Here is a 225,790-nt window from a genome sequence, read left to right on the forward strand (position 1 = left end):
TCCTTCGCCGACGTGCTGATCGTCGATACCGCCGGCCGCCTCGCCATCGACGAAGCGATGATGGCCGAGATCAAGGTGCTGCACGGCGCGGTCAACCCGGCCGAGACCCTGTTCGTGGTCGACGCCATGACCGGCCAGGACGCGGCCAACACCGCCAAGGCCTTCGCCGAGGCGCTGCCGCTCACCGGCGTGGTGCTGACCAAGACCGACGGCGATGCCCGGGGCGGTGCCGCGCTGTCGGTGCGCTACATCACCGGCAAGCCGATCAAGTTCGTCGGCACCGGCGAGAAGACCGATGGCCTGGACGTGTTCCACCCCGATCGCGTCGCCGCGCGCATCCTCGACATGGGCGACGTGCTGTCGCTGGTCGAGCAGGTCGAACAGAGCGTCGACCAGGAGAAGGCGGCCAAGCTCGCCGCCAAGGTCGCCAAGGGCAAGAAGTTCGACCTCAACGACATGCGCGACCAGCTCGAGCAGATGCAGAACATGGGCGGCATTGCCGGCCTCATGGACAAGCTGCCGGGCCTGGGCCAGGTGCCCGAGCACCTCAAGGCGCAGGTCTCCCAGAGCCGCGAGGTGCCGCGGATGATGGCGATCATCGGCTCGATGACGCTGAAGGAACGCCGCAACCCGGACCTGCTCAACGGTTCGCGCCGCGCCCGCATCGCCCGCGGTTCGGGCACCACGCCGGCCGACGTCAACAAGCTGCTCAAGCAGTACCAGCAGATGGAAAAAATGATGGGCAAGCTGGGCCGCGGCGGCATGAAGGGCATGATGCGCGGCCTGCAGGGGATGATGGGTGGCGGCATGGGCGGGCGCGGCGGCCTGCCGTTCCGCTGAGCACGCCATGCGCGACGCTTCCAATCCTGGCGTCGCTGCGGTGAACGCGGGCGACGGCCCGATCGTGCTGCTCAACGGCGAAGATGCCGGCGCCGATGCGTTGCGCATGCTCGCCCTGGTCAACTACGGCCACTTCACCTCGTTGCAGGTGCGCGACGGCGCGGTGCAGGGCCTGGGCCTGCACCTGGATCGGCTGCGCCAGGGCAACGCCGAACTGTTCGATGCGGACTTCGATGCCGACGCGGTGCGCGGCTGGATGCGGCAGGCCGCGCAGGCCCGTGGCGGCGACTGCTCGATGCGGGTCACGCTGTTCTCGCGGCAGTTCGACCACCGCCACGCCCTGCGCCCGGTGGGCGTCGACGTGCTGGTGTCCGCCTCGGCGCCGCTGGCGCCGACGTCGCGCTCCCTGCGGCTGCAGACCCGCGTTTTCAGTCGCCCCGTGCCACAGCTCAAGCACGTGGGAACCTTCCCCCTGGTCCATCACCGCCGGCAGGCATTGAGGGCCGGTTACGACGACGCGCTGTTCGTCGACGGCGATGGCCCGCAGGCCCGGGTCTCGGAGGGGTCGTTCTGGAACGTCGGCTTCTGGGATGGCCGCCAGGTGGTCTGGCCCGATGCCCCGGCGCTGCGGGGTACCAGCGAGCGCCTGCTCCAGCAGGGGCTGGCGGCCGCCGGGGTGGGGCAGCAGGTCCGGCCCGTGGTGCTGGCCGACCTTGCCGGCTTCCAGGCGGCCTTCGCCGCCAACGCCAATGGCGTGCAGCCGGTCGCCTCGATCGACGGGGTCGTCTATCCGGAAGAGGGCTGGGAGCCGGTGCTGGCGCTGCTGGGAGCCGCCGCCCGTCCCGCCCCTGCGGAGCCGCTCTAGCCCCGGCTGCAGGCTGAACCCCGGTATCCGCCTCGCCCGGCAAGGTTGTTCGAGCCGGTTCAGTGACTTACAATTCGCGGCTTACCTCGCCACCCTGGCGACTGGGCAACACCGAGAAACCACCATGGTCAAGATCCGTCTCACCCGCGGCGGCGCCAAGAAGCGCCCGTTCTACCACATCATCGTCACCGACTCGCGTAGCGCCCGCGACGGCCGCAACATCGAGCGCGTCGGTTACTACAACCCGGTCGCTTCCGGCAACGATCAGCGCATCGTGCTGGACCTCGCCCGCGTCGACCATTGGGTCGGCCACGGTGCGCAGCTGACCGAGAAGGTCCGCAACCTGTACAAGGAAGCGACCAAGATCCAGGCGACCGCCGCCTGATCCGGCAGGCCGCCGAAACCGGCGGCCGCCTTGCCTGCAATAACGGCTCAATGAACGAAGACGCCGGGCGCCCGTCCCCACCACGCAAGCTGGTTCTGCTGGGTCGGGTGCTGGGCGCCTTCGGCGTGCGTGGCGATGTCCGGCTTGAGTCCTGGACCGAGCCGCGTGCGCAGATCTTCCGCTACCAGCCCTGGATCCTGCGCACGCCTTCCGGGGTAGAGCGGGAACTGGCCGGCGCGCGGGGTCGGGATACCGGCAAGCACGTCGTCGCCACGCTCCCGGGTTGCGACGACCGCGACGCCGCCGAAGCCATGCGCGGCACCGAGATCCTCGTTCCGCGCGAAACGCTGCCGCCGCCGGCGGCCGGCGAGTACTACTGGATCGACCTGGAAGGCATGCGCGTGGTTACCGTCGAAGGTGTGGTGCTGGGCGAGGTGGCGCACATGCTGTCCACCGGCGCCAACGATGTGATGGTGGTGCGTGGCGAGCGCGAACGCCTGTTGCCTTTCGTCCAGCCCGACTACGTGACCTCGGTGGATTTCGGGACCGGCACGATCACGGTCGACTGGGATCCCGAATTCTGAGGCGCTCCGGCCCCCGGGCCGGGCCCTGTACCGGATAGCCATGCCGGCCTGGCCGGCGGGAGTCGCGATGCGCATCGACATCGTCAGCCTGTTTCCCGAGTTCGTCGACCAGTGCGCCGGCTTCGGCGTGGTCGGGCGTGCGCGCGAGCGTGGCCTGGTGTCGCTGCAGGGCTGGAACCCGCGCGACTACGCCGAGGGCAACTACCGCAAGGTCGACGACCGCACCTTCGGGGGCGGACCGGGCATGGTCATGCTGGTCGAGCCGCTGCGTCGCTGCCTGGCCGCGATGCGCGAGGCCGACCCGGTGCGTCCGCATGTCGTCTATCTCACGCCCCAGGGGCGGCCGCTGGACCAGGCCAAGGTCCGCGAGCTGGCGGCGTTGCCCCGGCTGGCGCTGCTGTGCGGCCGCTACGAAGGGGTCGACGAGCGCCTCGTCCAGGCCGAAGTGGACGAGGAGGTCTCCATCGGCGACTACGTCCTGTCCGGCGGCGAGCTGGCCGCGGCGGTGGTCGTGGATGCGGTGGCGCGGCTGCAGGAGGGGGCGTTGAACGACGCCGATTCGGCCAGCCAGGACAGTTTCGAGGACGGCCTGCTGGATTGCCCGCACTACAGCCATCCGGTCGAGCACGCATACGGCACGGTCCCGGAGGTGCTGCGTTCGGGCAACCATGCCGCGATTGCCCGCTGGCGCCGGCAGCAGGCGCTGGGCCGGACCTGGCAACGACGCCCGGACCTGCTGGCGGGGCGGGCCCTGTCCAAGGCCGACCAGGCCCTGCTGGACGCCTGGCGCAGGGAGCAGGGCGGGGAAGGCCAGGACGGAACTCCGGGCCGGTAGCCCCGCGGCGCTCAAGCCGTTACAATGCCGGGTTCCTGCGGGCGGTTCCGCCCTGACTGGACCCCATAACAATTACGTGCGGCGCAGTCCTGCGACCGCATCGGCCCGAGTTGTCGTCCACGACACGCCCACCCGAACACATTGAGTCGGTCACCATGAGCAAGCTGAACAAGTCCATCGTCGCGGAATTCGAATCCGCCCAGATCACCCGCGAACTGCCGAAGTTCAGCCAGGGCGACACCGTCGTGGTGAACGTCAAGGTCAAGGAAGGCAACCGCGAGCGCGTGCAGGCCTATGAAGGCGTGGTCATCGGCATCAAGAACGCCGGGCTGAACTCCGCGTTCACCGTGCGCAAGATCTCGCACGGCTACGGCGTCGAGCGCGTCTTCCAGACCCACAGCGCCATCATCGACTCGGTCGACGTGAAGCGCCGCGGCAAGGTCCGCTCCGGCAAGCTGTATTACCTGCGCGGCCTGGAAGGCAAGGCTGCCCGCATCAAGGAAGACCTGGCCGCCGTGGCCAAGGCGAAGGCCGAGAAGGCCGCCGCCGGCGCCTGATCGCCGCTTCCCGATGCACCGCAACGGCCGCCGCGAGGCGGCCGTTTGCGTTTCCGCGTCCGGGCCGGGACGGTCACCGCACGCGGCGATGAGCACCGAGAGGCCGATGAAGAACGTCGCGCTGGTTCCCATCACCCGCCGCGCCTGCATCGTGTCGTGCGCACCGATCGCCTGCGCGATCAGGATGGTCGCGGCCATGCCGATGCCGAACACCGAGCCGATCAGGAAGAACATGATGTTGTTGGCGTTGGCCGCCGCGGTCAGCGCGTCCTCGCCGAGGAAGCGGCCGATCCACACCGCATTGACCGAACCGTTGAGCGACTGGGCGATGTTGCCGCCCAGGATGGGCAGCGCGAACAGCAGCAGGTTGCGGCCGATCGGGCCGGTGGTCAGGTCGCGGGAGCGCGGGCTCATGCTGGCGTCGTCCAGGTCCGGCGCGCACACTAGCACCGGGCCCGTTCAAGGAGTGCGGCCATGGCGTCGGGCCGGAAGGAAACCCGCGTGCGGTGGACGATCGTGGCGTCGCTGCTCGCGATGGCGGGATGCGCAGGCAGCGCGCACCATGCCGCGCTGGAGTCGACCGACTCGTGGTGTTCCGGCCAGTACCGCGCCCACGACGGCGTTGCGCCGGCACCGGCGAACCTGTCGGACAAGGAACGTGGACGCTACGACGACAGGACCCGGGACTACCATGTCTCGCAGCAATGCCAGCGCGAAGCGGAGCGCAGCGTGAGGCACCGGATTCCCGACGTGCCGCGCCCGCGCGTGCAGTGAGCGGAGTGCCAGGAAAGAGACATGCGCCGTACGAAAACGATGGTCACGCTGCTGGCCGCTGCGCTTGGCGGATGCGCGACGGGAGCGGGCGGCCTGGCGGATGTGTCGCCGCGCCCGGCCGAGCGACCCGAGTGCCAGGTGGCGCCGGCGAACCAGCCTGCGCCCGAAGCCCTGCTCGACAGCTCCGCCTACCAGCGTTGCCACCCGGGCGACCGCCTGGAGCGGTCGTCCGGCGGCAGCGCTCCCATCAGGCCCGGGTTCGGCGATCGGCACGATGAGTGACGCGGCACCGGTCATGCAGGTGCGCCTGGACGTGTGGCTGTGGGCGGCACGCTTCTTCAGGACGCGCAGCCTCGCCCGTCAGGCGGTCGACACCGGCAAGGTCGACGTGGCCGGGCAACGGCCCAAGGCTTCGCGCCTGCTGCGCATCGGCGAAGCGGTGCAGGTCACCCGCGGCGAAGAGACCTTCGACGTGGTGGTGCGTGGACTGAGCGATGCGCGGGGCCCGGCGCCGGTGGCGCAGGCCCTGTACGAGGAAACCGAAGCGTCACGGGCGCGCCGCGAGCAGCAGCGGCTGCAGCGTGCCGCGATGCGCGACGGCTACCGTCCACCGGAGCACAAGCCGGACAAGCGCGCGCGGCGCCTGATCCAGGCCCTCGGCGATATCGACGCCTCCTGAGCCGGTCGCGCGCTGTGTCAGCGCTGCCCGCCGAACAGCCCCATCCCGAGCTTGAGCAGGTCGCCTGCGTCCACGTCGCCGTCGCCATCCTGGTCGAGCAGCGCGTCCAGCGCGCCGCCGCCGGCCTGCTGGCGGACCTGGCTGCGCTCCTGCCCGAGCAACTGGCCCAGGCCGCCGGCATCCAGGCCCTGGCCCGTGCTGCGCTTGGCCAGGAACGACATCACGATCGGGGCGAGCACCGCCAGCAACTGCATCGCCTGGCCGCTGCCCAGGCCGGTGGCCTGGCCCAGGCCCTGCGCCGCCCGCGGCTGGCCGCCGCCGAGGATGTGGCCGAGGATCGCCGATCCGTCGGTCTGCCGGCTGCCGCCACCGCCCAGCACCGCGCCGAGCAGGCCGCCGAGGTCCGGGCCGCCGGCGTGGTCGCGCTGCAGCGCGCCGAACAGGGCCTCGGCGCCTTGCGGCTGCGCACTGTTGCGGCCGAGCGCGCCGAGCAGGAGCGGCAGCGCGGCGGCGACCGCATTGCCGGTCTGCGCCGGGTCGGTGCCGAGCTGGCGCGAGATCTGCTGGATCGGCGCGCCCTGCAACTGGGCGAACAGGTCCTGGGTGAGCAGGGGCTGCGGATTCATGGCGGTCTCCTTTCCCGGTGCGGGAGGTCACGATACGCCTCTCCGGGCACAGGGGCGCGCGGCTGGCCGTGACCGGGCGCCAACGGTGCGGACACCCGCGCGGCTGCGGCACCCGCTTCCCGGGCTCGCAATAGAAACGGCCCGGCAGGTGCCGGGCCGTGGGTCTTGCAGCGGGTGCGTCGTCTAGCGCAGGTCGAAGCGGTCCAGCTCCATCACCTTGTGCCAGGCGGCCACGAAGTCACGCACCAGCTTCGCCTTGCCGTCTTCGCTCGCGTACACCTCGGCGAGCGCGCGCAGCACCGCGTTGGACCCGAACACCAGGTCCACCCGGCTGGCGGTCCACCTGAGCTGTCCGTTGCCGCGGTCGCTGCCCTCGTAGGTGTCGCGTCCGGTGGCCTTCCACGTCGTGCCCATGTCCAGCAGGTTGCGGAAGAAGTCGTTGCTCAGCACGCCCGGCCGGTCGGTGAACACCCCCTGCTGGCTGCCGTCATGGTTGGCACCCAGCACGCGCAGGCCGCCGACCAGCGCGGTCATCTCCGGCGCGGTCAGGGTCAGCAGCTGGGCACGGTCGACCAGCAGGTGCTCGGCCGGCACCGCCGAACCGCCCTCGAGGTAGTTGCGGAACCCGTCGGCGAACGGTTCCAGCAGGTCGAAGGATTCGACGTCGGTCTGGTCCTGCCGCGCATCGGTGCGGCCCGGCGAGAACGGCACGCTGACGCTGCTGCCGGCGGCCTTCGCGGCCTGCTCCACGCCCACGCCGCCGGCCAGCACGACCAGGTCGGCCAGCGAGACCTTCTTGCCGCCACTGGCGTCGATGTTGAAGTCGGCCTGGATGCGCCGCAGCGCCTTGAGCACCTTCTCCAGCTGCGCCGGGTTGTTGACCGCCCAGTCCTTCTGCGGGGCAAGTGCGATGCGCGCGCCGTTGGCGCCGCCACGCTTGTCGCCGCCGCGGAAGGTCGACGCCGACGCCCACGCGGTGGACACCAGTTCGGCCACCGACAGGCCGGCATCGGCGATCTTCTTCTTGAGTGCATCGACGTCGGCCGCTTCGACCAGCGGATGGTCCACGGCCGGCACCGGGTCCTGCCAGATCAGCTCTTCCTTCGGCACTTCCGGGCCGAGGTAGCGCGCGCGCGGACCCATGTCGCGGTGGGTCAGCTTGAACCACGCGCGGGCGAAGGCATCGGCGAAGGCCTGCGGGTTTTCGAGGAAACGCCTGGAGATCGGCCCGTAGATGGGATCGAAGCGCAGCGACAGGTCGGTGGTGAGCATCTTCGGGCGGTGCTTCTTCGAGGGGTCGTGCGCATCGGGAATGATGTCGCCCGCGCCCTTGGCCACCCATTGCTGCGCGCCGGCCGGCGACTTCTCCAGCTCCCACTCGAAGCCGAACAGGTTCTCGAAGAAGTTGTTGCTCCACAGCGCCGGGGTCTTGGTCCAGGTGACTTCCAGGCCCGAGGTGATCGTGTCGCCGCCCTTGCCGCTGCCGTGGCGGTTGTGCCAGCCGAAACCCTGCTGCTCCAGTTCGGCCGCTTCGGGCTCGACGCCGACGTTCTCGGCACTGGCCGCGCCGTGGGTCTTGCCGAACGAGTGGCCGCCGGCGATCAGCGCCACGGTTTCCTCGTCGTCCATGGCCATGCGCGCGAAGGTGTCGCGGATGTCCTTGGCCGCCAGCAACGGATCGGGATTGCCGTCCGGGCCTTCCGGATTCACGTAGATCAGGCCCATCTGCACCGCCGCGAGCGGGTTCTCCAGGTCGCGGGTGTGCTTGACCATGCTGTCGTCGTCCTTGACCAACACGCCGTGCTTGTCGTCCACGCCGGGCGAGCCGCGCGAGTAGCGCTCGTCGCCGCCCAGCCACTTGGTCTCGCGGCCCCAGTACACGTCCAGGTCCGGCTCCCAGGTGTCCTCGCGGCCGGCGCCGAAGCCGAACGTGCGGAAGCCCATCGTCTCCAGCGCGACGTTGCCGGCCAGCTGCATCAGGTCCGCCCAGGAGATCTTCTGCCCGTACTTCTGCTTGACCGGCCACAGCAGGCGGCGCGCCTTGTCCAGGCTGACGTTGTCGGGCCAGCTGTTGAGCGGGGCGAAGCGCTGCTGGCCGCGACCGCCGCCGCCGCGGCCATCACCGATGCGGTAGGTACCGGCGCTGTGCCAGGCCATGCGGATCATCAGTCCGCCGTAGTGGCCGAAGTCGGCCGGCCACCAGTCCTGCGAATCGGTCATCAGCGCGCGCAGGTCCTTCTTCAGCTCGTGGTAGTCGAGCTTGCCGAATTCGGCCGCGTAATCGAAATCCTCGCCCAGCGGGTTGGAGCGCGAGGAGTGCTGGTTGAGCAGGTCCAGGCGCAGCTGGTTGGGCCACCAGTGGCGGTTGCTCGTGCCGCTGCCGGCGGCAGCGTGGTCGAACGGGCACTTCTTTTCGGTGGACATGGATTCAGCCTCGGGTCGAATGCGGCCGGCGCCTGCCAGTGCGGACGCGGCCAGCGGGATGGAGATCGGGTGGGGCGTGGATGAAGCGGGCGGAACGGTCAGCCCGGAGGCGGACCGCCGCATTCGGCGGCAGGGAGAGGCGTGCGGCGGATCGTGCGATCGGACGGCTTGCTCATGTGGGCTCCTCCTTCAGGCCGTGAACGCGTGTCGAGGGACAGCGTAGGCGGGGGCAGCGATCAATAGAAATTGTTTATTGCGCACGCTTTGATAGCGACAAGCTATGGCTGCTGCAAAGTCCGTGATAGTGCCGCGCCAGCCTACGCCGGTCCCCCGGGCGGGTCCAAGGTGTGGATGCCGACGGTCCCGAAACCGTAAAGGCATCGTGCCGGGGCAACGCGCGACCGGACCCTGCCGGCCGCGCGTGGGACGCACTGAGGGCCGCTGGCTCACTCCGGCCGCGGCGTGCTGGCGGTGCTTGCCGGCAGCACCGGGTTGGCGACCTGCGGCTGGCGTCCGCTGAGGGTGCCGAGGAAGCGGGTGATCGCCTCCACTTCGCTCGCGTCCAGTTCGTGGCCGAGCTGGCTGCTGCCCATGATCGCCACCGCCTGGCGCAGGTCCCAGACCTGGCCGCTGTGGAAGTAGGGCGCGGTGAGCGCGACGTTGCGCAGCGGCGCGGCGCGGAACACGTACTCGTCCGAGGCGGTCTGGGTCACCGCGAAGCGGCCCTTGTCGCCGGCCGGCAGCACCTGCGCGCCGGGCCGTTCGACCACGCCGAACGGGTAGTAGGCCTGGCCGCCGATGTTGGCGCCGGAGTGGCAGGCGCTGCAGCCCTTGTCGACGAACAGCGACAGGCCGCGCAACTCGGTCGCATCGAGGCTGTCGGCACCGGCGAGGAAGCGGTCGAAGCGCGAATCGGGCGTGACCAGCGTGGTCTCGAACGCTTCCAGCGCGCGGGCCATGTTCTCGAAGTTCACCGGCTCGCGTTCGCCGGGGAACGCCTTGCCGAATGCATCCACGTAGCCCGGGATGCTGCGCAGCGTTGCTTCCACCCGCTCGGGCGTGTTGTTCATCTCCACGCTGGCCTGCACCGGTCCCTTCGCCTGTTCCTTCAGGTCGGCGGCTCGCCCGTCCCAGAACTGGGCGATGTTGAGCACCGCGTTGAGCACCGTGGGCGAGTTGCGCGGACCCTTCTGCCAGCCATGGCCGATCGAGGTGGGGACGTTGTCGGCGCCGCCGGTGGCCACGTTGTGGCAGGTGTTGCAGCTGATCACGTGGCTGCGCGACAGGCGCGGCTCGAACCACAGCGACTTGCCCAGTTCCACCTGTGCGGCGGTGATCGCCTGTCCGCGCACGGTTTCGATTGTTGCCGGGACCGGCGCGAAAAGCGCGTTGGCCGTCTCGCGCAGCACCGTCGGATCCGCGGCGGGCGTGGCGGGGGTGGCGGCCTGCAGCGTGGCGCAGGAAAGGGCGAGGGCGGCGGCGAGGGCGTGGGAGCGATGGCGCATCGTGGGGGTCTCCGGTGGTTCGTCACGACCACTTATCGCCTGTGTCCCCGGTTGCCGCATTGACTGCGATCAACCTGCGCCCGCGGCTATGCTGGACGCCCGTCGTGCCAGGCCCGCCTTCCGGATGACCACCCGCGCCACGCGCCTGTTGCGCATGCTCGACGAACTGCGCCAGCGCCGCGGCCCGGTCCGCGGCGCGCAACTGGCCACGCGCCTGGGCGTGAGCCTGCGCACGGTCTATCGCGACATCGACGCGTTGCGCGCGCAGGGCGCGGTGATCGACGGCGATCCCGGCGTCGGCTACCGGCTGCGACCCGGCTTCGTGTTGCCGCCGATGATGTTCCAGGCCGAGGAGCTGGAGGCGCTGGTACTGGGGATGCGCTGGGTCGCCTCGCACGCGGACCCGGAGCTGGCCGCGTCGGCCGGCCGCGCGCTGGACCGGATCACCGGCGTGTTGCCGGAGCGGCTGCGCCTGCAGGTCGAGACCAGCGGCCTGTTCGCGCCGGACTGGAGCCCGGTACCACCGGAGCCGTGGCTGCCGGTGCTGCGCCGGGCGATCCGCGACGGCAACGCGGTGCGGATGCGCTACCGCGACAGCGAGGGACGCGACAGCGAGCGGGTGGTGTGGCCGTTCGCGATGGCCTTCCTCGCCGACATGCGCCTGCTCGCCGCCTGGTGCGAGTCGCGCGCCGACTTCCGCCATTTCCGCGCCGATCGGGTGCTGGCGCTGGAGGACACCGGCCGCCGCTATCCGGAACCGCGCCACCGGCTGATCCGGCGCTGGGAGGAGCAGCGGCTGCGCCGGCATCGCGGCTGACGCCGGCCGGGTGCGGACAGTCGCCGCCGTTCGCGGGGACCGGTGCGCCGGTATCCACTCGACCACCGGTTCGGCGGCGGGGCGTGCGCAGGTTCCACGCGCGCGTGCGTGGAACTGCCCGCGCCTGCGTGATTTCGATACGACCGCGCATGGAAAACAGGGAAGCGCCGGTATTTTCCATGCGGCTTTGCATGGAAATCAGTGACGCGCGAGTATTTTCCATGCGCACGCGCATCGAAATCAGTGGCGCGCCAGTATTTTCCATACGGCGATGCATGGAAAACACTCGTGCGCCAGTTCGAAACACTCGCGCGCCAGTTCCAGATACTCGTGCGCCAGTTCCAGACACTCACGCACCGGTTCCAGGCACTCGCGCGCCAGTTCGAAACACTGACGCGCCAGTTCCAGCCACCCGGGCTCCGGTTCCAGATACCCGCCCACCGCCCTCACCGGGATGCCCGAAGGCCCTCACGGACCTCCTCCAGTGCCGGCATGCCGCCCATCCGCTGCTGACATCCCCTGTCAGCAGGGACGGCGCACACTGCCGGCTCCTTCCAGTGACGGAGCCGCCATGAGCAAGACGCTGACGTTCTATACCCACCCCATGTCCCGCGCCCGCATCGCGCGCTGGATGCTGGAGGAGACCGGCCTGCCTTACGAGGAAGTCGTGCTCGACTTCGGCACCACGATGAAGTCGGCGGAGTACCTGGCGGTCAATCCAATGGGCAAGGTGCCGGCGCTGCGCCACGGCGACACCGTGGTCACCGAGAACGCGGCGGTGTGCGCCTACCTGGCCGAGCTGGTGCCGGAGAAGGGCCTGGCGCCGCCGGCCGGTTCGCCGGAGCGCGGCGATTACTACCGCTGGCTGTTCTTCCTGGCCGGCCCGGTCGAGGCGATGTTCACGGCCAAGCATGCCGGTGCGTTCGCCGCGCCGATGAACGCCGGCTACGGCAGCGAGGCCGACGTGCTGTGCGTGCTCGAGCAGGCCGTGGCCGGCCGCGAACACCTGGTCGGCAACCGCTTCACCACCGCCGACCTGTTCATGGCCGCGTTCCTCGGCTACTACATGATGATCGGGCTGCTGGAGAAGAAGCCGGCGTTCGTGGACTTCGCAAGCCGCCACGGGCAACGGCCGGCCGCGGTCGCCGCGAACGCGCGCGACGATGCGCTGGTGCCGGCGCATCCGCATCCGGCGATGGCCGGCGCCAACCCCGCCGAAATGGAGTGAGCGACATGGAAAAGACCTACCACGGCAGCTGCCACTGCGGCGCGGTCCGTTACCGGGCCACCCTCGACCTGGCCGCCGGCACCGGCAAGTGCAACTGCACCTACTGCAGCAAGCTCCGCAACTGGAGCGCCACGGCGAAGGACTTCGAGCTGCTGCAGGGCGAGGACGCGCTCGGCGATTACGGCAAGGACTGGGGCGAGGGCAACATCCACCACCGCTTCTGCAGCCGCTGCGGGATCAACCTGTACGGGCACGGCTTCATCGCCGAAGCCGGCGGCGCGTTCCTCTCTGTGCAGGTCAACACGCTGGACGATGCCAGCATCGACGAGCTGGTCTCCGGCCCGGTGCAGTACGCGGACGGCCGCAACGACAACTGGATGAATCCGCCGGCGGACGCGCGCGCGATGTGAGCGCTGGTCGGGCCATGGAGGGCCCGTCCGGATGGATTCCATGTCCGCTATCGACCCTTAGCAGGACATCCGTGGCGGCTCCCAAATAGATCAGTTGACCGGCGTAGCCTCGGGAAAAGCCGAGTGCCTTCGAGCATTCCAGTCTGAGGCCAGTACTGGTCTAACGGCCAGATTCGCGCCCGTATGCCGGTGAACTAGCGCGCACTCCTTCCGACAAACGGACGTCCGAGGCCGTGCGCATTACTCGTTGGTCCGTGCATCAGTCGCGCGCGTCGGAATGTCTCGGCACTTTCCGTACTCAGCCGCCCATTCTCTACAAATCGGTCGCATCGCAAACGGAGCGAGACCATGCCGCAGGTTGACTTCATTCAAGACGTCGATGGGTTTGCGTTCGCGAACAGGTGGACATTCGACGAGCGCGAGAAGAATGAGATCGCTAGTATCGTCAAGGACGCATTGCCGATCGCCGCCGCTGCGCTGACGCCCATCGTGATGGCGGCGTCGCCAATGATTGCGCCCGTCGCCGGGATCGCGCTCGGTCCGGTCATCCCGCTGATCGCGGCTGCAGGTCCGTTCCTGTTCCTGGCCGCGCCCAAGATCTCGGAGATGATCGTGGAAGCTGTGGTCGGTCAGATCGCAAAGGGCAGCGGCAAGGACAACCTCTGCGGAGGAATGACGGCTGCCGCCCTGGACTACCATCGCCTGGGCTGGTTGCCGCCGCGAGGCGAGGCCAACCCGGTGTATGACGCCAACGATCCGACGTCCGTGCAAAGTTGGCTGCGGCAGCGAATGTGGAATGGACAGTTGGAGAGTCACCTCGACAACACGCCGCGCGTCGTAATTTGGAAAGCCGTCGCGAGTGTCTTCGGTGACTGGGGACATGACTGGCTACGGGACAGAACCCGGGAGGAGCTTGCGAAGATATGGGCCGAGTTGTCGGCGGGCACTGCCGTTCCGATCGGACTGGTCTGGAACTACGGCGACGCCGTCGGGCATATCGTGGTGGGATATGCGCTTGAGCGCTACGGAGCAGATCAGTACGCGCTGACCGTCTACGACAACGAACATCCCGATGCGCCGCGGATCTTCGACATCGACCTTGCGCAAAGTCCGGCGATGATCATGGATCGCCAAGGTCGTGGATGCGATGGGGTCTTTCTCGCCCAGGTCAGGCCTAAGGTGCCGCCGCCTGCGATTGTGCTATCGCAATCGCTCGCGATCACGCCAGACGACTATCTGGTGGAGGGTGAATCGCTGCAGGCAGTGTTCGAGATGCGCAATTCTGGATTCGGACAAGCGCCGGATGTCGCTGGCGCCATCGCCTCGACGAGCGGACAGATCGTGGCGCCGCCGGCGGCCAGACAATTGCCGATGGTGTCGGATCCGGCGACGCCGCCCGGAACGCCGCCCGACGAAGTCGAGACGATCCCGCAGCTGTCGCCGCTTGCTGTCGACGACGAGTATGCGGTCAGCGTGCAGAGTACGACAGTGGCTGCTGGCGCTTACCAATTGGAACCGGTCGTGATGGCGGGTTCGGTGCTGCTCGGCAGGCGCGTCGTCCGTAAGCTGCCAAATCAGAATGGAGGTAATGCGGTGGCGGCTCCGCTGCGCGTCAACCCACGCTTGGGAATCAGGCCGCGTCGCGAGGCAACGGGATTCGGTTGCGCGAGGATGGTGATCGGAGGGGAATCGTTGACGCTCGATGTAGGCCTGATGTCAGTCTCCGGTCGCGGCGTGCACTTGATCGTCTGGTCGGTGACCGGGGCATTCTCGATGACTGCCTTGGGGCCAACGCTAGTAATCCCGGCATTGCCTATGTATCCCGCCAATTGCGACGTCATGGTGAAAGTAGAGCTGACGGACGGCACCGAGACCTACGGTACGACGAATGTATTTGGCGTTACGGCGGCCACGGCGGAGCGTGTCAAACGCATCTGTGAGTTGGCGCACGTTATCCAGCGCATTCCCTTGACCCGGATCCCTCTGGATCCATTGATAAACCCCGTGCGTTCGCGCGCCGTGGTATCGCACGGGAAGGGAATGCCGGAAGCAGGGCGCATTGCAGCCGAATTGCAGAAGGCGCTGGAGCCATTTGCTCGAATGCCGCCGCAACGGTAGTGGTACCCAGCGCCGTGACGCGTGGCAACGTCGGTACGTACGGGCCCGCGAAGTCCGGGGCCGACTATTTCTACGCCGCCGGCCTGGAGTACCGGGTGTGGCTGCATCCGGAGAAATGGGCCAAGCCCATGGTCGGGAGCAGGTATTACTTCGTAACCTTCGAACGTACGAGCCGGCGCTTTCGTTTTTCCGATCGACGTCCGGTGCTGAGTTGCTCCTGGCCCTGGTCCGCCAGCGCGAATCGATCAACGAGCCGAGCCCGGGCATGTTCGAGTGAGTGAAAGGGGGGCGGATCACAGAATGGCGGGTCGAGTGGCTTGCCAGCGGTCATCGCGAGCCGCACAGCATTCGACCTTCCTATCCGAGCGCGGCGCGCCAATGTCTGCTTCTGGCCGGGAGCGGAAGTTCCAGCTGAGCCAACCTTCAGGTCCACTTCCGGCCTGAAGTGGACATGCGCCTGCAGGGAGATCCGACGGTCTGGACCCATGCGTGTCGGAGCAGCTCCGTAGGCGCGATGGCGTGCGGTGTCCGCAGCGGCGCCTACAGCAGCGACTTCAGCCGGTACAGCGCTTCCAGCGCCTGCTTGGGCGTCAGTTCGTCCGGATCCAGCGCGGCGAGGGCTTCCTGCGCGGCGGAAGGCGCGGCCGCGAACAGGCCGAACTGCTGCGGCGCGTCCAACGCCTGCGGGGCCATTTCCGACGCATGCGATTCGCGGCCGCGCTGCTCGAGTTCGGCGAGGCGACGGCGCGCCTGCTGCAGCGTCGTCTTCGGCAGGCCGGCCAGTGCGGCCACCTGCAGGCCGAAGCTGCGGTCGGCCGCGCCGTCCTTGACCGCGTGCATGAACACCAGCGTCTCCTCGCCTTTCTTGTCGCGATGCTCGACCGCGTCCAGGTGCACGTTGGCGATACCGCTGTCGGGCGTGGCCAGCGCGGTCAGTTCGAAGTAGTGCGTGGCGAACAGCGTCCAGCAGCGGTTGACCGCCGCCAGGTGGCGGGCGACCGCGTCGGCCAGGGCCAGGCCGTCGTAGGTCGAGGTGCCGCGGCCGATCTCGTCCATCAGCACCAGCGAGTGCGCGGTGGCGTGGTGGAGGATGTAGCTGGTCTCGGCCATCTCGACCATGAAGGTCGACTGGCCGCGGGCGAGGTCGTCGCCCGCGCCGATGCGGGTGAGGATGCGGTCGATCGGGCCGATCTGCGCGCGCGAGGCCGGCACGAAGCTGCCGATGTGCGCCAGCAAAACGATCAGCGCGTTCTGGCGCATGTAGGTGCTCTTGCCGCCCATGTTCGGGCCGGTGATCACCAGCATGCGCCGCGGCGGCATGTCGGGATTGTCATCGGCCTCGGCGTGCAGGATCAGGTCGTTGGGTTCGAACGGTTCCTCGCGCACCGCCTCGACCACCGGATGGCGGCCGCGTTCGATGCGCAGGCAGGGTGCTTCGACCAGTTCCGGGCGCGCCCAGTCCAGCGCCTGCGCGCGTTCGGCGAAGCCGGCCAGCACGTCCAGTTCGCTGAGCGCGGCGGCGCAGCGCTTGAGCGGTTCGAGCACGCCGTTGAGCGAATCCAGCAGCGCTTCGTACAGGAACTTCTCGCGTGACAGCGAACGGTCGCGCGCCGACAGCACCTTGTCCTCGAACGCCTTCAGTTCCTCGGTGATGTAGCGCTCGGCGCCGGTCAGGGTCTGGCGGCGGGTGTAGTGCACCGGCGCCTTGTCGGCCTGGCCCTTGCTGATCTCGATGTAGTAGCCGTGCACGCGGTTGTAGCCGACCTTGAGGGTCGCAATCCCGCTGCTCTCGCGCTCGCGCGCTTCCAGGTCGACCAGGAACTGGTCGGCGTGGGTGGAAAGCCGGCGCAGCTCGTCGAGCTCGGCGTCGTGGCCCTCGGCGATCACCCCGCCGTCGGCCAGCTTGAGCGGCGGTTGCGGATTCACTGCGCCGGCGAGCAGCTGCGCGGTGGCGTCGTGCTGGCCCATCTCCGCGGCCAGGGCCTGCAGCCGCGGCGAATCCAGCGGCGCAAGCTGCGCGCGCAGTTCCGGCAGCATCGCCAGGCCGCCGCGCAGCGTGGACAGGTCGCGCGGCCGCGCCGAGCGCAGGGCCACGCGGGTGAGGATGCGTTCGAGGTCGCCCAGGCCGCGGAAGGCGTCGCGCAGTCCGCTGTCGCCACCGCTGCCGGCCAGGGTGGCCACCGCATGGTGGCGTCCGCCCAGCACGGCGCGATCGCGCAGCGGCCGGTGCAGCCAGCGCCGCAGCAGGCGCCCGCCCATCGGGGTGATGGTCGAGTCGAGCACGCCCAGCAGCGTGTGCCGGGTATCGCCATCCACGCGGGTGTCCAGTTCCAGGTGGCGACGCGTGGCCGCGTTCATCGCGATCGCATCGGCCGAAGTCTCCAGGGCGATGGCGGTCAGGTGCGGCAGTTGCTGCTTCTGGGTCTCCTCGACGTAGCCGAGCAGGGCGCCGGCGGCGGCCACCGCCAGCGGCTTGTCCTCGATGCCGAAGCCGGTGAGGTCGTGCAGGCCGAAGAAGCGCAGCAGCTGGCGGCGGCCGCTGTCCGGATCGAACAGCCACGGCGGGCGGCGACGCAGGGCGCCGGCGCTCATCGGCGGCAGGCCTTCCTCGTCGGGTACCAGCAGTTCGGCCGGTTCCAGCCGCGCCAGTTCGGCGAGCAGCTGGTCGTCGTTCTCGACCTGGTTGACCAGGAAACGGCCGCCGGCCAGGTCGGCCCAGGCCAGGCCATAGCCCGAGCGCCCGCGCGACACGGCCATCAGCAGGGTGTCGCGGCGCTCGTCCAGCAACGCCTCGTCGGTCACCGTGCCGGGAGTAACAATTCGCACCACCTTGCGCTCGACCAGGCCCTTGGCCAGCGCCGGGTCGCCGATCTGTTCGCAGATCGCCACCGATTCGCCCAGCGCGACCAGCCGCGCCAGGTAGCCCTCGTAGGCGTGCACCGGCACGCCGGCCATCGGGATCGGCGCGCCACCGGAACTGCCGCGCTGGGTCAGGGTGATGTCGAGCAGGCGCGCGGCCTTGCGCGCGTCGTCGTAGAACAGCTCGTAGAAGTCGCCCATGCGGAAGAACAGCAGCAGGTCCGGATAGTCGGACTTGGCCGCGAAGAACTGCTTCATCAGCGGCGTGTGTTCGGGGGCTGCTGCGGACGTGTCGACGGGCTTGGCCATTGCTGCGGCGGTGGGGCAGGGCCGCCGATTGTAATGGCCTGCGCGCGCCGGCGGCCTGGCGGCGGCGCGGTGGAGGTCGGTGGCAGTGGTGCGCGCAAGCCCCGATCCGTGGCGTCCGGCAGGGTCGTGCCGCCGCCGGTCGCGTTAGGATCGGGCTTTCCGATCCATGCAGGAGTCCACATGCCCATCCGCCGTTCCGCTTGCCTGCTGCTGCTCGCCGCCGGCCACGCCTTCGCTGCCGGCGCCGCCACCGACCCGCACCAGCTGGCCCGCGAGGCCGTCATCGTCGACACCCACATCGATGCGCCCGGCGAACTGATGGATGGCTGGAGGGACCTGGGCGAGCTCACGCCCGATCGCGAGTTCGACTACCCGCGCGCGCGCGAAGGCGGGCTGGACGTGGCCTTCATGTCGATCTACACCTCCCCCGGGGAGGACCGCGCAGGCACCGCGCGCGGCATCGCGCACAAGCAGATCGACGCGGTCGAGGCGATGGTCGGCCGGCACCCGGACCGTTTCGCCCTGCTGGACTCGCCCGGCGACGTCGACCGCCTGCGCGCCGACGGCCACGTGCTGCTGGCGCTGGGCATGGAGAACGGCGCGCCCCTGGGCGACGACCTGGCCGAGCTGGCCCGCTTCCATGCGCGCGGCGTGCGCTACATCACCCTGGCCCACAGCGAGAGCAACCGGATCAGCGATTCGTCCTACGGCCTCCAGCGCCAGTGGCAGGGACTGAGCCCGTTCGGCCGGAAGGTGGTCGCCGAGATGAACCGGCTCGGGATCATGGTCGACGTCTCGCACCTGTCCGACGACGCGGTGCGCCAGGCGGTCGAGCTGAGCACGGTGCCGGTGATCGCCAGCCATTCGGGCTTCCGCCACTTCACCCCGGGCTTCGAGCGCAACCTCAGCGACGAGCTGGCCAAGGCGATCGCGGCCCGCGGCGGCGTGGTCCAGGTCACCTTCGGCAGCGCCTTCGTCAATCCGCAGATGGCCGCCGATACCCAGGCCTATTTCCAGGCCGACGCCGAGCTGGAGAAGCGCAATGCCGCCGCGCGTGCCGCCGGCCGGCCGGAAGAAGACGAGGCCGCGTTCAACAAGGAGTGGAAGCGCACGCACCCGCCGCGTCCGACCGCGATCGAGGCGGTGGTCGACCACATCGACCACGGGGTCAAGCTGGTCGGCATCGACCACATCGGCCTGGGCTCGGACTTCGATGGCGTGTCGGGCAACCTGCCCGAGGGCCTGCGCACCGTCGCCGACTATCCCAACCTGATCGCCGCCCTGCAGGCGCGCGGCTATTCGGACGCGGACCTGAAGAAGATCCTGGGGGGCAACCTGCTGCGCGTGTGGTCGGCGGTCGAGGCAGGGAGCGCGCGGTCGAAGGATTGAGCGCGGGTCGCGGCGCGGGGATGTAATAGTTTCCAGGCAGGCCCGACCGGATAGTGCAAGGCATGGACCACGACCACGATCACGATCACCACGATGGTGCCGACCGCCATCCCGGCGACTCGCGCGAGCGCGCGCATGGACATGCGCACGGCCACGCCGGCCACCACCACGGGCCAGGCGGCCACACCCACGTGCCCTCGGAGATCCGCTTCGAACGGCCGTTGTGGTGGGCGCTCGGGCTTACCGCGACCGTGCTGGTGGCCGAGGTGGTCGGCGCCTGGCTGACCAACAGCCTGGCACTGCTCTCCGATGCCGCGCACATGGCCACCGATACCCTGGCCCTGGCGATCGCCCTGGTCGCGGTACGGCTGGCGCGCAGGCCGCCGGACGCGAAGCGGACCTACGGCTATGTCCGCTTCGAGGCGCTGGGCGCGCTGGCCAATGGTTCGATGCTGTTCGTGCTGGCCGGCTACATCCTGTGGGAAGCCTGGCACCGGTTCCGCGCCCCCATGCCGGTCGCGAGCGCGGGCATGCTGGTGGTGGCGTTGCTCGGCCTGGCCTGCAATCTCGTCTCGATGCGCCTGCTGCAGGCGGGCAGCGGGCAGAGCCTCAACGTCAAGGGCGCCTACCTGGAGGTCTGGAGCGACATGCTCGGCTCCCTGGCCGTGATCGTGGCGGCGCTGGTGATCCGCTTCACCGGCTGGCTGTGGGTCGACCCCTTGCTGGCGGTCATGATCGGCCTGTGGGTGCTGCCGCGGACCTGGGTGCTGGTGCGCGAGGCACTGAACGTGCTGATGGAAGGCGTACCCCCGGGAGTGGACCTCGCCGCCGTGCGCGCGGACCTGGAAGCGCATGCGCAGGTGACGGGCATGCACGACCTGCACGTGTGGGCGCTTGCATCGCGCACCCCGGCGATGACCGCGCACGTGGTCCTCGCCGAAGGCGCGGAAGGGGCTGCCGTCCGCCGCGAGCTGGAGCAGATGCTCGAGCAGCGCCACCGGATCGTGCACGTGACCCTGCAGATGGAAGCCGCGGGCGAGGATCACTGCGGCGGCACCAACTGTGACCGCAGTCACGCCTGAGTGAACTCGGCAATGCCGTGAGCCAAGGCCTCCATTCTTAATCGGCCTTCTGCGTATCGCCGCACCGCAAAATGCGCTATTTGTGAAGCGGGTTTAACGTCCGGGTGTGGATACCGGTCCGAATGGTCCGGTTCCGCCGCCTGACGAGCGCACCGGCGTTACCGCAGAAAGAGAACATCCGCCATCAAATTACCCTGGGGAGGGAACCATGGCCTGCGCAACCTTTAAGCACACTGGACTGGCGATCGCCGTGGTCGCCGCGTTGTCGGCCATTCCTGCCGCACGCGGCCAGTCGGCCGCCACGCCGGCGCCATCGGCCGAAGAGCCGGTGACGCTCTCGACCATGACCGTGACGGCGCAGAAGCGCGAACAGGCACTGCAGGAAGTGCCGATCACGGTGAACGTGCTCAGCGAACAGCTGCTGCAGGACACCGGCGTGCGCGACATCAAGGACATGCAGGTGCTGGTGCCGGGCCTGACCGTGACCAGCACGCAGAGCGCGGCGCAGACCGTGGCCCGCATCCGCGGCATCGGCACGGTGGGCGACAACGCCGGCCTGGAATCGTCGGTGGGCATCGTCGTCGACGGCGTCTACCGCGCGCGCAACAGCGTCGGCTTCACCGACCTGGGCGAGCTGGAGCGGATCGAAGTGCTGAAGGGCCCGCAGGGCACCGTCTTCGGCAAGAACACATCGGCGGGCGTGATCAACGTCATCACCCGCCGCCCGAGCTACACGCAGAGTGCCGAAGGCGAAGTGACCCTCGGCAACTACGGCGCGCTCGGCCTGGCCGGCGCGTACAACGATGCGCTCGGCGAGAAGACCGCGCTGCGCATCTACGCGGCCCAGCGCACGCGCGACGGCGTCGACGACGTGCGCATCGCCAACGGCCCGCGCAACCGGACCGACGACGGCGACCAGAACATGCACACCCTGCGCGGCCAGCTGCTGTGGGAGCCGTCGGACAATGTCGAGGTCGTGTTCGCCGCCGACTACACCAGCCGCGAGGAGAACTGCTGCGTCACCGTCACCACCGTGCGTGGTCCGACCGCGGCCATCCTCAATGCGCTCACCCCCGGTGGCGAGGCGGTGATCCCGGTCGCCGACCCGGACCGTCGCCTGGCCTACAGCAACCGCAGCACCGAGCAGGACATCAAGGACAAGGGCATCCAGGCCGAGGTGAACTGGACCACGCCGTGGGCCAATGAAGCGGTGCTGACCTCCATCACCGCCTCGCGCGAGTGGCAGGCGATCAACGGGCTCGACTTCGACTACAGCGCCGCCGACGTGCTGTACCGCGCGCCGGACGAGGACGAGTCGCTGACGAAGTTCAAGACCTTCAGCCAGGAATTCCGCCTGACCGGGTCCAGCGAAAGCATCGACTGGATGGTCGGCCTGTTCTATTCGAACGAGGACCTGGACCGCAACGAGACCTACCGTTACGGCCGCGCCTACGAGCCGTACCTGTCGACTGCGCTGATCGGCCAGATCAACCCGGCGCTGGCCTTGCGCCCGGATGCGCCGCTGTTCCTGTCGCAGGCCACCGGCCGTCCGTTCGGCACGCTGTTCCCGGGCCTGGCCACGCTCGACACCTACAAGCAGAACGCCGAAAGCACCGCGATCTTCACCAACAACACCTGGCACGCCACCGACGCGTTCGACGTCACCGTCGGCCTGCGCTACACCAACGAAAAGAAGACGCTGGAGTCCAACTACACCAACCCCAACGGCAGCCTGGCCTGCGCCTCGTACTTCCTGCCCAACGGCCAGGTCAACCCGGCGGCATTGCAGCGCATCGGCGCGGCGCTGGTCTCGCGCGGCGTGCCGGCCGCCGCGGTGCCGACCATCGCGCCGCAGGTGATCGGCTTCACCTGCCTGCCGTGGGCGAACGTGGCCCACAACGGCCGCGCCACCGACCAGGAGCGTTCGGAGAAGGAGTGGTCCGGCACCTTGAAGCTGGCCTACAGCTTCAGCGATGACGTGATGGCCTACGGTTCGTACGCGCGCGGCTACAAGGCGGGCGGCTTCAACCTCGACCGCGTGCAGTCCTCCAACGGCCTGTCCAGCGGCACCCAGGGCATCCTGCCGGTGGACGACACCTCGTTCCCGGGCGAGTTCGTCGACAGCTTCGAGCTGGGCACCAAGACCACCTGGGCCGGCGGCAACCTGCTGTTGAACGCGGCGTTGTTCTACCAGGAGTACACCGACTTCCAGCTCAACAGCTTCCTGGGCACCAGCTTCGTGGTCCGTTCGATCCCGAAGGTGACCTCGCAGGGCCTGGATGCGGAAATGCTCTGGAACACCGGCATCGACGGCCTGTCGATGCAGGCGGGCCTGGTCTATGCCGATACCCAGTACGGCGACGACGTGCTGCCCGACGCGGGCCTGGTGCTGCTGCCGGGCAGCCAGATGAGCTTCGCGCCGAAGTGGTCGGGCAATGCCAACGTCACCTACGAATGGGACATGGGCTCTCGCCTGGTCGGCCGCTTCAACATCGGCGCCAAGTACATGTCCGAGTACAACACCGGTTCGGACCTGGATCCGGAGAAGCTGCAGGACGCCTACACCCTGGTCAATGCGCGCATCGGCCTCGGCGATGTGAACCAGCGCTGGACGCTGGAGCTGTGGGGCCAGAACCTCACCGACGAGACCTACAAGCAGGTGGGCATCGACGCGCCGATCCAGACCGGTTCGTGGAACGCCTTCCTGGGTTCGCCGCGGCTGTACGGTGTGACCCTGCGCGTTCGCTACTGATCGCGCGGGCAGGGATGGACAGGGAGGGGTCGCCATGGCGGCCCCTCTTTTTTGTCCGGGGCGCCTTGGCGCTCCTTTATTTGCCCCGGCCGTCCTGGCGGCCCCTTTCTCTTGCCCGGGGCGCTTCGGCGCTCCGTGTTCTTTGCGGGTCAGCGAGCGCAGGGCCGGGCAGGTGGCTGGTGCACCGGTGCGAATGCCCCTGGAGGCGAATGTCCCCCGGCGACGGCCTGCGGCCATCGCCTCCTCCTTGATTTCGCCTCCAGGGGCATTCGCACCGGTGAGCGGAGGTGTGCGGCGGTTACAGGGCGAAAGCTGTCGTGGCTGGGGGCGTGCGCGGGTGGCACAGGGGCGGTTGCCAGCGGCCTGCGGGCAGACAGGGGGGAGCGTTTGGGCTAAAACGTCCGCATCCCCCCAAGCGCCTCCCCACATGCCGATTCCTTCCGATGCGCAGCTGCGCGAACAGGCCGATGCCCTCGGCAAGCGGTTGCGTGCCGTCCGCGAACACCTGGTCACGGCCGAAAGCTGCACCGGCGGCTGGATCGCCAAGAGCCTGACCGACATCGCCGGCTCCTCGGACTGGTTCGACTGCGGGATGGTGGTCTACAGCTACGAGGCCAAGCAGGGCCTGCTCGGCGTGCGTCCGCAGACGCTGGAGGAACACGGCGCGGTCAGCCGCGAGACGGCGATCGAGATGGTCTCCGGTGCGCTGGTCCATTCCGGCGCCAGCGTGGCCGTGGCGGTCACCGGCATCGCCGGTCCGGGCGGCGGCAGCGAGGACAAGCCGGTGGGCACGGTTTGGATCGCCTGGAAGCGACGCGGCGGTTATGCGCGCGCGCAGGTGTTCCATTTCGAGGGTGACCGCGAAGCGGTCCGGCGGCAGACGGTGGGCCAGGCGCTGGCCGGGATCGCGGAGCTGTTGCCGTGAGCCGCGCGGGCCGTCTCGCCCGGTCGCGGAGTACGCACTGATGTGGGAGACCCTCGGCACCGTCCGCGACCTGGGCAGGCTGCAGCAGATCGCATCGGTCCTGGTCGGTTACGGCTTCGGCGACATGGTCCGGCGCATCGGCCTGGCCGGCGCGCTGGAACGCGCCGGGCGCCTGCTGCACTGGCAGGATCCGCAGGCGATGGCGCACATGGCCCCACCCGAGCGCGTGCGCCGCGCGCTGGAGGACCTGGGCCCGACCTTCGTCAAGCTCGGCCAGGTGCTGGCCACGCGCGTGGACCTGTTCCCGCCGGAGTGGATCGGCGAACTGGGCAAGCTGCAGAACGCGGTGCCGCCGCTGCCGTTCGAGCGGGTGCGCGCGCAGCTGGTCGAAGACCTGGGGGCGGAACCGGAAGCGGTGTTCGCGCAGCTCGATGAAACGCCACTGGCCGCCGCCTCGCTCGCGCAGACCCATCGCGCCTGGCTGGTCGATGGCACCGCCGTCGTCCTGAAGATCCGGCGGCCCGGCATCCGCGACACCGTGGAAGCGGACCTGCGCCTGCTGGCGCGACTGGCCGAGATCGTCGAGGCGCAGGCGCCGGACCTGCAGCGCTACCGCCCGCGCGAAGTGGTGCAGCAGTTCGCGCAGTCGCTGCGCCGCGAGCTGGATTTCGCCGCCGAATGCCGCAACGCCGAGCGCATCGCGGCCAATTTCGCCGGCCATGAGGAGATCGTGGTGCCGCGCGTGCACTGGCAGTGGACCAGCGAGCGGCTCAACGTGCAGGACTTCGTCGCCGGCATTCCCGGCCCGGACCTGGCCGCGGTCGACGCATCGGGAATGGATCGTAAGCACCTGGCCCAGGTCGGCGCCGGCATCGTGCTGAAGATGGTGCTGGAGGACGGTTTCTTCCACGCCGACCCGCACCCGGGGAACATCTTCTACCTGTCCGGCGAACGCATCGGGGTGATCGACTTCGGCATGGTCGGGCGCGTGTCCGAGCAGCGCCGCTTCCAGATCGTGCAGCTGCTGCACGGCCTGGTCGAGCGCGAGGCGCAGGCGGTGACCGACGTGCTGCTGGAGTGGGGCGAGGGCGCGGGCGAGGCCGACGAGACGCGCCTGCAGGCCGACATCGGCGCCTTCGTCGACCAGTACCGCGGGGTGCCGCTGAAGGACCTGCGGATGGGCGCGATGCTGCTGGACGTGACCACGATCCTGCGCGACCACGGCCTGAGCCTGCCGCCGGACCTGGCGCTGATGATCAAGGCATTCCTGACCCTGGAGGGCTTCGGTCGCCAGCTGGACCCGGACTTCGACATGGCCGGCGCCGCGCGTCCGTACGTGGAGAAGGTGATGCTGGCGCGCTGGTCGCCGCGCGCGCTGCTGCGCCGCGGACGCCGTGGCGCGATCGACGCGCTGGAGCTGGCCGGCGACCTGCCGCGCGAACTGCGCCGGCTGCTGCGCGCCGCGCGACGCGGGCGCCTGAACATGCAGATCGAGGTGACCTCGCTGAAAGCCTTCGGCGAGCAGGTCGATCGCGCCGCCAACCGGCTGACGATGGGCGTGGTCACCGCCGCGCTGGTGATCGGCTCGTCGATCGTGATGAACAGCGCCGGCGGCGGCGTCCCCAGCCGCTGGCTGCTCGGGCTGGGCGTGGCCGGCTTCATCGGCGCCGCGCTGACCGGGTTGTGGATCCTGCTGTCGATCTGGCGCAGCGGGCGGCGCTGAGCTCAGTCGCCGTCCGGACGATATTCGAGCAGGTCGCCAGGCTGGCACTCAAGCGCCTTGCAGATCGCCTCCAGCGTGCCGAAGCGCACGCCCTTGACGTGCCCCTGCTTGAGCAGCGAGAGGTTGGTCTCGCTGATGCCGATCGCGTCGGCCAGGTCTTTCGACTTCATCTTGCGCCGCGCCAGCATCACGTCGAGGTTGACGATGATCGGCATCAGACGAAGCTCTCGCTTTCGGTCTTCAGGATCAACGCCTGTTGGATGATGCGTTGAAGCAGGGTGAGTCCGATCAGTCCGAGGATCCCGAAATACAGGGGGCCGGCGCTGAAATCGAGATCGACGAAGTTCCTGAACTCGAGGGTCGAGGTCTTTGAAAGCCAGCAGTCGGTCAGCACTTGTGCAGTGAACGACAGCGCGATCGACATCGCCAAGCATGGCCAGCGCAGGTTACCCAGGGAACGCGCGGTGCGGTCGCCAAGGGGTGAGGCGCTGGAAAGGTGGGTGCCCAGGCGGCGGACGAATTCCAAAGATGCCGCCGCGACGGCGGTCTTGATCATGCCGAGCAGGTTGAGCGATGCGAATTCGCCCCGTAGGTAGGCGTGCCGCATGAACTCCACGGGTTGCATGCCTGTTACCGGCTCCTGAATCCAATAGAGAACCCAGGGGACCCGCACCAGCGAGTAGACGAGCGCGATCTGGCCGAGGTGGCAAGGATCGAAACGATCCGTCCGCATTTGCGGATGTACTGCCCGTTGATGATGTAAGTCCTGGTGTCCATAGGCTCGCTGGTGATTGGAAAGGGTGCCCCGGTTCGTCAGGGGGCTGGCTTCATCCGGCGCAGATGCGTCGGTGCAAATCGAATTGCGCGCGCCGGGGCAGGCCGGCAGAGAGAGGCAGGTCTGGGTTGATGTCGATGGCGTCGGTCCGCGCCCTTGCCGTCGCCAGCTGCGGCCTCCAGCAGTGCATCGGGGTACACCAGGTTTGGCATCAGACGAAGGCCTCGTTCTCACAGGCAACCGCCACGGCGCGCGCGATCAACAGCGCGATGCACCAGGCCGTGACGATCGCCACGATGGTGGGCAGCAATCCGTTCGTGTTGATGTTCAGCGAGGTCTCGACTTCGTATCGATTCCAGGCAAGCAGGAGCAAAGCGGAGGCCGCGGCCTGGAACAGCGCCCAGGCAGCCAGGGCCCAAGTGAGATGGCGGAAGGCGGCGCCGGTCGCGGGAGAGATCACTGGGTGCGCGCACAGACGCCAGCCCAGTTCCGCAACTGCGAACCAGGGCAGAAGGCTTCCGAGCGTCCCCACCGCGAGCGCGGCGATTGCGATCGTGCGTGCGGCGGGGTGGCCGGCGAGCCCGACATAGTCGTTGGAGAGGAGGCCGACCTCGAGTACGGGGGGCTGGAGGTCCCCGGCTGCGATGAAAAAGATCGAAGAGGCCACATCGAACACGGAACCGAGCAGGCCAGCGAGTGCCAGGCACGTCAGGATGAGTCCGAAACCGAGGTGCGACGACCGAGTCATTCATTCATCTCGTTGAATAATTTATGTGAAACATAAATTACATCGAGTGATCATTTCAAGAGCTTGTGGGCTGTCTTCGTTAGTAGTATTACTACTAACCATGGACCTGACCGATACCCAGCAAGCCATCCTTGCCCTGATCGCCGAGCGGATCGAAGCGGAGGGCATGCCGCCTTCGCAGGCCGAAATCGCCCGCGCCTTCGGCTTCAAGGGCGTGCGCGCGGCGCAGTACCACCTGGAGGCGCTGGAAGCGGCGGGGGCGATCGAGCGTCTGCCCGGCCGCGCCCGCGGCATCCGGGTCAAGGTCGCACCGCTGCCGCCACAGGCCCGACTGGCGCTGCCGCCGGCCATGAACGACGACGCGCTGCGCCTGCCGGTGCTGGGCCGGGTCGCTGCCGGCACTCCGATCGGCGCCGATGTGCCGGCCGACATGGCCGAGAGCTTCCTGGTGCTGGACCGGGTGCTGTTCTCACCCTCGCCGGACTACCTGCTCAAGGTGCAGGGCGATTCGATGCGCGACGAGGGGATCTTCGACGGCGACCTGATCGGCGTGCACCGCACCCGCGACGCACGTTCGGGCCAGATCGTGGTGGCGCGGGTGGACGAGGAGATCACGGTCAAGCTGCTGAAGATCGGCAAGGACCGCATCCGCCTGCTGCCGCGCAACCCGGACTACGCCCCGATCGAGGTTCTGCCCGACCAGGACTTCGCCATCGAGGGGCTGTACTGCGGCCTGGTCCGGCCGAACCGCTGATGCCGGTTTTCTCTCACGGCGGGGCATTTTCCGACACCCGGCCGCGGCCTGCGGCGATGGTCCCGGACTGGCGGCAAGACTAATTTCGATCCCGTCGCCCGACGTCGCAGCCTGTGCGACCGGGCCACCCCAGACTTCGCAACACACCACTGACACCCGAGGACGACCCCGATGGACGAGAACAAGAAGCGCGCACTTGCAGCAGCCCTGAGCCAGATCGACAAGCAGTTCGGCAAGGGTTCGGTGATGCGCATGGGCGACAAGGTCATCGAACCGGTGGAAATCATCCCTACCGGCTCGCTGATGCTGGACATCGCCCTGGGCATCGGCGGCCTGCCGCGCGGGCGGGTGGTCGAGATCTACGGCCCGGAGTCGTCGGGCAAGACCACGCTGACCTTGCAGGCCATCGCCCAGTGCCAGAAGCGCGGCGGTACCGCGGCGTTCATCGATGCCGAGCACGCGCTGGACCCGATCTACGCTGCCAAGCTGGGCGTCCAGGTCGATGATCTGCTGCTGTCGCAGCCCGACACCGGCGAGCAGGCCCTGGAGATCGCCGACATGCTGGTGCGCTCGGGCTCGGTCGACATCGTCGTGGTCGACTCGGTCGCCGCGCTGACCCCGAAAGCCGAGATCGAAGGCGAGATGGGCGACCAGCTGCCGGGCCTGCAGGCCCGTCTGATGAGCCAGGCGCTGCGCAAGCTGACCGGCAACATCAAGCGCTCCAACACCACCGTGGTCTTCATCAACCAGCTGCGCATGAAGATCGGCGTGATGATGCCGGGCCAGAGCCCGGAAGTGACCACCGGCGGCAATGCGCTGAAGTTCTATGCCTCGGTGCGCCTGGATATCCGCCGCATCGGTGCGATCAAGAAGGGCGACGAGATCATCGGCAACCAGACCAAGATCAAGGTGGTCAAGAACAAGCTGGCGCCCCCGTTCAAGCAGGTGATCACCGAGATCCTGTACGGCGAGGGCATCAGCCGCGAGGGCGAGCTGATCGACATGGGTGTTGAGGCCAAGCTGGTCGAGAAGTCGGGCGCCTGGTACAGCTACGGCACCGAGCGCATCGGCCAGGGCAAGGACAACTCGCGCCAGTACCTGCGCGAGAACCCGCAGGTGGCTGCGAAGCTGGAATCCGAGCTGCGCGAAAAATTCCAGCCGGCCGAAGCGGTGCGCAGCGAAGAGGAAGGCGACGACGAGTAAGCCGGGCGACCGGCAACGGGTGTCCGTTCCCCGGCGGTGCGCTGTCAGTGGCGTGCCGGCGGGGAACGGTCCTTGAAAGCCAGGAGGGCAGGCGCCAGGGACGGCGCACATCTTCCAGCGGAACCATGACCCAGCATTCAAACGACGATTCGCCCCAGGACCACCGGCCGCAGGACGACGAGGGTCAGGTGGGAGCGGCCGAAGCCTCGGCGCCGGCCGGTTCCACGCGGCGCAGGAAGCGACCCGAGCCCACCCCGGTGCAGCGTGCGCTTGGCCTGCTGGTCAGGCGCGAGCATTCGCGCAAGGAGCTGACCCGCAAGCTGGCCGCGCGCGGGGTGGATGCCGGCGAAGCCGCTGCTGCGGTCGAACGCCTGGCCGGCGAGGGCTGGCAGGACGACCGTCGCTTCGCCGAATCGCTGGTCCGGGGCCGCGCGCTTGGCGGCTATGGGCCCTTCTACATACGCGCCGAGCTGGGCACGCATGGCCTGGGTGCCGAAGCCGTCGCCGCCGCATTGGACAGCTACGAAGGCGACTGGGCGGCCAACGCCCGCGACCTGGTCCGCCGCCGCTTCGGCCCCGCGGGCCCAGGCGATCTGCAGCAGCGGCGCAAGGCCGCCGACCTGTTGGCCCGGCGCGGTTTCGATGGCGACAGCATCCGCGCGGCCACGCGCTGGGACCCGGACGACTGAGTCGCGGGTATCCGGACCGGGCCTGCCCCGGACCGTGACTCCCGGCCTCTGCTACCCTTTAGTCCGTCGAAAATCCCGTCCCGCCGGGCCGCCTTGGCGTGTCCCCCGGCCCGGACCTGTCCGCCAGCGAAAGCCAGATGACCTCCACTCCGTACACCACCGCCCGCATCCGCAGCGATTTCCTCGAATTCTTCCAGGGCAAGGGCCACACCATCGTGCCCTCGGCCCCGCTGGTGCCGGGCAACGACCCGACCCTGCTGTTCACCAACTCGGGCATGGTCCAGTTCAAGGACGTGTTCCTCGGCGCGGAGAAGCGCAGCTACGTGCGCGCGGCCGACGTCCAGCGCTGCCTGCGCGCCGGCGGCAAGCACAACGACCTGGACTCGGTCGGTTACACCGCGCGCCACCACACCTTCTTCGAGATGCTGGGCAACTGGTCGTTCGGCGACTACTTCAAGAAGGACGCCATCGCCTGGGCCTGGGAGCTGCTGACCGGGGTGTGGAAGCTGCCGGCCGAGCGCCTTCTGGTCACCGTCTACCACAACGACGACGAGGCCTACGCGCTGTGGCGCGACATGGTCGGCGTGCCGGAAGAGCGCATCGTGCGCATCGGCGACAACAAGGGCGCGCCGTTCGCCTCGGACAACTTCTGGCAGATGGCCGACACCGGCCCCTGCGGTCCGTGCACCGAGATCTTCTTCGACCATGGCGCGCACATCGCCGGCGGCCCGCCCGGTTCGCCGGACGAGGATGGCGACCGCTACATCGAAATCTGGAACCTGGTGTTCATGCAGTTCGACCGCCAGCCCGACGGCACGCTGATCCCGCTGCCGGCGCCGTGCGTGGATACCGGCATGGGCCTGGAGCGCCTGGCCGCGATCCTGCAGCACGTGCATTCCAATTACGAGATCGACCTGTTCCAGGCGCTGATCCGCCAGGCCGCCGAGCTGACCGGTGCGGACCTGGAGAACAAGTCGCTGCGCGTGATCGCCGACCATATCCGCGCCAGCGCGTTCCTGATCGTCGACGGCGTGCTTCCCTCGAACGAAGGTCGCGGCTACGTGCTGCGCCGGATCATCCGCCGCGCGTTGCGCCATGGCTGGATGCTCGGCGTGCGCCAGCCGTTCTTCCACAAGCTGGTCGGCACCCTGTCGGCGCAGATGGGCGATGCATATCCGGAACTGCCGGCCGCGCGCGACCTGGTCGAACGCGCGCTCAAGGCCGAGGAAGAGCGCTTCGCCGAGACGCTCGACGCCGGCATGAAGATCTTCGAGGACGTGGCCGCTCGCGTGACTGACGGGGTGATCCCGGGCATCGATGCGTTCCGCCTGTACGACACCTACGGATTCCCGCTGGACCTGACCGCCGACATCGCGCGCGAGCGTGGGCTGGTGGTGGACAACGCGGGTTTCGACGTGGCGATGGAGCAGCAGCGCAAAACCGCGCGCGCGGCGGGCAAGTTCGGTGGTGGCGTGCAGCTGCCGGCCGACCTGGTGGCCACGCTGCAGCCGACCGCGTTCCTCGGTCACGACGAACTGCAGGCCGGCGACCTCAAGGTCGTCGCGTTGCTGCGCGACGGCCGGCCGGTGGAGTCCGTCGCCGCGGGCGACGAGGCCATCGTGTTGACCGACCGCACGCCGTTCTACGCCGAATCCGGCGGCCAAGTCGGCGATACCGGTGAATTGACCGGCGCCGGCGTGCGTTTCGATGTCGCCGACACGCAGAAATTCTCCGGCCAGTTCCACGGCCACGTCGGGCGCGTCGCGCAGGGCGCGCTGAAGGTCGGCGATGTGCTTTCGGGCGAAGTCGATGCCGGACGCCGTTCGACCATCGTGCTCAACCATTCGGCGACCCACCTGCTGCACGGCGCGCTGCGTGGCCTGCTGGGCACGCACGTGGCGCAGAAGGGTTCGCTGGTCGCGCCCGATCGCCTGCGCTTCGATTTCTCGCATTTCCAGCCGATCGCAAGCGGTGAGCTGGCACAGATCGAACGCCAGGTCAACGACGAGGTGCGCGCCAACCATGCGGTCGTGATCAAGCAGATGGACATCCAGTCCGCGCTCGACGCCGGCGCGATGGCGCTGTTCGGGGAGAAGTACGGCGAGCGCGTGCGCGTGGTGACGATGGGTGACTCGGTCGAGCTGTGCGGCGGCACGCATGTGGGCCGCACCGGCGACATCGGCCTGTTCAAGATCGTGTCCGAAGGCGGCGTCTCCGCCGGCGTGCGCCGGATCGAGGCGGTGACCGGGCAGGGCGCGCTGGACCACGTGGCCGCCGAAGGCCGCAGCCTGGACGAGGCCGCTTCGGTGCTTGGTGGCAGCCGCGGCGACGTGGTCGACAAGGCCCGCTCGCTGGCCGACCGCATCCGCAAGCTCGAGCGCGAGATCGAATCGTTCAAGGCCAAGGCTGCCAGCAGTGCGGCCGCCGACCTGGCCTCGGCCGCGGTGGATGTCGGCGGGATCAAGGTCCTGGCCGCGCGCCTGGAAGGCATCGACGCGAAGGGTCTGCGCGAAACCGTGGATCGGCTCAAGCAGCAGCTTGGCGATACCGTCGTCCTGCTAGCGGGTGCGCAGGACGGCAAGGCCGCCCTGGTCGCGGGGGTGAATGGCGCCGCAACGGGCCGGGTCAAGGCGGGCGAACTTCTGGCCCATGTCGCCGGTCGTATTGGTGGCAAGGGCGGCGGTCGCCCGGATCTCGCCCAGGGTGGTGGCGAGGACGGGCCCGCCCTTGCCCTCGCCCTTGAAGAAGTCGCGTCCTGGGTGGGCCAGCGCCTGCAGTGATGCCGGCGCACCCCCGCGATCCTGACACCGTTTTACCGGCCCTTGCCGGCCCGCTGGCGGGGGCAGTACGATCCGGGGCTGTTCAACCCTTCTGTACGCTGCTGTAGTGGACGCGCGAGGCCTCCCTCCGGAGGCCCTGCGGGCCGGCGAAGGCATGCCGGCGCCATGGAGATAGACAATGCTGATTCTGACCCGCCGCGTAGGCGAAACCCTGATGATCGGTGACTCGATCACCGTCACCGTACTCGGGGTAAAGGGCAACCAGGTGCGCATCGGCATTACCGCGCCCAAGGACGTGGCCGTGCACCGCGAGGAGATCTACCAGCGGATCCAGCGTGGCGAAGGCCCTGTAAACGCTGCTGACGAAGCCGATCCGGCGACCTGACCGGAAAACGTTTGCCGCGAAACGGCCCAGACGGTATCCTTTCGCGTCCCGCAAGCGCAGTGGCGCGATGCGGGCCCACGGAGTGATGCCCGAGAGGCCGAAGGGGCTCCCCTGCTAAGGGAGTATAGGGTCAAAAGCTCTATCGAGGGTTCGAATCCCTCTCACTCCGCCAGATGCGAAAAGACCCCCGGAAGGGGGTTTTTTTGTGGCCTGGAGAACGGCAGTCCCGGGAGAAAATCCCGGCGGATTCGCGACCCGTGCCCTCGCGATGCAGCGCCTGCCGGCAGGCCACCGCAGCTGCCGCGGCAACCCGTTCCATTCCGCCATCCGACGCTCTCCGGGCGCGCGCCGCACCTCAGCGCCAGGCGCCTCCGAACTGCACGATCATCGTCCGGTCCTCCGGTCCCCAAGCGTAGTCCGCACCCATGTACAGGCCCAGCTGTCGCGCCACCAGGTAGCGCACGCCCAGGCCCTTGCTGACGGCGGTGGTGGCTTCATCGAAGCCGGCACGCGCGCCCCAGGCACGGCCCGCGCCGAGGAAGCCGATGCCGGCCCAGCGCGGAGTCACGTTCCAGCGCAGCTCCGACTCCAGGACGCCGGTCGTGTCGTCCTGGTAGCGCGCCGAGGCGATGCCGCGCAGGTCGATGTAGGGCAGGCGGTAGAACGGAACGTCGCCATCGGCATGCCGGAAGTCGGCACGTCCGCCCAGCACCAGGTGCGCGCCGACCGGCCAGTAGCCATAGCCATGCGCCCGATAGGTCTGGAACGTGAGGTCGCTGCCGATCTCCGGCAGGTAGGCGTTGCCCTGGGCCATCAGCAGGTAGCCGCGCGAGGGGGTGAACGGGTTGTCGCGGCTGTCGTATTCCAGGGACAGGCCCAGGCCCGAATTGACCTGTTCGAAATCCACGTCGTCGAACAGCGGGCGTTGCCCCGGATCCTGCAGCCGCGGATCGAGGTCGGTATAGATCCACTGCGCGGAAAGGAACAGCTCGCGGTCGCCGATCCGCCGCGAGACCTGCTGCATCGAGCCCAGGCCGGTGAGGTTGACCGCCACCTGCGTCTCGGGCAGCAGGCGTCCGCTCGTATAGAAGTCGATGTTGAAGTCTGCGTCGGCCACGCCACCCTTGTAGCGCCAGGTGTCGTCGCGGAAGTGGAGCATGCCGCCACCGCCGTATGCCTTGCTGCCGTTTTCCGTCTTCATCACCAGCGCCCCGATGATGTTGGGCGCGATCATCTGGGTGCTGCCATCGGAGGCGGTACGCGTGGATGCGCTGCCCTTGGGGCGATGGAAGAAAGCGAACACCATCCCGCCGCCATAGCCGAGTGCGGGGTCGGTGATGATGATTGGCACGGGCAGGAAGCCATGGCGATCAAGCAGCCACTTCGACATGTCGAAGTGGCCATCATCCGGGTCGCGGAAAGTCGACGCTGCCACGGCAGGTTCCGCACCCGGTGCCTGCGTCGCTTCGGCCGGTACGCCTTCGCCGGCGCGCGCGGCTGCGTGCAGGTCCGCCGCCAGCGCACCGCTGGCCAGCGCGACCCATGGCATCAACCACCGCGCGGTCATGCCTGGGTCCTATCGCATCGGTCCAGGCCTGCTCATCGACGGCGTCCGCCGCCGCCCATGGGCCGCGAGAATCCGCCCGCGGGCCGCGAATAACCACCCGCCGGGCGCGAGTAGCCACCGGCGGGCCTCTGCACGCTGCCGCTGTTCGAGCGCTGGTAGCCACCCTCTCGCGCCGAGCGGTCGCGGGACAGGTCGTTGCGTGTCTGTCCGTCGAGGTTGCCTCGGTGCTGTTCGGGTCGACCCACTTCCTGCCATTCGCCGTCCTTGTAGTGGTAGACGTTGCCGTCCTTGCCGGCATAGACGTCGTCGTTGATCCTGGCCACGCCGCCGCGGTCGAACTCGCCGGTGTCGGTGTTGTAGCGGTAGCCGCCGGCGCCGCTGACGTCGACCCGCTGGCCGTCGCTGTTGATCGCGCCGCCGCCCGCCGCGCCCTCCGGGCCCGACACCTTGCCTCCAGCCATTTCGGTGGTGCGCCCGGTCCCGGTGTTGACCACCGTGCGCGTGCCGCCGGCGGCCGACTGGCCGGTATAGGGGTTGTAGGCCGCGCCGCCCGTGCCGCCGACCACGCGACCGGTCTCCGGGTTGTAGCGCACGCCCTGTGCACCGGCGCTGGTGGTGCCGGTATAGGCGTTGGTATTGACGTAGCCGCGGCCGACGCCACGTCCGCCGGTCCGTTCGTTGTAGTAGCCGCCGCGGTAGCCGCGCCCGACGTTCCCGGTGTACGGATTGGCCCAGGCCGCGCCGGTGCCGGCGACCACGGCATTGCCCCAGCGCCCGTAGAAATTCCAGGCGCCGGCACCGCCCCACCAGCCTCCGGGATAACCCCACCACGGCCCCCACCACGGGTACCAGGGGTAATAGCCCCAACCGAAGCCGAAGCTCCAGCCCGCATAGCTGCTCCAGCCGAAGTACACGCCCATGCCATAGGTGGCCGGGCAGCCGTACCAGTAGGTGTAGATCCACGGGTCGCAGTAGTAGCCGGTGCCGTAGACGACCACGCCACTGCTGGCCACGGTGCCGTAATAGCCGGGCGTGTAGCCGACGTAGACATCGTCGTCTTCGCCGCCGTAGATGCGCACGTAGGTCACGTAGTGCAGCGGCGAGCTGGTCGGGATGGAATAGATTTCCGAGGGCACGCTCTGCGCCACGCTCCACGGGCCGGTCGCGGTCGGGCCGGTGAACCAGACGCCCTTGTCGACCGCATAGAACGCTCCACCCGGCACCAGGATCACCGGCACCGGCGTGTTGGCTGCGTACTGCAGGCGGGTGCCGCCGATGGCTTCGAACTTCGGCTCGCCGTCGTACATCACCTCCAGCTTCGCCTTGCTGCGGTTGACCGTGGCCGTCTGCGGAATGCTGTTGGCGATCAGCGACTCGAACGCCTCGGGAGTTCCGGCGATCGAAGCCAGCACGCTGCCCTTCGGGCTGTCCGGCGGGATCTTTGCGAAATCCACCGGCAGCTTGTCGGGCGCGACGTGCTGCCAGGGGCCACGGCTGGATGCCGCGGTGAACCAGCGTCCGGACACCAGCACGTACCACGCGTTGTCCTTGGCGCCATTGATGATCACGTCGGCACGGCTGTTGGCGATGTAGCTCAGCGCGGTGCCCGGGATCGGCGCGAACTGCGGATCGCCGTCGACCACGATCAGCTCGGTCGGCCCGGTGCGGACGAGGATGTCGGGGAAGCCACCGGCGGCCAGCAGCTCCTGCATCGATTCCGGCGGATCGTCCAGCGTATCCACCAGCTGCGCGCCGACGGCCTGGTCGGCCGCGGCCTGCAGCGTCTTGTCGACCTTGTCGAGCCGGGTCCAGGGGCCTTCGAGTGCCGTGGCCGCGGCCCAGCGTCCGGCGAGGCGGGTGTAGTAGCGTCCATCCTTCTGCAGCAGCAGCGATCGGCTGTTGATGACCCGCTGCACGCCCTCCATCGAGGCCGGCCTGAGCGCGGGCTTGCCGTCGACGAAGATCAGCTGCGAGGGCTTGAAGGCGATCATGATCTCGGGCGGCACGTTCTTCACCGGCAGCGAGGCCGGTTTCTTCTCCGCCTGGCTCACGGCAAGCGCGGCCTCGAGCTGGTCCAGGTCGATGGTGAACGTGGCGCCGTCGCGGACCACGCTGCGCACCAGGCCCAGGTACTTGTCCTGGCTGGCGATCGCGGTCGGGAAGGTGGCGCGATCGAAGGTGGCCTTGCGCAGGGTGACCTCGCGGGCCTCCTTGTCGACCTCGGTGAGCGCGCTGAACCAGACCACGCCGTAGTCCAGGCTGTCGACCGTCTTGCCGTCGGCACCGGTCTCCACGCCGGTCTTCACCGATACGGCGAAGCGGCCCTTGAGCCGGTTGCCTTCCCAGCTTTCCATCTGCGGCTGGTAGACGGTGAAGGGCGTGCTGGATGCGCTGTACTGGCGCGGGAAGGGCCGCGCATCGATCGAGGTCGGTGCGGCACCCCAGGCGGGCAGGGAAATGACGGCCAGCAGGAAGCTGGCCACGAGGGTGGAGGTACGACCCATGCTTATCTCCCGCAGTACACGCAGCTGGTTGTGGTGGGACTCCGCAGGCAGGGCGGGTGCTCGGCTTGCGGCGCGAAGCACCGTTGCCCTGCGCGCCATCCCACGGATGGATGCATTCACGCATCATCTCCAGCTATACCGGGGGTCCGCATTGGGCCTTGGGCCTATATGTGAGGTAGTGGCGGCGAAATACGATCCAGATGGGCGGAGGCGGCGCCACTGCGCCCATTCCCGTAGATTCCATCCAGGGTGCTGCGCGGCGTGACGATGGCGTCGCGGCATCGTTCCGCGAGTAGACGATGATGCGAATCGACCGAGGGCTGCAGGTCATGGCTGCCTGAGGAGAAACGGACGAAACCGGCGCTCCTTTTCCGCAAGAACCTGATTACGACCAGAGGCGCGGCAGGCCGCCCGCGCTCCGCCGGATGCAAGGCCAGCAGCAGACCCAAAGGAGGAGTGACATGAAAGGTCTCTTAGTCATCGCAGCCATAATCCTGATGCTGGCCGGCTGCGCCAGCACCCCGACCGTGCATACCGACGCTGATCCGACCGCGAACTTCAGCGGGTACCGCACCTACACCTGGCTCAACAAGCCGGACCAGCAGGGCGTCCCGCCGCTGGCTTCGCAGCGGATCGTGGAATACGTCAACGCGCAGCTCGCCGCCAAGGGCTGGAAGGAATCGCCCAACGGCGACGTGGCCGTGGTGGCGCACGTGGCCACGCAGCAGCAGCAGAGCCTGGACACCATGTACTCCGGCCCGATGTACGGTGGCTGGGGCTGGGGCCCGGGCTGGTATGGCGGTGGCATGGGCATGAGCAGCGCCACCACGCGCGTGCGCACCTATACCGTAGGCACGCTGGTCGTGGACCTGTTCGACGTCAAGACCAAGCAGGCGATCTGGCGCGGCACGGCCAGCGATACGGTGCCCGATGATCCGGCCAAGGGCGACAAGCTGTTGCGCGCGGGCATCGCCGAGATGTTCTCGGCTTTCCCGCCGGGCAGCGTGCCGGCGAAGAAGTAACCGATACGTTCCCGGCCCGTGCCGCGAAAGCGGCCTGGTCGGGAATGCGGGACCCGGGCAGGAATCGCGGGCAAAAAAAAGGACCGGCGACAAGTCGCCGGTCCTCTGAAATGGTGCGCCCGGAGAGATTCGAACTCCCGACCGCCTGGTTCGTAGCCAGGTACTCTATCCAGCTGAGCTACGGGCGCATTTCAAGACGCGGAATTATGATGGCCCTTCGGGCGGCCGTCAATCATTTGTGTGATCGAAAGTTCGGGGCGCGATCACGCGGGTGATGGAGAGGCCAAGGCCGCAGCCACGGCGGCCGGCTGCTTCATCCAGCTGAAGTGATCGGCCGGGGCCTGCAGGGCGTGGCGATCCAGCTCCGCGACCGTGGCCGGGGCATGGCGCAACTTGGCCAGCAGGGCCTGAAGCGACGAGCGCGGCGCGAGCCAGTCGGCACGCAGGACGATGCCGCGCACCGGTCCGGTGAAGCGCGCCATGTCCGCTTCCAGGTCCGCACCCATGCCGGCTGCGGCATAGCGGTTGACCAGCCCGACCCGGGCCCAGTCCTTGATCAGGCCACGCGCCTCGGTACCACCGAAGCCGAGCCTGCGGCCGTGCAGTACGCCCTGTCGCTGCGCCAGCCAGGGCAGGAAGCGGTACACGAGCGGCAGCACCCAGCCGCGCGGCGCCGGGAAGCTGCGCCAGTAAGGAGTGCCGGAGGCGACCAGCCACAAGCCGGCGAAGGACTCCGGATGCTGGCCGGCCAGGCAGCAGGCCAGTTGTCCGCCGAGGCTGTGACCGCCCAGCAGCACCGGTACGTCACCGCGCAACGTGGCGAGGCTGGCGGGCAGGTCCAGCTCCAGCAGTTCGCGATAGCCCCAGTCCTGCGTGCGCGAAGGGCGCAGCGAACTGCTGCCGTTGCCCCGCCATTCGTGCAGGTGCACGGCGATGCCCCGCGTAGCCAGCGCCTCGGCGAAGGGCAGGTAGTGGCGGGCGGCCACGCCCAGCGCCGGCAGCCACAGCAACCGGGCCTTCGGTTGCGCGGGGAGCCGGGCCAGCAGCGTCCAGCGATGGCCGTCGTCTGCTGCGACCGATGTTTCCAGAGGGTCGATGCTCATCGGCCGGGCATCGCCGCGAAATGATCCAGCACCAGCACCTCGCCCAGGCCGGGGCGATACCCCGAGCGCAACGCGGCGTGCACGTAGTCCGCCGCGGCCGTGCAGGCATCGCGCAGGGACAGGCCGCGCGCGAGGTTCGCAGCGACGGCCGAGGCCAGCGTGCAGCCGGTTCCATGCGCATCGACCCGCAGGCGCGGGTGCGCGGTGCGCTGCTCGCCCTGTGCATCGGCCAGGATGTCGACCACTTCGCCCGGGCCGGCCAGGTGCCCACCCTTGAGGAGTACCGCCGGCGCGCCCAGGGCACGCAGCGCCGAGGCAGCCTGCGACATCGCGTCGAGGTCGTCGATGCGCCAGCCCAGCAGCAGTTCCGCTTCCGGCAGGTTCGGGGTGACCACGGTGGCCAGCGGCAGCAGGCGCTGGCGCAGCGCATCCAGTGCGTCGGCTTCCAGCAGGCGCGCGCCACTGGTGGCGACCATCACCGGGTCGACCACCACGTGCGCGGGGCGGTGCCGTTCGAGCGCGCGGGCGACGGTGTCGATGACCGTCGCGCTGGCGAGCATGCCGAGCTTGACCGCACCGATGCGGAAATCCTCGAAGCAGGCTTCGATCTGCGCGTCGAGGAACTCTGGCGGCGGCACGTGGACCGCGGTCACTCCGCGGGTGTGCTGCGCGGTCAGCGCCGCCAGCACCGAGAGTCCATGCACGCCATGCGCGGCGAAGGTCTTGAGGTCGGCCTGGATGCCGGCGCCGCCGCCGGAGTCGGAGCCTGCGATGGTCAGGACGGAGACGGGCCTGGCGTCGGATCGTGGATCGGTCATGCCGGTATTGTGCACCGGCCCTCCACCGGCGCGCCCGCTACCGGCGTCCGCTCAATCCGGTGAGGGCGGGGGGCGCGTCTCGTCAGGTCGGCGCTGCCGCATCAGTGTTACCTGCCGGTAGGCGACGTAGCCGATCCCGGTCAGTCCGGTGAGTGCGGAGGGGATCAGCAGCGCGTGGTACTGCAGGTGGCGGAACAGCCAGGCGCCAAGGATGCCGCCGCCCAGGAAGCCGCTGATGATCAGCCCGCTGAGCGTGAGCCGTCGCACCGGCAAAGGCAGGCCGCGGAGCAGATGGCCCAGGCCGATGCCCAGGTCGGTGAACATGCCGCTCAGGTGGGTGGTCCGCACCGCCGCACCGCTATAGGTGGTGACCATCGCGTTCTGCAGGCCGCAGGCCATCGCCGCCAGCCACGCGCCGAGCACCTGCTCGCGCACGAACAGCGGCACCGCTGCGGCCAGCAACAGCGATTCGAGGGCGAGGACGACGCCATAACGGCGACCCAGCCGCAGCGTGCCGTCCTGGATGACCAGTCCGCTCACCGTCGCCCCCAGGCAGAACGCGATCAGCACGCCCCACACGTGTCCGGCCGCACGCCAGTTGCCCTCGGCCAGCGCCGCGCCGAGCAGGCTGGTCGTGCCGGTGAGGTGGCTGACCGCCTGGTGCTCGAAGCCGAGGTAGCCGATCACGTTGACCATGCCGGCAATGCACGCCAGCGTGACCGCGCCGATCCAGACCCAGCGTGGCAGTTGCAGGCCCATGGTCGTGGCCGCGCCCGTCAGGAGACGGGCGCGTAGGACTCCAGGTAACCGCAGTCGGTGCGGCGCCAGGTGCGCGTCTCGTTCAACGTGCCCGACGGTTTCAGCCCGCTCCAGAATGATCGGCGCGGTTCGCCTTCAGGCCATGCGGCTACGAAGCGCCCGTGGGAGCCGCGATCCAGCAGGTAGCCGGCCTTCATCCGCGATTGGCATTTCGGGTATTCGCCGGGAACTGGAAAAGTCATTGTCGGCATGGAATCCGGAGCGGGGTTGCCGCGCCCCCGGGGGGCGCGGCGGGCGCGATCAAAGTACTTCCGAAGCGAAGTCGGCCAGGCGCGAACGCTCGCCGCGGCGCAGGGTGATGTGCGCGCTGTGCGGCCAGTTCTTGAAGCGATCCACCGCGTAGGTCAGGCCAGAGGTGGTCTCGGTCAGGTACGGGGTGTCGATCTGCTCCACGTTGCCCAGGCACACGATCTTGGTGCCGGGGCCGGCGCGCGTGATCAGGGTCTTCATCTGCTTGGGGGTGAGGTTCTGCGCCTCGTCCAGGATCAGGTAGCGGGAGAGGAAGGTGCGGCCGCGCATGAAGTTCATCGAGCGGATCTTGATCCGCGAGGCGAGCAGGTCGTTGGTCGCCGCCCGGCCCCAGGCACCGCCTTCCTGGTTGTGGGTGAGCACTTCCAGGTTGTCGGTCAGCGCGCCCATCCACGGGGTCATCTTTTCTTCCTCGGTGCCGGGCAGGAAGCCGATATCCTCGCCGACGCTCACCGTGGCGCGGGTCATGATGATCTCGCGGTAGCGCTGCTGGTCCATGGTCTGGGCCAGGCCGGCGGCGAGCGCCAGCAGGGTCTTGCCGGTGCCGGCGGTGCCGAGCAGGGTGACGAAGTCGATGTCCGGATCCATCAGCGCATTGAGCGCGAAGTTCTGCTCGCGGTTGCGCGCGGTGATGCCCCACACCGCGTGCTGGCCGCCGCGGAAGTCGTCGACCAGCGCCAGGGTGGCCTTGCCGCCATCGATCTTCGCCACGCGCAGTTCGACTTCGTCCTCGCCCGGCAGGTACAGGTACTGGTTCGGATGCCAGTCCTCGTCCTCGCGCGGTGCGACCTCGTAGCTGGTGCGGCCCTTGTCCGACCACGAGCGCAGGTCGTCGCGGTGGCGCTCCCAGAAATCCTCGGGCAGTTCGGTCGCGCCGGTGAACAGCAGGCTGAAATCGTCCAGCGCGCGGTCGTTCTCGTAATCCTCCGACACGATCCCGGCGATGGCCGCCTTGATCCGCAGGTTGATGTCCTTGGAGACGAACACCACCGGGATGTCGGCCGGGGTCTGCTCCTTGAGCGCCAGGATCGCGCCCAGGATCGCGTTGTCCGGGATCACCGCGCCGAAGCTCTTGCCGGCTTCGAAATGGCTGGTCTGGAAACGCAGCAGGCCGACGCTCTGCCGGCCGCGCAACTGCACGCCCTGCGGCTGCGCCAGCGGGATGCCGTCCTCGAGGTTGTCCAGGCCCGAGGCCTGCACGAGCTCGTTGAGGAAACGGCTGACCTGGCGCGCGTTGCGGCTGGCTTCGGACGTGCCCTTCTTGGCGTTGTCCAGCTCCTCGATGACCTGCATCGGCAGGTAGACGTCGTGCTCCTCGAACTTGAACAGCGCGGTCGGATCGTGCATCAGCACGTTGGTATCCAGCACGTAGATGCGCTTGCCTCGTGTCATCGTGGCTTCCTGGTGGGTGGGGCGTGGCGTCGAAGTGGATGACGGGGCGACGCATGCCGGACCTGCGCATGCGCCGGACAGGGGCGAGCCGTCGCGGCCTGCGGGGCAGGGCGACGGGGGAGGGTGGCGGCAATGGCGGTCACTGCGCGGTTTGGACCTTCAGTGCATCGAGCACGGCCTGCGCGTGGCCGGGGACTTTCACGCCACGCCATTCCTGGGCGATGCGGCCGTCGGGTGCGATCAGGAAGGTGCTGCGGACCACGCCCAGCACCTTGCGCCCGTACATGTTCTTTTCGTGGATGACGTCGAAGGCGCGGCAGAGCGCCTCGTCCCCGTCGCTGACCAGCGGGAAGGCGAACCCCTGCTTGCTGCAGAAATTGTCGTGCGACCTGACCGAGTCGCGGGACACGCCAAGCACGTCGGCGTCCAGTTCCGCGAACTGCGGCAACAGCGCGTTGAAGTCCAGGCCCTCGGTGGTGCAGCCGGGCGTGCTGTCCTTCGGATAGAAGTAGAGGACCAGCCAGCGGCCGGCGAAACCGGCGAGGGTGGCACTGCGGCCGCCGGACAGCGCCAGCGGCAGGTTGAGGGTCGCGCGATCGAGCTTGCCGTGTTTCATCGTGCCGACATCGTGCTCCTGCTCAGAACTTCATCGGGTCCATGATCGCATCGAGGTTCAGGTGGTCGCAGAACTCGAGGAAATCGTCGCGCAGCGCGGCGATGTGCATGTTCGCCGGCACGCCAATGGTCACCTGCGCCGAGAACATCTCCGCACCGGTCTGCATCGCCTTGTAGCGGGTGCTCTGCAGGTTCTCGATGGTGATGCCCTGCCGGTCGAAGAAATCAGCCAGCTGGAACAGGATGCCGGGTTTGTCGGCGGCCACCACTTCGACGATGTAGGGCAGCAGGTTGGACTGGCTCTGCTTGGCCGCGGTCCGGTACCAGTTGAGCTTGAAGCCGTCCTCGCGCTCGAGGCGGCCGAGCATGGCTTCGAGCTTGGCCACCGCGTCCCAGGAACCGGTCGCCAGCGCGGTCATCGACACGTCGCGGCCCACTGTCGCCAGGCGCGCGTCCACCAGGTTGCAACCGCTGTCGGCGATACGGCGCGTCACCGCGAGCAGCGGCGACTCCGGATGCGTCATATAGGCGTTGATCAGGAGGTGGTTTTCGTTCGGCGAAGGCCGGGGCGGGGTATCGGTCAAGGAGGCTTCCGGCATTGCGAGAGGCTGAATGGCGGACGGGGCTTGGCCCGCCGCCGAGAGCAGCATACTTGCCCGTGCTTTCGCGCCGCAAGTATGATCGGGCCTCCCCGAAAACCGGCCTGCGCGACACGCGTGCGCCGCGGAAACCACAGCGAAACCTGCTTTGCATCCCACCGGCCTGATCACCGCGCTGGCGACCCCGTTCGACGAGGGCGGCGCACTGGACCTCGACGCCTGGCGCCGGCTGCTGGAGTGGCAGTTGGTCGCCGGCGCCGAAGCCGTGGTGGTCGCCGGGTCCACCGGCGAAGCCTCGATGCTCGAGCAGGCCGAATACGACACCCTGTTGCGCGTCGCGGTGGAGACCGTGGCCGGGCGCGTGCCGGTGCTCGCCGGGACCGGCCTGTCCGGCACTGCGCAGACCGTCGCCCAGACCCGTCGTGCCGCTGCTGCCGGCGCCGACGTGGCGCTCGTGGTGACGCCGCCCTATGTGCGACCGACCCAGGACGGCCTGCTCGCGCACTACCTTGCCGTGGCCGAGGAGGGCGGGTTGCCGGTGGTGCTCTACAACGTGCCCGGGCGCACCAGCGGCGACCTGTTGCCCGCCACGGTGGCCGAACTGGCCTCGCACGAGCGCATCGTCGGGATCAAGGAAGCGGTCTCCGATCCGGTACGCGTGTCGGCGCTGGTCGCGCTGCGCGGTCCCGGTTTCCGCGTCCTGAGCGGCGACGACGGCAGCGCCTGCGAGGCGATGCTTGCCGGTGCCGACGGCCTGGTCTCGGTCGGATCGAACGTGGCTCCGGCGGCCTACCGGCGCCTGTGCGACCTGGCGCGCGGCGGCGACGCTGCGGCTGCCGGTGCATGGGACGGGCGGCTGGCCCCGCTCCACGAATTCTGCGGCGTCGAACCCAATCCGATCCCGGTCAAGGCCCTGCTGCGAAGGCTGGGCTACGGCCAGGGCCTGCGCCTGCCCCTGCTGCCGCTCTCTGCGCGCCACCAGGACGAGGCCGATCGCATCCTCGCGCTGCTGCACCAACTCCAATCACACCCTGGCAGCGAATCGCTCGCGGCCTGATCCAGACACTTCCGGAGAACATGATGTCCAATACTCACCGCGTCGCCCGCGCCACCACGGCCGTGCTCTCGGCTTTCACCGTGGTCGCTTTGCTGGGTGGCTGCTCGTGGTTCAGCAAGGGCCCCAAGGGCGACTACGCCGTTGCCGCCGAGCAGCGTCCGCTGGAAGTGCCGCCGGACCTGAACCTGCCGGACACGTCCGGAGCGATGGCGTTGCCGCCGGTCGGCGGTACGCCGCGTCCGCAGGCTGCCCCGGCGGCCGCCCCGGCCGCGTCGCCGAGCGGCTTCACTGTCGCGGGGAGCCGTGACCAGGTGTTCGCCCAGGTCGGTACTGCGCTCGAAGGCATCGAAGGCCTGACCATCGCCAGCCGGGCGGAACTGCTGGGCACCTACGACGTCGGCTACCAGGGCGTGGATTTCCTGGTCCGCGTTGTCGCGGTGGAAGGCGGCGCCTACGTGTCCGCGGTCGATCCGCGTGGCCTGCCGTCCACCAGTGAACAGCCGCTCAAGGTGATCGCGGCGTTGCAGGCCGAACTGGCCAAGCGCTGACCCCCCGCCGTTTTCGGCGGCGGCAAGACAAAGGCGCCCTCGGGCGCCTTTTGTTTTGTCCGGTCCCGTCGCCGGAGCAGCCGGAGCCTCGCGTTCCGTTGCCCGCCGGCCTAGCGCTCCAGGAAGGGCAGCTTGTCCGGCTTGCCGTCCCATTCCGCCGCATCGGCCATCGGCTCCTTGCGCACGGTGATCACCGGCCAGCCACGGGACAGCTCGGCGTTCAAGGCGACGAAGCCTTCCTGCCCTGCAGGCACGTCGTCTTCCGGATAGATCGCGTTGGCCGGGCACTCCGGCTCGCAAAGGGTGCAGTCGATGCACTCGTCCGGGTCGATCACCAGGAAGTTGGGACCTTCGTGGAAACAGTCGACCGGGCACACCTCCACGCAGTCGGTGTACTTGCACTTGATGCAGTTCTCGGTAACGACGAAGGGCATGGAGGCGGCCGTAGAACGGAAGAACAGGCGCGACATTCTAGTCCAGCGGCCGGCCCGCGTCGCCCCGCGTGCAGTGGTCAGGCCAGGCCTCGGGCCCTTGCCAGGCGGAACATCCCCGTCGCGGCGAGTTCTTCGGGGTGCCGATGGACGCCGACGCCGCGCTCCTGGAGCGCATGCGCGTAACGCTCGACCAGGGTTTCGCTGCCGACCAGGTGGACCGGCCCCGCGAAGCCGGCGAGTGCGGCCTGCAGTTCGTGCCCGACCAGCATTCCCGACAGGTAGGAGGCCAGTGCCTGCGGCTGGAAACGGCCGAACAGCAGCGCGGTGCGCACGCCGAACAGGTCATGGAGAAGGCCGCCGCCCGGATCGCGGCTGCAGGCCAGTCCGGCGTCGAACGCACCGGTGTCGAAGGCCGGCTCGCCCTCGGGCATGCCGCGCCCGAGGATGCTGTGCGAGCGCAGCAGCGCGTACAGCTCGCCGGTCATGGCGGTGGAAAGATGCGCGATCGCGCCGTCGCGCACCTGTACCCACTTGCTGTGGGTACCCGGCAGGCACAGCGTGTGCGCGCCTTTGCCCAGCAGGTCGACCAGGCCGGCGATCTGGGTCTCTTCGCCGCGCATGACGTCGCCGGCGGGCATGCTGCGGTCGGCCATGCCGGGCACGCACCACAGCGTGCGCTTGGCCAATGCAGGCGATTCGCGCGACGCGTCCAGCCGCAGCATGCCGGCGGCCAGCGCTCCAAGGTCGGCGGGGCATTGCACGTACGGCACTTCGATCCAGCCGCCGCGGGCGCCGACCATGCCGGCCATCACCACCAGTGGATCGTCCCAGTCGCCGATCAGCGCGCCCAGCACCCTGCCGAACCGGCCGTTGCAGGCGAGGGCACCTTCGTTGCCGCGGCGCCGCTCGCGCACGCCGCCCTCGCTGTCCAGGCGATAGGCGCGCAGGCTGCTGCCGCCCCAGTCGATCGCGATCATGGCAATGCCACGCGACTTTCGGGCAGGCCGCATGCGCGGCCGAGGGGTATCGCGTACAGGCTGCCGGACTCGGGGAAGGCCTCGCGTGCCGCGTCGTCCAGGCCCTGCGGCGAAGTGATCACGTACAGCGTGTCCAGGCCGGCTCCACCGATCGTGCAGCACGACGGCTGCGGCACCGGCACCGGAAAAACCCGGTCGATGTTCCCATCGGGTGCGTGGCGGACGACGCGGGCGCCTCCCCAGCGTGCGTTCCACAGCCCGCCCCCGGCATCCAGGGCCGAGCCGTCGGCGGCACCGCCCGCGGGATCGACCCGGGCGAACGGATGCGGCGTGCCGGTCCATGCGGCGTCCGGTTCGTAGTCGCAGCGCTGGATCACGTCCTGCATCGAGTCGCAGAAGTAGAGCGTGCGTCCGTCGGCGGAAAAGCAGATCGAATTGGGGATCGCCGCGCCGGGCAGCGGCAACCTGCGCAGTCCATGCGCGGCGGAGTACTGGTAGAAATTCCCGACAGGCGATTTTTCCGCCGATTCGTCCATGGTCCCGAACACGAAGTTGCCATGGCGGTCGGCGCGGCCGTCATTGCTGCGCGTGCGCGGCTCGTTCGGTTCGACGTCAGCCAGGTGCGACAGGGCGAGTGTCGTGGCTTCCGCGCCGAGCGCCGCATCCAGGTCGGCGCGGAACATCGCCTTGGCCAGGACCAGCAGCAGTTCGCCGGAGGTGGCCAGGGCGATGCAGCCTGGCCGGTCGGGTAGCGACCAGTTGCGGGTGGCTCCGTCGGCGGGCGAGTGCATCCACAGCCGGGCGCCGTCGATGTCCACCCAGAACAGCGCCTGGCGGCGCTCGCACCACAGCACGCCTTCGCCATGCGCGCAGCGCGAGGAGACGATCAGACGGGCGGCGACAGGACGGTCCATCGCTGACGTTCTACCACTCGGCGACGCTGCCGTCCGCATGGCGCCAGAGCGGATTGCGCCAGTCCGGTGGATTGGCGTGGGCGTGGCGCAGGCGTTCCTCGTCGATCTCCACGCCCAGGCCGGGCAGGGGCAGCGCGCGGATGTCGCCGTTGTCGCAGGCGAAGTCGTCCCGGTTGACCACGTAGTCGAGCAGGTCGGCGCCCTGGTTGTAGTGGATGCCGATGCTCTGTTCCTGCAGCACCGCGTTGTGCGCGACGAAGTCCACGTGCAGGCACGCGGCCAGCGCCACCGGTCCCAGCGGGCAATGGGGCGCCAGGGCGACGTCGTACGCCTCGGCCATCGCCGCGATCTTCAGGCATTCGGTGATGCCGCCGGCGTGCGACAGGTCCGGTTGCAGGATCGACACGCCGCCGGCCTCGAGCACGCGCTTGAACTCGAAGCGCGAATACATCCGCTCGCCGGCAGCCAGCGGGATCGCGCTGGCCGCGGCCAGGCGCGGGTAGTACTCGGCCTGCTCCGGGAGCACGGGTTCTTCGACGAACAGCGGCTTGTACGGTTCCAGTTCGCGCAGCAGCACGCGCGCCATCGGCGCTCCGACCCGGCCGTGGAAATCGATGCCGAAGTCGACCGAATCCCCGAAGGCGTCGCGCACCGCGGCGACCTTGGCCAGCGCCGCATCGATCGCGCGCGGGCTGTCGACCAGGCGCATTTCCTCGGTGCCGTTGAACTTGAAGGTGTCGAAGCCCTGCGCGCGATAGCCGCGGATCTGCTCGACCAGGTCGGCCGGGCGGTCGCCGCCGACCCAGCGATAGGTCTTCATGCGGTCGCGGACCAGGCCGCCGAGCAGCTGGTACACCGGCACGCCCAGCGCCTTGCCCTTGATGTCCCACAGCGCCTGGTCGATGCCGGCGATGGCGCTCATCAGCACCGGGCCGCCGCGATAGAAGCCGCCGCGGTACAGCACCTGCCAGAGATCATTGATCCGCGCCGGGTCGCGGCCAATCAGGTATTCGCCCAGCTCGTGCACCGCGGCCTCGACCGTGCGCGCCCGGCCTTCGACCACCGGCTCGCCCCAGCCGCTGATGCCTTCGTCGGTTTCGACCTTGACGAACAGCCAGCGTGGTGCGGCGTGGTAGGTGGTGAGTCCGCGGATTTTCATGGACAGGTCTTCATCGACGGTACCCGGTCTGGACCAGGCGGAATTCGCGGGCATTGGTGCGGGTGCGCTCGACCGGCTGGCCGGGGCGGTAGAGTTCGCCGCCGATGCCTGCGCCATTGCTGCCGGCCGCGAGGAAATCGGTCAGCGTGAGCGGAGTGACGCCTCCGACCACGAACAGGGGGATCGCCGGCAGTACCGCGCGAAGTGCGCGCACGTGGCCGGGGCCGTAGGTGGAGGCGGGAAAAAGCTTGAGCATCTGCGCTCCGGCATCGAGCGCGGCGAACGCTTCGCTGGCGGTGGCGAAACCCGCCACCACCTGCATGCCGGCTGCGACCGCATGCTTGATCAGCGCCGGATTGGTGTTGGGGGTCACCACGAATCGCGCGCCCAGGTGCTGCAGCGTATCCACCTCGGTGGGTCGCAACACGGTGCCGCCGCCGATCCAGGCACGGCCGCCGTACTCGCGCACGACCGCACCGATGCTCTGCGCCCAGTCCGGTGAGTTCAGCGGGATCTCGATCGCGTCGTAGCCTTCCTCGACCAGCGCGCCGACATGCGAGCCGGCTTCACCCGGGCCGATGCCGCGCAGGATGGCGATCAGCGGCAGTCGGAACGGAACGTGGGGCATGCGCCCCCCGGTGGCGGGGACCTCATTCATCGTGTGCCTCGTGATGGCGACGGCAGTGCGCGGCCACGACCGATGCTGGCCTGCGGCATGCGCAAGGGAGCGGGGGCGGTCCTGCCGCCCGCCAGGCGCGCGGCAATCCGCGCCGCCGGTGTAGTGGAACGTGCCATCGCCCTCCTCCCGGGCCGGTGGTCGCCCGGACCTGCAGGTGGGCCTGCTTGTCGCGGGTCAGTGGAGCGGCGTCAGCCTCGCCTGAGCAGTTATGTTGGGCAAATGAAATTTTCGCCGTAATCTATTCCGGGCCTGAATAGTTCTCTGGGAGGGGAAATGGGCAAGCCGACTGCGAACGCACACTGGTTCAACCCGTCGCGGCTGAAAACGCGGCATCTGCTGCTGTTGATGCACCTGGAGGAGCAGGGCTCGGTGCTGCGCGCCGCCGAGGCCGCGCGCATGACCCAGCCGGCGGCCTCCAAGCTGCTGGCCGAGATGGAAGGATTGCTCGGGGTGCCGCTGTTCGATCGCCACGCCCGCGGCGTGGAACCGACCTGGTACGGGCAGGTGCTGATCCGCCGCGCGCGCACCGCGCTGCTGGAGATCGGCCGCGCCCAGGAGGAGATCGCGGCGCTGCGCGACGGCCGCATGGGCCAGGCCTCGATCGGCACCGTGGTCAATCCGGGCACCAACCTGGTCCCGCAGGCGGTGGCCGCGGTCAAACGCGAGTACCCGGACATCCTGGTCCGGATCGAGATGGACTACAGCCGGCCGCTGGTCACCAAGCTGCTGGATGGCCAGCTCGACCTGGTGATCGGCCGGATCATGGACCCGGAGGGCGGGGCCGACCTGGTGTTCGAGTCCCTGTCCGACGAACCGCATTCGGCGGTGGTGCGTACCGGCCATCCGCTGGACGGCCGCGCCCAGGTCAGGCACGAGGAGCTGGCGCCTTACGGCTGGATCCTGCCGCCCCCCGACAGCGTGTTGCGGGCGCGGCTGGAAACCATGTTCCTCGAGCGCGGCCTGCTTGGCCCCCGCAACACGATCGAGACCTCCTCGCTGTCGGTGATGATCAACCTGCTGAGGGTCAGCGACCTGGTGACAGCGCTGCCGGTGGAGGCGGTCGCCCCGTACGTGCAGGCGCGCCAGCTTTCGGTCCTGCCGCTGGACCTGGGGGTGGGCATGGAGTCGTTCGGCATCATCCGCCGCCGGGGCCACCTGCTGTCGCCGGCGGCCGAACGGGTCCTGGAGGCGTTGCGGGCGACCGCGCAGCGGCTCTACGGCCTCAGCGAGGTATCTCCGGCCCCCCTTCCGGATATGTCGATTACCGGATAGGAGATCCTTCCCCTATCCGTTTTTTTCATTGGTGCCGCGTTGTCCACCGCACTAGCGTGAGGTCGGGGAGCGTGACCAGGGCGAGTACCGATTTTTTTTGATGTTCGCGTGGTAGCGCTACCACTGGCGACGAGGGGTCGCCGGTCCACTGACCAGCCGGTCTTCCGCAATTACCAGTCTCCTGGGGAGGGAACTGTCCATGACCCATCATCCGATCCGCGCCGTCCGGCGCGGCGCTGCTCCGCGTCTGACAAGCCGCATACACCATTCCGCTCTCGCGCTGGGCGTCGCCATGGCGCTGTCCGCCGGCGCGCTGCAAGCTCAGGAGACGGACCCGTCCTCCGGCGAGGCGGAGAAGCCGGAGGCCCGGGCCACCGAGCTCCAGACCGTGGAAGTGAAGGGCATCCGCGGCTCCGTGATGCGCGCCCAGGACATCAAGCGGGACGCCGCGCAGATCATCGACTCGGTCACCGCCGAGGACATCGGCGCGCTGCCGGACCGCTCGGTCACCGAGACCCTCAAGCGCGTCAGTGGCGTGACCGTTACCGGCTTCGCTGCACGTGACGATACCGACCACTTTTCCGCGGAAGGCAGCGGCGTGATGATCCGCGGCCTGACCTTCGTGCGTGGCGAACTGAACGGGCGCGACATCTTCAGCGCCGCCGGTGGCCGCGGCATCAGCTTCGAGGAAGTTTCGGCCGAACTGATGGCCGGCGTAGACGTCTACAAGAACCCGTCGGCCGAAATCATCGAAGGCGGCCTGGGCGGCACGGTCAACCTGCGCACGCGCAAGCCCTTCGACGAGCCGGGCCGCAAGATCGCCGGCAGCATCGATTACAACTACGGCGACAAGGCGAAGGATGCCAGGCCGTCGGCCTCGTTCCTCTTCAGCGACCGCTGGCAAACCGGCGTCGGCGAGGTCGGTGCACTGGCCAATGTTTTCTATTCCGAGCTGGCGACCCGTTCGGACGGCGTCCAGATCATGCCGTTCGACCGCCGCGGCCGTAAGCCGGCCGAGCAGACCGAAGGTTCGGACACCGACTGGGTCTACGACTGGGACCAGGGCTCGTGGCAGTCCTCCGAATCCCAGCGCGACGCATTGCTGGCTGGCACGGATCTGGACCAGGTGTTCGTGCCAGGTGGCGCGAACTGGCGGCGGACCGACTTCGAGCGTAAGCGCCAGGGCGGTGCGTTCGCCCTGCAGTGGAAGCCGAACGACAACACCGAGGTCTATACCCAGTTCATCACCTCGCAGTACGACATGAGCTGGCGCGAGCATTTCATGGAGTTCGGCGGTGCCTCGCAGAAGAACCAGCCCAACTGGAACGGCGATCCGGCCCACTTCAACCCGATCTACGCCGACGGCCTGGCCGACATGAGCAACAACCTGATCCCGGCAGTCGGCACCCAGTTCGTCTACGACAAGAACGGGCGCTTCGTCAGCGGCACCGTGCGCCAGGGCGGCTGGCTGGGCCAGCCCAGCGACCTGGACAACGGCAACCCCGGCGTCTACCAGGGCAACTCCGGCATCCAGTACATCAGCGGCAACCGCTTCAACGAGCAGACTTCGAAGACCACCGACTGGTCGACCGGCTTCCAGCACTTCATCACCGACAACCTGATCGTCCGCGGCGACTTCCAGTACGTGAAGGCCGAGAGCAGCAACGTCGATTTCTCGTTGCATGCCTCGACCCTGCTGCAGGACATGACCCTGGACCTGAGCGGCAAGTACCCGGAGATATCCGTCGGCAACCCGGCCACCGTCACCGACCAGAGCAACTACTTCTGGCGATCGGCCATGGACCACCTCGGCGAAAGCGAAGGCATCGAGCGCGCCGGCCGCGTCGACCTGGAATACACCTTCCAGGATAGCGACTGGCTGCAGTTCGTGCGCTTCGGTGCGCGCGTAGCCGACCGCGGCTACGACAACCAGTTCACCGGCTGGAACTGGGGCGTCATCAGCGACGACTGGAACAAGCTGACCGGAACGCCCGCCGATCCGACCCGTGCCAACGTGGCCTGGCTGGACCAGTTCTATTCCAGCGAGTCGACGCTGTACACGATGAATGACTTCTTCGGCGGCAAGGCCAAGGTACCGACCAGCTTCTGGTCGCCGAAGGACAGCATGGTCGATATCGCCACCGTCGCCGGAACCCTGGGCCAGCTGCCCGGCGCGAGGTGGACCCCGATCGGTTTCGGCCCGGAGAGCACCAACACGCAGGACGAGCGGACCCAGGCCGGCTACGGCGTGCTGTACTTCGGCAACGATGCGCTTTCGAATCCGCTGGACGGCAACATCGGCGTGCGCGTGGTCAAGACCAGCGTCAATACCGTCGGCGGCGGGCTGATGCCCGACATGTCGAGCTGGGCCGACGTGGTGACCCAGGAAGTGCTGGACAAGTACGCCGGCCAGTCATTCACCTCCGACACCAGCAGCTCGTACACCGACGTACTGCCGAGCCTGAACCTGCGCATGCGCTTCGACCATGGCCTGCAGTGGCGCTTCGCCGCGTCCAAGGCGGTCGCCCGGCCGGAGTTTCGCCTGATGCAGGCATGGCTGCCGTTGTCGGCCAGCGCCTCGGCGTGCCAGCAGGCCCTCGATGACGGCCTGCGTACCGATCTGTGCGGTCCGGCCGACCTGTCCTTCACCGGCAACGGCGGCAACCCGGAACTGAGGCCGATGCGGGCCACCCAGTTCGACACCGCGCTGGAATGGTACTTCGGCCCGGCCAACAGCCTGTACGCCACGTTTTTCTACAAGGATGTGAAGGACTACTTCGCCAACCAGGCGACCACCGAGGTCATCTTCGGCGACGAGTACCTGGTCACCCGTCCCCACAACCTGGACGAAGGCAAGATCCGCGGCTTCGAAGTGGGCTATTCGCAGTTCTTCAACTTCCTCCCGGGCATCGGCGTCCAGGCCAATTACACCTTCGTGGACAGCAGCGGCGGCACCAATGCCGCCGTCGGCGTGCCCAATGGAAGCGCCGCGCGCGCAGGTACGGTCGAGCTGCCGCTGGAAGGCCTGTCCGAGCACTCGTACAACCTCATCGGCATCTACGAGCAGGGCCGGGTATCGGCGCGACTGGCCTACAACTGGCGTTCGAAATACCTGTTGACCAGCAGCGATGCGATTACCTTCCTGCCGACCTGGAACGACGACTACGGGCAGCTGGACGGCTCGTTCTTCTACAACATCAACAAGAACTTCCAGGTCGGCCTGCAGGTGAACAACCTGACCAACAGCATCACCAAGCTGCTGATCGGGCCGCGCAAGTACCTGCGTGACGGTTACGTCGACGACACGCTTTACACACGCTCCTGGTTCGAGAACGATCGCCGCTACTCGGCGGTGCTGCGCGCAAGCTGGTAAGGCGCCAGCAGGTGCCGGACAGGGCCCGCGCCGGGAGGCGCGGGCCCTTCTTTTTTCCGCCGGTCGCATCCACCTGCGAGGTATGACCTCCTAGTCGAGGCTGGACATGTACCCCGGTTGACATATTCCTCCACGGTATAGATTGCCCCGAATTCTTCATTGGCAATCCGTGACGCGGCGCGCCTAAGGTGGCCGCCGGGGCACAAGCCCGCAGGCATTCCCGGTGCAATCCACGGAATGACAGCGCTGGTCGCCCTGGACTGCCGGCTCTGGCCGGTTCACAACTCGAAGATTCGAATCAGTGTCCTGGGAGGGAACAGTGATGCCGAAACATCCGCACCGCGGCGGCGCCGTGTCGCGCCTGCCTGTCCATCTGGTCCGTTCGGCCCTGGCCCTGGGCATCGCCCTGGCCCTGCCGGTCGGCGTGCTCCACGCCCAGGAACAGAGCGCGGCCGCCGCTACGGCGGCCGACAGCGCCGCCACCGAAACCGAAACGACCGAACTGGACGCCGTGCAGGTCCAGGGCATCCGCGCGAGCGTGATGCGCGCGCAGGACATCAAGCGCGATGCCGACACCTTCGTCGACTCGGTGACCTCGCAGGATATCGGCGCGCTGCCCGACCGCAGCGTCACCGAAACCCTGTCGCGCATCCCCGGCGTGACCATCGACCGCTTCCTGGCGGTGGGCGACCCGGAGCACTTCTCGGCCGAAGGCAACGGCGTGCAGGTCCGCGGCCTGACCCAGGTCCGTTCCGAGCTCAACGGCCGCGACAGCTTCTCCGCGTCGGGCGGCCGCGGCTTGAGCTTCCAGGACGTACCGTCGGAGCTGATGGCCGGCGTCGACGTGTACAAGAACCAGACCGCCGAGATGATCGAAGGTGGCCTGGGCGGCACCGTGAACCTGCGTACCCGCCTGCCGTTCGATTTCGAGGGCGAGAAGCTGGCGGCCAGCTTCAGCGTCAACAACGGCGACTTCGCCGACAAGACCAGCCCCTCGGCTTCGGTCCTGTACAGCAATCGCTGGAACACCGGTGCGGGCGACTTCGGCATCCTGGTCGACGTGGCCCGGTCGGACCTGGCGACCCGCACGGACGGCATGTTCGTGCGCCCGTTCTTCAACAACAGCAACGCCGACATCACCGGCGACGGCGTGAACGACGAAGCGTGGGTGCCGCGTGGCGCCGACTGGCGCACGCTGAACTACGACCGCAGGCGCTCGGGCGCGTACCTGGGCATGCAGTGGCGGCCCAACGACGACGTCGAGGTCGTCGCCACCGCGTTCCAGAGCACGTACAACGAACTCTGGAACGAAGACGCGATCTTCGTCGACAACGACCCGACCCAGGTCAGGATCGACACCACCCAGCCGTACGAGCTGGATGGCAACGTGTTCCGCTCCGGGCGCGTCATCCAGCCCGGTGGCGTGCCGATGGGCACGGACATCCGCGCGTCCAACCGCGACTCCAAGACCACCGACTTCTCGGCCGGCCTGAAGTGGACGGTCAACGACAAGGTGGAGCTCTCGACCGACCTCCAGTACATCAAGGCCGACACCAAGAGCCTGGACTCCACGGTGGCCCTGGGCCTGCTGATGCCGTACATCGACGTCGACCTGACGAACGGCTTGCCGTCCATCGGCGTGGACCAGCAATTCACGTCGAACCCCGACAACTACTACTGGGGGTTCACGATGGACCACCAGGACGACAACGAAGCCGAGCAGGTAGCCTGGCGCGCGGATATCAAGTACAGCTTCGACAGCGGCTTCTTCCGTGCGATCAGGGGCGGCGTGCGCACGACCCGGCGCGATGCGACCAGCATCGACACCGGCTACAACTGGGCGGCGGCGATCCAGCCCTGGATGCAGTGGTGGCAGTTGCCCGGTGGCGTGCCGCTGCCTGGTCTGGACCTGAACAGCCAGGTCAATTCCAGCCTGACCCACTTCAACGAGTTCAAGAACTTCTACCGCGGTGACGCCAACACGCCGGGCGGGTTCTACGCGCCGATCCTGGCCACCGCGCTCGGCTATCCGGGCAGCTACCAGGCCATCCACGAGGCCGCCGAGGAGTACTACATCAATCCCGGTGGGTTCACGCCGTACAGCCCGGCGCTTCCGGGGCCGCAGCACACCAACGTGCAGGAAGAGTCCACCAACAGCGCCTACCTGATGCTCAACTTCGGCCTGGACGACGCGGCGTTCGACGGCAACGTCGGCGTGCGCGTGGTGCGTACCGAGAACTCGGCCAAGGGCTACGTGGTCTTTCCGAACCAGGCTTACGCGCCGTTCCTGGGAAGTGGCGAGTCCGAGCCGGTCTCCGCCGAGAACTCCTACACCGACGTGCTGCCCAGCCTGAACATGCGCTGGGAAGCGATCGAGAACGTGATCTTCCGTTTCGCCGCGTCCAAGGCCATCGCGCGTCCGAACTTCAGCGACATGCAGGCTTACCAGATCCTCAATGTCAGCCGCCGCGACTTCGATGACGCGGGCAATGCCTGTCCGGACGTGCCAGTGGTCTCGGTCGAGTGCCTCGACCTGACCGGCAGCTCCTACGACAACCCGTACCTGGAGCCGATGAAGGCCAACCAGTTCGACCTGTCCGCGGAGTGGTACTTCGATCCTGACCACGGTGGCATGGCCTGGGTGAACCTGTTCTACAAGGACATCAAGGACTACTTCCGCCGCCAGACGCAGGAGGTTCCGTTCCCGGGTGCGGACGGCAACACGTACGACTACCTGATCAGCCGTCCGGTGAACGTGGGCACGGCGAGCATCCGCGGTGCGGAACTGGGGTGGAACCAGTTCTTCGACTTCCTGCCGGCCCCCTTCGACGGCTTCGGCATGTCGGCCAACTACACCTACATCGACAGCGCCACCGAGGTGCCGAACAACATCGACGTGCAGCCGGTCGATACCGACGGCTCCACCTTCGACGACCTGCCGGCCGATGGCCTGTCGAAGAACGCGTTCAACGTCGCCGCGTTCTACGAGAAGGGCCCGTGGCAGGTCCGGCTCGCCTACAACTGGCGCAGCAAGTACCTGCTGTCGGTCGGGCCGAACGGCTACAACGGCAACAACAACAACATCGTCTGGAAGCTGCCGGTGTACAGCGACGACTACGGCCAGCTCGACGGCTCGGTCTTCTACCGGGTCAGCGACAACGTGCAGATCGGCCTGGAGATGAACAACCTCAACAACGCCGAGCAGCGCACGATCATGGACCAGAACGATGCGGGCAGCCGCACCACCTCCTGGTACGTCAACGACCGCCGTTACGCGGCGACCATCCGCCTGACGTTCTGATCGCGGTGCGGGAAGGGGGAGGTCATGCCTCCTCTTTCCCGCCCACGCTGTTTCCCGCCTGACGGAGAACGGAAGGCGCGGGGCGAGCGACGCCCCGCATGCCTGGCTGCCGAGAGTGTGCTTCCCGCATGACGCATCGGCTCGCCCTCCCAACGAGAGGACCGATGCACAGACTTCGACAGGTTTTCGCTCGTTGCATGCTCCTGCTGGTGCTCGCGCCTGCCATCGCCGGGGCCGCGGAAGGAACGACGCCGTACCGCTGGCGCAATGTCGCCATCGGCGGCGGCGGCTTCGTCACCGGAATCGAATTCCATCCCACCGAGCGGGACCTTGCCTATGCGCGCACCGATGTCGGCGGCGCCTACCGCTGGGATGCCGCGGCGCGGCGGTGGATTCCGCTGACCGACTGGATCGGCCACGCCGACGCCAACCTCATGGGTATCGAGAGCATCGCGATCGACCCGTCCGATCCCGGGCGTGTGTATCTGGCCGCCGGCACCTACACCCACGAGCGTGCGGGCAATGGCGCGATCCTGCGCTCGCTTGACCGCGGCGCGACCTTCGAGCGCCGCGACCTGCCGTTCAAGCTCGGTGGAAACGAGCTGGGCCGCGGCAACGGCGAACGGCTGGCGGTGGATCCGAACGACGGGCGCGTGCTGTTCCTGGGTTCGCGTGCGCACGGGTTGTGGCACAGCGAAGACCATGGCGCGCGCTGGAAGCGCGTCGACGCGTTCCCGGCACTGGCCACCGCGGAGTCCGCCGGCGCCAGCAACTGGCGCAAGCAGTCGATCGGCATCGTCTTCGTCCAGTTCGATCCGGCCAGTGGCGCCGCGGGCGCGCCCACGCCGGTGATGTATGCCGCCGTTTCCAGCCGCGAGGGCGGACTGTTCCGTTCGCGCGACGCGGGCAGTACCTGGGAACCGGTCCCCGGCCAGCCCACCGGACTGCGCCCCAACCACATGGTCCGCGACGCGCGTGGCGACTTCCTGCTCAGCTACGGCGACGAGCCCGGTCCGGATCGCATGAACAACGGGGCCGTGTGGCGTTACTCGCCTGCCAGCGGTGCGTGGGCCGACATCACGCCCGCCGCGCAGTCGACCGACCTTGAGGGTGACGGTTTCGGTTGGGGCGCGGTGGCGGTGGATGCGCAGAACCCCGACGTGGTCGTGGCGACCACGTTCAACCGCTGGGCGCCGCGCGACGACATCTATCGCAGCACGGATGGGGGCAGGAGCTGGAGTCCGGTGTTCGAGCGCTCCGAGTTCGACCATTCCGCTTCGCCGTGGACGGCGCAGGCCAAGCCGCACTGGATGGCCGACATCGAGATCGATCCGCACGATCCGGACCGGGTGCTGTTCGTCACCGGTTACGGGCTGTGGGCTTCGCGCGACATGTCCGCGATGGACGGCGGTGGCACCGTGCACTGGATCTTCGACGATGCCGGCCTGGACGAGACCGTGCCGCTGGACCTGATCAGTCCGCCGGAAGGCGCGCCGCTGGTGAGCGGGTTGGGCGACATCGACGGATTCCGCCATGACGACCTGACGCGCACGACCACCCAGTTCGCCAGGCCGCCACGCTACAGCAACACCGAGAGCCTGGACTATGCCGGCCAGCAGCCTTCACTGCTGGTCCGCGCCGGCCACCTCCACCATCCGGATCCGGCGATCGTGCGCGCGGCGTACTCGCGCGACGGCGGCAGCACCTGGACCGCATTCACCCGCGAACCGCCGGCCAGCGAAGGCGAGGGCCGACTGGCCATCGCCGTGTCGGCCGATGGCGGGCGCGTGATCTGGCAGGCCCGCGGAGGGCCGCACTGGATCACCGACAACCACGGCGGTCGCTGGCAGAAGGTGCGGGGGCTGCCGACGAGCGCGGTATTCGCGGCCGACCGCTTCCAGCCGGCGTTGTGGTACGGCTTCGACCCGGTATCGGGAAAGCTGTTCGTCAGCGGCGATGGCGGGGTGGCCTTCGAGGAGGCGGATGGTGGCGTCGGTGCGGTTGGCGACTGGTTCCGTGGCGAGCTCCTGCCGTCGTCGGAGAACACCGGCGTGGTGTACTTCGCCGCTTCCTGGCGCGGGTTGATGCGCTGGGGGGGAGGGCAGCTCGAACGCTTGCCGGGCGTGGAGAACGCATTCGTTGCGGGCCTCGGTGCGCCGAAGCCAGGCAGCACCACGCCGGCTATCTTCGTGCACGGCCAAGTCGACGGTGCCGGTGGGCTATACCGTTCCGACGATGGCGGCCGCCACTGGCTGCGCATCGACGATGCGCAGCATCGCTTCGGAAAACCGCGCATGCTCACCGGCGACGCACGCGTGCACGGACGCGTCTACCTGGCCACCGGCGGCCGCGGCATCATCTACGGAGAACCGACCCCATGAAGTTCCGCGCCCTGCTGGCGACATTGGCACTGCTCGCGATCGCACCACTGGCTTCGGCGACCACTCCGTCGCTGGAACTCCCGCTGCTGTTCTCCGACGGCGCAGTGCTGCAGCGCGACCGCCCCCTGCCGGTCTGGGGACAGGCGCAGCCGGGCGAACGGGTGGAAGTGCAGTTCGACGGCCGCAAGGCACAGGCCACGGCCGGCGCCAACGGCCGCTGGAGTGTTCAGTTGCCTGCGCATGTCGCAGGAGGGCCGTATGAGCTGCTTGTGCGCGCGGGTGCGGAAGAGCGGCGCGTGCGCGACGTGCTGGTCGGCGAGGTCTGGCTGGCGTCCGGGCAGTCGAACATGGAGTGGCCGGTCGCGCAGACCCTGCATGCGCAGCAGGACGTGGCCGAAGCCGGTGATGCCTCGCTGCGCCATTTCAAGATTCCGAAGTCGTGGGCGGAGACGCCGCAGGCGCAACTGCAGGGTGGCGCGTGGCAGGCCGCTTCACCGGCGGCGGTGGGGCAATTCTCGGCCGTGGGCTACACCTTTGCGCGCGAACTGCGCCGGGTGCTGGGCGTGCCGGTCGGAATCATCGACAGCACCTGGGGTGGAAGTTCGATCGAGGCGTGGATGGATGCCTCGATGCTTGGCCTGGACGCCGCAGCGCTGGAGGCCAAGATGCGCGAGCGTCGGGCGGTCGATGCCCGGAGCGAAGCCGCTACGCGTGCACGGCTGGTCGGCTGGACGGCCACGGACCCGGCGTCGGAAGCCTTCGCCGCCGCGCAGCTCGACGACAGCGGCTGGAGTCCGATCCGCGTGCCGTCCGTCTGGGAGACCCAGGGTTTTGCCGGCATGGACGGGGTGGCGTGGTACCGCACGACATTCGAGCTGAGCGCACGCGAGGCCGCGTCCGGTGTCGTCCTTGGCCTGGGCCAGATCGACGATACCGACACGACCTGGGTCAACGGCCAGCGCGTGGGGGGTGTCAGCAACGGTTACAACGTGCCGCGCGAGTACCGCGTTCCTGCCGCGGCACTGCGCCCGGGCTTGAACATCATCGCCGTGCGCGTCCAGGACGATGGCGGTGGTGGCGGCATCGCCGGCAGCGCGAAGGAGATATGGGTGGAACCGGTCGGCGGCCAGCGCCGCAGCCTGGCCGGCGACTGGCTTTTCCGCACCGCCACGGTGACGGTGTCGACCTCCGGCGACAAGAACCAGGTCGATACGTTGCTCTATAACGCGATGATCCATCCGCTGCTGCCGTATCCACTGGCCGGCGTGATCTGGTACCAGGGCGAAACCAACGCCAGCGAAGAAGGCGCTTACCGCTATCGCGACCAGTTCAAGACCCTGATCGAGGGTTGGCGCGGTCACTGGCAGACGCCTGCGATGCCGTTCCTGTGGGCGCAGCTGGCCGCGTTCCATTCCGGGGACGACCGGCTCGATGCGCGCGGCGTCGTTATCGAAAGCCCGTGGGCAACCTTGCGCGAGTCGCAGTCGGCGGCTTTGGCGCTGCCGGCCACCGGGCAGGCGGTACTCATCGATGTAGGCGCGGCTGACGACATCCATCCGCGCGACAAGCGCACCGTCGGCCAGCGCCTCTCGCGTGCGGCGCGGCACGTGGCATACCGCGATGAGGCGGTTGTCCATCAAGGGCCGGCATTCCGCCAGGCCCGCGCCGGGGACGGCACGCTGGTTCTGGAATTCGACGCTGCCGGCGACATGCTCGCCGCGCGTGGCGGCGGCGCTGCGCTGCAGGGCTTCGAGGTGGCGGGTGCCGACGGCCGGTTCCATCCGGCCCAGGCCCGCATCGAGCGGCACACGGTAGTAGTACGCAGCGATGCCGTGCCGAAACCGCAAGTCGCACGCTACGCCTGGAGCGACAATCCGGCGCAGGCCGACCTGGTGGGGCGCGATGGACTCCCGGCGTCGCCATTCCGCACCCGCGAATGGTGAGGCACGCACATGCACATGAAGGGGACAGGCTGATGAGGAAACGGACGATGCGCGGCTGGCACCTGCTGGTGGCCGGAATGCTGGTATTGCTGGTGGCCTGTGGCCGTGGCCCGGCCAGTGGTGAAGTGGCCTCGACCGGAGAAGATGCCACCAGCGGGAAGGCAAAAGCCGCGGCGCCAGCACGCGATGGCGAGGCGCCGATCCCCGAAATCGTCACCCGCGACGGCCGCCATGCGCTTCTTGTCGACGGCGAGCCGTTCCTGATCCTGGGCGCGCAGGTCAACAATTCCAGCAACTGGCCCAAGGCGCTGGACAAGGTGTGGCCGGCGATCGAGGTGCTCAAGCCGAACACGGTGATGGTGCCGGTGGCGTGGGAGCAGATCGAAGCCGAGGAAGGTACGTTCGATTTCTCCTTCGTCGACGAGCTGCTCAAGCAGGCGCGCGAACATGACCAGCGCCTGATCCTGCTCTGGTTCGCCACCTGGAAGAACAACGGTCCCAACTACGCGCCCAAGTGGGTCAAGCTCGACAACGAGCGTTTCCCGCGCGTGATCACCGCCGATGGCCGCACGCTCAATTCGCTGTCGCCGCACGGACAAGCCACGCTTGACGCCGACCGCAAGGCGTTCGTCGAGCTGATGAAGCACCTCAAGGCAGTCGATCCGCAGCGCACCGTGATCATGGTCCAGCCGCAGAACGAGCCGGGGACCTATGGTGGCGTGCGCGACTTTTCGCCGCTGGCGCAGAGGGTATTCGAGGGCCCGGTGCCGGACGCCCTGCTGCAGAAGCTCGGCAAGTCGCCCGGGACCTGGAGTGAAGTGTTCGGGACCGATGCCGACGAGTTCTTCCACGCCTGGCATATCGCGCACTTCATCGACCAGGTCGCGGCCGCGGGCAAGGAAGCCTATCCGTTGCCGATGCTGGTCAATGCGGCATTGCGCGGGCCGTTCAATCCCGGCCAGCCGGGCCAGTACGCCAGCGGCGGTCCGACCGACAACGTGATCGACGTGTACAAGGCCGCCGCGCCGCACATCGACCTGCTGGCGCCGGACATCTACATGCCGGAATACCTGCTGTACACCACGGTGCTCGACCGCTACTCGCGGCCGGACAATCCGCTGTTCGTGGCCGAGACCGGCAACCGCGCCGAGTATCCGCGCTACCTGTTCTCGGCACTGGGCAAGCAGGCGATCGGCTGGTCGCCGTTCGGCATCGATTTCTCGCGCTACTCGAACTATCCGCTGGGCGCCCGGCATGTGGACGAGAAGGCGCTGGAGTCGTTCGCGCTGAACTACCAGATGCTCGGCCCGGCCGCGCGGGTGATCGCCCAGGCCAGCTTCGAGGGCAAGGTCCGTGGCACCGCCGAAGAGCCGGGCCAGGCGGTGCAGACGCTGAAGATCGACGATCGCTGGAACATGACCGTGACCTACGGGGTGCCGCAGTTCTGGTTCCAGGGCGAACCGCCCGGAAATCCGGAGCCGATCGGGCGCGCGCTGGTGGTGCAGCTGGGGCCGGACGAGTTCCTGGTCACCGGTGCGCATGCCAGGATCAACATCGACGCGGCCGACCCGGCGGTGGCTGCGCGCCAGATCTACGAGTACGTGGACGAGGGCACCTACGAGAACGGCGAGTGGGTGTTCCATCGCCGCTGGAACGGCGACCAGACCGACTACGGTCTCAATTTCTCCAGTGTTCCGCAGTTGCTGCGGGTGAAGCTGGCGACCTACTGATTTACCGATGAAGGCGTCCGCGGGCGCCGAGAGGAGGAGTGCGATGAGGGGACAGATGAAGCCGGTCCGGCTGGCGATGATCATGGTGGGGCTGCTGCCGCTTGCAGCGGTTGCGCAGACGGTCGAGCGTCAGGCTGATGGCGTGATCGTGCGCCTGGCCGATCCGAACGCCGCTGACGTGCGCGTGCAGCTGGTGAGCGACAGCATCGTGCGCGTCAGCGCCGACACCGACGGCGACTTCCAGCGTAGCCGCAGCCTGATGCGGGTGCCGGTCGAGGGCACGCCGAAATTCGAGGTCAGCCAGACTGCCGACGGGGTCCGCGTGACCGCGTCCGGCATCGCCGCCGAGGTGGCGCTGGCCGATGGCCGGGTCAGCTTCTTCGACGGCCAGGGCAAGCCTCTGGTGCAGGAAGTCGCAGGCGGGCGCAGCTTCACGCGGTTCGAGGTCGAGGGCCGCAAGCTCGAGAGCGTGCGCCAGCGCTTCGTGTCGCCCGACGACGAGTCCTTCTATGGCACCGGCCTGCACCAGCAGGGCTGGATGGACCTGAAGGGCCGCGACGTCGAACTGCTCCAGCACAACATCGACAACGCGATCCCGTTCGTCCAGTCCAGCCGCCATTACGGCATCCTCTGGGACAACAATTCGATCACCCGCTTCGGCGACCCACGCGGCCTGCGTCCGCTGGGCGAGACCCTGGTGCTGCGTGATGCCAAGGGCAAGCCCGGTGCGCTGACCGCGCGCTATTCCATCGACGGCAAGGAGAAGGTGTCCCGCCGCGAGAGCCAGATCAACTACCAGTACATCAAGGACCTCAAGGGCCTGCCGAAGGCCGGCTGGAATACCGCCCAGGGCGGACGCACGCAGGTGGTGTGGGAAGGCACGATCGAGGCGCAGACCGCCGGCCGCCACACCTTCTCGATGTACAACAGCGAGTACGCCAAGGTCTATGTCGACGGGAAACTCGTCATCGACCGCTGGCGGCAGAACTGGAATCCCTGGCACCACGAGTTCGCGCTGGACATGCAGCCCGGCGTCAAGCGCGACATCCGCGTGGAGTGGGACGCGATCGATCCCGCATACATCGCTCTGCTGCACCGCGACCCGCTGCCGGCGGCCGAGGCCAAGGACCTGTCGATCTGGTCCGAGGCCGGGCAGATGATCGACTACTACGTGGTCGCCGGCGACAACGGCGACGACCTGATCGCCGGCTACCGCCAGCTGACCGGCAAGGCGGTGATCCTGCCGAAGTGGTCGTACGGCTTCTGGCAGAGCCGCGAGCGCTACAAGACCCAGGCCGAGCTGACAGGCGCGCTGGACGAATACCGCCGCCGCAAGCTGCCGATCGACGCGATCGTGCTGGACTGGTCGTACTGGCCGCAGGATGCCTGGGGCTCGCACGATTTCGACAAGGACAACTTCCCCGATCCGGACGGCATGGTGAAGCACGTCCACGACCAGCACGCGCAGATCATGATCTCGGTGTGGCCCAAGTTCTATCCGACCACGGCCAACTACAAGGAACTCGACGCGGCCGGGCACATGTACCACCGCAACGTGGAAGTCGGCGAACTTGACTGGATCGGCAAGGGCTACCTCAATTCCTTCTACGACCCGTACTCGAAGGAGGCCCAGGACATCTTCTGGCGCCAGGTCAACGCCAAGCTCAACAGCCAGGGTTTCGATGCCTGGTGGCTGGATGCGTCCGAGCCGGACCTGCACAGCAACATCGACATCGGCGAGCGCAAGGCGCGGACTACGCCGACCGCGTTCGGTCCGTCGATCGAGTACTTCAATTCGTATCCGCTGGTGCATTCGGAAGGCGTGTACCGCGGTTCGCGCGAAGTCGAGCCGGACAAGCGCGTGTTCATCCTGTCGCGCGCGTTCTTCGCTGGCCAGCAGCGCGCCGCGTCCGCGTTCTGGAGCGGCGACATCGTGCCGCGCTGGGACGACATGCGCGAACAGATCTCCGGCCTGGTCAATGCTTCGATGGCCGGTGCGCCGAACGTGAGCTTCGACATCGGCGGCTTCTCGCCGGAGAAGCGCTACGAGACCCAGGATCCGGCGCACCTGGCCGAGTGGCGCGAGCTGAGCCTGCGCTGGTTCCAGTACGGCGCGTTCGTGCCGGTGTTCCGCCTGCACGGCCAGTTCCCGTATCGCGAGATCTGGGAGATCGCGCCGGAAGGCACGCCGCACTACGACAGCTTCGTCCACTACCTGAAGCTGCGCTATTCGATGCTGCCGTACATCTACACCCTGGCGGCCGACACCTGGCACAAGGACGGCACGATCCTGCGCACGATGTCGATGGATTTCCCGGATGACATGAAGGCCCGCGGCATCGCCGACCAGTACCTGTTCGGTCCGGCTTTCCTGGTCGCGCCGGTGGCGTCGTTCAAGTCCACCAGCCGCCCGGTGTACCTGCCGGCCGGCAGCAGCTGGATCGACTTCGAGACCGGCAAGCGCCACGAGGGCGGGCAGACCATCGAAGCCGCCGCGCCGCTGCAGCGCATGCCGCTGTTCGTGCGCGCCGGTTCGATCGTGCCGCGCACGGTGGTCCAGCAGTACGTCGACGAGCAGCCCTTGGCGCCGCTGACCATCGAGGTCTATACCGGTGCCGACGGCAGCTTCTCGCTGTACGAGGACGAAGGCCGCAACTACGGCTACGAGCGCGGCGAGTCCAGCCGCATCCCGCTCACCTGGAACGAGAAGGCCGGCGAGCTAGTGATCGGTGCGCGCCAGGGCACGTTCCCGGGCATGCAGCAGCAGCGCGAGATCCGGGTGCGCTGGGTCGATGGCCCGCGCGACGACGCCGGTGCGGTGGAGCCCAAGGCCGACCGCACGGTCCGCTACACGGGCAAGGCGGTGACGGTCCACCGTCCACGCGGGTGAGGTGCGGATGGACCTGACCCGGCGTGAACTGCTGAAGGCGACGGCGGCCGCGGCCGCCGTCGGAACCGGTGCGTTGGCGGGCGCGGGCTCTGCTGCCGCCATGGCCGCAGGCGCCCCCTGCGGCGCGCAGGCGAGCGCCGCGCAACAGCCCGCCTTCGTGGCGGGCAGCGCCGCCGAGCCGCTGCGGCTGTGGTACCGACGACCGGCCACGCAATGGGTCGAGGCGCTGCCCTTGGGCAACGGCCGCCTGGGCGCGATGGTCTGGGGCGGCGGCAAGTACGAGCGGCTGCAGCTCAACGAAGACACGCTGTACGCCGGTGGTCCCTACGACCCGACCCCATCGGACGCCCTGGCCGCGTTGCCGGAAGTGCGCCGGCTGCTGTTCGCCGGTCGCTATGCCGAGGCCGAGAAGCTGGCCAACGCGACGATGATGGGCCGGCCCAAGAAACAGATGCCGTACCAGCCGCTGGGCGACCTGCAGCTGGATTTCCTGGAAGTGTCCGACGTCAACGGCTACCGGCGCGAGCTGGACCTGGATCGCGCGCTGGCCACCAGCACGTTCGAGGCACGCGGGTTGCAGCACCTGCGTGAAGTGTTCGTCTCCCCGGTCGACCAGTGCGTGGCGGTCCGGCTGTCAGGCGACAAGAAGGGCCGGATCGGCCTGCGCATCGGCCTGGACTGCGACCACGTGGAATCGGAAGTGGTCGCCGATGGAGACGATGGCCTGCTGTTGCGCGGACGCAACGGCGATGCGTTCGGGATCGAGGGCCGGCTCCGCTTCGCCGCGAGGCTGCGCGTGTTGCCGTCCGGCGGGAAGATGCGCCGCCTGGGCGACCGGATCGAAGTTACGAGAGCCGACGAGGTTCTGCTGCTGCTGACTGGTGCCACCAGTTTCCGGCGCTTCGACGACATCGGTGGCGACCCCGAAGCGATCACGCGCACGCAGCTTGATGCGGCTGCCGGCAAGTCGTGGCAGCAACTGCTCGACGCGCACGTGGCCGAGCACCAGCGGCTGTTCCATCGCGTGGCGATCGATCTCGGTCGTGCATCCGAAGCGGTCGCGGAACTGCCCACCGACGAGCGTGTGGCGCGCTTCGCCGATGGCGGCGACCCGGCCTTGGCTGCGCTGTACCACCAGTTCGGGCGCTACCTGCTGGTCTGCTGTTCGCGGCCCGGCACGCAGCCGGCCAACCTGCAAGGCATCTGGAACGACCTGCTGTCCCCGCCGTGGGAGAGCAAGTACACGATCAACATCAATACCGAGATGAACTACTGGCCCAGCGAGGCCAACGCGCTGGGCGAATGCGTGGAGCCGCTGGAACGGATGGTGTTCGAGCTGGCCGATGCCGGCAGCGATACGGCACGGCGGATGTATGGCGCGCCGGGCTGGGTCGTGCACCACAACACCGACCTGTGGCGGCGGACCGCGCCGATCGACGGGGCCGAGTGGGGCCTGTGGCCGACCGGTGGGGCCTGGCTGCTGCAGCACCTTTGGGATCGCTGGGATTACGGTCGCGAGCCCGGCTACCTGGAAAAGGTCTGGCCGCTGTTCAAGGGCGCGGCCGAGTTCTTCGCCGCCACGCTGGTCGAGGATCCGGCCACCCGGGCGATGGTCACCGCCCCCTCGATCTCGCCGGAGAACGAGCATCCGTTCGGCGCCGCGCTGTGCGCCGGACCGTCGATGGATGCACAGCTGCTGCGTGACCTGTTCGGCCAGTGCATCGAGATCGCCGGCCTGCTGGGCGTGGACGCCGACCTGGCCGCCCGCCTGGCCGGCTTGCGCGAACGCCTGCCGCCGCATCGCATCGGTCGCGCCGGCCAGCTGCAGGAGTGGCAGCAGGACTGGGACATGGACGTGCCGGAGATCCACCACCGCCACGTCTCGCACCTGTACGCGCTGCACCCGTCCAGCCAGATCAATGTGCGCGATACCCCGGAACTGGCCGCCGCCGCGCGCCGCTCGCTGGAGATCCGCGGCGACGAGGCCACCGGCTGGGGCATCGGCTGGCGCCTGAACCTGTGGGCGCGGCTGGGCGATGGCGAACACGCGCACCAGGTGCTGGCGATGCTGCTCAGTCCCTCGCGCACCTATCCGAACCTGTTCGACGCCCACCCGCCGTTCCAGATCGACGGCAACTTCGGCGGCACCGCCGGGATCACCGAGATGCTGCTGCAGAGCTGGGGAGGAAGCGTGTTCCTGCTGCCCGCGCTGCCCAAGGCCTGGGCCGAAGGACGCGTCCGCGGCCTGCGCGTGCGGGGTGCGGCGAGCGTGGACCTGGCGTGGACGCAGGGTCAGCTTGGCCAGGCCCGCATCACCAGCGATCGCGGTGGCCGCTACCGCTTCGAACATCGCGGGCAGGCACTCGTACTGGAACTGGCGGTCGGCCAGTCGGCGATCCTCGAATGGCAGGCGGGCAGGCTGGTCCGTGCGTGATTCGCCGCGCGCGGGCAACCACACGGACGGGTATTGAATGATGCGCTGCGGCATGGCGGATGTGGCTGCAGAACACGTACGACAGCGCTGCCATTGAAGGTAAGCTGTGGCGCGCCGGTGATCGGTGCGGCATCGATGCAAAGGAGGGTCCGTGAGGGCGGACCCGTGTGCGTTGGCGACCCGCCCTGGCGGGTCGGCGGTTGAGCGGTCCGCGTGGCGGACCGTGGGGGAGGGCGTACCGGCCTGCCGGTGCGGAAGACCAATACGACGACAAGGGTTGAAATGAGCAGTCCATCCATCGCCGGCCAGACGGCCGCGCACAGCGGGGAAAACACCCGCTTCATCATCCTGATTGCCTGCGTGGCCACCATCGGCGGCTTCCTGTTCGGCTTCGACAGCGGCGTGATCAACGGTACCGTCGACGGCCTGCAGCAGGCCTTCGGCTCGAGCAAGGCGGCGCTCGGCTTCGAGGTTGCCTCGATGCTGCTGGGCTGCGCGATCGGTGCGTTCTTCGCCGGCCGCCTGGCCGACCGCTGGGGCCGGCGCAGCGTGCTGATCATCTCGGCGGTGCTGTTCCTGCTGTCGGCGATCGGCGCCGGCGCGGCGTCCAGCTCGCTGGTATTCATCGTCGCGCGCGTGCTCGGCGGTTTCGCCGTCGGCGCGGCCAGCGTGATGTCGCCGGCCTACATCGCCGAGGTGGCGCCGGCGCGCTACCGCGGCCGCCTGGCCACGGTGCAGCAGATCGCGATCATCTCCGGCCTGTTCGCCGCCTTCCTCAGCAACTACCTGCTGGCCAAGACCGCCGGCGCCTCCACCGAGGTGCTGTGGGGCGGGCATGCGGCGTGGCGCTGGATGTTCTGGATGATGGCGTTCCCGTCGGCGCTGTTCCTGGTGCTGCTGCTGGTGATCCCGGAGAGCCCGCGCTACCTGGTGGTCAAGCGGCGCAAGGACCAGGCGCTGGCCGTGCTGAGCAAGCTGTACGGCCCGGCCCAGGCCCAGACCACGCTGGCCGAGATCGACGCTTCGCTGTCGGCCGACCACCACCGTCCGCAGCTGTCGGACCTGATCAGCAAGGCCACCGGCAAGATCCGCCCGATCGTGTGGGTGGGCATTGGCCTGGCGACCTTCCAGCAGCTGGTCGGCATCAACGTGGTGTTCTACTACGGCGCGGTGCTGTGGCAGGCGGTGGGCTTCTCCGAAAACGACGCGCTGCTGATCAACGTGCTGTCCGGCGCGCTGAGCATCGGCGCGTGCCTGATCGCCCTGGTGCTGATCGACAAGGTCGGGCGCAAGCCGCTGCTGTGGGTCGGCTCGCTCGGCATGGCGATTTCGCTGGCGCTGGTGACCCTGGCATTCGCCAGCGGTTCGCTGGTCGACGGCCACCTGCAGCTGTCCGATGCGATGGGCATGCTGGCGCTGGTGGCGGCCAACATCTACGTGGTGTTCTTCAACATGTCCTGGGGCCCGGTCATGTGGGTGATGCTGGGCGAGATGTTCCCGAACCAGATCCGCGGCTCGGGCCTGGCGGTGGCCGGCGCGGCGCAGTGGACCTCGAACTTCGCCATCACCATGAGCTTCCCGATCCTGCTGGCCGGCATCGGCCTGGCGGCGACCTACAGCATCTACATGGTCGCGGCATTCCTGTCGGTGTTCTTCGTCCTGCGCTACGTGCACGAGACCAAGGGCAAGGAACTGGAACAGATGGAGGGCTGAGCCCCGACCCGGCCGGGCGGCGCCTGCCGCCCTGGCCGGACCAGGCAGCCGGGCGCCTTCACCGGCCCGGCCGCTGTCCCGGAAACGAAAAAGCCCCGCGATGCGGGGCTTTTTCATGTCCTTCGCCGGGCCGGATGGCGCTCCCTAGGGGACTCGAACCCCTGTTTTAGCCTTGAGAGGGCCACGTCCTAACCACTAGACGAAGGGAGCGTTGCGGGTGTCGCCGGCGAAGGCGCGCTAGTATATTCACGCGCCCGCCGGACGGCAATCCGGCCGGACCGATCCCGTTCACGGAAGCACGCCCATCAATCCGCATCTCCTCCCGCAGCCCGTCCTGCGCGCCATCCCGCGCGACCAGCACTCCATTTCCCGGCGGGACATCAGTCCCAACGCCCTTCGCGTGCTCTACCGGCTGCGCGAGGCCGGATTCGGCGCCTACCTGGTCGGCGGCGCCGTCCGCGACCTGCTGCTGGGCATGCATCCCAAGGATTTCGACGTGGCCACCGACGCCACGCCCGAGCAGGTCAAGGCGCTGTTCCGCAACTGCCGCCTGATCGGCCGCCGCTTCCGCCTGGCCCACGTGGTCTACGGCCGCGAGATCATCGAGGTCGCCACCTTCCGCGCCAACGTCGACGACGGCAGCGGCGACCGCGAGGTCGAGGACGGGCGCCTGGTCCGCGACAACGTGTACGGCACGATCGAGGACGACGCGGTCCGCCGCGACTTCACCTGCAATGCGCTGTACTACGCGATCGAGGACTTCTCGGTGCGCGATTACACCGGCGGCTTCGAGGACGTGCAGGCGAAGGTCATGCGCCTGATCGGCGACCCGGAAACCCGCTACCGCGAGGATCCGGTGCGCATGCTGCGCGCGGTCCGGCTCGCGGCCAAGCTCGACTTCGAGATCGAACCCGGCACCGCGGCGCCGATTCCCGTGCTCGCCCCGCTGCTCGGCGAGGCCGCGCCGGCCCGGCTGTTCGAGGAAATGCTGAAGATGTTCCTGTCCGGGCACGCGGTGGCCAGCTTCGAGCGGCTGGAAGCGCATGGCCTGCTTGGCGCCCTGCTGCCCGAAAGCGCCGCCGCACTGCGTTCGAACCGCACCGGCGCGCTGCGGCGCATGGTCCTGCAGGGGTTGGCCAATACCGACGCGCGCGTGGCCGCCGACGAGCCGGTCTCGCCGGCGTTCCTGTTCGCCCTGCTGCTGTGGCCGGCGTACTGCCGCGCGCTGGCCGGGTTGCAGGCGCAGGGCATGCACGCCGAGGAAGCGCAGCGTCGCGCCGCCGACCGGGTGACCCTGCACCAGGTGCAGACCATCGCGCTGCCCAAGCGCTTCTCGCTGCCGATGCAGGAGATCTGGCTGCTGCAGTCGCGTTTCGGCTCGCGCCAGCGCAAGCGGGTCTTCCGCCTGCTGGCGAACCCGCGCTTCCGCGCCGCGTACGACTTCCTGGTGTTGCGCCAGGCCGCTTCCGACTCGCACGCTGCCGACGTGGAATTCTGGACGCAGGCCCAGCTCAGCTCCGGCGACGAACTGTCGGCGAACCTCGAAGCGACGGGCGCAGCGGGCGAGGGCGATGACGCCCCCGCGCGCAAGCGCCGCCGTCGCCGTCGTCGCGGTCCGGCCCCCGCCGCGGGCGAATGAGCGCCCCGGTCCACGCCTGCATAGGCCTGGGCGCCAACCTCGGCCGGCCGGAGCTGACCCTGCGCAACGCCGCGGTCGCCCTGGGCGCGCTGCCGCAGAGCCGACTGGTGGCATTTTCGCGTCTGTACCGGACCCCGGCCTGGGGCCAGGTCGACCAGCCCGACTTCGTGAATGCCGCGGCGCTGGTCGAGACCGGCCTTACCCCCCTGGAGCTGCTGGACGCCCTGCTGGGGATCGAGCGAGAGGCCGGCCGCCAGCGCGATCCGGACGCGCGCTGGGGTCCGCGCGTGCTCGACCTGGACCTGCTGCTCTACGCCGGGCGGATGATCGACGAGCCGGGCCTGCGCGTGCCGCATCCGCACCTGCACGAGCGAGCCTTCGCCCTGGTGCCGCTGGCGGAGATCGCGCCGGCCGAGCCGTTCCCGGGGCACGGGACGGTCGGCGATGCCCTGCGCGGGGTCGATACCGCGGGCGTCGAGGCGATCGATGCTTCGGGAACGGACTGATCCGGCGATCGTTCCCGCCATGATCGCGTCCTCGCGCGGGCGGTGGGCGATAATGTCCCGCTTGGCGGACCGTACGCGCTCCGCGCGAATCCCCTGATGAGACCGCACCCGATGAGACTCGCCTGATGAGAGCCGCCCGATGAGCGTCCATGCCGAGCAGAAGCCCTGGACCGTGCCCGCGCTGGCCGAGGCCAAGCGCCAGGGCCGCCGCCTGGCCATGCTGACCGCCTACGACGCCGGTTTCGCCCGGGTCATGGACCGCGAAGGCATCGACCTGGTCCTGGTCGGCGATTCGCTGGGCATGGTGGTCCAGGGCCACGACTCGACCCTGCCGGTGACCGTGGCCGACATGGCCTACCACACCGCCGCGGTGGCGCGGGTGCTGAAGCAGGCCCTGCTGGTATCGGACCTGCCGTTCCAGTCCGACGCGACCCCCGAGCGCGCGCTCGACGCTTCGGTCGTGCTGCTCCAGGCCGGCGCGCAGATGGTCAAGCTGGAGGGTGCCGGGCACAAGCTCGACGTCGTCCGCTTCCTGGCCGCGCGCGATATTCCGGTCTGTTCCCACCTGGGACTGACCCCGCAGTCGGTGCTCAAGCTCGGCGGGTTCAGGGTCCAGGGCCGCGAAGCACAGGCGGCCGCGCAACTGCTGGCCGATGCGCAGGCTACCGTCGAGGCGGGTGCATCCCTGCTGGTGCTGGAATGCGTGCCGACGCCGCTGGCGCAGAAGATCACCGCCGCCGTTTCCGTGCCGACCATCGGCATCGGCGCAGGCCCGCACTGCGACGGCCAAGTACTGGTGATGCACGATTTCCTCGGCCTGGACAGCGGCCACCGCCGGCCGCGGTTCGTGAAGGATTTCCTCGCAGAGGGCGGTTCTGTGGCCGGCGCGGTGCGCGCCTATGCCGCAGCGGTCCGCGATGGCAGCTATCCCGACGCCGAACACGCCTACGCCTGATCGCGTCCTTCTTCGAGCACGAGCAATGATCGAAACCATCACCGAACTGGACGCCCTGCGCGAGCGCGTGCGCGGCTGGAAGCGCGAGGGCCTGCGCGTCGGCTTCGTGCCGACCATGGGCAACCTGCATGCCGGCCACTACTCGCTGGTGATGCTCGCGCGGCAGTACGCCGACCGCGTCGTGTCCAGCGTGTTCGTCAATCCGACCCAGTTCGGCCCCAACGAGGACTTCACCCGCTACCCGCGCACCCCCGACGCCGATACGGCTGGACTGGAAGGCGCCGGTTGCGACGTGCTGTGGCTGCCGACGGTCGAGTCGATGTATCCGTTCGGCGTGGAGCTGGCCTCGCGGGTCCGCGTGCCCGGGGTGAGTTCGGTGCTGGAAGGCGAATGCCGGCCGGGGCATTTCGATGGCGTTTGCACGGTGGTCAGCCGCCTGTTCAACCAGGTGCTTCCCGATGTCGCCGCCTTCGGCAAGAAGGACTACCAGCAGCTGGCCGTGATCCGGCAGCTGGTCGCCGACCTGCAGTTCCCGATCGGGATCCTCGGCGGCGGCATCGTCCGCGAGGCCGATGGCCTGGCGATGAGTTCGCGCAACCAGTACCTGGATGCCGACCAGCGTCCGCGCGCGGCGACGATCCATCGCGTGCTGCGCGACATGCGCGATGCGTGCCTGGCCGGTGCACCGCGTACGGTGGTTGAAGCGCAGGCCGGCGCGCAGTTGCGCGGCGCCGGCTTCGTGGTCGACTACGCCGCGTTGCGCCTGCCCGACCTGGGCGAACCGGTCGATGGCATGCACGGTCCGCGCGTGGCCCTGGTCGCCGCCCGGCTGGGCACGACGCGCCTGATCGACAACATCGAATTCTGATTCCGCATGGCAGGCGGCGGTGCGGCCCGTGCCGCCCGATGCGCGCCACCGTTTCGCGTGCAACGGCCAAGCGCCGCGCATGCGCCTCCGCACGGCGTTTCCGTCGCATCGACGGCGCCTGCATTGCTACCATCCACGACGAAGAGTTGAAGACCCGATGCACCTGACCCTGCTCAAAGCCAAGATCCACCGCGCCACCGTCACCCACTCGGAACTGAATTACGAGGGTTCCGTGGCGATCGACGGCCTGCTGCTCGACGCGACCGGCATCCGCGAATTCGAGCAGGTGCACGTGTGGGACGTCACCAACGGAAGCCGCTTCACCACCTACGCCATCCGTGCCGACGAAGGCAGCGGGATCATCTCGCTCAACGGCGGCGCCGCGCGCCACGTGCAGGTGGGCGACCTGGTGATCATCGCCGCGTTCGCGCAACTGGATGCGGATGAAGCGGCGACCTTCCAGCCGGACCTGGTCTACGTGGACGCCGGCAATCGCATCACCCACACCAACCATTCGATCCCCAAGCAGGCCGCCTGATGACCGTTTCCGCTCCTGGTTTCCAGCTTCTCCAGTCCCATGCCGCGCGCCTGTCCGGCGCCAGTATTCCCGGGCTGCTGGACAGCGAGCCGGAGCGGATCGGCACGCAGGCGCTGCAGGTCGGTCCGCTGTACGCGACCTTCGCCCGCCAGCGCTATGACGCGCAGGCCTGGGAAGCATTGCTGCAGCTGGGCCGCGAGCGCGACCTGGCCGGCGCATTCCGGCGCCTGTTCGACGGCGAGAAGATCAACGTCACCGAAGACCGCGCGGTCCTGCACACGGCGCTGCGCGGCGACGTGTCGACGGCGCCGGCCGCGCGGGAGGCCTTCCGCACCGCTGCCGAAGTGCGCCAGCGCATGCGTGGACTCATCGAGGCACTGGAGGCGACCGACGTCACCGACATCGTCAGCGTCGGCATCGGCGGTTCGGACCTGGGCCCTCGGCTGGTGGTCGATGCGCTGCGCGGCCCGTTGCCGGGCCGCTTCCGCGTGCACTTCATCTCCAATGTCGATGGCGCCGCCGCGCAGCGCGTGCTGGCGCCACTGGACCCCAGGCGCACCGCCGCGGTCTTCATCTCCAAGACGTTCGGTACGCAGGAAACGCTGCTCAATGGCGCGATCGTCCGCGACTGGCTCGGTGGCAGTGAACGCATCTACGCGGTGAGCGCCAATCCCGAACGCGCCGCGGTCGCGTTCGATATCGCCGCCGAACGCGTGCTGCCGATGTGGGACTGGGTGGGTGGGCGTTACTCGCTGTGGTCGGCGGTCGGTTTCCCGATCGCGTTGGCGATCGGCTTCAAGGGCTTCGAGCAGCTGCTGGAGGGCGCCGCGCAGTTCGACCGTCATGCGCTCGAAGCGCCGCTGGAGTCCAACCTGGCCGTGCGCCATGGCCTGGCCGCGGTCTGGAATCGCAACGCCCTGGGCTTGGCCTCGCAGGCGGTGATGACCTACGACCAGCGCCTGGCGCTGCTGCCGGCCTATCTGCAGCAGCTGGTGATGGAGTCGCTGGGCAAGCGCGTGCAGCTCGACGGCAGCCCGGTCGCCGCCGATACCGTGCCGGTGTGGTGGGGCGGGGCGGGCACCGACGTGCAGCACAGCTTCTTCCAGGCGCTGCACCAGGGCACCGGAATCGTGCCTGCCGATTTCATCGGCACGGTGCACAACGACGATCCCTATGCCGCCAACCACGAGGCGCTGCTGTCCAACCTGCTGGCGCAGACCGAAGCGCTAGCCAACGGCCAGGCCAGCGATGATCCGCATCGCGCCTATCCGGGCGGGCGGCCGAGTACCACGATCCTGCTCGATGCGCTGACCCCGCAGTCGCTGGGCGCGTTGCTGGCAATGTACGAGCACAGCGTTTACGTGCAGTCGGTGGTGTGGGGCATCAACGCGTTCGACCAGTTCGGCGTCGAACTGGGCAAGCAGGTCGCCAGTACGCTGCTGCCGGCGCTGCGTGGGGAATCAAAGGCCTCCGATCCGGTCACCGCGGAACTGATCCAGCGCCTGCGGGGTTGATCTGGCGCCATCGTCGCGGTTTCCCCGCGGCGATGGAGCAGGTCGTGCAGGCGTCACCGGCCAGGGCTCGCCGGGACGGGCGGCTCAGACATCCAGCCGCTGCGGATGGCTGTAGATGACCTGGCGTCCAGGGCGCACGAAGCCCGCAAGTGTCAGCCCGCAGGCGCGGGCCAGGTCCACGGCCAACGCGGTGGGTGCCGATACCGCCGCCAGTACGCCCACGCCCAGCCGCGCGGCCTTGGTGACCATTTCGTAACTGGCCCGGCTGCTGACCAGGACGAAGCCTGCGCGCAGGTCCACGCCTTCGCGCACCAGCGAGCCGAGCAGTTTGTCGAGCGCGTTGTGGCGACCCACGTCCTCGCGCACGCGCAGGATCCGTCCGTCGGTCGAGGCCCATGCCGCCGCGTGCATTGCGCCGGTGCTCGCGTTGAGCGGCTGGAAGTCTTCCAGCGCCATGCAGGCGCGCTGCAGCGCGTCGCTGTCGAGCAGGGGGCCGTCGGACACCCGGGCCGGGACCTGCAGCACTTCTTCGAGCCGGCGGCTTCCGCACAGTCCGCAGCCGCTGCGGCCGGGCAGCAGGCGTGCATCGCCCGGTTCCGGCGGCGAGGCCGACGGCGCGTCGATGTCGACGACGAAGCCCTCCAGCCGCGCCTGCACGTCAACGCCATCGATCCGATCGGCGCCGTCGACGCGGCCCTCGCTCAGCGAGAAGCCCCACGCGAAATCCTCGAGGTCGACCGGCGTGGCCATCATCACGGCGAACGGTTCGCCGTTGTAGCGCACTTCCACCGGAGCTTCCTCTGCGAGCCAGTCTTCTGCGCGCCCGTCCGTGGTGCGCCCGCCGTCGTCCCGGCCGTGGACGGTGACCGTGCGCCGCCCGCGGCCGGCTTGCGGGTCAGGCGGCATCGTCTTGCCTGTCCACGGATGCCGACAGGCGCACCGGCACCGACTTGTAGCCGGGCGTCCCGGAGCGCGGATCGTGGTCGTCCAGACCGATGAGCGTGTTGCCCTCGGGGTAGTACATCGCCACCGAGCCACGTGCGATGTCGAAAGCCACGGCCTTCAGGCGGCGGATGACGCGCCCGGTCGGCAGCCCGTCTTCGCGATGTGCTTCGACGTCGACATACGCATCGGCGGCCAGGCCCAGCACGGCAAGGTCGGCGGGGTTCACGAACAGCACGTCGCGCCCGCCCTTGATCCCGCGATAGCGGTCGTCGAGGCCGTAGATGGTGGTGTTGTACTGGTCGTGCGAGCGCACCGTGGCGAGGGTGAGCAGGTCGGGACCGCTCACGGGGTCCTCGTCCAGGCCCGGCGCGACCAGGAACCGCGCCTTGCCGTCGGGCGTGTTCCAGCGCCGCAGCGCCGCGGCGTTCTCCAGGTGGAAACCACCCGGCTCGCGGATCTTCGTGTTGTAGCCGGCGAAGATCGGAAACACCGACTCGATGCCGTCGCGGATCCGGTCGTAGTCGGCGACCATGCCCTCCCAGTCGACCTTCGACGCCGGCAGCGTGGCCCGCGCCAGCATGGCCACGATGGCCGGCTCCGAGCGCAACTGCGGCGAGGCCGGTTTGAGCCGGCCCTGCGAGGCATGCACCATCGACATCGAATCCTCCACCGTCACCGATTGCGGGCCCGAGGCCTGCACGTCCAGCTCGGTGCGGCCCAGGCAGGGCAGCAGGAACATCTGCCTGGCCGGGATCAGGTGCGAGCGATTGGTCTTGGTCGCGATGTGCACTGCAAGATCGAGCGTGCGCAGCGCGGCGAAGGTGGCCTGCGGATCGGGCATGGCGACGGCCAGGTTGCCGCCAAGGCTGAGCAGTGCCTTGGAGCGGCCTCCAGCGATCGCCTTGATTGCCGCGACCGCATCGTGGCCATGCGTGGCCGGCGGCTCGAAGCCATAGGTGCGGCGGATGCCATCCAGCAGCGCGGCATTGGGTTTCTCGGTAATGCCGACCGTGCGGTCGCCCTGCACGTTGGAATGGCCACGCAGCGGGCAGATGCCGGCGCCGCGTCGGCCGATATTGCCGCGCAACAGCAGCAAGTTCATCAGCTGCTGCACGTTCTGCGTGCCGTGGCGATGCTGGGTGATGCCCATCCCGTAACACAGGATCACGCGTTCGGCCTTGGCGTAAATCCCTGCGGCGGCGGCGATCTCTTCGCGGGTCAGTCCCGACTTGCGCTCGATGCTCGACCACGAGGTCGCAGACAGGTCGTCTGCAAGGGCCTGGAATCCGCGCGTGTGCTCTTCGATGAAGGCGCGGTCCAGCAGTCCTTCGCCGCCCGCCGCCAGGTCGTCCGCGTCGGCGTCCAGCAGCCACTTCATCATGCCCTTGAGCACGGCCACGTCGCCGCCAATGCGCGGCTTGAAATAGGTCGAGGCGATCCGCACCGAACGCCCGGTCAGCATCTCCGCGGGATCCTGCGGCGAGGTGAAGCGTTCCAGGCCGCGCTCGGGCATGGGGTTGAGGACCACGATCGGCGCGCCGCGCAGCGATACTTCGCGCAGCGTGGAGAGCATGCGCGGATGGTTGGTGCCCGGGTTGTGGCCGACGCAGAACACCGCGTCGGCGTGTTCGAAATCCTCCAGCTGCACGGTCCCCTTGCCGACGCCGATCGCTTCGGGCAAGCCCACGCTGCTGGCCTCGTGGCACATGTTCGAGCAGTCGGGGAAGTTGTTGCAGCCGTACTCGCGCACGAACAGCTGGTACAGGAAGGCAGCCTCGTTGGAGGCGCGGCCGGAGGTGTAGAACTCGGCCATCGCCGGGTCGGGCAGGGCGCGCAGCGCAGTACCAATGCGCGTGGCCGCCTCTTCCCAGGACACCGGCACGTACCGGTCCTGCATGGGGTCGTAGGCCATCGGGTGGGTGATGCGGCCGGCGTCTTCCAGCGCGTGGTCGTTCCACTCCCACATTTCGGCCAGGGTGTGCGCGGCGAAGAAGTCCGGCGTCGCGCGCTTGGAGGTCGCCTCCCACGAAACCGCCTTGGCGCCGTTCTCGCAGAACTCGAAGGAAGAGGTGTGGCGCGGATCGGGCCAGGCACAGCCGGGGCAATCGAACCCGGCCGGCTGGTTCACCCGCGGCAGCGCTTCGGCCGAGCGCGCCACCGCCATCTGCCCGCGGATCGCGCGGGCCACGGCGCGCAGCGAACCCCAGCCCCCGGCAGGCGTGTCGTCCGGTTCGAAGGATGCTTCGCCCGATGCACCGTGCCCGGATTCGTCGGAAGGCTTGCCCATGGCGCCGGCCTCGCGTTATCGAAGGTCAATCATAGGCGCGTCGCGCGATGGCGGGGGCGGGTTCCGCGCGCCGCAGCCTCCGGATCAGCGCTCGCGATCCGGACGGTCCAGGTAGGCCTGCAGCAAGGCCAGTTGCTCCTGCGCTTCGGCATGCCCGGCCGCGGCCGCGGCGCGGACCTGCACCAGGTCCGGATGGCGGACCACCAGCATGATGTCCTCGCAGCGCGGGCACAGGTACTCGCTGAAGTCCTCGTGCGGCTCCAGGGTCATGTCGCGGCTGTCGCCGCGCCATTCGCAGGCGGCGCACTCGACCGTACGCGTGCGCCAGCCGGGCTGGAAGTAGTCGTTGACCAGTTCGGACATCGTCGGATTCCTTCAGCGCAGGCGCTGGTCGAAAAGCCAGTCCCACATCGCGGGATCGGAGTAGGTCGCGTCCCAGGCGTTGTGGTTGCCCGCGGGGTACTCGGTGTAGCGGAAGTCGGCACCCACCGCGCGCGCGGCCTCGAACATGCGGCGGTCGTCGGTGGGTGGCACCAGGTCATCCAGCGCGCCATGGAAGATCCAGGCCGGCACCTGCTCCAGGCGCGTGGCCAGCGCGGTGTATGGATCGGCCTCGTTGGCCACGGCGGTCACGAACAGCGTCGGTCGCGCCTCGCGCGGGATCCGCACGCCTCCACAGACCGGCACCAGTGCGGCGAAGCGGTCCGGTGCCAGCAGGGCGACTTCCCAGACGCCGTAGCCGCCCATCGACATGCCCGTGGCGTAGGTGCGGCGCGGATCGCCGTTGAATTCGCTGCTGGCCGCGTCCAGCGTGGCCAGCGCCATGCGCGCGTTCGCGCCCATCCACTCTTCGTTCCCGGGCACCTGCGGGAATACCACCAGTGCGGGAAACGAACCGGCCTGGCCACGGATCCAGTTGCCCAGTCCGGCGGTGGTCTGGGCGTGGCCGTCGCGGCCGCGTTCGCCCGAACCATGCAGGAAAAGCACCACCGGCAGCGGCCGTGCTTCCGTGGCGGCGGGAACGAAGACGGCATAGCGGTAGCTGCGGCCGTCGTGGACGAGCTCGCGCTGCACGAAGTGCCCGCCCTCGGGCGGTGAACCCGGCCGCGGCTGGCAGGCCAGGGTCAGCATGGAGAGCAGCACGAGAGCCGCCAGGCGCAGGGCAGGGCATGGACGCATCGCATCGCCGGTTTCAGTGCAGGGGCGACAGCATAGTCGCCCATGGTTGCGGCCAGTCGAGTATCCAGGCCCAGGTGAGCATCAGGTTCAGCAACACCATCCACCAGAACGCGACGCGATAGGAATGCTTGCGCGTCTTGTGGCGCAGTGCGCGCTGGGCAAGCAGCGCGCCAGGCCAGCCGCCGGCCAGTTCCAGCAGGTGCAGGGTCGCTTCAGGCGTGCGTCGCCTTCCGCGCTGCGCGGCATGCTTGTCGAGCGCGTAGGCGATCCAGGTCACGCAGCACAGCCCGAACAGCAGCATCGCCGCCAGCGCTGGCAGGCGTTGCGCGTGGACGGCCCAGGCCAGGCCCGCCAGGTGTGCGGCCAGGAGCAGCCAGCCGGGCCATGCGCGCGCGGGAGATGGCGCACGTGCGGGAGGCGGGGACTTCGGCGCGACGGCCCGGCGCACGCTGCTTGCCCGCCAGCGTCCATCGGCCTGTCGTTGCGCAATGAATTTCACCAGTTCGCCGGTTTCGGGACGGCGCCCGTCCTGGCGGTAATCGCGCACGTGGAAGAAGGCGCGCGGCTGCCCGGCATCGAGCGGCTGGACGAAACCGTAGCCGCGCTCCTCGTTCCAGTCCACGACCTTGCCCAGGATCTCCATGGGGCTCAGTGCAGCAGGATCAGCGTGGCCAGGCCGAGGAAGCAGAAGAAGCCCATCACGTCGGTGACCGCGGTCACCACCACCGTACCGGCCACGGCCGGATCGATGTTCATCCGCTTGAGCAGCAGCGGCAGCAGCACGCCGGCGGTGGCGGCGGCGCAGAAATTCAGCACCAGCGCCATCGCGATCACCAGCGACAGCAGCGGGCTGCGGAACCAGAAGAAGGCGATCACGCCGACGATGCCGCCGATCAGCACGCCATTGATCAGCGCCACCCGGATCTCCTTCCACCACAGGATCCGGGCATTGCTGGCGCCGACCTGGCCCAGCGCCAGGCCACGCACCATCAGGGTCAGCACCTGCACCGCGGCATTGCCACCGATGCCGGCCACGATCGGCATCAGCACGGCCAGGGCGACGATCTTCTGCAGCGTCACCTCGTACTGGCCGATCACGCTGGCCGCCAGGAACGCGGTGAACAGGTTGATCCCCAGCCAGACCACGCGGCCGCGCACGGCGCGCTTCACCGGCGAGAACAGGTCTTCGTCCTCGTCCAGGCCGGCCGCGCCCATGGCCTGGTGCTCGGCCTGTTCACGGATGATGTCGACCACGTCATCGATGGTGATACGGCCGAGCAGGATGTTGTTGTCGTCCACCACCGGCGCGGAGACCCAGTCGTGGTCGGAGAACTGGCGCGCCACTTCCTGCGAGCTCTCGCCCACGTCGATGGCCGGCTGCTCGTCGTCGATCAGGCGGTTGATCGGGGTGGAATCTTCGTGCGTGACCAGCGACGCCAGCGAGACGCGGCCCAGGTACTGGTGGCGGCGGCTGACCACGTACAGGTGGTCGGTGTGGTCGGGCAGTTCGCCGCGCAGGCGCAGGTAGCGCAGGACCACGTCGACGTTGACGTCGGCGCGCACGGTGACCACGTCCGGGTTCATCAGTCGGCCGGCGCTGTCCTCCGGGTACGACAGCACCTGCTCGAGCCGCTCGCGGTTCTCGCGGTCCATCGACTTGAGGACTTCGTCGATGACCGTGTCCGGCAGGTCCTCGACCAGGTCGGCGAGGTCGTCGATGTCGAGGTCTTCGACCGCGGCGACCAGTTCGTCCGGGTCCATGTCCGCGATCAGGCTTTCGCGCACCTCGTCGCCGACGTGCAGCAGCACCTCGCCGTCGTCTTCGGCATCGACCAGGCCCCAGACGACCTCGCGCTTGCCCGGCGGCAGCGATTCGAGCAGGTTGCCGATCTCGGCCGGGGCCAGGGTGTTGACCAGCCGCCGCACCGGCCCCAGGCGGCCGCTGTCCAGCGCATCGGACAGCAGGCGCAGCTGGCGCGCGGTCTTGTCGTGGCGGACGGCTTCGGCCATGCGCAGCTCCGGTGGCGGGCGGGTGCCGCGGTGGAGGTGCGCGGCGGGTCAGGCGTTCATGCGGGCATTATCGCCCATGCCGTCGATGGGCGGCTACCGCGCCGCCCCGCGCCGCATCCGGTAGCGGGCCCAGCGCTGGCGCAACGCCCCGGCCACGCGATTCAACGCGGTGCTCTCCAGTTCCGCCTGCAAGCGCTCGATCTCCCGGTACAGCCGTCGGGTGTGGCCGTTCTGGCTGGTGACCAGCGCGTCGAGTTCGTCGCGGTCGGTGCGGGTGAGGGTATAGCCGGGGACGAAGCGGTCGGGCAGCGTGCGGTCGACGTAGACCGTCGAATGGGTCGGCCCGGTTTCCGCCGCTGGCCGCTCCTCGGTGTAGAAGTACAGCGCCACCGAGCGGCGGGTGGCGCCGGCGCGTTCCGGCGGCAGGGTGATGCGGCGGAAGCCGTGCCAGCTGCGCTCCGTGGTCTCGAAGATCACGCAGCGGTTGAACAGCGGCAGGACCTCGACCACTTCGTCCACCCCCGCGTCGTAGGGGTCGCGGTGCAGTTCCAGCGCTCCGCCCCATTCCGGCTGCCACCCCGGGTTGAGGTACACGATCAGGTTCAGGCGCCGGTGCCAGCGGGTCAGGGGGTGGTGGTTGAAATCGATGTGCACGTCCAACGCTTGGCCCTGGCGGTTCTCGTGAGTGCCGCCGCCGAAGTACATCGGGTCGTAGAGCAGATCCGGGATTCCGGTTATCCGGCCGACCATGGCGAGGAACTCCCGGGAGCGGACGAGTTCGTCCAGGATGGCGAACTCGCCGCCCTGGTCGCGCATCCGTTCGTGGGTGGACTTGCCGCCAGGGTGGCCGTCCTCGTTGAGGTGGTTGCCACGCTCGAAGTCCGGGAAGCGTTCGAGCAGGCGTTGGGCGAAGCCGTCGTCCAGGAAGCCATCGATCACGCAATGGCGGAACGGCTCCGCTTGGGCGAAGCCATCGCGGATCTCGTCGATCCGACCGGCTACCGCCGGATTGATCAGGTCTTGCATCGGTATCTGTTTCCTCGTTCTACGATTCGCCGGCGGTCAGGCGTTCGCCCCGGCCAGCCAGCGTTCGATCGCACCGCGGTCGCGCGCTTCGAGCAGCTTGCCTGCGCGCGCGCGCAGGTCGGCATGCCGGCAGTTGCGGATCGTGCGCCGCAGTTCCAGCAAGTTGGAGGGATGCAGGCTGAATTCCTTGAGCCCGAGCGCGAGCAGCAACGGCGCCAGTCGCGAATCGCCCGCCATCTCGCCGCAGACCGCCACCGGCGTCCCGGTCGCTTCGCCGGCGCCGATGACGTGGGCGAGCAGGCGGAGCACGCCGGGGTGCAGGGGCGAGTAGAGGTCGCCCAGGGCATCGTTGTTGCGGTCCACGGCCAACAGGTACTGCACCAGGTCATTGGTGCCGACCGACATGAAATCGACGACGTCGGCCAGGCCGTACACGCCGATCGCCGCGGCGGGCACTTCGATCATCGCGCCGAGGGGAGGCATCTCCACCGCCACGCCGCGCCGTTTCACCACGGCGACCGCGCGTCGCAGCCGGCGGCGGACCAGCAGCACTTCCTCGCGGCAGCTGACCATGGGCACGAGCACGCGGACCGGGCCATACGCGGCGGCGCGCACGATGGCGCGCAACTGGGTGTCGAACACGCGGTCGTAGAGCAAAGACAGGCGCACGCCGCGCACGCCCAGCGCGGGGTTGTCCTCGTTCTCCAGGGCCAGGCCGGTGCGGTCGGCCTTGTCGGCGCCCAGGTCCAGGGTCCGGAACGTGACCGGCCGGCCGCTCATGCCCAGCACCGCGTCGCGATAGACTTGGAACTGCTCGTCCTCGTCGGGCAACTCGGTGCGCTGCAGGAACAGGAACTCGGTGCGGAACAGGCCGACCCCGGCTGCACCCAGTGCGTGCGCGCGGGCGACGTCCTCGCGCGACTCGGCATTGGCGTGCAACGCGACGTCGACGCCGTCGATGGTCCGGGTCGGCTTGCGGCGCAGGCGTTCCAGGTCGCGCCGTTCGCGCGCGTCCTGCTGCTCGCGCTGGTGGTAGCGGCGCAGGTCGGCGGCGTCGGGGTCGATCACGACCTCGCCGGTCTCGCCATCCACCATCACCACTTCGCCATCGTTGACCCGCTGCAGGGTCTCGGCGGCGCCGACCACCAGCGGCAGGTGCAGGCTGCGCGCCAGGATCGCGCTGTGCGAGAGCGGGCTGCCGGCCGCGGAAACGATCGCGACCACGCCCTGGGCCTGCAGCTGGGCCAGCTCCGACGGGGCCACGTTGTCGCAGACCAGCACTTCGCCGGCGGTGCCGCGTGGCAACGGCTCGCGGCGGTGCAGGTGCGCGTTGATCCGGCCGATGATGTGGTCCAGGTCGTCGAGCCGGCTGCGCAGGTACGGATCGTCCATCCGCTCGAACACCGCGGCCAGGCGGTCGCGCTGGGCGCGCAGCGCGTAGCCGGCGGAATAGCGTTCCTGGCGGATCAGGCCCTCGAGTGCGTTGACCAGTTCAGGGTCGTCGAGCAGCAGTGCATGCAGGTCGATGAACTCGACCGCTTCCTTCGACAGGGCGCCCTGCAGTTTCTCGCGCAACGCGCGCATCTCCGTGCGCGCGGCTTCGATCGCCGCCTGCAGGCGCGCGACCTCGGCTTCGACCCCGGACGCGCGGACATGCTGCTCGCCGACCTCCAGCGCATGCGGCAGGCGGACGCGGGCGCGCCCCAGGGCGAGGCCCCGGGAAGCGCCGTGGCCGGCGAAGGCGTGCCTCACCGGTGGACCACCGGAAGCGCCGCGCATGCGCGCGTGGCGGCAGGACGCAGCCGAGCGTGACGGCCCGGCGAGCGCATGGTCACGCGTCCTCGTCGAAGCGTCGTTCGAACAGCGAGGCGATCGCGTCCATGGCGGCGGTTTCGTCCACGCCGTCGGTGCGCACGGTGATCGGGGTGCCCTGGCCGGCGGCCAGCAGCATCACGCCCATGATGCTCTTGGCGTTGACCTCGCGACCCTTCGCCTGCAGGGTCACGGCGCAGCGGAACGGCGCCAGTTCCTGCACCAGCTTGGCGGTGGCCCGGGCATGCAGGCCCAGGCGGTTAGAGACGGTGAGTTCACGTTCAAGCATCGTCGATGATCGCTCCATTGCGCGTGCCTGCCGCCGCGGTGGCAGGCAGGTGGTCCAGTCCCTGTTCCGGATAGTTCATGACCCGCAGCAGCATCGGCAGGCTCAGCGCCGCCACACGCCGTACCGGCGTGCCCAGCCTGGCCACTTTCGCGGCCAGGTTGCTCGGGCTGGCGCCGTACAGGTCGGTCAGCACCAGCACGCCATCCCCGTCGTCGACCCGGCGCAGCGCCGCCGAGGCGGCCGGGAGCAACTGCTCCAGGTCGGCATCGAACGGAACCTCGAAAGCCTCCGTCCGCAGCGGCAGGTTGCGCAGCAGGGTGGTCGCGACCGCCAGTACCGCGCTGCCGACGCCAGGGTGGGTGATCAGGAGAATGCCACAGGCCATGGCGGAAAGTTAACAGAGCGCTATGTCCGCCGTAAGCGGGGTCGGCCGGGTTTGAGCGTCCCGCCGAGGGGCGGTTGCGGAATGGCCGGGTTCCGGCGGGCCCGGGGCCGGGGTCAGTCCTGCTCGCGGTGGTAGGTCGCCACTTCTTCCCAGCCCTGGCCCCGGGCATGGGCGGCCAGGCGCTCTGCCAGGTAGACCGAGCGGTGCTTGCCGCCGGTGCAGCCGAAGGCGACCGTCACGTACGCGCGGGTTTCGTTGCGCAGGCGCGGCAGCCAGGTGTCCAGGAAGCCGGCGACCTGGGCGACGTAGGCGTCCACGTCCGGCTGGGCATCCAGGTAGTCCCGGACCCGGGGATCGCGACCGGTCAGTGGCCGCAGCTCCGGATCCCAGTGCGGATTGGGCAGGACCCTCGCGTCGAACACGAAGTCGGCTTCTTCGGGGACGCCATGCCGGTAGGCGAAGGATTCGAACAGCAGCGACAGGCCCGGAGTGTGTTCCAGGGCGAAACCGGTGATGACCTGGCGCCGCAGCTGGTGCACGTTGAGCTGGCTGGTGTCGATGACCGCATCGGCCTCCTCGCGCAGCGGCCGGGTCAGTTCGCGCTCGCGCGCAAGCGCCTCCGGCAGCGACAGGCCCAGGCGGGTGAGCGGATGCCGGCGGCGGGTGTCGGCGAAACGCCGGAGCAGGACCTCGTCGCTGGCCTCGAAGTAGACCAGGCGGGCACCCACGCCGAGGGCGTCGGCGGTCACCCGCCATTCGGCCAGCCGGCTCAGGTCGCTGTTGCGGCTGCGCACGTCGATGCCCACGGCCAGGCGCTGCGGCAACCCGGCGTCGTCGCGGACCATGCTGCGCACGAAGGCCGGCAGCAGTTCCACCGGCAGGTTGTCCACGCAGTAGTAGTCCAGGTCCTCGAAGGTCTTCAGCGCCACCGACTTGCCCGAGCCGGACAGGCCGCTGACGATGACCAGGCTCGGCGGCACGGCGCTCATGTTCCACGCCGCTCCAGCAGGTTGCTGTGCCGGGCGATGAACATCGCCGCCGGGTCGATGCCCTTGGTGCGCAGGATGTGCAGGCGCGTGGCCGCTTCGGTCAGCACGGCCAGGTTGCGGCCGGGCATCACCGGCAGGGTGATCAGCGGCACGTCCAGGTCCAGCACGTGGCGGGTGCCCGAATCGCCGGTCAGGCGCTCGTATCCATGGGGATTGGGCTCGGTCATCGGCCGGGTCAGGTGCACGATCAGGCGCAGATACTTGTTCTTCTTCACCGCGGTGTCGCCGAACATCTCGCGCACGTTGAGCACGCCCAGGCCGCGCACCTCCAGCAGGTCCTGCAGCAGTTCCGGGCAGGTGCCGTCGAGCACGTCGGGCGCGATCTGGGTGAACTCCGGCGCGTCGTCGGCGACCAGACGGTGGCCGCGGCTGAGCAGTTCCAGCGCCAGCTCGCTCTTGCCCGACCCCGCCTCGCCGGTGATCAGCACGCCGATCGAATAGATCTCCATGAACACCCCGTGCAGCGTCACCCGCGGCGCGAGCGTGCGGGCGAGGTGGTAGGAGAGGTGGTTGAGGAGTTCGTGGCCGCGCTTGGGCGAGATCCACAGGGGGGTGTCGCTTTCCTCCGCGGCGGTGCGCAGGTCTTCGGGGCACGACTGGTTCTTGCTGATAACCAGCGCCAGCGGGCGGAACTGGATGATCTTCTCGATCGTCTCCCAGCGCAGCCGCGCATCCAGCGAGTCGAGCCAGGCCAGTTCCTCGCTGCCCAGGATCTGGACCTTGTTCGGATAGACGGCATTGAGGTAGCCGGCCAGCGAGGGGCGGCGCGCGTTGGTGTCGCCCGATTCGATGCCGCGCTTCTCGCCCTTCTGCCCGGCCACCCAGCGCAGGACGAGTTTCTCCTGCTGCTGGTCGAACAGCTCGCGCGCGGTGATGCTCGCGTTCCTCATGCAGCCCGGCCTCTTCGATGGGGTCGCACGATTGTCGCCCAAAACGGGCGGCGCGTGCCGGCGGCGCGCGCGCCGCCGGCCGCCGAGGGCGTCAGAGCACGTCGGTGGTCACGCGCGTGGCATGGTGGTCGTGCTGCTTTTCCTTGTGCTTCAGGATCAGCCGGTCCAGCTTGTCGACCAGCACGTCGATGGCGGCGTACATGTTCTCGCCATCGGCCTCGGCATGGACGGTCTTGCCTGGCACGATCAGGTCGGCGGCGGCGTGGTGGGCCGGCTTGCGCAGTCCGAGCTGGACGCGGACCTCGATGGGCTGGTCGAAATGTCGGTCGAGGCGTTGCAGCTTGCTCTCGACATACTCGCGCAGGGCCGGGGTCACCTCGATCTGCTGGCCGTACGTTTCGATGCGCATCATGAACCTCCTTGGTCGTTGCCGCGTTGGCGGCTCCGCCCCAGGCGGGGAATTCCGTCGGTGTTCTGACTCAACCGATTCGGACCCGCTCGTGCGAAGCCGAAATGTTCATGGCCTCACGATACTTCGCCACGGTCCGTCGCGCCACCGGAATCCCCGACTGCTTGAGCAGGTCGGCCAGCTTGGCGTCAGACAGCGGCTTGCGTGGGTTCTCGTCGTCGATGAGACGACGGATCATGGACTGGATGGCGGTACTGGAAGCCTCGCCGCCGCCGTCGGTGTCGATGCCGGACGCGAAGAACGCCTTCAGCGGCAACGTTCCGCGCGGCGTGCGCACGTACTTGCGCGCGATCGCGCGCGATACGGTGGATTCGTGCAACCCGACTTCGCCGGCGATCTCGCGCAGGGTGAGGGGGCGCAGCGCCTGCTCGCCGAATTCGAGGAATCCGGACTGCGTGCGCAGCAGGCAGCGCATCACTTTCAGCAACGTTTCGCCGCGCGCTTCCAGGCTCTTGAGCAGCCAGCGCGCTTCCTGCAGGTGGGTCTTCAGGTAGCCGGCATCGTTCTCGCCGCAACGACGGATCATCTGTTCATAGCCGCGGTGGATGGATACGCGCGGCATCGCCTGCTGCGAGAGCGCGACTTTCCAGATCCCGCGCTGGCGCCAGACCACGCAGTCTGGAATGACGTAGCTGTCCGTGTTCACTTCGCCGACCTGCTTGCCCGGCCGCGGATCGAGCGAGCGCACCAGTTGCACGGCCTGCTCGACCTGGTCGGGTGGACTGCGCAGTTCCTGCGCGATGCCGGCGATTCCGCTGCGCGGCAGCCGTTCCAGCGGGCCGTCGACGATGCGCAGGGCCAGTTCGCGCCCGGGTGTGCATTCGGGCAGGACGTCCAGTTGCAGGTGCAGGCATTCGCCCAGGTTGCGCGCGCCGATCCCGACCGGGTCGAAACGCTGCAGCTGGTGCAGCACGGTGAGGATCTCGTCTTCGCCGGCAGTGACTTCCGGCAGCAGGGTCTCGGCGATGGACGACAGCGGTTCGCGCAGGTAGCCGTCCTCGTCGAGCGCGTCGATCAGCGCCGCGCCGATGCGCCGGTCGCGATCGGACAGTGGCGACAGATGCAGCTGCCAGAGCAGGTGGTCGGCCAGGTTCTCCGGTTCGGCCATGCGCTCGGCCGCGTCCTCGCGGTCTTCGTCGCTGCCCCCGCCGCCCCCGCCACCGCTCGACCCGTCCCAGGCGCTTTCTTCGGGGCTCCAGTCGCCGTCGTCGTGGCCGGCTTCCTCGCTGCGGCTGTCCGTCGCTTCGGCCGGGGCGTCATTCGACTTGCCGTCGGCGGCCGGCGGGGAATCGTAGGGCGCGTCCTCGGTCCACTCCAGCAACGGATTGGTCTCGATCGCTTCGGCTACTTCGGCCTGCAGTTCGAGCGTGGACATCTGCAACAGGCGGATGGCCTGACGCAGCTGCGGCGTCATGACCAGGTGTTGTCCGAGCGATGTCTGCAGCCTTGCCTTCATGTCCCTGCCAGGTATGGAGCAACAGGACTGCCGGCCGGGGCGGCTCCTTGCAGGAGCCTAGAGGCGGAAAGTGTCCCCGAGGTAGACCCGGCGCACGTCCGGATCCGCCAGCAGTGCGTCTGGTGCCCCCTGCGCCAGAACGCTTCCTTCAGCGAGGATATACGCACGGTCGCAGATTCCCAAGGTCTCGCGCACGTTGTGGTCGGTGATGAGCACGCCGATGCCGCGGTTCTTGAGGTGGGTGACGATCCGCTGGATCTCGCCGACCGAGATCGGGTCGACGCCGGCGAAGGGTTCGTCCAGCAGCATCAGCCTGGGCTTGGCGGCCAGCGCGCGGGCGATCTCGCACCGCCGGCGCTCGCCGCCGGAGAGGCTGGCGCCGAGCTGGTCGGCGACATGGCCGATCTGAAGTTCGTCCAGCAGAGAGGACAGCTCGCGCTCGATGCCGTCGCCGTCCAGGTCCTCGCGCAGCTCCAGCACCAGGCGCAGGTTGTCGGCCACGCTGAGCTTGCGGAACACCGACGCTTCCTGCGGCAGGTAACCCACGCCCAGGCGGGCGCGGGTGTACATCGGCTCGGCGGTGATGTCGCGGCCGTCCAGCACGATGCGTCCCGCATCGGCGGCGACCAGGCCCACGATCATGTAGAAGCAGGTGGTCTTGCCGGCACCGTTGGGGCCGAGCAGGCCGACCACTTCGCCGGCGTCCAGGCTCAGCCCGAACTCGCGCACCACTTCGCGCTGCTTGTATCGCTTGCGCAGGCCCTCGGCGACCAGCATCAGTTGCTCCCCTTGGCCGGGGTCTTGGGCTGGATCACCGTGCGCACGCGGGTGCCGTCGCCGCCGCTCTGCATCTGTCCGGTACCCATGTTGTAGACCATCTTCTGGCCGCTGTTGCTGCCGCGCGGCGACTCGATCTTGAAGTTGCCGGTCAGGGTCAGCAGGTCCCTGTTCGGCTCGAAGACGATGCGGTCGGCACGGGCGTTCATCATCGTGCCGTCGTCCATCTGCTGCTTCATCGTCGCCTGCTTGCCGGTCAGCACGACCTGGTCGATGTCGCTGTTACGGCGGACGATCTCCGCGCGATCCGCACGGATTTCAAGGGTGCCCTGGGTGATCACGACATTCCCGCTGAACACGCACTTGCTGTTGGCTTCGGCCTGGTTGCAGTCAGAGGCATCCGAATCCAACGTCATCGGCTGGTCGCGGTCGGATGTTTTCGCCAGCGCCAGCGACGGCAGCAGTGCGCCGGACAGGATGGCGAAGGCCAACAGGTTCCGCAGGTTAGCGGCGCGGAGAAGGTTCATAGCGGGTCTTGACCTGGGAAAGGAACTGGTACTGCCGGGTCTGCAGGTTGGCCTGGAAGCCCACGCCGGTCTGCATGATACCCGGCTGGGTCAGGGTGACGCGGTCGTCGGTGCGGGCCAGATGCTGGTCCGGCAGCAGTTCCAGGCGATCGGTGCGGAAGGTGGTCGGCGTCGGATTGCCCGGCGCGCTGTCGCCTTTCACGTTGCCATCAAGCTTGGCCACGCTGCCTTCGGCATCGACCCAGCCCCGGTCGGAGGCCAGCTGCCAGCCGCCATCCTCGCCCGGCATCAGGAACAGCGGCTGGACGATGGCCAGGCTCTCGTCCTCGCGGCTGCGCTGCAGTTCGGGCGCGCGCAGGCGCACGGATTCGACGCCGTCCTTGCCCAGCATCACCAGTTCGAAATCGCGCAGCACGTAGTCCGAGCGCTGCCCGGTGTCGGCCGCCGGCTCGCTGCGCTCGCGCATGTGCCAGGCCGACCAGCCGCTGACGATGGCGGCGACCAGCAGCACGACGCCCAGCCCGGTACGCCAGCTCATGCGTGGCGTCCGTCGCGCGAGCCGGGGGCCGCGCCGGCCAGGATCGCCGGGACATGGCCCTGCGCGGCCAGCAGCACGTCGCAGACTTCGCGGACCGCGCCCTCGCCGGCGCGCGCGCGGGTCTTCCAGTGCACGATTTCGGCGATCCACGGATGCGCGTTCGCTGGCGCCACCGACAGGCCCACCGTGCGCAGGCAGTCCAGGTCGGGCAGGTCGTCGCCGACGAAGGCGGTCCGTTCGCGGTCCAGGCCGTGCCGCGCGGCCAGCTCATCCATGCACGACAGCTTGTCCTTCACGCCGATGAAGGTCTCCAGGCCCAGGTCTTCGCCACGCTTCCTGGCCGAGAGGCTGTGGCGGGCGGTGATCAGCGCGACCTGGAAACCGAACCGGCGCAGCTGGGTCAGCCCCTGGCCGTCCAGTACGCTGTAGGACTTCATTTCGCGGCCTTCGCTGTCGAAGTAGAGCCGGCCATCGGTCAGCGTGCCGTCCACGTCCAGGCACAGCAGGCCGATGCGCGCGGCGCGTTCGCGGATGTCGGCATCGACGTGGGCGAGGGGATCGTAGGGCACGTATGAACCTTGGTGGGATGGGCCGTTAAACCACGCGCGCGCGCAACAGGTCATGAATATTGAGCGCACCGACCGCGCGGTCGTCGCCATCGACCACGATCAGGCCGTTGATCCGGTGCTGTTCCATCAGGTGCGCGGCCTCGCTGGCCATGCGACCGGCGCGGACCGTGCGCGGGTCGCGGGTCATCACCCCGGCGATCGGGGTCTGGCGCACGTCCATGCCCTGGTCGAGCGCGCGGCGCAGGTCGCCGTCGGTGAAGATCCCGAGCAGCTTGCCGTCGCCATCGACCACCGCGGTCATGCCCAGGCGCTTGCGGCTCATCTCCACCAGCGCCTCGGCCACGCTGGCGTCGGCACCGACGCGCGGCAAAGCCTCGCCGGTGTGCATGACGTCGTCGATGTGCAGCAGCAGGCGGCGACCCAGGCTGCCGGCCGGATGCGACCGGGCGAAATCGTCGGCGGTGAAGCCACGCGCTTCCAGCAGGGCCACGGCCAGGGCATCGCCGAGGGCGAGAGTGGCGGTGGTGCTGGAGGTCGGCGCCAGGTGCAGCGGGCAGGCTTCGGCCGGTACCGACACATCCAGGTGCACGTCGGCCTCGCGGGCCAGGCTCGACTGCGGGCGCCCGGTCATCGCGATCACGGTGTTGCCCTGCCGGCGCAGCGCCGGCAGCAGCATCAGGATCTCGTCGGATTCGCCGGAGTAGGAGATCGCCAGGACCACGTCGGCGTCGGTGATCATGCCCAGGTCGCCATGGCCGGCTTCGCCGGGATGGACGAAGAAGGCGGGCGTCCCGGTGGAGGCCAGGGTTGCGGCGATCTTGCGCGCGATGTGCCCGGACTTGCCCATCCCGGTGGCGACCACCCGCCCACGCCCCGCCATCACCAGCGCGCATGCGCGGGCGAAATCCTCGCCGATGCGGGCACCGACGGCGGCCAGTGCCTGGCCCTCGATCTCGAGCACGCGGCGGGCGCTGGCGATCAGGCCCGGGGACTGGGCCATCGGGGCGGAGGGCAGGGCGGAAAGCGGGGACTGGCTCATGCAGGCTCGGTCCGGGGCGTCCGGATTCGCTAGAATGCGGGGCTTCATTCTAGCCAAAGCGCTCCATGGACGCCGATACCATCCGCCGCATGATCGAGGACGGCCTGCCCGGCGCTCGCGCGCAGGTCCAGGGCGACGACGGCGTGCATTTCGAGGCCACGGTCGTTGCCGAGGCTTTCCGCGGCAAGCTGCCGCTGGCCCGCCACCGCATGGTCTACGCCACGCTGGGTGAGCTGATGGGCGGTGCTATCCACGCCCTGGCGCTGAAGACCGTCACTCCCGACGAGACGGCCTGAGCCGGCTCGCCGCCCCTTTCCAGATTCCCGCGCAAGAGTCCCCATGCAGAAGATCGTAGTCAGCGGCGGCGTGCCGCTTCGCGGCGAAGTCACCATTTCCGGCGCCAAGAACGCCGTGCTTCCCATCCTGTGCGCGACCCTGCTGGCCGACGCGCCGGTGGAGATCCTCAACGTCCCGCACCTGCACGACGTCGTCACCACGATCAAGCTGCTGAGCGAGCTCGGCGCCGGGGTCGAATTCGACCAGGGCACCCTGGCGCGCGGCAGCAGCCTCGTGGTGGACCCGCGCAGCGTCAACCAGCATGTGGCGCCGTATGAGCTGGTCAAGACCATGCGCGCCTCGATCCTGGTGCTCGGCCCTTTGCTGGCGCGCCACGGCGCCGCGGAGGTCTCGCTGCCGGGCGGTTGCGCGATCGGTTCGCGGCCTGTGGACCAGCACATCAAGGGCCTGCAGGCGCTGGGCGCCGAGATCACCGTCGAAAACGGCTTCATCAAGGCCCGCGCGGAGCGCCTGAAGGGCGCCCGCTTCGTGTTCGACATGGTGACCGTCACCGGCACCGAGAACGTGATGGCGGCCGCCACCCTGGCCGAAGGCACCACGGTGCTGGAAAACGCGGCGATGGAACCGGAGATCGTCGACCTCGCCGAGTGCCTCAACGCGCTGGGCGCGAAGATCGAGGGTGCCGGCACTTCGCGCATCACCATCCACGGGGTCGAGCGCCTGAGCGGCGGCCGGCATGCGGTGCTGCCGGACCGGATCGAGACCGGTACGTTCCTCGTCGCCGCGGCCATGACCGGCGGGCGGATCACCGCGCGCAACGCGCGCCCGGATACGCTGGACGCGGTGCTGCTCAAGCTGGTCGAAGCCGGGGCGGAGATCACCACCACCGAAGACAGCATCACCCTGGACATGCACGGCAAGCGACCGCAGGCGGTAGGCCTGACCACCGCGCCGTATCCGGCCTTCCCGACCGACATGCAGGCGCAGTTCATGGCGCTCAACTGCGTGGCCGAAGGCGTGGGCGTGATCAGCGAGACGATCTTCGAAAACCGCTTCATGCACGTCAACGAACTGCTGCGCCTCGGCGCGGACATCCAGGTCGACGGCCACACCGCGATCGTGCGCGGCACCGAGCGCCTCAGCGGCGCCCCGGTCATGGCGACCGACCTGCGCGCTTCGGCTTCGCTGATCCTGGCCGGGCTGGTGGCCGAGGGCGAGACCACCATCGACCGCATCTACCACCTGGACCGCGGCTACGAGAACATCGAAGAGAAGCTCGGTGCGCTCGGCGCGAAGATCCGCAGGATCCCCGGCTGATGCTGCTCAAGGGCAGGCTGACGCCGCGGCGCAAGCTGCTGCTGGGCATCCTCGCGGTGCTGCTGCTGGCGGTCGGCTGGGCCGGCTGGGCCGGCATGGCGGTGACCCGGGGCGTCGACACCACCGACATGGACTGGAACGAAGACGGCGAGGTCAGCCGTGGCGAGATCGCGCAGGCGTTCTATGCGGTCACTGCGTCGCGCGAACGAGAAGGCGTGCGCGAGTGCACGACGTTCCGCTGGTATCGCACGGGTGAGGCGATCCGGGTCGACTGCAAGACGGTATTCGAACCGGCGCAGTGACCCTGGTGCCGCCGCCCCGACGGGACGGCGGCGGGGCGTCTTCAGCGCACCGAGCGCACGGTCAGGTCGACGGTATCCATGCCGTTCTCGCGCTGGAGCACGCGCGCGGGGACCGGCATGCCCGGCACCAGCCACACGTACATCTCGCGCTTGTCGGTCCGGCGCACGACCTTGGTCGCTTCCTTGCTCGCGCCGCCGATGGTGACCGGTTCCTTGCCGATCACCTCCCACTGCATCTGCTTCACCCGGCCTTCGTCGACCATGCGGTAGCTGAGCGGCTTGCCGGCCGCCAGGTCGCGGGCGACGGCCAGGTTGATCAGCAGCGCGTCCATGTCGCCGGCCTGCAGCTTCACCGGGCCGCGGCGTTCGGGTTTGACGTCACCTGTCCAGGTCGCCTGGCCGCTCTTCCAGTCGTAGATGGCGTCGACGTTCTTCTTCTTCATCAGCGCCACGGCGCGGTCGCTGCTGCTGAGCGGACGCAGCTGGCCCTGGTGCTCCTCGAATACCGTGCTCTGGCTGAGGTCGCCGAGCTGGTTGCGGATGTTGAGGCTGTATTTCCAGCGATTGTTGCCTTCGGAAGCCAGGGTCATGCTGCCGGTGGCCTGCATGCCCAGGTACTTGGCCTGGTAGTCGGCGGTGAACGGTTCCAGCGCGGCGGCGTGCGCGGAAGTGCCGGCCAGTGCCAGCAGCAGGCCCAGGGCCGGGGCGAATCGGATACGTCCACTCGTCATTTCTAGACTCCTCGGTATTCGACCAGGCGCAGGTCGATTTCGTCTTCGCCGTCCTTGCGTTGCAGGATGCGGATCGGCGTGGGGACGCCGCCGGCGACCCACAGCACGGTCTGGTCGCCGTCGCTGGAAGTGCGGGCCACGCGCAATGCGTCGTAGCTCATGTCGCCGACAGCCATGATCTCGGGTTCGTTCGCCGCTTCGTACACGTATTCGCGCGCGCGCCCCAGGTCGACCATCCGGTATCGCAGGGTGGCGCCAGGCGCGGCGTCGCGCATGATCGCCAGGTTGATCAGCAGCGCGCTCATGTCGCCGGCCTGCAGCGGCAGCGGGCGGCGGCGCTCCTTCTTCAGGTCGCCCTCCCAGTGCGCCTGCATCGCCGACCAGTCGTAGATGCCGGTGACTTCCTTGCCGAAGAACATCGCCCTGCGTGCAGTGGCCTGGGTCAGCGGCCGATAATGGCCGTCATGCGTGTCGAACACCGTGCTCTGCTGCAGGTTGAGCCGGGCCAGGCCGGCGATGCCGCGCTCGCCATGGATGGTCAGGTCGATCCGCCAGCGGCTGTCGCCGTCGCGCACCAGTTGCATCGTCGCGCTACCCGCCGGCTTGCCCTGGTAGTGGGCCTCGTAGGTCGCGAGGAACGGCTCGAGCACTGATACCGGCTGCTCCGGCTCGACCGGCGTCACCGTCGCCGGAGGCAGTTCGGTTTGCGGCTGCGCGCACAGCGGCCCGGCCAGCACCAGGCAGGCGGCAAGCAGCGGGAGGCGCGAAAGCAACGGGCGTCGGGGCATGGGAAGAAGTGACTGGAGGTAAGACCCAGCATGCCCGGAAAACGGTGTCAGCTGCGTGATCCCGGGCGCAGGATTCCGGTGGAATCTAGATGCAGCGGACTAAACAGGGTCTGACCATCGAGCTGGACCTGACCGCCGTGTTCAGCCAGCCGACCGGCGGCCGCCAATGCCAGGGTCGCTGTCACGAGGCGATGTTCCTCGGGAAGCAGGCGCGCGGCGAGGCTTTCGGGGGTGTCGCCGGGCTGGATGGGGATGCGGGCCTGGGCGACCACCGCCCCGGCATCCAGCTCGGGCACCACGAAGTGGACGCTGGCGCCGTGTTCGGCATCGCCGGACCGGAGCGCGCGGGCATGGGTGCGCAGGCCCTTGTAACGGGGCAGCAGCGAGGGGTGCACGTTGAGCAACCGGCCGTCGAAGCGCCGCACGAACGCGTCGCCGAGGATGCGCATGTAGCCGGCGCAGAAGACCCAGTCCGGAGCGGTCGCTTCCACCGCCGTGGCGAGGATGGCATCGAAGGCGGCCCGGTCCGGGAACTGGCGTGCTTCCAAACTCCAGCGCAGTGCAGGCGCGACGCGATCGAGCGCGGCGGCGTCGGGCCGGTCGGAGAACACGCCCACGATCTCCGCGTCGAGTTCGCCGCGGGCGATCGCATGGAGGATGGCCTGCAGGTTGCTGCCGCGGCCGGACACCAGCACCGCCAGGCGCGGCTTGCGTCCGGTGGAGGGATTCATCGGGAACGGGTCAGCCGATGTGGACGCGTTCGCCGTCGCCGGCACCGCTCGACAGGCGTGAGACCTGGCCGATCGCGCGATGGGCCAGGCCTTGTGCATCCAGGCTGGCCGAAACGGCCGCCACCGCCGCCTGCGGCAGCACCAGCACGAAGCCGACGCCGCAGTTGAAGGTGCGCCACATCTCCACATCGGCCACCGCGCCTTCGCGCTGCAGCCAGTCGAACACCGGCGGCAGGACGATGGCGCTTGCCTCGATCTGCAGGCCCAGGCCCTCGGGGATGACGCGGATGATGTTCTCGGTGAGGCCGCCGCCGGTGATGTGGGCCATGGCGTGGATCGAGTCGCCTTGTTCGCGCAGCAGCGCCAGCACCGGCTTCACGTACAGCCGGGTCGGCGCCATCAGCGCGTCGGCCAGGGCCATGCCACCGACTTGCACGTCGGGACGACCGGCGCGGTCGTAGATGCGCCGGATCAGCGAATAGCCGTTGGAATGCGGTCCGGAGGAGGCGATGCCCAGCAGCACGTCGCCCTCGCGCACCTTCGCGCCGTCCAGCAGCTGCGACTTCTCCACCGCACCGACGGCGAAACCGGCCAGGTCGTACTCACCCGGCGGGTACATGTCCGGCATCTCGGCGGTCTCGCCGCCGATCAGGGCGCAACCGGACTCGGTGCAGCCGGCGGCAATGCCACCGACCACGGCCACGGTGGTGTCCACGTCCAGCTTGCCGGTCGCGAAATAGTCGAGGAAGAACAGCGGCTCGGCACCCTGGACCAGGATGTCGTTGACGCACATGCCGACCAGGTCGATGCCGATGGTGTCGTGGTGGCCCAGTTGCTGGGCCAGCTTGAGCTTGGTGCCGACGCCGTCGGTGCCGGAGACCAGCACCGGCTCGCGGTACTTGTTCGAGAGGTCGAACAGCGCGCCGAAGCCGCCCAGGCCACCCATCACTTCCGGACGGAAGCTGCGCTTGACCAGCGGCTTGATCCGTTCGACCACCTCGTTGCCGGCGTCGATGTCCACGCCTGCGTCACGATAGGTCAGGGGGACGGGCGTCGGGGTCTGGCTCACGTGCGGGGCCTGCGCGGTAGGGTCCGGGGGACGCGTATTCTAGCAGCCGGCCCGCGCGCGGCCCCGGGCGCGGCGCGGCCGAGGTGCATCGATTGGCGCACGGGCGCCATTCGGGCAACAATTCGCCGTGATCACCCCCAACGCCCGCCGAGGAATCTGCATGCGAGCCAGCCGCGCCGCCATGGGTCGCGCCTTCACCGGCCTGCTCCCGGTCTTCGGACTTCTCCTGGCCCTGGGCCTGGCTTCGCCCGCCGCGCATGCGCAGGAGGGCCTGCGCACCGAGGGCGACGTCGCCAGCGCGCAGGGACTGTATGCGGCCGAGGTTCCAGTCAACAGCCAGGCCGGCGATGCACGCGAGGCCGGTTTCACCCGCGCGCTGGCCCAGGTGCTCGAAAAGCTGTCCGGCGACGCCGGCGTGGTCAACCGGCCCGGGGTGGCGCAGGAGCTGCGCAACGCCAAGGCCTACGTCGACAGCTACGACTACCGCCAGGACCAGGGCGTATCCCCGGCCGGGGCGCCGACCTTCCGGACCATGCTGGTGGTGCGCTTCGTGCCCGAGGCGGTGGATTCGATCACCGCCTCGTTGGGCGTGCCGGTATGGCCGCAGCCGCGCCCCAAGCCGGTGCTCTGGCTGGCGATCGATGACGGCAGCGGTCCGCGCCTGCTGAGTGCCGGCCAGGTCAATGCCGCGCGCAGCGTGCTGGATCGCGCCCAGGACCGGGGCTACAAGCTCGGCCTGCCGGCCGGCGGCGCCGCCGAACAGGCTGCGGTCGGCGCGATCTGGCGCAACGATCCGGCGGCGGTGGCCCGCGCCTCGGCGCGCTACAGCCCGCCGATGCAGCTGATCGGCAAGCTCTACCGCAGCGGCAGTGGCTGGACCGCCGACTGGACCTTCGTCGATTCCGGGCGGGTACTGGCGACGCGTTCGGTCAGTGACAGCGATGCGCGCCGCGCCATGGCCAGCGGCGCCGACGTCGCCGCCGAGGCGCTGTTCCAGCGTTACGCCAAGGCGCTGCCGTCCGAACCGTCCGGAACCTACCGCGTGGCCTTCACCGGCCTGCGCAGTGCCGAAGACTACCTGCGGGTTTCGGCGATGCTGCAGAAGATGCCGGTGGTGCGCCGGATCGCCCCGGCCCGCGCCGATGGCGAGCGGGTCGAGTTCGACCTGGACCTGCTCACCGGCATGACCGGCTTCCAGCGCATGCTGGGCGCCGATGCGCCGGTCGTGGCCGTGGAAGGCGTGCAGGCGGAGTACCGCATCCGATGAGCGTCAATCGCGAAGAGACGCCGGGGCAGGAGATCGCCCTCTTCCTGCGCCAGCTCAAGTGGCTGGTGGTGGTCGCCGCATCGTTGTGGTTGATCGGGCTGCTGGGCCCGATCCTGACGCCGTTCGTGCTCGGCGCCCTGCTGGGCTGGCTGGGCGACCCGCTGGCCGACCGGCTGCAGAGACGCGGCCTCTCGCGCAACCTGGCGGTCGGACTGGTGTTCGGCGCCATGGTGCTGGTGGTGGTGCTCGCGCTGCTGATCCTGGTGCCGTTGCTGGAACGCCAGGTCGTGACACTGATCGAGTCGGCGCCCACGTACCGCGACTGGATCCTGCAGACCGCGCTGCCCTGGCTCGAACAGAAGACGGGACTTGACCTGGTCGGCTGGCTCGACACCGAACGGCTGACCGAATGGGTCAAGACGCACTGGACCCAGGCCGGCGGATTCGCGGCGACCGTGTTCGGCTACCTGTCGCGTTCGGGCGTGGCGATGCTGGCCTGGGTGGCCAACATCGTGCTGCTGCCGATCCTCACGTTCTACTTCCTGCGCGACTGGGACATGCTGGTCGACCGCGTAGCCGCGCTGGTCCCGCGCGACCACCTGGGCACGGTGACGCGCCTGGCGCGCGAGTCCAACGACGTGCTCGGTGCGTTCCTGCGCGGCCAGTTCGTGGTGATGATCGCGCTGGGGCTGATCTACGCGATCGGCCTGTCGCTGGTCGGGCTCAAGCTCGGCCTGCTGATCGGCGTGATCGCCGGGTTCATCAGCTTCATTCCCTACCTGGGCGCCACCACCGGCGTGGTCCTGGCGCTCGTCGCGGCGCTGGTCCAGTCGCAGGGCTTCGACCTGCAGCTGCTGGTGCTGGTGGGCGTGGTGTTCACCGTCGGCCAGATGCTGGAGAGCTACGTGCTGACCCCGCGCATCGTCGGCGACAAGATCGGCCTGCATCCGATGGCGGTGATCTTCGCGATCATGGCCGGCGGCCAGCTGTTCGGCTTCGTCGGCATGCTGCTGGCGTTGCCGGTGGCGGCGGTGGCCAACGTGCTGCTGCGCTTCGCCAAGGAGCGCTACCGGGAAAGCGACCTGTACACCGGCGAGCACGCGGTGATCGTGCTCGACTCCTATGTCGATCCGGGCACGGTGGAGCAGGTCGCCAGCCGGGAACCGGAGCAGTCGTGAGCGGTATCTCCGGGGCCACGCCCCAGCTGCCGTTGTCGCTGCGTTATCCGCCCGACCAGCGCCTTGAAGGTTTCGTCGGCGCCCCGGAGGGCGCGATCGCGCAGTTGCGCGCGCTGGCGCGCGAGCCTGGCGCGGACTGGTTGTACGTGGAGGGCGGCCCTGCCACGGGCAAGACCCACCTGGGCCTGGCCGTGTGCGCCGAGGCCGAGCAGGCCGGACGGCGCGCGGCCTACCTGCCGCTGCGCGCGGCGGCGGGGCGTCTCGGTGATGCGCTGGACGCACTCGACGCGGTCGATGTGGTCGCGCTCGATGGCCTGGACGCCATCGCCGGCGATCGCGGCGACGAGGTCGCGCTGTTCGATTTCCACAACCGCGCACGCGCCGCGGGACGGGGCGTGCTCTATCTCGCCGGTGCCGCCCCGGCCGCGTTGCCGCTGGTCCTGCCGGACCTGCGCTCGCGGCTGGGACAGTGCGCGCGCATTGCCTTGCATCCACTGGATGACGATGGCCGGCGCGAGGTGCTGCGCGACCGCGCGCGGCGTCGCGGACTGGTCCTGGAGGAGGCCGCGATCGAGTGGCTGCTGACCCGCACCGGCCGGGATATCGCCCAGCTGGCGGCGCTGCTGGAACGGATCGATCGCGAATCGCTGGCTGCCCAGCGGCGGGTCACCGTGCCGTTCCTGCGCGGACTGCTTCCCGCCGGCTGACCGCGCACGGTGCCTTACGGGCAGGCTTCCGGGCGCTGCTCCCAGACCACCGGTTCCCAGTAGGCGTTGTCGCGGATGCTCTGCGCATCGAGCCGGTCGCGCAGCAGCCGCGCGCCGATCGCATAGCTCACCCCCGGCTGCACCTCGACGGTGAACGGCTTGTAGGCGCGCTGCATTTCCAGGCGTTTCATCTTCGCGATCTGGGCGACCGCCGCACCGGGCAACCGGTGCGGATCGATGTGGTCGGTCACCGTGAGGACGCGCGCGCCCGGCTGGACGGCGTGCCGGTTGCGCGCATCGAGCGGCGTGCTCCTGTCGTCGATCCGGGTGATCTCGACCGGGAAGATGTCCTGGCTCTTCGGGATCGCGCCGCGCTGGTCGGTGACATGGCCGCAGGTGCTTCCCGGTACGCCGACGACCGGCGCGGCGGTTTCACCGCCGGCATGCGCGCCACCGGCCAGCAGCAGGGTGGACAGCAGGAGGGGGCGCAGCATGGTGGTCTCCGTCGGGTGGTCGCGGGCTACTTGCAGGGGGTCGGGCGCATGTCCCACACCACCGGTTCCCAGTAGGCGTTGTCGCGGATGCTGTCGACGTCCAGTTTGTCGCGCAGCAGCTTCGCGCCGATGGCGTAGGTGAGCCCGGGCTGGATGTCCAGTTCCACCTTCTTGTACGCGCGCTGCTGCTCGAGGCGCTTCATCTTCGAAATCTGGTTGTCCGCCGCGGCGGGCACGCGCTTGGGATCGATCCGGTCCGCGAGCGTCAGCACATGCGGTCCGGGCTCGACGCGATACCGGTTGGTCCGGCTGAGCGGGGTGCTCTTGCCATCGATCTGGGTGATCACCGCGTCGAAGATGTCGCGGCTCTCGGGAATCTCGCCCTGGTTGACCGTGAGGTAGGAACACGTGCTAGACGGATCGCCTGCCACGGCATCGGACGGGGGGGCAGGTGCAGCCGGTGCCGGAGGTGCCTGGGTCGGCCCGGCCTGCGGAGCCGCAATGGCGGCGGAAGCGAAAAGAACGGTCGACAGCAGGGTAATGCGCCACATGGTCGGATCCTCTCGGTTGGACAGCGGGTGCCTGGTCGCGGGGTGTGCTGCACGGATGATCTGGCGTCGTCACCTTAAAGGTACGTGAAAGACGCCTGCCCGCATGCGGGTCATCGACAGGCCTCGGGCAGGGTCTGCCAGACGAACGGTTCCCATGCACCGGTCGGGCTCCCCGCCAGCGGTCGTGCGCCGACGTAATAGGTGGTGTCGGGCTCGATGTCGAGCACGAAGGCCTTGGAGGCGTAGCTGGACAGGGCGCGTGCGGGCGGCTGGGGAACGTGCTCGCGCAGGATCACCACGCGCGTTCCGGCCGCGACCGGATGCCGCGGTGCCCCGGCGGCAAGCGCCCGCCGGCCCTCGATCTGGGTGATGTCCACCCTGCGCACGTTGCTGTTGGCTGGCAGGCCGTCCAGCTGGCTGGTGAGCTGGCCGCACCCGGCGCTGGTGCCGATGCCGGGCAGTGCCATCGAACCGGACAGCGTCACGGGCTTGCCGTCGCGACGGCCCTGGATGCGGAGCGCTCCCGCGCCGGCCTGCAGCGCCGCGGCCAGCGCGGTGGCGGGCCTGGTGTCGCCATCGAGCCGGTGGCCATTGACCGACTGGAGCATGTCGCCGGCACGCAGGCCGATGTGGTCCGCCGCACCGCCGGGCGTCACCGCCATGACCCGGAGGCCGAGCGGGCTGGCCCGGCGCACGTCCACCACCGCGCCGAGCTCGTAGGTGTGCGTTGCGGCCCTGCCGGCGATCGCCTCGTCGTTCTGGCCCGCCATGCTGGGGGGCGTGCCCAGCGCGGCCAACGCGGCGAAGACGATTCCCATCGCGCGCCGGAAGCCAACGCGCCGGCTGGCGGCGAAACCGCCGTGATGGACCGCGTGCCTCATTTGCAGGCCCTTGCGACTTCTTCCCAGACCACCGGCTCCCAGTACGCGTTCTCGCGGATGCTCCCGGTGTCGAGGTTGTCGCGGACCAGACGCACGCCGACGCGTTGCAGCGTGTCGGCCCTGACCTCGATCACCAGCGGCTTGAAGTAGCCGGTGAAATCCTTGCGCTGCTGCATCCTGAGGATCTGCTTCTGCTGGGCCGAACCCAGCCGGTACGGGGGAATGCCTTCGGCAAGTACCAGCACGTGCCTGCCGGGCTGCATGCGGTAGGCATCGCGCACCAGGCGTGGCCGTTCGCCGTTGATCTGCATGATCCGCGCAGGAAAGATGTCCATGCTTTCCGGCGTCGGCGCCGTCTGCGCGCCGACCAGTCCGCAGGTCCGCTCCGCACCCGGCGTATCCGGATCGGTCGACGGTGCCAGCGCCGGAACGATCGAAGCGTTGGCCTGGAAAGCGAGAAGCGCGCCCAGCACGAGCAGGATGCGCGGCGTCCGGCGGGGTTGTGGCATGGATCGCATGGCGGCTCCTGGTCAGATGTCGTTGAGGTCGCCGGCATGACTGCGCGAAGCCTGGCGTTGCGCGATCAGGGCATGGCGCGCCTCCCACATCGGCGCAAGCTCGAGGTCGCTGGCGCCGTTCTCGTAAGCCACCTGCAAGGCACGGTCGATCGCGTGCACCTGCGGATCCACGCCGTCGTCGATCGCCGGTCCGGTCGCCGCAAGTGGCGCGAACGCCGGGTGTTCCGGCGCCATGTCGGGCCTGGGCAGCACCATGAAGAGCGCCGCGACCAGTCCCGTGGAAGCGAGCGCAGCGGCCATGCGGCGGCGTCGCACCTGGCGGCGTCGCAGCGCCTTCAGCCGTGGCCAGAGCGATTCCGGCGCGGGCGGTTCGTGCAGTTGCAGCAGGGTATCGTGCAGGTCGTCAGGCGTGCTCATCGTCGTCTTCCGCAGGTTCCAGGTGCTCGCGCAATCGCGCCAGCGATCGCGACAGGATCGATTTCGACCAGCTCGGGCTGCGCGCGAAGCGGCGCGCGAGTTCCTCGTGCGACCAGCCTTCCATTTCGTGCAGCCATACGAGGGTACGGGCGAGGGGTGGCAGCCGTCGCAGCAGGCCGCTGGCTTCGGCCACGGTTGCGGGTGCCGCGTTGCCGTCGAGGGCCTGCAGCAGCGCGTCGTCGTCGGAGTAACGCCGCTCGCGACGCAACCGGTCGATGGCGAGGTTGGCGGCGACCCGTTTGAGCCACGGCCGCAACGGGGTGTCCTCGCGCAAGCCCGACAGGAACCCGAACATGCGCAGGAACGTGTCCTGGGTGATGTCCTCGGCCGCGGCCGGGCTGCCGGTCAATCGCAGCGCCAGCGCGTGGATGGCGCGGGCATGCTCCCGGTAGATCGACTCGAACGCGGCTTCGTCACCGCGGCGCGCGCGGCGCAGGCGATCGGCCCCGGAGTCGTCATCCCTGTCGTGTTCGTCCATCAGCAGGTACTACGCGCCAGGGGTCCGTTCCGTCGCGCTCAGGCGTTCGCGTCGCGCAGCTGCCGGTCCAGTGTCGCCAGTCGCCCGGGCGTGCCCACGTCCGTCCACGCCCCGGCATGGTGCTCGCCGGTCGCCGCCGAACGGGCCATCGCCCGGCGCAGCAAGGGGGCGAGCTTGAAGCGGGGCGGAGTTCCCGGCTCGCCGGTGACCGTTTCGCGCCAGCCGTCGAGCAACGCCGGGCGGTACACGCCGATGCCGGAGAAGGTCAGCTTCGTCGTGCCCTCGTCGGCGAGGCGGCCGTCGGCGCCCAGGCTGAAGTCGCCTTGCGGGTGGTGTTCGGGATTGTCGACCAGGACCAGGTGCGCATCGCCACGCGGCGTGGCGGGCAGGCGCGCGAAATCGAAGTCGGTCCAGATGTCGCCATTGACCGCGATGAAAGGTGCCTCGCCCAGCAGGGCCAGCGCATGCAGCATGCCGCCGCCGGTTTCCAGGGGCGTGGCGCCTTCATGGCTGTAGTGCAGCCGCAGGCCCCAGCGCGCGCCGTCGCCCAGCAGTTCGGGGAACCGTGGCGCCAGCCACGAGGTGTTGACCACGACCTCATCCACGCCTATCGCGGCGAGTTTCTCCAGGTGCCAGGCGATCAGCGGCTTGCCGCCCGCCTCGAGCAACGGCTTGGGCGTGTGGTCGGTGAGCGGACGCATGCGCTCGCCCAGGCCTGCAGCGAAAACCAGTGCGCGCATCTCAGTCCCCGCGCGGACGGGTGATGTCGGTGTCGCCGATGAATCGCTCCAGCAGCGCGACCATCGGCCGGATGTCTTCGTGGCGGTTGCCCACCTCGCGTACGTAGCGCCAGACCAGCGGCAGGTCGGCGAGGTAGCCCGGCTTGCCGTCGCGGTAGGCGAGGCGGCAGAAGATCCCCAGCACCTTGATGTGGCGCTGCAGGCCGGTCAGGTCGAACCAGCGCGCGAACAGCGCCTCGTCGGCGCTGGTCAGCCCCAGCTCCACCGCGCGCCGTCGATAGCCTTCGCGCCACGCGGCGACGCGTTCCTCCGGCCATGCGATGTAGCAGTCGCGCAACAGCGATGCCACGTCGTACGCCAGCGGGCCACGCATCGCACCCTGGAAGTCGATCACGCCCGGCATGTTGTCGGGCACCACCAGCAGGTTGCGCGAGTGGAAATCGCGGTGCATGAACCGTTGCGGCTGCGCATGGGCGGCGTTGAGGATGGCGCGGAACGCGAATTCGATCGGATCCCAGTCCTCGCATTCCAGCTGCGCACCCAGGTGACGGCGCAGGAACCACTCCGGCATCAGCTCCAGTTCCATCACCATCCACGGCTCGTCGAACGCCGGCAGGCCGTCGGTATCCACCTGCGCCTGCATCGTCAGGATCGCGTCGATCGCCGGCGCATACAGGGCATCGGCGCCGTCGGCGTCGAGCTCGGGCAGGTATAGCCGGTCGCCGAGGTCTTCCATCAGCACGAAGCCTGCCTCGGTGTCGGCGGCGCGCACGTCGGGCGTGTGCAGCCCGGCATCGGCGAGCAGCTTGCCGATGCGCAGCCACGGGGCGATGTCCTCCTGTCCCGGCGGCGCATCCATCACGATCCAGCTGCGTCCGCCACTGCGGGTGCGCCAGTAGCTGCGGAAGCTCGCGTCGGCCGAGGCCACCTGCAACGCCAGGCCAGGGTCTGACAGGGCCTGCCGGGTCCAGGCCAGGCGTTGTTCGATGCGTTCTGGGGCGGTCATGCAGGCGTCGGTCATGAGCAGGCCTACAGGGTAAACGCGTGGGCTGCGGCCGGCGAGTGTGCCGGGTGGCCGGTCCGGGATCGCCGTATCGGCGCGCTTGTGCGTATCCATGCCGGGAACGTGGAAGGACCCCGCATGCGGGGTCCTTCCGTAACGCGGAGCAGGCAGCAGTCCCGGCTCAGGCCCGCTTCTTCCTCGCGAACCCGTACAGCACCAGCAGGACGATCGCGCCCAGCACCGAGGCGATGAAGCCGGCCGGTTCACCTGGCCCGTACCAGCCCAGCGCGCCCCCGATGTACCACGCCAGCAGGGCACCGGCGATGCCCAGCACGATGGTCCAGAGCAGGCTGAGTTTGTCGTTGCCCGGCTTGAGCGCGCGGGCAAGCAGGCCCGCGATCAGGCCGATGAACACCGTCCACAGGATGCCGCCACCAAAGATCTGTTCCATCTGGATACTCCGGTCGGATTGGGTGGGGGTTCGCGCAGCGTAGCGCAGCCGGTGGTCGAGTGCCGTGGCGGGCCGCCAGGCACAAAAAAAAGCGCCGGGAGGTCCCGGCGCCCTGGATCAACGCGTGTCGTGGGGTCAGCAGCAGCCGTGGTCGCCGTGCACCTGGCCGCCGGCCACCGCACCCACCCCGGTGGTTTCGCCCCGCGTGCCGGCCAGGTAGTGCTCGGCGATCACGTGCGAGACGCACTGGGTGACCCGCTTGCCCATCGGGATATGCAGGAACTCGTTGGGGCCGTGCGCGTTGGAATGCGGGCCGAGCACGCCGGTGATCATGAACTGCGCGCCGGGGAACTTCTCGCCGAGCATGCCCATGAACGGGATCGTGCCGCCTTCGCCCATGTACATCGCCGGCTTGCCGAAGGCCGCCTGCGAAGCGGCCTCGATCGCCGCGGTCAGCCACGGCGACTGCGCAGGCGCGTTCCAGCCGGTGGAAGCCTTCTCCAGCTCCAGTTCGACCTTCGCGCCGTTCGGCGGATCGGCCAGCAGCACGTCCTTGAGCAGGTCGCCGGCACGCTTGCCGTCGAGCGTCGGCGGCAGCCGCAGCGACAGCTTCACCGAGGTGCACGGGCGCAACACGTTGCCCGCGGACGAGAGCGGCGGCATGCCGTCGACGCCGGTCACCGACAGCGCCGGGCGCCAGGTGCGGTTGAGCACCAGTTCGGTGAGGTCGTCCGTCATCGGACTCATGCCGTCCAGGAACGGGAACTTGCTGAAGACCTCGTCGCCCAGCACGCCGGCGACCTTGCCGGCCTGCTCCAGGCGCTCGGCCGGGACCTCGACGTAGAGGCCTTCGACCTTGATCTTGCCGGTGGCCTCGTCTTCCAGTCGCGACAGCAGCTGACGCAGCAGGCGGAAGCTGGAGGGCACGATGCCCGAGGCGTCGCCGGAATGGACGCCTTCGCTGAGCACCTTCACGGTCAGGTTGCCGCCGGCCAGGCCACGCAGCGAGGTGGTGCACCACAGCTGGTCGTAGTTGCCGCAGCCCGAATCCAGGCACACCACCAGCGAAGGCTTGCCGATGCGCGGTGCCAGGTGGTCGACATAGGCGGGCAGGTCGTAGCTGCCCGATTCCTCGCAGGCCTCGATCAGCAGCACGCAGCGCGCGTGCGGCACGCCCTGCAGCTGCAGCGTCTGGATCGCCGCCAGCGAACCGAAGATCGCGTAGCCATCATCCGCACCGCCGCGGCCATAGAGCTTGTCGCCCTTGAGCACCGGGATCCACGGGCCGAGATCGGCATCCCAGCCGGTCATCTCCGGCTGCTTGTCCAGATGCCCGTACAGCAGCACGGTGTCTTCGCCCGAATCCGGTCCGCTGGCCGGGATTTCCGCGTAGATCAGCGGCGTGCGGCCTTCCAGGCGCACCACTTCGACGTGCAGCCCGGGGATGGACTGGGCCTTCGCCCACGATTCCATCAGCTGGACCGCGGCCTCCATGTGGCCGTTGGCCTGCCAGTCCTTATCGAACATCGGCGACTTGTTGGGGATGCGGATGTATTCGACCAGCTGCGGGACGATATCGCCGTCCCACTTCTCATCGATGAATTTCTCGGCGGTGCGGGGGTCGAGCCGGGGAGCATCCATGTCGGGTCCAGGTGCAATGCGGAAAGCGTCCATTCTACGCCGCGGCCGCTGCCCGGAAATTTCCTACACGTGAACAGGTATCCGTCGGGTCGCGGAAGGGCGTTCGGGCGATGGGCGTGCGTCCCGTGTTGCAGGAGACTGGGGCTGTCGATGACGGGCAGGATCCCCGTCCCGGCGAACCCGGATCATCCAACAAGGAGAGTTGCCATGAAGCCTTTTCCACTCATGTTCAAGTCGCTGCTGCTGTCGCTCCTGCTGCTGGCCGGCAGCGCATTCGCCGCCGATCGCGTCGACATCAATGTCGCCAGCGCCGCCCAGCTGGAGAAATCGCTGGTCGGAATCGGCCCGTCCAAGGCCGAGGCGATCGTCGAGTACCGCAAGGCCAACGGCCCGTTCAAGAGCGCCGACGAGCTCGCCCTGGTAAAGGGCATCGGCCTGAAGACCGTGGAGCGCAACCGGGACCTGATCGCAGTGGGCGGCTCGCGTGCGGCGCCGGCCAAGGCCAAGCCAGCCGCGGCCGCCACCCCGTCCAAGCCCGTCGCACGTCGTTGAGCCTGTCCTCCCGGCGGTGCAGGTTGCGTAAGAACAACAGCGTCCGGCCGGCAGGGAAGCCGCACGGACCCGCACCCTCGCGTGCGTGACTTGGACGCTGAGGCATCGGCATGCGCAGGAGGCGCGGCTGCTGCCGGTGGGCAGGGACGCAAGAAGCAGGCAGGACGCCGACAGGGATGTGCCACGTCGCCCGGATCGCACAGGATGTGCAGCCGGGCGACGCCTTTCCGGGCCAGACACGGTGCGTGGGGCACAATGTCCGGATGAACGATCATGGCGTAGTGACGATTCCGGCCACCGAGTACCGGCGCAGCCGCTGGCGCAACGGACGGGGCTGGACACGGGAAATCCTCGTCCTGCCCGATCCGGACGCCTGGGACCTGCGGCTTTCAATCGCCGAAGTGGATGCGGCTGCCGATTTTTCGCCGTTCGACGGCGTGGAGCGTGAACAGGTCCTGCTCCACGGCAACGGCTTGCAGCTCCATTTCGACGATGGTGGGCGGGTGGACCTGCTGCCCCCGCACCAGCGAACCCGCTTTGCCGGCGATCGCCCGGTGACTGGCATCCCGGTGGACGGACCCGTACAGGTGTTCAACCTCATGTGGCGCCCGGAACGGATGAGTGCGGTGCTGTTCCATCGGCCGCTGGTCGGCGGCATGTGGTGCTTCGCGGACGAGCGCACGGCGTGGGCCGTGCACGTGCTGGCGGGTGCGGCGCGCATCGGCGCGGGTGGCCATGAGCAGGCGACGCTGGCACAGGGAGATAGCGCCTGGCTGGCCCCCGGGACGGGCAAGCAGCGCTATTCGATCGATGGCGGCGGCGAACTGCTGCTGGTCCGGGTGGCGGGCCCTGGCGATGCGGTCGCCGGGCTCGATGACGCGGAACCGGCATGACGCGTGCTCAGTAGACGTCGCGCCGGTAGCGCCCGGCGGCGCGCAGTGCATCGCGGGACTCCTCGCCCAGCACGTCGGCCAGCACGTCATCGACAGCCGGTGCCATGCCGGTGGCGTTGCCGCATACCAGGATCGATGCGCCCCGGTCCACCCACTCGCGCAAGGTGTCGGCCGCGGCCTGAAGGCGATGCTGCACGTAGGCGGGAGCATCCGGCGCGCGCGAGAACGCCAGGTCGATTCGGGCCAGCCAGCCGGCGGCCTGCCACTGGTGGATGTCGTCGCCGTAGAAGCGGTCATGGTCCGGGCTGCGTTCGCCGAACAGCAGCCAGTTGTCGCGTGCACCTGCGTGGATACGGGCCTGGATATGCGCACGCAGGCCGGCGATGCCAGTGCCGTTGCCGATCAGGACGAGTGGCAGGTCGGCAGGCGGCGGATGGAAGCCGGCATTGCGTCGAAGGCGCACGTCGATCGACTGCCCGGGCAGGACGGTGTCGCACAACCAGCCGCTGGCCATTCCCGCGCTGCCATCAGGGCGGGTCATCCGACGGACAAGCAGGCGGACTTCGCCCTCGGCGGGTACGGACGCGATCGAGTATTCGCGATGCGGCAGCGGATCGAGCGCATCGGCCAGCTGCTGCGCGGAGAGGCCTGCGACGGTTCCGGCGGGTGGCAACTGCATGCGGGTCAGCCGCTCCGCCAGTGGCTCCTTGCCGTCGCCGCCATCAATCATGGTGGCGTCTTCGAGGCCGAGCTCGTCCAGCAGGGCCCTAACGCGCGCCGGCGAATTCCGTGCACCCACTTCGGCGATGTCTCCGGCTTCCCAGTCCGGAAGCGGGCCGGCGGCAGGTACCAGCGCCAGGTCGAACACCGGAGCGCCGGGGCTGCCGTCGTTCACCTGTGCACGCGAAAGCAGGCGCCAGGGTTCGTACGCTGGCGGCGTCCAGTCGGGCAGGGCATCGAATCCACCGATCCGGCCGACCTCGTACTGCCAGTGCCGCAGCGTCGCCTGGTCGGCGTTGTCGACCTCGACGCGGTCGAACAGGGGGCGTGCATCGTGGCCCCGTAGCCATTCGTCCAGCTGCCGGCCGAAGGCGCAGAAATCGTGGTATTCGCGATCGCCCAGCGCAAGCAGCGCGTATTCGAGCCCGGGCAATGCAGGTGCCTGCGGCATGACCCGGCGCAGGAATCCGATCGCGTGATCGGGCGGGTCGCCTTCACCGGTGGTACTTGCGATGAACAGCGCCCGCCCGGTGCGGGCCAGCAATGCGGCATCCACCTCGTCGAGGGGCAGCGTCAGCACCGGCACGCCGCCCTCGCGCAGCATCGTGGCGCTGCGTTCGGCCAGCAGCTGGGCGAAGCCGGTCTGGCTGGCCCAGGCGACCAGCACCGGCGGACCGCCCTGCGATGCCGCCAGCGCCCGGCTGGCGGAGTGGCCGCCGGCGCGACGCAGGAAGGTAAGGCAGAGGCCGGCATAGGCGACCAGCGCAGCCAGCAGCAGCCACCACCGCAGCGGGCGCGGCGGGCTTTGCCACCAGGCTTCATCGTGCAGGGGGAGCAGCAGTGCGGCGGCAGCGACCAGGAGCACCAGCAGGGCCAAATTGCCCAGCAGCGACCAGGCCACGCCTTGCTCGCGTGCTTGGATCGGGTCTTTCATTGGGCCAGGTGGTTCTTGAAGGTGTCGGTCATCGTTTCACGCACCGCATCACCATCGCGGACCACGAAGCGAGCCGCCAGGCCGCGGGCACTGGCCAGCGCCCGCCCTGCGTCGGCTCCGAGCACGGTCAGCGCGGTGGCCCATGCATCGGCGTGCATCGCATCGGCCGCCACGACCGTGACCGACGCGGCGGCATCGACGACCGGACAGCCGGTGCGTGGATCGATCGTGTGCGCGTAACGCTGGCCTTCCTGCTCGAAGCGGTGCCAGCGATCGCCCGAGGTGGCGACGGCCGCGTCATCCAGCACCAGCACGCGCGGTGGCATTTCCTCCGTGCTGGCGTCTTCGTCGAGCGCGCACTCGACCAGGACCCGCCAAGCTTCGCCGTCGGGCTTGCGTCCATAGCCGCGTATCTCGCCCCCGACTTCGACCAGCGCGGCATCGATTCCGCGGGCACGCAGCCGTTCCGCGACCAGGTCGGCGCCGAAGCCCTTGGCGATCGCCGAAAGGTCCAGCTGCAACCCGCCGGGCTGCAGCAGTTCGCGGCCGTCGGCGCGCCGCTGGAGTCGCTGCCAGCCGCTGCGGGTGCGTTCGCGGTCGATATCTCCCGCTTCCGGTACGTGGCGCCCGTTGCCCGAGCTGCCGAAGCCCCAGAGGTCCACCAGCGGGCCGACTGTCGGATCGAACGCGCCGCCGCTGGCCGACGCCACTTCCAGCGCGCAGTCGAGCACACGCTGAAAGTGGGACGGCAGGGGCAGCCAAGTGCCGGCCGCCGCCGCGCAGTAGCGGCTGATGTCCGATCCGGGCAGCCAGGTACTCATCTGCGCCACCACCTGGTCCAGCGGCTGCTGGATGTGCGCGTGGAGCGCGTGCAGGTCGGTGCCTGCGCGCGCGGCCAGGCGCACGCTCCAGCGCGTGCCCATCGTCTCGCCGCCGAGGCTGGCAACGCTCCCGGTGGATGCCTGGTCCTTCATGCTTGCTGGCCGTTGCTTACTGCGGAAGAACTTCCAGCGTGGCCACGTAGCTCAGGCGACGCTTCCTGGCCTGCGGCAGGCTGGTCTTGTCGTCTTCCCGGGTCGCTTCCAGCCAGTACATGCCGGCAGTGGGCCAGGTGACGGCGAATTCGCCCTTGGCATCGCTCACCGCCTTGATCTCGTCCTGCGCATTGCGATAGCGCGTCTCGCCGCGGACGATCTCGAACTCCACGCCTTCGGCCGGCTGGCCGTCCACCAGCACGCGGAACTTCGTTGCTTCGCCTGCGAACAGGTCGTTGGGATGCGTCAGCGGCACCAGCTCGAGGCCTTCGCCGCTGGACTTGAGCGCGGTGTCGTTGGGTGACCCGTTGGTAACGAAGGTCTCCACGCGGCCAACGCTCTGCGAAACCTGCAGGTTCTTCGCATCCTTCGGCACTTCGGTGGCGAAGGTGGCCGGCGTGCCGCGCCAGCGCTTGGGCTTGCCGTTCTCTTCCCAGCTGCCGGACAGGCCGCTGTTGACCACGGCAAGTCGGTAGGTGCCCTGCTGGGCGAGCTGCAGGTCGAACACGCTGCGGTACTTGCCCGTGGCCGGGTTCTGCGGCTCGACCTTGCTGCCGTCGGGCGCGGTGATCGCCAGATTGTCCAGTCGCAGTGGCACGTGGTTGAAGTAGAAGAGGTCGTTGGAAACCGCTGCGTCCACGGTGATCCAGGGATCGGTGCCGGCCAGCACGGTCTGCGAGGGGCGCAGCCAGGCCTTGTGCGCGGTGGCGCTGAACGGGACGGCCAGCGAGGCAATGACGGCAGCGAGGATCAGGGAACGCTTCATCGGGATCTCCGTAGGTGTCGCAGTGAACGGGTGCGGGGCGTGATGGACGCGAGCTGTTTCAAGGCGTGACCGAAAGGGTCACGGCACCGAGTTCGGTGCTGCCTTGCGATTTGCCGGATTGCGGTGTCTTCGCCGGCCAGGCGAAAGGGATCTTCACCAGTTCGCGACCGCCGACTTCGCGCGCGGCTTCCACCACCAGGGTGTACTCGCCTGGTGCCAGGCCCTTGAGTTGTGGCTGACTGGCGGCGAAGGACACCTCGTGCTTGCCGACCGGACGGGTCGGGCCGGTCACGCCGTCCACCGGCACCTGCAGCGTGCGCCCGGACTTGCGCCACCACTGGCGCAGGTCCGGCAGCCACTTGGTGCCGTGGCCCTCGGCGGTGTCCTTCATCTGGTACCAGACCGCCAGGTTGGCGGCGACCTTCTGGTCGGCACCTTCGATCCAGATCGCCACGTAGGGGCGGTGGTACTCGGCCACGTTGAGCTTGGGGATTTCGACGTTGATCTCGAGCTCGGCCGCGTAGGCCGGCACGGTCAGCAGTCCGCTGATTGCAATGAACACCTTGGCGCGCATGGAACGGACCTCGTCAATGAGATGAAGGCTTCAGTGGATGAAGAGCAGAATGAGTACAAGCGGAACCAGCAGGCCCAGGCCGACCAGCGGCCAGGTCAGCCGACGCTGGCGCGCATGCAGGTGCAGCAGGAACAATCCGGTGATGCAGAACACCAGGCAGGCGATGGCGAACACATCGATGAACCAGCCCCAGGCCGGCCCGGCGTTGCGGCCCTTGTGCAGGTCGTTGAAGTAGGAAATCCAGCCGCGACCGGTGCGCTCGAACTCCACCGCACCGGTCTCCCGGTCGATGCTGAGCCAGGCATCCGCGCCGGGCGAGGGCATCGAGACGTAGGCTTCCTCCGGCGACCACTCCGCGGGGCGGCGGCCCAGTGGTATTTCCAGCGTGTCACCCAGCCAGCCGGCGACCTCGGTGGGCAGCGGCGCGTTGCCTTCCTCCGGCGACTCCATCAACTGCGCGAGCAATGGCGCAGGCAGTTCCGCGGTCCGGTTATCGACGCGGGGCTGGGCCTCGATCCTGGCGGCGTGGTTGAGCGTGATCCCGGTCGCGGTGAACAGCAGCATCCCGACCAGGCAGACCGCCGAGCTGATCCAGTGCCACTGGTGCAGCTGGCGCAGCCAGAAGCCACGGCGCTGCTGTGCGGACACGGGATCGGGGCGCGGGGAGCTTGCGGTCACGAGGTCATGCAAGGGGTTGGGTAGCCAAGTATAGGCGATCGATGAGAACGGTTCTCATTGGATGGCGCGGTGGGGATTAACGCGCAGGTACCCGGATGGTTGACGCATCCGGGCACCCCGTCGATCAGAACGCGACGTTGACGCTGAGCCAGAGATTGCGCGACTTGTCCTTGTTGTTGAAGTCGTCGTTGTACGTCGGCGTCCACGAACCGTCGGGATTGGCGGTGAACACGGTCTGGAAGCTGGTGAAATCCTCATCGAGCAGGTTGTTGATCCGCGCGAACAGCGACACCTTGTCGGTGACGCGGTACTGCGCGGCCAGGTGCAGGACTTCGTAGCCCTGGTAATACAGCGGCTCGCCATTCGCATCACGGCCGCGGTAGCGACGCGAACGAGCCTCGCCGATCAGTTGCGCGCTCACCTGCTCGGTGATCGACCAGTCCAGGGTCAGGTTGGCCATGTGCTTGACCGACTGGGTCAGCGGGAGGCCGGCATCCACGCCGCTCTGGCGCTCGCTGTCGGTATGGGTGTAGTTGGCCCGCAGCGACAGCGGCTCGACGATGCGGTAGCTGCCGGCGAGTTCGATGCCGCGGATGCGCGCCTTGTCGATGTTGACGTACTGCAGGACGTTGCCCACGCCCAGCACCGCCCAGTAGTCGCCGAGGTTCACGCAGGGGCGGACGCCGCCGGTCACCGTGCAGCTCTGGCTGGCCTCGACGCGCTCGATCTTGTCCTCGAAATCGTTCTGGAACACGGTGACGTTGAAATCGCTGCCGCCCTCGGCCGAACTCCAGTACAAGGCGATCTCGCTGTTGACGCTGGTTTCCGGCTCCAGGTCCGGATTGCCCGCCCATGGGCTGGTGCCCTGGGCGCCGAAGCCGGTGATGCCGTCGTACAGGTCGGTGGTCTTGGGCGTCTTGTAGCCCGTGCTGACCCCGCCCTTCAGCACCCACGATTCGGAAATGCTGTAGACGCCATACAGGCGCGGGCTGAAGTGGCCACCGAACAGGTTGTGGTCGTCGAAGCGCACGCCACCGGTGACGGTCAGTGCCTCGAACGGTGTCCAGTTGTCCTCGGCGAACAGGGACCACATGCGGTGCTCCTGCACGGTCCCGTTTCCGTAGCCCCCGCTCTCCATGCCGAACACGCCGTCCTCCAGTTCGCCATCGATGGCCTGGCCACCGACGACGAGATGGTGGCTGCCGACGCGGCTTTCCAGCGGAATATCGAGCTTCGCGTCGAGCGTGTACTGGCTGCTGTCCATGGTCCGCTTCGGTCGCGGCAGGAAGGTATCGACCATCAGCTGCTGGCGCTGCGCGCGGGTCATGCCGGCGTAGGCGCCGGTTGCGCAGGTGGCGGCGTTGTTGCAGTAGAGCGCCCGGTGCGCCACGCGCTCGTCCACGCTGAAGGGCAGGGTGCGGCCATGGTTGCCGGTGTCGATGTGCGACAAGGCGACGAGGCTGTTGCCGAAGTCCCACTGGCCCTGGTGGGTAAGTGCCCACTGGTCGCGGGTGAATTCCTGGTCGGACGCGTAGCCGACCTGCGGCGCCGCGCGCCACAGGCCCGCCAATCCATCCACCGTGCCCAGCGGGTACGTCTCGGTACCTAGGTTGTTGACGTACGGCGTGTTGTCGTAAACCTGCTCGGACGTGTCGTACTCCAGCTTCAGGCTCTGGTCGTCGGTCGGCGTCCAGCTCAAGGTGATGCCGGCGCTCTTGTTGGTGTTGTCCACGGTCTTGCCACCGCCACCGAAGCCCAGTGCGCGCTCGTGCGGATTGCCGGCCGGGTCGTAGATGACTTCGTATTCGGGAATCGATGCGTCGCGCTCGTACCAGGACCCGCGCAGGCCCAGTCCGAGGGTGTCGGCCACCAACGGTCCCATCAGCGCGAAATCGAACGTGCTCTCGGAGCCGAAGTCGCTGTTCTCCTGGAAGCTGTGGCCTGCCGAGGCCGAACCACGCCAGCGATTGGAAACCTTGCGCGTGATGATGTTGATCACGCCGCCCAGCGCGTCGGCGCCGTACAGGGTCGATGCCGGGCCCCGGATGACCTCGATCCGCTCGACCATGTCCAGCGGCGGAATGTGGTTGAACTGGTTGCCACCGAACGAGTTGGGATAGATGTCGCCATGGTTGTTCTGCCGGCGTCCATCGATCAGCAGCAGCGTGTACTCCGGGCCCATCCCGCGGATGCTGATCGTCTTCTGCCCGGTCTTGTCCGAGGTCTCGCCGACGTCCACGCCTTCGAGGTCGCGAACCGCGTCGATCAACGTGAGGTACGGGCGCTGCTGCAGCTGTTCGCGCGTGATCACGCTGATGCTGGCGGGCGCGTCGACGATCTTCTGTTCGAAGCCGGCGGCGGTGACGACGACGGTATCCAGCGTGGTCGGGTCGCCGGTGGTGGCCGGGTTGGCCGCTGCCGGCAGCGGAGAAGCGAGGATGGCTCCCAGAGTCAGGGCGAGGGCGGTGGGACGCAGGACAGGACGAAGGGACGGCATGGGGTTGGGCTCGTAGATTCGCAGTCGAAAGGCATCCGCGGCACACGACGACGGAGTCCGGGCAGGCCGGGAACATCGCGGGGCGGAAGAAAGTCGGGGTCGGCGCGTGCGCGCGAAGCGCACGGAGGGCGATCAAGCCGAGGGTGGTGCCTGGCTGGGATGCAGGCGCAGCCGGCCGGCATCTGCGGAAGCCGGCGGAAGCTGTTCGGTATCGGCGATGCAAACGGCCGACACGATGTCGGCCACCGGCGCGTCGGAGCCGGAGGTCCATGCGATACCGGCGGAGGAAGGCGGCGCAGAGAGGGTGGCATCCAGCTGCGATGCCACCGCCAGTTCGAACTGCCGCGGCTTCTTGCGTTCCGCCGGGTGGTGGAGGCTTTCCGGAGGTGCCCCATCTCCAGGTTGCACGCCGACCGCGATGAGGCCTGCCGCATTCCGGACGGCGATCCGGGCGTGCGCGCCGTCCTCGGCCGGGCCCAGAAGATTCCATGCCAGCAGCATCGCCATGAGCGCCATCACAACCAACGCGCGGCGCGGGCTGGTGCGTGTGGAGGCTGCGGGATACGGCAGGTCGGACAAGGGAGGCCCCGTGGAGTGCCACTGAAGGGCACCGTCAGGCCATTATTCTAATTGAGAATAATTATCGAATGCAAACAGGATTGGCTGACATCGGGTGTCTCCGCTTCGATGGATCCGACCCTCATGACACGTCAACCAGGTCGCGCAACCGATCATGCGGGCTTTCAGCCAAGGCCTTCCTCAGCCGGGCCACGAATGACGGCGTACCGGTGTCCAGGGCGCTCTGCAGCCATCGGGCAGCTTCTTCGAGCTGGCCCAGGTCGGCGAGCATCGAGGCGAGGTTGGCCTGGCCTCGGAAGTCGCCGGCTCGTGCGGCGCGCCGGTACCAGGCCATTGCCTGCGCCGGATCGCGCTGCACCTCCCAGCCGTTCTCGTGGAAGCGCCCGACGAAGTTCATCGCACGCGCATGTCCGAGCTCGGCGGCACGCAGGTACCAGCGATAGGCCGCGGCCCGGTCCTGGGCGATGCCATTGCCGGAGGCCAGCAGGTGGGCGAGGTTGTACATGCCCCAGTCCAGCCCGGCGTCGGCGGCCTTGCGGTACCACACCGCCGCAAGCGTCATGTCGATGCGTGTGCCTTGGCCCAGCTCGTGGCAGCGGCCGAGCATGTTCATCGCCATCGGCTCACCCAGGTTGGCGGCCACGCTGTACCAATGGAAAGCCTCGTCCGGGTCGGGCTGCATGCCGCGACCCTCCATCCATGCCTGCGCCAGCAGCAACTGCGCCTCGCGCTGCCCAGCCAGCGCCGCTTCGCGAAGCTGGCGAAGGTCGGCGGCCACCGCCTCAGACATCGGCCCAGCGCCGCAGCAGGTTGTGGTACACGCCGGTGAGCTGGACCAGCGAGGGATGCTCGGGCACCTCGCGGGTCAGGCGCCGGATCGACACGTCCAGTTCGAACATCAGCCGCCGCTGGCTGTCTTCGCGCAGCATGCTCTGGATCCAGAAGAACGAAGCCAGCCGCGCGCCGCGGGTGACCGGATTGACCCGATGCAGGCTGGTGCCCGGGTAGAGCACCAGGTGGCCGGCGGGAAGCTTGACCTGTTGCATGCCGTAGGTGTCTTCGATGACCAGTTCGCCGCCGTCGTAGTCCTGCGGATCGATCAGGAACAGGGTCGCCGACAGGTCGGTACGCACGGGCTGCGCTGCGCCATCGGCGCCGCGCTCATAGCGCACGGCGTTGTCGACGTGGAAGCCGAACGACTGGCCGTCGCGGTAGCAGTTGAACAGCGGCGGATAGATCCGCCGCGGCAATGCGGCCGAGAAGAACGTGGAGTTCGCCTGCACCGCTTCCTGCACCAGTGCGCCGAGCTCGCGAGCCACCTCGCTGTCCTCAGGCAACTGCAGGTTGTCCTTGGCCTTGGCCGACTGGTGGCCGGCAGTGATTCTGCCGTCGGCCCAGCCGGCGTGTTGCAGGCGCTGCCGGCAGTGGGCGACCTGTTCGGCGGTCAGGACATCGGGAATGGACAAGAGCATGGGAGTTCTCGCGGGAAGCCCCGTCCCGTGGGAACGGGACGGGGTCGTGTCGCCTCAGAAGCGGACGGTCGCAGTCAGCACCACCGAGCGCGCCGCGCCCGGCGTGGCCCAGCCGTTGTTGCGGATGCGAGTGAAGTACTGCTTGTCGAACAGGTTGTCGACGTTGAGCTGCAGGGCGAAGCCGTCGTTGAACTGGTAGCCGACCATGGCCCGGTGCATCGTGTAGCTCCTGGCCTGCGGCGCGTTGTCGGTGCTGGCCAGGTAGAAACTGCCCTGGTAGTTCACGCCGTAACCCACCGTCCAGTCGGCCAGTGCATAGGTGGTCCACACGCTGCCGGAGTGTTCCGGAACGTTGGCCAGCGGGTTGCCGGCCTGCGCATCGATGCCGGTGGACTCCTTTACGAAGTCCGAAACGCTCTGCAGCACTTCGCTGTCCAGGAACGCATAGTTGGCGAACACCGACCACGCACGGGTGATCCGGCCGGCCGCGCCGAGGATCACGCCATCCACGCGGGCCTGGCCATCCAGCTGCTGCATGCCGCTTGGATTGTCCGGATTGCCCGGGTCGGCGACCTTGTAGTTCTGTCGCTCGTTGCGGAACGCCGCGGCGGTCAGCGCGAGCTTCTCGCCCAGCACGTTCCACTTGGTGCCCAGTTCGATGTTCACCGCCCTTTCCGGATCCACGCCGCAGGTCTGCAACGTGCATGAGCCATTGACCGAGGCCTTGGACGGCGTCCTGGAGTCCGAATAGGACAGGTAGACGCTGCCGTTTTCCGCAGGCTTGTAGACCAGTCCGGCGCGGTAGGAGAACAGGTTTTCGGAATTGTCGAAGGTGGCATCGCTGGTGACGCTGCCGGCGGCATTGAACGCACGCACGCGCGAATCGCCTTCGTTGCGCTCGTAGCGCGCGCCCAGGCCCAGCTGCCACTGCGGGTTGAATTCCAGCGTGTCGAACAGGTACGCGGCCTGGTTGTCGAGCGTGCCGGAGGTGCGGCCGGCGCGGATGTAGTTGACTGGACCGGTATAGGTATTGTCCGGGTCGGCCAGGCTCATCAGCGCATACACCGGCGTGGTGCCGTTGGGGTAACGCTGGATGTTGCCGTTGTCCAGGTCGTAGGTTTCGTGCAGGAACGAAACGCCGGCGACCAGCGAGTGGCCGACGCTGCCGGTAGCGAAGCGCGAAGTCAGGTCGGTCTGGTTGTAGGCCAGTCCGTTGCGGGTATCGCGCGTGGTGCCGCGCGGACCGCTGGGCAGGAAGGTCCCCAGGCTGGCGCAGGCCGCACCAGTCGCCGGGTTGACGCCGCTCTCCAGGCACCAGGTGCCCTGGGTCGGGTTGACCACGGTGTACTGGTCCACGCGCTGCACGCGCGCCAGGTTGCGGATCGAGGTCGCGTCATTGAAGTCGTGTTCAAAGATGCCGGTCAGCACGTCGACCTCGACTTCCTGCGTGTCCATGTTGCGGTAACCGAAGTAGCTCTCGCGGCTCACGCCGGGCAACAGGCCGCCATACGCGGCGAAATACGGGATGCCGTACTCGGGGATGTTGTCGTCCTGCTGGTGCAGGTAGCTCACCGAGAGGCGGGTGTCGGTGCCAAGGCCGATCGCCAACGAGGGCGCGAAGCCCCAGCGCTTGTACTCCTCCACGTCCCGGTCGGGCACGTCGTTGCGGTGGGCCATCGCGTTCACGCGCAGGGCCTGGCCGTCGCCCAGGTCGAAGTTGCTGTCCACGGTGGCGCGACCGAAGCTGTCGGTGCCCGCGCCCAGGGTCACCGTGGTCTGGTCGCCCTGGCGCGCCACCTTGTTGACCAGGTTGATCGTGCCGCCCACCGAGCCGGCGCCGGAGTAGGCCGAGTTGGCGCCGTTGATCAACTCTATGGACTCGAGATTGAAGTTGTCGCTGCGCGTGTACTGTGCGCTGTCGCGCACCCCGTCGACGGTGATGTCGCTGCTGGCGCTGAAGCCGCGCAGGTTGACGCTGTCGCCGTAGCCGCCGCCGCCTTCGCCGGCGCCGAAGGTGATGCCCGGCAAAGTGCTGAGGATGTCGCGCAGGCCGATCAGGCCCTGCTGGTCCATCACCTCGCGGGTGACCACGGTGATCGTCTGTGGCGTGTCCAGCAGCGGCGCGGTGTACTTGGGCGAAGACGCCTTTTCGATGCGGTCGCCCTGGACTTCCAGGCTGTCCAGTTCGGTGACGCTCTTGTCGGTGGGGAGGGCGTCGCTCGCCTGCGCGATCGCAGGGGTGGCCAGGGCCAGGAGCACGGCGGAAGAGAGTGGCGAGAAGGAAGGAGTCATTGGGTGGTGGTCGCTAGGAGGGATGGGATCCGGCTGGCGATGGCTGCGGAGGTGGGAAAGGGCGTATGCCCGCGCCGGCCACGGCGTCGGTCTGGCCGTGGAGCGGGATCGTTCGCGATGGCTGGGCGGGTCTGCGGCGTGGCCGCGGCGATGCCTGGCTTGGATCAGCCGGTCGCGGGAGATGCGTGCGCGGGGGGCAGGCGGCCTTCGGCCGCAGTACTGCGGTCACGGGCGACGATGGCGGTAGGATCGACCCGGCTCAGGCCCGACAACGCTGGAAAGCCGGTTCCGTGCGCGCGACGGTACTTGTCGCCGGAGGGCTCTTTTTCAGCCGAGGGCTCGGATAGTGCCGGCAAGGCTTCGGGCTCACCTTCGTCGGTGGCCGGTGCCGCGGTCGCAGTGTCGCTGGTCGATGCAGTCGCCGGCGATGCGCGTTCGACGGCAGGTTCCTGCACGGAGGAATGGGAGGTGATGCCGCTGATCCGGCTGGGCTCGGCCTTGCCCGGGAGTGCGATTGCCAGGCAGGCCAGCGCGAGCAACAGCCAGCCGATCCCGAAAGATGCGGCGTGGCGTCCGCCGGCTCCACCCGAACGCATCCGGCGCCGGAGCGTCGGTGCGGGTGCGAAGGAGGTCGCAGTGGCGCGCATCGGGGATGGCGGTGGCCGGCGGGGCGGGTCGCCATCTTAAATGAGAATTATTCTCTTTGATAGCGGCCGTTGAAAACCCGGCCCCAGGGCCGGCGGCGGCCAATGGTTCGGGAGGGTGGCGCTGCCGGGATCGAAGCGGTCGGTCGAGTGGCCCCGGCACCTGGCTCACGGCGGCCCAGGCGTCGTATGCCAGCACCGGTTGCGCTGTCGCCTGTGCGGGAGCAGCGGATTCACTTGATGGTGTGCAGGGTAGGGCGCTCGGGATGCGATGGCCCTGCAATCGATTCTGGAATGCGGCGAGTGGAGTCCGGAGCTCGGCGCTCCGAGTTTAGGGCTCGGGTGATGGAGTCGGGAGCTCTGCGCTCCGAGTTCAAAGCTCGGGTGATAGAGTCCGGAGCTCGGCGCTCCGAGTTCGAAGCCCGGCGGTCGGAGCAGCAAACCCCCGCCAGGCAGTCCAGGATGTTGGGGCTCGGGCAGGAAGCCCGATCAATGGCTGGCGTGGGACGGCTACGCGGATTGGAGCCGTGGCCGGCGCCAGCTCAGCCGCGGTCGTCGCGAGTCCAGACGCCGCCGTGTTCGGTCTTCACCGGGAACTTGGGGACCGCCGAGTAGGCAGGTGCGCACAGGGCGCGGCCGTCGCGGATGTCGAAGCGCGCGCCGTGCAGCACGCACTCGACGCTGCCCTCGGCAGGGTCGATGGCGCCGGAGGACAGTTCGAAGTCCTCGTGGCTGCAGCGGTCTTCCAGCGCGTAGAGGTCGCCGTCGAGGTTGAATACGAGGATCGGCGTGCCGGTGACCTCGTCGAAGACCGGCTTCATCTCGCCGGGCAGCAGTTCGCCGGTGGCGCAGACGAAGGTCCAGGTGTCGCTCATGTGCCGTCTCCGCCGCCCAGGTCCTTGTGCAGCACCTCGAAGCGAAGGTCGTCGCGCAGCGGGATGCCGTAACGTTCGTCGCCGTAGGGGAAGGGCTTGTGGATGCCTGTGCGCACGTAACCGCGGCGCTGGTAGAAGGCGATCAGCTCATCGCGGATATCGATCACGGACATGCGCATGGCCGGCAGCTGCCAGTCTTCGCGGGCGATGCGCTCGGCCTCCGCCAGCACCGCCTTGCCGACCCCGCTCCCCTGCAGGTCGGGACGCACGGAGAACATGCCGAAGTAACCGGCGCCGTCCTCGTCGGCCACGTGCGCGCAGGCGAGCAGTTGCCCGGCACGTTCGGCGAGCAGGACCACGCTGCGCGGACGGACGATGTCGGCTGCGAGCACCACCGGGTCGATGCGCTGGCCGTCGAGCATGTCCGCCTCCGTGGTCCAGCCGCTGCGACTGCTGTCGCCGCGATAGGCGGAGGTGACCAGATCGACCAGGGCGGGTATGTCGGCCTGCGTGGCCGCGCGGAAATGAAGGGAGTCCATAACGCCATTGTAGAGCGGGGCAATGCCCGCGGCGCCCTGCCTTCGTCTCAGCGGGGCATACCCTCTACCCGGTGCTTGCCGGCCGATGCCGCAGGAGCTGCCAGGTGGCGGTGGGGCAAGCTCCGCTATACGCGAGGATCCGGAATGCGGGCAGGCACCGCTCTACGCGAGCGCTACGGCTGCCGTGCAGCGGTGGGGTATGGCCCCGCTTACGCGACCAGCAGCCGGCGGGTCTTTTCCAGCGCGGCGGCGAAGCGCTCGATCTCGTCGTGGGTGTTGTAGAACGCCAGCGAGGCGCGCAACGTCGCCGCCACGCCGAAGTACTGCAGCAGCGGGTGCGCGCAGTGCTGGCCCGAACGCACGGCGACGCCTTCCAGGTCGAGCAGGGTCGCCAGGTCGTGGGCGTGGGCGCCCTCGACCAGGAACGAGATCACCGCCGCCTTGCCCGGCGTAGTGCCGAAGATGCGCAGGCCCGGGATGGACTGCAGCGCCTCGGTGGCATGGGCGAGCAGTTCGGCCTCGCGCGCGGCGACCTGCGCCATACCGATCCCTTCGAGGTAATCCACGGCCGCGCCCAGGCCGATGAAACCGGCGATGTTCGGCGTGCCGGCCTCGAACCGGTGCGGCGGATCGTTGAACACGGTGCCGTGGAAGCTGACTTCCCGGATCATCTCGCCACCGCCCAGGAACGGCGGCATGGCCTGCAGCAGTTCGCGCCGCGCCCACAGCACCCCGGTTCCGGTCGGGCCGCACATCTTGTGGCCGGTGATGGCGTAGAAGTCGCAGCCGATCGAGGCCACGTCCAGCTTCAGGTGCGGCGCGGCCTGGGAGCCGTCCACCACCGTGATGATGCCGCGGCGGCGTGCCTCGCGACAGATTTCGCGCACCGGATTGACGGTTCCCAGCACGTTGGAGACGTGGGTGACGGCCAGCAACTTCACGTCCGGCGTCATCGCCTTGTACAGCGCGTCGAGGTCGAGGCTGCCATCGGGCAGGATCTCGGCGACCCGGATCGTCGCGCCAGTGCGCTGGGCGACCAGCTGCCAGGGCACGATGTTGGCGTGGTGCTCCATCCGCGAAACCAGGATCGTGTCGCCGGCCTTGAGCTGCGGCAGCGCCCAGGAATAGGCCACCAGGTTGATCGCGAACGTCGTGCCGCTGCACAGCACCAGTTCGTCGGCGCGCACGTTGAGGAAGCGGGCGAGTTTCCCGCGTGCGGCCTCGTAGGCTTCGGTCGCCTCGGTGCCCAGCGCGTGCACCGCACGGCTGACGTTGGCGTTCTGGCGGCGATAGAACTCGTCCTGCGAGGCGATCACCGGCAGCGGTTTCTGCCCGGTGTTGGCATTGTCGAGATAGACCAGCGGTCTGCCATGGACTTCGCGCATGAGCAACGGGAAATCGGCGCGCACCCGATCCCAGTCCACGATGCGTCCGTGGTTGGCCAGTGCGGCGTCGTGGACGGCGGCGGGCACGATGCTCATGCGGTGGTTTCCGCGGGTGCCGACGGGTCCAGGGACGCGGCCAGCGCCGCGTCCAGCCGTGCCAGCAGGAACTGGCGCAGGTCATCGCTGTCCAGGGCCAGCAGCGGTTCCCGGCAGAAGGCCACGGTCAGCAGGCGCTGCGCCTGGGCCTGCGACAGGCCGCGCGAGCGCAGGTAGAACAGGGCGTTCGCGTCGAGCTGGCCCACGGTGGCGCCGTGCGCCGCCTTGACCTCGTCGGCATCGATCACCAGCACCGGCTGGGTGTCGATCTCCGCGTCGGCCGACAGCAGCAGGTTCTTGTTGGACAGCGCCGCGTCGGAGCCATCGGCGCCGGCGTGGATGGCGATCCCGCCGTGGAAGACCACGCGGCTGCGGCCATCGGCGATGCCGCGCCAGAGCAGTTCGCACGCGGTGTCGCGGGCGATGTGTTCGATCCCCAGGCGGGTGTCGACATGGCGACGGCCGTCGCCGAGCAGAACCCCGTTGGCGACCAGCCGGGCGCCGTCGCCTTCCAGGCGCACGTTGAGTTCGTGGCGACTGAGTGCAGCGCCCAGTTCGAGGTCGACGCGCTGGTATCGCGCCTCGCGCGCGAGCACGGCGTCGGTGCGTGCGAAGCGCGTGGCGCGTGCCGCGTCGGACTGGATGCGCGCGTGCCGGACCTCGCTGCGCTGGCCCAGGTGCAGGTGCAACACGTCATTGGAAAGGTGCGCATGCTCGCCACTGGATAACTGGTGCTCGACCAGGTCCAGGGCGCCCTCGTTGCGCACGTCGATGAAGTGGCGCAGGTGCCAGGCGCGGTCGCCGTCCTGAGGCACGCCGATGAACACCAGGTGCACCGGTGTGCCGACCCGCACGCCCGCATCCACGCGCAGGACCACGCCCTCGTCGGCCAGCGCGGCATTGGCGCGGGCGAACACTTCGGCACGCTGGTCGTAGCGGCGCAGGATGAAATTGACGTCGCGCGGTTCGCCGCTGGCCATGACTTCCGAAAGCGGCTGCAGTGTCACGCCCGCAGGCAGGCCCGCCACGTCGCTGCTCACTGGATCATGGCGGCCATTGACGAACACCAGACGCGGCGCCGGAATGCCGGCCAGGAGCGCGGCGTCGAACCCGGGGGCAACGGCGTCGGCGGCGGCGAAGGTGCGTCGTTCGAGCGTACGCAGCGTCGTGTATTTCCAGGCTTCCTCGCGCGGGCCGGGCAGGCCGTCGGCGAGCAGGGCATCCAGCGCTTCGCGCCGGCCGGCGCCGAGCTGCTGCGCATCGACATCGCGCAGCACGCCGAATGCGTCGCGGAACGAGTCGAGCAGTGCGCCCATCAGGACACCTTCTCGGGCGGCACGCGGTCCTTGAGCCAGGCGTACCCGTGCTGTTCCAGCTCCAGTGCCAGTTCGGGTCCGCCGCTTTCCACGATGCGTCCGTCGGCCAGCACGTGGACCACGTCGGGCCGGATGTAGTCGAGCAGGCGCTGGTAGTGGGTGATGACCAGGAACGCGCGATCGGGCGAACGCAGGGCGTTGACGCCGTCGGCGACGTTCTTGAGCGCGTCGATGTCCAGGCCCGAATCGGTCTCGTCCAGGATCGCCAGCTTCGGTTCGAGCACGGCCAGCTGGAAGATCTCGTTGCGCTTCTTCTCGCCGCCGGAAAAACCCTCGTTGACGCCGCGGTGCAGCAGCTCGTCCTTCAGGTGCAGCACGGCCAGCTTCTCGCGGACCAGTTTGAGGAACTGCATCGAATCCAGCTCCGTCTCGCCGCGCGCCTTGCGCTGGGCGTTGAGCGCCGCGCGCAGGAAGTAGGTGTTGTTCACGCCCGGGATCTCGACCGGATACTGGAAGGCCAGGAACATACCTGCGGCGGCGCGCTCCTCCGGTTCCAGTTCCAGCAGGGGCCGGCCGTCGAACTCGATGGAACCGGCGGTGACTTCGTAACCGTCGCGGCCAGCCAGCACGTTGCCCAGCGTGGACTTGCCTGCGCCGTTGGGACCCATGAGGGCGTGTACCTGTCCCGCCTTCACTTCCAGCGAGAGGCCCTTGAGGATTTCCTTGCCGGCGACGCTGGCGTGGAGGTTTTCGATCTTCAGCATGGGGGATCCATTTCTGTTTGAGCTATTCCCCGCCGGGGCGGAGGGATTTCAATCGTCGCGGCTGTCCAGGAGGCGTACCCGGCCTGATCGCGTGGGGCGATCACGGGTGCGCGGGGCCGTGCCCCGCAAGCGGCGCCTGATCAGCCGACGCTGCCTTCCAGCGAGACTTCCAGCAGCTTCTTGGCCTCGACCGCGAACTCCATCGGCAGTTCACGGAAGACCTGCTTGCAGAAGCCGTCGACGATCAGCGAAACCGCGTCCTCCGGGCCGATGCCGCGCGCACGGCAGTAGAACAGCTGGTCGTCGCTGATCTTGGAGGTGGTGGCTTCGTGCTCGACCGTGGCACCGGGGTTCTTCACCTCGATGTAGGGGAACGTGTGCGCGCCGCAACGCTTGCCGATCAGCAGGCTGTCGCACTGGGTGTAGTTGCGCGCGCCATCCGCATTGCGGTCGACCTTGACCAGACCGCGGTAGGTGTTCTGGCCGCGTCCGGCGCTGATGCCCTTGGACACGATCTTGGACTTGGTGCGCTTGCCGATGTGGATCATCTTGGTGCCGGTATCGGCCTGCTGGCGATGGTGGGTCAGCGCCACCGAATGGAACTCGCCGGAAGAGTCGTCGCCCAGCAGCACGCAGCTCGGGTACTTCCAGGTGATCGCCGAGCCGGTCTCGACCTGGGTCCAGGTGACCTTGCTGCGCGCGCCACGGCATTCGGCGCGCTTGGTGACGAAGTTGTAGATGCCGCCGCGACCTTCCTCGTCGCCCGGGTACCAGTTCTGCACTGTGGAGTACTTGATCTCGCCGTCGTCGAGCACGACCAGCTCCACCACCGCCGCATGCAGCTGGTTCTCGTCGCGCATCGGCGCGGTGCAGCCTTCCAGGTAGGAGACGTAGCTGCCTTCCTCGGCGATGATCAAGGTGCGCTCGAACTGGCCGGTGTGGCCGGCGTTGATCCGGAAGTAGGTGCTCAGTTCCATCGGGCTGCGCACGCCCCTGGGGATGAACACGAAGCTGCCGTCGGAGAACACGGCCGAGTTGAGCGCGGCGAAGTAGTTGTCGCCATGGGGGACCACGCTGCCCAGGTATTGCTTGACCAGCTCGGGATGCTCGCGGATCGCCTCGGACATCGAACAGAAGATGATGCCCTTCTCGGCCAGCTCCTTCCGGAACGTCGTGCCGACGGAGACCGAGTCGAACACCGCGTCCACTGCCACGCCAGCCAGCTTGGCGCGCTCGTGCAGCGGTACGCCGAGCTTGTCGTAGGTGTCGAGCAGTTCCTGCGGCACTTCGTCCAGCGAGGCGTACTTCGGACCCTTGGGCGCGGAGTAGTAGCTGATGGCCTGGAAGTCGATCGGCGCGATCTTCAGCTTGGCCCAGTGCGGCACCGGCATCGTCAGCCAGCGGCGATAGGCGTCCAGGCGCCACTGGGTCATCCACTCCGGCTCTTCCTTCTTGGCCGACAGGGCGCGGATGGTGTCCTCATCCAGGCCCGGCGGCAGCGAATCGGATTCGATCTCGGTGACGAAGCCGGCATCGTAGCGACGGCCCAGCCGCTCGAGGATCTCGGCGTTCTGGGGTGGGGTTTCGACGGCGGTGTCGGAAATTTCGGTGGCCATGGGGCTGCCTACGGGTTCAGCTGGCGACACGCACGGCGATCTCGCGCCGTCGCGTCGTCTCGGGGGAGGGAGAGGGCGGGCGCAGCATCTGCGCGAGGGTCACCCCGCGCAGGGCGTCGGCGACCACGTCGTTGATCAGGCGCCAGTTGGCGCGCACGCCGCACTGGTGGGCGATGCCGCAGTGGCTCTCATGCTGACTGCACTCGGTCATCGCCAGCGGGCCTTCCATCGCCTCGACGATCTCGATCAGCGAGATCTGCGAGGCGTCGCGGCTCAGGCGGTAGCCGCCATGCACGCCGCGCTGGCTGGCGACCAGTCCGGCCTGGGCCAGCGGCTTCAGCAGCTTGCTGACGGTGGGCTGTTCCAGCCCCGAATGCTCGGCCAGTTCGGCCGCGCTCAGCACCTGTCCGGGCCGCGCGGCGAGCACGGTCAGGACGACGGTGGCGTAGTCGGTCAGTTTGGTGACACGGAGCATGGCGGGCGGGGCGTCGAAAGCGTACCGAAATTGTACGCTTTTGCCCCGGCCCGGCCAACCCGGCCGGAAGGCCCGGCCGGCGGAGCTTCAGGGGGCGTTGCCACCCGGTGCGGAGCCCTGGGGGGCGGGCGGGAGGATCAGGGCCAGCACCGGCGGAGGCGGCGTCTGTCCGGGCGGCAGCGCGTCAGGCGCGCGTTCGCCGGCAGGGCCCATGCCGCGGATGAAGCGGTACAGGGCACGGCGGTCCTCCTCGGTCATGTCACGCAGGGCGAAGTCCGGCATGATCGGCCGCGCGCGCAGGTGGGCGCTGTACTCCAGCCACTGTTCCTCGCTCAGTTCCTGCATGCGCAGGCGCAGGTTGGTCGCGTAGGTGGTGCCCCAGGGGCCGCTGTAGCCCAGCGGCGCCGAGCCGGTCAGCCACAGTTCCTTGGGTACCTGGCCCTGGTTTGCCGCATAGCCCGGCGTGTGGCAGTCGTTGCAGCCGGCGACGCGGACCAGATATTCGCCGCGGGCGACCAGGTCGACGGCAGCGCTGGCGGTGGCCGCGGCATCGGCATCGGCATCGGGCGGTGCGGTGGCGGTGACCGCGGGCTGGCAGGCGCCCAACAGGAACAGGGTCGGGAACAGGAAGGCGACGAAGGCCTGGCGAATGGAACTGGCTTGCATGGAAGGCTCGCATTGGGATGTGTGACTGGCTGGATAACGCCGGTCGCACGCCGGCGAGGCCAGCCGCCCGATGCTCCCCTACGACAGTCACGGTGACTTCGGGCACGGGCCCGTTTCCGCGTCACGGGTGAAAAACGACTTGGGCTGCACGCCGCCATCGGCGAGAATCGCCAGTCCCCACCTCCAACCGGAATGCCGCATGCCCCGCAAGATCGTCGCCAGGAAATCGCCCATCCACGGCAATGGCGTGTTCGCCGTGGCGCCACTTGCCAAGGGCGAGCGCGTCATCGAATACAAGGGGCAGCGGCGCAGCCACGACGACGTCGACAACGACAGCGGTGGCGACGTCGACAGCGGCCACACCTTCCTGTTCACCCTCAACGACGACTGGGTCATCGACGCCACCCGCAGCGGCAACGACGCGCGCTGGATCAACCACAGCTGCGATCCGAACTGCGAAGCGGTGATCGAGGAAGCGGACGGCGGCGACAACCGCAAGGACCGGGTGTTCATCGAGGCGATCCGCGACATCGCCCCGGGCGAGGAGCTGTCCTACAACTACGGCATCACCCTGGCCGAGCGGCATACGCCGCGGCTGAAGAAGATCTGGGCCTGCCTGTGCGGCTCGCCCAAGTGCACCGGGACAATGCTGCAGCCCAAGAGCTGAGTGCGCCGGTGCGCATCGTCATGGCTCGGAAGGCAGGGCGCCGGCCATGCCGCCGATGTCGCGGTTGAACGTGACCACCAGCCGGCCGTCCTGCACGCCGGCCGACTGCACCGCCAAGCCGCCCAGCAGCGCGGCCATCGTCGGATCGATCCGGTAGACCGGCTCCTTGCGCGCGTAGTCGGCCAGCCATGCATTGAGCAGCTCACGGCTGCCATCGTCCAGGCTGCCGCTGCCGCTCGGGGGATGGAACGCGTCGATCCGCGGCTGGTCGAGGAAGAAGGCCGCCTGCGCGGTGTCGTAGCGCAACGCGCTGGTCAACTCGAGCTGACCCATCGGTACGGGCGCGCCGCCGGCCGTGGCGAGCGCCAGGTCCATGCCCAGCTGCATCCGCGTGCCTGGCGGAAGCGCCAGCCGTGGCCGGCTGACGGTGACCTCGAACAGGCCGCCGAGCATGTCCTGGCTGTGCGGGAACTGCCCTTCAAGGAACTGCTGGGCATCGGCGGCGGCGATCGAGACCTGCCGACCCTGCACGCGCGGCGCTGCGTGCGCTGCGATTGCAACGACCAGGAGGACGAGGAACAGGACGATGGCTGGCAGGCCGGGGTGCGGACGCATGGGCGCAATCCTAGTGGAATGCCGCCATCTTCCCGGCCGCGGGTGAATTGCAGGTTAGCGATCAGTCCAGCGCAGGTTGCAGCGAGGCCGAGGTGATTTCCCAGCCCTGGCCTTCGATGCGCGTGCGCAGGCGATACCAGCCCTGCAGGCGTGCCTGGCCGGTGCCGGTCTCCAGGCGCAGGCGCACCGGGATCTCGAAGGCGCGCGGTGGCGATTGGCGATCGAGGGCCACGGGCGCATCGTTGAGGATGCGCATGCTGCGCAGGTCCGGAATGCCGCGCAGCAGCGCATCGCCTGCGGGCGTGCCGGGGTTGCCGCCGGTCCAGTAGGCATCGGCGCGGCTGCGGTCGGCGCCGGGCAATGCGCCCAGGTAGGCATGCAACGCCGATGCCGCCTGCTCGGCCGCGGTCGCCGTAGCGCGATCGGCTGCCGCAGCGCCCGGCGCACCTGCATCGGCCGGAGTCGCTGCGCCCGCATAGGAAGGGGCGGCATCGGGCGCGATCACCGCCGGCGTTTCGGCCGCGGGGTGCCTCTGGCAGGACCAGTAGGCCAGCGGCAGGACGAGTAGCGCGGGCAGCAGCAGGCGCAGGGATGACCGGTTGGGCATGGGGACGTGCCGGTGTGGGCTGGCGGCAGGATAGCGCGCGGCCGACGTCGTGCGCCGCCGCGCGACGTCGCGTGGGTCAGGCGGGAGGCACGCCCACCCGCTGCAGCAGCGCGCCCAGCGGCGCGCGAAGTTCGGCGAGCGGATCCTCGGACGTCCCTGGCGGGCGGCGGGCAAGCCCGTCCAGCAGGCGCAGTCCAACCACCAGGGCGGTGCGTTCGTCGCCGCTGAAGCCGGGCAGGCGCTGCGTGCCTTCGACCAGGCGCATCCAGTCATCGCCGCATGCCTGGTCGAATTCGATGCTGCAACGCCCGCGGCAGGGCAGGCCGTCACGTTCGACCGGAGTGACCGTGATCCGGTAGCGGTGCGGGGAGGGAGGCATGGCTTGAACCTTGTTCGTATGACATGGACAAGGTAGGCCCGGTGCCGCACCGGAACGAGGGGGATGGCCACGATGGACCGTTCCACCGGGGCCGGATGTGGTTCAGCGCGCGGCACGCATCCGCGGCAGCGGGTCGAGCGCACCCTCGTCGCCATAGATGCCGTAGTGCAGGTGCGGGGGCGTCGTCCGCGCATTGCCGGTGTTGCCCACCGTGCCGATCCGGGTGCCCGGCAGGATCACGTCGCCTTCGGCCAGCGCTGGAGACCAGTCGTCCAGGTGCGCGTAATAGTGCCGTTCGCCGGCCGGACCCAGCACCCAGACCTGGCGTCCGCCGAGTCCGCGCTCGCGGATCGACAGGACCACGCCGCGCGTGGTGCTGCTGACCGGGGTGCCGCGCGCGGCGAAGATGTCGATGCCGGCGTGCTCGCGGTCGGCTCCGCGCGGCGCACCGAAGGTGGCGGCGATCTGGCCGGGTGCGACACCCTGCACGGGGACCGGCAGCGACGACGGCGGCGGCATCCGCGACAGTTCCCACAGCGCGCGTGGACGTTCCAGGAACGGCTGTCGCCAGGCCCAGGCCGCAAGCGCGAACAGGATGCCGGCGAGGACCGCAGCCAGGAGCAGGCGCGCCAGCCGGGCGGCGATGGAGCGAGGGAGTGGTTTCGCAGGCGTGGCCACAGACCGAGTTTCGCGGTCACGCCGCGAGCATGGCGTGACCCGCAGCCCGGCTTGCACGCACGTCCTGCGCGACCCCGCAAAAAGAAAGGGCGGCATCGCTGCCGCCCCTTCTGGAAACCTTGGATCTCGCGCCAATCAGGCCGCGGCGTCCTTGAGCTTCTTCAGCGGACGCACCTTCACCTTGACCGAAGCCGGCTTGGCAGCGAACCACTGCTCTTCCTTGGTGAACGGGTTGATGCCCTTGCGCTTGGCCTTGGCCGGAACCTTGACCGAGGTGATCTTGAACAGGCCCGGCAGGGTGAAGCTGCCAACGCCCTTCTTGCTGATCGCGCCGGAGACGGCGTCTTCGACCGCAGACAGCACGGCCTTGACGTCCTTGGCGGCCACGCCGCTGGCCTCGGCCAGATGCTTGACCAGGGCGGACTTGCCCAGCACTTCCTTCAGCGGCTTGGCAGCAGCCGGAGCCGCCTTCTTCGGAGCGGCCTTCGCCGCTTTCGGCGCGGCCTTCTTGGCGGCCGGCTTCTTGGTGGTCTTCGCCATAACTTTCCTGTTCCGTTCGAATTGGGTGGATTTTTCGGGTACCGACTGCGTCGGCAAGGCGAATGTAGGCCATGCGCGGCTCGGCGCCAAGGGGAAATGCATGAAAAATCGCGGCAAACGCGATCCGGGGCGGCGCGCGGGCGGGCGCCGGGGGGCAGGTGGGCCTGCCTTCAGCGGCTGGCGGCGATGTCCTCGGCCCTGCGGATGCGCTTGCGCTCGGCCACCTTTTCGCCCGCTTCCCGCTCGCGTGCATCGCGCACCATCTCGGTCAACCAGCCCACCAGGACGTCGGTATAGGCCTTCTGTTGCGGCTTGCCGGAGAAGGCGTGGTCGGCATCGGCGATCCGCCGCCGGGTGAGCGATGCAGCCGTGGCCAGCGCGGCGGCGTAGTTCTCGATGACCGGGTGCGGCACGATTTCGTCGTGCTCGGCTTCCACCAGCAGGACGTCGCCGCCGAAGCCATGGCATGCGGCCAAGGCGCGGTTGTCCTGCCAGGGCAGCGGACGGCGGCGGAACGCATGCAGGTCCGGATCCTCGTGCAGCCTGCGCTTGGGCAGGTCCCAGCCCTCGTCCTTGTAGAGGGCGGGCGATCGCAGTGCCAGCCAGCGCACCGGCCTCAGCGCGGTCAGCAGGCTCGACAGGTAACCGCCATAGCTGATGCCGACCACCGCGATCGCGGCCGGGTCCACGTCGGGACGGGCGACGAACCAGTCGTAGGCGGCGAGCAGGTCGTCGAGGTTCTGCGGACGGCTCACCGTTTCCCATTGCGCCGCCGTGCGTTCGTGTCCGCGCAGGTCGAAGGTCAGGCAGACGCAGCCGATGCCCGCGGCCTGGCGTGCGCGACCCAGGTCATGTTCCTGGCTGCCGCCCCAGCCATGCACGAACAGCACGCCCGGCAGCAGCGGCGCGGGCGAGAGCAGGGTGCCGGACACCTGTTCCTGCCCGGTGCCTATCTCGACGGTATCAAGCCGGACTTCCATCGCCTCCTTCCACCCGTGCGTACTTGAGCGCCGGTCCGGATGCGGCCGCCGGATCGTGATAACTCACCTGGGCGTCCTGCGGAACGGGCTGGTCCGGATCGTGCGACTCGTGGCAGGAGACGTCCAGCACCGCAGGCGCCCCCGGTTGCAGGAAGGCGGCCAAGGCCAGGATCTCCGCCGGCGAGGCGCCGCCCATCCGCCACGACTGTTCGAGGACGCCGCAGCGCCAGCGGCCCTGCGCATCGTGCCCGGCCACCACGTCGTAGTTGCGGCGCGAGGCGAAGAAGCCCGGATACGCCGCCGACACCGCCGCGTCGTAGCGCATCGCCTGGCGCAACGCCGCGCGTTCGGCCGGGTCAGCGGCGATCGCTTCCAGCGCGTCGAGTCCACCCTGCAGCACCCGCAGGTGCGAGCCGCCATAGACTTCGTTGCCGTTCCCGTCATCGATCTGGCGTTGCGTGCCCAGGTAGGCCAGCCGCCGGCCAGCGACGCGGATCTCGCCGACGCTGCAGGTGGTGGCGTGCTCCAGGTTCTGCTCAAGCACGACACCGTGCCGTCGCACCGTGTCGCGGTCGAGCGTGGCGACGACGTCGCGCAACGCGGCGGCGTCGGTGAACAGATGCTGGCCGTTGCCGCCACGTGCCTGCGCCTCCTTGAGCCGGACCGTCCCGCCCGACGCAAGCAGGAGCTGTCCGGCGGCTTCGATCGCGTCCGCATCGAACACGCTGAAGCCGGAAAGCACGGCGCCGGCCAGGCCGGCCGAAAGGCGTGGCTGCCAGCCGGGCGGCGCCGGTGAAGTCGCGGTCGGCAAAGGGTGGGTGATGACCTTGCTGGCGACGAAGGCATGCGGCACCACGCCGCCGAACAGGTCGCCCTCACCGATGATTCCCAGCGCCGCGGCCTGTGCCGCATCGAGCGTCTCGTCGGGGACGAAGTACGGTCGGGCCGACACTGCTTGCCCGGACTCATACTCGCCACCGAACTCCCAGCCAAACAGCGTCGCCAGCCGCTGCGCCACCCACGCCTGGCTGGCGCGCTCGTGCGTGCAGCGTGGCTGGGCGTCGGCGCGCAGGGTGAACACGGTACGCGGCGCCGCGGCGGGAGATTTCGATGCCATGCGGACCTTCCTGGGAACCTGGCCCCACGCTGCCCGTTCATGGGTGAACCGTCCGCGAAGGCGGCAGTCGTCGCGTCGTCGCCCGCATGACATTCAGCGCATCGTCGCGCCGCGCACACGGAGTCGCGACGTTGCTGCGCCTAGATTGTGCGTATCCGTCGCAGCCATCGGAGGGACAGCATGCCCGGCAAGGCGAAAAAGCGGATCAATCCGCCGCAGAAGCAGGCACGCCAGCCTGGTGTGCAACGCGCCATGCGCCCGGCACCCGTGGTCGTGCGCGATGGCTACCGTGGCAGCGGGCGCCTGTCCGGAAAGGTCGCGCTGGTGACGGGTGGCGACAGCGGGATCGGCCAGGCCGTGGCGGTCCACTTCGCCCTGGAGGGCGCGAAGGTGGCGATTGCGTACCTGTCACCGCGCGAAGCCGACGATGCCGCCGAAACCATCCGGCGGGTGGAAGCCGCAGGCGGCGAGTGCCTGGCGGTGCGCGTGGACCTGCGCACGCCGGCCAAGTGCCGCCGGCTTGTCGAGCGCGTGGCAAGGCATTTCGGATCGCTCGACGTGCTGGTCAACAACCACGCCCAGCAGTACCCGGTTGAAGAGGCGGAGGACCTCACTCCGGCGCGGGTCCGGGCGACCTTCGAGAACAACCTGTTCTCGTTCTTCTGGCTGGTCGACGCGGCATTGCCGCACCTGCGCCGTGGCAGCTGCATCATCAACACCGGTTCGGTCACCGGCGCGCGTGGCCACGCCACCCTGCTGGACTACGCCTCGACCAAGGGCGGCATCCACGCGATGACCTTCTCGCTGGCCCAGTCGCTGGCCGATCGCGGGATCCGGGTCAACGCAGTGGCACCGGGTCCGATCTGGACCCCGCTGATCCCCGCTTCGTTCAAGCCCAGGCAGGTGGCCGAATTCGGCTCGGACACGCTGATGAAGCGGCCGGGACAGCCGGCCGAGGTCGCGCCCGCCTACGTCTACCTGGCCAGCGAGGACGCGAGCTTCGTCACCGGCCAGATCATCCACGTCAATGGCGGCAGCCATATCGCCGCCTGACGGATGCGACGGCGTGGCGGGTCACACCGTCTGCGCGAACAGGACCCCGAAGGCGGGCAGGCGCACGCGGCCGTCGACCACCGCGACGGCAGGCAGGCCGTGTCCGTGCACGGCCTGCCAGTCACCGGTCGGCAGCGCGAACTCGGCCGGGGCCGCGGACAGGTTGAAGGCGGCGAGCAGGGTCTGCCCCTCGCCGTCGCGGACGAAGGCCAGGACCGGCTCGGCGGTATCCAGGAAGGCGATGTCGCCGCGCACCAGCGCCGGCTGTTCTTTGCGCCACGCCATGAACGCGCGGAACGCATTGAGCACCGAGTCCGGGTCGGCATCCTGCGCGGCCACCGACAACGCGCGGTGTGCGTCGGACACCGGCAGCCAGGGCGTGCCACGGCTGAAGCCGGCATCGGCATCGCCGGTCCACGGCATCGGCGTGCGGCAGCCGTCGCGGCCCTTGAAGTTCGGCCAGAAGGTGATGCCATAGGGATCCTGCAGCGCCTCGAACGGCACGTCGGCTTCGGGCAGCCCCAGTTCCTCGCCCTGGTAGATGCAGACCGAGCCGCGCAGCGAGCAGACCAGCGCGACCAGCAGGCGCGCCAGTTGCGGGGACGGGTTGGCACCGCCCCAGCGGGTCACCGCGCGGCGCACGTCGTGGTTGGACACGGCCCAGCACGGCCAGCCCTCGGTCATCGCCGCTTCGAGGCGCGAGACCGTGTCGCGGATGTAGCCGGCGCTGAAATCGTCGACCAGCAGCTCGAAGCTGTAACCCATGTGCAGGCGGTTGCCGGAGGTGTATTCGGCGGTGGTGGCCAGCGAGTCCTCGGAGGAGATCTCGCCCAGGGTTACCGCGCCCGGATAGCGGTCGAGCAGGGCACGCACGCGTTCCAGGAACGGGATGTTCTCCGGCTGGGTGTTGTTGTGCCAGTGGTACTGGAAGGCGTACGGATTGTCGGCGCTGAAGCCGCGGCCCACCCGCATCTCCACCGGCTTGGCCGGGTTGTCGCGCAGCTGGGCGTCGTGGAAGCAGAAGTTAATCGAATCCAGGCGGAAGCCGTCCACGCCCCGGTCCAGCCAGAACTGCACGTAGTCCAGGGTGGCCTGCTGCACGTCGGGGTTGTGGAAGTTGAGGTCCGGCTGCGAGGACAGGAAGTTGTGCAGGTAGTACTGGCAGCGGCGCGGCTCCCAGCGCCATGCCACGCCGCCGAACAGCGACATCCAGTTGTTGGGCGGGGTGCCGTCTTCGCTTGCGTCGGCCCACACGTACCAGTCGGCCTTGGGATTTTCGCGGCTCTGCCGGCTCTCGCGGAACCATTCGTGCTGGTCGGAGGTGTGGCTGAACACCTGGTCGATCATCACTTTCAGGCCCAGCGCGTGCGCCTTGGCCAGCAGCCGGTCGAAGTCTTCCAGCGTGCCGAACAGCGGATCCACTGCGCGCTGGTCGGCGATGTCGTAGCCGAAGTCGGCCATCGGCGATTTGAAGAACGGCGAGATCCAGATCGCGTCCACGCCCAGCGAGGCCACGTAGTCGAGCCGCTCGACGATGCCGGGCAGGTCGCCCACGCCGTCGCCGTCGGTGTCCAGGAAGCTGCGCGGATAGATCTGGTAGATGACGGCGCCGCGCCACCAGGGGGAGTGACTCATAGGGGTTCCATTCCGGTCTGGCCAGCAGACCGCGCTCCGGGCGGCCCGACATGCGGAAAGTGCCGCCGCGCCACCCGCGGGTGGCGCGGCGGAAGCCCCGCCACGGGCGTGGCGGGGTGGGAGGTGACGTCAGAAGCGGTAGTTCACGCCGAAGGTGATGGTGCGGCCCCATTCGATGAACTCGAGGGGACGGTCCTTGCTGCCGGCGTAGGTCTGGTAGGCCTCGTTGGTCAGGTTGCTGCCCTGCAGGAGCAAGGTCATCCCGGCCAGGCTGCCGCTGTTGAAGCTGTAGCTGAGCTGGGCGTCGGTGATGTTCTCGCCGACCACGTAGCGCAGCGAACGGTTGCCGTTGAAGTTGCCGATCTCGCCGATGAAGTCCGAACGGCGGCGCTGGTTGACGCGGGCTTCGAAACCGTTGCGCTCGTAGTACAGCGTCCAGTTGTAGACCCGGTCCGACAGGCCCGGCAGGGCGATCGGATCGCTGCCCACGCTCGACGCGCTTTCCGGATCGAGGATCTCGATGTCGCTGTCGAAGAAGCTGGCGCTGGCGACCATGCCGAAGCCGGTCAGCGCATCGCTGAACAGTTCGAACGGGAGCGAGGCGGTCAGCTCCAGGCCCTGCAGCGCGCCGCCCTTGCCGTTGAACGGCGCGGTGAAGTTGCCCGTGTTCTGCACGACGGCGCCCGGCGGCAGCGTATTGGCGTTGGCCTCCATCCAGGCGGCGACCTGGTCGGTGAAGTCGTAGTCGTCGCGGGTCTGGGTGTAGATGTAGCTGCGCAGGTCCTTGTAGAAGTAGGCCGCGGCCACGTAGGCCTTGGTGCCGAAGTACTTCTCGTAGGAAATGTCGAACGCGTTGGCACGCCACGGATCCAGTTCCGGGTTGCCGCCGCTGGCACCCGGCCTGAGGTTGGCGACGTCCACGCCGAACTCCATCGACGAGCGCAACTGGTCGACGCGCGGGCGCGCCACCTGGCGGGCCAGGGCCACGCGCAGCATCTGCTCGTGCTCGAAGGAGAACGCCAGGTTCATGCTCGGCAGCACGTCGGTATAGGTCTTTCCCTTCTCGATCGGAATCACCTGGCTGCCGACCGGCTGCGAGCCGTCCCAGTAGTTGGACGAGGACGACTGGTCGACATGCTGGACCTGCACGCCGATGTTGCCGGTCACCGGCACGCCACCCCACTCGGTGTCGATGTCGGCGCGGGCGAAGCCGCTGGTGATTTCCTCGTTGACCGTCCATGCCTTGGGAATCAGGTAATTCAGGTCATCCACCGGCTGGAAGCTCATGTAGCGTTCGACCGCGGCCGGGACGTTCCAGGCGGGGATGTAGCCGATCCCGGCGAAGCCCAGGTTGACGGGGCTGTACTGCAGGTCGGCGCCGACCGGTACCGGGCCCTGGGCGCCGAGGTTGATGTTGCCCTCCGGCTGGGTCTTGTCCTTCTTGCGGTCGGCATAGTTCAGGCCGACGTCCACGCCGGAGAACCAGCCGCCGGCCGGGATGGTGCCGACCAGCCTGAAGGTCTTCAGCTCGTCCTCGACGCTGGGCACCTTGCCGTAGCCGGAACCGTAGATGGTGTTGTTGAGGTACAGCGCCGACGGATCGGAGTAATCCAGGCCCGGGGCGAGCTGCGAGAAGCCGGACTGGGAAACGACCAGGTCGACCGAGTCGAGCTGCGGCATTGGATAGAGCTGCAGGTTGTTCTCGAGGTTGAGCTCGTCGCGAGTGGCCTTGGAGTAGCCGACGTCGGCGACGATTTCGACCTGGCCGACGTTGAACTCGTTGAGCCAGCCGAAGGCGTTGATCTCATCCTCGCGCTTGTTGTACATGCCGCGCACCAGCGGATAGACGTTGTTCGCCGTGCCGCCGGTGAAGGTGCCGTTGCCGTTGGTGGTCACGTCCGTCAGCAACAGGCCGGGGTTGAAGCCGCCATTCCAGCCGCTGAGATTGACCTCGAACTGGTTGGCGGTGTCCTCCTGCTCGGCCTTGGTATAGAACAGGTCCAAGGTGCTGGTCCAGGCATTGGACGGGCGGAACTGCAGGGTGGCCATCAGGCCGTCGCGGTCGGCGTAGCCGGTGCGGCGCAGTGCCTTGACGCCGTCGGAGTAGTAGGTGCCGGCGTCCACGCCCGGACGCCAGCCGTCGCCCACCTGCTGCCAGGGCTCGTACCAGCCGACCTGGTTCTCCTGGATCGCCCCGTTGATGTGCGAGTAGCCGATGGCGATGCCGAAGGTGTCGTCGGCGAACTTGCCGATCCAGGTCGCATTGAGGCGCTGGCCGTCGGCGTCGGCGTTGGCTGCGCCGTCGAGCGAGTTGCGGCTGTAGCGTCCGCCGATCATGACCGCCGATCCGTCGTAGGCCAGCGGCCGGATGGTCTGCATGTCGATCGTGCCCGACAGGCCCTGGCCGACCAGGCTGGCGTCGGGCGTCTTGTAAACGGTGACGCCGTTGACCAGTTCGGACGGGTACTGGTCGAACTCGACGCTGCGGTTGTCGCCGGTGCTGACCATTTCGCGGCCGTTGAGCAGCGTGGTCGAGAAGTCCGGCGAGAGACCGCGGACGCTGATCACCTGCGCGCGGCCGGCGACGCGCTGCGCGGCCAGGCCGGGCAGGCGGGCGATGGATTCGGCGATGCTCACGTCGGGCAGCTTGCCGATGTCTTCGGCCGAGATCGCTTCGACGATGGAGCTGGAGTCGCGCTTCTTCGAGATCGCGCCCTCGATGCCGGCGCGGATGCCGGTGACCACGACCGTGTCGAGTTCGGTGGCCTCCGGCTGCGTGTTGGTTTCGTCGCCGGTGGCGGTCTGTGCGTGGACGCCGGTGGCGGCCAGCGTGATCGCCGACGCGAGCGCTACGCTCAGCAGGTTGCGCTGCAGGTTCAACATTTTCCCCTCCCAGGTAATGTCGGTACTTCTCGGGTTGTGGTGTGCGGCCGTGCCGTTGTTTGTTGTCGCTATGGCGCGCCGATGGCGGCGTTACGGTGCGTGGCTATGGTAGTGGCGCGCTGTTCGCCGGGAAGATGGCTGCATACGTATTCATTGCGCTTTCGCGCGTGCAGCGAAGCAATCGGACACGCACGGAAGCACGCCCCGCGTCCAGCGGGTGTGCATGTTGCTCTGCGGCATCGCGTGCCGGTGAGGGATGGATGCCCGCGTCGGACTCAGCGCGGGGATCGATCGAGTGGCACGAAGCGGATCGCCTGTCCGCCGCCGGCGGCCAGGTGCAGGGGCAGGGTGTCCTGGCTGCCGACTTCGCGGGTTTCGCGCACGAACTCGAACGGCGCGGTTCTCCAATGGGCGCGCTCGCCATCGCGGTAGATCTCCGCACGGTAGCGGCGGCCCGGGTCGAGGAACGACAGCTTGACCTGGAGGTCATGCGCCTCCTCGCCGCCCGTGCTGCCGAGGAACCATTCCTCGCCGCCGCGTGCCTTCCGCGCGAAGGTCACGTATTCGCCGACCTCGCCGTTCAGCACGCGGCTTTCCTCCCAGTCCACGGCTACGTCGCGGATGAACTGGAACGCGTCCGGATGCTCGGCATAGCGTTCGGGCAGGTCGGCGGCCATCTGGATCGGGCTGTAGAGCACGACATACAGCGCCAGCTGCTTGGCCAGCGTGCTCGGGATCTGCTGGCCGCCACGACCTTTCAGGCTGACGATGCCGGGCGTGTAGTCCATCGGTCCGGCCAGCATGCGGGTGAAGGCCAGCGTGGCTTCGTGCTCCGGCGGATTGGGTGGATTGCCCCAGGCGTTGAACTCCATGCCGCGCGCGCCCTCGCGCGATACCCAGTTCGGGTACGTGCGGCGCAGGCCGGTGTCCTTGATCGGTTCGTGCGCGTTGATCGCGATGTGGCGCTGCGCCGCCGCCTCGACCACGCGCAGGTGGTGGTTGCTCATCCATTGGCCTTCATGCCATTCGCGCAAGACCGGACCACCCTCGCGGTCCTGGCGCTGGATGTCGCCGGCGTCGCAGACATAGCCGGTCTTGACCACGTCGACGCCATTGCGTGCGTACAGCGCCAGTGCATCGGGCAGCTGTCGCTCGTAGTGGCTGACCGCGCAGGCGGTCTCGTGGTGGCCGATCAGGTGCACGCCCTTGCCGGCGGCGTACTTCGAAAGCCCTTCGAGGTCGAAGTCCGGGGTGGGGCGGGTGAAGTCGAAGCCCCAGCCGTTGGCGAACCAGTCGCCATCCCACCCCGGATTCCATCCTTCCACCAGTACCCCGCGGAAACCATTGGCGGCAGCGAAGTCGATATAGCGCCGGGTATTCGCCGTGGTCGCGCCGTGCTTCGGCCCGGTCGCCCAGGTTTCGGTTTCCAGGTGCAGCGACCACCACACCCCGACGTACTTGGCCGGGGTGAACCAGCTGACGTCGCCCAGGCGGTTGGGCTCGTTGAGGTTGAGGATGAGGCTGGATTCGGCCAGGTCGCCGGCGCGCGCGCCGATCTGGATCGTGCGCCAGGGCGTGGCGAACGGAGCGGTGCGTACCGCCGCCGTGCCGCGATCGCCGCCACCGGGCGTGAGCGCGGCGCGCAGCACGCCGCCATCGCCCTGGGCCAGGTTCATGCCGGCGTAATCGACCAGGGCCGCTTCATGGATCGACAGGTGCAGCCCATCGTCGGTGCGCAGGGTGAGTGGCGTCTGCGCGATGCCGACCTGCGACAGCGGCGTGCGCGAATACAGGTATTCCTCGCGGTTCCACTCGAAGGCCGGGATCCACCAGGCCGTTGCCGGCCGGGCGACGGCGAACTCGGTCAGTTCCTGGCGGATGCGGACCTCGCCGGTTGCGCCGGCCTGCTTGGGGAACTCGTAACGGAAGCCGATGCCGTCGTCGTAGACGCGGAACACGACGTCAAGGCGCCGGCCTTCCTTGCGCCCGCCGGACGCCTTCTCGGCGAAACCCGCGCGCAATTCGTTGTAATGGTTGCGGGTCAGGCGCCGCTCGCCCCAGGGCTGTTCCCAGGTCTCGTCGAAGCTGCGGCTGGACTGGCCGGTCAATAGCAGGTTGCGCTCCAGGCGTCCGTCGCCGAGCAGGAAGCCCAGCCGCGAAGGCGCGATCACCGCCGTGCCGTTGCGCTCGACGCGGTAGGCCAGGCGGTCCTCGTGCTGCGATTCCAGGATCACCACCAGCGCGCCGTCGGGCGACGCCACCCGGGCAAGGTCCTTGGCGGTGGCGTGGGCACAGACCAGCAGCGCGATAGCGGGCAGCAGCGTGCGCCAGCGACGGGGTGGGGCAGGGTGTTGGCGATTCATGGCGGTCCTCACTCCAGGACGTAGACGAGGGCGGTGCGCGGCGGCACGGTGAAGCGGCCACGTGCGGCATCGAAGCGGGACTGTTCGCGAGGGCGCGTGTCGGCCGCATCGGCGGACAGGTGCATCGGATGCAGCGTGTAGCGCTTGCCGCGTTCGGTGGGCAGGTCGAGCACCTGCGCCTGCGGCGAGACATTGAGCAGGTACAGGATCTCGTCGAATCCGCCGTCGGCCAGGCCTTGGCCATCCAGGTGCCCGGCGATCACCAGCGCGTTCTGCGCCGGGCCGGTGTTGGGAAAGCTCAGGCGGCTGGCAACATCGGCCGCCTCGTCGAGGCGGAACAGCGACGAGCTGGTGCGGATCTCCAGCAGGTCGCGCAGCGCGTCGCGGGCGAAAGCGATGTCCGCCGGCGCCGATCGGATCGATGCATCCGCCAGACGTGGCGCGATCCAGGGCCAGCTGGCTTCGTTGCCGCTGGCTGGCGGCAGGCCGGTGCCGAAGTGGTTGTCGCCGTATGTCCAGTCCAGCCGGTTGAACCAGTCGCCCGAGTCGAAGCTGTTGCGGTCCATGGACTTGGAGCGCAGCGTGTCGATGCCCGCATGGAAGTACGCCACGCCCTGGCTCAACGCGGTGAACGCCATGCCCAGCACCTGCACCCGCGCGCGGTCGTGGGCGGAGGTACCGCGCGGCAGGCGGAAGGCGTTGAGGTCGAACAGGGTCTCGTTGTCGTGGTTCTCGACGTAGTTGACGACTTCCCCCGGCGCGCTGGCATAGCCGGCCGGCTGGCCGTTGTAGTCGATGTCGCGCAGCGGGCGCGCACTGCCGTCGGCGGTGGTGAGCACGTAGTCGCGCAGCGTACCGGCCAGGCCGACGCGCACCAGGTCGGCGCTGCGCAGCAGGTCGGTGCGGCCCAGTGCCGGATCGGCCAGCTCGTTGGGCGCGTAGACCAGGCCGTTGAGATAGCCCTGGCGGGCGACCTTGTCGGCGCCGCTGTCGCCCGGACTGCCGCCACGCAGCGCGTCGCGGCCGCGATCGCTGAAGGTGCCGATGCCGCTGCCGCCCAGCGACAGCTGCGAGGCCTGGACGAAGCGTGCGCCGTCAGCGACCTCGCCGAAGTTCCAGCCCTCGCCGATCAGCTGCACGTGGCGCCCGGCGGCGGCATCCACGCGACGTTGCAGCGCTTCCATCGCCGCGCGCGGCTGGTGCCCCATCAGGTCGAAGCGGAACGAATCGATCCGGTACTGGCGCACCCACAGTTCGGCCGAGTCGATCATCAGCCGCGCCATCATCATGTGCTCGGTGGCGGTGTTCTCGCAGCAGGTGCTGCGTTCGATCCGGCCGGCTGCATCGAGGCGGTGGTAGTAGCCGGGCACGATCCGGTCCAGCACCGAGCGCTGGTCCTGTCCGGCGGCGAAGGTGTGGTTGTAGACCACGTCCATGCCCACCCGCAGGCCGAGCTGGTGCAGCGCCATCACCATCGCGCGGAATTCGCGCACGCGCGCGCCGCCGTCGGACGGATCGGTGGCGTAGCTGCCTTCGGGTGCGTTGAAATGGAACGGGTCGTAGCCCCAGTTGAAGCAGTCGGCGGCAGCGTGGGCCATCACCGCGGCCTGCTGGCGGGGACTGTCCGCGGCGGCGTCGGGGACCTTCGGAATGACGCAGCCGGTTTCGGGCACGCTGCCGAAGTCGTACACCGGCAGCAGGTGCAGGTCGGTCAGTCCAGCCTGCGCCAGTGCGCGCAGGTGGGCCATCCCGGCGCTGTCTCCGGTGAAGGCCAGATACTTGCCGCGGTGCGCGGGGGCGACCATCGTGTCGCCGATCGAGAAGTCGCGCACGTGCAATTCGTAGATCGACATTTCGGTCTGCGCGCGCAGCGGCGCCGGTCGCGGCGTTGCCTCCCATCCGGCGGGCTTGAGCGCCGGATCGTCCAGGTCGGCAATGAAGCTGCGCCGCGAATCGCTGCCCAGGCTGACCGAGTACGGGTCGGTGACGCGATTGCGCACCTGGCCGGTGCCACGCACCTGGACGTCGACCAGGTAGTCGTAATAGCGGCCACGCAGGTCGCTGGGCAGCGTCGCCGACCACAGGCCGGTGGCCGGATCCAGGCGCAGCTGCTCGCGCTTGTACGCGCGTTGCCTGTCGTCGGTGTACAGGCAGACCGAAACGGTGCGCGCCGTCGGCGCCCAGAGCCGGAACGCCGTTGCCGAAGGGGAGGGGTGCGCACCCAGGGCCGGTGCCTCGATCGCTGCCGCGTACAGGTCGTCGAGCGCACCGGGATGCTGCAATCCAGTGGCCTGCAGCACGCGTCCGGCGCGGTCCTCCTGCACCAGCACCAGCGCCTGGCGCAGCAGGCCGCGCAGGGCGTCGTCGTCCAGGTCCATGGTGAGTGTGATGCCTCGGCCAACGTGGGCGAAGCGCGGGAGGGCCGCCTCGGGCAGTGACGCGTCCGCATCCAGGATGCGGAGTGCTACCGCACCATCGGCGCCCTCGACCTTGCGACCTGCGGCAGCGCGGATGCCGCCACCGTCGGCGTGATACAGGACATATCGATGCGAGGAATCGACCGGGCGCCCGGCATCGGGCCAGCGCAAAGTGCGCCGGTCGAGCCAGATGCCACGCGCTTCGGCGGGTGCGCCGCTGTCGGTCGACAACACCGTCTCGTAGCCGGCATCGCAATCGCCCAGGGGCTGTGCGGCAATGGGGTTGGCGGCCACGGCAGCGGCCGGCAGCCAGAGGGCCACCAGCCAGCGTCGTGCGATATGCCCGACGCGATCTGGGACGCGGCGGCCTTCGCCGTCGCGTGTCCGATGTCGCATCCTGCCCTCCCAGGCATCCATGTGTCGTCCGCGGCCAGCACGGACCGCGCATCGCGCGGTCTTTCACTATTCACGCAGACCGTGCGCCACGGCCACCCTTCGAGGCATGAATACGTATGCACCAGCTGGGCGCCGTCGCTGCGGGGCCTCTACCATGGCTGCGGCGTCGCGCCATCCTGCGCGTGCCATCACATCGCATCCGTGATTCCCGGAGGGGGGAACCGCTTGATGGAAAGCAGACCGCGCCTGTCGTTCTGGCAGATCTGGAACATGTGTTTCGGCTTCTTGGGCATCCAGTTCGGATTCGCCCTGCAGAACGCCAATGTCAGCCGCATCTTCCAGACCCTGGGCGCGGACATGGACCAGGTGCCCGGCCTGTGGATCGCCGCACCGCTGACCGGCCTGCTGGTGCAGCCGGTGGTGGGCTACTTCTCCGACCGCACCTGGACGCGCCTGGGTCGCCGGCGCCCGTACTTCCTGGCCGGCGCGGTGCTGGCCACGCTGGCGCTGTTCGTCATGCCCAACTCGCCGACCCTGTGGATCGCGGCCGGCACGCTCTGGATCCTGGACGCATCGATCAACATTTCGATGGAACCGTTCCGCGCGTTCGTCGGCGACCAGCTGCCGCCGTCGCAGCGCGCCGGCGGCTATGCGATGCAGAGCTTCTTCATCGGCGTGGGCGCGATCGTCGCGAGCCTGCTGCCCTGGCTGCTGGCCAAGGCGGGCGTCGCCAACACCGCCGGAGCAGGGGAAGTGCCCGACACGGTGCGCTATGCCTTCTATTTCGGCGGCGTGGTGCTGTTCGCCGCGATCGCCTGGACCGTGCTGCGCACGCGCGAGTACCCGCCGGAAGTGCTGGCATCGTTCGAGGAGGCGCCATCGGCGCCGACGACCGCACCGCCGGCAGGCAAGGCCCCGGCCATCGCGGCACTGGCCTGGTCGCTGGCGGGCCTGGCCATGGCCGCGGTGATCGCAGTACAGGGCTGGGACCGGATGCTGTACGTGCTGGCCGGCATGCTGGTCGCCTACGGCGCGCTGTTGCTGCTGTCGCGCGTACTGCCGGCGGGCGGCATGCTGCCTACGATCGTGGCGGATGTGCGGGCGATGCCGCAGACCATGCGCCGGCTCGCGGTCGTGCAGTTCTTCTCCTGGTTCGCCCTGTTCGCGATGTGGATCTACACCACCGCCGCGGTGGCCGGCACGCACTTCGGCAGCAGCGATCCGACCTCGGCCGCCTACAACGAAGGCGCCAACTGGGTGGGCGTCCTGTTCGCCGCCTACAACGGGTTCGCCGCGCTGGCGGCCATCGCGATCCCGTGGATGGCGCGCGCGCTCGGCCTGCGCCTGACCCACCTGGTCAACCTGTGGCTGGGCGCGGCCGGCCTGCTCTCGTTCCTGCTGGTGCGCGACCCGCAGTGGCTGCTGCTGTCGATGGTCGGCGTGGGCTTCGCCTGGGCCTCGATCCTGTCGCTGCCCTACGCGATGCTGTCCGACAGCCTGCCGGCGACCAAGATGGGCGTGTACATGGGCATCTTCAATTTCTTCATCGTCATCCCGCAGCTGGTCGCGGCCAGCCTGCTCGGCTTCCTGCTGAAGTCGCTGTTCGGCGGGGAGCCGTTGTGGGCGCTGGTGCTGGGCGGAGCGAGCCTGCTGGTCGCCGGATTGAGCGTGCTGGCCGTGCCTAGCCTGGTCGCGCAGGAGGCCAGGGCATGATCCGTTCCCTCGCCCTCGCATCGGGCCTAGTGCTCGCCGGTTCGGCGATTGCATCTGACGAGTACTACGGCACGCTGGAGCCGTTCGCGCAGGAAGCGGTCTACTTCGTCATGACCGATCGCTTCGTCAACGGCGATCCGGCCAACGACCACCGCGACCAGGGCGGCGCCCGCTCCCATCCGGAGCTGCGGACTTTCGACATCCCGTTGTCGCCCTGCGACGGCCAGGTCGGAAACATCGGGTACCTCGGCGGCGACTTCCGCGGCCTGCTCGACAACGCCGCCTACATCCACGACCTGGGCTTCACCGCGGTCTGGCTCACGCCGATCGTCGACAACCCCGACGAGGCCTTCACGGGTGGCGACAAGGTGACCTGCGACGGCTTCCTCACCGATCGCGGCAAGACCGGCTTCCACGGCTACTGGGGCGTCAACTTCTACCGCCTGGACGAGCACCTGCCCAGCGAAGGCCTGGATTTCGGGGGGCTCACCGCGGGGCTGCGCGCACACGGGCTGAAGACGGTGCTCGACATCGTGGGCAACCACGGCTCGCCGGCCTGGACCATGCCGGTGGCGCAGCCGCAGTTCGGCCAGCTGTTCGATGGCAACGGCACGCTGGTCGCCGACCACCAGAACCTGCCGCCAGGCAAGCTGGACCCGGCGCGCAACCCGCTGCACGCGTTCTACAACACCCAGCCGGACCTGGCCCAGCTGTCCGATCTCGATGCCGACAACCCGGCGGTGATGGACTACCTGGTCGGCGCCTACCTGCAGTGGATCGGGCAGGGCGTGGACGCGCTGCGCATCGACACCATCCGCCACCAGCCGCTCTCGTTCTGGAAGGCGTTCTCCGATCGCATCCGTGCCGAGCATCCGGGCATGTACATGTTCGGCGAGGCCTTCGACTACGACGCGGCGAAGATCGCCCCGTTCACCCTGGCCGAGAACGGCGGCATCAGCGTGCTCGATTTCCCGATGAAGCAGGCGATGGACGAGGTGTTCGGCCGCAAGGGCGCCGGCTTCGAGCGCATGGCTCCGGCGCTGCAGCTGGAGCACGCGCCTTACGCCAATGTCTACGACCTGGCGACCTTCTACGACAACCACGACATGCGCCGCCTCGATGCCGACGATGCCGGCTTCATCGACGCGCACAACTGGCTGTTCACCGTGCGCGGCATCCCGGTCGTGTACTACGGTTCGGAAACCGGCTTCATGCGCGGCCAGGCCGAGCATGGTGGCAACCGCAGCTACTTCGGCCAGGCGCGGGTCGATGCCGCGCCCTCCAGCGACATCCATCGCAACCTGAAGCGCATCGCCAGCCTGCGGCGGGAGTCGCCGGCGTTGCAGCGTGGCCTGCAGCTCGACGTCGAGCTGTCGGGTGACGTGGCGGCGTTCTATCGGGTCTACCAGCGGGGCGGCGTCAACCAGACCGCCCTGGTGCTGCTGAACAAGGGTGACCGGCCGCAATCGATGGCAGTGTCCGACTACCTCCAGCCCGGTCGCTGGCGCGACGGTTTCAGCGGCGCGACGCAGGAAGTCCGCAGGCAGTTGCGCGCCGAGGTACCGGCGCATGGTGTACGCGTGTTCTTCTTCGACCAGCCGCTGACCCGGCCCGACCTGCGCGCGCGCCTGTCGGGTGTGATGGCGCATTGATTGGCTGCAGGCCGGGCAAGCCCGGCTCCATGTAGCGCGCTACCGCTTTGCAAAGCGGGGTTCGTGTTGTGCTTCCGCCTGTGCGGCCGATAACGGCCGGAGACCGACTCCGCGAACCGCCCGTCCACCGGGCCGGGTGCTCAGCCCGCGCTGGTGGAGCCGCGCAGGACCAGCTTCACCGGCAGGGTCCTGCTCTCCAGCGACTCGCCCTGGATCAGGCGGATCAGGCTGTCCACCAGCACTTCGCCGGCCTGCTTGGTGTCCTGCTGCACGGTTGACAGGCCCGGCTGCACGAAACTGGCCATGGCGATGTCGTCGAAGCCCGCGAGCGCCACGTCTTCCGGTACGCGCAGGCCGTGCTCGCGCAGGCCGTTCATCGCGCCCAGCGCGATCAGGTCGCTGGCCGCGAACAGGGCGTCGAACCGCGCGCCCGATCCCAGCAGCGTCCTCGCGGCCTCGTGGCCGGACTGCTCGGTGGTGATCGCGTCGACCTGCAGCAGCGCCTCGGGCTCCAGGCCGGCCTCGTCCAGCGCCGCCGCATATCCGCGATAGCGCTCGAAGAACTCCGGGTAGTGGTCGGAGGCATGGCCCAGGAACGCGATCCGCCGCCGCCCCTGCGCTAGCAGGTGGGACGTGATGTCGTACCCGCCCTGGAAGTTGTCGCAGCCGATCGACACCCCCGGTTCGCCGGGCAGCGCAGCGCCCCAGCGCACGAAATGAGTGCCCTGTTCGACCAGTCGCTGCAGCTTGGATTCCGCTTCTAGGTAATCGCCATAGCCGAGCAGGATCAGCCCGTCGGCCTTGTGGCTGTCCTCGAAGTCGGCATGCCAGTTCGTCGAGAGCTGCTGGAAGGACACCAGCAGGTCGAAGCCGCGCAGGGCGCAGGCGCGGGTGATCGAGCCCAGCATCGAGTGGAAGAACGGGTTGATCAGCGAATCGTCGGGGGTGGGGTCCTCGAAGAACAGCAGGGCCAGCGTGCCGGACTGCTGGCAGCGAAGGTTGGAGGCGTTCTTGTCGACCTTGTAATTGAGCTCGCGGGCGATGGCGAGGATCTTCTGCCGCGTCTCCGGGTTGACCGACGGGCTGCCGCGCAGCGCACGCGACACCGTGGGCTGGGAGACCCCGGCCAGGTGGGCGATGTCGAGCGAGGTCGCCTTGCCCTTGATGGTCATGCCGGGCCCCCTCCGGGCCGGTATGCGTGGTGCAGGTGCGCATGATGCCATGTGGCCGTGGCCCGGTTTGCGCCATCCCGGCGCGACTGGGCTAGAATTCCCACAAGCCGCCGGCATCGCGCCGGCGACCTGATCACAGGGTGGCTTGCGGCAACGCCGGCCGAGCGTGCGACATGAGCACTACCACCGCCCAACGCTGAAGGCCACCGGGGCACCGCGATCCGCAGGCGCCTTCGTGGCGCTTTTATTTTGCCTGCCCGAGGGCGAAGCGCCCGCACCCCGTGCGGACATCCAATGCAACAGCGCCGGCCCCGGCCGGCTGCGAAGAAGGCCAAACCGTTCCCCATGATCACGATCACGCTTCCCGACGGCAGCCGCCGCGAGTTCGATGCCCCCGTCTCCGTGCTCCAGGTCGCCCAGTCGATCGGCGCCGGGCTGGCCAAGGCCACCGTGGCCGGGCAGGTCGACGGCCGCCTGGTCGATGCCGGCGACGTCATCGAGCACGATGCGACGCTGCGCATCATCACCCCCAAGGACGAGGAGGGCGTGGAGATCATCCGCCACTCCTGCGCCCACCTGGTCGGCCACGCGGTCAAGCAGCTGTACCCGGACGCGAAGATGGTGATCGGCCCGGTGATCGCCGAGGGCTTCTACTACGACATCCACAGCGAGCGCCCGTTCACGCCGGACGACCTGGTCGCGATCGAGGCGCGCATGCGCGAGCTGATCGCCCAGGACTACGACGTCATCAAGAAGGTGACCCCGCGCGCGGAAGTGGTGGAGGTGTTCAGGGCCCGCGGCGAGGACTACAAGCTGCGCCTGATCGAGGACATGCCCGACGACGTCAAGGCGATGGGCCTGTACTACCACCAGGAATACGTGGACATGTGCCGCGGCCCGCACGTGCCCAATACGCGCTTCCTGAAGGCGTTCAAGCTGACCCGCACATCCGGCGCGTACTGGCGCGGCGACGCCAAGAACGAACAGCTGCAGCGCATCTACGGGACGGCCTGGGCCGATGAGAAGCAGCTCAAGGCCTACATCCAGCGGATCGAGGAGGCCGAGAAGCGCGACCATCGCCGCATCGGCAAGCAGCAGAACCTGTTCCACCTGCAGGAGGAAGCGCCGGGCCTGGTGTTCTGGCATCCCAAGGGCTGGTCGGTGTGGCAGGTGGTGGAGCAGTACATGCGCCGCGTCTACCGCCAGACAGGCTATGGCGAGGTGCGCTGCCCGCAGATCCTGGACGTGTCGCTGTGGCAGAAGTCCGGCCACTGGGACAACTACAAGGACAACATGTTCTTCACCGAGTCGGAGAAGCGCACGTACGCGGTCAAGCCGATGAACTGCCCGGGCCATGTCCAGGTGTTCAACCAGGGCCTGCACAGCTATCGCGACCTGCCGATCCGCTACGGCGAGTTCGGCGCCTGCCACCGCAACGAGCCTTCCGGCGCGCTGCACGGCATCCTTCGCGTGCGTGGCTTCACCCAGGACGACGGCCACATTTTCTGCACCGAGAACCAGGTCGAGTCCGAAGTCCGCGCGTTCCACGAGCAGGCGCTGAAGGTCTACGCGGATTTCGGTTTCCAGGACATCCAGATCAAGATCGCCCTGCGCCCGGATTCGCGCCTGGGCGACGACGCCACGTGGGACAAGGCCGAAGACGCGTTGCGTTCCGCGTTGCGCGCCTCGGGCGTGGAATGGCAGGAGTTGCCGGGCGAGGGTGCCTTCTACGGCCCCAAGATCGAATACCACCTCAAGGACGCCATCGGCCGGACCTGGCAGCTGGGCACCATGCAGGTGGACTTCATGATGCCCGCCCGCCTGGGCGCCGAGTACGTGGACGAGAACAGCCAGCGCCGCCACCCGGTCATGCTGCACCGCGCGATCGTGGGATCCATGGAGCGGTTCCTGGGCATCCTGATCGAGCACCACGCCGGTTCCTTCCCGGCGTGGCTGGCCCCGGTCCAGGCCGTGGTCATGAACATCACCGACGCCCAGGCTGAATACGTGGCTGAAGTCCAGAAAACCCTTTCGAATCAAGGGTTCAGGGTCGAAGCCGATTTGCGCAACGAGAAGATCGGCTTTAAGATCCGCGAGCACACGCTGCAGCGGGTGCCGTACCTGCTGGTGGTCGGTGACCGCGAGAAGGAGAACGGCGCCGTGGCATTGCGCACGCGTTCCGGGGAAGATTTGGGCACAATGTCGGTGTCCGCGTTCGCCGAAATGCTGCGTTCGCAGGAATTGGCTTAACCGAAAAAGGTGTGGCCGGCCCCCCGCCGGCCCTCCGCCCAGTCCACCCCTGGAGACCGAAACATCAGTACCCCAGATAAACAAAACCGGAAGAACGGCGAGATCCGCGTCCCGCGCGTGCGCGTGATCGGGTCCGACGGCGAGATGATCGGCGTGCTGTCGCGCGATGAAGCGCTGCGCATGGCCGAAGAGGAAGCACTCGACCTCGTCGAGATCCAGCCCAACGCCGATCCGCCGGTCTGCAAGATCATGGACTTCGGCAAGTTCAAGTTCGAGCTGCAGAAGAAGGCCAACGAGGCCAAAAAGAAGACCAAGCAGGTCGAGATCAAGGAGCTCAAGTTCCGTCCGGTCACGGACGAGGGCGACTACCAGATCAAGCTGCGCAACATGCGCCGTTTCCTGGAAGAGGGCGACAAGGTCAAGGTCAACATCCGCTTCCGTGGCCGCGAGATGAGCCACCAGGAACTGGGCCGGCAGATGGCCGCGCGGATCGAGGCCGACCTGGGCGAAGACATTGTCATCGAGTCGCGCCCGCGCCTGGAAGGCCGGCAGATGGTGATGATGATCGCGCCGAAGAAGAGGTGACCGGGGCGGCGCTTGCGCCGCTGACCGGATCCCGAAGGGGCGCCCATGGCGCCCCTTCGCTTTTGGCTCGCGGCCGACAGGTGCCTGGCTGATTGCGTGGATGCGTGCCTGACCCTTTGCTGGAACGGGCGCCTGGCCCTTCTGGCCCGGTCCGCGACAGGAAGGGTCGCCTCGCGGGCCATCGGAACCCCCTGAATTGCAAAGGAAACCTGCGCCGGGCATAATGCGCGGCTCCGGTTCGCCGGAGAGGGCTGGAAACAGCTTCAGGACCCGTCGGGTTTCCGTAAGGAATCAACGACTTACCGACCGGTGTGGGCATGGATGGAAAGCGTGGCCAAGGCCACCGCCCGCGCCAGTGAGAGATCTGAAAAGGACATAGCAATGCCCAAGATCAAGACCAACCGGGCGGCGGCCAAGCGATTCCGCAAGACCGCCTCCGGCAAGTACAAGGCCGGCCACGCCAACCGTAGCCACATCCTCACCAAGAAAGCGACCAAGCGGAAGCGCAACCTGCGGCAGACGAACCACGTCCGCGCCGAGGATGCAGGCCGTCTGGACCGCATGCTTCCGTATCTCTGAGGAGGACTGACAAATGGCACGAGTTAAGCGTGGCGTCCAGGCGCGCCGCCGTCACAAGAAGGTCCTCAACCTCGCCAAGGGCTATTACAACGCCCGTCGCAAGGTTTTCCGCGTCGCCAAGCAGGCGGTCATCAAGGCGCAGCAGTACGCCTACATCGGCCGCAAGCAGAAGAAGCGCAATTTCCGCTCGCTGTGGATCACCCGCATCAACGCGGCTGCTCGCAGCAACGGCATGAGCTACAGCCGTTTCATGAACGGCCTGCTCAAGTCCGGGATCACCCTGGATCGCAAGGTGCTGGCGGATATCGCCGTGCACGACGCGGCCGGGTTTACGGCGCTGGCCGAGAAGGCCAAGAGCGCCCTGGCGGCCTGAGCCGCCTCTCCACCGTAATTGCTGCATACGGGCGGTTCACCGCCCGACACGTGGGGAAGGGCGCAAGTCCTTCCCCATTTGTTTTTCCAGAGACCGGAAATCCATGAGCGAAATCGAATCCCTGTCCGCGCGCGCACTGGCCGACATCGCCGCGGCGCGCGACCCCGACGCACTCGAGGGGCTGCGGGTCGGCCTGCTGGGCAAGCAGGGCAGCATCACCACGCAGCTCAAACAGCTCGGTGCCCTGCCGGCCGAGGAGCGCAAGGCGGCAGGCGAGGCGATCAACCGCGTGCGCGATGCCGTGGGCCAGGCGCTGGCCGGGCGCAAGGCGGTGCTGGAGGACGCGGCGCTCGATGCGCGACTGGCCGGCGAATCGGTGGACGTGACCCTGCCCGGCCGCGATGCCGGACGCGGTGGCATCCATCCGGTCTCGCGCACGCTCGAGCGGATCGCGGAAATCTTCGGTCGGCTGGGCTACGAACTGGCCGACGGTCCGGAAATCGAGGACGACTGGCACAACTTCGAGGCGCTGAATTTCCCGCCGCACCATCCGGCGCGGGCCATGCACGACACGTTCTACTTCCCGCCCGACGCGAGCGGGGTGGCGCGCCTGCTGCGCACCCATACCTCGGGCGTGCAGGTCCGTTACATGGACCAGGCCGTCGCCGACGGCAGCGGCCCGCCCTTGCGGATGATCGCCGCGGGCAAGGTCTACCGCAGCGACAGCGACCAGACCCACTCGCCGATGTTCCACCAAGTGGAGGGCCTGCTGATCGACGAGCACGCGACCTTCGCCGACCTCAAGGGGACGCTGGCCGAGTTCGTGCGCGCGTTCTTCGAGCGCGACTTCCAGATGCGGTTCCGCCCCAGCTATTTCCCGTTCGTCGAGCCGGGCGCCGAGGTCGACATCGCCTGGCAGCAGCCCGACGGCAGCGTGCGCTGGCTGGAGGTGCTCGGATGCGGCATGGTCCACCCGAACGTGCTGCGCAACTGCGGCATCGACCCGGAGCGCTACACCGGCTTCGCTTTCGGCCTGGGCGTGGAGCGGTTCGCCATGCTGCGCTACGGGGTGAACGACCTGCGCGCGTTCTTCGAGAACGACGTGCGCTTCCTGCGCCAGTTCGCCTAGGGCGACTACGCCGGACCGTCGCAACCCAACGACTTCAACGGCGGGCCAGGCCCGCACCATGGACCACGATCAACGATGAAATTCTCCGAAAACTGGCTGCGCAGCCATGTGCCGACCTCGGCCAACCGCGACGGGCTGGCCGCGACCCTGACCGCGATCGGCCTGGAGGTCGAAGAGGTCACCGCGCTCGGTGACGGCCTGGCCGGCGTGGTGGTCGCGCGGATCGTCGCGGCGGAGAAGCACCCGGAGGCCGATCGCCTGCAGGTCTGCCAGGTCGATATCGGAGATGGACAGCCGCTGCAGATTGTCTGCGGCGCCCCCAATGCGCGCGCCGGGCTGGTCGCGCCGCTGGCCATGGTCGGCTCCAGCGTGGGCGGCATCGCGATCAAGGCGGCGAAACTGCGCGGCGTCGAATCAAACGGAATGCTCTGCTCGGCGAAGGAGCTGGGCCTGGATGCCGATGCGTCCGGCCTGCTCGAGTTGCCGGCTGACGCACCGGCCGGTGCGTCGCTGGCGGACTACCTCGGCCTGCCCGACGCCAGTATCGAGATCAAGCTGACCCCCAATCGCGCGGACTGCTTCAGCATCCGCGGCATCGCCTATGACGTCGCCGCCGCGCTGGCCAGCGAAGTGGTGCCGCTGGACATCGCGCCGGTCCCCGCGCAGGACGCCTCGGCGATGGAAGTACTGCTGGAAGCGGGCGAGCGCGTGCCGCGCTTCGCGGGTCGGGTGGTCCGGGAAGTGGACGCCACCGTGCCCACGCCGGCGTGGATGGCCGAGCGGCTGCGTCGCTCCGGCGTGCGCCCGATCAGCTTCCTGGTCGACGTCACCCAGTACGTGATGCTGGAGCTCGGGCAGCCGATGCACGCCTTCGACCGCGACTCGCTCGAAGGTCCGGTCGTCGTGCGCCCGGCGCGCGCGGGCGAGCGGGTGAAGCTGCTCGACGGTCGCGAGGCCGAGCTGGACGCGGAGTTCCTGGTCGTCGCCGACAGCCGCGGCGGCCATGCGGAGCGCGCGGTCGCGCTGGGCGGGATCATGGGCGGGGAGGACACCAAGGTCACCGATGCCACCCGCAACGTATTCCTGGAGGCGGCGCACTGGATCCCTTCGGCGATCATCGGTCGCAGCCGCCGGCTCGGCCTGCACACCGACGCCGGCCACCGCTTCGAACGCGGCGTGGATCCGGAGCTGCCACGCGTGGCGGTCGAGTACGCCACGCGCCTGATCCTGGACATCGCCGGGGGCACGCCCGGGCCGCTGACCGAGGCCACCTTGGCGGACCACCTGCCGCGGACGGGCACCATCGGCCTGCGCCGCGCACGCGTGGCCCGTGTCCTCGGCATCGGTATCGCCGACGCCGAGATCGAACGCATCCTGCGCGCGCTGGGCATGCAGGTCGCTACGGCCGGGGACGGCTGGCAGGTCACGCCGCCGAGCCGGCGCTTCGACATCGCCATCGAGGAAGACCTGATCGAGGAACTGGCCCGCATCCACGGCTACGACCGGATCCCGACCACCGTGCCGGGCGGGCCGGCGCGCATCGCCGCACCGAGCGAGACGCGACTGGCGGAAACCGACATCCGTCGCCAGCTGGTCGCGCGCGATTACCTGGAAGCGGTGAGCTTCGCTTTCGTCGAAGCTGATCTGCTGGAGGCGTGGCACAGCGCCGCGGCCACCGTGCCGCTGGCCAACCCGCTGAGCGCCGAACTGGCGGTGATGCGGCCGCGGTTGCTGCCTGGGCTGGTCGATGCGTTGGCGCGCAATGTTTCGCGACAGGCCGGTCGCGTGCGCCTGTTCGAGCTGGGGCGAACCTTCGCGGAAGCCGATCCGGCGCTGCGTGTTCCGGGCGTCCCGGCAGCGGCGCCGGTGGAGACCCGGCGGATCGCCGCCGTGGCCTGTGGCGACGCCGGTGCCGAGCAATGGGGGCACGCGGCGCGCCCGGTCGACTTCCATGACATGAAGGGCGACCTGGAATCGCTGGCCGCCGCGTCCGGGGCGACCCTGCAGTTCCGCCCTTCTTCGGAGGCCTTCGGCCACCCTGGACGCAGTGCGGACGTATACCGCACCGACGGCGACGCCAGCGAGGTCCGGCTGGGCTGGATCGGCCAGCTTCATCCGCGCCTGCAGAAGGCGCTCGACCTAGGCGTGGACGTGGTCGCCTTCGAACTGGACCTGGCGCCCCTCGAGCGGCGTGCCCTGCCGCGTGCCGAGGCGTTGTCGCGCTTCCCGCCCGTGCGTCGCGACCTGGCCTTTGTGGTCGGCGTCGACGTGCCCTGGGCGGCCTTGGCCGCCAGCGCCCGCGAGGCCGCCGGGCCGGTCCTGCGCGACCTGGTGCTGTTCGATCGATACCAGGGGGCAGGCGTGGAATCCGGTTGCAAGAGTCTGGCTATGGGCTTGATTTTGCAGGACAACGCGCGCACTCTGACCGACCAGGACGCGGATGCGCTGGTGGAGCGGGTGGTGGCCCGGCTGGGCCGCGACCACGCTGCCAGGATCCGCGGCTGAAACAGGGGATGTATCCAGGATGGCATTGACCAAGGCGGAGATGGCCGAGCGTCTGTTCGACGAAGTCGGCCTGAACAAGCGCGAGGCGAAGGAATTCGTCGACGCGTTCTTCGAGGTGTTGCGCGAGGCGCTGCAGGGCGGACGGCAGGTGAAATTGTCGGGCTTCGGCAACTTCGACCTGCGCCGCAAGAACCAGCGGCCCGGGCGCAACCCGAAGACCGGCGAGGAGATCCCGATCTCCGCGCGCACCGTGGTCACCTTCCGCCCCGGCCAGAAGCTGAAGGAGCGCGTGGAGGCTTACGCCGGAGCCGCGCCGCATGCTTGATCCCGGCAGCAACCGCGAGCTTCCGCCGATCCCGGCCAAGCGCTACTTCACCATTGGCGAGGTCAGCGAGCTGTGCGACGTGAAGCCGCACGTGCTGCGTTACTGGGAAACCGAGTTTCCGAGCCTGAGTCCGGTCAAGCGCCGCGGCAACCGCCGCTACTACCAGCGCCACGACGTGCTCATGGTGCGCCAGATCCGCGGCCTGCTTTACGAACAGGGCTATACGATCGGCGGCGCGCGCCTGCGCCTGGAAGGCGAGGGGGCAAAGCAGGAGTCCGCGCTGAGCAGCCAGATCGTGCGCCAGGTGCGCATGGAGCTGGAAGAAGTACTGCAGCTGCTCAGGCGCTGAGAATTCGTGGTTTCGCCATTGCGGCCTCGCCGCGGGCGGCGCCGAACCGGTATAATCGCCGGCCCGTCTAGGCGGGAAAGCTGCTTCGGGGTATAGCGCAGCCTGGTAGCGCACCAGTCTGGGGGACTGGTGGTCGTCGGTTCGAATCCGGCTACCCCGACCAATTCGTGTTGCGAAGGAGCCCGCCCAGTGCGGGCTTTTTCTTGCGCGTGCACCGGACTGGCGAACCGGGCCTGAACAGGCGCAGCGCAGCAGCCACGCTGGTGCTTCGCGACCTGTCGCCGCTGCGTATGCTCGGCCGGTCGTTCAACTACACGGATGCGGGCATGGCGGCACGGATGATGGCGCTGGCGTTGTCCCTCCCGCTAGCGATCGCGACGCCGGTGGCGGCGCAGGAGTCCGCCGCCGGGGAGACGCCGGTCGTGGACATGGATGCGGTCGTGGTCACCGGTGCGCAGCCGGGGCCTGGTATGTGGCGGGCCACGCGCAACGGGCACACCCTGTACATCCTCGGGACCCAGTCGCCCCTGCCGCGGGGCATGACCTGGCAAGCCAGCGAGACACGCGAAGTGCTCGCGCAGGCCGGTGCCGTGCTCGGGCCGCCGGGGGTGACGATCAACGCCGACATCGGCTTCTTCCGTGGCCTCACCCTGGCGCCGTCGGCCTTCAAGGCGATGAAGAATCCGGACGGGGAAACCCTCGACGAGGTGCTGCCTCCCGAGATCTACGCACGCTGGAGCGTGCTCAAGCAGCGCTATCTCGGCCGCGATCGCGGCGTGGAAAAGAAGCGCCCGCTGATCGCCGTCTACGAGCTGTACAAGGCGGCGCTCGAGGACAACGGCCTGCGCGAAGGCGGGGTGGTCGGGCCGGTCATCGACAAGGCGTTGAAGGAGCGCGGACTGGAACGCACGCCTGCCGTGCTCAAGCTGAAGATCGACGACCCGCGCGAAGCGATCGCTGACTTCCGCAAGGAAGGACTCAAGCCCGAAGACCTGGCCTGCTTCAGCGGAACCCTGGACATCATCGAACGCGACCTGCCGCAGATCGTGGCGCGCGCCAATGCGTGGGCGGTGGGCGACCTGGATGCGCTGCGGACCATGCCCAGCGGTCGCAACCAGGTGCTGGCCTGCCTGTCGGCCTGGACCCGCACCGAGACCGCGCGCAAGCGCGGGCTGGTCGATATCGATGCACGCATCCGCGACAGCTGGCTGGCGACGATGGACGCGACGGTGGCCGCGCATCCGGTGACCTTCGCCACGATGTCGATCGACGAGCTGCTGCGCGACGGGGGTTACCTCGCGGAACTGCAACGTCGCGGCTACCGCGTCGAGGCGCCGGACGAGTACGAAGACGACGAGCCAGCGGACGCGCCGCCGGCCGATGCGATTGCGCCAACGCCCCTGTAGAGCGTGCACCATTGCCCCCTTTGCGGAGCGGGGCTTGCCGCACAGCTCTCTTGCTGGAATCCAGGCGCTTGGTGGTTTGATGGCGAAGCAGCCGGGCAAGCCCGGCTCCACAAGGCGTGGTTGCTCAGCCGCCGGCGGCGCGCGGCAGGCCGCTTTCCGTTTCCGCCAGCTGCGGCCAGCGCTTGAGCACGGCGGCTCGGATGCCGGCCGCGTCGATGCCGGCTTCGCCCAGCAGGTCCTCGCGGCTGGCATGGTGCTGGAACGCGTCTGGCAGGCCCAGGTGCAGCAGCGGCAGCAACACCGCTTCGGCGTTGAGCAGTTCGGACACCGCTGAACCGGCACCGCCGGCAACCACGTTGTCCTCGATGGTGACGAAGCCTTCGTGGCTCTTCGCCAGTTCCAGGACCAGCGCGCGATCCAGCGGTTTGACGAAGCGCATGTTGACCACGGTCAGGCCGAGCTCGGCGCCGACCTGTTCGGCGGCCGGCACGGTCGCGCCGAAGGCGAGCAGGGCGATGCGGCTACCGTTGCGGCGCAGCTGCGCCTTGCCGATCGGCAGCGTCTCCAGGCTGTCGTCGATGGCCGCGCCGGGGCCTGTGCCGCGCGGATAGCGCACCGCGGCCGGGCCTTCATGGCGGAGGCCGGTGCTCAGCATCTGCCGGCACTCGTTCTCGTCGGCCGGGGTCATGAGCACCATGTGCGGCACGCAGCGCAGGAAGCTCAGGTCCAGGTTGCCCGCATGGGTGGCGCCATCGGGACCGACCACGCCACCGCGATCGACCGCGAACAGGACGTCGAGTTTCTGCGTGGCCACGTCGTGCACCAGCTGGTCGTAGCCGCGCTGCAGGAAGGTCGAATAGATCGCGACCACCGGCTTGGCGCCCTGGGTGGCCATGCCGGCTGCCAGGGTCACCGCATGCTGTTCGGCGATCGCCACGTCGAAGTAGCGCTGCGGATATTCCTTGCTGAAGCGCACCAGCCCCGAGCCCTCGCGCATGGCCGGAGTGATCGCAAGCAGGCGTGGCTCGGCGGCGGCCATGTCGCACAGCCAGTCGCCGAACACATCGGTATAGGTGGGCTTCTTGGCCCCGGCCTTGGCGACCAGGCCCTTGGCCGGATCGAACGGACCGACGGCGTGGTATCCGATCTGGTCGCCTTCGGCCAGCTCGTAGCCCTTGCCCTTGGTGGTGATCACGTGCAGCAGCTGCGGGCCCTTGAGGGTCTTGAGCGTCTTCAGTGCGTTGACCAGGGCGGGCAGGTCGTGGCCGTCGATCGGACCGGTGTAGTGGAAGCCCATTTCCTCGAACAGGGTGGACGGTACGAACATGCCCTTCCAGTGTTCTTCCCACCGGCGCACGAAGCGCGCCGGCGGCTTCTTCTTGTCGCCCAGCAGCTTCTTGCCGCCTTCGCGCAGCTTGTTCAGCGTGGCGCTGCCGGTCAGCCGGCCGAGCATCTTGGTCACCCCTCCGACCGCTTCGGAAATCGACATCCGGTTGTCGTTGAGGATGACCAGCAGGTTCGGCTCGTCGTCCATGCCGCCGGCGTGGTTCAGCGCCTCGTACGCCATGCCGGCGGTCATCGCGCCATCGCCGATCACCGCCACGACCTTGGGCACGTCCGTCTTGGCGTCGTCGCCGGTCTGCCGTTGCAGGGCGATGGCCATGCCCAGCGCCGCGGAGATCGAGGTCGAGGAATGGCCGACGCCGAAGGTGTCGTACTCGCTTTCCTCGCGCTTGGGGAACGGCGCTACGCCGTCCTTCTGCTTGACCGTGTGGATGCGGTCGCGGCGGCCGGTGAGGATCTTGTGGGGATAGGTCTGGTGGCCCACGTCCCAGACCAGCTGGTCGACGGGGGTCTCGTAGAGCCAGTGCAGGGCCACGGTCAGCTCGACCACGCCCAGGCCAGCGCCGAAGTGCCCGCCGCTGCGACCCACCGACTCGATCAGGTAGGCGCGCAGTTCCTCGGCGATGGCCGGCAGTTCGGCCTCGTCGAACCGGCGCAGGTCGGCTGGCGAATCGATGCGAGACAGGCGCGGATAACGGACGGGGTCGATGCTCATCGGGACTGGCGCGATACGGGTCGCCATTTTCCTCCCCGGGGGCGTGACGGAGCAAGCAAGGTCGTTCAGGCGCGCGCCAGAGCGTTCCCGGCAAGGACGCGTTGCCCGCCGGAATCGGCGGCTGCGGCCAGCGTCCTCCGTCCGCGGTATCCGCGGGACCGGTCTGTGGGTTGCGGAATCAGGCGGACAGCTTGGAGCGCTTGGGCAGCTGCGACCGCAGGAACGCCATCTGGTCGGCCAGGATGTTGCGGTTGGACAGGATCAGGTGCTCGATCCAGCTGGGCCGGTAAGGCACGGCCAGCAGCGGCATGTGCGCCTGCTGGGGGGTGCGGTTGCCCTTGCGTGAGTTGCAGTGGAAGCAGGCGCTGACCACGTTTTCCCAGGCATCACGGCCGCCCTTGGAGAGCGGCATGACGTGGTCGCGGGTCAGGTGTGGCCGGGCGAACTGTTCGCCGCAGTACAGGCACAGGTGGGCGTCGCGGGCGAACAACGCGGTGTTGGACAGGCTGGGGGTGGGGTCCAGGGCGCGTGCATGGGCATGCCCGCGGGTGGCGACGATCGGATGCAGTTCGATCAGGCTGCGCGCGCCGGTCATCCGGCAAATGCCGCCGCGCACGCGCAGGCAGGGGTCGCCGAGGGTCCAGGCGATGGCATCGCGTGCGTAGAGGCAGGTTGCGTCCTGCCAGCCGATCCAGTCCATCGCGCGACCGTGCGCGTCCAACGACAGGACCCTTACCGCAGGTGCATGCTCCCGCGGGGGTGGGGCGGCGACCGGGGCGTTCGCTCCGGCGCAGACCAGACCTAGCGTTGCTGTGTCCGTCTCCATCGGGATAACAGCTTATACCCGAATGTTGACGAGATGTGTATGTCGTGCTGCATCAGCGCAGCACGCCTTCCAGCCCGGGCGCCGGATTGAGCGAGCTGCGGTCATCGACCTGGAACTCGCGCGGCTTGCTGGCCTCTTCAGGGGTGGCGTTGACCGTGCCTTCGAGGCGGTAGGCGATCGACCTGCGGCTGGCCAGCGCATCGGCCACCGCGATGCGGGCCATGCCATCGGGCTTCATCGAGACCCTGACCACGTCGGCCGACGTGGGCCCGATCGAAATGGCCGGCGAGGCCTGGAGGACGCCGGCGCCATGTTCGTCCACGCTGACCTGAAGGCGCACCGCATCGAACCGCATCGAGACGCTGCTGAAGTTGTGCAGGCGCAGGTCCACCGCCCAGTCGCCGTTGGCCTGCACGGTCAACTGCTGGATTGCAGCCGACGGCGGCGACACGCGGCGCGTGTTGCCACTGCACGACACCAGCACGAACAGCGCGAACGTGGCCATCGACAGCTTCAGGATGGACTTCATGCGGACTCCGGATATGCGACTGGGCAGGATAGTACGCTGCGACACACGGTCAACGCAGTGGCGCAGCCACTACCAGCGGTGCCAGGTCGTAGCCCATCGTCTCGGCCTTGGTCTTCAGGCGGGAGAACAGTTCGGCGTCCATCGAAGGTTCGCGCGAGAGGATCCACAGGTATTCGCGATCCGGATCGCCGACCACCGCCCACTGGTAGTCGGGGTCCAGCGCGATCACCCAGTAGTCGGCCCATACCAGCGGCAGCCAGGACAGCCAGCCCGGGACAAAGCGCACCTGAAGCCGGCCCGGGTGGCCTTCCACGGTGCGGGCGACGCCTTCCGCGATCGCCTGGTCGCCATCGCGCGTGCGGCAGGTGTTGCGGACATTGATCGTGCCGTCGGCGCGAAGCGCATAGGCGGCGGTGATGTCGCCGGCGCATCGACGCTGGAACGACACCGGGAGGTGCGCGATCTCATACCAGTGGCCGGCGTAGCGCGTCAGTTCCAGCTCGGGTACCGAAGCCACAGGCGATGCGGCCGAGGCCGGCAGGATCGAGGATGACAGGGCGATGCAGGTCAGGAGCAGCGTCGGAAGGGCGCGCATGGTGCCTCCATGGGACGGCGCGCCGATCCTAGCATCGGGCCTGTTAGGGCAAGCGTCGCGGCCGTGGGGCCAGGCAGGCGGGAAGCGCTAGCGGAACGCGCCGGGTGCCCGAGGTGGCGGGCCCGGGCGACAGACTTCCACGCGTCCCGGCAAACCGTCGCGCAGTGCGCTGGCATCGGCCAAGGTCTGGGCCAGTTCGAGTGCCGCCGCGATCGAGTGGTACCAGGCCAAGGGCCGCCCGCCATCGAGCAGGGTGCAGCCACGGGGGTCCTTGCGGACGACGAGCAGGCGTTGCTCCATGGCAGGATCCCCGTTGGCTCCGGCGCGCGATCGGCCGGAAAGGGCTGCAGTCTGCGACGGGTCGCGGCCCGTGGAAATCGGGCCACACCCCCGCTCGGTGTAGGAAATCTCCGAACCGGGGGCAGGGATCGGGCCGATCCCACGGGCAAAACAAAAGGGCCTTGCGGCCCTTCGTGTGTACTCGCCGGAACATGGTGGCCGGGGAGGGAATCGAACCCCCGACACGGGGATTTTCAATCCCCTGCTCTACCAACTGAGCTACCCGGCCATGCGCGACTAGTGTCGCGGCGAGGGGCCGAATCATACCGGGGCCCTCGCGATCCGACAAGCCGCACATGTGCCATGTGGCCGGTTGAGGTTGCCGTGGGAATGGGCGCATGATCGGCCGGAGTCCACCCGAAGAAGGAAGAAGCCATGAAGAAGCTGCTTTCAGTAGTGGTATTGGCGATAGGGATGACCGTTGGCCTGGGTGGATGCAGCAGTACCCCCAGGGCCACCCCCGCCGAGCGGCTGGCGTTCTACGAGGCCCATGCCGGCGATCCGGTCCGCAGCTTCCGCATGTTCGGCCGGCTCAATGGCTGGACGCCACTGGGTAACAGCGCGATGGTCGTTTGGACGAGGCCCAACGAGGCGTGGCTGCTGAACTTCAGCGGTCCGTGCCAGGACCTGCAGTTCGCCACCTCGATCACGATCTCGCACTTCTCCAACACGGTCACCGCGCGGTTCGACACGGTGACGCCGATCGGCCCCGGCATCAGCACCGTCGGACGCATCCCCTGCCGCATCGATACGATCCGGCCGATCGACACCCAGGCGCTCAACCAGAGCAGGGAAGAGATCCGCCAGGCTGAGAGCGCGGCACGCCAGGACGCTCCGCCTGCCGAGCCACCGTCGAACTGACGGGCGGGCAGACACTGCCGGCATGGCCTCAAGCGCCGTGCCGACAGTCTCGTTCCCGATGGGATGCCGTCAGGATTCCGGCGGCACGTAGCCGGCAGGTTTCTGCGCGTCGCCACCGAACAGGAATTTTTCCAGCTCTTCCTGCAGGAAGGCGCGGTGCTTGGGATCGCGCGGTGACAGGCGGTTCTCGTTGATCAGCATGGTCTGGTGCGCCAGCCAGGACGCCCAGGCCGGCTTGCCGACATGGGCAAGGATGCGCTGGCCGAGTTCGCCCGGCCAGGGCGCGAAATCCAGCCCTTCGGCGTCGCGTTGTTCGTACTGGCAGAAGACGGTACGGGACATGTTCCGTGGATCCTGGATGGGGTAGGTCAGGGCGCGTCGAGCAGCCGGCGGATGGGCGCTGGCAGGCCGAGCGCGCCCAGGTCGGCGCGCGCCACCCAGCGCTGCGCCTCATTGTCGCCGACCCGGGGCCGCGGGGCGACCCGGCGCAGGCGGCGCGGCTGCAAGTGCAAGCGGTAGTGGCTGAAGGTGTGGACGATCACAGGCAGCTCTTCGGCCGCGTCGTAATCGCCGTCCACTTCTCCTTCGAACCATTCGCGCAGTTGGGCTTCGGTATCGGCCTGGGGCAGCGTCCACAACGAGGCCCAGATGCCGGTCGGCGGGCGTCGCTGCAGGAGCAGTTCGCCGTGTTCGTTCTCCAGGACCAGCGCCACCGCCTCGCGCTCGGGCAGGACCTTGCCGGGACGCGGCGTAGGCAGCGCCTGGACCAGCCCTTCGCGCAGCGCGACGCAGGTGCTTTCCAGTGGACAGGCGGCGCAGGTGGGCCTGGCGCGCGAGCACAGGGTGGCCCCGAAATCCATCTGGGACTGGGTGTAGTCGGCCATGCGTCCGCTTGGCACTGCGGCCAGGTGTGCTTCGGCCAGCGCCCATAGCTGCTTTTCGACCGCTGGCGTGCCCGGCCAGCCGGCCACGCCATGCCAGCGCGCGAGTACGCGCTTCACGTTGCCGTCGAGGATCGCGAAACGATCGCCCCAGGCCTGGGCGAGGATCGCGCCGGCGGTGCTGCGGCCGATGCCAGGCAGCGCATGCAACGCGTCGAAATCGCGAGGCAGTCCGCCGCCGTGGTGCTCCATGCATTGTTTCGCGGCAGCGTGCAGGTTCCTGGCGCGGGCGTAGTAGCCCAGTCCCGCCCAGTGCGCCATCACCTCGTCGGTGGATGCGGCGGCCAGGTCGGGCAGGATCGGGAAGCGGTCGACGAAGCGCAGGAAGTACGGAATGACCGTCGCGACCTGGGTCTGCTGCAGCATGATTTCCGACAGCCATACGCGGTACGGCGTGCGCGGTCGTTGCCAGGGCAAGTCGTGGCGTCCATGGCGTTCGAACCACGCCAGCAGCGGCGCCGCGAATCCGCCAGTCGTCTTCCGGGCAGCCACGGTCGTGGCGGTCAGGCGCCCAGCGCCTCGGGCAGCAGCGCGTCGACGAAGGCCTCCGGGTCGAACACGCGCAGGTCCTCGGGGCGTTCGCCGATGCCGGCGAAGCGGATCGGAATGCCGAACTCGCGGGCCAGGGCGAACACGACGCCGCCCTTGGCGGTGCCATCGAGCTTGGTCACCACCAGGCCGGTCACGCCGACGGCTGCATGGAACTGGCGAAGCTGGCTCAACGCGTTCTGGCCGGTGGTCCCGTCGATCACCATCAGGACTTCGTGCGGCGCTGCGGCGTCGAGCTTCTGCAGCACGCGCTTGATCTTGCCCAGCTCGTTCATCAGTCCGGTCTGCGTGTGCAGGCGGCCGGCGGTGTCGGCGATCAGGACCTCGGTGCCGCGCGCCTTCGCCGCCTGCAGGGCGTCGAAGGTGACCGAGGCGGCGTCCGCATTCTGGCCCTGTGCGATCACGGTCACGCCATTGCGCTCGCCCCAGACCTGCAACTGGGCCACGGCGGCGGCGCGGAAGGTATCGCCGGCGGCAAGGACCAGGCTGCGCCCCTCGTCCTTGAAACGCCGGGCGAGCTTGCCGATGGTGGTGGTCTTGCCGACGCCGTTGACGCCCACGGTCAGCAGTACAAAAGGCCTGGCGTCGCGGTCGATCTGCAGCGGTTTCGCCACCGGCTGCAGCAGTGCGACCAGCTCGGCGCGCAATGCGGCCAGCAGGCCGCGGGCGTCGGCGAACTCGCGCGCCTTCATCCGCTTGCGCAGGCCTTCCACCAGTGCAGTGGTGGCGGCGACGCCGACATCGGCGGTGAGCAGGGCGGTCTCGATCTCGTCGAGAAGGTCGTCGTCCAGCTGTGGATTGCGCGAGAACAGGCCGCCCAGGCTGCGGGCGAAACCGCTGCTGCGCAGGCGTTCGCGCCAGCCCGGCTTGCCGGGGGCTGCGGCCGGCTGGACCAGGGTTTCCGCGTCGGCCACGGTGCCCGTGTCGGGGCCGACTACGATCGCGATTTCCCCGTCTGCCGGCGATTGCCCGACGACCGCCGGATCGACCACAACCGGTCCGACCACAACGGGCTCGACTGCGGCCAGTTCGACCAGCGTTGCGCCGGCTGCGGCATCGACGCCGTCCGCGGGTGCCGTGCCGGGTGCCTGCGGGAACGCGGCGGCCAGCTCTTCGGCGCTGTAGCGGCTGGCGGGGGCAGGGGCGTCCTGCGGCTTCTTGCGACGGAAGAAACTGACCATTGACTGCGAATGTCGGAGAATGCGCGCCATGCTAGCACCGCGCCCCACTGCCACCCGATGAACAGGCCGCCGCGTCCGCGCTCCGCCACGACCGCGCGCATAGCCGGCAACGTGCGCATCGTCGGCGGCCGCTGGCGGGGGACCCGCCTGCCGGTGCCGGACATCGAGGGGCTGAGGCCAACCTCCGACCGGGTCCGCGAGACGCTGTTCAACTGGCTGCAGCCGGTGCTGGCCGGAAGCCGCGTCCTCGACCTGTTCGCAGGCAGCGGCGCGCTCGGCCTGGAGGCGGTGTCGCGCGGCGCAGCCAGCGCGGTGCTGGTTGAGCGGGATCCGGCACAGGTGGCGGGGTTGCGGGCCGCGGTCGACCGGCTGCAGGCGGGTGCGCAGGTACAGGTGGTGCAGGACGATGCATTGCGCTGGCTGGCCGGACAGGAGCCGGCGGACGTGTTCGACCTCGCCTTCATCGACCCGCCGTTCGCCGCCGGGCTCTGGCACGGCGCGCTGCAGGCATCGGTGGCGCGCCTTGCGCCGGATGGATGGTTGTATCTGGAGTCGCCCTCCGACCAGGTTCCCGAGATCCCGGCGGGCTGGACGCTGCATCGCGAGCTGCGCACCGCACAGGCGCGCGCGGCGCTCTATCGTGGCCCCGGACAAGGACGCGCTGATACACTCCCTGCCGCCGATCCGGCGCCCTGAACGACACCGTCCCGTGGTCCAACGCCGTACTGCCGTCTATCCCGGCACCTTCGACCCGATCACCAACGGCCATATCGACCTGGTCGCGCGGGCCGCGCCGTTGTTCGAGAAGGTGATCGTAGGCGTGGCCACCAGCCAGGCGAAGGGCCCGACCCTGTCGCTGGAGCTGCGCGTCCGCCTGGCCCGTGAAGCCCTGGCCGGGCACGCCAACGTCGAGGTCATGGGCTTCGATTCGCTGCTGGCACATTTCGTCCGCGACGTCGGCGCCGGCGTCCTGCTGCGCGGCCTGCGCGCGGTGTCGGACTTCGAATACGAATTCCAGATGGCGAGCATGAACCGCCACCTGATCCCGGAGGTCGAAACCCTGTTCCTGACCCCGGCCGAACAGTACAGCTTCATTTCCTCTTCGCTGGTGCGCGAGATCGCCCGCCTGGGAGGCGACGTCTCGGGCTTCGTGACACCGGCGGTGGCCGCTGCGTTGCAGGAAGCCAGGCTCAATGGTGCGGTTTCCGAGTGATGCTCAATTTCCAGAACGAAGGGAGGTTCCTGATGAACAAGACGACGCGCGCGCTCCTGCTCGCCTGCATGCTGGTTTCGCCGCTGCTGCTGACGGCCTGCAAGAAGGAGGCGGCGGTGGGCAACGAGGCTGCCGCGGCCAAGGTCCTGACCGCGCCGGCCAAGGATGACGATGCGGGCTGGAAGGCGTACCTGCCGGCGGTGGTCCAGGAAAACATGGGCACCATCACCAACAATCCGTTCCTGTACTACCTGCCGCCGGAGTCCGATCCGGAGTTCGCGGCCAAGTACGAGCGGCAGGTGGAGTCGGCCAAGACCGCGATGGCCCGCGGCGTCCAGAAGGGCAACCTGCTGGCCTTCGGTTCGCCGGCTTCGGCCAAGATGGCCGACCTGATGCAGGTCGCCTTCGCCGACGTCCCGGCCGACACGCTGAAGGGCGTGCGCATCCTGTTCATCGGCGAGGCCGTCGACAACGAGCGCGTGCAGGCGGCGCTGGCGCCGACCGGCGCCGAATACGTCTTCGTCGAAGCCAAGTAAGAGGATCGTGGCGGCGGGCATCGCCTGACGATGCCCGCCGTCGCAAACCACCGTGTCGCTCCGGATCAACGAACTCTGCGTCAATTGCGACGTCTGCGAGCCGGCCTGTCCCAACCAGGCCATCTCGATGGGCGAGACCATCTACGTGATCGACCCGGCCCGCTGCACCGAATGCGTCGGCCACTTCGACGAACCGCAATGCGTGGTCGTCTGCCCGGTCGAATGCATCGACCCCGATCCCGCGTACCCCGAGAGCCAGGAAGCGCTGCTGGCCAAGCTGCGCCGGCTTGAGCGCGAAAATCCCGAGATCTACCTGCCGGAGGCCCGATGACCCGTGCACTGCCGCGCCTGATGCTGGCGCTGTTCCTGTTTGTGCCGTCCGTGCTGCCGGCCGTTGCGCGCGCGGATGGGCGCACCGTCGCCGACGCACCTGCCGAAGTCGCGCAGCGTCCCGGCCAGGCGGCGATCGCCAGTGCGCACAAGCTGGCCACCGACGCCGGTTTCGAGGTGCTGGACAAGGGCGGCAACGCGTTCGACGCGGCGGTTGCCGTGTCGGCGGCGCTGTCGGTGGTCGAACCGATCAGTTCGGGCCTGGGCGGCGGCGGTTTCTTCCTCCTGCACCAGGCACAGGGCGCGGGCAAGGACGTCTTCATCGATGCGCGCGAGGCCGCACCGGCCGCCGCGACCATGGACCAGTACCGCACCGCCGACGGCAAACTGGACTCGGACCGTGCCGAGAACGGTCCCTGGGCCGCGGCCATCCCGGGCCTGCCGGCGGCACTGGTGCACGTTGCCGGCAAGTACGGCCGCCTGCCGCTGGCCGAGAGCCTGGCCCCGGCGATCCGCCTGGCCCGCGACGGTTTTCCGGTTTACGCCAAGCTTGAGCGCGGCTATGCCGCGCGCCGTGAGGTGATGGAGCGTTACCCCGGCACGCGCGCGGTATTCCTTGCCGGCGGGCAGCCGCCGCGGCAGGGCCAGCTGCTCAAGCAGCCCGACCTGGCACGGACGCTCGAACGGCTCGCCAGCCATGGCTTCGACGGCTTCTACCGCGGCCCGGTGGCGAAGAAGCTGGTCGCCGGCGTGCGCGCCGAAGGCGGGCGCTGGACTGCCGACGAGCTGGCCGCCTATCGCGTGCACGAACGCGAGCCGCTGCGCTTCGGCTATCGCGGCTGGGAGGTGGTTACCGCGCCGCCGCCCTCTTCCGGGGGGGTGGCGCTGGCGCAGATGATGCAGATCCTCGTTGGCTGGGACCTGGCCCGACTTGATCCGGCGCTGCGCACCCACCTGACCATCGAGTCGATGCGTCGCGCCTTTCGCGACCGCACCTTCTACCTGGGCGACCCGGACTTCGTGCACGTGCCGGTCGACGTGCTGACCAGTCCGTACTACGCGGCCGGCCTGCGGGCCACGATCAACCCCGAGAAGGCGACTCCGAGCGACAGTTTCTCGGGCCGGCCGACGCCGCTGGAGGACGACGAGACCACCCATTTCTCGATCGTCGACGCCGACGGCAACCGCGCAGCGGTCACCCAGACGGTGAACCTGCTGTTCGGCTCGGGCCTAGTGCCGCCGGGCACGGGCGTGCTGCTCAACAACGAAATGGATGACTTCGCCTTGCAGCCGGGCCAGCCCAATGCCTTCGGCGTGATGGGCTTCGAGGCGAATGCGCCGGCGCCGGGCAAGCGCCCGCTCAGCTCGATGACGCCGACCTTCATGGTCTCGCCCGACCACGTCGCCGTGCTGGGTACGCCGGGTGGCAGCCGCATCATCACCATGGTGCTGCTGGGCGCGCTGGGTTTCGCCGACGGCCTCGGCGCGCAGGAGGTCGCCGCCTTGCCGCGCTACCACCACCAGTGGATGCCCGACGTGGTCCAGGCCGAGAGCGGCGCCTTGAATCCCGATGTCGCGGCGAAACTGCGCGCGATGGGCCACGTGCTGAAACTGCCCGAGGACACCGTCAGCGGGCGTGCTTCCAGCCACACCTGGGGCAACATGCAGACGGTGTTCTGGGATCGCCGTGGCAACGTGTTGAGCGGGGGTAGCGATCCGCGCAATGACGTGGGCAGCGCGCAGGTGCGGGCGACGGCCCCGGTCGCGCCCTGAGCGCCGCGATTGGAGTAGAGGCCCGCGTTGCGGATTCTTAACCGGGCCGCCGCTAGCATTCGCGCATGAAACTCTGGTCCATCCGCGGCAATTCGCAGAAGCTCGACGGCGGTTCGATGTTCGGCAATGCGCCGAAGGCCATGTGGGAAAAGTGGTCGCCGCCCGACGAGCACAACCGCATCGACCTGGCCTGCCGCGCGCTGCTGGCCAGTCCGCTCAATGGCCGCACGGTGCTGTTCGAGACCGGCATCGGCGCGTTCTTCGAGCCGAAACTGCGCGAACGCTACGGCGTGCAGGAGGACCGCCACGTGCTGGTGGATTCGCTGCGCGCGGCCGGATTCGAGCACGAGGACATCGACGTGGTGGTGCTCAGCCACCTGCATTTCGACCACGCCGGCGGACTGCTCGCACCGTGGGCCGAAGGGCGTGCGCCGGAACTGCTGTTCCCGAACGCGACCTACCTGGTCGGTGCCGCGCACTGGGAGCGTGCCAGGCACCCGCATCCGCGCGACCGCGCCAGCTTCATCCCGGAACTTCCGGGCCTGCTGGAATCCAGCGGCCGGCTCGAAATCGTCGATGGCGCGCATTCGCGCGCGCTGGGCGAGTCGGTGCGTTTCAGCTTCAGCGACGGGCATACGCCCGGACTGATGCTGGCGGAGATCGCCGGGCCGGAAACAGTGGACGGCCAGCCACATGGCGGCGTCGTGTTCTGCGCCGACCTGATCCCCGGGCGCTCCTGGGTGCACCTGCCGATCACCATGGGCTACGACCGCAACGCCGAGCTGCTGATCGACGAAAAGCGCGCCTTCCTGGAAGACAAGCTCGCGCGCAACGTGCACCTGTTCTTCACCCACGACCCCGGCTGTGCGCTGGCCCAGGTGGTGCGCGACGCGAAGGGGCGGTTCGGCACCGCCCACGAAGTCGCCGAATTGCAGGCCCGGCCGCTGGCAGCCTGAGGCTGGCACAATCGCCGGGTCTTCCGACCTGGACCTTGCGCATGGCCCCGACGCCCCGCATCACCCTGCTGGTCGCTTCGCTGCACGTCCTGTTCTACCTGTTCCTGTCGATGCGAGTGATCCTGCACCGCAAGGCGCACCGGATCGGCGTGGGTACCGGCGGCAACGAGGCGATGACGCGCAGGGTGCGGGTCCATGCCAATTTCGCCGAGTACGTGCCGCTGGCCCTGCTGATGCTGGCCCTGCTCGAACTGTCCGGTACCGCCGCAGGCGTGTTGTGGGCCTGCGGTCTGGTGCTGCTGCTGGCGCGCGTGGCGCATGCGATCGGACTGGGTGGATCGGCCGGCTACTCCGCCGGTCGCTTCGGCGGCACGATCCTCACGTTCGCCGTGCTGCTGGCGATGGCGCTGCTCGGCGTATGGCGCTTTCTCGCGCAGGCCATGCTGTGAGCGCCGGGCTCGCGGCGCGGCTGCTCCTGCTGCTCGGTGGCATCGGGGCGTGCGTGGCGTGCCAGACGCAGGATCCATTCGCCGGAACGACGGCTCACGTCGGCCAGGTGCGGATGAACCAGCTCGGCTTCCTGCCAGGCGCGCAGAAGCTGGCGGTCGTGGAAGGCGACCGCGCGCTTGCGTTCGTGGTGGAGCGCGAGGAGGGTGGCGGCGTGGTGCTCAGCGGGACGACCACGGCGCCCGCCGCGTGGAAGCCGGCACGGCGCGAGGCGGCCATCGCCGACCTCGGCGCGCTGACCGCGCCCGGGCGCTACCGGGTCCGGGTGGAAGGGCTGCCGCCTTCCGATCCGTTTCCGGTGGACGCGCAGGCCTATTCTGCATTGGCCGACGCATCGCTGAAGTCGTTCTACCTGATCCGTTCGGGCACGCCGGTCGAGGCCGCGCATGCGGGCCGGTTCGCGCGCGCGGCCGGCCATCCGGATGAAACCGTCGAGATCCACGCCTCCGCAGCGTCGCCGGGGCGCCCGGCCGGAACCGTGGTGTCCGCGCCCGGCGGCTGGTACGACGCCGGCGACTACAACAAGTACGTGGTCAATTCCGGCATCACCACCTGGACGTTGCTGGCGGCCTACGAACATTTCCCGGAATTCTTCCGCGGCCGCGAACTGGGCATCCCGGAAAGCGGCGACGGCGTGCCGGACATCCTCGACGAGGCCTGGTGGAACCTGCGCTGGATGCTGGCGATGCAGGATCCCGGCGACGGCGGCGTGTACCACAAGCTCACCAACCTGCGCTTCGACGGCATGGTGATGCCCGACCAGGCCGTCAAGCGTCGTTACATGGTCGGCCGTTCCACCGCGGCGGCGCTGGATTTCGCCGCAGTGATGGCCACTGCCAGCCGCGTCTATGCCAGCTACGAGGCGCAGTTTCCCGGCGAGCCGGCGCGGATGCGTGCGGCAGCCGAAGCCGCGTGGCGCTGGGCGCAGGCCCATCCCGATTCGTTCTACCGGCAGCCGCAGGACGTGCGCACGGGCGCCTACGGCGACGAGAAGCTGGACGACGAGTTCGCCTGGGCCGCGGCGGAGCTGTACCTGCTCACCGGCGATGCGCACTACCTCGAGGCGTTCGCCAGGCACGCACGCGATGCGGACGTGCCGAACTGGGCCGATGTCGGCGCGCTGGGTTGGATCTCCCTGGCCGCGCACCGCCAGCGGTTGCCCGCGGCGTCGCGGGATGCGGCGGAACGGCAGGTCGGCCAGCTCGCCGCGCGCCTGGCCGCGCAGTCGCGGGAGTCGCCATGGCGGGTGGCGATGCAGCCGCGCGACTTCGTCTGGGGCAGTAATGCCGTAGCGCTGAACCAGGCCATGGTGCTGCTGCAGGCCTACCGGCTGGAGCGGGAACGTACGTACCTGGACGCGGCGCAGTCGCAGCTGGACTACGTGCTCGGCCGCAATCCGCTGGGCGTGTCCTTCGTCACCGGCCACGGACTGCGCACGCCGATGCACATCCACCACCGGCCGTCGCAGGCCGACGGCATCGCATCGCCGGTGCCGGGCCTGCTTTCCGGTGGACCCAATCCGAGCCAGCAGGATCGGGCCGACTGCAAGGGCGTGGCGCACTACAGGAGCGCGGTACCCGCGCTGTCGTGGATCGACCACGACTGCAGCTACGCCAGCAACGAGACCGCGATCAACTGGAACGCGCCCCTGGTCTACGTCAGTTCCGCGATCCAGTACCTGGCGCCCTTGTAGGCGCCGCCTGAAGTGGGCTCCTGCAGGAGAAAATCTGTTGGACGTGGACGCAGCGTCGCCCGACGCGGCTACAGGCGCGTGCCGAAGATGCGGTCGCCCGCATCGCCCAGGCCGGGCAGGATGTAGCCCTTCTCGTTGAGGCGCCGGTCGATCGCGGCCGTATAGACCTCCACGTCCGGATGCGCCGCTTCCAGGTTGGCCAGGCCTTCCGGTGCGACGACCAGGAACACGCCCTTGATCCGGCGCGCACCGGCGCGCTTGAGCATGTCGATCGTGGCGATCAGGGTGCCGCCGGTCGCCAGCATCGGATCCAGGATCAGCGCATCGCGCTCGTCGAGGCGGCCGGTCAGGCGCTCGAAGTACGGCACCGGTTGCAGCGTTTCCTCGTCGCGCGCTAGGCCCACCACGCTGACCTTGGCTGCGGGAATCAACGCCAGCACGCCCGGCAGCATGCCCAGTCCGGCGCGCAGGATCGGCACCACGGTGATCTTGGCTCCGGCAATGCGCCGCACCTGCACCTCGCCAGCCCAGCCGGGCATGGTCGCCGCCTCGGTTTCCAGGTCGGCGGTGGCCTCGTAGGCAAGCAGGGTGCCCAGCTCGGTGACCAGCTCGCGGAAGCCCTTGGTGCTGAGCGCGGCATCGCGCAGCAGGCCGATCTTGTGCTGGACCAGCGGATGGCGGACTTCGACGGTTTTCATGGCAGCGGCTCCGAATGACACCGGCCAGTCTGCCCCAAGGCGCGCGCCCGTTGGAAGGTGCGGAACAGGAGGAACCGGCACCTCCTGTGCGCGCCGGCCCTTGCGCGGGCCGACGCGTTCGCCGCGTTCGCGTCAGGCCGCCGAGGCCTGCTCCCGTTGCGGGCCCTCGCGCAGGGCGCGGCCGACCAGCGACACCAGCAGGTCGAGCTCTTCCTCGTCCATGCCGAAGTGCGGGGTGAAGCGCAGCGAGTTCTCGCCGCCGTGGATCACGTTGACGCCCTGCTGGCGCAACCATTCCTCGGTGGAGCCGGCGCCGTAGCACTTGAACTGGGGGGCCAGTTCGCACGAGAACAGCAGGCCGGTGCCCTGGACCTTGGTGATCAGGCCACCGAGTTCGGCCCTGAGGCGTTCGAGTTTCTGCACGGCCTGTGCGCCGCGCACGCGGATGTTCTCGCGCACCTGCGGGGTCAGCAGGGCCAGCGTCGCGCAGGCCACGTCCAGCGCGCGCGGATTGGTGGTCATGGTGTTGCCGTACACGCCCTTGCGGTACAGCGAGGCGGCGTGCGCGGTCACCGCCAGCACCGACAGCGGGAACTGGGCGGCGTTGAGCGCCTTGGAGTAGGTCTCCATGTCCGGCGGTTCGACGCCCTCGAAGCCGGGGTAGTCGACCAGCGAGAGCACACCATGCGCGCGCAGGCCGGCCTGGATCGAATCGATCAGCAACAGGCTGCCGTGGTCGCGGGTCAGTTCGCGCGCGGCGGCGTAGAACTCCACCGGCACGGCGCGGCCCGGGTCGCCTTCGCCCATGACCGGCTCCAGGAATACCGCTTCGATGAACCAGCCTTTCGTCGCCGCGTCGGCGAAGGCCTGGCGCAGTGCGGCCACGTCGTAGGGCGGGATCACGATCACCGAGTCCTCGCCGCGGTAGCTGGCCAGGTGCTGCACGTAGGCACGGCGGCTGGAATCGGAATACAGGCCCGGGCGGTCGGTCCGGCCATGGAAGCTGCCCTTGACCACGACGCGCTTGATCGTCGCGCCGGCGTGGCGCGCGCCCGGGTCGGTCTGCAGCTTGGCGTTGATGTCGACGATGCGGGTGGCCAGGCCCACGGCTTCGGAGCCGGAGTTGAGGCACATGAAGCGCTCGTAGGGGCAGCCGCCGCGGGACTGCCCGATTTCCCGGCGCAGCGCACCGATGAAACGGTGCTGGGCCAGGTTGGGGGTCATCACGTTGGCCATCACCTGCGGCCGTGCCATCGCCTCGAGCACCGCGGCCGGGGCGTGGCCGAAGCCGAGCATTCCGTAGCCGCCGGCGTCGTACAGCACGGCGCCCTTGAGGGTCACCACCCAGGGGCCACGCGCGGCGAGGGCGACATAGGGGGTGATGCAGTCGTCGGCATAGAAGTTGACGAAGCCGGCCTGCAGCGCCTCGATCTGCGCGCTTTCGTCCAGGTCGAGCAGCCCGGTGATGTCATTGCGCAGGCGGGCGTACTCCGCAGCGGCAGCCTCGATGGCAGCGGACAGGTCCGGATGCGAGCCCGCCAGGCGGGTGACGCTGGCGTCGTCCAGGCCGGCGGTCAGGCGTTGGCCTGCGTGCGAGCGCAGAGGGGCGAGGGGGGCAAGGACGGACATGCGGATCTCCCGGACAAAGGGCCCTGACAATGGGCTATCAGCCTATTATCTGGATGGGATCGTCGATTGGCAGCTATGATCCGCGCAGGAATCCATTGAATTTCGTCGAATCGACGAAACCGGACGGGCGAATTGAAGATCACCGATGCCGACGAACAGCTCCTGTCCCTGCTCAGGGAGGACGCGCGCGCCTCGACCGCGCAGATCGCGCGCCGTCTCGACCTGTCGCGGACCACGGTGCAGAGCCGGATCGACCGGCTCGAGCGCGCCGGCGTGATCCGCGGCTACACCGTGCGCGTGGACGAAGGCGTGGAGCAGGCGCGGATCCGGGCGCACATCATGATCACCGTGTTTCCCAAGAAGATGGCTGTGGTGGTCAAGGAACTGCACGCGATCCCGGAAGTGCGCACGCTGCAGTCCGTCAGCGGCACTTACGACCTGGTCGCGCTGGGCGTGGTGGCCGACGTGCACCAGATGGACCTGCTGACCGACCGGATCGGCGCGATCGACGGGGTCGAGCGCACCTCCTCGGCCATCGTGCTGTCGACCAAGTTCGAGCGCTGAGGCTTCGCGGGCCAACCGGGGCGGGCCGCTACAATGGGCGGCTTCCACCCGTGCCCGGGCGCCCGCCGAACCGCTGCCTTGAAGAAGTCCGATTTCAACTACGCGCTGCCTGAGGAACTGGTCGCCCAGGCCCCGCTGGCGGAGCGATCCGCCAGCCGGTTGCTGCTCGTGCCGCCGGTCACGGGTGCGTTCTCCGACCTGCAGGTGCGCGACCTGCCCGGGTTGCTGCAGCCGGGCGACCTGCTCGTGTTCAACGACACCCGGGTGATCCCGGCGCGCCTGTTCGGACAGAAGGACAGCGGCGGCCGGGTCGAGATCCTGATCGAACGGCTGCTGCCCGGCGAGCAGGCGCGTGCCCAGGTACGCGCAAGCAAGTCGCCCAAGCCGGGCAGCAAGATCGCGCTGGACGGCGGCGGCCGGGCCGAGGTGCTGGGTCGCGATGGCGAGTTCTACGACCTGCGCTTCGAGGTCAAGGGCGGACTGGAGGCGTGGCTGCTGAAGGTCGGCCGCCTGCCATTGCCGCCCTACATCCGCCGCGAGCCGGGCCAGGACGATGCCGAGCGCTACCAGACCGTGTTCGCCAGGCAGGTGGGCGCCGTGGCCGCGCCCACCGCCGGCCTGCACTTCGACGAGCCGCTGCTGGCCACGCTGCGCGAGCGCGGAGTGCAGTTCGGACACGTGACCCTGCACGTGGGCGCGGGCACCTTCCAGCCGGTGCGGGTGGACGACGTGCGCCAGCACACCATGCACAGCGAATGGCTCAACGTCGGCGCCGAGCTCGTCGCGCAGGTGAGGCGCACGCGCGAAGCCGGGGGCAGGGTGGTGGCGGTGGGTACGACGGTGGTGCGCGCGCTCGAGAGCGCGATGCGCGACGGCGAGCTCGCGCCTTTTGCCGGCGAAACCCGTATTTTCATCTTCCCCGGCTACCGGATCCGCAGCGTCGACGCGTTGCTGACCAACTTCCACCTGCCCGAAAGCACCTTGCTGATGCTGGTGTCGGCCTTCGCCGGCAAAGAGCGGGTGTTCGATGCCTACCGCCACGCGGTGGAGCAGCGTTACCGCTTCTTCTCCTACGGCGACGCGATGCTGCTGTGGGGGCAGGATTCCCAGGCGCGAAGACGCGCCGCAGCCACTGCCTGGGCCTAGCCCGAGCCGCGCCGGCCCCGGGGACTTGCGTCGCCAGCCGCCACGCATCCGGTGCGGAAGCCGATCGGCGACAATACGTCCCCCAACGTCCCCAGCAGTTCAATGTCCCGATTGCAGTTCCAGCTCAAGACCACCGATGGCGCGGCGCGCCGCGGCCGCCTGGCTTTCCCGCGCGGCACGGTGGAGACGCCGGCGTTCATGCCGGTCGGCACCTATGGCTCGGTCAAGGGCGTGCTGCCGGACCAGGTCCGCGCGCTGGGCGCCGAGATCATCCTCGGCAACACCTTCCACCTGTACCTGCGTCCGGGCCTCGAGGTGATCGGCGCGCATGGCGGCCTGCACGGCTTCACCCGCTGGAACGGGCCGATCCTCACCGATTCGGGTGGTTTCCAGGTGTTCTCGCTGGCGCACCGGCGCAAGATCACCGAGCAGGGCGTGACCTTCGCTTCGCCGACGGATGGCGCCAAGGTGTTCCTGGGCCCGGAGGAGAGCATGCGCATCCAGCAGGTGCTCGACTCGGACGTGGTGATGATCTTCGACGAGTGCACGCCGTACCCGGCCACCGCGGACGTCGCCCGGCGTTCGATGGAGCTGAGCCTGCGCTGGGCGCAGCGTTCGCGCAACGCGCACGACGAACTGGGCAACGACGCCGCACTGTTCGGCATCGTCCAGGGCAGCGTCTATCCGGACCTGCGCAGCCGTTCGCTGGATGGCCTGCATGCGATCGGCTTCGACGGCTATGCGATCGGTGGCCTGGCGGTGGGCGAGCCCGAGCACGAGCGCAACGCCATGCTCGAACACCTGCATCCACGCCTGCCGGCCGACCGGCCACGCTACCTGATGGGCGTGGGCCGTCCCGAGGACCTGGTCGAAGGCGTGGCTCGCGGCGTGGACATGTTCGATTGCGTGATGCCGACCCGCAACGCCCGCAACGGGCACTTCTTCACTTCCTTCGGCACGGTCCGGATCCGCAACGCGAAGTACGAGCGCGACATGGACCCGATCGAGCCGGGCTGCGGCTGCGTGGCTTGCGCCGGTGGCTACACCCGCAGCTACCTGCGCCACCTGGACCGCTGCAACGAGATGCTGGCGCCGATGCTCGGCACCCTGCACAACCTCTGGTACTACCAGAAGCTGATGGCCGACATGCGCGCGGCGATCGAGGCAGGCCGGTTCCAGGCCTTCCGGACGGGGTTCTACGCGGCCCGCGGCGCTGCCGTGCCCGCCGATCCGGCCTGACCGGTAGCCCCCATGGGGAACCCCGGGCCGTAAAACCGGTCACAGGCAGGCCTTGCAACCGGCCCGGGTCGCCCCTATGGCATACTCCGCGGCTATTTTCCGCAAAACTGGACGATCCCGATGAGCTTCCTCGACCTCCTGATCCCGGCCGCCCATGCCCAGGCCGCCGGTGGCCAACCGCAGGGCGGCGGCTTCGGCATGCTGCTGTTCCCGATCATCCTGATCGCGATCATGTACTTCCTGATGATCCGCCCGCAGATGAAGCGGCAGAAGGAACACAAGGGCATGCTCGACAAACTGTCGCGCGGCGACGAGGTCATCACCTCGGGCGGCGTGGCCGGCACGGTCACCGACATCGGCGACAACTTCGTCACCGTCGAGATCGCCGACAACGTGCGCGTCCGCGTGCAGAAGGCGGCCATCGGCAACGTGCTGCCCAAGGGCACCCTGAAGTCCGCCTGATCCTCCCGTCCCACCGATGAGCGTGGTCCCGCGGGGCGGGACCGCGCGGGGTCCCGCAATGCTCGAATTTCCCCGCTGGAAGTACTTCGTCATCCTGCTGGTGCTGGCGCTCAGCGTGGTCTACGCGCTGCCCAACATCTACCAGAGTGACTACGCCGTACAGATCACCGGCAACCGTGGCGCGGCGCTGGATGATGCGCTGAAGACCCGGGTCGGTGGCTACCTCGAGGCCGCCGCCGTGCAGCCCAAGTCGGTGGCGGTGGAAGGCGACAGCCTGATGGTCCGCCTGGCCGACGCCAACGCGCAGACCCTGGCCGCGGACGCGTTGCGCAGCAACCTGGGCGAGAACTACACCGTCGCCCTGAACCTGGCCTCCAATGTGCCGCCGTGGCTGGACCGGATCGGCGCCGCTCCGATGGTGCTGGGCCTGGACCTTCAGGGCGGCGTGCACTTCGTGCTGCAGGTCGACCAGAAGGCCGCGCTGGAGAAGCGCGTCGATGCCTACGTGGAAGACGTGCGCGTGACCCTGCGCGACAACCGCATCCGCTACACCGCGGTCGACCGTCGCGCCGACCACAGCATCGCCATCACCCTGGCCTCCGACGCCGACCCGGCCAAGGCCCGCGAGCAGCTGGCCAAGGTGATGCCGACCCTGGCCGTGGAAGGCGCGGGCAGCCGTATGGTCGTGAGGATTCCGGAAGCCGAACTGGGTGCCATTTCCGAAGGTGCGCTGAAACAGAATATCGACACCCTGCGCAATCGCGTCAACGAGCTGGGCGTGGCCGAGCCGATCATCCAGCGCCAGGGCAACGACCGTATCGTCGTGCAGCTGCCCGGCGTGCAGGACACCGCGGCGGCCAAGCGCATGATCGGTGCTACCGCGACGCTCGAATGGCGTGCGGTGATCGACGGCAATGCCGCCGATGCTGTCGCCAGCGGTCGCGTGCCACCGGAAGCCAAGGTTTTCTACCGCCGCACCGGTGAGCCAGTTCTGCTGAGCAAGCGCGTGATCGTCACCGGCGACCAGATGCAGACCGCCTCGGCCATGGTTGACCAGAATGGCCAGCCGGGGGTCAGCGTGACCCTGAGCAACGTGGGCGGCGACCGCATGTTCGACTTCACCAGCGCCAACGTCGGCAAGCCGATGGCGGTGGTGTTCACCGAGCGCGTCCCGCAGGTGACCATGGTCAATGGTGAGGAGGTGCGCAGCTTCCGGGTCAGGGAAGAGGTGATCAACACCGCCACCATCCAAGGCGTATTCGGCAAGAATTTCCAGACCACCGGTCTTGAGAAGGCCGAGGCCGAGGACCTGGCCAAGCTGCTGCGCGCCGGCTCGCTGGCCGCGCCGATGGACTTCGTCGAAGAGCGCATCGTCGGTCCGAGCCTGGGCGCGGAGAACGTGGAGCGCGGCGTGACCGCGGTGCTGTACGCGTTCCTGTTCACCCTGGTGTTCTTCGGCGTGTACTACCGCATGTTCGGCCTGATCACCGGCGTGGCGCTGATGTTCAACCTGCTGATCGTGGTCGCGGTCATGTCGCTGTTCGGCGCAACCATGACCTTGCCGGGCTTCGCCGGCCTGGCCCTGTCGATCGGCCTGTCGGTGGACGCCAACGTGCTGATCAACGAGCGCATCCGCGAGGAACTGCGTGCCGGCGTGCCGCCGAAGACCTCGATCGTCACCGGTTACGACAAGGCCAGCGGCACCATCCTCGACGCCAACCTGACCGCGATCATCGCCGGCATCGCCCTGTACGCCTTCGGCACGGGCCCGCTGAAGGGCTTCGCCGTGACCCTGATGATCGGCATCCTGGCGTCGATGTTCACCGCCATCACCGTCTCGCGCGCGATCGTCACGCTGGTCTATGCCCGCCGCAAGAAGCTCAAGTCCCTGGCCATCTGACGGGAAGCAAACACACACATGAATATCTTCCCGCTGACCCTGATCCCGAACGACACCCGCATCGACTTCATGCGGATGCGCTGGGTGTCACTGACCATCGCGGCGCTGCTGTTCGTCGCCTCGATCGGCACCGTCGTCGTCAATGGCTTCAACTACGCCCTGGACTTCACCGGTGGCACCGTGGTCGAGGTGCGGTTCGACCATGCGGTCGACATCGATGGCGTGCGCGAACGCCTGGCTTCGGCCGGTTACGAGGGCGCGCAGGTGCAGAGTTTCGGCAGCGGCAACGACCTGCTGGTCCGCCTGCAGCCGCGCGATGGCCAGACCACCACCGATGCCAATAACCGCACGGCGCAGGAGGTGCTTGCCGCCGCGTCCCTGCCCGACAACGCCGCGAACCTGCAGCGCACGGAGTTCGTTGGCCCGCAGGTGGGTGACGAGCTGGCCCGCAACGGCCTGTACGCGGCGCTGTTCGTGGTGGTGGGCTTCCTGATCTACATCGGCGCCCGCTTCGAGTGGAAGTTCGCGGTCGTGGCCACCGCGACCACGTTGTTCGACGTGCTGGTGACGGCGGCGTTCTTCTCCTGGACCGGCCGCGATTTCGACCTGACCGTGCTCGCCGGCCTGCTGGCGGTGATGGGCTTCTCGATCAACGACACCATCGTGGTGTTCGACCGCGTCCGCGAGAATTTCCGCAGCCTGCGCGTCGAGCCGCTGGAAGTGATGAACCGCTCGATCAACCAGACCCTGTCGCGCACGATCATCACCTCGGTGGTGTTCTTCCTGTCGGTGCTGGCGCTGTACCTGTACGGCGGCGGCTCGCTGGAAGGCTTGGCCATGAGCCAGATGATCGGCGCGGTGATCGGCACGCTGTCCTCGATCTTCATCGCCTGTCCGCTGCTGACGGTAGGCTTCCTCAAGGTCACCAAGCAGGACCTGCTGCCCAAGGCCAAGGACGAAGAGGCGCTGGCGCGGCGCCCGTAACAGGGCCGCGGCAACGCCACAGAAAAGCCGCCCCTCGGGGCGGCTTTTTCTTTGACCGTGCCACAGGTGCGGCAGGGATGCGAGGCCTGGATGCGGGCCGCGGGGGCGCCGCGCCTTGCTCAGTTGAACGCTGCGGCGTACCCGGTGTTCACCACCAGCTTCTGCAGTTCGCCGGCGACCTTCACGTTGCCGGCGATGATCTGCCGGGCTTCCGGGCCTCGCTCGTCCATGCGCGCGGTACCGGCGCCGCGGAAATCGCAGATGCGGCCACCGGCCTCGCGCACCAGCAGCACGCCGGCGGCGATGTCCCAGGCCTTCACCCCGGCCTCGAAGTAGGCGTCCATGCGGCCGCAGGCCACGTAGGCCAGGTCCAGCGCGGCCGAGCCGGTGCGGCGCACGTCCTCGGCATGGACCAGCAGCGAATCCACGCACTTGAGCTGGGCGCTGGCGCGCGGGCGTTCGCGCGGCGGAAAGCCGGTGCCGACCACGGCGCCGGCCAGGTCCTTGCGGTCGGCCACGCGGATCTTCTTGTCGTTGAGCACCGCGCCGGCGCCACGGCTGGCGGTGAACAGCTCGTTGCGCAGCGGGTCGAAGATCACTGCGTCGATCGGCTCGCCGTTGTCGACCAGGGCGATCGAGACGCAGTAGTGGGGGAAGCCACGCAGGTAGTTGCTGGTGCCGTCGAGCGGGTCGATCACCCACTGGAAGCGGCCCTGCCGGCCCGGCTGGTGGCCGCCTTCCTCGCCGAGCACGCCATAGTCCGGGTAGGCCCGGCGCAGTTCCTTGACGATCACCTTCTCGGCGTCGGCATCGACCTCGCTCGCGTAGTCCATGCGCTGCTTTTCGACCACGTTCAGCGCATCGAGGCGGTTGATGTGGCGGAGCAGGACGTTTCCGCCGAGGCGGGCGGCCTTGACCATGACGTTGACGGCGGGGGATTGCATGGCGAAAGCTCCCGGGAGGGCAGGGACGGAACGGGCGAAGGTAAAGAGCGGTCCGGCCCGCATGGCCGGTCGGGCAGTTTACCATCTGCACCATGTCTGCTCCTGTACCCCAATCGACTGCCGCCCCCGACCTCGCCGGGAACATCCGCATCGTGCTGGTCGGCACCCAGCACCCCGGCAACATCGGCGCGGCCGCACGCGCGATGAAGACCATGGGCCTGTCCCGGCTGGTCCTGGTCGCCCCCGAGAAGCCGCTCGACGACGACGCCCAGAGGCGTTCGGCCGGCGCCGAGGACCTGCTCCAGTCCGCACCGGTCCACGCGACCCTGGCCGAGGCCGTCGCCGATTGCCGGCTCGTGCTGGGCTGCACCGCGCGCAGCCGGCGGGTGCAGCTCGAGCAGCTGGAGCCCGATGCGGCCGCCGGTCGCCTGCTCCAGTTCGCCGCTGCCGATACGGTGGCGCTGGTGTTCGGGCGCGAGCGCACCGGGCTGACGAACGAGGAACTGCAGCTGTGCCACGCCTCGGTCCACATCCCTTCGGACCCGGCGTTCAGCTCGCTCAACCTGGCCGCGGCCGTGCAGGTGCTGGCCTACGAGCTGCGCCTGGCGCTGCTGGCGGCCGCTCCCGCGGACGCCGCCATCCCCCGGTCCGACGACCTGGGGGCCACGCATGAACAGGTCGAGGGCTTTTTCTCGCAGCTGGCCGAGACGCTGGACGCGATCGATTTCCACAAGGGCCGGAGCCCGGATTCGGCGATGCGCAAGCTGCGCCGCCTGTTCCTGCGCACCGACCTGACCGTGAACGAGGTCCGCCTGTTGCGCGGGGTCCTGGCCGATGCGCAGCGGATGGCACGGCTGGCCGGCGAGGGCGAGGCCGGACGTCTGTCGCCCTGAGCAGGTTTTCGCTAGGCTTTGGCATCGGAATCAGGGGGCGTGCGTTGTCCAGAGCTCGGAAGTGGATCCAGGCGGCATGCTGTGCTGCCGTCGTGGCCATGGGCTTTCCGGCCCACGCTTCCGAGGACGCCCATGTCCTGGTGCTCGGCCGCATCAGCGACGACCCCAATGCCCACTACGCCCAGCTCAAGCCGCTGCTGGACTATGTCGTGCCGCGGATGCGCGACGTGGGCATCACCGAAGGGCGCGTGCTGATGGCGCGCGACGCCCAGCAGATGGCCAGCTACCTGCGCCGCAACCGGGTCGACTGGGTCACCGAAACGGCCAGTACCGCCGTGCAGTTGCAGCAGCGCGTGGCGGCGCGGCCGCTGCTGCTGACCGAGCGCAACGGCGTCAGCAGCTACCGCACGGTGTTCTTCGTGCGGAAGGACCGCCCGATCAGCAGCCTGCGCGACCTGCGCGGCCATACCCTGGCCTTGCAGAGCACCGCCTCGACCAGCGCCTACATGGTGCCGATGACCGAACTGCTGGACGCGCATCTCTCGCCGGAAATCCTGCTGGCGCCTTCGGACGTGCCATCGGAGGACCGGGTCGGGTATGTCTTTGCGCGATCGGAACTCAATATCGCCTCCTGGGTGCACAAGGGCATGGTCGACGCCGGTGCGCTGAGCAGCGTGGACTGGGACGATCCCCAGCGCGTGCCGGACGCATTCCGCTCCGATTTCCGCGTCATCCACCAGAGCCATTCCTATCCGCGCGCGCTGGAGCTGGTGCGCGCGGGCATGGAGCCGCGGGTCGAGGCGAGGCTGCGCGAGGTTCTGTTGCAGGCCGCGGACGACCCGGCCGCACGCGATGCACTCAAGCTGTTCTTCAACACCTCGCGCTTCCTGGCCCTGGACCGGGACTCGGAGCGGGCGCTGGAAGTGCTGAAGAAGGGCGTGCAGCGCGTACGCGCGGAGGTCGAATGAAGCCCAGGTTCGGCCTGCAGGCGCGTTTCCTGGTGGCGATCACGCTCATGCTGGGTGTGGTGGTGCTGGTATTGGTGCTGCTGATGCAGCGCCAGCAGCAGATGCGCCAGGAGACCGAATCGATCAGTCGCGAAGCGGTCCACCGGCTGGTCGACACCTACCTGCGCGACCATGCCGCGTCGCTGGCACGCCGGGTCGCCGAGCGTCTCGCCAACCCCATGTACTACCGCGACCTGGATGCCATCGGCACCGTGGTGCGCGACAACTCGCGCGACAGCCTCGTCGACTACATCCGCGTGTACGACCTTGAGGGCCGGCTGGTGCACGACGGCTCGGTGGAGATCGCCGATTTCGGCAAACGGATGGACGATCCGCTCGCCGCCCAGGCCATCGCCGCCGACGGCCTGCACGTGCAGGTCTCGCCGACGGTGGTGGACGCGTCGACGCCCGTCATGGTCGGCAGCGAGCGCGTGGGCGGTGTCCGCGTGGGCCTGGACCTGCAGGTGGCCGGACGCTACGAGCAGAAGAACCTGTCCGAGCTGGGCGCGCTGATGGACGACCTCGCCAAGCGCCACCTGGGCTGGCTTGCGTTGCCGCTCGGCCTGCTGGCGCTGGTTTCGATCCTCGCCGCCTGGTACGTGCAGCGCACCCTGGTCAAGCCGATCCGCTGGCTGGCGGCGTCCGCGCGTCGGATCGAATCGGGCGATTACACGGTCGAGCGCCTGCACAGCGCACGCACCGATGAGATGGGCGACCTGGTCCGCACCTTCGGCCGGATGAGCGAGGCCGTAGCCCGGCATGACCGCGAAGTGCGGCGCATGGCCTACACCGACGCGCTGACCGGCCTGACCAACCGCCTGGCCTTCCGCGAGAGCCTGGACCACCGTTTGATGCTGCTGCGCGGCGCCGGCCGCCAGCTGGCCCTGCTGTTCGCCGACATCGACGACTTCAAGCGGGTCAACGACACCCTGGGCCATGAAGCCGGCGACGAGGCGCTGCTGCAGTTCGCCAACCGCATCCGCGAAGCCGTGGACAAGTACGGCGGAGACGACGCGCTGCTGGCGCGCTTCGGCGGCGACGAGTTCGTGATCCTGATCCAGGAAGGCGACGTGCGCGCCGCCGCCACGCGCCTGGCCGAAGTGCTGGTGGCCGAATTGCGCCGGCCGCTGGACATCCAGGACCGGCAGGTGTTCCTCGGCACGTCGATCGGCATCACCCTGTTCCCCGAGGACGCCTCCAGCGCCAGCGCGCTGATGAAGAACGGCGACATCGCCATGTACCAGGCCAAGGTCGCGGGCAAGAACGGCCATCGTTTCTACAGCCGTGCCATGGACCACGCGGTCGAACGCCGCGTGCACATGGAGCAGGAACTGCGCGGTGCGTGGGAGCGCGGCGAGCTGAGCGTGGTCTACCAGCCGGTCTGCCGGACCAGCGACGGCCGCGTGGTCGGCGCCGAGGCCTTGCTGCGCTGGCAGCACCCGATGCTGGGCATGATCGCGCCGTCGGTGTTCATCGATGTCGCCGAGCAGAGCGGCCTGATCGAGGGCATCGGTCCGCGCGTGCTGCGCACCGCGTGCACCGAGGCGATGCGCTGGGCCGGCATGGGCGACGGCAACGACCGCCTGTTCGTGTCGGTGAACGTGTCGCCACGGCAGTTGCGCAAGGGCGACCTGCCGGACATCGTCGCCGAGTGCCTGCGCGAGACCGGGTTGCCGGCGTCCTCGCTGCACCTCGAGCTGACCGAGACCGCGGTGATCAGCGACGAGCTGCAGGCCGCGGCGATGCTCGCGCGCCTGCACAGCACAGGGGTCAAGGTCTGGCTGGACGACTTCGGTACCGGCTTCTCGGGGCTGAGCCACCTGCGCCGCGTGCCGGTGGACGGGGTCAAGATCGACCGCAGTTTCGTGGCCGACCTGCAGCGCGACCCGGACGACCTCGCCCTGACCACGGCGATCATCGCCATGGCCCATTCGCTCGGGATCACGGTCGTGGCCGAGGGCGTGGAGAAGGAAGCGCAGTACAACCTGCTGTGCGAACGCGGCTGCGACCTGGTCCAGGGGTACTGGCTGAGCCATCCGATCAGCGCGACCGAATTCGCCCACCTGCTGGCGCGCCGCGGCCGCTGAGCGGGCGCTAGAACAGCTGTTCCAGCCAGCGGCCGAGTACGACGACCAGCCGTTCCGACAACAGGCCCATCGACAGCAGCGAGGCGGTGGACACCAGCCACAGCGCGAGCAACAGCGCGCCGTCGCGTTCCATCAACGCCAGTGCGAACAACAGCAGCGTGCCGGCGAACAGGTAGTTGGTCATCGGCACCGGCAGCGCCAGCAGCAGGCCCAGCGCCACCAGCAACAGGCCGGTGAAGGCGTTCGCCGCGCGGTTGCCGGTGAGTACCTGCAGGCGCGGCCGGACCAGATGTTCGAGCCGGGCCATCCAGGGCGTGATCCGGTTGCAGAATCGCGCCATCGTGCGGCGTCGCGGGCCGCGACGGCCGATGAAGCCGGGGACCCACGGCCGGCGCAGGCCGACCAGCAACTGCAGGCCGATCAGCATCACCAGCGGGCCGCTGACCACGCCGCCCGCGCCGGGAATCGGGATGAATCCCGGCAGGATCGACACGAACAGGAACATGCCGAAGGCGGTGCGGCCCAGTCCCTGCAGCAGCCCGTCGAGGGTCAGGACCTGGTCGGGGTCGCCATGGGTGAACGATTGCAGCAGCCGGGCGATGCCATTGCCCGATGGCCCGGACGGCGTCGAGCCGGAGGGTGGCCCTCCCGCCGGGTCAGTCGGCGAGTTCATCGCCGTGGTGTTGCGGCAGGCGGCGCAGCAGCAGCTTGTCCACGCGCGCGCCGTCCAGGTCGACCACCTCGATCCGCCAGCCGGCCCAGTCGAAGTGCTCGCCGACATGCGGAATCCGGCCGAAGTGCGCGATGCACATGCCTGCCAGGGTGTGGTAGTCGCCTTCTTCGGCGTCCGGCAGCGCCGCGCCGTCCATCAGTTCACGCAGGTCCTCGGTCGGCAGGGTGCCGCCGACCAGCAGCGAGCCGTCGTCGCGCGTCACCACCAGCGCGTCCTCGTCGGTGTTCTCGGTGGCCTGCAGCCGGCCGACGATCGCGCCCATCAGGTCGCTGATCGTGACCAGGCCCTGGATCTCGCCGTACTCGTCCACCACCAGCGCCACCGACTGCTGTTCCTCGCGGAAGATCTCCAGCAGCTTCATCGCATGGGTGGATTCGGAGACGAACAACGGTGCGCGCAGGTTGCGGAACAGGCCGTCGTCCGGCAGCGCGCCCGGCGCGTGGAGGAGCAGCGACTTGACCTCGAGGATGCCGGCCACGTCCTGGTCGTTGTCGCGATAGACCGGATAGCGCGAGAACTGGTGCTCGCGCATGGTTTCCAGGTTCTCCTCCGCCGGGACCCGGGTATCGAGCCAGGCGATGCGGTTCCGCGGCGTCATCAGGCTGGCGGCGGTGCGGTCGCCCAGGCGGATGACCCGGTTGACCATGTCGCGTTCGTGCGCGTCGATCACCCCCTGCTCGTGGCTCTCGGCCACCAGCATGCGGATCTCCTCTTCGCTGATCGTGCTGGCCTGGTCCTTGCCCAGGCCGATCAGGCGCAGGACCAGTCGCGTGGTGTGCGAAAGCAGCCACACGAACGGGAATGCGATCCTCGCCAGCCATCCCATGGGCATGGCGACGAAGCTGGCGATCTGCTCGGGCGCGGTGATCGCCACGCGCTTGGGCACCAGCTCGCCGAAGATGAGGGTGAGGAAGGTGATCAGGCCGACCGCGATGAACTTGCCGATGGTCTCGGCATACGGGTCCAGAGCCGGAAGGACGCGCTCGATCCAGCCGGCGATGGCCAGGCCGATGGCCTCGCCGCCGAACAGGCCGGTAAGCACGCCGATCAGGGTGATCCCGATCTGTACCGTGGACAGGAAGCTCTCGGGTTTCTCGGACAGCGCCAGCGCCTTGGCGGCGCGCTTGCTGGACTGGGCCAGCTGCTTGAGCCGGCTCTTGCGCGAGGTCATCACCGACATCTCCGACATCGCGAAGAAGCCGTTGAGCAGGACCAGGGCAAGCACGACCAGGAGTTCAGCCATGGGGCGGCACCCCGCGGCATGGCGATGGAAACAGGAGGCCGGTGGGCGCGGGGCGCAAGCGGCTGCGGAGCGGGGAGGGAGGGTCGTCGTCCATAGGATGTGCCGTAGGCACGGGCGCATCTTAGCAGAGCCTCCCCGTGCAGGCCGCGTCATGGCCGCAAGAGCCGGGTTCCCGGCCGGCTGTGCAGGCTGTCATAATTCCGCGGCATTTGGCCGCCCCTCCCGAGGCGGCGGACCTCCAATCATGTTCTCCCTGCAGACGATCTTCGGCTCCGGCAAGCAATTCTTCCTGCTCCTGGACGAAGCGGCCGAGGCTGCGCACGACAGCACCAAGGCCCTCTACCAGATGATGAAGGCCGCCGACCGGCAGCCGGCGCTGGATGCGTTCAAGCTGGCCCGCCAGCGCGAACGCACCGCATCGGAGAAGATCGGCAAGGCGCTGGTGGACAGTTTCATCACCCCGCTGGAGCGCGAGGACATCGAGGCGCTGGGTTCGGCGCTGTACAAGATCCCCAAGCAGGTCGAGAAGTTCGCCGACCGCTACTCGCTGGCGACCCAGCACCTGGCGCATATCGACTTCGCCCCGCGCGCCGCCATGCTCGAACAGGCCGCCGGCGTAGTCGTGGACATGGTCCGCGAGCTGCGCCACATGAACCTGGACCGGATGACCGCGCTCAACGAGAAGCTGCGCGCGATCGAGAACGAAGCGGACCGCCTGATGCTCGAGCTGTACCGCGACATCTATTCCGGCCGCCTGGACCACCTGCAGATGTTCCTGCTCAAGGAGTTCTTCGAGATCCTGGAGAAGGCGATCGACCGGTGCCGCGAGGCCGGGGTGGTCGCCTACCAGATCGTGCTCAAGAACAGCTGACGGACCGCCACGATGCTGACCCTCGTGCTGGTGGTGATCTTTGCCGCGCTCGTCTTCGAGTTCATCAACGGTTTCCACGACACCGCCAATTCCATCGCCACCGTGGTGGCGACCAAGGTGCTTTCCCCGGGCGCGGCGGTGTCGCTTGCGGCGGTGATGAACCTGGTCGGCGCGCTGACGGGGACCGCGGTGGCGGCGACCATCGCCACCGGCATCATCAACACCGAAGTCGTCGAAGCCTCCTCGCAGGTGATCCTGTGCGCGCTGCTGGGCGGCATCACCTGGAACCTGATCACCTGGTGGTTCGGCCTGCCGTCCTCCTCGTCGCACGCTTTGATCGGCGGCTTGTGCGGCGCCGCGCTGGCGGCCGCGCACAACGACTGGAGCGCGTTGATCTGGTCCGAGCCGGTCGGCAACTGGGCCAAGAACAAAGGCCTGCTGTGGAAGGTGTTCCTGCCGATGATCACCTCGCCGGTGGCCGGCTTCCTCCTCGGCGTGACGATGATGGTGCTGCTGTGGGCGATCATCGCCGGCATGGCCCGCGCCGGCGGCGTGCTGGGGCGGCTGGCCCGGCCGCGCTGGGTCAATGCGTTCTTCGGCAAGGCGCAGATCCTGTCGGCCGGCTACATGGGCTTCGCCCACGGCCACAACGATGCGCAGAAGACCATGGGCATCATCGCCCTGACGTTGATGGGCGCAGAGGCGGCCGGCACCCTCGACAACCTGCCGGGGTGGCTCGCGTTCCTGCATCCAAGTGCCGGCGGCGACAAGGAAATCGCGCTGTGGATCGTGATCACCTGCGCCATCGTCATGGCGCTGGGCACAGCGTCCGGCGGCTGGCGGATCATCAAGACGCTCGGCCACAAGATGGTCAAGCTGCATCCGATCCATGGCTTCGCCGCCGAGACCAGCTCGGCCACGGTGCTGACCGTGGCCGCGCACTTCGGTATGCCGGTGTCGACCACGCACAGCATCTCCACCGCGATCATGGGCGTGGGCTTCGCCAAGAATCCGCGCGCGCTCAAGCTGGGCGTCGTCGAGCGGATCATCTGGGCCTGGATCCTGACCATCCCGGCCGCGGCCGGCATGGCCTACCTGATCTTCAGGGCCATCGAAGCGGCCGGCTTGACCTGATGGCCGCGGCGTAGAGCGGGCGAGGCCCGCTCTACGCTGAGTTCGCGTTACCCGTGGGAGCAGCGGGGCGGGGCCCGCTCCACAGGGCCATCGCTTGCGGGCCGGCTAGAGCAGGTCGCCTTCGGCCGACAGTGCGCGTTCCATGCGGTCGCCAAGGCCACCGATCTCGAAGACCAGGCGCTCGACCTCCGCCGGGGTGAGGCCGTCGTACGGGCGGTTCTCGCACAGCTGCAGGTAGGGCACGCCATCGAGTTCGCCGATGGCCAAGTAGCCGACGCTGCTCTGCCAGTTGAATACCAGCGCGCGCCGGGCATCGATCCCGGTGGTCGGCGCGATCACCGTGCTGACCCTCAGCAGGGGGCGCTGCTCGTCGTCCCCGTCCAGTTCGGACAGGAAGATCGACTGGTGCCGGCTGCCACCCTCCAGCGAGAGCTCGACGCAGGCGACGTATGGATCCTGCATGGTCAGCCGGAAGCCGGCGGTCAGCAGGTGGCTGCGGATCTGTTCGAAATTGCGCATGTCCGTCCTTGTGATCCCCCACGGGTATGCTAGCGGCTGATGGCTGCCGCGTCTTCCAGCGAGGAATCCACACGTCGCATCCTCGCGGCGGTGCGTGCGATTCCTGCAGGAAGCGTCGCCGGTTACGGCGAGGTGGCGCGGCGTGCCGGCCTGCCGGGACGCGCCCGGCTGGCTGCGCGGGTGCTGGCCGGCAACGAGGATCCCGCGCTGCCCTGGCACCGCGTGCTGCGCGCGGACGGGCGCATCGCGTTCCCCGAGGGCTCCAGCGGCTACCGCGAGCAGTGCCGGCGGCTGCGCGCCGAGGGCGTGCGCGTGGAGGCTGGCCGGGTACAACGGGCGAAAGGCCCGCGCGACCTGGACGAGGCGGTCTGGGGTCCGGAGCAATAGACCTGGTGCGGGCCGCGGAATGGATCGATCGATTTCCGCGTCGCGCTGCAGGGCTCCCTGCGGCTGCAGGATGAGCGGGGGCGGCTATGATGGCCGGCCACTCCCATCGAGCCGCGACGCATGCTCTCGCGACTGCCTCCCGTCACCCAGGCCCTGCTGATCGCCAATGGCGCGCTGTTCCTGCTGCAGCAGGTGCTGGGCGACAGCACCTTCGCCGCCTTCATGCTCTGGCCACCGAGCGAAATGGGCTTCGATCCGTTCTCGCCGGGCCAGAATTTCCAGCCCTGGCAGCTGCTGACCTACGGGTTCCTGCACGGCGGTTTCGGCCACCTGCTGTTCAACATGCTCGCGCTGTACATGTTCGGCGCGCCGCTGGAGGCGACCTGGGGGCCGCGTCGCTTCCTTGCCTACTACCTGATCTGCGTGGCCGGCGCCGGCCTGTGCCAGCTGGCGGTGGGCTGGTGGTCGGTCAGCCAGGGCGGTGGTGCGTATCCGACGCTGGGCGCGTCCGGTGGCGTGTTCGGCCTGCTGCTGGCCTACGGCATGCTGTTCCCCAACCAGCAGGTGATGCTGCTGTTCCCGCCGATCCCGATGAAGGCGCGCACCTTCGTGGTCGTGTTCGGCGCGCTTTCGCTGGTACTGGGCTTCACCGGCTGGCAGCCGGGAGTGGCCCATTTCGCCCACCTGGGCGGCATGCTGTTCGGCTGGCTGGTGATCCGCTACTGGCGTGGCCAGCCGCCGTTCCGCCGGCGGCGCCCGCCGGGAGGGCCGTCGCATCTGCGCCGGGTGAAGTAGGGCGGCATCCTCGGCGGGTGCAGCTGCGCGCCGCGTCGCGCCCTTGCTTCGCCGAGCGGTGCAATCGGGCCGGACCGGCTGCCGCGAAGCGGTCGGGCAAAGAAAAAGGCGCGGGAATCCGCGCCTTTTTCCGTTCCGTTGCCGGAAGCCTGCGTTGACTCAGCGCCAGATCCGGACCTGTTCGGCCTCGGTGCGCTGCATCGGCTGGCCGGCCTTGCAGCTATAGGCGGCGCCGAACGCCGGCAGGTTGGACAGCGGTACGTTGCTGCGCAGCTCGCCCGGCGCGTGGATCTCCGCCGCAAGGCGTTCGGCGGCGACGTTCTCCGAAACCTGCTGGCCCCACAGCCTGGACCAGGCGCCGAAAAAGGCCTGCTGGTCGGCGGGCTTGGCGCCGGGCTGGGCCTTGGCGTAGGCATCCCCGGCCAGCTCCAGGCCGGCCTGGTCGGACAGGGCCACGTCGCGCACCAGCGCACCGTTGACCTTGCCGCCCTTCACCCCGGGATAGGCGTGCGCCGAATACTGCGCGGCGACGCGGTCCCCCAGCGTGGTCCACGCGTTGGTATCGGCCGGCGTCCACCAGTTGCCGAGCTCGCCCTTGGCATTGACCTGCGCGCCCTTGGCATCGATCGCGCGGCTGAGCTGCGTGCCGACCAGCGCACCGTAGCCGCCGTAGGCCACGGCGGTGTTGTCGACGTCGAACACCGGCGGCTGCAGCACCGCGGCGGTGACGATCAGGCGGTTCTGGGCGATGTCGTAGACCAGCGCCGGCTGCTGCGGCAGCACGTCCCAGCGGCGGTCGGCGTTGCCCTTGCCGATCCGCTTCATCTCCTCGCGGTGGCGCCAGGTCGAGGCGATCAGCATGTTGCCGCCGAAGCTGCCGCGGCCCATCGGCTGCACCGTGTAGTCCAGGTTGCGACGCGGCGTGCCGACCTCGAGCGTGATCGCCTTGACCTTGTCGCGCGCCTCGGCCTTGGCCGCTTCACTGAGCCAGGTGTTGCGCTCGACGGCGGCCAGCAGGGCTTCGCGCACCTCGTCGGCGATCACCGCCGCGCGGCGGCGCTCTTCGGAGGTGAGGTAGCGGTTGGCGTACTCATGACCGACCATCGGGCCGGCGGCGGTGTTGATCGCGTCCAGCACCTGCTGCCAGCGCGGTGCCGGCGCGGCGTGGCCGGCCAGCACCTGGCCGCGGAAGCCGAAGCTGGCATCGCGGAAGCTCCTGGACAGGTACGGCGCCATTGCGTCGCCCACGCGCCAGCGCAGGTAGGCCTTCCACTGCTCCGGCTTGACCCGGCCGACCATCGCGTCGAGCTCGGCGAACAGCTGCGGGTTGGCCAGCGAGACCAGGTCGTCCTTCACGCCCTGCGCTTCCAGGAACTGGCCCAGCTGCAGGTTGCGGTAGCGCTTGGTCGCTTCGGCGACGGATACCGGCGCGTAGTTGCCGAAGGGGTTGCTGAGGTCGGCCAACGACTTGGACTTGCGCGCGATCGCGGTCTCGATGTCGATCACCGCCTTGGCGTCGGCGTCCAGGCGCTCCTTCGACGTGCCGGTCAGGGCCAGGATCTGCTTGACGTAGTCCCGGTAGCGGCCGAGCACGGCCTGGGTGTCGGCGTCATTGCGGGTGTAGAAGGCCGGGTCCGGCAGGCCCATGCCGCCCTGCATGAAGTAGCCGATGTGGCGGTCAAGCGCCTTGAGGTCCACGTCCGGGGCGAAGTTGAAGACCACCGGGATGCCGACCTGGTGCAGGGCGGCGATCGATGCCGGTACGTCCTTGGCCTTCTTGATCGCGTCGATGCGCGACAGCAGCGGAGCGATCGGGCGCGAGCCATCGGCCTCGACCGCGGCTTCGTCCAGGCCGCTGGCCCAGAAATCGCCGAGGCGGCTCTGCACTTCGCCCTGCGGCGATTTCATCGCCGCGTCGAGCAGCTGGCGCTGCTGCTGCAGGGCCAGGTCGGAGAGCTGGCCCAGTGCGCTGACGGCGCCGGCATCGGCGGGCAACGGGTTGGCCTTGAGCCAGCCGGCGTTGGCCTGGGAATAGAAGTCGGTGCACTGCTGGCTGACCGCGGGGGCCTTGGACTTCTTGCGCTGGGCGTCGGCATCGGCGGTGGAAACCAAGGCGACCAGACCGAGGCCAAGGGCGAGGACGAGCGGACGGGGCGTGGGCATCATCGGGACGGCGGCCTCGGGGGATTGGGTAGGCCGGAGTGTAGCAAGGCGGCCGGCGGCTCCCTCCACGGCGAACGGGACGACATGCGCGAAACGTGACTGGCCAAGCGGTTCTCCGCTGGCGGGCATCCCGCCGGGGCACGAGCCTCCGGGCCGGAAAGAACGAGGCCCGGACATGCCGGGCCTCGAGGGTGTTGCATCGCGTCGGGACGCTTACCAGATGACGACCTTGGCGTCGCCTTCGCGGACCATCGGCTTGCCCGGCTCGCACTTGAACGCGGCAGCGAAGGCCGGCAGGTTCGAGGGCGCGCCGACCGCGCGGAACTGCGCCAGGGCGTGCTCGTCGGTGGCGATGCGGGTCTTCAGCTCTTCCGGGGTGAAGTTGCGGCGCCACACCGTAGCCCAGTTCAGGAAGAAGCGCTGGTCGCGGGTCAGGCCGTCGGTCATCGGGTCCGGCTGGCCGTCGGTGGCCTTCTTCATCGCGTCGTAGGCCGTGGCCAGCCCGCCCAGGTCGGCGATGTTCTCGCCCAGGGTGTGGCGGCCGTTGAGCTTCTGGCCGTCGGCGGTGGTGTAGCCGTCGAACTGGGCGATCAGCTTGTCGGTGCGGCCGGAGAAGCCCTTGGCGTCGGCATCGGTCCACCAGTTCTCGAACTTGCCGGTCGGCCCGAAGCGGCTGCCCTGGTCGTCGTAGCCGTGGGTCATCTCATGGCCGATCACCGCGCCGATGCCGCCGTAATTGACCTCGTCGGATGCGGCCGGATCGAAGAACGGCGGCTGCAGGATCGCGGCCGGGAACACGATCTCGTTCTGCAGCGGGTTGTAGTACGCGTTGACCTGCTGCGGCGGCATGCCCCATTCGGTCTTGTCCACCGGCTGGCCGATCTTGGACAGGTTCCAGCGGTAGTTGAATTCCTGCGCCGCCAGCACGTTGCCGATGTAGCTGTCGCGGGCGGTGTCCAGGCCGCTCCATTCGCGCCACTTGTCCGGGTAGCCGATCTTGGTGGTGAACGCGGCCTGCTTGGTCAGCGCCTTGGCCTTGGTATCGGCGCTCATCCACTCCAGGTTCTCGATGCGCGACTTCAGCGCGGTGCCCAGGTTGGCCACCAGCGCTTCCATCTTCGCCTTCGAGTCGGCCGGGAACGCGACCTGCACGTACATCTGGCCCAGCGCTTCGCCGGCCTGCTGGTTGATCGCACCCAGCACGCGCTTCCAGCGCGGCTTCATTTCCTTCTGGCCGCGCAGGGTCTTGGAATAGAAGTTGAAGCTTTCCTGGGCGAAGGCGTCGCTCAGGTAGGGCGCGGCGCCGTCGACGGTGTGGAAGCGCAGGTAGGAGCGCCACACCGATGCATCGGTGTCGCCCAGGGCCTTGCTCACTTCCTGGTGGAACGCCGGGATGGCCAGCGAGAACTTCTCCGGTGCCGCCACGCCCTGCGATTCGAAGAACCTGGTCCACGGGAAGTTCGGCGCCAGCGCGTCGGCGTCGGCCAGGGTGACCGGGTTGTAGTACAGCGAAACGTCGCGCGACATCTCTTCGTTGGACTTGGAGACCTTGGCCAGGCGCGTCTCGAACGCCATCACGTCGGCCGCCTGCTTCTGCGCGTCCGCCGTGGCGACGCCGGACAGTTCGAGCACCTTGGCGATGTGGGCGACGTAGGCGTCGCGGATGTCCTTCTTGTCGGCGTCGAAGTAGTACTTGCTGTCGGGCAGGCCCAGGCCGCCCTGCATCGCGTAGGCGATGTTGAGGTCGGGGTTGTTGAAGTCCGCTTCGGCGCCGAAGCCGAACAGGAAGTTCTCGCCCTTGGCCGCGCTGGCGCGCAGGTACTCGGCCACGGCAGCGCCGTCGGCCAGCGCGTCGATGGCGGCCAGGTGGCCGGCCAGCGGCTCGATGCCCTGGGCGTTGATCTTGGCTTCGTCCATGCCGGTGGCCCACAGGTCGCCGACGATCTTCTTCACGCCGGTGGCGCCGGCATCGGCGGCGGCCTGTTCGACCAGCTGGTGCTGCACCGCGTTGGAGCGCTCGTCGAGCATCTCGAACGCGCCCCAGCTGGTGCGGTCGCTGGGGATCGGATTGGCGGCCAGCCACTTGTCGTTGGCGAAGCCGGCCAGGTCGACGCAGGCGTCCTTGGTCGTATCCAGGTCGGCCAGGGCGAAGCGGTTGACCGCCGGCAGGTTGCTTTCGTCCAGCTTGAATTCCGGGGCGGCCGGAGCCTGGACGGTCGCGGCGTCTTCCTTCTTGGAGCAGGCAGCCAGCGCCACGGCAATGGCCAGCGGCAGCAGCAGGGTCTGTGACTTGCGGGTATTCACGTTGCGCGTTCTCCGACCCGGTGACGGGCGTGGTGGATGGCCCCGGACGGGGCAGTGGGCCGACTCTACGCCTGCGCCCTGAATGGGAGGACTGCCGGAGGTCATGCCGGGCACAATGGAACCGGAACTTTCCGGGAGGCGGGCCATGCAGGTCGAATTCCACGGCGCGGCCGGCGAGGTGACCGGCTCGATGCACCTGGTCCTCGCGGCCGGTCGCAGGGTGCTGCTGGATTGCGGGATGCTGCAGGGAAGACGCGAGCTGGAGGCGCAGAACGCCGCGCCATTCCCGTTCGAGCCGGCTTCGCTGGACGCCCTGGTCCTGAGCCACGCCCATATCGACCACATCGGCCGGGTGCCGTTGCTGGTGGCGCGGGGCTTCCGGGGGCCTATCTGGCTGCAGCAGGCCACCGCCGAGCTGTTGCCGGTGATGCTCGAGGACGCCGCCTCGCTGGCCGAATCCGACGCCGCGCGCGCCAACCGCCACCTCGACCCCGGGCAGCCGCCGCAACAACCGCTGTTCACCCGCCAGGACGTCGCCTCCGTGCTGCCGTTGCTGCGGCCCCTGGACTACGACGCCCGCGCGACGATCCTGCCCGGCATCGAGCTGACCCTGCGCGACGCCGGGCATATCCTCGGTTCGAGCATCGTCGAGCTGTGGGCCACCGAGGAGGGCGCGAGCCGCAAGCTGGTGTTCTCGGGTGACCTGGGGCCGCGGGGCACGCCGATCCTGCGCGACCCCGCGGTGATCGAGGAGGCCGCCCTGGTGGTGATGGAATCCACCTATGGCGACCGCAACCATCGCGATCGCCAGGCCACCGTCGACGAACTGGGCGAGGTGTTCGAACACGCCTGGCGCGAGCGTGGCAACGTGCTGATCCCGGCCTTCGCGGTCGGCCGCAGCCAGGAACTGCTGTACTGGTTCGCGCGCCACTGGGACGCGTGGAACCTGGCGCGCTGGCGGATCTTCCTGGACAGCCCGATGGCCGGACGGGTGGTGCAGGTCTACGACCACCACCACGCGCTGTTCGACGAACAGGCACAGGCGGTGTGGCGGCAGCGTCCTTCGCCGTTCCGCCTGCCGAACCTGCACATCACCGCCAGCACCGAGGAATCGATGGCGATCAATTCGATCCGCAGCGGCGCGATCGTGATCGCCGGGTCAGGCATGGCCAACGGCGGACGCATCCTGCATCACCTGCGGCACCGGCTGGGCCGGCGCGAGACCCATGTCGTGTTCGTCGGCTACCAGGCCGAGGGCACGCTGGGCCGGCGCCTGGTCGAACGCGCGCCGTGGGTGCGCATCCACGGCCAGGACCATCGGGTCAACGCGCAGATCCATACCGTCGGTGGCCTGTCGGCGCATGCCGACCAGCAGGGCCTGATCGAGTGGTACGGGCATTTCCGTGGCGCGCCGCCGCTGGTGCTGGTCCATGGCGAGGACCGTGCGCGCGAGGCGCTGGCCGGCGAAATCGGCGCGCGCCTTGGCGCGCAGGTGTCACTGGCGCGGCCCGGAATGCGTCGCACCGTGTGAGGGTGCGCCTGGCGCCGCTTGCTGGGCGGCGCTCCAGGACGCCGGTTGCGCGACCGTGGCGCCGGGATCGATCCATCCGGGGCAGTCGCAGGCGCTGGCGTCGCAGGCGTGCACGCGCCCCTGGATCGACAGGGGGGGCTGCCGGCTGGCGGCCTGCTGGCGCAGGTCTTCCAGGATGCTTTCTGCCGCGGTCGCCGGTGTTCCGGGCAGCAGCAGGGCGAAGCGGCCCTCCCCCAGGTAGGCGGCGACGTCGCCGGGCCGGCGAGCACGCGCGCCGAGCAACTGGGCGAACCGGCAGGCATCGGCTTCGCCGGCGTCGCGAGCGGGAGTCGTGCCGGCTTCCACCAGCAGCAGTGCGTGCGGCCTGGCGGCGTTGCGCGCGGCCTGCAGCGCCGCGTCCAGTTGCCGGCGCTTGGCCAGTCCCGGTATCGGCTGGCGCTCCCGCGCCCGCTGGCGGAGCACGGTCGTGGTCCATGCCAGGAGTGCGAAGGTGAACACGGCGAGCGTCCCGCCCGGTGCGAACCACCATTGGCGAGTCAGCAGCCAGCCGCACAGCGCGACGGTCGCGGCCACGCCGCCCAGCAGGGCGATCGGCATCCGCCAGTCGCGCCCACCGCCGGCCATGCCGACCAGCACGGTCCCTCCGGCGAGCAGCAGCGACAGCAGCGCCTGCGCGATCCAGGGCAGGGGACGCGGCGTCTCGCCTTGCAGCAGCGCGGCGAGGGCTTGGGCTTGGTACTCGATCGGATACAGCGATGGGCTTCCGTACGGTCCCGGCACGGGCGACTGCAGCGCTGGATCCACCAGCCCGACCAGTACCCAGCGTCCCTGCAGGCGCTTCGCGTCGATCTGTCCCGCCAGGGCGTCGGCCGCGCGCAGCGTCGTGGGGGGCGCGTCGACCGGGCCGATGCGCCAGCGCTCCGGTGGCTTCCGGCCGCCGCGACCGTCCAGGCTTCCCGCCTGCACCAGCGCCAGGGGCAGCGATGTCCAGCGGATTCCATCGGTAGCCAGCACCTGGGACGGGTGCTGGCGGAGCCTGCCGTCGCGGTCAGGCTGCAGCAGCACGTGACCCAGGCGGGCCGCGTCGGCGAACTCGACCGGCGGCAGCAGCGCCCGCGGTGGCCCGTCCGCCTGTGGCACCAGGGCAACGCCGAGGACGACGCGGTGGTCGAACAGCGTCCGCGCCAGGCGCGCATCCCCCTCGGAACCGCTGGAATCGCCGGCCTGGATCGGCAGGTCCAGGGCGACGCCGCGCACACCGTTCCCGTGCAGCCGATCGAGCAGGTCCGCCAGCCGACCGTTCGGCCAGGGCCACGGGTCGGCTCGGTCGATGCCCAGGACGACGGTCGACGTTGCGGGCAGTGGCGGGTGCAGCGAGGCCAGGCCGCGATGCACCACATCGTCCAGCGCCGCGGTCAGGCCGGTGGCGCCGAGCACTGCCGCCAGCACGCCGGCACCCAGTGCGCCGACCCCTGCCACGCGTGCGCCGCTGCGCCTTCCCGTTTCGCCCGCAAGGGTGCCGGTGGCGTTCATCGCGCGGTGCATCCCGGGGATGCCGCTTGCACGCGCAAGCCATCCGCCGCTGGATCGGATGCCTGGAGTTCTCGCGTTTCGGCCATGCCCATCCCCGGTCACCGGCCCCCTGCGCGGGCAGTATAGGCGCAGTGGTATACCTGTGCAGATGAAAAACCCCACGAAAATCCGTGACGTACTGCTCGTCGGCGGCGGCCACAACGGCCTGGTCTGCGCCACCTACCTGGCCCGTGCAGGGCTGGATGTCACCGTGCTCGAACGCCGCGGCGTGGTCGGTGGCGCGGCGGTCACCGAGGAATTCCACCCCGGCTTCCGCAACTCGGTGGCGTCGTACACCGTTTCGTTGCTGCAGCCGAAAGTGATCGCCGACCTGGACCTGCATGGCCATGGCCTGCGCATCGTCCAGCGCAGGTGCAACAACTTCCTCCCGTTGCCGGAGGGCGGGTACCTGCTCACCGGCGCCGGCCGGACCGCAGCGGAAGTGGCGAAGTTCTCGCGCCGCGATGCCGAGGCGCTGCCGGCGTACGAAGCGCGACTGGACGCCATCGCCGACGTGCTGCGCGCGCTGGCACTGCAGCCGCCGCCGAACGTGACCGATGGCGGCTGGTGGAAGGCGCTGCCGGAGCTGCTGCGCGGCGCGCGCCTGGGCCGGCGCCTGCATGCACTCGACGAGACCCTGCGCCAGGAACTGCTGGACCTGTTCTCGATCTCGGCGGCCGAGTACCTGGATCGCTGGTTCGAGAGCGCGCCGATCAAGGCGCTGTTCGGCTTCGACGGCGTGGTCGGCAACTACGCAAGCCCGTACGCACCGGGTTCGGCCTACGTTCTGTTGCACCACGTGTTCGGCGAGGTGAACGGGACCAAGGGCGCCTGGGGTCACGCGATCGGCGGCATGGGCGCGATCACCCAGGCGATGGCGCGCGCCGCAACGGCCGCGGGCGTGCAGATCCGTACCGGTGCCGCGGTGAGCGAGGTCGTCGTCGAGGGCGGGCGTGCCGTCGGCGTGGTGACCGATGCAGGCGAGACGCTGCGCGCGCGCGCAGTGGTGGCCAACGTCAATCCGAAGCTGCTCTACCAGCGCCTGCTGAAGGCCGATGTGGTGCCGGCCGCCACCGCAGAGCGCATGCGCAACTGGCGCTGCGGCTCGGGCACGTTCCGGATGAACGTGGCGCTGTCGCGGCTCCCGGACTTCAGCGCATTGCCGGGCGAGGGCGATCACCTCACCGCCGGGATCATCATGGCACCGTCGCTGGATTACATGGACCGCGCCTGGCGCGACGCGCACGATCATGGCTGGTCGCGCGAGCCGATCGTGGAAATGCTGATTCCCTCGACGCTGGACGATTCACTGGCACCTCCGGGAATGCACGTGGCCAGCCTGTTCTGCCAGCACGTGGCGCCGGAGCTCTCCGGTGGGCGCAGCTGGGACGACCACCGCGAGGAAGTGGCCGACCTGATGATCGCGACGGTCGATCGCTATGCGCCGGGCTTCGCGGCCTCGGTGCTGGGAAGGCAGGCGCTCAGTCCTCTGGATCTGGAGCGCGTGTTCGGCCTGGTCGGCGGCGACATCTTCCATGGTGCGCTGAGCCTCAACCAGCTGTTTTCGGCGCGGCCGATGCTGGGTCAGGCGGGATATCGCGGGGCGATCCCGGGGCTTTACCTGTGCGGCTCGGGAACGCATCCCGGCGGGGGTGTCACAGGTGCGCCGGGGCACAACGCGGCGCAGGTGGTGATCGGGGATCTGCGCTGAGGTTTCGCGTTGTTCGAGGGTGTCGGATCGTTTGAGCGGAGTGCGGTGAGGTGGCTGGGCGGGTGCAACGCGATGCCCCCTGCCGCTCATGTCCCCCGGAACCGGCCGCAGGCCGGTTCCTCCTCCTTTACTTCCCGTCAGGGGGCATCACGCCACACCCTCCGATCGCGGCAGCGCTTCCTTTGAGAGAGGGGGGCTACTGCTTTGTGGCGGGTCCGGAGTAGGTTGCGCGGAGGGGTGCGGAACATCATCGGCAAGCCTCGCATTGTCAGGCAGGTCGAGCCCCTGGGTGGGTGGCTCCGGGCCCCATTCACCGAAAGACGGCCAGCCGCCTCCTGGCACTCCGGTGCGAACCCTGCCGACGGGAAGTAAAGGAGGAGGAACCGGCGCAGCCGGTTCCGGGGGGACATGAGCGGCGGCAGGGTTCGCACCGGAGTGCTCCAGCCACCCATGACATCGAGCGCCCGAAGTCCGCGCCTCCCCTGAACGAGGGGAGGCGCGCGGCGCATCACTGCAGCAGCGTCGTCTTCTTGCGGTTGTCGCCGGAGTTGCGGTCGATCAGCTTGTTGTAGGGGTCGATGCCGGCCTCGTAGGGCAGCTCGTCCACCACCAGCTCCAAGGTGGTCTCCGCGGCGGTGACGTGGTGCTTGCGCAGGTACAGCACCTTCTCGTCGGACTCCTTGCCGCCTTCGGGACGGGCGAATACGCCGATGTCCACCATCACGTCGACCGGCTCCTGGGTCTCCTTGCCCTTGCCGTCGGTGGACAGCTTCTCGGCGTGGAGCTTCAGCGTCACCACGTACTTGCCATCCTCGCGCTTTCGGACTTCGCTGCTGGTGACGCGGTGGTCCCAGAACACGATCCGCTCGAACAGGTCGCGGATGAACGCATGGTCCTTCGCGTCGGTGCGCGCGTAGAGCAGGTCGAGGAAGTCGCGGGTAGTGGGGTAGGGCGGACCCTTGAATCCCCATTGCTGGACGAACTCGGCGAGCACCGCGTTGAGTTTCTCTTCGCCGATCGCATCGCGCAGCGCGTAGAAGACCACCGAGCCCTTGTTGTAGTGGATGTACTGCTGGTTCTCGTTGAGCGCCAGCGGCTGCTCCTCGACCCGCTCGGTGGCGCGGCTCATCAGGTAGCGATCCAGTTCGTACTTCAGGAACCGGCGCATCTGCCGCGGACCGTACTCCTTCTCCATCACCATCAGCGCCGAGTACTGGGCCAGCGATTCGGACAGCATCGTCGCGCCCTGCACGTTGGCGCCGATGATCTGGTGCGCCCACCACTGGTGCGCGGCCTCGTGGGCGGTGACGTAGAAGACGTAGTCGATGTCCTCCTTGTCGCGCAGGTCGGCGATGAAGCCGATGGACTCCGAGTACGGGATGGTGCCGGCGAAGGCCTGGGCGAACGACTGGTAGCCGGGGAACTCCAGGATCCGGAACTGGCGGAACTGGTAGGGCGAGAAGTGGCGGGTGTAGTAGTCCAGCGATTTCTTGGTCGAGTCGATCATCCGCGGTACGTTCCAGGCGTGCGTGGGATGGTGGTAGACCTCGATCGCGACGTCGTTCCAGCGGTCGCGTGCCACCTGCCAGTCGGCCGACAGCCAAGAGAAGAACGGCAGCAGCTGCGCCTCGGACTTGTAGTGGTAGTAGCGGCGGCCGTCCTGCTCCCATTCGCGCTGCAGGTAGCCCGGTGCCAGTGCGATCTGGCCACTGCTGGTCGAGACCGTGGTCTCGAAGTCGACCCAGTCGCCGGTGGTGGTCAGGTAGTTCGATCCCCGCGCGGCGACATCGTCGATCGGATTCATCCGCGGCAGCACCGGCAGGTCGTGCTTGCGCCGGTCGTTGCGGTCCTGCAACTGGGCGCGTTCGTTGTAGCCGAACTGGGGCAGGGCGGCGTAGTTGTTGAAGAACGTGCCGTTGTAGACCACCGATGTGCCTCCACCATTCATCGGGAAGCCGTGCGGGACGCTGGACAGCTCGAACTCGAAGTCCAGCGAGGCGCCCGGTGCCAGCGGCGTGGCGAGCCGGTAGATCGCGTAGCCGTTGACGTCGTCCTTCTTGACCACCGTGTGCGGCCCGAACTCGAGCTTGCGCATCTCCACGTCGGTGTTGGTGGCTACGTGCAGCTCGGCGATCGGCTTGTCGGTACGGTTCTCGAGCCGGTAGGCGCCACGGATCTCGACGCGGCGCTCTTCCGGGAAGATGTCCACGTCGGCACGGATCGCGGCGATGCGCGGCCGCGGCAGGTCCTTGTACTGGCGGTAGGCTTTTTCGTAGTCGGCCGCACGCTGCTCGGCCACGTCGCCGGGCACGTAGTCGTTGAGGACGTTGGTGTTGTAGAAGATCCAGCCGCCCAGCCCGGCGAACAGCAGCAGGGACGCCGCCAGCGTCGCCAGCGCCGGTCCGCGCAGCCTCGCTCTTGCCTGGCGCAGGCGGTCGCGCAGGCCCAGCGAGGTTCCGCGTGGCCAGAACAGCAGCGCCACCACCAGCAGCGCGACCGCGAACGCCGCCCAGTAGCCGCGCAGCAGCAGGTGCGGGCCGATGAAATGGCCGTAGCCGTTCATGTCCGAATACGGATCGGGCGTGGCCGCGTTGTAGCGGTACAGCAGGTGGTCCAGGTCGAGCATGCCCATCGCCGCGCGTGCGACCAGGTACACGATCATCAGCAGGTAGCCGATGAACTTGTTGCCGCTCACCGCCTGCAGGAACACCGCCAGCGCCGCCATCAGCGCGAACGGGATCACCGCCAGCGCCAGGCCCTTGAGATACAGCAGCGGCTCGAGCGCGGTGTAGCCGTGCCCCACCTGCCAGCCGGCGGTGAACAGCATGCCGGCGAACAGGAACGCGGCGACCAGGCCGGTCAGCGCGGTCATCTTCGAGGCCAGCGGGATCCAGTCGGGCAGGGCGTAGGCATCGGTCGCCTCGGCCACGCGCAGGCTGCGCTCGCGCCAGACCAGTTCGCCGGCATAGAACGTGACGATGATGACCAGGAACAGGCCCATGCCGCCGTCGATCGCCGACAGCATCCGGCGGGTGACCGGGTACAGCTCGGTGCCGTACATGCTGGCGCCGAACTTGAGCACCGAGAAGATCATCAGCAGGCCCAGCACCAGCATCACCAGGAACGGTGCGCCGGTCAGCGCGCCACGCAGGTCGAAAGCGGCCAGCTGGCGGTACTGGGTCCAGCGCGCCGCCGCGCCCTGGCGCAGCGTCACCACCGGAAGCGACAGCGGCGCACCGGCCGCCGCCACGCCCGGCGGCGTGGTTGCAGCCTCGGTCGGAGCCGCCTTGCGCCGGCGGCGGATGACGATGCCCTCGCGGTCGGCACGGAACAGGCCGAAGGTGGTCCACAGCAGCAGCACGGTCACGCCCAGCCACAGTGCCCGGTTGCCCAGCAGAAGCCCTGTCAGGGCAGGCAGCTGCTGGTTGTACTGGGCGCTGGACCAGTAGCGGATGTGTTCGCCGACCGCGGTGGTGCCGGATGGGTCCAGCAGCGCGCCGATCCAGCGCGAATCCAGGTCCTGGGTGAGGAAGCCGGCCACCGTCCACAGCACGAAGAACGCGATCACGCCGATGTAGGTGTAGAGCATCGAGCGGGTCAGGGTGGCCAGCAGGAACAGCAGCGCCGACAGGAACAGCAGGTTCGGCAGCACCAGCACGCCGAACGCCCAGGCATAGGCGCCCCACGGCGTCGGTCCGAGCCGCGCCTGGTCCAGCCACGGCATCAGGCTGCCCACCCACAGGCCCAGTGCCGCCGCCAGCAGGATCGCCAGGCTGGCCATGAAGCCGCCGCCGAAGCGGCCGAGCAGGTAATCGCGCTTGCGCATCGGCGTGGCGAAGAACAGTTCTGCGGTGCGCTGCTCGAAGTCGCGCAAGGCAATGCCGGCGACGAAGATCGTGGTCAGCAGTACCGACAGCACGCTGAAGCTGCCGAGCAGTGAAATCACCACCGCCGGGGCGTTGCGCATGATGTTGCCCACGCCGCCGCCGAAGCTGACGTTGTCCGAAGCCATGCTGCCGAAGGCCAGCAGGCCGAACACGAGCATGACGATCCAGAACACGCCGTTGCGCAGCAGCAGGCGGCGCTCGAAGGAGAGGAGATGGCGCAGCATGGGTCAGGCCACCTGCGCGGAGGCGGAGGCCAGCGCGACCTTGCGCAGTTCGCCGAAGTACACGTCCTCCAGGTTGGCCGCGACCGCGGCGAAGCCGTCGCCCGGCTCGCCATCGGCCAGCACGTGCACGACCGGCTGTCCGCCGACCAGGCGGGAGGACAGCACCGCGTGCTGCTGGATCACCTCGGCAAGCTCGGCCTTGTCCACGCGCTTGCGCCAGATCCGGCCTTCCAGCGAGCGGATCGCCTCGCGCGGCTCGCCGGCCAGGCGCACCTGGCCGGACGCGATGATCGCCATGCGCGGGCACAGGTCGGTCACGTCCTCGACGATGTGGGTGGACAGGATCACCACCGTGTTCTCGCCGATCTCGGCCAGCAGGTTGAGGAAGCGGTTGCGTTCCTCAGGGTCCAGGCCGGCGGTGGGCTCGTCGACGATGATCAGCGACGGCTGGCCGATCAGCGCCTGGGCGATCCCGAAGCGCTGGCGCATGCCGCCGGAGAAGGTGCCCAGCTTGCGCTTGCGCACGTTCCACAGGTTGACCTGGCGCAGCAGGGCTTCGACCAGCGCCTTGCGCTCGCCGCGCGCGGTCACGCCCTTGAGCACGGCGAAGTGGTCGAGCATGGCCTCGGCCGAAACCTTGGGATACACGCCGAATTCCTGCGGCAGGTAGCCGAGCCGGCGCCGCGCCTCGGTCTTGTCCTTCAGCACGTCCAGGCCGTCGAGGGACACGCTGCCGCTGTCTGCATCCTGCAGCGTGGCGATGGTCCGCATCAGGGTCGACTTGCCGGCGCCGTTGGGCCCGAGCAGGCCGAACATGCCGCGCGGGATGTCCAGGGTGACGTCCTTGAGGGCCTGCACGCCGTTGGCGTAGGTCTTGGACAGCGAGCGGATCTCGAGCATGCGGTACATCCTCCGATGATGAAGGCCCGATCCTGAGGGTCCGGGCGGCGGGGCGCTATCGGCTGCAAGTCATGGTCCGCCGCTTCCCCGGCGCGCCATGACGGTATCGGTTCAACGCGATCAGGGTGCCGGCGCGCGGAACATCTTTGAAATCGCCAGGGCCAGCGGGTAGGGCTCCGGCTCGTTGCGGTTGCTCAGCACGATGACGGTCAGCCGCTGCGCGGGCCAGCGCACGATGACGTTGCGGAAGCCGATGCTCTCCCCGCTGTGCCACGCGCTGTCGCCATTGAGGCGCCATCCGAACCCGTAGTGCGGCACGTCCGGCTCACCGGTCGGGGTGGCCGGGGAGAACATCAGTGCGCGCGACTGCAGCTGCAGCAGGCGGTCGTCGTACAGCGCCGCGTCCCAGCGGGCGAGGTCGTCGATCGAGGAATAGATCCCGCCATCGCCGAGTACCGCGCTGGTCTGGCTCTGGTCGGTGCGGGTCCAGTCGCCGGACGCGGGCCCATCGGCCCGGCTGTAGCCGTAGGCGCGGTCGCTGACCGTGTCGATGCCGTCCTGGTGGGCGACGGTGTGGTCCATGCCCAGCGGCTGGAAGATGCGTTCGTGCAGGAAGCGGGCGAAGTCGCGGCCCGAGGCCTTGCCGACCACCAGCGCCAGCAGCGCATAGCCGCTGTTGCTGTAGCGGTACTCGCTGCCCGGCGCGAAATAGGTGCGGTCCTGGCCTTCGAGGATCCGCAGCACGTCGGCGTCGCGTAGCTGGCCCTGGAACCCGGCCGGGACATGGTCTTCGTAATCGACCAGGCCGGAGGTATGGCTGAGCAACTGGCGCAGGGTGACCGCATCGGCGGCCGGTGGCAGCGACGGCAGCCAGCGCCCGACCGGATCGTCCAGCGAGAGCGCGCCATCCTCGGCCAGCAGCAGGATCGATGCGGCGGTGAACTGCTTGGTCACCGAGGCGAGCCGGTAGTTGGTCGCGGGCGTGGCCGCGATGCCCGCCTCCAGGTCGGCCATGCCGTATCCGCGTCGAAGCAGCGGTTCGCCATCGCGCAGCACCAGCACCGAGGCGCCGGGCACGTGGCCGGCGTAGTCTTGCATCAGCGCGTCGACGGCGCTTGCAGGATCGTTCAAGGGTGCGGTGGCGCCGGACAGCACGGCCATGGCCAGCAGCGGAAGCAGCGAAGGCATCGGATCGGTTTCCCCGGAGAACGCGCGCGATGCCGGCAGGTTAACCCGGCGTGGCCTGGGGCGCAGCGCCCTGCTGGGTCGTTATCCATGCATCGACCTTGGCCTCGAGCACGTCCAGCGGAACCGAGCCGTCCTTGAGCACTTCGGCGTGGAACTGGCGCACGTCGAAACGCGGGCCCAGTGCCGCCTGCGCCTTGCGGCGCAGCTCCATGATCTTCAGTTCGCCGATCTTGTAGGCCAGCGCCTGGCCGGGAATGGCCATGTAACGCTCGGTCTCCGCCACCGCCTCGACCTGGCTGGTGGCCGAGTTCTCCAGCATGTAGGCGATCACCTGTTCGCGGGTCCAGCCCTTGCTGTGCAGGCCGGTGTCCACCACCAGCCGGATCGCTCGCCACAGTTCGTTCTGCAGGTAGCCGAAGTACGAATAGGGATCCTCGTACAGGCCCAGGTCGCGGCCCAGCGATTCGGCATACAGGCCCCAGCCCTCGGTGAACGCGGTCTCGCCGCCGAAGCGGCGGAATGCGGGCAGGCCGGTCAGTTCCTGCTGCAGGGCCAGCTGGAAGTGGTGGCCGGGAATGGCTTCATGCAGGAACAGGTCCTCCGCGTCCCAGGTCTTGCGCGTCGGCAGGTCGTAGGTATTGACGTAGAACACGCCCGGGCGACTTCCGTCCTCGCTGGGGCGCATGTAGGAACCACCGGCGGCGGATTGCGCGCGGTACGCCTCGACCGGGCGGATCTCGAAGCCGGCCTTGGGCAGCAGCGAGAACTGGCCCGGAACTTTCGCCATCACCTTCGATTCCAGCCCCCGGTAATAGGCCAGCAGCGCATCTTCGTCGGCGAACTGGAAGCGCTTGTCCTGCTGCATGAAGCGGAAGAACTTCTGCATGTTGCCGCGGAACTTCACCTGCTTCATCACCTTGCGGATCTCGTCGTGGATCCGCGCCACCTCGTCCAGGCCGATCTGGTGGATCTGCTCCGGCGGCAGGTCGGTGGTGGTGCTCTGCCGGGCGTTGTGCGCGTACCACGCCGCGCCGTCCGGCAGCGCGCCCATGCCCGCCGTGGCCCGCGTGGCGGGCAGGTAGCGCGTGGCGACGAATCCACGCAGGCGCCGGTACGACGGCATCAGCTTGTACTCGATCAGCTGCTTGTAGTCGGCGCTCAGCCGCGCCCGGTCCGCCTCGGAAAAGTCGGCCGGCATGTTCCGGATCGGATTCCAGAACAGGGTCTCCTCGGCGGTCGGCTTGATCAGCGCGTCCAGCTGCGGCAGCACCTTCTCCATCAGCGGTCGCGGCTGGACCACGCCGCGGGCCATGCCTTCCTCCATGTTGGCGATGGCCTGCTCGAACAGGACCGGCACCTGCGCGCCGCGCTTGAGCCAGTTGTCGTAGTCCTTGACCGTCTTGAACGGCTGCGCGCTGCTGCCCGAGCCGAGCATGGCCACCAGCGTGGCCGGATTGTTGAACTGGCTGACCGGCAGCATCCAGCCGGGGTAGCGTTCACCGTCCAGCGCATCGCGCGCATTACGCACGAAGATCCGGTAGCTGAGCAGATCCTGGCCTTCCAGCCCGTCCTCGCCGACGGCCTCGACCTTGGCCAGCCAGTCGGCGGCGAAGTCATGGCTGCGCTTGCGGAAATCGGCGGACAGGTAGTTCGGCAGCTGGTCGTTCCAGCGCGGATCGCCCTGGAAGGTGGCCTGCAATGGATTGAGCTTGAGCGAGGCGTCCCAGTATCCGGCGTAGAGCCGCTGCAGCTGCTCGGCCTTGGTCTCGACTTTTTTGGCCGGCTTGGCCTTGGCTTTCGCCGGGCTTGTCGCGGCGGGGCGCTGCGTCTTCTTCTTCGCGGCGTCCGCATTCGGCGGCAGGACGAGGGCGAGGGCGACGGGCAGGGCCAGCCAGCGGAAGCGGGCGAGGGACATGGGCGACTCCGGCGAACGTGAGCACCGGAGAGTGCCCGATCCGGCCGATATCGGCCAGCCCGCGTCGCTGCGCCATTCACGCGCGCGACGCATGCAACGACGGCGGCTTCAGGTTCCCGGTGGCGACTTCATCGCGCGAAGGAAACGACGGATAGCTTCGGGCGGACAATGTGCTGCTGCGCACATTTGCCGACGTTTCCATGAGCTGCGATGTGGCTTCGCGGCCTGGCCGGCCGTTGGATCACGGGGCGGCGGCGTGCTCGCGCAGCTGTCGCGCCCGGTCCGCGCCGAGATAGCCGGTGATGATGCGCCGCATCATGTAAAGCAGCGGGATCAAGGCGATCGCCGCGAGCATCTTCCATGTGTAGTTGAGCGTGCTCACCGCCAGGAACAGCGAGGTCGGCCACTTCTGCGGGCCGAGCACGAACGCGATCCAGATCACCACGAAGCTGTCCACCAGCTGCGAGACGGCGGTCGATCCGGTCGCCCTCAGCCAGACATGCCGTTCGCCGGTGGCGCGGCGGATGCGGTGGAACACGGCCACGTCGATCATCTGCCCCAACAGGAACGCGACCAGCGAACCGGCGATCGTCCACAGGCCCTGGCCGAACACCGCGGCGAAGGCGAGCTGGTAGTCCGCCACGCCCTGCGCCTGCGCCGCGCCGCGCCACCAGGGCGCCGGCGCCAGTTCGATCGCGGCGAAGGCGAACACGAAGCCGTACAGGATCAGCCCCACCGCCAGCCATGAGATGAACCTGACCCCGCGACGGCCGAAGAACTCGTTGATGGTGTCGGTCATGATGAACACCACCGGCCACAACAGCGTGCCTGCGGTGAAGTTCAGCGACCCGGCTTGGCCGAACAGGTTCCACTCGAACGGCGCGACGCCGAGGGTGTCCTCGAGCGCGAAGATCTTGACCCCGATGAATTCGGCCAGGGCGGCGTTGACGCAGAAGAACGCGGCCAGGGCGATGTAGAGGCGGACCGCGCGGTCGTCAAGCAGGCGCGCGGCCGGCGAACTCACTTGCGCTCGCCCGCCCGGGTGAACGGCATCGTGTCCGGAGCCACCGCGCCGCCGGAGATGATGAAACCCATCGCCTGGTCCACGGTCCAGTCGGTCGGGGTCAACAGTTCGACCGGGACCACTTCGAGGTAGCCCGAGGTCGGGTTGGGCGTGGTCGGCACGTAGACCGCCGCCAGTTCACGGCCGGTGCCCTCTTCCTTCAGCACGCGGGTGACCAGGCCTATGGCCTTCATTTCGCGATGCGGGAAGTCGATCAGGACCACGCGCTGGGTGCTGCCCGGCTTGGTCTGCAGGATGTCCAGCAGCTTGCGCACGCTGGTGTAGACCATGTTGGCCAGCGGCACCTTGGCCATGAACGCTTCGAACCAGCCAAGCAGGCGCTGGCCGATCACCCGCCGCGCCAGCACGCCCACGCCCAGGATCACCAGCAGCGTGGCGACCATGGCGATGGTGTTCTGCACCCACAGCGCCTTGCCCCAGCCCATGTAGTTGGGAAAGGAGTCGGCGATGTTCTCCGAGAGCGGCACCACCCACGGCGCGCTGATGCTCGACAGCAGCACGAACACGAACTTGATGACGACCCAGGTCAGCCAGATCGGCAGCAGGGTCAGCAGACCGGTCACGAACAGTCGTTGCAGCGAGGCGCGCTGCGGCGCATGGAGGTCGGGGGACATGGGCCGAATTGTACCGCCCGCGACGGTTATGCTGGCGGCCGGCACGGGGGCGTGCCCTGGGGGGAAGATGGTCCGTCTGTTCAAGGGGCTGCTGCTGGCGGCCGCGGCGCTGGTGCTGTTCGTGGCCGCGGTCTGGCTGGTTTCGCGGGCGATGGGGCCTTCGAAGGCCGAACGCGAGGCGCTGGCACTGGTCGACGCGCCACCCCCGGCGGGTGGGAAAGACGGATTCGCCGCGCTGTGGGCGCTCGGCTACGACATACCGGCTTCCGAGCAGGGGCGCGTGCTTGCCGACGATATCCGCAGCCTGGCGGCGCTGCCGCCGCTGGACCTGTCCGCCGGCGGTGGAGCCAGCGCGTGGCGCAGCGCGCGCGAGGCGTGGCCGCGGCTGGGCCAGGCCCGCGACGCCGATCCGGCCTGGTGCGGCCTGCGCGAGGCCGGGTGCCTGGAGCGCGTGCGTGCCGCGCCCGACGATTACGAGCGCCTGCTCGGGCATCACGCGCGCCTGCTCGAGCAGGTCGGGGTGCTGTCGGCCTACGACCGTTTCAGCAGCCCGCTGCCCGCGCGGATGGACGCGCCGTTCCCGGAGTTCCAGTGGCTGACCCGCACGCTCACGCGCGACGCCTCGCAGTTCGTCCAGGGGGAGACCGCCGTGGGGCTGGCGGGAGCCTGTGCGGGTGTATCGCAGGGGCGCACGTTGATTGCCGCCGGCGACAGCCTGATCGGCAGCATGATCGGTGCGGCCCTGGTCCAGGGCAACGCGACTTTGCTGGCGGAAATGCTCGCGGAATTGCCGCGTGACCACGCGCTGCCGGCAACGTGCGATGCGGCGTTCGCATTGCCGCTCGGAGTGGAAGAGGCGGCCTGCAGGGCCCTGCTGGCGGAAGGTCGGTTCGCCACCGCCGGCTTGCGTAGCCAGATCACGCCGGCCATCGCGGCCGACGTCGCCGACAGGGACCTGCCTACGTGGGGCGCCCGGCTCCTTTTCGACCCCGAGCGCACCGCTGCGCGCAGTGCGCCGAAATTCGCGTGGTACTGCAGCGCGCAGGCCCGCGAGTTGATTGCGCAGGACCGCCCGTTACGCGACCCCGCACCGCCGCCCTCGCGCTGGTCGCTGGCGTGCGCCTCCAACCCGATCGGCTGCATCCTCGCCGACATTGCCGCGCCGGCCTACGTCGACTACGGCTTGCGCCTGCAGGATGCCGACGCCCGCCTGCGTACCACGGCCGCGCTGTTGTGGCTGCGCGGACGCGAGGGCGCTATCGACCAGGAGGCGCTGGCGCAGGTGCCGGCGCCGATGCGCAGCCCGGCACGCCCGCTGCAACTCGACCTGGAGGCCGGCACGCTCGGGACCGCGCTGCATGCGAAGCCGCGAACGGAGGAGGGTGGCCTCGATGGCGCCTGGTCGGTGCCGCTGCCCGCCAGCCGGCTTCAGTCCGCCGTCACGTCGCCCTGATCGGGGCGGCGGTCCGGCTTGCGCCGCACGTAGACCTGCTTGCGGACCCGCGCCACCACCTCGCCGTCGGCGTCGACGACCTCGTTCTCGAACCAGCGCAGGTACTTGGCGCCATCGGCGGTGGCCTGGCGGATCTCCTCCAGCACCGCGTCGTCGATGTCGAAACGGGTCGAGACCGTGCCACGGCCAGGCTTCAGGAAGTCGATCGCCCCGGACTGGTCCCACACGTAGTAGTCGCGGCCCAGCAGCGGCATCAGCAGCAGCATCCAGAACGGGTCGGTCATCGCGAACAGGCTGCCGCCGAAATGGGTGCGCACGTAGTTGCGGTTCCAGGGCCGCATCCGCAGCTCGACCCGGGCGTGCCGCCAGTCCGGCAAGATCGCGGCCACGTGGATTCCGGTGAACAGGAAGGGCGGCCACAGGTTCATGCCGTGGCGCAGGGTGGAGGCTTTCATTCGCACGCGGGGAGGATGTCGCGGGGGGAGGTGGGCGAGCCTACCATACGAGCTGGTACGGACCAGGGGTGGCCAGGCACCACCGTGGGGCACGTGAGCTAGACTGTCGCCCTTTTCCGGCCGGCGACGGCCCCAGAACGGAACCGACCCTTTCGAATGAGCTGGCTCAGCAAACTGATGCCCTCCGGCATCCGCACCGACAATGCTGCCAACCGCAAGCGCAGCGTCCCCGAGGGCCTGTGGGAGAAGTGCGACCGCTGCGGCGCGGTGCTCTACCGGCCCGAGCTCGAGGAGAACCTGGAGGTCTGCCCCAAGTGCGACTTCCACATGGCGATCCGGGCCCGCGCCCGGCTGGCCTCGCTGTTCGACCCGGGCAGCACGTCCGAGATCGCCGCCACCCTGGCACCCATCGACGTGCTCAAGTTCAAGGACCAGAAGCGCTACGCCGAGCGGATCAAGGCCACCCAGAAGTCGACCGGCGAGTACGACGCGCTGGTAGCGATGCAGGGCCTGATCAAGGGTCGTCCGCTGGTGGCCAGCTCGTTCGATTTCGCCTACATGGGCGGCTCGATGGGTTCGGTGGTGGGCGAGAAGTTCACCCTGGCCGCCGAGAAGGCGCTGGAGATCGGCTCGCCCTTCGTCAATTTCTCCGCCAGCGGCGGCGCGCGCATGCAGGAGAGCCTGTTCTCGCTGATGCAGATGGCCAAGACCTCCGCGGCGCTGGGCCGGCTGCGCGCGGCGGGGCTGCCCTACATCTCGGTACTGACCCATCCGACCACCGGCGGCGTGTCGGCTTCGTTCGCGATGCTGGGCGACATCAACATCGCCGAGCCGGAGGCCCTGATCGGCTTCGCCGGACCGCGCGTGATCGAGCAGACCGTGCGCGAGAAGCTGCCCGAAGGCTTCCAGCGTTCCGAATTCCTGCTCGAACACGGTGCCATCGACCAGATCTGCGACCGGCGCGAGCTGCGCGATCGCCTGGCCGACCTGCTGGCGATGATGATGCGCCAGCCGCATCCGGTGGACAGCGACACCCTGGACGCGGCATGAGCACGGCCCGCCGTTATTTCGGCACCGACGGCATCCGCGGCCGGGTCGGCGAGGGCGCGATCTCGGCCGATTTCGTGCTGCGCCTGGGCAATGCCCTGGGCCGCGTACTGGCCGCCTCGCGGCCGGGCCGGCGCACGGTGGTGATCGGCAAGGACACGCGCATTTCCGGCTACATGTTCGAGGCCGCGCTGGAGGCCGGACTGGTCGCCGCCGGCGTCGACGTGCAGCTGCTGGGCCCGATGCCCACGCCCGCGGTCGCGTTCCTGACCCGCACCCTGGGCGCCGACGGCGGCATCGTCATCAGCGCCTCGCATAATCCGCACTACGACAATGGCATCAAGTTCTTCTCGGCCGAGGGCGAGAAGCTCGACGATGCCACCGAACTGGCGATCGAGGCCGCGCTGGACGGCGATTTCGTCACGGTCGACTCGGAGAAGCTGGGCAAGGCGGTGCGCGCGCGCGACGCGGTCGGCCGCTACATCGAGTTCTGCAAGGCTTCGGTGCCACGCGGCTTCGATCTGCGCGGGCTGAAGGTCGTGCTCGACTGCGCCCACGGCGCCACGTACCACATCGCTCCGTTGCTGTTCCGCGAGCTGGGTGCGGACGTCGTGGCCATCGGTGCTGCGCCGGACGGCCTGAACATCAATGCCGGCGTCGGTTCGATGCATATCGACAACCTCGCCGCCAAGGTGCGCGAGACCGGCTCGGACCTCGGCATCGCCTTCGACGGCGACGGTGACCGCGTGCTGATGGCCGACGACCAGGGCAACCCGGTCGATGGCGATGGCCTGCTGTACGTACTGGCCAAGGCCTGGCAGGCCAGCGGGCGCCTGCGCGGGACGGTGGTCGGCACCCTGATGACCAATTACGGGCTGGAGAAAGCGCTGGCCGAGGCCGGGATCCCGTTCCAGCGGGTCAAGGTCGGCGACCGCTATGTGCACCAGGCGCTGGTCGAGGGTGGCGGCACGCTCGGCGGCGAAGCTTCGGGTCACCTGCTATGCCTGGACCGCGCGACCACGGGCGATGCGATCGTCAGCGCGCTGCAGGTGCTGGACGTGCTCAAGCGCGACGGGCAGGGCCTGCGCCAGGCGCTGGAAGGCCTGTCGATGCTGCCGCAGAAGACGATCAACGTGCGCCTGGACGGGGCCTCGGCCAAGGCGCTGGTCGACGCCGACGGCGTACGCCGTGCACTGCAGGACGTGCAGGCTGCGGTACAGGGCAGGGGCAGGGCGTTCCTGCGTCCGTCCGGCACCGAGCCGGTGGTGCGGGTCACGGTCGAGGCCGATGACGCCGGACTGATGCAGGACAACCTGGACCGCCTGGCTGCGGCGGTCCGCGCCGCCGCCGCGGCCTGACACCAGCGAGAACGCGTGCGCGACCGCGCACGCGACCGAAGAACCAACAGGGCGCGGCGTGGTCGAATCGCTGGCGCCCAGATTCCGGAGTACCCAGATGGCTGCACGCATCCCCACCCTCGACATCACCCGGTTCACCGCGCCTTCCAGCGAAGCCGATCGCGAAGCGTTCATCGCCGAGCTCGGCGCCGCCTATCGCGAGTGGGGCTTCGCGGGGATCCGCAACCACGGCATCGCGCAGGCGCGGATCGACGCGGCCTACGACGACTTCAAGCACTTCTTCGCCCTGCCCGAGGAGGTCAAGAAGCAGTACCACGTGCCCGGCGGTGGCGGTGCGCGCGGCTATACCCCGTTCGGGGTGGAGACGGCCAAGGGCGCCAAGCACTTCGACCTGAAGGAGTTCTGGCACATAGGCCGCGAGATCCCGGACGACTCCAGGTACCGCGCGGTGATGCAGCCGAACCTGTGGCCCGAAGAGGTGCCCGGCTTCCGCGAGCATGGTTACGGGTTGTACGAAGACCTCGATCGCCTGGGTTCGCGCGTGCTGTCGGCGCTGGCCCTGCACATCGGGCTGGCCGAAGACTGGTTCGCCGACAAGACCGACTTCGGCAACTCGATCCTGCGGCCGATCCATTACCCGCCGATCACGGCCGACGACGTCCCCAACGTGCGCGCCGGCGCGCACGAGGACATCAACCTGATCACCCTGCTGGTCGGGGCCAGTGCCTCGGGCCTGGAAGTGCTGTCGCGCAAGGGCGAGTGGGTGCCGTTCACCGCCGATGCCGACACCATCGTGGTCAACATAGGCGACATGCTGCAGCGCCTGACCAACCACGTGTACCCGTCCACGACGCATCGCGTGGTCAATCCGCCGGCCGAGCAGGCGCGCAAGCCACGCTACTCGGTGCCGTTCTTCCTGCACCCCAACCCCGATTTCCTGATCGACGTGCTGCCGTCCACGGTCAGCGCCGACAACCCGAGCCGCTATCCCGAGCCGATCACCGCGCAGGGCTACCTCGAGGAGCGGCTGCGCGAGATCAAGCTCAAGTAACTGGTCGCGACGGACCGCTCCATCCCGTCGCGGATGGGCGGCCCATCGTGCCGTACGCGGTATCCTGTCGCGAAATACCGGCTATCAGGGGTGGGGAATGCGTCGCAGGATCGTGGCAGGCAACTGGAAACTGCATGGAACGCGCGCCTTCGCCACCGCGCTGGTCGGGCAGATCGCCGCCGAGGCGCCCGTTCCGGGCGTGGAGCTGGTGGTGCTGCCGCCGCTGCCGTACCTGGGCGACATGATCGAGGATTTCGAGGGCACGCCGCTGGCCTTCGGTGCCCAGGACGTCAGCAGCAACGAGCAGGGCGCCTACACCGGGGAGGTCTCGGCCTCCATGCTGGTCGACGTGGGCGCCCGCTATGGCCTGTGCGGACATTCCGAGCGGCGCCAGTACCACCAGGAGAGCAGCGAGCTGGTCGCGCGCAAGGTCCGGGCCGCGCTCAACGCCGGCCTGCGCCCGATCCTGTGCGTGGGCGAGCGGCTGGAGGAGCGCGACGCCGGACAGGCCGAGGCGGTGATCGCCAGCCAGCTGCAGCCGGTCCTGGACCTGGTCGGGGTGGAAGGTTTCGCCGGCGCGGTGGTGGCCTACGAGCCGGTCTGGGCCATCGGCACCGGCCGGACGGCCAGTCCCGACCAGGCGCAGGCCATGCACGCCTTCATCCGTCGCCAGATCGCCGGGCACGATGCTAGAATTGCCGATTCCCTGCCAATCCTCTACGGCGGCAGCGTGAAGCCCGACAACGCCGGCGCGCTGTTTTCCCAGCCGGACGTGGATGGCGGGCTGATCGGTGGCGCCTCGCTGGTGGCCGCGGACTTCCTGGCGATTGCCCGGGCGGCCGCGACGGCCTCCTGAGCGAATAGAGCAAGATTCGAGACGAAACCAAGATGCTGATGCTGATCCTCAACGTGGTGTACGTGCTGGTGGCGATCGCGATGATCGCGCTGATCCTGCTCCAGCGCGGCGCCGGTGCGGCCGCCGGTTCGGGCTTCGGCGCGGGGGCCTCGGGCACCGTGTTCGGCGCCCGTGGCGCGTCCAACTTCCTTTCCAAGAGCACCAAGTGGCTGGCGATCGTGTTCTTCGGTATCAGCCTGTTCATGGCCTGGTACGCCAGCCACAGCGCCCGCCCGGTCGCGCAGCAGAGCCTGGGCCTGATGGCCGAGCCCGCGGCGCCGGCGCAGGGTGCGCTGGCGCCAGGTGAGATGCCGGTGCCGCCGCCTGCTCCGGCGACCGAAGTGCCTTCCGCTGCTCCGGCCGCTCCGGCGCCCGCCCCGGCCGACACCGGTACCGTGCCGGCGCCCCAGGTCGAGCCGACGGAGACTGCGCCACCCGCGCAGTAAGGCGTACAATGCGCCGCGCTTTGCAGTCGGCGCGCAAGTTTTAGCCCAGGTGGCGGAATTGGTAGACGCACTACCTTGAGGTGGTAGCGACTTAGGTCGTAGGGGTTCGAGTCCCCTCTTGGGCACCACATGAAATGACCGGGGCGCGACGCGTGCCGGGAGTCGGCAAGGCCAAGGCCCGCGTGAAGCGGGCTTTTTTCTTGGTTTTGCGGCGCTGCGGCACGGGCGTAAGCGTTTACTACACAGCCGGCCAACGGCTACAATTCCGCTGCTGTGCACAATCGCAACGGACGGCGCGGAAAGCGACGTCTAACGCATCGCAGGGACGCTTGTACGGACCTGCGACAGGAAGCAGCAGGTGCTCCGCGGCCTTCGCGGAAACAGACCCAAGCCCGGTGCGCCGGGCAGAGGCAAGAGAGAACCGCACGTGCTGGCCCAATACCTGCCGACCCTGTTGTTCCTGATCGTCGCCACCGGCATCGGCGTGGCGCTGATAATCGTCGGCCACGTACTCGGGCCGCGTCGCCCGGACCCCAGGAAGCTGTCGCCCTACGAGTGCGGCTTCGAGGCGTTCGAAGACGCGCGCATGAAGTTCGACGTGCGCTACTACCTCATCGCGATCCAGTTCATCGTCTTCGACCTGGAAATCATCTTCATCGTGCCGTGGACCCTCGTGTTCCAGGAACTGGGGCCGCGTGCGCTGGTCACCATGGGCCTGTTCGTCGGGATGCTGTTCCTCGGTTTCGTCTACGTCTGGAAGAAGGGAGCTCTCGAATGGGAGTGATCCAAACCATCGATCGCCTGATGACCAACCCGATCCCGGAAGGGCGGGTCGACGACATCCTGCGGCCCGAGGGCGACAACCCGCTGCTCGAGAAGGGCTACATGACCACCAGCGTCGACGCGCTGGTGAACTGGGCGCGCACCGGCTCGATGTGGCCGATGACCTTTGGCCTGGCCTGCTGTGCGGTCGAGATGATGCACGCCGGCGCCGCGCGCCTGGACCTGGACCGCTATGGCGTGGTGTTCCGCCCGTCGCCGCGCCAGTCCGACGTGATGATCGTGGCCGGCACCCTGGTCAACAAGATGGCCCCGGCGTTGCGCAAGGTCTACGACCAGATGCCCGACCCGAAGTGGGTGATCTCGATGGGCAGCTGCGCCAATGGCGGCGGCTACTACCACTATTCGTACTCGGTGGTTCGCGGCTGCGACCGCGTGGTGCCGGTGGACATCTACGTGCCGGGTTGCCCGCCGACCGCCGAAGCGCTGGTCTACGGCATCCTGCAGCTGCAGAAGAAGATCTGGCGCACGCAGACCGTCGCCAAGAAAACCAACACGATCGACCGCTGAACCCACGCCCTTTCCGGAATACGCCAAGCCCCATGGCCGAGCCAGCAGCCTCCTTCGCCCAACGACTGCGCGACCGTTTTTCGGCCGCTGTGGTGACCGTGGCCGAACCCCGTGGCGAGATCACCCTCGAGGCCGCCGGCCCGGACTGGCTGACGACCTGCCAGGCGTTGCGTGACGAGTTCGGCTTCGAGCAGCTGGTCGCGGTCAGCGGCATCGATTACCTCTCCTACGGCAGCGACGAGTGGGACACCGACGGGGTCTCCAACGCCGGTTTCAGCCGCGGCGTGGAAGGCAAGGGCACCGGCCGCTTTGGTTGGGGCGAGCAGCCCAGCCAAGAGCAGGACGGACGGATCACGCCCATCGCCCCGGTCGCGCAGCGCCGTTTCGCCGCGGTCGTGCACCTGATTTCCTACGCGAACAACCTGCGCGTGCGCCTGCGTTGCTTCGCCGCCGACGATGCGTTGCCGGTGGTGCCGTCGGTCACCGGCATCTGGCCGGGCGCCAACTGGTTCGAGCGCGAGGCGTTCGACCTGTACGGCATCGTCTTCGAGGGCCACCCGGACCTGCGCAGGATCCTGACCGACTACGGTTTCGTCGGCCATCCGTTCCGCAAGGACTTCCCGCTGATCGGCAACGTCGAAGTGCGTTACGACGAGGAGCGCAAGCGCGTGGTGTACGAGCCGGTCACCTCGGTCGAACCGCGCGTGGGCGTACCGCGGGTGATCCGCGACGACGCGCGTTACCAGACCGCAGCCGGCGAAGCCGCGCAACGGGAGGCCGCCAAGTGAGCGCCCAGATGACCCCGGATACCACGATCCACCAGGCGGGCGGCACCTTCGCCAGCAATCCCGCCGAGGCCCGGCAGGAGATCCGCAACTACACCATGAACTTCGGCCCGCAGCATCCGGCCGCGCATGGCGTGCTGCGCCTGATCCTGGAGATGGACGGCGAGACCATCGTTCGCGCCGACCCGCACGTGGGCCTGCTGCACCGGGGTACCGAGAAGCTGGCCGAGTCCAAGCCGTTCAACCAGTCGATCGGTTACATGGATCGCCTGGATTACTGCTCGATGATGTGCAACGAGCACGCGTACGTGCGTGCCATCGAAACCCTGCTGGGGATCGAGGCGCCGGAGCGCGCGCAGTACATCCGGACCATGTTCGACGAGGTCACCCGGATCCTGAACCACCTGATGTGGCTCGGTTCCAACGCCCTGGACCTGGGCGCGATGGCGGTGTTCCTGTATGCGTTCCGCGAGCGCGAAGAGCTGATGGACGTCTACGAGGCGGTCAGTGGCGCGCGCATGCACGCGACCTATTACCGTCCGGGCGGCGTCTACCGCGACCTGCCGGACCACATGCCCAAGTACAAGGAATCCCCCTGGCACAAGGGCGCCAAGCTCAAGCGCTTCAACGAGGCCCGCGAGGGCTCGGTGCTCGATTACCTCGAGCACTTCACCCGCGAGTTCCCCAAGCGCGTCGACGAGTACGAGACGTTGCTGACCGACAACCGCATCTGGAAGCAGCGGACCGTCGGCATCGGCGTGATCTCGCCGGAGCAGGCCAAGGCCTGGTCGATGACCGGCGTCATGCTGCGCGGCTCGGGCATCGCCTGGGACCTGCGCAAGAAGCAGCCGTACGCGAAATACGATGCGGTCGACTTCGACATCCCGCTGGGCACCCACGGCGACTGCTACGACCGCTACCTGGTCCGCGTGGCCGAAATGCGCCAGTCCAACCTGATCGTCGCCCAGTGCGTGAAGTGGCTCAAGGCCAACCCCGGCCCGGTCATGGTCCAGAACTTCAAGGTCGCCCCTCCCAAGCGGGAGGAGATGAAGGACGACATGGAAGCGCTGATCCACCACTTCAAGCTGTTCTCCGAGGGCTACTGCGTGCCGGCCGGCGAGACCTACGCCGCGGTCGAGGCGCCCAAGGGCGAGTTCGGCTGCTACCTGGTTTCCGACGGCGCCAACAAGCCGTTCCGCGTGCACCTGCGCGCCCCGGGCTTCGCGCACCTGTCCTCGATGGACGAGATCGTGCGCGGCCACATGCTGGCCGACGTCGTGGCCATGATCGGTACTTATGACCTTGTGTTTGGTGAGGTGGATCGATGAAGGCCACCGGTAACTTCGAGAACGCGCGCCACGTCGACCCGATGGTCGTCCTCAGCGACGAGACCCGCGCGCACATCGACCACTGGCTGACCAAGTTCCCGCCGGACCGCAAGCGTTCGGCAGTGCTGCAGGGGCTGCACGCCGCGCAGGAGCAGAACGGCGGCTGGCTGACCGACGAGCTGATCGCCGGCGTGGCCAAGTACCTGGACCTGCCGCCGGTGTGGGCCTACGAAGTCGCGACCTTCTATTCGATGTTCGAGACCGAGAAGGTCGGCCGCAACAACGTGGCTTTCTGCACCAACATCAGCTGCTGGCTCAACGGCGCCGAACAGCTCGTCGCGCATGCCGAGAAGAAGCTCGGCTGCAAGCTGGGCGAGTCGACCGCCGACGGCCGCGTCTTCCTCAAGCGCGAGGAAGAATGCGTGGCCGCGTGCTGCGGCGCCCCGGTGGTCGTGATCAACGGCCATTACCACGAGAAGCTCACCGCCGAGAAGGTGGATGAGCTGATCGACGGACTGAAGTGAGGCCACGGAAGATGGCGCACCACACCAAGATTTCAGAGGGCTACGGCCCGGTCGGCCCGGCCCCGAAGGAGCACCAGGCGGTCTACACGACGCTGCACTTCGACAAGCCGTGGTCGTACGAGAACTACCTCAAGACCGGTGGCTACCAGGCGCTGCGGAAGATCATCTCCGAGAAGATCCCGCCGGCCGACGTGGTCGAGATGGTCAAGCAGTCCGGCCTGCGCGGCCGCGGCGGCGCGGGCTTCCCGACCGGCCTGAAGTGGAGCTTCATGCCCAAGGGCGACATGCAGAAGTACATCCTCTGCAACTCGGACGAATCCGAGCCGGGCACCGCCAAGGACCGCGACATCCTGCGCTACAACCCGCACGCGGTGATCGAGGGCATGGCGATCGCCTGCTACGCCACCGGTTCGACCGTGGGCTACAACTACCTGCGCGGCGAGTTCCACCACGAGCCGTTCGAGCATCTCGAGGAAGCCACTGCCGAGGCTTACGCCAATGGCTGGCTGGGCAAGAACATCCTCGGCTCCGGCGTGGACATCGACCTGTACAACGCGCTCGGCGCGGGCGCCTACATCTGCGGCGAAGAGACCGCGCTGATGGAGTCGCTGGAAGGCAAGAAGGGGCAGCCGCGCTTCAAGCCGCCGTTCCCGGCCAATTTCGGCCTGTACGGCAAGCCGACCACGATCAACAACACCGAGACCTACGCCTCGGTGCCGGCGATCATCCGCAACGGCGCCGAGTGG

Annotated in this window: 207 protein-coding genes, 6 tRNA genes and 2 pseudogenes (2 of these 215 cut by a window edge); 101 read left to right on the forward strand and 114 right to left on the reverse strand. The window is 68.7% G+C overall.

The features are described 5' to 3' along the window. The 6 genes from ffh to rplS form a co-directional block, all read left to right on the forward strand. Positions 1-840, forward strand: the 3' portion of a protein-coding gene (gene ffh, locus MNQ95_RS11665) for a signal recognition particle protein (protein ID WP_162410711.1). 543 nt of this gene lie to the left of the window's left edge; only the last 840 of its 1,383 coding nucleotides appear in the window; its start codon lies off the left edge, out of view; it ends in the stop codon at positions 838-840. 7 nt (positions 841-847) lie between these two features. Then, positions 848-1,705: an aminotransferase class IV gene (locus MNQ95_RS11670; protein WP_241952970.1), complete on the forward strand. Its 858-nt coding sequence runs from the start codon at positions 848-850 to the stop codon at positions 1,703-1,705. A 124-nt stretch (positions 1,706-1,829) separates the two neighbouring features. Beyond that, entirely contained in the window at positions 1,830-2,090 is a 261-nt protein-coding gene (rpsP, locus tag MNQ95_RS11675) for a 30S ribosomal protein S16 (protein ID WP_162410709.1), read from the forward strand. A gap of 50 nt (positions 2,091-2,140) precedes the next feature. Next, on the forward strand, positions 2,141-2,674 hold the full coding sequence (rimM, locus tag MNQ95_RS11680; protein ID WP_241952971.1) for a ribosome maturation factor RimM: 534 nt from the start codon (positions 2,141-2,143) through the stop codon (positions 2,672-2,674). A gap of 67 nt (positions 2,675-2,741) precedes the next feature. Continuing rightward, on the forward strand, positions 2,742-3,509 hold the full coding sequence (gene trmD / locus MNQ95_RS11685) for a tRNA (guanosine(37)-N1)-methyltransferase TrmD (RefSeq protein WP_241952972.1): 768 nt from the start codon (positions 2,742-2,744) through the stop codon (positions 3,507-3,509). Between the two features lie 155 nt (positions 3,510-3,664). Beyond that, entirely contained in the window at positions 3,665-4,066 is a 402-nt protein-coding gene (gene rplS / locus MNQ95_RS11690) for a 50S ribosomal protein L19 (protein ID WP_162410706.1), read from the forward strand. A 75-nt stretch (positions 4,067-4,141) separates the two neighbouring features. Here the strand turns inward: rplS and MNQ95_RS11695 are convergent. Further along, a pseudogene (locus MNQ95_RS11695) lies at positions 4,142-4,480 on the reverse strand (MATE family efflux transporter); the annotation flags it as partial. Positions 4,481-4,567: 87 nt separating this feature from the next. On the opposite strand from MNQ95_RS11695, the gene MNQ95_RS11700 reads away from it, so the two are divergent. Genes MNQ95_RS11700 through MNQ95_RS11710 form a run of 3 tightly spaced genes read left to right on the forward strand, consistent with a single transcriptional unit; the run spans position 4,568 to position 5,519 of the window. After that, positions 4,568-4,840, forward strand: coding sequence for a hypothetical protein (locus MNQ95_RS11700; protein WP_241952973.1), 273 nt, complete (start codon positions 4,568-4,570; stop codon positions 4,838-4,840). Between the two features lie 21 nt (positions 4,841-4,861). Then, entirely contained in the window at positions 4,862-5,122 is a 261-nt protein-coding gene (locus MNQ95_RS11705) for a hypothetical protein (protein WP_241952974.1), read from the forward strand. Further along, entirely contained in the window at positions 5,115-5,519 is a 405-nt protein-coding gene (locus MNQ95_RS11710; RefSeq protein ID WP_241952975.1) for an RNA-binding S4 domain-containing protein, read from the forward strand. Before MNQ95_RS11705 ends, MNQ95_RS11710 begins: the two co-directional genes overlap by 8 nt. Positions 5,520-5,536: 17 nt before the next feature. Here the strand turns inward: MNQ95_RS11710 and MNQ95_RS11715 are convergent, their stop codons facing one another. The 3 genes from MNQ95_RS11715 to MNQ95_RS11725 all read right to left on the reverse strand — a co-directional run bounded on the left by MNQ95_RS11715 (position 5,537) and on the right by MNQ95_RS11725 (position 10,074). Next, positions 5,537-6,145: a DUF937 domain-containing protein gene (locus tag MNQ95_RS11715; RefSeq protein ID WP_162410703.1), complete on the reverse strand. Its 609-nt coding sequence runs from the start codon at positions 6,143-6,145 to the stop codon at positions 5,537-5,539. A 183-nt stretch (positions 6,146-6,328) separates the two neighbouring features. Continuing rightward, a complete protein-coding gene (katG, locus tag MNQ95_RS11720; RefSeq protein WP_241952976.1) occupies positions 6,329-8,569 on the reverse strand; it encodes a catalase/peroxidase HPI in 2,241 nt (746 codons plus the stop codon). Positions 8,570-9,015: 446 nt separating this feature from the next. Further along, positions 9,016-10,074: a cytochrome-c peroxidase gene (locus MNQ95_RS11725; protein ID WP_241952977.1), complete on the reverse strand. Its 1,059-nt coding sequence runs from the start codon at positions 10,072-10,074 to the stop codon at positions 9,016-9,018. Positions 10,075-10,198: 124 nt separating this feature from the next. On the opposite strand from MNQ95_RS11725, the gene MNQ95_RS11730 reads away from it, so the two are divergent. Further along, positions 10,199-10,891 carry a helix-turn-helix transcriptional regulator gene (locus tag MNQ95_RS11730; RefSeq protein WP_162410700.1) on the forward strand — a complete coding sequence of 231 codons (693 nt, stop codon included), beginning with the start codon at positions 10,199-10,201 and terminating at the stop codon, positions 10,889-10,891. Between the two features lie 240 nt (positions 10,892-11,131). Here the strand turns inward: MNQ95_RS11730 and MNQ95_RS11735 are convergent, their stop codons facing one another. Next, on the reverse strand, positions 11,132-11,332 hold the full coding sequence (locus tag MNQ95_RS11735) for a hypothetical protein (RefSeq protein ID WP_241952978.1): 201 nt from the start codon (positions 11,330-11,332) through the stop codon (positions 11,132-11,134). Between the two features lie 130 nt (positions 11,333-11,462). On the opposite strand from MNQ95_RS11735, the gene MNQ95_RS11740 reads away from it, so the two are divergent. The 3 genes from MNQ95_RS11740 (at position 11,463) to MNQ95_RS11750 (ending at position 14,647) form a co-directional block, all read left to right on the forward strand. Next, positions 11,463-12,119, forward strand: coding sequence for a glutathione S-transferase family protein (locus MNQ95_RS11740; RefSeq protein ID WP_241952979.1), 657 nt, complete (start codon positions 11,463-11,465; stop codon positions 12,117-12,119). 5 nt (positions 12,120-12,124) lie between these two features. Continuing rightward, positions 12,125-12,529 carry a GFA family protein gene (locus tag MNQ95_RS11745; protein ID WP_241952980.1) on the forward strand — a complete coding sequence of 135 codons (405 nt, stop codon included), beginning with the start codon at positions 12,125-12,127 and terminating at the stop codon, positions 12,527-12,529. Between the two features lie 348 nt (positions 12,530-12,877). After that, positions 12,878-14,647 (forward strand): hypothetical protein, encoded by a 1,770-nt coding sequence (locus MNQ95_RS11750; protein WP_241952981.1) that lies wholly within the window; start codon positions 12,878-12,880, stop codon positions 14,645-14,647. Between the two features lie 540 nt (positions 14,648-15,187). Here MNQ95_RS11750 and mutS read toward each other — a convergent pair. Beyond that, positions 15,188-17,815, reverse strand: a complete 2,628-nt coding sequence (mutS, locus tag MNQ95_RS11755) for a DNA mismatch repair protein MutS (protein WP_241952982.1) — start codon at positions 17,813-17,815, stop codon at positions 15,188-15,190. A gap of 180 nt (positions 17,816-17,995) precedes the next feature. Here mutS and MNQ95_RS11760 point away from each other — a divergent pair, with 180 nt between their 5' ends. From MNQ95_RS11760 to ubiB, 5 genes are all read left to right on the forward strand, one after another. Continuing rightward, positions 17,996-19,204 carry a dipeptidase gene (locus MNQ95_RS11760; protein ID WP_241952983.1) on the forward strand — a complete coding sequence of 403 codons (1,209 nt, stop codon included), beginning with the start codon at positions 17,996-17,998 and terminating at the stop codon, positions 19,202-19,204. A gap of 62 nt (positions 19,205-19,266) precedes the next feature. Continuing rightward, on the forward strand, positions 19,267-20,286 hold the full coding sequence (locus tag MNQ95_RS11765) for a cation diffusion facilitator family transporter (RefSeq protein WP_162410690.1): 1,020 nt from the start codon (positions 19,267-19,269) through the stop codon (positions 20,284-20,286). A 208-nt stretch (positions 20,287-20,494) separates the two neighbouring features. After that, entirely contained in the window at positions 20,495-23,038 is a 2,544-nt protein-coding gene (locus tag MNQ95_RS11770) for a TonB-dependent receptor (protein WP_241952984.1), read from the forward strand. Between the two features lie 427 nt (positions 23,039-23,465). After that, positions 23,466-23,963 carry a CinA family protein gene (locus tag MNQ95_RS11775; protein ID WP_162410688.1) on the forward strand — a complete coding sequence of 166 codons (498 nt, stop codon included), beginning with the start codon at positions 23,466-23,468 and terminating at the stop codon, positions 23,961-23,963. A 40-nt stretch (positions 23,964-24,003) separates the two neighbouring features. Then, complete coding sequence (gene ubiB, locus MNQ95_RS11780; RefSeq protein ID WP_162410687.1) at positions 24,004-25,686, forward strand: 2-polyprenylphenol 6-hydroxylase; 1,683 nt, start codon at positions 24,004-24,006, stop codon at positions 25,684-25,686. A gap of 2 nt (positions 25,687-25,688) precedes the next feature. Here the strand turns inward: ubiB and MNQ95_RS11785 are convergent, their stop codons facing one another. The 3 genes from MNQ95_RS11785 to MNQ95_RS11795 all read right to left on the reverse strand — a co-directional run bounded on the left by MNQ95_RS11785 (position 25,689) and on the right by MNQ95_RS11795 (position 27,209). After that, the gene (locus MNQ95_RS11785) at positions 25,689-25,901 is read right to left on the reverse strand and encodes a helix-turn-helix domain-containing protein (RefSeq protein WP_162410686.1); all 213 of its coding nucleotides are present in this window, start codon (positions 25,899-25,901) and stop codon (positions 25,689-25,691) included. Beyond that, on the reverse strand, positions 25,901-26,419 hold the full coding sequence (locus MNQ95_RS11790) for a hypothetical protein (RefSeq protein ID WP_241952985.1): 519 nt from the start codon (positions 26,417-26,419) through the stop codon (positions 25,901-25,903). Before MNQ95_RS11790 ends, MNQ95_RS11785 begins: the two co-directional genes overlap by 1 nt. A gap of 253 nt (positions 26,420-26,672) precedes the next feature. Continuing rightward, positions 26,673-27,209, reverse strand: coding sequence for a hypothetical protein (locus MNQ95_RS11795; protein ID WP_241952986.1), 537 nt, complete (start codon positions 27,207-27,209; stop codon positions 26,673-26,675). Between the two features lie 100 nt (positions 27,210-27,309). Between MNQ95_RS11795 and lexA the strand changes: the two genes are divergently transcribed. The 6 genes from lexA (at position 27,310) to MNQ95_RS11825 (ending at position 33,192) form a co-directional block, all read left to right on the forward strand. Next, positions 27,310-27,963, forward strand: coding sequence for a transcriptional repressor LexA (gene lexA, locus MNQ95_RS11800; protein WP_162410683.1), 654 nt, complete (start codon positions 27,310-27,312; stop codon positions 27,961-27,963). Positions 27,964-28,134: 171 nt separating this feature from the next. Next, positions 28,135-29,166: a recombinase RecA gene (recA, locus tag MNQ95_RS11805; RefSeq protein ID WP_162410682.1), complete on the forward strand. Its 1,032-nt coding sequence runs from the start codon at positions 28,135-28,137 to the stop codon at positions 29,164-29,166. A 125-nt stretch (positions 29,167-29,291) separates the two neighbouring features. After that, entirely contained in the window at positions 29,292-29,855 is a 564-nt protein-coding gene (gene recX / locus MNQ95_RS11810; protein WP_162410681.1) for a recombination regulator RecX, read from the forward strand. Between the two features lie 137 nt (positions 29,856-29,992). Continuing rightward, a complete protein-coding gene (gene alaS / locus MNQ95_RS11815; protein ID WP_241952987.1) occupies positions 29,993-32,635 on the forward strand; it encodes an alanine--tRNA ligase in 2,643 nt (880 codons plus the stop codon). Positions 32,636-32,813: 178 nt separating this feature from the next. Then, positions 32,814-33,020, forward strand: a complete 207-nt coding sequence (gene csrA, locus MNQ95_RS11820; protein WP_241952988.1) for a carbon storage regulator CsrA — start codon at positions 32,814-32,816, stop codon at positions 33,018-33,020. Between the two features lie 79 nt (positions 33,021-33,099). Beyond that, a tRNA-Ser gene (locus MNQ95_RS11825) sits at positions 33,100-33,192 on the forward strand. Between the two features lie 183 nt (positions 33,193-33,375). Here MNQ95_RS11825 and MNQ95_RS11830 read toward each other — a convergent pair. Beyond that, positions 33,376-34,587 carry a BamA/TamA family outer membrane protein gene (locus MNQ95_RS11830; RefSeq protein WP_241952989.1) on the reverse strand — a complete coding sequence of 404 codons (1,212 nt, stop codon included), beginning with the start codon at positions 34,585-34,587 and terminating at the stop codon, positions 33,376-33,378. A 32-nt stretch (positions 34,588-34,619) separates the two neighbouring features. After that, positions 34,620-37,091 carry a hypothetical protein gene (locus MNQ95_RS11835; RefSeq protein ID WP_241952990.1) on the reverse strand — a complete coding sequence of 824 codons (2,472 nt, stop codon included), beginning with the start codon at positions 37,089-37,091 and terminating at the stop codon, positions 34,620-34,622. A 461-nt stretch (positions 37,092-37,552) separates the two neighbouring features. Between MNQ95_RS11835 and MNQ95_RS11840 the strand changes: the two genes are divergently transcribed. Further along, entirely contained in the window at positions 37,553-38,113 is a 561-nt protein-coding gene (locus MNQ95_RS11840) for a DUF4136 domain-containing protein (protein ID WP_162410676.1), read from the forward strand. A 111-nt stretch (positions 38,114-38,224) separates the two neighbouring features. On the opposite strand, the gene MNQ95_RS11845 is transcribed toward MNQ95_RS11840, so the two are convergent. The 8 genes from MNQ95_RS11845 to MNQ95_RS11880 all read right to left on the reverse strand — a co-directional run bounded on the left by MNQ95_RS11845 (position 38,225) and on the right by MNQ95_RS11880 (position 43,708). After that, positions 38,225-38,301, reverse strand: a tRNA-Arg gene (locus MNQ95_RS11845). A gap of 75 nt (positions 38,302-38,376) precedes the next feature. Next, positions 38,377-39,216, reverse strand: a complete 840-nt coding sequence (locus tag MNQ95_RS11850) for an alpha/beta hydrolase family protein (protein WP_241952991.1) — start codon at positions 39,214-39,216, stop codon at positions 38,377-38,379. Beyond that, positions 39,213-40,034, reverse strand: coding sequence for a bifunctional hydroxymethylpyrimidine kinase/phosphomethylpyrimidine kinase (thiD, locus tag MNQ95_RS11855; protein WP_241952992.1), 822 nt, complete (start codon positions 40,032-40,034; stop codon positions 39,213-39,215). The genes MNQ95_RS11850 and thiD overlap by 4 nt, the downstream gene beginning before the upstream one ends. Positions 40,035-40,085: 51 nt before the next feature. Further along, positions 40,086-40,793, reverse strand: a complete 708-nt coding sequence (locus MNQ95_RS11860; protein ID WP_162410673.1) for a YoaK family protein — start codon at positions 40,791-40,793, stop codon at positions 40,086-40,088. Between the two features lie 17 nt (positions 40,794-40,810). Continuing rightward, the gene (locus MNQ95_RS11865; RefSeq protein ID WP_241952993.1) at positions 40,811-40,990 is read right to left on the reverse strand and encodes a hypothetical protein; all 180 of its coding nucleotides are present in this window, start codon (positions 40,988-40,990) and stop codon (positions 40,811-40,813) included. 103 nt (positions 40,991-41,093) lie between these two features. Continuing rightward, the gene (locus MNQ95_RS11870) at positions 41,094-42,494 is read right to left on the reverse strand and encodes a PhoH family protein (protein ID WP_162410672.1); all 1,401 of its coding nucleotides are present in this window, start codon (positions 42,492-42,494) and stop codon (positions 41,094-41,096) included. A 139-nt stretch (positions 42,495-42,633) separates the two neighbouring features. Then, a complete protein-coding gene (locus MNQ95_RS11875) occupies positions 42,634-43,110 on the reverse strand; it encodes a peroxiredoxin (RefSeq protein ID WP_241952994.1) in 477 nt (158 codons plus the stop codon). 22 nt (positions 43,111-43,132) lie between these two features. Then, positions 43,133-43,708 carry a glycine cleavage system transcriptional repressor gene (locus tag MNQ95_RS11880; protein ID WP_425605666.1) on the reverse strand — a complete coding sequence of 192 codons (576 nt, stop codon included), beginning with the start codon at positions 43,706-43,708 and terminating at the stop codon, positions 43,133-43,135. Positions 43,709-43,856: 148 nt separating this feature from the next. Here MNQ95_RS11880 and dapA point away from each other — a divergent pair, with 148 nt between their 5' ends. Together dapA and MNQ95_RS11890 are read left to right on the forward strand one after the other, a co-directional pair. Further along, positions 43,857-44,765 carry a 4-hydroxy-tetrahydrodipicolinate synthase gene (gene dapA / locus MNQ95_RS11885; protein ID WP_241952996.1) on the forward strand — a complete coding sequence of 303 codons (909 nt, stop codon included), beginning with the start codon at positions 43,857-43,859 and terminating at the stop codon, positions 44,763-44,765. Positions 44,766-44,788: 23 nt separating this feature from the next. Next, positions 44,789-45,313 carry a hypothetical protein gene (locus MNQ95_RS11890; RefSeq protein ID WP_162410668.1) on the forward strand — a complete coding sequence of 175 codons (525 nt, stop codon included), beginning with the start codon at positions 44,789-44,791 and terminating at the stop codon, positions 45,311-45,313. A gap of 110 nt (positions 45,314-45,423) precedes the next feature. On the opposite strand, the gene fdxA is transcribed toward MNQ95_RS11890, so the two are convergent. From fdxA to MNQ95_RS11915, 5 genes are all read right to left on the reverse strand, one after another. After that, on the reverse strand, positions 45,424-45,747 hold the full coding sequence (gene fdxA, locus MNQ95_RS11895) for a ferredoxin FdxA (protein ID WP_241952997.1): 324 nt from the start codon (positions 45,745-45,747) through the stop codon (positions 45,424-45,426). Between the two features lie 77 nt (positions 45,748-45,824). Next, positions 45,825-46,724, reverse strand: coding sequence for a 2-dehydro-3-deoxygalactonokinase (locus MNQ95_RS11900; RefSeq protein ID WP_241952998.1), 900 nt, complete (start codon positions 46,722-46,724; stop codon positions 45,825-45,827). Next, positions 46,721-47,638: an SMP-30/gluconolactonase/LRE family protein gene (locus MNQ95_RS11905; protein WP_241952999.1), complete on the reverse strand. Its 918-nt coding sequence runs from the start codon at positions 47,636-47,638 to the stop codon at positions 46,721-46,723. Before MNQ95_RS11905 ends, MNQ95_RS11900 begins: the two co-directional genes overlap by 4 nt. A gap of 10 nt (positions 47,639-47,648) precedes the next feature. Continuing rightward, positions 47,649-48,797 (reverse strand): galactonate dehydratase, encoded by a 1,149-nt coding sequence (gene dgoD, locus MNQ95_RS11910; protein ID WP_241953000.1) that lies wholly within the window; start codon positions 48,795-48,797, stop codon positions 47,649-47,651. Positions 48,798-48,807: 10 nt separating this feature from the next. Next, positions 48,808-49,425, reverse strand: coding sequence for a 2-dehydro-3-deoxy-6-phosphogalactonate aldolase (locus tag MNQ95_RS11915; RefSeq protein ID WP_241954419.1), 618 nt, complete (start codon positions 49,423-49,425; stop codon positions 48,808-48,810). Positions 49,426-49,749: 324 nt separating this feature from the next. Here MNQ95_RS11915 and MNQ95_RS11920 point away from each other — a divergent pair, with 324 nt between their 5' ends. From MNQ95_RS11920 to MNQ95_RS11960, 9 genes are all read left to right on the forward strand, one after another. Next, a complete protein-coding gene (locus MNQ95_RS11920) occupies positions 49,750-50,748 on the forward strand; it encodes a LysR substrate-binding domain-containing protein (RefSeq protein WP_162410663.1) in 999 nt (332 codons plus the stop codon). A 292-nt stretch (positions 50,749-51,040) separates the two neighbouring features. Then, entirely contained in the window at positions 51,041-54,121 is a 3,081-nt protein-coding gene (locus MNQ95_RS11925; protein WP_241953001.1) for a TonB-dependent receptor, read from the forward strand. A 322-nt stretch (positions 54,122-54,443) separates the two neighbouring features. Further along, positions 54,444-57,422: a TonB-dependent receptor gene (locus MNQ95_RS11930; RefSeq protein WP_241953002.1), complete on the forward strand. Its 2,979-nt coding sequence runs from the start codon at positions 54,444-54,446 to the stop codon at positions 57,420-57,422. 197 nt (positions 57,423-57,619) lie between these two features. Beyond that, on the forward strand, positions 57,620-59,803 hold the full coding sequence (locus MNQ95_RS11935) for a cellulase (RefSeq protein ID WP_241953003.1): 2,184 nt from the start codon (positions 57,620-57,622) through the stop codon (positions 59,801-59,803). Continuing rightward, the gene (locus MNQ95_RS11940) at positions 59,800-61,746 is read left to right on the forward strand and encodes a sialate O-acetylesterase (protein ID WP_241953004.1); all 1,947 of its coding nucleotides are present in this window, start codon (positions 59,800-59,802) and stop codon (positions 61,744-61,746) included. The genes MNQ95_RS11935 and MNQ95_RS11940 overlap by 4 nt, the downstream gene beginning before the upstream one ends. Positions 61,747-61,778: 32 nt before the next feature. Then, the gene (locus MNQ95_RS11945; RefSeq protein WP_425605667.1) at positions 61,779-63,476 is read left to right on the forward strand and encodes a GH35 family beta-galactosidase; all 1,698 of its coding nucleotides are present in this window, start codon (positions 61,779-61,781) and stop codon (positions 63,474-63,476) included. A gap of 43 nt (positions 63,477-63,519) precedes the next feature. Then, on the forward strand, positions 63,520-66,366 hold the full coding sequence (locus MNQ95_RS11950) for a TIM-barrel domain-containing protein (RefSeq protein WP_241953006.1): 2,847 nt from the start codon (positions 63,520-63,522) through the stop codon (positions 66,364-66,366). Between the two features lie 7 nt (positions 66,367-66,373). Next, positions 66,374-68,800: a glycoside hydrolase family 95 protein gene (locus MNQ95_RS11955; protein WP_241953007.1), complete on the forward strand. Its 2,427-nt coding sequence runs from the start codon at positions 66,374-66,376 to the stop codon at positions 68,798-68,800. A 282-nt stretch (positions 68,801-69,082) separates the two neighbouring features. After that, entirely contained in the window at positions 69,083-70,513 is a 1,431-nt protein-coding gene (locus MNQ95_RS11960; protein WP_162410655.1) for a sugar porter family MFS transporter, read from the forward strand. A gap of 135 nt (positions 70,514-70,648) precedes the next feature. Here the strand turns inward: MNQ95_RS11960 and MNQ95_RS11965 are convergent. Next, positions 70,649-70,723: transfer RNA gene (locus MNQ95_RS11965), tRNA-Glu, on the reverse strand. Between the two features lie 124 nt (positions 70,724-70,847). Here MNQ95_RS11965 and pcnB point away from each other — a divergent pair. The 6 genes and pseudogenes from pcnB to pgi form a co-directional block, all read left to right on the forward strand. Next, positions 70,848-72,152, forward strand: a pseudogene (pcnB, locus tag MNQ95_RS11970) (polynucleotide adenylyltransferase PcnB); the annotation flags it as partial. Further along, complete coding sequence (gene folK, locus MNQ95_RS11975) at positions 72,149-72,658, forward strand: 2-amino-4-hydroxy-6-hydroxymethyldihydropteridine diphosphokinase (protein WP_241953008.1); 510 nt, start codon at positions 72,149-72,151, stop codon at positions 72,656-72,658. The pseudogene pcnB and the gene folK, both read left to right, overlap by 4 nt. A 139-nt stretch (positions 72,659-72,797) precedes the next feature. Beyond that, complete coding sequence (gene panB / locus MNQ95_RS11980) at positions 72,798-73,613, forward strand: 3-methyl-2-oxobutanoate hydroxymethyltransferase (protein WP_241953009.1); 816 nt, start codon at positions 72,798-72,800, stop codon at positions 73,611-73,613. A 25-nt stretch (positions 73,614-73,638) separates the two neighbouring features. Beyond that, positions 73,639-74,481, forward strand: a complete 843-nt coding sequence (gene panC / locus MNQ95_RS11985) for a pantoate--beta-alanine ligase (protein ID WP_241953010.1) — start codon at positions 73,639-73,641, stop codon at positions 74,479-74,481. A gap of 157 nt (positions 74,482-74,638) precedes the next feature. Beyond that, complete coding sequence (panD, locus tag MNQ95_RS11990; RefSeq protein WP_241953011.1) at positions 74,639-75,019, forward strand: aspartate 1-decarboxylase; 381 nt, start codon at positions 74,639-74,641, stop codon at positions 75,017-75,019. Continuing rightward, on the forward strand, positions 75,019-76,533 hold the full coding sequence (gene pgi / locus MNQ95_RS11995; RefSeq protein ID WP_241953012.1) for a glucose-6-phosphate isomerase: 1,515 nt from the start codon (positions 75,019-75,021) through the stop codon (positions 76,531-76,533). The genes panD and pgi overlap by 1 nt, the downstream gene beginning before the upstream one ends. An 84-nt stretch (positions 76,534-76,617) precedes the next feature. On the opposite strand, the gene fdhD is transcribed toward pgi, so the two are convergent. From fdhD to MNQ95_RS12090, 19 genes are all read right to left on the reverse strand, one after another. Beyond that, positions 76,618-77,439 (reverse strand): formate dehydrogenase accessory sulfurtransferase FdhD, encoded by an 822-nt coding sequence (gene fdhD, locus MNQ95_RS12000; RefSeq protein ID WP_241953013.1) that lies wholly within the window; start codon positions 77,437-77,439, stop codon positions 76,618-76,620. Beyond that, positions 77,429-79,765 (reverse strand): FdhF/YdeP family oxidoreductase, encoded by a 2,337-nt coding sequence (locus MNQ95_RS12005; protein ID WP_241953014.1) that lies wholly within the window; start codon positions 79,763-79,765, stop codon positions 77,429-77,431. The genes fdhD and MNQ95_RS12005 overlap by 11 nt, the downstream gene beginning before the upstream one ends. An 84-nt stretch (positions 79,766-79,849) precedes the next feature. After that, on the reverse strand, positions 79,850-80,128 hold the full coding sequence (locus MNQ95_RS12010; protein WP_241953015.1) for a hypothetical protein: 279 nt from the start codon (positions 80,126-80,128) through the stop codon (positions 79,850-79,852). A gap of 12 nt (positions 80,129-80,140) precedes the next feature. Then, complete coding sequence (locus MNQ95_RS12015; RefSeq protein ID WP_241954420.1) at positions 80,141-80,896, reverse strand: carboxylesterase family protein; 756 nt, start codon at positions 80,894-80,896, stop codon at positions 80,141-80,143. Between the two features lie 61 nt (positions 80,897-80,957). Continuing rightward, on the reverse strand, positions 80,958-81,587 hold the full coding sequence (locus MNQ95_RS12020; RefSeq protein ID WP_162410645.1) for a DUF1294 domain-containing protein: 630 nt from the start codon (positions 81,585-81,587) through the stop codon (positions 80,958-80,960). Positions 81,588-81,592: 5 nt separating this feature from the next. After that, on the reverse strand, positions 81,593-82,954 hold the full coding sequence (gene mgtE / locus MNQ95_RS12025; RefSeq protein ID WP_162410644.1) for a magnesium transporter: 1,362 nt from the start codon (positions 82,952-82,954) through the stop codon (positions 81,593-81,595). A 93-nt stretch (positions 82,955-83,047) separates the two neighbouring features. After that, entirely contained in the window at positions 83,048-83,980 is a 933-nt protein-coding gene (locus MNQ95_RS12030) for a 2OG-Fe(II) oxygenase (protein ID WP_241953016.1), read from the reverse strand. Positions 83,981-84,016: 36 nt separating this feature from the next. Continuing rightward, positions 84,017-85,759, reverse strand: coding sequence for a phosphoenolpyruvate--protein phosphotransferase (gene ptsP, locus MNQ95_RS12035; protein WP_241953017.1), 1,743 nt, complete (start codon positions 85,757-85,759; stop codon positions 84,017-84,019). A 52-nt stretch (positions 85,760-85,811) separates the two neighbouring features. Beyond that, a complete protein-coding gene (locus MNQ95_RS12040) occupies positions 85,812-86,081 on the reverse strand; it encodes an HPr family phosphocarrier protein (protein ID WP_162410642.1) in 270 nt (89 codons plus the stop codon). Further along, positions 86,074-86,466 carry a PTS sugar transporter subunit IIA gene (locus MNQ95_RS12045; protein ID WP_162377569.1) on the reverse strand — a complete coding sequence of 131 codons (393 nt, stop codon included), beginning with the start codon at positions 86,464-86,466 and terminating at the stop codon, positions 86,074-86,076. Before MNQ95_RS12045 ends, MNQ95_RS12040 begins: the two co-directional genes overlap by 8 nt. 113 nt (positions 86,467-86,579) lie before the next feature. After that, complete coding sequence (gene rapZ, locus MNQ95_RS12050) at positions 86,580-87,455, reverse strand: RNase adapter RapZ (RefSeq protein WP_162410641.1); 876 nt, start codon at positions 87,453-87,455, stop codon at positions 86,580-86,582. Beyond that, positions 87,452-88,405 (reverse strand): HPr(Ser) kinase/phosphatase, encoded by a 954-nt coding sequence (gene hprK / locus MNQ95_RS12055; protein ID WP_162410640.1) that lies wholly within the window; start codon positions 88,403-88,405, stop codon positions 87,452-87,454. Before hprK ends, rapZ begins: the two co-directional genes overlap by 4 nt. A gap of 91 nt (positions 88,406-88,496) precedes the next feature. Further along, entirely contained in the window at positions 88,497-88,814 is a 318-nt protein-coding gene (hpf, locus tag MNQ95_RS12060; RefSeq protein ID WP_162410639.1) for a ribosome hibernation-promoting factor, HPF/YfiA family, read from the reverse strand. A gap of 70 nt (positions 88,815-88,884) precedes the next feature. Next, positions 88,885-90,330 carry an RNA polymerase factor sigma-54 gene (locus MNQ95_RS12065; RefSeq protein ID WP_241953018.1) on the reverse strand — a complete coding sequence of 482 codons (1,446 nt, stop codon included), beginning with the start codon at positions 90,328-90,330 and terminating at the stop codon, positions 88,885-88,887. 57 nt (positions 90,331-90,387) lie between these two features. Continuing rightward, positions 90,388-91,107, reverse strand: a complete 720-nt coding sequence (gene lptB, locus MNQ95_RS12070; RefSeq protein WP_241953019.1) for an LPS export ABC transporter ATP-binding protein — start codon at positions 91,105-91,107, stop codon at positions 90,388-90,390. Then, entirely contained in the window at positions 91,107-91,634 is a 528-nt protein-coding gene (gene lptA / locus MNQ95_RS12075; protein WP_425605668.1) for a lipopolysaccharide transport periplasmic protein LptA, read from the reverse strand. The genes lptB and lptA overlap by 1 nt, the downstream gene beginning before the upstream one ends. Then, entirely contained in the window at positions 91,612-92,172 is a 561-nt protein-coding gene (gene lptC, locus MNQ95_RS12080) for an LPS export ABC transporter periplasmic protein LptC (protein WP_162410635.1), read from the reverse strand. Before lptC ends, lptA begins: the two co-directional genes overlap by 23 nt. Further along, positions 92,169-92,741, reverse strand: a complete 573-nt coding sequence (locus MNQ95_RS12085; RefSeq protein ID WP_241953021.1) for a KdsC family phosphatase — start codon at positions 92,739-92,741, stop codon at positions 92,169-92,171. Before MNQ95_RS12085 ends, lptC begins: the two co-directional genes overlap by 4 nt. A gap of 25 nt (positions 92,742-92,766) precedes the next feature. Continuing rightward, positions 92,767-93,780 carry a KpsF/GutQ family sugar-phosphate isomerase gene (locus MNQ95_RS12090; RefSeq protein ID WP_162410633.1) on the reverse strand — a complete coding sequence of 338 codons (1,014 nt, stop codon included), beginning with the start codon at positions 93,778-93,780 and terminating at the stop codon, positions 92,767-92,769. Between the two features lie 65 nt (positions 93,781-93,845). On the opposite strand from MNQ95_RS12090, the gene MNQ95_RS12095 reads away from it, so the two are divergent. The 3 genes from MNQ95_RS12095 to MNQ95_RS12105 are packed head-to-tail and all read left to right on the forward strand — an operon-like array spanning position 93,846 to position 95,696. After that, positions 93,846-94,076 (forward strand): BolA family protein, encoded by a 231-nt coding sequence (locus MNQ95_RS12095; protein ID WP_136260146.1) that lies wholly within the window; start codon positions 93,846-93,848, stop codon positions 94,074-94,076. Between the two features lie 43 nt (positions 94,077-94,119). Further along, positions 94,120-95,394 (forward strand): UDP-N-acetylglucosamine 1-carboxyvinyltransferase, encoded by a 1,275-nt coding sequence (gene murA / locus MNQ95_RS12100; protein WP_241953022.1) that lies wholly within the window; start codon positions 94,120-94,122, stop codon positions 95,392-95,394. After that, entirely contained in the window at positions 95,394-95,696 is a 303-nt protein-coding gene (locus MNQ95_RS12105; protein ID WP_241953023.1) for a hypothetical protein, read from the forward strand. The genes murA and MNQ95_RS12105 overlap by 1 nt, the downstream gene beginning before the upstream one ends. 41 nt (positions 95,697-95,737) lie before the next feature. Here MNQ95_RS12105 and MNQ95_RS12110 read toward each other — a convergent pair whose 3' ends face one another. The 4 genes from MNQ95_RS12110 to purM are packed head-to-tail and all read right to left on the reverse strand — an operon-like array spanning position 95,738 to position 99,015. Then, positions 95,738-96,427, reverse strand: coding sequence for a DUF3108 domain-containing protein (locus MNQ95_RS12110; RefSeq protein ID WP_241953024.1), 690 nt, complete (start codon positions 96,425-96,427; stop codon positions 95,738-95,740). 2 nt (positions 96,428-96,429) lie between these two features. Beyond that, on the reverse strand, positions 96,430-97,215 hold the full coding sequence (locus tag MNQ95_RS12115; protein WP_241953025.1) for a DUF3108 domain-containing protein: 786 nt from the start codon (positions 97,213-97,215) through the stop codon (positions 96,430-96,432). Positions 97,216-97,262: 47 nt separating this feature from the next. Then, positions 97,263-97,946 (reverse strand): phosphoribosylglycinamide formyltransferase, encoded by a 684-nt coding sequence (gene purN, locus MNQ95_RS12120; protein ID WP_241953026.1) that lies wholly within the window; start codon positions 97,944-97,946, stop codon positions 97,263-97,265. 10 nt (positions 97,947-97,956) lie between these two features. After that, the gene (gene purM, locus MNQ95_RS12125) at positions 97,957-99,015 is read right to left on the reverse strand and encodes a phosphoribosylformylglycinamidine cyclo-ligase (protein WP_241953027.1); all 1,059 of its coding nucleotides are present in this window, start codon (positions 99,013-99,015) and stop codon (positions 97,957-97,959) included. Positions 99,016-99,175: 160 nt separating this feature from the next. Here purM and MNQ95_RS12130 point away from each other — a divergent pair, with 160 nt between their 5' ends. From MNQ95_RS12130 to hda, 3 genes are read left to right on the forward strand one after another with little or no spacing between them, the layout of a single operon-like run. After that, positions 99,176-100,282 carry a DUF2066 domain-containing protein gene (locus MNQ95_RS12130; RefSeq protein ID WP_425605669.1) on the forward strand — a complete coding sequence of 369 codons (1,107 nt, stop codon included), beginning with the start codon at positions 99,176-99,178 and terminating at the stop codon, positions 100,280-100,282. Then, positions 100,279-101,460, forward strand: a complete 1,182-nt coding sequence (locus MNQ95_RS12135; RefSeq protein ID WP_241953028.1) for an AI-2E family transporter — start codon at positions 100,279-100,281, stop codon at positions 101,458-101,460. Before MNQ95_RS12130 ends, MNQ95_RS12135 begins: the two co-directional genes overlap by 4 nt. Then, positions 101,457-102,167, forward strand: coding sequence for a DnaA regulatory inactivator Hda (gene hda, locus MNQ95_RS12140; protein ID WP_238390364.1), 711 nt, complete (start codon positions 101,457-101,459; stop codon positions 102,165-102,167). The genes MNQ95_RS12135 and hda overlap by 4 nt, the downstream gene beginning before the upstream one ends. A gap of 14 nt (positions 102,168-102,181) precedes the next feature. On the opposite strand, the gene MNQ95_RS12145 is transcribed toward hda, so the two are convergent. From MNQ95_RS12145 to MNQ95_RS12190, 10 genes are all read right to left on the reverse strand, one after another. Further along, on the reverse strand, positions 102,182-102,661 hold the full coding sequence (locus MNQ95_RS12145; protein ID WP_241953029.1) for a hypothetical protein: 480 nt from the start codon (positions 102,659-102,661) through the stop codon (positions 102,182-102,184). Positions 102,662-102,687: 26 nt separating this feature from the next. Continuing rightward, entirely contained in the window at positions 102,688-103,212 is a 525-nt protein-coding gene (locus MNQ95_RS12150; RefSeq protein ID WP_162410625.1) for a hypothetical protein, read from the reverse strand. 110 nt (positions 103,213-103,322) lie between these two features. Continuing rightward, entirely contained in the window at positions 103,323-104,030 is a 708-nt protein-coding gene (locus tag MNQ95_RS12155) for a PDZ domain-containing protein (protein WP_241953030.1), read from the reverse strand. Between the two features lie 59 nt (positions 104,031-104,089). Next, positions 104,090-104,602: a hypothetical protein gene (locus tag MNQ95_RS12160; RefSeq protein WP_162410623.1), complete on the reverse strand. Its 513-nt coding sequence runs from the start codon at positions 104,600-104,602 to the stop codon at positions 104,090-104,092. A gap of 21 nt (positions 104,603-104,623) precedes the next feature. Further along, positions 104,624-105,028 carry a hypothetical protein gene (locus tag MNQ95_RS12165; RefSeq protein WP_241953031.1) on the reverse strand — a complete coding sequence of 135 codons (405 nt, stop codon included), beginning with the start codon at positions 105,026-105,028 and terminating at the stop codon, positions 104,624-104,626. Next, complete coding sequence (locus MNQ95_RS12170) at positions 105,015-105,566, reverse strand: RNA polymerase sigma factor (RefSeq protein WP_241953032.1); 552 nt, start codon at positions 105,564-105,566, stop codon at positions 105,015-105,017. The genes MNQ95_RS12165 and MNQ95_RS12170 overlap by 14 nt, the downstream gene beginning before the upstream one ends. 38 nt (positions 105,567-105,604) lie before the next feature. After that, entirely contained in the window at positions 105,605-106,306 is a 702-nt protein-coding gene (gene murU, locus MNQ95_RS12175) for an N-acetylmuramate alpha-1-phosphate uridylyltransferase MurU (protein WP_241953033.1), read from the reverse strand. A 1-nt stretch (position 106,307) separates the two neighbouring features. After that, on the reverse strand, positions 106,308-107,312 hold the full coding sequence (locus MNQ95_RS12180) for an aminoglycoside phosphotransferase family protein (protein ID WP_241953034.1): 1,005 nt from the start codon (positions 107,310-107,312) through the stop codon (positions 106,308-106,310). 178 nt (positions 107,313-107,490) lie between these two features. After that, positions 107,491-107,760 (reverse strand): GlsB/YeaQ/YmgE family stress response membrane protein, encoded by a 270-nt coding sequence (locus tag MNQ95_RS12185; RefSeq protein ID WP_162410618.1) that lies wholly within the window; start codon positions 107,758-107,760, stop codon positions 107,491-107,493. A 135-nt stretch (positions 107,761-107,895) separates the two neighbouring features. Further along, on the reverse strand, positions 107,896-109,401 hold the full coding sequence (locus MNQ95_RS12190; protein WP_241953035.1) for a M20 family metallopeptidase: 1,506 nt from the start codon (positions 109,399-109,401) through the stop codon (positions 107,896-107,898). Positions 109,402-109,608: 207 nt separating this feature from the next. On the opposite strand from MNQ95_RS12190, the gene MNQ95_RS12195 reads away from it, so the two are divergent. Beyond that, positions 109,609-109,953 (forward strand): ComEA family DNA-binding protein, encoded by a 345-nt coding sequence (locus MNQ95_RS12195; RefSeq protein WP_241953036.1) that lies wholly within the window; start codon positions 109,609-109,611, stop codon positions 109,951-109,953. Positions 109,954-110,216: 263 nt separating this feature from the next. Beyond that, positions 110,217-110,846, forward strand: coding sequence for a HutD family protein (locus MNQ95_RS12200; RefSeq protein WP_241953037.1), 630 nt, complete (start codon positions 110,217-110,219; stop codon positions 110,844-110,846). Between the two features lie 7 nt (positions 110,847-110,853). On the opposite strand, the gene MNQ95_RS12205 is transcribed toward MNQ95_RS12200, so the two are convergent. From MNQ95_RS12205 to MNQ95_RS12295, 19 genes are all read right to left on the reverse strand, one after another. Continuing rightward, entirely contained in the window at positions 110,854-112,500 is a 1,647-nt protein-coding gene (locus MNQ95_RS12205; protein ID WP_241953038.1) for a flavodoxin domain-containing protein, read from the reverse strand. After that, entirely contained in the window at positions 112,497-113,474 is a 978-nt protein-coding gene (locus tag MNQ95_RS12210) for an FAD:protein FMN transferase (RefSeq protein ID WP_241953039.1), read from the reverse strand. The genes MNQ95_RS12205 and MNQ95_RS12210 overlap by 4 nt, the downstream gene beginning before the upstream one ends. Positions 113,475-113,490: 16 nt before the next feature. Beyond that, the gene (locus MNQ95_RS12215) at positions 113,491-114,300 is read right to left on the reverse strand and encodes a DUF4198 domain-containing protein (RefSeq protein WP_241953040.1); all 810 of its coding nucleotides are present in this window, start codon (positions 114,298-114,300) and stop codon (positions 113,491-113,493) included. A gap of 58 nt (positions 114,301-114,358) precedes the next feature. Next, on the reverse strand, positions 114,359-114,874 hold the full coding sequence (locus MNQ95_RS12220) for a DUF2271 domain-containing protein (RefSeq protein WP_241953041.1): 516 nt from the start codon (positions 114,872-114,874) through the stop codon (positions 114,359-114,361). A gap of 30 nt (positions 114,875-114,904) precedes the next feature. Then, positions 114,905-115,552 (reverse strand): PepSY-associated TM helix domain-containing protein, encoded by a 648-nt coding sequence (locus tag MNQ95_RS12225; protein WP_162410612.1) that lies wholly within the window; start codon positions 115,550-115,552, stop codon positions 114,905-114,907. A 124-nt stretch (positions 115,553-115,676) separates the two neighbouring features. Next, positions 115,677-118,049: a TonB-dependent receptor domain-containing protein gene (locus MNQ95_RS12230; protein ID WP_241953042.1), complete on the reverse strand. Its 2,373-nt coding sequence runs from the start codon at positions 118,047-118,049 to the stop codon at positions 115,677-115,679. 132 nt (positions 118,050-118,181) lie between these two features. Further along, positions 118,182-118,628: a hypothetical protein gene (locus tag MNQ95_RS12235; RefSeq protein WP_241953043.1), complete on the reverse strand. Its 447-nt coding sequence runs from the start codon at positions 118,626-118,628 to the stop codon at positions 118,182-118,184. A gap of 121 nt (positions 118,629-118,749) precedes the next feature. Further along, on the reverse strand, positions 118,750-119,418 hold the full coding sequence (locus tag MNQ95_RS12240; RefSeq protein WP_241953044.1) for a tetratricopeptide repeat protein: 669 nt from the start codon (positions 119,416-119,418) through the stop codon (positions 118,750-118,752). After that, positions 119,411-120,100 (reverse strand): Fe2+-dependent dioxygenase, encoded by a 690-nt coding sequence (locus tag MNQ95_RS12245; RefSeq protein ID WP_162410608.1) that lies wholly within the window; start codon positions 120,098-120,100, stop codon positions 119,411-119,413. The genes MNQ95_RS12240 and MNQ95_RS12245 overlap by 8 nt, the downstream gene beginning before the upstream one ends. Positions 120,101-120,154: 54 nt before the next feature. Beyond that, positions 120,155-122,392, reverse strand: a complete 2,238-nt coding sequence (locus MNQ95_RS12250) for a TonB-dependent receptor (RefSeq protein WP_241953045.1) — start codon at positions 122,390-122,392, stop codon at positions 120,155-120,157. Between the two features lie 164 nt (positions 122,393-122,556). Beyond that, positions 122,557-122,988, reverse strand: a complete 432-nt coding sequence (locus tag MNQ95_RS12255; RefSeq protein WP_241953046.1) for a hypothetical protein — start codon at positions 122,986-122,988, stop codon at positions 122,557-122,559. A gap of 590 nt (positions 122,989-123,578) precedes the next feature. Further along, the gene (locus tag MNQ95_RS12260) at positions 123,579-123,911 is read right to left on the reverse strand and encodes a non-heme iron oxygenase ferredoxin subunit (RefSeq protein WP_162410605.1); all 333 of its coding nucleotides are present in this window, start codon (positions 123,909-123,911) and stop codon (positions 123,579-123,581) included. Next, complete coding sequence (locus tag MNQ95_RS12265; protein ID WP_162410604.1) at positions 123,908-124,450, reverse strand: GNAT family N-acetyltransferase; 543 nt, start codon at positions 124,448-124,450, stop codon at positions 123,908-123,910. The genes MNQ95_RS12260 and MNQ95_RS12265 overlap by 4 nt, the downstream gene beginning before the upstream one ends. 209 nt (positions 124,451-124,659) lie before the next feature. After that, positions 124,660-125,931 (reverse strand): cysteine desulfurase, encoded by a 1,272-nt coding sequence (locus tag MNQ95_RS12270; protein WP_241953047.1) that lies wholly within the window; start codon positions 125,929-125,931, stop codon positions 124,660-124,662. After that, the gene (gene sufD, locus MNQ95_RS12275; RefSeq protein ID WP_241953048.1) at positions 125,928-127,247 is read right to left on the reverse strand and encodes a Fe-S cluster assembly protein SufD; all 1,320 of its coding nucleotides are present in this window, start codon (positions 127,245-127,247) and stop codon (positions 125,928-125,930) included. Before sufD ends, MNQ95_RS12270 begins: the two co-directional genes overlap by 4 nt. Further along, positions 127,247-128,011 carry a Fe-S cluster assembly ATPase SufC gene (sufC, locus tag MNQ95_RS12280; RefSeq protein WP_241953049.1) on the reverse strand — a complete coding sequence of 255 codons (765 nt, stop codon included), beginning with the start codon at positions 128,009-128,011 and terminating at the stop codon, positions 127,247-127,249. The genes sufD and sufC overlap by 1 nt, the downstream gene beginning before the upstream one ends. A 140-nt stretch (positions 128,012-128,151) precedes the next feature. Continuing rightward, the gene (sufB, locus tag MNQ95_RS12285) at positions 128,152-129,627 is read right to left on the reverse strand and encodes a Fe-S cluster assembly protein SufB (RefSeq protein ID WP_241953050.1); all 1,476 of its coding nucleotides are present in this window, start codon (positions 129,625-129,627) and stop codon (positions 128,152-128,154) included. A 16-nt stretch (positions 129,628-129,643) separates the two neighbouring features. Further along, positions 129,644-130,102 carry an SUF system Fe-S cluster assembly regulator gene (locus tag MNQ95_RS12290; protein ID WP_162410599.1) on the reverse strand — a complete coding sequence of 153 codons (459 nt, stop codon included), beginning with the start codon at positions 130,100-130,102 and terminating at the stop codon, positions 129,644-129,646. A gap of 87 nt (positions 130,103-130,189) precedes the next feature. Then, positions 130,190-130,768 (reverse strand): hypothetical protein, encoded by a 579-nt coding sequence (locus MNQ95_RS12295; RefSeq protein WP_241953051.1) that lies wholly within the window; start codon positions 130,766-130,768, stop codon positions 130,190-130,192. 199 nt (positions 130,769-130,967) lie between these two features. Here MNQ95_RS12295 and MNQ95_RS12300 point away from each other — a divergent pair, with 199 nt between their 5' ends. Further along, complete coding sequence (locus tag MNQ95_RS12300; RefSeq protein ID WP_162408556.1) at positions 130,968-131,435, forward strand: SET domain-containing protein; 468 nt, start codon at positions 130,968-130,970, stop codon at positions 131,433-131,435. A gap of 18 nt (positions 131,436-131,453) precedes the next feature. Here the strand turns inward: MNQ95_RS12300 and MNQ95_RS12305 are convergent, their stop codons facing one another. The 7 genes from MNQ95_RS12305 to MNQ95_RS12335 all read right to left on the reverse strand — a co-directional run bounded on the left by MNQ95_RS12305 (position 131,454) and on the right by MNQ95_RS12335 (position 136,351). Next, the gene (locus tag MNQ95_RS12305) at positions 131,454-132,050 is read right to left on the reverse strand and encodes a DUF1439 domain-containing protein (protein WP_241953052.1); all 597 of its coding nucleotides are present in this window, start codon (positions 132,048-132,050) and stop codon (positions 131,454-131,456) included. Positions 132,051-132,111: 61 nt separating this feature from the next. After that, the gene (locus MNQ95_RS12310; RefSeq protein WP_241953053.1) at positions 132,112-132,657 is read right to left on the reverse strand and encodes a hypothetical protein; all 546 of its coding nucleotides are present in this window, start codon (positions 132,655-132,657) and stop codon (positions 132,112-132,114) included. 76 nt (positions 132,658-132,733) lie between these two features. Then, positions 132,734-133,036: a DUF3861 family protein gene (locus MNQ95_RS12315; protein WP_162408558.1), complete on the reverse strand. Its 303-nt coding sequence runs from the start codon at positions 133,034-133,036 to the stop codon at positions 132,734-132,736. Positions 133,037-133,138: 102 nt separating this feature from the next. Next, positions 133,139-133,714, reverse strand: coding sequence for a M23 family metallopeptidase (locus MNQ95_RS12320; protein ID WP_241953054.1), 576 nt, complete (start codon positions 133,712-133,714; stop codon positions 133,139-133,141). Positions 133,715-133,849: 135 nt separating this feature from the next. Continuing rightward, on the reverse strand, positions 133,850-134,254 hold the full coding sequence (locus MNQ95_RS12325; protein WP_241953055.1) for an HU family DNA-binding protein: 405 nt from the start codon (positions 134,252-134,254) through the stop codon (positions 133,850-133,852). A 170-nt stretch (positions 134,255-134,424) separates the two neighbouring features. After that, positions 134,425-135,234: an alpha/beta hydrolase family protein gene (locus MNQ95_RS12330; protein WP_162408561.1), complete on the reverse strand. Its 810-nt coding sequence runs from the start codon at positions 135,232-135,234 to the stop codon at positions 134,425-134,427. Beyond that, the gene (locus tag MNQ95_RS12335) at positions 135,218-136,351 is read right to left on the reverse strand and encodes a DUF3182 family protein (RefSeq protein ID WP_241953056.1); all 1,134 of its coding nucleotides are present in this window, start codon (positions 136,349-136,351) and stop codon (positions 135,218-135,220) included. Before MNQ95_RS12335 ends, MNQ95_RS12330 begins: the two co-directional genes overlap by 17 nt. 180 nt (positions 136,352-136,531) lie before the next feature. Between MNQ95_RS12335 and MNQ95_RS12340 the strand changes: the two genes are divergently transcribed. Further along, on the forward strand, positions 136,532-137,404 hold the full coding sequence (locus tag MNQ95_RS12340; RefSeq protein WP_241953057.1) for an SDR family oxidoreductase: 873 nt from the start codon (positions 136,532-136,534) through the stop codon (positions 137,402-137,404). Between the two features lie 21 nt (positions 137,405-137,425). Here the strand turns inward: MNQ95_RS12340 and MNQ95_RS12345 are convergent, their stop codons facing one another. The 4 genes from MNQ95_RS12345 to MNQ95_RS12360 all read right to left on the reverse strand — a co-directional run bounded on the left by MNQ95_RS12345 (position 137,426) and on the right by MNQ95_RS12360 (position 147,098). Continuing rightward, positions 137,426-139,039, reverse strand: coding sequence for an alpha-glucosidase family protein (locus tag MNQ95_RS12345; protein ID WP_241953058.1), 1,614 nt, complete (start codon positions 139,037-139,039; stop codon positions 137,426-137,428). A 129-nt stretch (positions 139,040-139,168) separates the two neighbouring features. Next, positions 139,169-141,922, reverse strand: coding sequence for a TonB-dependent receptor (locus tag MNQ95_RS12350; protein ID WP_241953059.1), 2,754 nt, complete (start codon positions 141,920-141,922; stop codon positions 139,169-139,171). A gap of 275 nt (positions 141,923-142,197) precedes the next feature. Beyond that, positions 142,198-144,285: a glycoside hydrolase family 97 protein gene (locus MNQ95_RS12355; protein WP_162408565.1), complete on the reverse strand. Its 2,088-nt coding sequence runs from the start codon at positions 144,283-144,285 to the stop codon at positions 142,198-142,200. Positions 144,286-144,293: 8 nt separating this feature from the next. Beyond that, positions 144,294-147,098 carry an alpha-1,6-glucosidase domain-containing protein gene (locus MNQ95_RS12360; RefSeq protein WP_241953060.1) on the reverse strand — a complete coding sequence of 935 codons (2,805 nt, stop codon included), beginning with the start codon at positions 147,096-147,098 and terminating at the stop codon, positions 144,294-144,296. Positions 147,099-147,326: 228 nt separating this feature from the next. Between MNQ95_RS12360 and MNQ95_RS12365 the strand changes: the two genes are divergently transcribed. Continuing rightward, a complete protein-coding gene (locus tag MNQ95_RS12365; RefSeq protein WP_241953061.1) occupies positions 147,327-148,811 on the forward strand; it encodes an MFS transporter in 1,485 nt (494 codons plus the stop codon). After that, positions 148,808-150,463: an alpha-amylase family glycosyl hydrolase gene (locus MNQ95_RS12370; RefSeq protein WP_241953062.1), complete on the forward strand. Its 1,656-nt coding sequence runs from the start codon at positions 148,808-148,810 to the stop codon at positions 150,461-150,463. Before MNQ95_RS12365 ends, MNQ95_RS12370 begins: the two co-directional genes overlap by 4 nt. 140 nt (positions 150,464-150,603) lie before the next feature. On the opposite strand, the gene MNQ95_RS12375 is transcribed toward MNQ95_RS12370, so the two are convergent. After that, positions 150,604-151,635, reverse strand: coding sequence for a LacI family DNA-binding transcriptional regulator (locus MNQ95_RS12375; protein ID WP_162408569.1), 1,032 nt, complete (start codon positions 151,633-151,635; stop codon positions 150,604-150,606). 345 nt (positions 151,636-151,980) lie between these two features. Here MNQ95_RS12375 and thrS point away from each other — a divergent pair, with 345 nt between their 5' ends. The 10 genes from thrS (at position 151,981) to MNQ95_RS12425 (ending at position 161,136) form a co-directional block, all read left to right on the forward strand. Next, positions 151,981-153,885, forward strand: a complete 1,905-nt coding sequence (gene thrS, locus MNQ95_RS12380; RefSeq protein WP_241953063.1) for a threonine--tRNA ligase — start codon at positions 151,981-151,983, stop codon at positions 153,883-153,885. 63 nt (positions 153,886-153,948) lie between these two features. Then, positions 153,949-154,470: a translation initiation factor IF-3 gene (infC, locus tag MNQ95_RS12385; protein WP_162408951.1), complete on the forward strand. Its 522-nt coding sequence runs from the start codon at positions 153,949-153,951 to the stop codon at positions 154,468-154,470. Positions 154,471-154,851: 381 nt separating this feature from the next. Continuing rightward, complete coding sequence (rpmI, locus tag MNQ95_RS12390) at positions 154,852-155,049, forward strand: 50S ribosomal protein L35 (protein ID WP_010342861.1); 198 nt, start codon at positions 154,852-154,854, stop codon at positions 155,047-155,049. A gap of 13 nt (positions 155,050-155,062) precedes the next feature. Further along, a complete protein-coding gene (rplT, locus tag MNQ95_RS12395; RefSeq protein ID WP_162408571.1) occupies positions 155,063-155,422 on the forward strand; it encodes a 50S ribosomal protein L20 in 360 nt (119 codons plus the stop codon). A 103-nt stretch (positions 155,423-155,525) separates the two neighbouring features. Continuing rightward, positions 155,526-156,551, forward strand: coding sequence for a phenylalanine--tRNA ligase subunit alpha (pheS, locus tag MNQ95_RS12400; protein ID WP_241953064.1), 1,026 nt, complete (start codon positions 155,526-155,528; stop codon positions 156,549-156,551). 75 nt (positions 156,552-156,626) lie between these two features. Beyond that, the gene (pheT, locus tag MNQ95_RS12405) at positions 156,627-159,056 is read left to right on the forward strand and encodes a phenylalanine--tRNA ligase subunit beta (RefSeq protein WP_241953065.1); all 2,430 of its coding nucleotides are present in this window, start codon (positions 156,627-156,629) and stop codon (positions 159,054-159,056) included. A gap of 19 nt (positions 159,057-159,075) precedes the next feature. Then, complete coding sequence (locus MNQ95_RS12410) at positions 159,076-159,381, forward strand: integration host factor subunit alpha (RefSeq protein ID WP_162408574.1); 306 nt, start codon at positions 159,076-159,078, stop codon at positions 159,379-159,381. Further along, positions 159,374-159,730 (forward strand): MerR family transcriptional regulator, encoded by a 357-nt coding sequence (locus tag MNQ95_RS12415; protein ID WP_028916088.1) that lies wholly within the window; start codon positions 159,374-159,376, stop codon positions 159,728-159,730. Before MNQ95_RS12410 ends, MNQ95_RS12415 begins: the two co-directional genes overlap by 8 nt. Before the next feature lie 86 nt (positions 159,731-159,816). Further along, a tRNA-Pro gene (locus MNQ95_RS12420) sits at positions 159,817-159,893 on the forward strand. A 163-nt stretch (positions 159,894-160,056) separates the two neighbouring features. After that, positions 160,057-161,136 (forward strand): TraB/GumN family protein, encoded by a 1,080-nt coding sequence (locus MNQ95_RS12425; RefSeq protein ID WP_241953066.1) that lies wholly within the window; start codon positions 160,057-160,059, stop codon positions 161,134-161,136. A 124-nt stretch (positions 161,137-161,260) separates the two neighbouring features. Here MNQ95_RS12425 and dxs read toward each other — a convergent pair whose 3' ends face one another. The 6 genes from dxs to MNQ95_RS12455 all read right to left on the reverse strand — a co-directional run bounded on the left by dxs (position 161,261) and on the right by MNQ95_RS12455 (position 165,713). Next, positions 161,261-163,195, reverse strand: a complete 1,935-nt coding sequence (dxs, locus tag MNQ95_RS12430; RefSeq protein ID WP_241953067.1) for a 1-deoxy-D-xylulose-5-phosphate synthase — start codon at positions 163,193-163,195, stop codon at positions 161,261-161,263. Between the two features lie 178 nt (positions 163,196-163,373). Continuing rightward, positions 163,374-164,021, reverse strand: coding sequence for an HNH endonuclease (locus tag MNQ95_RS12435; RefSeq protein WP_162408576.1), 648 nt, complete (start codon positions 164,019-164,021; stop codon positions 163,374-163,376). A gap of 52 nt (positions 164,022-164,073) precedes the next feature. After that, positions 164,074-164,550: an LEA/WHy family protein gene (locus MNQ95_RS12440; protein ID WP_162408577.1), complete on the reverse strand. Its 477-nt coding sequence runs from the start codon at positions 164,548-164,550 to the stop codon at positions 164,074-164,076. A gap of 49 nt (positions 164,551-164,599) precedes the next feature. After that, the gene (locus MNQ95_RS12445) at positions 164,600-165,145 is read right to left on the reverse strand and encodes a lipocalin family protein (RefSeq protein WP_241953068.1); all 546 of its coding nucleotides are present in this window, start codon (positions 165,143-165,145) and stop codon (positions 164,600-164,602) included. Between the two features lie 87 nt (positions 165,146-165,232). Then, on the reverse strand, positions 165,233-165,445 hold the full coding sequence (locus MNQ95_RS12450) for a hypothetical protein (protein WP_241953069.1): 213 nt from the start codon (positions 165,443-165,445) through the stop codon (positions 165,233-165,235). 192 nt (positions 165,446-165,637) lie between these two features. Next, positions 165,638-165,713, reverse strand: a tRNA-Phe gene (locus MNQ95_RS12455). 146 nt (positions 165,714-165,859) lie between these two features. Between MNQ95_RS12455 and MNQ95_RS12460 the strand changes: the two genes are divergently transcribed. Next, positions 165,860-166,345 carry a DUF6491 family protein gene (locus MNQ95_RS12460; protein ID WP_241953070.1) on the forward strand — a complete coding sequence of 162 codons (486 nt, stop codon included), beginning with the start codon at positions 165,860-165,862 and terminating at the stop codon, positions 166,343-166,345. A gap of 69 nt (positions 166,346-166,414) precedes the next feature. Here MNQ95_RS12460 and MNQ95_RS12465 read toward each other — a convergent pair whose 3' ends face one another. The 3 genes from MNQ95_RS12465 to ftsY are packed head-to-tail and all read right to left on the reverse strand — an operon-like array spanning position 166,415 to position 169,016. Beyond that, entirely contained in the window at positions 166,415-166,687 is a 273-nt protein-coding gene (locus MNQ95_RS12465) for an oxidative damage protection protein (RefSeq protein ID WP_162408581.1), read from the reverse strand. 26 nt (positions 166,688-166,713) lie between these two features. Beyond that, complete coding sequence (mutY, locus tag MNQ95_RS12470; RefSeq protein ID WP_241953071.1) at positions 166,714-167,778, reverse strand: A/G-specific adenine glycosylase; 1,065 nt, start codon at positions 167,776-167,778, stop codon at positions 166,714-166,716. 11 nt (positions 167,779-167,789) lie between these two features. After that, positions 167,790-169,016, reverse strand: coding sequence for a signal recognition particle-docking protein FtsY (gene ftsY / locus MNQ95_RS12475; RefSeq protein ID WP_162408955.1), 1,227 nt, complete (start codon positions 169,014-169,016; stop codon positions 167,790-167,792). Between the two features lie 57 nt (positions 169,017-169,073). On the opposite strand from ftsY, the gene rsmD reads away from it, so the two are divergent. The 8 genes from rsmD to MNQ95_RS12515 all read left to right on the forward strand — a co-directional run bounded on the left by rsmD (position 169,074) and on the right by MNQ95_RS12515 (position 176,024). Further along, the gene (rsmD, locus tag MNQ95_RS12480; protein ID WP_162408583.1) at positions 169,074-169,712 is read left to right on the forward strand and encodes a 16S rRNA (guanine(966)-N(2))-methyltransferase RsmD; all 639 of its coding nucleotides are present in this window, start codon (positions 169,074-169,076) and stop codon (positions 169,710-169,712) included. A 13-nt stretch (positions 169,713-169,725) separates the two neighbouring features. Continuing rightward, positions 169,726-170,229 carry a pantetheine-phosphate adenylyltransferase gene (coaD, locus tag MNQ95_RS12485; protein WP_162408584.1) on the forward strand — a complete coding sequence of 168 codons (504 nt, stop codon included), beginning with the start codon at positions 169,726-169,728 and terminating at the stop codon, positions 170,227-170,229. A gap of 32 nt (positions 170,230-170,261) precedes the next feature. Then, positions 170,262-170,765, forward strand: coding sequence for a hypothetical protein (locus MNQ95_RS12490; RefSeq protein WP_162408585.1), 504 nt, complete (start codon positions 170,262-170,264; stop codon positions 170,763-170,765). 52 nt (positions 170,766-170,817) lie between these two features. Then, positions 170,818-171,096: a YfhL family 4Fe-4S dicluster ferredoxin gene (locus tag MNQ95_RS12495; RefSeq protein ID WP_241953072.1), complete on the forward strand. Its 279-nt coding sequence runs from the start codon at positions 170,818-170,820 to the stop codon at positions 171,094-171,096. Next, positions 171,093-172,868: a gamma-glutamyltransferase gene (gene ggt / locus MNQ95_RS12500; protein WP_338423328.1), complete on the forward strand. Its 1,776-nt coding sequence runs from the start codon at positions 171,093-171,095 to the stop codon at positions 172,866-172,868. Before MNQ95_RS12495 ends, ggt begins: the two co-directional genes overlap by 4 nt. A gap of 65 nt (positions 172,869-172,933) precedes the next feature. Further along, positions 172,934-173,824 carry an MBL fold metallo-hydrolase gene (locus MNQ95_RS12505; RefSeq protein WP_162408587.1) on the forward strand — a complete coding sequence of 297 codons (891 nt, stop codon included), beginning with the start codon at positions 172,934-172,936 and terminating at the stop codon, positions 173,822-173,824. Positions 173,825-173,865: 41 nt separating this feature from the next. After that, complete coding sequence (locus MNQ95_RS12510; RefSeq protein WP_241953073.1) at positions 173,866-174,273, forward strand: MAPEG family protein; 408 nt, start codon at positions 173,866-173,868, stop codon at positions 174,271-174,273. Next, positions 174,243-176,024, forward strand: coding sequence for a glycoside hydrolase family 9 protein (locus tag MNQ95_RS12515; RefSeq protein ID WP_425605670.1), 1,782 nt, complete (start codon positions 174,243-174,245; stop codon positions 176,022-176,024). The genes MNQ95_RS12510 and MNQ95_RS12515 overlap by 31 nt, the downstream gene beginning before the upstream one ends. Positions 176,025-176,092: 68 nt before the next feature. On the opposite strand, the gene upp is transcribed toward MNQ95_RS12515, so the two are convergent. Both upp and MNQ95_RS12525 read right to left on the reverse strand, forming a co-directional pair. Beyond that, positions 176,093-176,722: a uracil phosphoribosyltransferase gene (gene upp / locus MNQ95_RS12520; RefSeq protein WP_241953074.1), complete on the reverse strand. Its 630-nt coding sequence runs from the start codon at positions 176,720-176,722 to the stop codon at positions 176,093-176,095. A 132-nt stretch (positions 176,723-176,854) separates the two neighbouring features. Then, a complete protein-coding gene (locus MNQ95_RS12525; RefSeq protein WP_241953075.1) occupies positions 176,855-178,351 on the reverse strand; it encodes an aminotransferase class III-fold pyridoxal phosphate-dependent enzyme in 1,497 nt (498 codons plus the stop codon). Positions 178,352-178,483: 132 nt separating this feature from the next. On the opposite strand from MNQ95_RS12525, the gene MNQ95_RS12530 reads away from it, so the two are divergent. From MNQ95_RS12530 to secF, 6 genes are all read left to right on the forward strand, one after another. Further along, positions 178,484-178,915, forward strand: a complete 432-nt coding sequence (locus MNQ95_RS12530) for an Lrp/AsnC family transcriptional regulator (protein ID WP_162408595.1) — start codon at positions 178,484-178,486, stop codon at positions 178,913-178,915. A 33-nt stretch (positions 178,916-178,948) separates the two neighbouring features. Continuing rightward, positions 178,949-180,061: a tRNA preQ1(34) S-adenosylmethionine ribosyltransferase-isomerase QueA gene (gene queA, locus MNQ95_RS12535; RefSeq protein ID WP_241953076.1), complete on the forward strand. Its 1,113-nt coding sequence runs from the start codon at positions 178,949-178,951 to the stop codon at positions 180,059-180,061. 102 nt (positions 180,062-180,163) lie between these two features. Further along, the gene (gene tgt, locus MNQ95_RS12540; protein WP_241953077.1) at positions 180,164-181,300 is read left to right on the forward strand and encodes a tRNA guanosine(34) transglycosylase Tgt; all 1,137 of its coding nucleotides are present in this window, start codon (positions 180,164-180,166) and stop codon (positions 181,298-181,300) included. A 120-nt stretch (positions 181,301-181,420) separates the two neighbouring features. Next, on the forward strand, positions 181,421-181,762 hold the full coding sequence (gene yajC, locus MNQ95_RS12545; RefSeq protein ID WP_162408598.1) for a preprotein translocase subunit YajC: 342 nt from the start codon (positions 181,421-181,423) through the stop codon (positions 181,760-181,762). A 58-nt stretch (positions 181,763-181,820) separates the two neighbouring features. After that, complete coding sequence (secD, locus tag MNQ95_RS12550; RefSeq protein WP_162408599.1) at positions 181,821-183,662, forward strand: protein translocase subunit SecD; 1,842 nt, start codon at positions 181,821-181,823, stop codon at positions 183,660-183,662. Positions 183,663-183,680: 18 nt separating this feature from the next. Continuing rightward, complete coding sequence (gene secF / locus MNQ95_RS12555; RefSeq protein WP_162408600.1) at positions 183,681-184,646, forward strand: protein translocase subunit SecF; 966 nt, start codon at positions 183,681-183,683, stop codon at positions 184,644-184,646. Between the two features lie 119 nt (positions 184,647-184,765). Here the strand turns inward: secF and MNQ95_RS12560 are convergent, their stop codons facing one another. Further along, entirely contained in the window at positions 184,766-185,590 is an 825-nt protein-coding gene (locus MNQ95_RS12560) for an inositol monophosphatase family protein (RefSeq protein ID WP_162408601.1), read from the reverse strand. A 92-nt stretch (positions 185,591-185,682) separates the two neighbouring features. Here MNQ95_RS12560 and MNQ95_RS12565 point away from each other — a divergent pair, with 92 nt between their 5' ends. The 3 genes from MNQ95_RS12565 to MNQ95_RS12575 all read left to right on the forward strand — a co-directional run bounded on the left by MNQ95_RS12565 (position 185,683) and on the right by MNQ95_RS12575 (position 189,577). Beyond that, complete coding sequence (locus tag MNQ95_RS12565; RefSeq protein ID WP_241953078.1) at positions 185,683-186,483, forward strand: RNA methyltransferase; 801 nt, start codon at positions 185,683-185,685, stop codon at positions 186,481-186,483. A 98-nt stretch (positions 186,484-186,581) separates the two neighbouring features. Beyond that, entirely contained in the window at positions 186,582-187,451 is an 870-nt protein-coding gene (locus MNQ95_RS12570; protein WP_162408603.1) for a phosphate/phosphite/phosphonate ABC transporter substrate-binding protein, read from the forward strand. Further along, positions 187,448-189,577, forward strand: coding sequence for a putative bifunctional diguanylate cyclase/phosphodiesterase (locus MNQ95_RS12575; protein ID WP_241953079.1), 2,130 nt, complete (start codon positions 187,448-187,450; stop codon positions 189,575-189,577). Before MNQ95_RS12570 ends, MNQ95_RS12575 begins: the two co-directional genes overlap by 4 nt. A 7-nt stretch (positions 189,578-189,584) precedes the next feature. Here the strand turns inward: MNQ95_RS12575 and MNQ95_RS12580 are convergent, their stop codons facing one another. Both MNQ95_RS12580 and MNQ95_RS12585 read right to left on the reverse strand, forming a co-directional pair. Continuing rightward, positions 189,585-190,250, reverse strand: coding sequence for an exopolysaccharide biosynthesis protein (locus MNQ95_RS12580; protein WP_162408605.1), 666 nt, complete (start codon positions 190,248-190,250; stop codon positions 189,585-189,587). Beyond that, positions 190,234-191,553, reverse strand: coding sequence for a hemolysin family protein (locus MNQ95_RS12585; RefSeq protein ID WP_241953080.1), 1,320 nt, complete (start codon positions 191,551-191,553; stop codon positions 190,234-190,236). The genes MNQ95_RS12580 and MNQ95_RS12585 overlap by 17 nt, the downstream gene beginning before the upstream one ends. 244 nt (positions 191,554-191,797) lie before the next feature. Here MNQ95_RS12585 and MNQ95_RS12590 point away from each other — a divergent pair, with 244 nt between their 5' ends. Both MNQ95_RS12590 and MNQ95_RS12595 read left to right on the forward strand, forming a co-directional pair. Beyond that, positions 191,798-192,424 carry a DUF47 domain-containing protein gene (locus tag MNQ95_RS12590; protein WP_162408607.1) on the forward strand — a complete coding sequence of 209 codons (627 nt, stop codon included), beginning with the start codon at positions 191,798-191,800 and terminating at the stop codon, positions 192,422-192,424. Positions 192,425-192,436: 12 nt separating this feature from the next. After that, entirely contained in the window at positions 192,437-193,558 is a 1,122-nt protein-coding gene (locus MNQ95_RS12595; RefSeq protein WP_241953081.1) for an inorganic phosphate transporter, read from the forward strand. Between the two features lie 105 nt (positions 193,559-193,663). Here the strand turns inward: MNQ95_RS12595 and MNQ95_RS12600 are convergent, their stop codons facing one another. Next, positions 193,664-194,077, reverse strand: a complete 414-nt coding sequence (locus MNQ95_RS12600) for a hypothetical protein (RefSeq protein WP_162408609.1) — start codon at positions 194,075-194,077, stop codon at positions 193,664-193,666. A 39-nt stretch (positions 194,078-194,116) separates the two neighbouring features. Here MNQ95_RS12600 and MNQ95_RS12605 point away from each other — a divergent pair, with 39 nt between their 5' ends. Then, the gene (locus MNQ95_RS12605) at positions 194,117-194,464 is read left to right on the forward strand and encodes an MGMT family protein (RefSeq protein ID WP_241953082.1); all 348 of its coding nucleotides are present in this window, start codon (positions 194,117-194,119) and stop codon (positions 194,462-194,464) included. A gap of 120 nt (positions 194,465-194,584) precedes the next feature. Further along, positions 194,585-195,259, forward strand: coding sequence for a rhomboid family intramembrane serine protease (locus MNQ95_RS12610; protein ID WP_162408611.1), 675 nt, complete (start codon positions 194,585-194,587; stop codon positions 195,257-195,259). 159 nt (positions 195,260-195,418) lie between these two features. Here the strand turns inward: MNQ95_RS12610 and MNQ95_RS12615 are convergent, their stop codons facing one another. Together MNQ95_RS12615 and MNQ95_RS12620 are read right to left on the reverse strand one after the other, a co-directional pair. Beyond that, positions 195,419-197,422 (reverse strand): M13 family metallopeptidase, encoded by a 2,004-nt coding sequence (locus tag MNQ95_RS12615; RefSeq protein WP_241953083.1) that lies wholly within the window; start codon positions 197,420-197,422, stop codon positions 195,419-195,421. Positions 197,423-197,635: 213 nt separating this feature from the next. Further along, positions 197,636-199,702 (reverse strand): M13 family metallopeptidase, encoded by a 2,067-nt coding sequence (locus MNQ95_RS12620; RefSeq protein ID WP_241954423.1) that lies wholly within the window; start codon positions 199,700-199,702, stop codon positions 197,636-197,638. A gap of 169 nt (positions 199,703-199,871) precedes the next feature. Between MNQ95_RS12620 and MNQ95_RS12625 the strand changes: the two genes are divergently transcribed. Further along, positions 199,872-201,257, forward strand: a complete 1,386-nt coding sequence (locus tag MNQ95_RS12625; protein WP_241953084.1) for an MBL fold metallo-hydrolase RNA specificity domain-containing protein — start codon at positions 199,872-199,874, stop codon at positions 201,255-201,257. Here MNQ95_RS12625 and MNQ95_RS12630 read toward each other — a convergent pair. Then, positions 201,222-202,790, reverse strand: a complete 1,569-nt coding sequence (locus MNQ95_RS12630; protein WP_241953085.1) for a CHASE2 domain-containing protein — start codon at positions 202,788-202,790, stop codon at positions 201,222-201,224. The genes MNQ95_RS12625 and MNQ95_RS12630 overlap by 36 nt on opposite strands. Before the next feature lie 148 nt (positions 202,791-202,938). Between MNQ95_RS12630 and MNQ95_RS12635 the strand changes: the two genes are divergently transcribed. Next, complete coding sequence (locus MNQ95_RS12635) at positions 202,939-204,540, forward strand: phytoene desaturase family protein (protein ID WP_241953086.1); 1,602 nt, start codon at positions 202,939-202,941, stop codon at positions 204,538-204,540. 508 nt (positions 204,541-205,048) lie between these two features. On the opposite strand, the gene MNQ95_RS12640 is transcribed toward MNQ95_RS12635, so the two are convergent. The 6 genes from MNQ95_RS12640 to MNQ95_RS12665 form a co-directional block, all read right to left on the reverse strand. After that, a complete protein-coding gene (locus MNQ95_RS12640) occupies positions 205,049-208,651 on the reverse strand; it encodes a M1 family aminopeptidase (RefSeq protein WP_241953087.1) in 3,603 nt (1,200 codons plus the stop codon). A 3-nt stretch (positions 208,652-208,654) separates the two neighbouring features. Further along, positions 208,655-209,551 carry an ABC transporter ATP-binding protein gene (locus MNQ95_RS12645; RefSeq protein ID WP_241953088.1) on the reverse strand — a complete coding sequence of 299 codons (897 nt, stop codon included), beginning with the start codon at positions 209,549-209,551 and terminating at the stop codon, positions 208,655-208,657. Between the two features lie 120 nt (positions 209,552-209,671). Beyond that, entirely contained in the window at positions 209,672-210,739 is a 1,068-nt protein-coding gene (locus MNQ95_RS12650) for a serine hydrolase domain-containing protein (RefSeq protein ID WP_241953089.1), read from the reverse strand. A gap of 40 nt (positions 210,740-210,779) precedes the next feature. Continuing rightward, complete coding sequence (locus MNQ95_RS12655) at positions 210,780-212,654, reverse strand: DUF885 domain-containing protein (protein WP_241953090.1); 1,875 nt, start codon at positions 212,652-212,654, stop codon at positions 210,780-210,782. 241 nt (positions 212,655-212,895) lie between these two features. Further along, positions 212,896-213,678: a queuosine precursor transporter gene (locus tag MNQ95_RS12660; RefSeq protein WP_241953091.1), complete on the reverse strand. Its 783-nt coding sequence runs from the start codon at positions 213,676-213,678 to the stop codon at positions 212,896-212,898. Further along, complete coding sequence (locus MNQ95_RS12665) at positions 213,675-214,352, reverse strand: DUF502 domain-containing protein (protein ID WP_241953092.1); 678 nt, start codon at positions 214,350-214,352, stop codon at positions 213,675-213,677. Before MNQ95_RS12665 ends, MNQ95_RS12660 begins: the two co-directional genes overlap by 4 nt. A gap of 67 nt (positions 214,353-214,419) precedes the next feature. Between MNQ95_RS12665 and MNQ95_RS12670 the strand changes: the two genes are divergently transcribed. After that, positions 214,420-215,805: a hypothetical protein gene (locus tag MNQ95_RS12670; protein WP_241953093.1), complete on the forward strand. Its 1,386-nt coding sequence runs from the start codon at positions 214,420-214,422 to the stop codon at positions 215,803-215,805. Here the strand turns inward: MNQ95_RS12670 and MNQ95_RS12675 are convergent. Further along, positions 215,781-216,260: a DUF4442 domain-containing protein gene (locus MNQ95_RS12675; protein ID WP_241953094.1), complete on the reverse strand. Its 480-nt coding sequence runs from the start codon at positions 216,258-216,260 to the stop codon at positions 215,781-215,783. The two genes, MNQ95_RS12670 and MNQ95_RS12675, sit on opposite strands and share 25 nt — an antisense overlap. Positions 216,261-216,416: 156 nt before the next feature. On the opposite strand from MNQ95_RS12675, the gene accD reads away from it, so the two are divergent. The 12 genes from accD to nuoF all read left to right on the forward strand — a co-directional run. Further along, on the forward strand, positions 216,417-217,310 hold the full coding sequence (accD, locus tag MNQ95_RS12680) for an acetyl-CoA carboxylase, carboxyltransferase subunit beta (protein WP_241953095.1): 894 nt from the start codon (positions 216,417-216,419) through the stop codon (positions 217,308-217,310). Then, positions 217,307-218,665, forward strand: a complete 1,359-nt coding sequence (gene glmM, locus MNQ95_RS12685) for a phosphoglucosamine mutase (protein WP_162408624.1) — start codon at positions 217,307-217,309, stop codon at positions 218,663-218,665. Before accD ends, glmM begins: the two co-directional genes overlap by 4 nt. A gap of 97 nt (positions 218,666-218,762) precedes the next feature. Continuing rightward, positions 218,763-219,716 carry an isopenicillin N synthase family dioxygenase gene (locus tag MNQ95_RS12690; protein WP_241953096.1) on the forward strand — a complete coding sequence of 318 codons (954 nt, stop codon included), beginning with the start codon at positions 218,763-218,765 and terminating at the stop codon, positions 219,714-219,716. A gap of 97 nt (positions 219,717-219,813) precedes the next feature. After that, a complete protein-coding gene (gene tpiA / locus MNQ95_RS12695; RefSeq protein WP_241953097.1) occupies positions 219,814-220,572 on the forward strand; it encodes a triose-phosphate isomerase in 759 nt (252 codons plus the stop codon). A 32-nt stretch (positions 220,573-220,604) separates the two neighbouring features. Then, a complete protein-coding gene (secG, locus tag MNQ95_RS12700; RefSeq protein ID WP_162408627.1) occupies positions 220,605-221,057 on the forward strand; it encodes a preprotein translocase subunit SecG in 453 nt (150 codons plus the stop codon). A 43-nt stretch (positions 221,058-221,100) separates the two neighbouring features. Continuing rightward, positions 221,101-221,185, forward strand: a tRNA-Leu gene (locus tag MNQ95_RS12705). A gap of 299 nt (positions 221,186-221,484) precedes the next feature. Beyond that, positions 221,485-221,841 (forward strand): NADH-quinone oxidoreductase subunit A, encoded by a 357-nt coding sequence (locus tag MNQ95_RS12710; protein ID WP_162408628.1) that lies wholly within the window; start codon positions 221,485-221,487, stop codon positions 221,839-221,841. Beyond that, a complete protein-coding gene (locus tag MNQ95_RS12715) occupies positions 221,832-222,407 on the forward strand; it encodes a NuoB/complex I 20 kDa subunit family protein (RefSeq protein ID WP_162408629.1) in 576 nt (191 codons plus the stop codon). The genes MNQ95_RS12710 and MNQ95_RS12715 overlap by 10 nt, the downstream gene beginning before the upstream one ends. A gap of 32 nt (positions 222,408-222,439) precedes the next feature. After that, positions 222,440-223,195, forward strand: a complete 756-nt coding sequence (locus tag MNQ95_RS12720; RefSeq protein WP_241953098.1) for an NADH-quinone oxidoreductase subunit C — start codon at positions 222,440-222,442, stop codon at positions 223,193-223,195. A gap of 8 nt (positions 223,196-223,203) precedes the next feature. Beyond that, positions 223,204-224,520 carry an NADH-quinone oxidoreductase subunit D gene (locus MNQ95_RS12725; protein WP_241954424.1) on the forward strand — a complete coding sequence of 439 codons (1,317 nt, stop codon included), beginning with the start codon at positions 223,204-223,206 and terminating at the stop codon, positions 224,518-224,520. Then, entirely contained in the window at positions 224,517-225,044 is a 528-nt protein-coding gene (gene nuoE / locus MNQ95_RS12730; RefSeq protein WP_241953099.1) for an NADH-quinone oxidoreductase subunit NuoE, read from the forward strand. The genes MNQ95_RS12725 and nuoE overlap by 4 nt, the downstream gene beginning before the upstream one ends. A gap of 11 nt (positions 225,045-225,055) precedes the next feature. Next, a protein-coding gene (gene nuoF, locus MNQ95_RS12735; RefSeq protein WP_162408632.1) for an NADH-quinone oxidoreductase subunit NuoF crosses the window boundary here: on the forward strand, positions 225,056-225,790 show its 5' portion. The gene runs 636 nt beyond the window's last position; 735 of the gene's 1,371 nt are visible here — the first part of the coding sequence; the start codon lies at positions 225,056-225,058; its stop codon lies off the right edge, out of view.

Source organism: Pseudoxanthomonas daejeonensis, from assembly GCF_022637495.1.
GTDB lineage: Bacteria > Pseudomonadota > Gammaproteobacteria > Xanthomonadales > Xanthomonadaceae > Pseudoxanthomonas > Pseudoxanthomonas daejeonensis.

Coding starts and splice junctions, on each gene's coding strand:
- MNQ95_RS11900 (WP_241952998.1), bottom strand. CDS start 46,724: ATGATCGCGATCGACTGGGGCGGCAGCAGCCTGCGCGCCTATCGCCTG.
- MNQ95_RS11875 (WP_241952994.1), bottom strand. CDS start 43,110: ATGAAACACGGCAAGCTCGATCGCGCGACCCTCAACCTGCCGCTGGCG.
- katG (WP_241952976.1), bottom strand. CDS start 8,569: ATGTCCACCGAAAAGAAGTGCCCGTTCGACCACGCTGCCGCCGGCAGC.
- MNQ95_RS11705 (WP_241952974.1), top strand. CDS start 4,862: ATGCGCCGTACGAAAACGATGGTCACGCTGCTGGCCGCTGCGCTTGGC.
- MNQ95_RS12230 (WP_241953042.1), bottom strand. CDS start 118,049: ATGCCGTCCCTTCGTCCTGTCCTGCGTCCCACCGCCCTCGCCCTGACT.
- MNQ95_RS12570 (WP_162408603.1), top strand. CDS start 186,582: ATGGGCTTTCCGGCCCACGCTTCCGAGGACGCCCATGTCCTGGTGCTC.
- MNQ95_RS12465 (WP_162408581.1), bottom strand. CDS start 166,687: ATGTCCCGTACCGTCTTCTGCCAGTACGAACAACGCGACGCCGAAGGG.
- MNQ95_RS11930 (WP_241953002.1), top strand. CDS start 54,444: ATGCCGAAACATCCGCACCGCGGCGGCGCCGTGTCGCGCCTGCCTGTC.
- MNQ95_RS12440 (WP_162408577.1), bottom strand. CDS start 164,550: ATGAAGTCCATCCTGAAGCTGTCGATGGCCACGTTCGCGCTGTTCGTG.
- MNQ95_RS12145 (WP_241953029.1), bottom strand. CDS start 102,661: ATGCTGCGCCCCCTCCTGCTGTCCACCCTGCTGCTGGCCGGTGGCGCG.
- secF (WP_162408600.1), top strand. CDS start 183,681: ATGAATATCTTCCCGCTGACCCTGATCCCGAACGACACCCGCATCGAC.
- MNQ95_RS12410 (WP_162408574.1), top strand. CDS start 159,076: ATGGCATTGACCAAGGCGGAGATGGCCGAGCGTCTGTTCGACGAAGTC.
- MNQ95_RS12605 (WP_241953082.1), top strand. CDS start 194,117: ATGGCTGCCGCGTCTTCCAGCGAGGAATCCACACGTCGCATCCTCGCG.
- MNQ95_RS12325 (WP_241953055.1), bottom strand. CDS start 134,254: ATGGCGAAGACCACCAAGAAGCCGGCCGCCAAGAAGGCCGCGCCGAAA.
- ggt (WP_338423328.1), top strand. CDS start 171,093: ATGACCCGTGCACTGCCGCGCCTGATGCTGGCGCTGTTCCTGTTTGTG.
- MNQ95_RS11920 (WP_162410663.1), top strand. CDS start 49,750: ATGGGCAAGCCGACTGCGAACGCACACTGGTTCAACCCGTCGCGGCTG.
- ubiB (WP_162410687.1), top strand. CDS start 24,004: ATGTGGGAGACCCTCGGCACCGTCCGCGACCTGGGCAGGCTGCAGCAG.
- MNQ95_RS12665 (WP_241953092.1), bottom strand. CDS start 214,352: ATGTCCCCCGACCTCCATGCGCCGCAGCGCGCCTCGCTGCAACGACTG.
- lptC (WP_162410635.1), bottom strand. CDS start 92,172: ATGAGCTGGCGTACCGGGCTGGGCGTCGTGCTGCTGGTCGCCGCCATC.
- thrS (WP_241953063.1), top strand. CDS start 151,981: ATGATCACGATCACGCTTCCCGACGGCAGCCGCCGCGAGTTCGATGCC.
- MNQ95_RS12295 (WP_241953051.1), bottom strand. CDS start 130,768: ATGCAAGCCAGTTCCATTCGCCAGGCCTTCGTCGCCTTCCTGTTCCCG.
- hpf (WP_162410639.1), bottom strand. CDS start 88,814: ATGCGCATCGAAACGTACGGCCAGCAGATCGAGGTGACCCCGGCCCTG.
- MNQ95_RS11890 (WP_162410668.1), top strand. CDS start 44,789: ATGTCCAATACTCACCGCGTCGCCCGCGCCACCACGGCCGTGCTCTCG.
- MNQ95_RS12315 (WP_162408558.1), bottom strand. CDS start 133,036: ATGCCTCCCTCCCCGCACCGCTACCGGATCACGGTCACTCCGGTCGAA.
- MNQ95_RS12450 (WP_241953069.1), bottom strand. CDS start 165,445: ATGGAGCAACGCCTGCTCGTCGTCCGCAAGGACCCCCGTGGCTGCACC.
- MNQ95_RS11940 (WP_241953004.1), top strand. CDS start 59,800: ATGAAGTTCCGCGCCCTGCTGGCGACATTGGCACTGCTCGCGATCGCA.
- MNQ95_RS11870 (WP_162410672.1), bottom strand. CDS start 42,494: ATGACACGAGGCAAGCGCATCTACGTGCTGGATACCAACGTGCTGATG.
- MNQ95_RS12155 (WP_241953030.1), bottom strand. CDS start 104,030: ATGGGAATCGTCTTCGCCGCGTTGGCCGCGCTGGGCACGCCCCCCAGC.
- dgoD (WP_241953000.1), bottom strand. CDS start 48,797: ATGAAAATCCGCGGACTCACCACCTACCACGCCGCACCACGCTGGCTG.
- MNQ95_RS12330 (WP_162408561.1), bottom strand. CDS start 135,234: ATGGAAGTCCGGCTTGATACCGTCGAGATAGGCACCGGGCAGGAACAG.
- MNQ95_RS11915 (WP_241954419.1), bottom strand. CDS start 49,425: ATGCCCCACGTTCCGTTCCGACTGCCGCTGATCGCCATCCTGCGCGGC.
- MNQ95_RS12645 (WP_241953088.1), bottom strand. CDS start 209,551: ATGCTCGAGATCCGCTCGCTGTCCAAGACCTACGCCAACGGCGTGCAG.
- lexA (WP_162410683.1), top strand. CDS start 27,310: ATGGACCTGACCGATACCCAGCAAGCCATCCTTGCCCTGATCGCCGAG.
- MNQ95_RS12690 (WP_241953096.1), top strand. CDS start 218,763: ATGGCTGCACGCATCCCCACCCTCGACATCACCCGGTTCACCGCGCCT.
- MNQ95_RS12220 (WP_241953041.1), bottom strand. CDS start 114,874: ATGCGCGCCAAGGTGTTCATTGCAATCAGCGGACTGCTGACCGTGCCG.
- MNQ95_RS11925 (WP_241953001.1), top strand. CDS start 51,041: ATGGCGCTGTCCGCCGGCGCGCTGCAAGCTCAGGAGACGGACCCGTCC.
- MNQ95_RS12110 (WP_241953024.1), bottom strand. CDS start 96,427: ATGACGAGTGGACGTATCCGATTCGCCCCGGCCCTGGGCCTGCTGCTG.
- MNQ95_RS11840 (WP_162410676.1), top strand. CDS start 37,553: ATGAAAGGTCTCTTAGTCATCGCAGCCATAATCCTGATGCTGGCCGGC.
- MNQ95_RS12625 (WP_241953084.1), top strand. CDS start 199,872: ATGCAGGTCGAATTCCACGGCGCGGCCGGCGAGGTGACCGGCTCGATG.
- MNQ95_RS11775 (WP_162410688.1), top strand. CDS start 23,466: ATGCCGATTCCTTCCGATGCGCAGCTGCGCGAACAGGCCGATGCCCTC.
- MNQ95_RS12350 (WP_241953059.1), bottom strand. CDS start 141,922: ATGTTGAACCTGCAGCGCAACCTGCTGAGCGTAGCGCTCGCGTCGGCG.
- pgi (WP_241953012.1), top strand. CDS start 75,019: ATGACCGTTTCCGCTCCTGGTTTCCAGCTTCTCCAGTCCCATGCCGCG.
- MNQ95_RS12305 (WP_241953052.1), bottom strand. CDS start 132,050: ATGCGTCCGCACCCCGGCCTGCCAGCCATCGTCCTGTTCCTCGTCCTC.
- MNQ95_RS12460 (WP_241953070.1), top strand. CDS start 165,860: ATGAAGAAGCTGCTTTCAGTAGTGGTATTGGCGATAGGGATGACCGTT.
- MNQ95_RS12205 (WP_241953038.1), bottom strand. CDS start 112,500: ATGAAAGACCCGATCCAAGCACGCGAGCAAGGCGTGGCCTGGTCGCTG.
- MNQ95_RS12130 (WP_425605669.1), top strand. CDS start 99,176: ATGCGAGCCAGCCGCGCCGCCATGGGTCGCGCCTTCACCGGCCTGCTC.
- thiD (WP_241952992.1), bottom strand. CDS start 40,034: ATGACCGATCCACGATCCGACGCCAGGCCCGTCTCCGTCCTGACCATC.
- trmD (WP_241952972.1), top strand. CDS start 2,742: ATGCGCATCGACATCGTCAGCCTGTTTCCCGAGTTCGTCGACCAGTGC.
- MNQ95_RS12240 (WP_241953044.1), bottom strand. CDS start 119,418: ATGTCTGAGGCGGTGGCCGCCGACCTTCGCCAGCTTCGCGAAGCGGCG.
- sufB (WP_241953050.1), bottom strand. CDS start 129,627: ATGGCCACCGAAATTTCCGACACCGCCGTCGAAACCCCACCCCAGAAC.
- MNQ95_RS12335 (WP_241953056.1), bottom strand. CDS start 136,351: ATGGCATCGAAATCTCCCGCCGCGGCGCCGCGTACCGTGTTCACCCTG.
- MNQ95_RS12575 (WP_241953079.1), top strand. CDS start 187,448: ATGAAGCCCAGGTTCGGCCTGCAGGCGCGTTTCCTGGTGGCGATCACG.
- MNQ95_RS12515 (WP_425605670.1), top strand. CDS start 174,243: ATGGCGCTTTCTCGCGCAGGCCATGCTGTGAGCGCCGGGCTCGCGGCG.
- MNQ95_RS12250 (WP_241953045.1), bottom strand. CDS start 122,392: ATGACTCCTTCCTTCTCGCCACTCTCTTCCGCCGTGCTCCTGGCCCTG.
- MNQ95_RS12355 (WP_162408565.1), bottom strand. CDS start 144,285: ATGAATCGCCAACACCCTGCCCCACCCCGTCGCTGGCGCACGCTGCTG.
- MNQ95_RS12635 (WP_241953086.1), top strand. CDS start 202,939: ATGAAAAACCCCACGAAAATCCGTGACGTACTGCTCGTCGGCGGCGGC.
- MNQ95_RS12595 (WP_241953081.1), top strand. CDS start 192,437: ATGCTGACCCTCGTGCTGGTGGTGATCTTTGCCGCGCTCGTCTTCGAG.
- MNQ95_RS12300 (WP_162408556.1), top strand. CDS start 130,968: ATGCCCCGCAAGATCGTCGCCAGGAAATCGCCCATCCACGGCAATGGC.
- MNQ95_RS11865 (WP_241952993.1), bottom strand. CDS start 40,990: ATGAAGGCCGGCTACCTGCTGGATCGCGGCTCCCACGGGCGCTTCGTA.
- MNQ95_RS12180 (WP_241953034.1), bottom strand. CDS start 107,312: ATGACCGCCCCAGAACGCATCGAACAACGCCTGGCCTGGACCCGGCAG.
- MNQ95_RS12005 (WP_241953014.1), bottom strand. CDS start 79,765: ATGGGCAAGCCTTCCGACGAATCCGGGCACGGTGCATCGGGCGAAGCA.
- rimM (WP_241952971.1), top strand. CDS start 2,141: ATGAACGAAGACGCCGGGCGCCCGTCCCCACCACGCAAGCTGGTTCTG.
- MNQ95_RS12565 (WP_241953078.1), top strand. CDS start 185,683: ATGTCTGCTCCTGTACCCCAATCGACTGCCGCCCCCGACCTCGCCGGG.
- MNQ95_RS11830 (WP_241952989.1), bottom strand. CDS start 34,587: ATGACCGCGCGGTGGTTGATGCCATGGGTCGCGCTGGCCAGCGGTGCG.
- MNQ95_RS12210 (WP_241953039.1), bottom strand. CDS start 113,474: ATGAAGGACCAGGCATCCACCGGGAGCGTTGCCAGCCTCGGCGGCGAG.
- MNQ95_RS11740 (WP_241952979.1), top strand. CDS start 11,463: ATGAGCAAGACGCTGACGTTCTATACCCACCCCATGTCCCGCGCCCGC.
- MNQ95_RS12160 (WP_162410623.1), bottom strand. CDS start 104,602: ATGCCACAACCCCGCCGGACGCCGCGCATCCTGCTCGTGCTGGGCGCG.
- MNQ95_RS11760 (WP_241952983.1), top strand. CDS start 17,996: ATGCCCATCCGCCGTTCCGCTTGCCTGCTGCTGCTCGCCGCCGGCCAC.
- MNQ95_RS12065 (WP_241953018.1), bottom strand. CDS start 90,330: ATGAAGGCAAGGCTGCAGACATCGCTCGGACAACACCTGGTCATGACG.
- MNQ95_RS11765 (WP_162410690.1), top strand. CDS start 19,267: ATGGACCACGACCACGATCACGATCACCACGATGGTGCCGACCGCCAT.
- MNQ95_RS11945 (WP_425605667.1), top strand. CDS start 61,779: ATGAGGAAACGGACGATGCGCGGCTGGCACCTGCTGGTGGCCGGAATG.
- MNQ95_RS12590 (WP_162408607.1), top strand. CDS start 191,798: ATGTTCTCCCTGCAGACGATCTTCGGCTCCGGCAAGCAATTCTTCCTG.
- secD (WP_162408599.1), top strand. CDS start 181,821: ATGCTCGAATTTCCCCGCTGGAAGTACTTCGTCATCCTGCTGGTGCTG.
- MNQ95_RS12640 (WP_241953087.1), bottom strand. CDS start 208,651: ATGCTGCGCCATCTCCTCTCCTTCGAGCGCCGCCTGCTGCTGCGCAAC.
- lptB (WP_241953019.1), bottom strand. CDS start 91,107: ATGCTGGTCGCCGAGGGCCTGCGCAAGCGATACAAGCAGCGCGAAGTG.
- hprK (WP_162410640.1), bottom strand. CDS start 88,405: ATGAGGAACGCGAGCATCACCGCGCGCGAGCTGTTCGACCAGCAGCAG.
- MNQ95_RS12020 (WP_162410645.1), bottom strand. CDS start 81,587: ATGGAGATCCTGGGCAAGGTCGTGGACTGGAACGAGGAGCGCGGCTAC.
- MNQ95_RS12015 (WP_241954420.1), bottom strand. CDS start 80,896: ATGCTGACCCTGGCCTGCCAGCCGCGGCCGGGTTCACCGCCCGAGGGC.
- pheT (WP_241953065.1), top strand. CDS start 156,627: ATGAAATTCTCCGAAAACTGGCTGCGCAGCCATGTGCCGACCTCGGCC.
- folK (WP_241953008.1), top strand. CDS start 72,149: ATGAGCGCCCCGGTCCACGCCTGCATAGGCCTGGGCGCCAACCTCGGC.
- MNQ95_RS12150 (WP_162410625.1), bottom strand. CDS start 103,212: ATGTGGCGCATTACCCTGCTGTCGACCGTTCTTTTCGCTTCCGCCGCC.
- upp (WP_241953074.1), bottom strand. CDS start 176,722: ATGAAAACCGTCGAAGTCCGCCATCCGCTGGTCCAGCACAAGATCGGC.
- MNQ95_RS11880 (WP_425605666.1), bottom strand. CDS start 43,708: ATGCCGGAAGCCTCCTTGACCGATACCCCGCCCCGGCCTTCGCCGAAC.
- MNQ95_RS11730 (WP_162410700.1), top strand. CDS start 10,199: ATGACCACCCGCGCCACGCGCCTGTTGCGCATGCTCGACGAACTGCGC.
- MNQ95_RS12425 (WP_241953066.1), top strand. CDS start 160,057: ATGGCGGCACGGATGATGGCGCTGGCGTTGTCCCTCCCGCTAGCGATC.
- ftsY (WP_162408955.1), bottom strand. CDS start 169,016: ATGGTCAGTTTCTTCCGTCGCAAGAAGCCGCAGGACGCCCCTGCCCCC.
- MNQ95_RS12510 (WP_241953073.1), top strand. CDS start 173,866: ATGGCCCCGACGCCCCGCATCACCCTGCTGGTCGCTTCGCTGCACGTC.
- panC (WP_241953010.1), top strand. CDS start 73,639: ATGATCGAAACCATCACCGAACTGGACGCCCTGCGCGAGCGCGTGCGC.
- rplT (WP_162408571.1), top strand. CDS start 155,063: ATGGCACGAGTTAAGCGTGGCGTCCAGGCGCGCCGCCGTCACAAGAAG.
- rplS (WP_162410706.1), top strand. CDS start 3,665: ATGAGCAAGCTGAACAAGTCCATCGTCGCGGAATTCGAATCCGCCCAG.
- MNQ95_RS12340 (WP_241953057.1), top strand. CDS start 136,532: ATGCCCGGCAAGGCGAAAAAGCGGATCAATCCGCCGCAGAAGCAGGCA.
- panD (WP_241953011.1), top strand. CDS start 74,639: ATGCACCTGACCCTGCTCAAAGCCAAGATCCACCGCGCCACCGTCACC.
- MNQ95_RS12290 (WP_162410599.1), bottom strand. CDS start 130,102: ATGCTCCGTGTCACCAAACTGACCGACTACGCCACCGTCGTCCTGACC.
- queA (WP_241953076.1), top strand. CDS start 178,949: ATGGGCGGCTTCCACCCGTGCCCGGGCGCCCGCCGAACCGCTGCCTTG.
- panB (WP_241953009.1), top strand. CDS start 72,798: ATGAGCGTCCATGCCGAGCAGAAGCCCTGGACCGTGCCCGCGCTGGCC.
- MNQ95_RS12105 (WP_241953023.1), top strand. CDS start 95,394: ATGCTGCTCAAGGGCAGGCTGACGCCGCGGCGCAAGCTGCTGCTGGGC.
- accD (WP_241953095.1), top strand. CDS start 216,417: ATGAGCTGGCTCAGCAAACTGATGCCCTCCGGCATCCGCACCGACAAT.
- MNQ95_RS12415 (WP_028916088.1), top strand. CDS start 159,374: ATGCTTGATCCCGGCAGCAACCGCGAGCTTCCGCCGATCCCGGCCAAG.
- MNQ95_RS12445 (WP_241953068.1), bottom strand. CDS start 165,145: ATGCGCGCCCTTCCGACGCTGCTCCTGACCTGCATCGCCCTGTCATCC.
- MNQ95_RS12370 (WP_241953062.1), top strand. CDS start 148,808: ATGATCCGTTCCCTCGCCCTCGCATCGGGCCTAGTGCTCGCCGGTTCG.
- MNQ95_RS11835 (WP_241952990.1), bottom strand. CDS start 37,091: ATGGGTCGTACCTCCACCCTCGTGGCCAGCTTCCTGCTGGCCGTCATT.
- yajC (WP_162408598.1), top strand. CDS start 181,421: ATGAGCTTCCTCGACCTCCTGATCCCGGCCGCCCATGCCCAGGCCGCC.
- purN (WP_241953026.1), bottom strand. CDS start 97,946: ATGAATCCCTCCACCGGACGCAAGCCGCGCCTGGCGGTGCTGGTGTCC.
- mgtE (WP_162410644.1), bottom strand. CDS start 82,954: ATGGCCGAAGCCGTCCGCCACGACAAGACCGCGCGCCAGCTGCGCCTG.
- MNQ95_RS12715 (WP_162408629.1), top strand. CDS start 221,832: ATGGGAGTGATCCAAACCATCGATCGCCTGATGACCAACCCGATCCCG.
- fdhD (WP_241953013.1), bottom strand. CDS start 77,439: ATGCCGCCTGACCCGCAAGCCGGCCGCGGGCGGCGCACGGTCACCGTC.
- MNQ95_RS12610 (WP_162408611.1), top strand. CDS start 194,585: ATGCTCTCGCGACTGCCTCCCGTCACCCAGGCCCTGCTGATCGCCAAT.
- MNQ95_RS12045 (WP_162377569.1), bottom strand. CDS start 86,466: ATGGCCTGTGGCATTCTCCTGATCACCCACCCTGGCGTCGGCAGCGCG.
- MNQ95_RS12170 (WP_241953032.1), bottom strand. CDS start 105,566: ATGGACGAACACGACAGGGATGACGACTCCGGGGCCGATCGCCTGCGC.
- MNQ95_RS11850 (WP_241952991.1), bottom strand. CDS start 39,216: ATGAGCATCGACCCTCTGGAAACATCGGTCGCAGCAGACGACGGCCAT.
- MNQ95_RS12345 (WP_241953058.1), bottom strand. CDS start 139,039: ATGAGTCACTCCCCCTGGTGGCGCGGCGCCGTCATCTACCAGATCTAT.
- MNQ95_RS12630 (WP_241953085.1), bottom strand. CDS start 202,790: ATGAACGCCACCGGCACCCTTGCGGGCGAAACGGGAAGGCGCAGCGGC.
- MNQ95_RS12095 (WP_136260146.1), top strand. CDS start 93,846: ATGGACGCCGATACCATCCGCCGCATGATCGAGGACGGCCTGCCCGGC.
- MNQ95_RS12190 (WP_241953035.1), bottom strand. CDS start 109,401: ATGGATGCTCCCCGGCTCGACCCCCGCACCGCCGAGAAATTCATCGAT.
- MNQ95_RS11935 (WP_241953003.1), top strand. CDS start 57,620: ATGCTCCTGCTGGTGCTCGCGCCTGCCATCGCCGGGGCCGCGGAAGGA.
- MNQ95_RS12115 (WP_241953025.1), bottom strand. CDS start 97,215: ATGCCCCGACGCCCGTTGCTTTCGCGCCTCCCGCTGCTTGCCGCCTGC.
- tpiA (WP_241953097.1), top strand. CDS start 219,814: ATGCGTCGCAGGATCGTGGCAGGCAACTGGAAACTGCATGGAACGCGC.
- MNQ95_RS11905 (WP_241952999.1), bottom strand. CDS start 47,638: ATGGACCGTCCTGTCGCCGCCCGTCTGATCGTCTCCTCGCGCTGCGCG.
- MNQ95_RS12525 (WP_241953075.1), bottom strand. CDS start 178,351: ATGTCCGTCCTTGCCCCCCTCGCCCCTCTGCGCTCGCACGCAGGCCAA.
- MNQ95_RS12725 (WP_241954424.1), top strand. CDS start 223,204: ATGACCCCGGATACCACGATCCACCAGGCGGGCGGCACCTTCGCCAGC.
- fdxA (WP_241952997.1), bottom strand. CDS start 45,747: ATGCCCTTCGTCGTTACCGAGAACTGCATCAAGTGCAAGTACACCGAC.
- MNQ95_RS12265 (WP_162410604.1), bottom strand. CDS start 124,450: ATGGACTCCCTTCATTTCCGCGCGGCCACGCAGGCCGACATACCCGCC.
- MNQ95_RS12655 (WP_241953090.1), bottom strand. CDS start 212,654: ATGTCCCTCGCCCGCTTCCGCTGGCTGGCCCTGCCCGTCGCCCTCGCC.
- MNQ95_RS12365 (WP_241953061.1), top strand. CDS start 147,327: ATGGAAAGCAGACCGCGCCTGTCGTTCTGGCAGATCTGGAACATGTGT.
- tgt (WP_241953077.1), top strand. CDS start 180,164: ATGTCCCGATTGCAGTTCCAGCTCAAGACCACCGATGGCGCGGCGCGC.
- MNQ95_RS12490 (WP_162408585.1), top strand. CDS start 170,262: ATGAACAAGACGACGCGCGCGCTCCTGCTCGCCTGCATGCTGGTTTCG.
- MNQ95_RS12040 (WP_162410642.1), bottom strand. CDS start 86,081: ATGCTTGAACGTGAACTCACCGTCTCTAACCGCCTGGGCCTGCATGCC.
- MNQ95_RS12270 (WP_241953047.1), bottom strand. CDS start 125,931: ATGAGCATCGTGCCCGCCGCCGTCCACGACGCCGCACTGGCCAACCAC.
- MNQ95_RS11770 (WP_241952984.1), top strand. CDS start 20,495: ATGGCCTGCGCAACCTTTAAGCACACTGGACTGGCGATCGCCGTGGTC.
- MNQ95_RS11860 (WP_162410673.1), bottom strand. CDS start 40,793: ATGGGCCTGCAACTGCCACGCTGGGTCTGGATCGGCGCGGTCACGCTG.
- recA (WP_162410682.1), top strand. CDS start 28,135: ATGGACGAGAACAAGAAGCGCGCACTTGCAGCAGCCCTGAGCCAGATC.
- MNQ95_RS11670 (WP_241952970.1), top strand. CDS start 848: ATGCGCGACGCTTCCAATCCTGGCGTCGCTGCGGTGAACGCGGGCGAC.
- rpsP (WP_162410709.1), top strand. CDS start 1,830: ATGGTCAAGATCCGTCTCACCCGCGGCGGCGCCAAGAAGCGCCCGTTC.
- rapZ (WP_162410641.1), bottom strand. CDS start 87,455: ATGAGCGCCGTGCCGCCGAGCCTGGTCATCGTCAGCGGCCTGTCCGGC.
- MNQ95_RS11960 (WP_162410655.1), top strand. CDS start 69,083: ATGAGCAGTCCATCCATCGCCGGCCAGACGGCCGCGCACAGCGGGGAA.
- MNQ95_RS12720 (WP_241953098.1), top strand. CDS start 222,440: ATGGCCGAGCCAGCAGCCTCCTTCGCCCAACGACTGCGCGACCGTTTT.
- MNQ95_RS11715 (WP_162410703.1), bottom strand. CDS start 6,145: ATGAATCCGCAGCCCCTGCTCACCCAGGACCTGTTCGCCCAGTTGCAG.
- MNQ95_RS12010 (WP_241953015.1), bottom strand. CDS start 80,128: ATGTCCGAACTGGTCAACGACTACTTCCAGCCCGGCTGGCGCACGCGT.
- MNQ95_RS11790 (WP_241952985.1), bottom strand. CDS start 26,419: ATGCGGACGGATCGTTTCGATCCTTGCCACCTCGGCCAGATCGCGCTC.
- MNQ95_RS11745 (WP_241952980.1), top strand. CDS start 12,125: ATGGAAAAGACCTACCACGGCAGCTGCCACTGCGGCGCGGTCCGTTAC.
- MNQ95_RS12245 (WP_162410608.1), bottom strand. CDS start 120,100: ATGCTCTTGTCCATTCCCGATGTCCTGACCGCCGAACAGGTCGCCCAC.
- dxs (WP_241953067.1), bottom strand. CDS start 163,195: ATGAGCATCGACCCCGTCCGTTATCCGCGCCTGTCTCGCATCGATTCG.
- sufC (WP_241953049.1), bottom strand. CDS start 128,011: ATGCTGAAGATCGAAAACCTCCACGCCAGCGTCGCCGGCAAGGAAATC.
- MNQ95_RS12615 (WP_241953083.1), bottom strand. CDS start 197,422: ATGCCCACGCCCCGTCCGCTCGTCCTCGCCCTTGGCCTCGGTCTGGTC.
- MNQ95_RS12310 (WP_241953053.1), bottom strand. CDS start 132,657: ATGCCCAACCGGTCATCCCTGCGCCTGCTGCTGCCCGCGCTACTCGTC.
- MNQ95_RS12360 (WP_241953060.1), bottom strand. CDS start 147,098: ATGCGACATCGGACACGCGACGGCGAAGGCCGCCGCGTCCCAGATCGC.
- nuoE (WP_241953099.1), top strand. CDS start 224,517: ATGAAGGCCACCGGTAACTTCGAGAACGCGCGCCACGTCGACCCGATG.
- MNQ95_RS12030 (WP_241953016.1), bottom strand. CDS start 83,980: ATGCAAGACCTGATCAATCCGGCGGTAGCCGGTCGGATCGACGAGATC.
- csrA (WP_241952988.1), top strand. CDS start 32,814: ATGCTGATTCTGACCCGCCGCGTAGGCGAAACCCTGATGATCGGTGAC.
- MNQ95_RS12195 (WP_241953036.1), top strand. CDS start 109,609: ATGAAGCCTTTTCCACTCATGTTCAAGTCGCTGCTGCTGTCGCTCCTG.
- secG (WP_162408627.1), top strand. CDS start 220,605: ATGCTGATGCTGATCCTCAACGTGGTGTACGTGCTGGTGGCGATCGCG.
- MNQ95_RS12090 (WP_162410633.1), bottom strand. CDS start 93,780: ATGAGCCAGTCCCCGCTTTCCGCCCTGCCCTCCGCCCCGATGGCCCAG.
- ptsP (WP_241953017.1), bottom strand. CDS start 85,759: ATGCGCGGCGCTTCCGGTGGTCCACCGGTGAGGCACGCCTTCGCCGGC.
- MNQ95_RS12215 (WP_241953040.1), bottom strand. CDS start 114,300: ATGAAGCGTTCCCTGATCCTCGCTGCCGTCATTGCCTCGCTGGCCGTC.
- MNQ95_RS11725 (WP_241952977.1), bottom strand. CDS start 10,074: ATGCGCCATCGCTCCCACGCCCTCGCCGCCGCCCTCGCCCTTTCCTGC.
- MNQ95_RS11950 (WP_241953006.1), top strand. CDS start 63,520: ATGAGGGGACAGATGAAGCCGGTCCGGCTGGCGATGATCATGGTGGGG.
- MNQ95_RS12560 (WP_162408601.1), bottom strand. CDS start 185,590: ATGCAATCCCCCGCCGTCAACGTCATGGTCAAGGCCGCCCGCCTCGGC.
- mutS (WP_241952982.1), bottom strand. CDS start 17,815: ATGGCCAAGCCCGTCGACACGTCCGCAGCAGCCCCCGAACACACGCCG.
- MNQ95_RS12255 (WP_241953046.1), bottom strand. CDS start 122,988: ATGCGTTCGGGTGGAGCCGGCGGACGCCACGCCGCATCTTTCGGGATC.
- MNQ95_RS12375 (WP_162408569.1), bottom strand. CDS start 151,635: ATGACCATCAAGGGCAAGGCGACCTCGCTCGACATCGCCCACCTGGCC.
- murA (WP_241953022.1), top strand. CDS start 94,120: ATGCAGAAGATCGTAGTCAGCGGCGGCGTGCCGCTTCGCGGCGAAGTC.
- MNQ95_RS12185 (WP_162410618.1), bottom strand. CDS start 107,760: ATGGAACAGATCTTTGGTGGCGGCATCCTGTGGACGGTGTTCATCGGC.
- recX (WP_162410681.1), top strand. CDS start 29,292: ATGACCCAGCATTCAAACGACGATTCGCCCCAGGACCACCGGCCGCAG.
- MNQ95_RS12200 (WP_241953037.1), top strand. CDS start 110,217: ATGAACGATCATGGCGTAGTGACGATTCCGGCCACCGAGTACCGGCGC.
- pheS (WP_241953064.1), top strand. CDS start 155,526: ATGAGCGAAATCGAATCCCTGTCCGCGCGCGCACTGGCCGACATCGCC.
- MNQ95_RS12505 (WP_162408587.1), top strand. CDS start 172,934: ATGAAACTCTGGTCCATCCGCGGCAATTCGCAGAAGCTCGACGGCGGT.
- murU (WP_241953033.1), bottom strand. CDS start 106,306: ATGCGCGCACTGGTTTTCGCTGCAGGCCTGGGCGAGCGCATGCGTCCG.
- sufD (WP_241953048.1), bottom strand. CDS start 127,247: ATGGGCGCACTGCTCGACTCGTTCCGCGACGCATTCGGCGTGCTGCGC.
- MNQ95_RS11955 (WP_241953007.1), top strand. CDS start 66,374: ATGGACCTGACCCGGCGTGAACTGCTGAAGGCGACGGCGGCCGCGGCC.
- MNQ95_RS11710 (WP_241952975.1), top strand. CDS start 5,115: ATGAGTGACGCGGCACCGGTCATGCAGGTGCGCCTGGACGTGTGGCTG.
- MNQ95_RS12585 (WP_241953080.1), bottom strand. CDS start 191,553: ATGGCTGAACTCCTGGTCGTGCTTGCCCTGGTCCTGCTCAACGGCTTC.
- rpmI (WP_010342861.1), top strand. CDS start 154,852: ATGCCCAAGATCAAGACCAACCGGGCGGCGGCCAAGCGATTCCGCAAG.
- MNQ95_RS12580 (WP_162408605.1), bottom strand. CDS start 190,250: ATGAACTCGCCGACTGACCCGGCGGGAGGGCCACCCTCCGGCTCGACG.
- rsmD (WP_162408583.1), top strand. CDS start 169,074: ATGAACAGGCCGCCGCGTCCGCGCTCCGCCACGACCGCGCGCATAGCC.
- lptA (WP_425605668.1), bottom strand. CDS start 91,634: ATGAACCTTCTCCGCGCCGCTAACCTGCGGAACCTGTTGGCCTTCGCC.
- alaS (WP_241952987.1), top strand. CDS start 29,993: ATGACCTCCACTCCGTACACCACCGCCCGCATCCGCAGCGATTTCCTC.
- MNQ95_RS12435 (WP_162408576.1), bottom strand. CDS start 164,021: ATGGAGACGGACACAGCAACGCTAGGTCTGGTCTGCGCCGGAGCGAAC.
- MNQ95_RS12650 (WP_241953089.1), bottom strand. CDS start 210,739: ATGCCTTCGCTGCTTCCGCTGCTGGCCATGGCCGTGCTGTCCGGCGCC.
- MNQ95_RS12165 (WP_241953031.1), bottom strand. CDS start 105,028: ATGAGCACGCCTGACGACCTGCACGATACCCTGCTGCAACTGCACGAA.
- MNQ95_RS12675 (WP_241953094.1), bottom strand. CDS start 216,260: ATGAAAGCCTCCACCCTGCGCCACGGCATGAACCTGTGGCCGCCCTTC.
- MNQ95_RS12135 (WP_241953028.1), top strand. CDS start 100,279: ATGAGCGTCAATCGCGAAGAGACGCCGGGGCAGGAGATCGCCCTCTTC.
- MNQ95_RS11795 (WP_241952986.1), bottom strand. CDS start 27,209: ATGACTCGGTCGTCGCACCTCGGTTTCGGACTCATCCTGACGTGCCTG.
- MNQ95_RS11750 (WP_241952981.1), top strand. CDS start 12,878: ATGCCGCAGGTTGACTTCATTCAAGACGTCGATGGGTTTGCGTTCGCG.
- MNQ95_RS12670 (WP_241953093.1), top strand. CDS start 214,420: ATGGTCCGTCTGTTCAAGGGGCTGCTGCTGGCGGCCGCGGCGCTGGTG.
- MNQ95_RS12600 (WP_162408609.1), bottom strand. CDS start 194,077: ATGCGCAATTTCGAACAGATCCGCAGCCACCTGCTGACCGCCGGCTTC.
- glmM (WP_162408624.1), top strand. CDS start 217,307: ATGAGCACGGCCCGCCGTTATTTCGGCACCGACGGCATCCGCGGCCGG.
- MNQ95_RS11785 (WP_162410686.1), bottom strand. CDS start 25,901: ATGCCGATCATCGTCAACCTCGACGTGATGCTGGCGCGGCGCAAGATG.
- MNQ95_RS12260 (WP_162410605.1), bottom strand. CDS start 123,911: ATGAGCGACACCTGGACCTTCGTCTGCGCCACCGGCGAACTGCTGCCC.